We start from the raw sequence: 228441 nt of genomic DNA, 5'->3' as shown, positions 1-228441 counted from the left end.
ACGGCGCGCGCACCCACCGCAGGCTGGCGCTGCGCACGGCCCGCATGAACCAGGTGTTCCTGGCGCCACTGTCCGCGGCGGAGCGGACGCAGTTCCTGGACCTGATCCGGCGGGTCGCCGACGCGACGGAGGGACTCCGCAACCCGGGTGACCCGGGCCACCCGACGGAACCCCTCGTGGCCCAGGCCTGACCCGAGCCTGACTCAGGCCCTGACGAGCACCACCCACACCTGGCCGGCGGCGAAGTTCACCGGCTCGCCGTCCGCCGTGGTGAAGCGGGTGCCGTCGCTCGGCTCCGGGCGCTTCCAGAGCGCGTCGTACGTCCTTCCGCCGCGCAGCACCTGCGCGGTCCCCGAGCCGACGGTCTCGCTGTACGGCGTGTTGCTGCCCCGGGAGTCGAAGTAGCCGGACTGGCGCATCCGCACGTACTGCACGACGACCGTCGCGGCCGCCACCGGCTGCCCTTCGGTCGTCACGGCGGCCGTGCCGTCCATCGCGACCCGGTAGCGCTCCCGGCTCTCGTCCCAGGTGAAGGTGAAACGGGCCGCCGGGTAGCGGACAGTGCGGGTGGTCTCCCTCTCTCCGCCGTCGGGGGCGGCGCCGTAGGTGAAGCCGGTGGTGAGGGCGGCCCGGCCGGGGGCCTTGGGTATCAGGTGGTGTGGGCTCAGGTAGAGGTTGTGCGGGGCGGGCCTGTCGCTGCCTCGGTGGTAGGCGTCGGGCGTGCGGCCCGGCGGCTCGGCGCGCAGCGGGGCCCGGTCGATCAACGGCAGCAGCTTGGTCTGCGCGCCGGAGAAGGCGAAGGTCGGGCGCTCGAACTGGCGCAACAGCTCCAGATCCGTCTCACGGACACTGCGCACGGGCCCGACGGCCTTCGGCAACTCGCTCGCGTACACCGCCAGCAGCCGGCTCAGGCCGCCCTCGACCTGCTCGACGTAGACGACGTCCGCCGCTCCGAGTCCGGTGTGGGGGCGCGCCGTGGGCGCGTTGTCGACCTTCACGGCGAGCACGGACGCCACGCGCTGCGCACTGCGCGTCGGCGGCGACTCGGGCGCCCGTCCGTCGTCGTCCGGCCCGCCCGTGCAGCCCGCCGCCACGACGGCCGACACCACCGCCGCCGCCACGGCGACCCGCCGCATGCGCGTTCTTCGTCCCGTGTCCTCGCCCACCGCCGCCACCCGACCCGTCCTGTGCGATCGATACCGTCCACGGCCCCCACGGTTGGGCCCTACCCCCTCGGGTACCCGGCACCCACCGCAGTACCGGCAGCGTGGTCACGACGGAGGGAGTGCGGGTGATGAGGGCTGTGACGTGGCAGGGGAAGCGGGACGTGCGGGTGGAGAACGTGCCCGATCCGCGGATCGAGGAGCCGACCGACGCCGTCATCCGCATCACCTCGACCGGGCTGTGCGGTTCCGACCTGCATCTGTACGAGGTGCTCACCCCGTTCATGACGCCGGGCGACATCCTCGGTCACGAACCCATGGGCATCGTCGAGGAGGTCGGCCCCGGCGTACCGGACCTGGCGGTGGGCGACCGGGTCGTCGTGCCCTTCCAGATCGCCTGCGGCAACTGCTGGATGTGCCTCAACTCGCTGCCCACCCAGTGCGAGACCACCCAGGTGCACGGCGAGGGCATGGGCGCCGCCCTCTTCGGCTACACCCGCCTGTACGGCGCGGTACCGGGCGCCCAGGCCGAGTACCTGCGCGTCCCGCAGGCCCAGTACGGCCCGATCAAGGTGCCCGAGGGCCCGCCCGACGACCGGTTCCTGTACCTCTCCGACGTGCTGCCCACCGCCTGGCAGGCGGTCGCGTACGCCGACGTCCCCCAGGGCGGCTCCATCGCCGTCCTCGGGCTCGGCCCGATCGGTGACATGGCCTGCCGGGTCGCCCAGGTCCGCGGCGCGGGACGGGTGTTCGGCGTCGACCTGGTCCCCGACCGGCTGCGCCGGGCACAGGAGCGTGGCGTGCAGACGTTCGACCTGCGGGCCTTCGACCACGAGAAGGAGCTCGTCGCCGCGATCCGCGACGAGACCGACGGCCGGGGCCCGGACGCCGTGATCGACGCGGTCGGCACCGAGGCGCACGGCAGCCTCGCCGCCCGCCTCGCCCAGCAGGCCTCCAGCATGCTGCCCCGCAAGATCGGCGGCCCCCTCGCCGAACGTTTCAGCATCGACCGGCTCGCCGCCCTGCACACCGCCATCGAGCTGGTACGCCGCGGCGGCACCCTGTCCCTCGTCGGCGTCTACGGCGGCACCGCCGACCCGCTGCCGATGCTCACCATGTTCGACAAGCAGCTCCAGATCCGCATGGGCCAGGCCAACGTGCGCCGCTGGACCGACGAGATCCTGCCGTACCTCACCGACGAGGACCCGCTCGGCGTCGACGACTTCGCCACCCACCGGCTGCGGCTGGACGAAGCACCCCAGGCGTACGAGATGTTCCAGCACAAGCGGGACGGCGCCGCGAAGATCCTGATGCGGCCCTGAGCCCGAGGCTCACGCCTGGGGTGCGAAGATCTCCGCGAGGTCGTAGCGCACCGGCTCCTCCAACTGCGCGTACGTGCAGCTGTCCGGCGTCCGGTCCGGCCGCCAGCGGCGGAAGCGGGCAGTGTGCCGGAACCGCTGGCCGTTCTCCATGTGGTCGTACGCCACTTCGCACACCCGCTCGGGCCGCAGCGGCACCCACGACAGGTCCTTCTTGCCGGACCAGCGGCTGGGCGCCCCGGGCAGCCGGGCCGTCTCGTGCGCCGCCTCCTCAGCCCACGCCGCCCACGGATGACCCGTCACGTCGTCCATGCGCAGCGGCTCCAGCTCCTCCACCAGTTCGGCGCGCCGCGCCATGGAGAAGGCGGCGGACACCCCGACGTGCTGAAGGGCGCCCTTGTCGTCGTACAGACCGAGCAGCAGCGAGCCGACAACGGGTCCGCTCTTGTGCAGCCGGTAGCCGGCCACGACGACGTCCGCCGTGCGCTCGTGCTTGACCTTGAACATCGCCCGCTCGTCCTGGAGATAGCGCAGCGTGACCGGCTTGGCGACCACACCGTCCAGGCCCGCCCCCTCGTACTGCTCGAACCACTGCCGCGCCACCTCGATGTCGGTCGTCGCCGGCGCCACATGCACCGGGGCCGTCACCCCGGACAACGCCATGACCAGCAGCGCACGGCGGTCGGCGAGCGGCACGTCCACCAGCGACCGGTCGGCCAGCGCCAGCAGGTCGAAGGCGACGAACGAGGACGGTGTCTTCTCGGCCAGCATCCGCACCCGCGAGTCGGCCGGGTGGATCCGCTCGGTGAGCGCGTCGAAGTCCAGCCGCCCCTCCCGCGCGATCACGATCTCCCCGTCCAGCACACAGCGCTCCGGCAACCGCTCCTTCAGCGCCGCCACCAGCTCCGGAAAGTACCTGGTCAGCGGCTTGGTGGTGCGACTGCCGAGCTCCACCTCGTCGCCGTCGCGGAACACGATCGCCCGGAAGCCGTCCCACTTCGCCTCGTAGTGCATGCCCGGCGGGATCTTCGCCACGGACTTGGCGAGCATCGGCTTGACGGGCGGCATCACCGGCAGGTCCATGCTTCGACTGTAGGCGGACTCCGGATGCGGTGCCGGGTCGGCGCGGACAGACTGGTACACGGCCCGGTCCGGTCAGGGGGCGGATGAGGAGGATCCGCGTGGGCTTCGACCAGCGTCCGCCGAGACTGCTCTTCTCCGGCGCCGAGGAAACGCTGTTGTCCGCCCTCACCCACGCGCCCCGCGAAGCGGTGGAACAGGGCCGCGAGTACCGGCTCCTGCGGAAGGTCCTGGACGGCACGCCGGCCGCCGTGGCCATCCTCGACGAACGGCTGCGCTACCGCTACGTCAACGAGGCCATGGCCCGGATGAGCGGCGTGCCCTGCGCGGAGTTCCACGGCCGGACCATGGGCGAGGTGCTGCCCGGCGTGCACCGCTCGGAGGACATCCTGCGCATGGTCCTGAACGACGGTCAGCCCCGGGCGCTGTCCGTCACGGGCACCACGAAGGCCTCCTCGCCGTTCCGCAAACGCCAGTGGAACGCGGTCTACCACCGTCTGGACGACGACGGACAGGTGGTCGGCCTGTGCGGCATCGCCGTGGAGACCAGCGGGCTGCGGCAGTACCTGGACGACCTGGAACGGGCCCACCAGCGCCTGGCCCTGCTGGACACGGCGGCCATGCGGGTCGGCACGACGCTGTCCGTGGAGACGACCTGTGCCGAACTGGCGAAGTTCGTCGTGCCGAGCCTGGCCGACCGGGCGTCGGTGTGGACGCTCGTCACCGGCGAGTCCGACGAAGCGCCCCCACCCGAGCCCGGCGTGCTCCGCCTGCGCGTCACGGCCTCGGCGGGCGGCCCGGACATCGCCGGCCGCGTCGGGCTGGTGGCGGGCGCCGGGTACTACTTCGACGCCGTCCGAGACTCGCCGACCCGCAAGTGCCTGGACACCGGCCGCCCCTGGCTGGGCAACCTGGCCACGGACGACGTGATGCTGAAGATGGTGCGCACCCCCCACAATCTGGCGGTGTTCCGCGAGGCGGGGATCCACTCCATGCTCGTGGTCCCCCTGCCGACCCGGGAGCAGCCCGTCGGAGTGATCTACCTGTGCCGCGCCGGCGACTCCGGCCCCTTCACCGACGAGGACGTCGTCGTGGCCCAGGACCTGGCCACCCGAGCCGCCGTCGCCATCGACAACGCCCGCCAGTACACCCTCGAACACACCATGGCGCTGGAACTGCAACGCGCCCTGATGTCCGAGCCCGGCACTCCGCATCCGGACCTCGACACCGCCTCCCGCTATCTACCCGCCGGGCGCCGCGCGCTGGTCGGCGGGGACTGGTTCGACTCGATGGCGCTGCCCTCCGGCCGCACCCTGCAGGTGATGGGCGACGTGATGGGCCACGGATTCAGCGCGGCCGTCGCCATGAGCCAGTACCGCTCGATGCTGCGCGGCATCGCCGTCTCCGGCTCCCCCGTCGAACGGATCCTTCAGGAAGCCGATCACCGCCTGGCGAGCATCGGCCTCGACCGGGTGGCGACGTGCCAGCTCGCCCTCGTCGACCCCCGCCGGGGCACCTGCACACTCGCCGCCGCGGGTCACCCGCCGCCGGTCCTGCTCCACCCCGACGCGCGCGCCGACCTGCTGCCGGTCCCCAACGGCCCGCCTCTGGGCACCGACATCGGGGGATACGAGGCCCTGACCGTCGACCTGCCGCCCGAGGCCGTACTGCTGATGTACACCGACGGGCTGATCGAGCGGCGCTGGACCGACATCGATGTCTCCCTGCGCCGCCTGACCAACCTGCGCCTGGCCACCGACGGCCCGCTGGACACCCTCCTCGACGCGGTCCTCGCCCGCCTGGTGCACGGTCACGCCGAGGACGACGTCACCCTGCTCGCCACCCGCCTGCGCAGACGCTGAACGTCCGGTGTGCGAGTCGGGTGCGGTGCGCCTACCGTGGCTCGCATGGGTGACGCGGTGGAACTGGAAGCGGGCGGCCGGACCGTACGGCTGTCCAGTCCCGGCAAGGTGTTCTTCCCGGAGCGCGGCTTCACCAAGCTGGACCTCGCCCGGTACTACATCGCCGTCGGCCCCGGCATCCTGCGCGCCCTGCGCGACCGGCCCACCACCCTGGAGCGCTACCCGGACGGCGTCACCGGCGAGTCCTTCTTCCAGAAACGTGCGCCCAAGAACATGCCCGACTGGATCCCCACCGCCCACATCACCTTCCCCAGCGGCCGCAGCGCCGACGAGATGTGCCCGACCGAGGAGGCCGCCGTGCTGTGGGCCGCCCAGTACGGCACGCTCACCTTCCACCCGTGGCCGGTGCGCCGCGACGACGTCGACAGCCCCGACGAACTGCGCATCGACCTCGACCCGCAGCCCGGCACCGACTACGACGACGCCGTCCGCGCCGCCCACGAACTGCGCACCGTCCTCGACGAGTTCGGCGGCCTGCGCGGCTTCCCCAAGACCTCCGGCGGCCGTGGCCTGCACGTGTTCGTGCCCATCGAGCCCCGCTGGACCTTCACCCAGGTCCGCCGCGCCGCCATCGCCGTCGGCCGGGAGATGGAGCGCCGGATGCCGGAGCGCGTCACGATCAAGTGGTGGAAGGAGGAGCGGGGCGAGAAGATCTTCATCGACTACAACCAGACCGCGCGGGACCGCACGATCGCCTCCGCCTACTCCGTACGCCCCCGCCCGCACGCCCCCGTCTCGGCGCCCCTGCGCTGGGAGGAGGTCGGGGTGGCCCACCCTCGGGACTTCGACCTCGCGACCATGCCCGCGCGCTTCGCCGAACTCGGCGACGTGCACGCGGACATGGACGACCGTCGTTACTCACTGGACGCGCTCCTGGAGCTGGCCAACAAGGACGAGCGCGACCACGGGCTCGGCGATCTGCCGTACCCGCCCGAGTACCCCAAGATGCCGGGGGAGCCCAAGCGGGTACAGCCGAGCCGAGCCCGCAAGGAGGGACCTACAACTCCTTGATCCGGATGTCCCGGTACGAGACCACATCCGTCGTGCCGTGCACCTGGAGCCCGATGTAGCCGGAGGCGAACCGCCGCCCGTCCGTGCCCGGGTCGTCCGAGCGGGCCGGGTAGAAGTCCTGGCCGCCGATGTTGTCGAACTCGTTGATCAGCACGCCGTTGCGGTAGACCGAGTAGTGCTGGCCGACCACCCGGATCTCGTAGTCGTTCCACGTGCCCTTCTGGGTCACGCCCGCACCCGCGAGCCCCACCCGGTCGAAGCCGTAGACCGAGCCCGTCTTGTACATGTCGCCGTCCGGCCGGTCGAGCACCTGCACCTCGTGCCCGTACTTGATGGCGACCCACTCCGGCCGCGACTCCTCCGGGTGGTCATGGACGTACGGGAACCGCACGAACACCCCGGAGTTGGCGTTGCCGGTGCCGGGAGCGTCGTCCCGCCACTGGAGCTTCAGCGAGAAGTCGCCGTACTTGCGCTGCGGGAACCACAGCATGCCGAGCCCGGCCTTGGTGGTGCCGCTGGTCATCGTGCCGTCGGCGTTCACCGCGAACGAACCGCCGCCCACGTGCTGCCACTTGGCGAAGGAGTCCGCGCTGCCGTCGAACAGCGAGCGATAGCCCTCGGTCTGACCGGGTTTGCCGATCCCCGACTGACGGCCCGCCTTCGTGATGGCGTTGTACTCACGCTGGTCGATCACGCCCTCGGTACGGAGCCGGTCCAGGACCGTCTTCACGTGCTTGAGGAACAGCGCGTGGGACGTCCACTCCTTCTCGTCCTCGATCAGCTCGTTGATCCGGCACCGGTTGTTGGTCAGCCGGTTCGGCACACCCGAGTCGACCGTGCCGACGATCACCGTCAACCGCTCGTCGTACTCCGGACAGGGCGGCGCGGGCACTCCGCCCGCGACCACCGTGAAGCTCACGGTCCGCGCCGCGGAGGTGTTGCCCGCCTTGTCGGTCGCCCGGTACGCCACGCTGTGCGCGCCCGCCCGGTCGACGATCACGGGACCGGTGTACGCGAGATAGGGCCCGCCGTCGAGCGAGTACTCGACGCTCGCGACCTCACCCTCGTCGGTCGCGCTGACGGTCACCTTGGCGCTCGCCACATACGCCCCGTCGGAGTTCCGCGTCCCTTCGACGGTCACGCCCGTCACCGGCGGGGTGGTGTCCTGCGGCGGCGCGGCGACCACCGTGAACTCGACGCTCTTCTCCGCCGCCACGTTCCCCGCCTTGTCGGCGGCGCGGTAGCGGACGGTGTGCGTACCCACCTGATGCACCATCACCGGCTGGGTGTACGGCTGCCAGGCCCCGGAGGCGCCGATCGCGTACTCGATGGTGTTGACCCCGGACCCGGTGTCGGACGCGGTGACGGTGACCGTCGCCATGTCGACATACGTACCGTCGGGGTTCTTCTCCCCGCTCACCGTCGCCGACGTCTCCGGCGCTGTCGTGTCGTCCGTCGGCGGGGCCACCACCGTGAACTCGGCGCTCCTCTCGGCGGAGACGTTCCCCGCCTTGTCGAACGCCCGGTAGCGGACCTTGTGACTGCCGACCTGGTCGACGACGACCGGGTTGGTGTACGGCTGCCAGGCGCCGGCGTCGCCGATGGCGTACTCGATCCGGTCGACGCCGGAGCCGCCGGTGTTGTCGGTGGCGTGCAGCGCCACGCTGGCTGAGCCGACGTACTGGCCCTGCTGGTTCTGCGTGCCGCTGACGTGCGCCGACGCCTCCGGCGCGGTGGTGTCCTCGCCGCTGCCCTCGGTCACCGTCAGGATGCCCTGCATCTGGCCGTGGCCGGGGATCGTGCAGTGGTAGAAGTACCGGCCCGGGGTGAGGGTGACCTCGGCCGTGTGCTTGCCGCCCTGGTCGTCGTTGGGGTTGGCCAGGATGTTGAGCTGGACGTCGGAGTTGAACTCCGGGTCGCTGGTGACGAACGTCAGCGTGTGCGGCATACCGGTGGTGTTGCCGGTGGCCACGCTGTTCTCGAAGACGATCGTCGCCTGACCGGCCACGGCCGTCTTCGGCGCGGAGAGGTACTTGTCGATGTCGTTGCCGGCGGTCCAGGTGAGGACCTGGGCGGCCTCGGCCCGCTCCGGCTCGCCCACGGCCGTGGTGGCCTGCAGCCCGAGCATCATCAGTACGGCGGCCAGCAGGGCCGTGAGGATTCTTCGTTGGCGTGTCACTGTGCCCCTCTCGCCAGCTGGTCGGCGGCCGGCGTGGGCCCGCCGCCCTGGTACGTCACGCGCCACAGCGCCGACTTGGCGTCCGAGGTGAAGAAGCCGCGCCCGTAGTCGAGGACGTACAGCGCGCCGTCCGGACCGAACTTCCAGTCCATGAGGTTCTTGATGCCGTCGTTGCCGATCGGCACGATCTTCTTCAGCGACTCCGAGTGCACCGGCAGCCCGCCGTCACCCAGCGTCTTCGGATCCATCAGCACGGCGTTGCGCGGCTGGTCGGCGTCGTAGAAGTCGCCGACGAACCACTTGCCGTCCCAGTACGCCGGCCACTTGATGTCGCTGGTGGCCGACACGTCGTCGTACCGGTAGACCGGCCCGTTCATCGCGGCCTGCCCGCCGCCCTTCAGCCACGGCAGCCGGTAGGTGGCCTCCTCCTGCTTGTAGGAGGGGATGCCGTTCGCGTCGCGCGGGAAGTCGGGGGCGCCGCCCTGGGGCGAGTACCAGATGTTGTTGCCCGTGACCGGCGGCAGGTTGACCAGGCCGTCGTTGTTCGGGGACTCGTTCTTCGGGTGATCGCAGTCGTACCAGCCGAGCGGCTTCGACGGATCCGGCAGGTTGCGGTCCCGGTAGGGCTGCTTGTTGCCCATGCAGTACGGCCAGCCCCGGTTGCTCGCCTTGGTGATGGCGGCGAACGTGTCGTACTTGGCCGGGCCCCAGGTGGTGGACGGTTCCCCGGCGTCCGGGCCGACCCAGCCCGCGTACAGGATGTCCGTGTCCTTGTCGACGAAGATGCGGGCCGGGTTCCTGACCCCCATCACATAGATCTCGCCGCGCGTCTTGCCGCCGCCCTCGTCGGTCTCCTTGCCGGTGAACAGGTTGCCGTCCGGCAGGGTGTAGGTCCCGTCGGGCTCCGGGTGGATGCGCAGGATCTTGCCGTTGAGGTTGTTGGTGTTGCCCGCGGTGCGGCGCGCGTCGGCGAAGGAGACGCCCTTGTAGTTCGGCTCCGGGTTGTTGCCCGAGTAACCGTCGCTGAAGCGGCTGGAGTTGTTGTCGCCGGTCGCGATGTACAGGTTGCCCTTGGAGTCCCAGGCCATCCCGCCGCCCGCGTGGCAGCAACTGTGGACCTGCACCGGCCACTTGAGCAGTACCTTCTCACTGCTCAGGTCCAGTTTGTTCGTGGCCGGGTCGAGCGTGAAGCGGGAGACGTACCGCTCGGCCATGCGCGTGTCGCGGTTGAGCCGCGAGTGCGGGGTGTAGTGCAGATACACCCAGCCGTTCTCCTCGAAGCGCGGGTCGAGCTCGATGCCGAGGAGCCCCTCCTCGACCTTGACCAGCTCGTCGCCGCCGCCCTTGTTGCCGAAGACGGTGAGGGCCCCGGCCAGGGTGACCTGCTTGGTCTTCGGGTCGTAGACGTGGATCTCGCCCTTGCCCTTGCCGATGTCCGGGTTGTTCCAGTCGGTGATCACCGGCTGGGAGGAGTCGGCGCCGCCGCGGCCGATGTAGAGGACGCGGCCGTCGGGGGCGGTGACCAGGCCGTGCGGCTCGCCGATCTGGTCGTTCTGTCCCGGCTGGTTGGCCTTGGTCAGCCGCTCGGCCTTGTAGTTGCCGTTGATCGTCGCCTTGCAGTCGGCCTGCACGAGCCGGGTGGTCCACAGCAGGGCGCCGCGCAGATGCGTACGGAAGTCGGTCTCGTCGTACGACGACACCGTGCCGCCCATGCCGGTGTAGAAGGAGCGGCCGCCGTCGTAGTCGCGGCACCAGCTGATCGGGTGGTCCCAGCCGTTGGCGCTCGCGCCGGGCTGGTACGTCGACTCGCGCACCCGGGCCACCGTGTGCACCTCGCCGGACGGGTTCTTCACCCAGTTGGGCCACTGGTCGGGGCGCTTCCACTGGACCGGCAGGTCCTTGGTGGCCGGATGCCGGCGGTCGCCGACCTCGACGGTCGCCCGCTGCACGGCCGTTGGGCTGTTCGACGCCGGGCGGGCGCCGACGAGGCCGGTGAACCAGTCGGAGTACGGCTCAGCGCGGGCCGCGTCATGGATGCCGACGAAACCGCCGCCCGCCTCCATGTAGGCCTCCAGGCCCGCCTCCTGCTCCGGCTCCAGGACGTCGCCGCCGCCGGTGAGGAACACGATCGCGTTGTAACGGCCCAGCCTGGTCTCGTTGGTGAAGACCGAGGCGTCGTTGGTGGCCTCGACCTTGAAGCGCTCCTTCGCGGGGCCGGACAGGCCGATCTGCTCGATCGCCTCGATACCGGCGTTCACCACCGGAGACTCGTCTCCGGCCGCCGCGGTTCCGTAGAAGATCATTACGCGGACGTTGGCGCCGCCGGGCGGCGACTTGACGGACATCGTTGTCAGGGAGGGATCCGGAGCCGGGAGCGCGCCCGCGGCAGGTCCGGAGAGCAGGCCCGCGGTGACTAATCCGGCCGTCAGGACGGCCGTCCAGGCCCGCTTTCCGGCCCTTTTCCGGCTCAACTCCCTTGAGGTCATGGGTCTGTGGTGCGATGTGGACCGCATGTGGTCATCCACCCCTCGTCGGTCACAGCAACAGCGCCTAGAAGCTAGACCTCTTTGCGTCGTTCGCCAATAGGTATGACCGCGATGGAACGAACTTTGTCCTGGGTGTGGATAAACGCCGGGGGTCCCGCTACCGTCTCGAATCCCGTACCGGAGTGGGGAGTTCGGCATGGACAGACGTGGGTTCAACCGGCGGGTCCTCCTGGGCGGCGCCGCCGTCGCGACATCGTTGTCCCTGGCATCCGAGGCGACCGGCGCCGGTGAGGCGGCCCGGACGGCTCCGGCCGGGGGTGCGGTCAGGCGCATCAAGCTCTACGCCGAGAAGCTCGCCGACGGGCAGATGGGCTACGGCTTCGAGAAGGGCAAGGCGTCGATTCCCGGTCCGCTGATCGAGCTCAACGAAGGCGACACCGTGCACATCGAGTTCGAGAACACGATGGATGTGCCGGTCAGCCTGCACGTGCACGGCCTGGACTACGAAATCACCAGCGACGGCACCAAGTTGAACAAGAGCCATGTGGAGCCGGGCGCCACCCGCACCTACACCTGGCGCACCCACGCCCCCGGCCGCCGCAAGGACGGCACCTGGCGGGCGGGCAGCGCCGGCTACTGGCACTACCACGACCACGTGGTGGGCACGGAGCACGGCACCGGCGGACTGAGGAAGGGCCTGTACGGCCCGGTGATCGTCCGCAGGAAGGGCGACATCCTCCCGGACCGCACCCATACGATCGTCTTCAACGACATGCTGATCAACAACAGGCCGCCGCACACCGGCCCCGACTTCGAGGCCACGGTGGGCGACCGGGTCGAGTTCGTCGTGATCACCCACGGCGAGTACTACCACACCTTCCACATGCACGGTCACCGCTGGGCCGACAACCGCACCGGCATGCTGACCGGCCCCGACGACCCCAGCCAGGTCATCGACAACAAGATCACCGGCCCGGCCGACTCCTTCGGTTTCCAGGTGATCGCGGGGGAGGGTGTGGGCGCCGGGGCGTGGATGTACCACTGCCATGTGCAGAGCCACTCGGACATGGGGATGGTGGGGCTGTTCCTGGTGAAGAAGCCGGACGGGACGATTCCGGGTTATGAGCCGCATCATCCGCACGCGCAGCAAGGGTCGCACCAGCACTGAAGTTTCGGTCGACGGAGTGGAGCACGCTCCACTCCGTCGACGTTCGCACGGCTGCCGCTGCCGCTGCCGCTGCCGCTGCCGCTGCCGCTGCCGCTGCCGCTGCCGCTGCCGCTGCCGTCGAGAGCGCTCTCTGCCAGCTCCTGGCGTGCCGTTATCCTGATCGGCAAGCGCCGGTGAGGAGTTCCGAAGTGTCCGAGGCAGTGTCGCGTCCCACGCTGGAGGCCGTGGCCGCCCTGGCCGGGGTGTCGCGGGCCACCGTCTCGCGGGTGGTCAACGGCGGGAACGGGGTGCGTGAGCCGCTGGCCGAGCGGGTGCGGCGGGCCGTCGAGGAACTCGGGTACGTCCCCAACCAGGCTGCCCGCACCCTGGTGACCAAGCGGCACGACGCCGTCGCCGTCGTCATCGCCGAGCCGGAGACCCGCGTCTTCGCCGACCCCTTCTTCGCGCTCCAACTCCGCGGCATCAGCCAGGAGCTGACCGCCCACGACAACCAACTCGTGCTGCTGCTCACGGAAGGCCGCGACGACCACGCCCGCGTCGGCCGCTATCTCGCCGGCGGACATGTCGACGGCGCGCTGGTGTTCTCCCTGCACCTCGACGACGCCCTGCCCGGACTGATCCAGGGCGCAGGCGTCCCGACCGTGTTCGGCGGTCGCCCCGGCTGGAGCGACGGCACCCGCAGCGCGGTGTACGTCGACAGCGACAACCGGGGCGGTGCCCGCGAAGCCGTACGCCATCTCGTCGGCCTGGGCCGCAGACGCGTCGCGCACATCGCCGGGGCCCTCGACCAGACGTCGGCGGTGGACCGGCTCGACGGCTTCCGGGACGTCATGGCCGGCACCGACCCGCGACTGATCGTGGAGGGCGACTTCACCCCGGCCGGGGGTGAGCGGGCAATGCGCGAACTCCTGGACCGCCGCCCCGACCTGGACGCCGTGTTCGCCGCCAACGACCTCATGGCCGCGGGCGCCCTGCGCGTGCTGCGGGAGCACGGGCGGCGCGTCCCCGACGACGTCGCCGTCGTCGGCTTCGACGACATGCTCACCGTCGCCGAGCAGACCGACCCGCCGCTCACCACGATCCGTCAGGACATCGAGGAGATGGGGCGCCTGATGGCCCGCCTCCTGCTCCGCCGCCTCAGCCGGCAACCCGACGCGCCAGGGACAGACGCGGCGACCGGTGTCGTCCTGTCGACGACGCTCGTACGCCGCGCCTCCGCATAACAGGAGGCTATGGCTCAACTCTGCGGCTGCGCGCTCCTGATCACCGCGAAGCGGGCGCCGAACGGGTCGGCCAGCTTGGCGATGCGGCCCACGTCCGGCAGGTCCATGGCCTCCATCCGGACCGTGCCGCCCAGCTGCCGCGCCTTGCTCACCGCGGCGTCCGTGTCGGTGACCTCGAAGTACGGCAGCCAGTAGGCGGTGTCCTCGGAGGGGTCGTCGGGCAGCGGGACCAGGCCGCCGAACATGGCGTCCTCACCTTCCCCGGCCGGGTTCACGCACGTGTACGAGCCGCCCGGGAAGTTCACCGCCGACGTCTCCCAGCCGAGCAGCCTGTTGTAGTAGCCGGCGGCCGCCGCGATGTCCGGTGTGTACAGCTCCAGCCAGCACAGTGTGCCGGGCTCGTTCATCACGTCCACGCCCTTGTTCAGCCCCGGCTGCCAGATGCCGAACGGCACGCCCTGCTGGTCGGCCAGGAGGGCCATGTGGCCCTGGCCCATCACGTCCATGGGCTCCATGAGCACCCGCCCGTGCGCCTGTTCGGCCGTCTTGGCCGAGGCCTGCGCGTCCGGGCTCTGGAAGTACACCGTCCAGGACGGCGGGCCCTGCTCTCCGGTGGTCTGCATCGCGCCGGCGACGGTCCTGTCGTCCAGCTGGAAGAAGCCGTAGCCGCCGGCCTCGGGCCCCGCCGACCGGAACTCCCAGCCGAAGAGACCGCCGTAGAAGTGGATGGCGCCGTCGATGTCGGAGGTGCCGACATCGATCCAGTTCGGAGCGCCGTTGACGAAACGGGTGGTGAGCATCATTGCCTCCGGGAAGGGCCCGTTGCCTGCAGTGCCGAGTCTTGCACCGCCCACTGACAATCGCGTGCCGAACCCCCGCGGCAGGTCACCATCAGTGACAGACAGGACTCTTCCCGTTTTCAACCGCCCCCGCGCGCCGCCGTGCGCCACGTCCCGCCACGCGGGCATCATCAGGGCGGCCGGAGGCCCTCGTCCCCGGCGTTGAGCCCGCGTTGATCGAACGTTTTTCACGCCTCGGCACGCTCTGAGGCATGCACTTCGAAACCATCACCCCCGCGGACACCGCCTGGCAGGGCCAGGCGCTGTGCGCTCAGACCGGGGCGGACTTCTTCTTTCCCGAGCCGGGCAGCTCGGTGCGCGAGGCGAAGCGCATCTGCGGCCTGTGCGAGATGCGCACCGCCTGCCTCGACTACGCCCTGGCCAACGACGAACGCTTCGGCGTCTGGGGCGGCCTGTCCGAGAAGGAACGGCTCCAACTCCGCCGTACGTCCTCCTGACGGACGCGGACGCGGACACCGTCACCCGAGGCGTCAGACCGCCCGGCGTGCCGCCATCCGCGCCTTGCGCGCCGCCAGCTTCTCGTCGAACTTGCGGGCCTCCGTGTCCAGCCCGTTCATGAACAGGCCGAGCTCCTCCTGCGCCTTGACGCCCTCGGGGCCGAGGCCGTCGATCTCCAGGACCTTCAGGAAGCGCAGCACGGGCTGGAGCACGTCGTCGTGGTGGATGCGCAGGTTGTAGACCTCACCGATGGCCATCTGCGCGGCGGCCCGTTCGAAGCCGGGGATGCCGTGGCCGGGCATGCGGAAGTTGACGACGACGTCCCGTACCGCCTGCATGGTCAGGTCGGGCGCGAGCTCGAAGGCCGCCTTGAGCAGGTTCCGGTAGAAGACCATGTGCAGGTTCTCGTCGGTCGCGATCCGCGCCAGCATCCGGTCGCAGACCGGGTCGCCCGACTGGTGGCCGGTGTTGCGGTGCGAGATACGGGTCGCGAGCTCCTGGAAGGCGACGTAGGCGATCGAGTGCAGCATCGAGTGCCGGTTGTCCGACTCGAAGCCCTCGCTCATGTGCGACATCCGGAACTGCTCCAGCTTGTCCGGGTCCACCGCGCGCGAGGTGAGCAGGTAGTCGCGCATCACGATGCCGTGCCGGCCCTCCTCGGCGGTCCAGCGGTGCACCCAGGTGCCCCAGGCGCCTTCGCGGCCGAAGAGCGAGGCGATCTCGTGGTGGTAGCTGGGCAGGTTGTCCTCGGTCAGCAGATTGACCACCAGCGCGATCCGGCCGATCTCGGTGACCTTGGACTGCTCCTTGTCCCAGGCCTCGCCGTCCTCGAAGAGGCCGGGGAAGTTACGGCCGTCGGTCCACGGCACGTACTCGTGCGGCATCCAGTCCTTGGCCACCTTCAGATGGCGGTTGAGTTCCTTCTCGACCACTTCCTCCAGGGCGTACAGCAGCCGGGCGTCGGTCCAGACGGAGGGGCTGCCGAGGTGCGGAGAGGTGATCGTCACGGGTACTCCAGGGGGACGTCGAACAAAGGCAGTCGGGCCGGCGAGCGGCGCCGGAACCTACGGGATCGTAGGCTACGAGACCGTAGGTTACGAAGCCGTAGGTTAAGCGCGCTGTAAAGAGTGCTGTTCAGACCCTCTTCCCAGGGGTCGCACAGGCATCCGGACAGCACCGGGATTCCCAGGTCCCGGGGCCTGTCCGGCGTGGACCTCACCCGGTCAGGCATACAGCTCCCGCAGCCGCACCGAGAGGCATGTCACACACCCTTCGAGCTTCTCGAACTCGCTGATGTCGACCACGACCGGCGTGTAGCCGAGGTCCGAGAACAGCTCGGCGGTCTTCGGGGCGCTGGCCGCCATCAGCAGCTTGTCGCCGCCGAGCAGCACCACGTGCGAGCCGGAGGCCTCCGGCACATGCAGGAAACGCCCGAAGAGGGACGGCGTGTCCATCAGCGGGATGTGCCCGATCACGGTCCCGTCGGGCAGCGCCGTGACCGCGGACTTCAGGTGCAGCACCTTGCTGACGGGCACGGCGACCACGCGCGCCCCCAGCGGCTCGAAGGCGGCCCGCAGCTGCTGGACGCCGGCGGCGTTGGTGCGGCCGCCGCGGCCGACGTAGATCGTGTCGCCGATCTTCAGTACGTCACCCCCGTCCAGCGTGCCGGGCTCCCAGATCCAGTTCACCGAGCAGCCCAGCCGGGCGACGACCTCCTCGACGCCCGCGGCCTCCTCCCGTCGGGACTCGGCGCCGGAGCGCGCGATCAGGGCGACGTTCTTGTACATGACCACGGTGTCCTCGACGAACACCGCGTCCGGGCAGTCGTCGGCCGGATCGACCTCGACGGTCTCCCAGCCGTGCGTGCGCAGCGCCTCCGCGTACGCCTCCCACTGCCGGACCGCGAGCTCGACGTCGGCCTTCTCCCGCTGGATGTGCGTCACCAGGCCTTCGGTGAGGCGCGGGCCGGGGCGACGGATGAGGGCCTTCTTGCTGGGCACGGGCGGTCTCCGTATCGGATGGGGCGGTCTTGCTGGGTCGGTTACCCGGGTGTGGCCGAAACCTGTCGGGGTCGGCCGACATCATGCAGGGACATTGTCGGAGACGACAGCCCCGTGGCCCGCACGGGTCACACCCGGTCGCCGACCGTGAAGAACCCCGGCGCCCGGTCGGCCGTCACCTCCGGGCTAGGCGGGATGTCCGACAGCTTCTGGCGTGGTTTCCTTGAGTGCTCCGTCCAGCAGCAGCCACCGCGTGATTCCGATCGACTCCAGGAACGGCATGTCGTGGCTGGCCACGATCAGCGCCCCTTCGTACGACTCCAGGGCCGTGGTGAGCTGCCGCACGCTCGCCATGTCCAGGTTGTTCGTCGGCTCGTCCAGCATCAGCAGCTGCGGCGCCGGTTCCGCCAGCATCAGCGCGGCCAGCGTCGCCCGGAAGCGTTCACCGCCGGACAGCGTGCCCGCCTGCTGGTCGGCCCGGGCACCCCGGAACAGGAAGCGGGCGAGCCTGGCCCGGATCCGGTTGTTGGTGGCGCCCGGCGCGAACCGGGCCACGTTCTCGGCGACCGTCAGCCCGCCGTCGAGGACGTCGAGGCGCTGCGGCAGAAAGCGGAGCGGCACATGGGCCGTCGCCTCGCCCGCGACCGGCCGCAGCTCCCCGGCGATGGTGCGCAGCAGCGTCGACTTGCCCGCGCCGTTGCGCCCGACCAGCGCGATCCGCTCGGGACCGTGCAGATCGAAGCCGCCCTCGACCCGGGCGCCGTACGCGAGCTCCAGGTCCCGCAGGGTGAGCACGCTCCGGCCCGGCGGCACGGCCGTGTACGGCAGGTCGACGCGGATCTCGTCGTCGTCCCGCACCGCCTCCACCGCCTCGTCGAGGCGCTCCCGTGCCTCGGCGAGCTTCTCCTCGTGCATGATGCGGTGCTTGCCCGCGGAGACCTCCGCCGCGCGCTTGCGCGCCCCCATGACGATCTTCGGCTCGCGCTTCTGCTCGTACATCTTCTGGCCGTACCGCTTGCGGCGGGCCAACTTGGCCTGGGCGTCGGCCAGTTCGCGCTTCTGCTTGCGGAAGTCGGCCTCGGCGACCCGCGCCATCCGCTCGGCGGCGGCCTGCTCGACCTCCAGTGCGTCCTCGTACGCCGAGAAGTTGCCGCCGTACCAGGTGATCTCGCCGGAGCGCAGATCGGCGATCTGGTCGACCAGTTCGAGCAGCTCACGGTCGTGGCTGACCACCACCATGACGCCGGGCCAGGCCGCGACGGCCGTGTACAGCCGCCTGCGCGCGTACAGGTCGAGGTTGTTGGTGGGCTCGTCCAGCAGCAGGACGTCCGGCCGGCGCAGCAGCAGCGCGGCCAGCCGCAGCAGGACGGACTCCCCGCCGGAGACCTCGCCGATGGTGCGGTCGAGGTCGACATGGCCGAGGCCGAGCTCGCCCAGGGTGGCCAGGGCGCGCTCCTCGACGTCCCAGTCGTCGCCGACGGTCTCGAAGTGCTCCTCGGCCACGTCACCGGCCTCGATGGCGTGCAGCGCGGCACGCCGGTCGGCGATGCCGAGGGCCTCGTCGACGCGCAGGGCGGTGTCCAGGGTGACGTTCTGCGGGAGGTAGCCCACCTCGCCCGCGACGCGTACGGCGCCGTCCGCCGGGGTGAGATCGCCGGCGATCAGTTTCAGCAGGGTCGACTTCCCCGATCCGTTGACGCCGACGAGCCCGGTCCGGCCGGGGCCGAAGGAGGCGTCGAGGCCGTCGAAGACGGAGGTGCCGTCGGCCCAGGCGAAGGAGAGGGACGTACAGGTGATCGAAGTATGCATACGGGCCTCGCGGTTGCTTGATGCGGTCAGGGGCAACGCGTGTCGAGACACCGGAAGGCGGCGACCACCGGGCGGGCCGTGGGGCCCGGAGGGGAGAACCCTTGGGTGGGGGAGAACGAGAAAAGCCCTGCTCCGCAAGGACGGCTCGAACGCCGAGGTCGCACGCGGCGTGCACACCGGACGGGTGTGACGCGGTGTCTCAGGACCTCAGACGAGCAACGTCCTTCTCCAATCGGCGGCAACAGAACCGCTGTACACCGTACGAGGGGCGCCGGGGCCTGTCAACGGATTAACGGGCGTCCGCGTCCAGGGCTCACCGGCACATCGGAAGGGGTGGGTCAGCAGGCGTCCCGCATCAGCTCGGCCAGGTCGTGGTCCAGGTCGAGGTAGGCGTGCTCCAGGCCCTCGGGCACCAGCATGCGCGTCGCCTGCAGGAACCGGCGCAGCTCGCCCGAGCGGACGTGCACCACTGCGATGCCCTCGGCGGCGTGGAACTCCAGCACCGTGCGGTCGTAGCCGTACGGCCGCACGCGCACGTCGCCCTGGCCCTCGGGGCCGAGCAGACCGGCCGCCAGCAGTTCACGGGAGAAGGTCCAGCAGACCTCCTCGTCCTCCAGCGTGGCCTGGGCCGGGAACGTCATACGGATCGCGAACGGGTCGGTCAGCGCGTAGCTCAGCGTCGCGGGGATGCTCGGCATCCGCGGCGCGGCGGCGACGAGGCGCGCCTCGACTGTCTGCTCGATGACGGTGGACATCGCCTTGCTCCCTTGTGACGGCCGGACGGACTTCCGGTGATGAGGCCGGGCACTGGGTGAGACGACGGAATCGGCGCATGCGTGCACACGCGCGTGGGGTGACCTCCGTCACCGTAGCCCCCTCTTGCGGCAGGGCGCGTCGCCCGTCTGGAGAGCTGGCCGCGCCCGGAATGCCGTATTCACCCACGATGGGGGTACTCGTTCGCCCAACGTGAGAGGAAGTGAGCGGACATGCCAAGCGGTTCGAGCCCCAAACAGGAACGCCAGTATGAGCACATCAAGAAGAGTGCTCAGGAGCGGGGCGAGAGCACGGGTCGCGCCAAGGAGATCGCGGCGCGCACGGTGAACAAGGAACGCGCCCGGTCCGGCGAGTCCAAGACCGCGAGCCGTACGTCCATCCAGGACATGTCGTCCGGCAAGCGGGGCGGCCAGCGGTCCGGCAAGGGGTCCCAGGGGCCCACCTACGACCAGCTGTACGAGGAGGCCAAGCGGCGCAACATCCACGGCCGTTCGGACATGAACAAGCAGCAGCTGCAGCAGGCCCTCGGTAAGTGAACCGATCCCGGGCGGCCCGGCGTACGGGCCGCCCGGCCCCGTACCCTCGTCACCACCATGACGACGACCGTTCGCATCCCCGAAGGCTGGCCCACCACCGAGGAAGAGGCCCGCGCGGTCCAGGACGAGTTGCGCCGGAGGGTGGTGCTGGACGAGCCCGGGCCGCCGCCCGGCACGGGTCACGTCACCGGCGTCGACGTCGCCTACGACGACGAGCGGGACGTGGTGGCGGCCGCGGCCGTCGTGCTGGACGCGGCCACCCTCGACGTCGTCGCCGAGGCCACCGCCGTCGGACGGATCTCCTTCCCGTACGTGCCCGGCCTGCTCGCCTTCCGCGAGATCCCCACCGTCCTGGCCGCCCTCGACGCCCTGCCCCGCCCGCCGGGCCTGGTGGTCTGCGACGGCTACGGCCTCGCCCACCCGCGCCGCTTCGGGCTCGCCAGCCACCTCGGCGTCCTCACCGGCCTGCCCACGATCGGCGTCGCCAAGAACCCGTTCACCTTCACCTACGCCGACCCGGCACCCGCGCGCGGGTCGTCGTCCCCGCTGCTGGCGGGCGACGAGGTGGTCGGCCGCGCCCTGCGCACCCAGCAGGGCATCAAGCCGGTGTACGTGTCGGTCGGGCACCGCGTCGGCCTGGACACGGCGTGCGCCCATGTCCTGCGGCTCAGCCCGCGCTACCGCCTGCCGGAGTCGACCCGCCACGCCGACGCCCTGTGCCGCCGCGCCCTGCGGGAGGCCACCGTCGGCTGAGCCGACCGCGGCGTCCGTGAGTACGTGCGCGTGCGGGCCGGGGGCCTTCTGAGTACGCGTACGGATGCCGGCGCGGCGTCATGATCGGCAGGGTGGGCCGCATGACGACGCACCGTGCCCCCAAGCCCCTCGCCCACCCCAGCCGCCCCGTCGAACGTGCCGTGACGCTGGCGCTGGTCCTGGCCGTACTGGCCGGTCTCGGCTGGATCGCCGGGATGATCTACACGCTGGCGCAGTGGTCGATGTAACGGGGCTGTGACTACCGGCTCGCGGCCACCCGGAACGTGATCCCCGCCGCGCGCAGCCGTTCCAGCAGGGCGTCGCCCATCGCCACCGCCGTGGTGACCTGCCCGGCGGTCGGCGGGAGGTCGTCGAAGGCCAGCGACAGCGCCCCCTCGGCGAACATCTTCGCCGTCTCGCCGTACCCGGGGTCGCCGCCCGCGACCTCGGTGAACACCTTCCGGCCGCCGCCCTCACCCACGAAGCGCACGGAGAACCAGCTCTTCGCCCGCTTCTCGGCGCTCGGCCCCTCCCCGGGCCTGAGCCGGCCGGACAACCAGCGCCGGGCGGGCGGCAGTTGGGCGGCCGCCACGACCGCGCCCAGCGCCGCGACCCCGCCCACCGCTACCGGCAGCCGCCGTACGGCGGCGTAGTGCCGGTAGCGGAAGTCGGGACCGTACCGATCCAGAGCCTTCGCCGACCGGCGCACGATCTGCGGGTCGATGGTCGGCAGCGGCAACGCCCAGGAGCGCACCTCGGGGACGAACCGCGGCGCCCCGTTCGGCGTCGTCGCCCGCCGCCCCACCAGCCGCGGCTCGTGCCGGTGCCGTTCCCGCGCGGCGGCCGCCATCTGCCGGGCCCGCGCGAACTGGTTCAGCGCGGAGGCGAAGGTCCCGCCCGAGAAGGCCGCGTCGGCGGTCACGAACCCGTCCACCGTCAGCGGCACGCCCTCCGGCAACTGCTGGACGGTGTAGTACACGCCCAGGTCGTGCGGCACCGAGTCGAACCCGCAGGCGTGCACCAGCCGCGCACCGGTCTCCCGCGCGCGTGCGTCATGACGGACGTACACCAGGTCGACGAACTCGGGCTCACCCGACAGGTCGACATAGTCCGTACCCAGGTCCGCGCAGGCGGCCACGAGTTCCTCGCCGTACGTCACATAGGGGCCCACCGTCGTGGCCACCACGCGCGCGTGCCCGGCGAGTCGGCGCAGCGAGGCCGGTTCGCTCACGTCGGCCCGCAGCACTCCGATCTCCGCGCCCTGCGGCGACTGCTCCCGCAGTCGCTCGCGCAGCCGCGCCAGCTGAAGTTCGCTCCGGCCGGCGACGGCCCAGCGCAGGTCCTTCGGGGCGTGCGCGGCGAGGTACTCGGCCGTGAGCGTCCCGACGAACCCCGTGGCTCCGAAGAGCACGATGTCGTACGGACGGTCCGCCTTCGTCGGCTTGCTCATGACACCCCTCGCTTCCGCAGCCCGCGCCGCTGTCGGTGGCTGAGGCTAGCGTGAGGAGTGCGGAGCCCGACGACGAGCCCGGAGGTGGACGGTGACCGTGCCCAGGAACGCCCTGAAGAAGTGGGAGAAAGTACGCGAGTTCGCGCTGACGACACCACCCACGCCCACGCCCTGACCGTCCCGGGCGCCGAGCCGCCGACCGCCTGGCACCCTGGATGTCTAAGCGCTTGCTCGTTCAGGCCTTGTGCCCACTGAAACCCGTTCTTACCATCACCGGTGTTACATCAGTTGTGTCACAGCGACAGGGGGCTGGATGACCACGGCAAAGACGCCGCCACCGCACGGCCCGCTCACCGGCGTCCGCGTGGTCGAGCTGGCCGGGATCGGCCCGGGCCCGTTCGCCGCGATGCTCCTCGCCGACCTCGGCGCCGACGTCGTCCGCGTGGACCGCCCCGGCGGCACCGGCCTCGCGATCGACCCCGACTACGACATCACCAACCGCAACAAGCGCTCGGTGGTCGTCGACCTCAAGTCCCCGGACGGCCCCGCCCGTGTCCTGGACCTCGCGGCCCGCGCCGACATCCTGATCGAGGGCTACCGCCCCGGCGTCGCCGAGCGCCTCGGCGTCGGCCCCGAGGCCTGCCACGCCCGCAACCCCGCCCTCGTCTACGGCCGGATGACCGGCTGGGGCCAGGAGGGCCCCCTCGCCCACCGCGCCGGCCACGACATCGCCTACATCGCGCTGACCGGCACCCTCGGCATGATCGGCCGCCCCGACGAGGCCCCGGCCGTCCCCGCCAACCTGGTCGGCGACTACGCGGGCGGCTCCCTGTACCTGGTCGTCGGCGTCCTCGCCGCCCTGCACCACGCCCGCGCCACCGGCACCGGCCAGGTCGTCGACGCCGCCATCGTCGACGGAGCCACCCACCTCGCCGCGATGATCCACGGCATGCTCGCCGCCGGCGGCTGGCAGGACCGGCGCGGCGCCAACCTTCTCGACGGCGGCTGCCCGTTCTACGGCACCTACGAGACGGCCGACGGCCAGTACATGGCGGTGGGCGCGCTGGAGCAGCAGTTCTACGACGAGTTCGTCACGCTGCTCGGCATCGCCGACCAGGCCCCGGCCCGCAAGGACGTCACCCGCTGGGGCGAACTGCGCGAGGCCGTCGCCGCCCGCTTCAAGACCCGTACGAGGGACGAGTGGACGGCCCTCTTCGAGGGCACCGAGGCCTGCGTGGCGCCCGTACTGTCGCTGCGCGAGGCCCCGCACCACCCGCACCTCGCCGCGCGCGGCACCTTCACCGACCACGGCGGCATCACCCAGCCGGCCCCCGCACCCCGCTTCTCCGCCACCCCGACCGCCGTCCGGACCGGCCCGGCACAGCCCGGTGCCGACACCGCGGAGGTGGCCCGCGACTGGGACGTACCCGGCCTCCTGACACCAGGCGGGTCCCCGACGTCCGAAGCCCTCTCGACAGCCCCTCACCGAAAGGCCCCCCAGTGACCACCGAAGCGTACGTGTACGACGCGATCCGCACCCCGCGCGGACGGGGCAAGGCGAACGGCGCCCTGCACGGCACCAAGCCCATCGACCTGGTCGTCGGACTCATCCACGAACTCCGCGACCGTTTCCCGAGCCTGGACCCCGCCGCCATCGACGACATCGTGCTCGGTGTGGTCGGCCCGGTGGGCGACCAGGGCTCCGACATCGCCCGGATCGCCGCCGTCGCCGCCGGACTGCCGGACACGGTGGCGGGCGTGCAGGAGAACCGCTTCTGTGCGTCCGGCCTGGAGGCCGTCAACATGGCCGCGATGAAGGTCCGTTCGGGCTGGGAGGACCTCGTCCTCGCGGGCGGCGTCGAGTCGATGTCCCGGGTGCCGATGGCCTCGGACGGCGGCGCCTGGTTCAACGACCCGATGACCAACCTCGCGGTGAACTTCGTCCCGCAGGGCATCGGCGCCGACCTGATCGCCACCGTCGAGGGCTTCTCCCGCCGCGACGTCGACGAGTACGCGGCGCTGTCGCAGGAACGGGCGGCGACGGCCTGGAAGGAGGGCCGCTTCGAGCGCTCGGTCGTGCCGGTGAAGGACCGCAGCGGCCTGGTCGTCCTCGACCACGACGAGCACATGCGCCCCGGCACCACCGCCGACTCGCTCGCCAAGCTGAAGCCGTCGTTCGCGGACATCGGCGACCTGGGCGGCTTCGACGCGGTGGCGCTGCAGAAGTACCACTGGGTGGAGCAGATCGACCACGTGCACCACGCGGGCAACTCCTCCGGCATCGTCGACGGCGCCGCCCTCGTCGCGATCGGCTCCAAGGAGGTGGGGGAGCGCCACGGCCTCACCCCGCGCGCGCGGATCGTCTCCGTCGCCGTCTCCGGCTCCGAGCCCACCATCATGCTCACCGGCCCCGCCCCCGCCACCCGCAAGGCGCTCGCCAAGGCCGGGCTCACCATCGACGACATCGACCTCGTCGAGATCAACGAGGCCTTCGCCGCGGTCGTCCTGCGCTTCGTGAAGGACATGGGCCTGTCCCTGGACAAGGTCAACGTCAACGGCGGCGCCATCGCCCTAGGCCACCCGCTCGGCGCCACCGGCGCGATGATCCTCGGCACCCTCGTCGACGAACTGGAGCGCCAGGACAAGCGGTTCGGCCTCGCCACGCTGTGCGTCGGCGGCGGCATGGGCATCGCCACCGTCGTCGAGCGCGTCTGACCGGCCCGTCCCAGATCCCGATACGGAGAAGCAATGACCGAGAGCACCACCATCCGCTGGGAGCAGGACGAGACCGGCGTCGTCACCCTCGTCCTCGACGACCCGGGCCAGTCCGCGAACACCATGAACCAGGCGTTCCGGGACTCCCTTGCCGCGATCACGGACCGGCTGGAGGCCGAGAAGGAAGCGATCCGCGGCATCATCTTCACCTCCGCCAAGAAGACCTTCTTCGCCGGCGGCGACCTGCGCGACCTGATCCGCGTCACCCCCGAGACCGCCCAGGAGCTGTTCGACGGCGGACTGGCGATCAAGCGCGACCTGCGCCGCATCGAGACCCTGGGCAAGCCGGTCGTCGCCGCGATGAACGGCGCGGCCCTGGGCGGCGGTTACGAGATCGCCCTCGCCTGCCACCACCGCGTCGCCCTCGACGCGCCCGGCTCCAAGATCGGCTGCCCCGAGGTCACCCTCGGCCTGCTGCCCGGAGGCGGCGGCGTGGTCCGCACGGTCCGCCTGCTGGGCATCGCCGACGCCCTCCTCAAGGTGCTCCTCCAGGGCACCCAGTACAGCCCTGGGCGCGCGCTGGAGAACGGCCTGATCCACGAGGTGGCGTCGACCCCGGAGGAGATGCTCGCCAAGGCGCGCGCCTTCATCGACGCCAACCCCGAGTCCCAGCAGCCCTGGGACCGGCCGGGCTACAAGATCCCCGGCGGCACGCCCGCCAACCCCAAGTTCGCCGCCAACCTGCCCGCCTTCCCGGCCAATCTGCGCAAGCAGACGAACGGCGCCCCCTACCCGGCGCCGCGCAACATCCTCGCGGCCGCCGTCGAGGGCTCCCAGGTCGACTTCGAGACCGCCCAGGTCATCGAGGCCCGCTACTTCGTGGAACTGGCGGCAGGCCAGACCTCGAAGAACATGATCCAGGCGTTCTTCTTCGACCTCCAGGCCGTCAACTCCGGCGCCAACCGCCCCAAGGGCATCGAGTCCCGCCAGGTCCGCAAGGTCGCCGTCCTCGGCGCCGGGATGATGGGCGCCGGCATCGCCTACTCGTGCGCCCGCGCCGGCATCGAGGTCGTCCTGAAGGACGTCTCCCTGGAGGCCGCCCTCAAGGGCAGGAGCTACTCCGAGAAGCTGTGCGCCAAGGCCGTCGCCAAGGGCCGTACGACGCAGGAGAAGGCCGACGCGCTGCTGGCCCGCATCGCGCCCACCGCCGAGGTCCAGGACCTCGCGGGCTGCGACGCGGTGATCGAGGCCGTCTTCGAGGACACCTCGCTCAAGCACAAGGTCTTCCAGGAGATCGAGCAGGTCGTCGCGCCGGACGCGCTGCTGTGCTCCAACACCTCCACGCTGCCCATCACCGCCCTCGCCGAGGGCGTCGAGCGCCAGGGCGACTTCATCGGGCTGCACTTCTTCTCGCCGGTCGACAAGATGCCGCTGGTCGAGATCATCAAGGGCGAGCGGACCGGCGACGAGGCCCTCGCCCGGGCCTTCGACCTGGTCCGGCAGATCAACAAGACGCCGATCGTCGTCAACGACTCGCGCGGCTTCTTCACCTCCCGGGTGATCGGCCACTTCATCAACGAGGGCGTGGCGATGGTCGGCGAGGGCATCGAGCCCGCGTCCGTCGAACAGGCGGCGGCCCAGGCGGGCTACCCGGCCAAGGTGCTGTCCCTGATGGACGAGCTGACGCTCACGCTCCCGCGCAAGATCCGCAACGAGACGAAGCGGGCCGTGGAGGAGGCGGGCGGCACCTGGACCCCGCACCCGGCGGAGGCCGTCATCGACCGCATGGTCGACGAGTTCGGCCGCACCGGCCGCAGCGGCGGCGCCGGCTTCTACGAGTACGGGGAGGACGGCAAGCGCGCGGGGCTGTGGCCCGGACTGCGGGAGCACTTCACGCGCGCCGGCGCCGAGATCCCCTTCCGGGACATGCAGGAGCGGATGCTCTTCTCCGAGGCGCTCGACACCGTCCGCCTGCTGGAGGAGGGCGTGCTGACGTCGGTCGCCGACGCCAACATCGGTTCCATCTTCGGCATCGGCTTCCCGGGCTGGACCGGCGGCGTCCTGCAGTACATCAACGGCTACGAGGGCGGCCTGCCCGGCTTCGTGGCCCGCGCGCGTGAGCTCGCCGAGCGCTACGGGGACCGCTTCACGCCGCCGGCGCTGCTGGTGGAGAAGGCGGAGAAGGGGGAGCCGTTCAGCGACTCAGCCCGATCCTGACTCCGTGAGCCACTCGCCCAGCTCCTCCTTCAGAGACCGCTGGAAGGTCGTCAGGAGCGCCTGCACCACCAAGGGGTGCATGTGGGCGGACAGGGACTTCACGTCCCGCGTCCCACGCTCCGACACCTCACCGCGGAAGAGCTGGGCGAGCTCGTGAGCCGCGGCGCGCGAGTGTTCGACGAGGACCTTGCGCGCCGCCAGGACCGCCTCCTGCGAGAGCGGCACGTCCAGCAGCCGGACGCCGAGCCGCAGCAGACCGAGGTCGACGTCGTACGCGTCGCCGCTCCCGGTCCGTACGACGTCCATCGCGGCCAGCCGCTCGACCTCACCGTCGGTCAGGGACCGCCCCGCCCGCCGCTCCAGCTCCGCACGCGTCACCGTCTCCACCGTGTCCGGCGCCCAGGAGGCCACCACCGCGCGGTGCAGGGCGAGGTCGTGGGCGGTGAGGTCCGGCGGCAGCTGACGCAGGTACCGCTCGATCGCGGCCAGCGTCATGCCCTGCTGCCGCAGCTCCTCGATCAGCGCCAGCCGGGCCAGATGCTCCCGCCCGTAGTGCCCCACGCGCCGCGGACCGATCACCGGAGGCGGCAGCAGACCCTTGGTGCCGTAGAAGCGGACCGTGCGCACCGTGACACCGGCCCGGGCGGCCAGCTCGTCGATCGTGAGGGGCGGCTCCTCGGTGTCGGTCGTCATGTGCAGCAGTATCGCTGTCTCACCAGTGCTGTGAAACCTCGTACGCACCGTGTGACGCACTCTGTGATGAACCGAAGGTGATCGTGGGATGGCTGTGCGATGACCGTGTGAGAAGCAACGCTCTGTGACGTGGGCCACCGTTGGACGGCCGATTCATGTGGGAAGGTGCTGCCTTGGTCTGTGCCACGTCACGAGCGGGGTGACGGACCGGAGTCACGTACGGACACCCGAGCGCACGACGTTCGGGCGCACCAGAGAGTGGTACCACCCGTGAGCAAGGACGCCGTGGACACGGCCAAGGTCACCGCCGGGAACGGGGCGACCACGACGCCCGCGGACGCGGGCGACGCCGGCTACAGCAAGGACCTCAAGGCCCGCCACGTCAACATGATCGCCATCGGCGGTGCCATCGGCACCGGCCTCTTCCTGGGCGCCGGTGGCCGCCTGCACAACGCCGGCCCGGCGCTCGCGCTGGCCTACCTCGTCTGTGGCGTCTTCGCCTTCTTCGTCGTCCGGGCCCTGGGCGAGCTGGTCCTGTACCGGCCGTCGTCCGGGTCCTTCGTGTCGTACGCGCGCGAGTTCCTCGGTGAGAAGGGCGCGTACGTCGCCGGCTGGATGTACTTCCTGAACTGGTCGACGACCGGCATCGCCGACATCACCGCGATCGCGCTCTACACGCACTACTGGAGCATGTTCACCGACATCCCGCAGTGGGTGCTGGCGCTGATCGCCCTGGCGGTGGTCCTGGCGGTGAACCTGATCTCGGTGAAGATCTTCGGCGAGATGGAGTTCTGGTTCGCGATCATCAAGGTCGCCACGCTGGTCGGCTTCATGTTCGTCGGCATCTTCCTGCTGGCCACCCAGCACGAGGTGGGCGGCCAGACCCCCGGCCTCAGCGTGATCACCGACAACGGCGGCGTCTTCCCGCACGGCCTGATGCCCGTCGTCCTCGTCATGCAGGGCGTGATCTTCGCGTACGCCGCTCTGGAGCTCGTCGGTGTCGCGGCGGGCGAGACCGCCGAGCCGGAGAAGGTCGTCCCGCGCGCGGTGAACTCGATCATGTGGCGCGTCGGCCTGTTCTACGTCGGCTCGGTCGTCCTGCTGGCCCTGCTGCTTCCCGGCTCGGTCTACTCGGCCGACCAGAGCCCCTTCGTCACGGTCCTGTCGAAGATCGGCATCCCCGCGGCCGGCGATGTGATGAACCTGGTCGTGCTGACCGCGGCGATGTCGTCCCTCAACTCCGGTCTGTACTCCACGGGCCGCATCCTGCGCTCCATGGCCATGGCGGGCTCGGCCCCGAAGTTCACCGCCCGCATGAACCGCAGCCAGGTGCCCTACGGCGGCATCCTGCTGACCTGCGCGGTGTGCGTGCTCGGCGTCGGCCTGAACTTCCTGATGCCGGCCCAGGCCTTCGAGATCGTGCTGAACGTCGCCTCGCTCGGCATCATCAGCACCTGGGTGATCATCATGGTCTGCCACCTGATCTTCGTCCGCCGCGCCAAGGCGGGCCTGGTGGAGCGGCCGCACTTCCGCCTTCCCGGCAGCCCGGTCACGGAGATCGCCACGATCGTCTTCCTGCTGGCCTGCCTCGGCATGATGTGGAACGACCCCGAGGTCGGCCGCAAGACCCTGCTGCTCATCCCGCTCATCGCCGTCGCCCTGGTCGCCGGCTGGTTCGGCATCCGCCGCCGGGTCTCCCAGACGGTGGACCAGGAGCTGACGAAGCTCACGAAGTAGCAACTCGCGGCCACTGTCAGTGGCATCGCCTACGGTGGCGTCATGTCGGAGATCAACTATGTCCGGGGTGACGCCACCGTTCCGTCGGTGAAGGGCGTCAAGCTGATCGCCCATGTCTGCAACGACATCGGCGGCTGGGGCAAGGGCTTCGTCCTGGCCCTGTCGCACCGCTGGCCGGAGCCGGAGGCGGCCTACCGCGCCTGGCACCGCGACCGCGCGTCGAACGACTTCGGACTGGGCGCCGTCCAGTTCGTGCAGGTCGAGCCGTACGTCTGGGTGGCCAACATGATCGGCCAACGCGGTATTCGCACGGGCAGCAAGGGCGTTCCCGTGCGCTACGAGGCGATCGACACCGCGCTCGGCGGTCTCGCCGACAAGGCGGCCGAACTGCACGCCTCGGTCCACATGCCCCGGATAGGGTGCGGCCTGGCCGGTGGCAAGTGGTCCCGCGTGGAACCCCTCATCGCCGAGCGGCTGGTGCGGCGGGGCATCGCCGTGACGGTCTACGACCACGGGGACGGCGTCAGTTGAGCACCGACACGGACGTTCTCGTGCTGGGCGGCGCCGGCGTGGACACCATCGTGTACGTGCCAAAGCTGCCGCTTCCGTACGCCGACAGCTACATGATCGAGGACGGCATCCGCACCCGCGCGGGCCAGACCGGGGACTTCGTCGCCCTCGGCCTGAGCGCGCTGGGCCTGCGCACCCACCACCTCGACCTGCTCGGCGACGACCCCGAGGGCGACCTGGTGCGGGCCCTGCACCGCGAGACGGGCATCGCCCTCACCGCGATCCCGCAGCCCGCCGGCACCAAGCGCGCGGTCAACCTCGTCGGCCCCGACGGCAGGCGCCTCTCCCTGTACGACACGAGCCGCTCGCACGCCGACGACCGGCTGCCCGAGGCGACGGTCCGGGCGCTGGCGGCCTCGAGCCGCCACGTCCATGTCTCCATCACCCACCCGTGCGCGCACGCCCTGCCCGTCCTCCACGACACCGGCGTGCCCCTCTCCACCGACCTGCACGACTGGGACGGCGAGAACCCCTACCACGAGCCCTTCGCCCTGGCCGCGGACATCGTCTTCCTCTCCGCCGCCGCCCTCACCGACCCCGAACGCACCATGCGCCGCATCACCGAGCGCGGCCGCGCACAGCTCGTCGTCGCCACGGCCGGCGCCGCAGGCGCGTACCTCCTCGCCGACGGCGAACTGACCCATGTCCCGGCGGCTGCGCCCCCCGCCCCGGTGGTGGACTCCAACGGCGCGGGCGACGCCTTCGCCGCGGCCTTTCTCTTCGGCCACCTGAGCGGCGAACCGCCCCGCCGCTGCGCCCTGTACGGCGCGGTGGCCGGCGCCCATGCGTGCACCGTCCCGTCCACCGAGACGGCCGCGATAGGGCGTGACGCGCTCCTTGAACGCGCCGCCGAGGCGGACGACGGAAAATGCGGGTGAGGACAGCAGCCCGCCTGCGGACGACCGGCCCCTCGGCGCCTGTGGCAGTCAGACGCCCCCGGGCCGTGTCCGTCACGGGCTCGCATCACCGGCGTGCCCGTCGTCCGTTACGCGTTCGCGCTACTCGGCGTGCCCGTGCTCATGGTCGTGCACGCCATTGGTCGCCGCGATCTTCTTCCACGACTTCGGCTGCTCCGGCGCCCCCTTCGCCCCCAGCGCCCGCGCCGAGATGGCGGCCTCCCGCGCCGCCGGCGCCCCCGGCTTCGACGGCTGGAACAGCCAGGTGTCGAACAGCGCGGTCAGCCGCTTCCCGGACACCCGCTCCGCGTACTTGTGGAAGTCGGCGACCGAGGCGTTGCCGTGGGCGTACTGCTGCGGCCAGCCCTTGAGGACGGCGAAGAAGTCCTCGTCGCCGATCGCGTTGCGCAGCGCCTGCAGGGCCAGCGCACCCCGGTCGTACACGGCCAGGTGGAACTGGTTCTCCGGCCCCGGGTCCCCGGGACGGACCGTCCAGAACGGATCGTCCGCCGGACGCGACGCGTACACGTAGTCCGCGATCTCCTGCGCCGTCCCCTCGCCCTCGTGCTCGGACCACAGCCACTGCGCGTACCGGGCGAAGCCCTCGTTGATCCAGATGTCCTTCCAGCGGGACACCGACACCAGGTCGCCGTACCACTGGTGGGCCAGCTCGTGCACGACCACGGACGTGTTCGACCCGTTCGCGAACTGCCGCGGGCTGTAGAAGGGCCGGGTCTGCGTCTCCAGCGCGTACCCGGTGGTGGTGTTCGGCACGTAGCCGCCGAGGGCGTTGTAGGGATACGGCCCGAAGTAGTCGGTCAGCCAGTCGGCGATCTCGGCGGTCCGCTCGATGCTGGCCCGTGCCGCTCCGGCGTTGTCGCCCAGGTCCTTGCTGTAGGCGTTGATGACCGGAATGCCGCTGTCCGTGGTCGCGGTCGTCACGTCGAACCTGCCGACCGCGAGCGTGGCGAGGTAGGTGGCCTGCGGCTTGTTGGAGCGCCAGCTGTAGCGGGTCCAGCCGGCCCGTGAACTCGTCGACTGGAGCGTGCCGTTGGAGATGGCCTGCGTGCCGTCCGGCACCTGCACCGAGATGTCGTACGTGGCCTTGTCCAGCGGGTGATCGTTGCTCGGGAACCACCACCACGCCGACTCGGGCTCCCCGGCCGCGACCCCGCCGTCCGGCGTCCGCAGCCAGCTGGTGAAGCCGTAGGCCTCCTTCGACGACGGCACCCCGCTGTACCGGACCACCACGGTGACGGACGTTCCCTTGGCCAGCGGCTTGCTCGGTGTGACCTCCAGTTCGTGCTCGCCCGAGGTCGCGAACGCCGCCTTCGCGCCGTTGACCCGCACCTCGCTCACCTCCAGCAGGAAGTCCAGGTTGAACCGGGACAGCTCCTGCGTGGTCCGGGCCAGCAGGGTCGCCGTACCCTCCAGCCGGTCGCCCGCCGGCTGGTACTTCAGCCTGAGGTCGTAGTGGGAGACGTCGTATCCGCCGTTGCCGTACGCCGGGTAGTAGGGGTCGCCGATGCCCGGAGCGCCGGGGGAGTGGCTCGCGGCCGATGCCGGGATCGCCAGCAGAAGGGAGGCCGCAGCGAGTGCGCCCGGCGTGGTGAGTCTGCGGTGCACTGAAGCTCCAAGTCGTAGGGGCGGGAGGAAGGTTCGGAGCCTATTCAGGCCCAGGCGCAACTGCCCTGTCCACAACAACCGGTGTCACAAGATCGCCATTCGGCCTTCATCCACCCGGATGCCCCAACGTCCGATTCCGGCCACCCGAGGTCTGCTCTGAGGACACATCAGCTGCCCCCTGTCGCACGCCCGTTGACGGCGGTACCGTCCGGCGCATGCCGAAACGCATGCGTCGCACGATCTTCAGACCGCTCGTCACGGCGGCCACCGCCGCCCTGACGGCCACTCTGCTCACGCCCGTCACGGCGCACACCGCGCCCCGCACGAGCCAACCCGTCTACTCGTACGAGAACGCCGTCCGTGAGGCCGTCTGGGTCGACACCGGCCTCGACGCGGACGGCGACGGAGAGTCCGACCGCGTCGCCGTCGACGTCGTCCGGCCGCGCGAAGCGGCCCAGCAGGGCCGCAAGGTGCCCGTCATCATGGACGCCAGCCCGTACTACTCCTGCTGCGGGCGCGGCAACGAGAGCCAGCGCAAGACCTACGACGCCGCCGGCAACGTGGTCCAGATGCCGCTGTTCTACGACAACTACTTCGTCCCGCGCGGCTACGCCTTCGTCGGCGTCGACCTCGCCGGAACCAACCGCTCCGACGGCTGTGTCGACGTCGGCGGCCGCTCCGACATCCTCTCCGCGAAGGCCGTCGTCGACTGGCTGAACGGCCGCGCCAAGGCCTACACCACCCGCACCGGCACCACCCGCGCCAAGGCGAGCTGGACCAACGGCAGGACCGGGATGATCGGCAAGAGCTACGACGGCACCATCGCCAACGGTGTCGCGGCCACCGGTGTCGAGGGCCTGGAGACGATCGTCCCGATCGGCGCGATCTCCTCCTGGTACGACTACTACTTCGCCAAGGGCGCCCCGCTGTTCGACTCGGGCCCCGACTGGCTGTCCGACTACGTCGAGTCCCCCGACGCCCGGGCGCGCTGTGCCGGCGTTCAGCAGAAGATCGTCGCAGGAGCACCGCGTAGCGGCGACTGGACACGGTGGTGGACCGGGCGCGACTACGTGCCCGACGCCGACCGCGTCCGGGCCAGCGTCTTCGTCGTCCACGGCATGCAGGACCTCAACGTCCGCGCCAAGCACTTCGGCCAGTGGTGGAATGCCCTCGCCGAGAACGGTGTCGAGCGCAAGATCTGGCTCTCCCAGGTCGGCCACGTCGACCCCTTCGATTTCCGCCGCGCCGACTGGGTGGACACCCTGCACCGCTGGTTCGACCACGAGCTGCTCGGCTACGAAAACGGCATCGACCGCGAACCCATGGCCGACATCGAACGCCACCCCGACCAGTGGGTCACCGCGAAGACGTGGCCGCCGCGCGGCACCGACACCGTCGACCTGAAGCCGGGCAAGGGCACCCAGCCGGGCGTCGGCACCCTGGGACTGCGTACCCGCGAGGGCACCGAGACCTTCACCGACGACCCGCAGCACAGCGAGACCGACTGGGCAGCGCACATCGACCGGCCCACCCCCGACAAGGCCGGCTTCACCACGGCACCGCTCACCCGTGACCTGCGCCTGTCCGGCTCCTCCAAGGTCACTGTCACGGCGACGCCCACCACGTCCACGGCCCATCTCAGCGCTGTCCTGGTCGACCTCGGCCCCGCCAGCATCCGCGACTACGCCGACGCCGCCGAGGGCATCACCACCCTCCCCGACCGCACCTGCTGGGGCGCGAGCACGACGGGCGACAGCGCCTGCTTCAAGGAGACCCGGGCCAAGAACGCCGACGTCGACTACACCGTCGTCAGCCGCGGCTGGGCCGACCTCGGCAACCACGCCTCCGATCTCACGGGCCGCCCGCTCACCCCGGGCAAGCGATACACCATCACCCTCGACCTGGCCGCGACCGACCATGTCGTCCCGGCCGGACACCGGCTGGCGCTGATCGTCGCGGGCACCGACAAGGGCCTCATCGAGCCCCCGGCCGGCACCCCGACGCTCACGCTGGACCTGTCCCGCACGTCCGCCCGCGTCCCGCTGGTCGGCGGCGCCTCGGCGTTCGCCAAGGCCACCGCGGGCGCCAAGGCCGCCGAGCCCGCGCCCACACCGCTGGACGGCGTCCGCGGCCCACGCAACACGGCCCGCGTGCCGCACTGAGCAGGCTAGGGCCTGTCTGACAATTCCCGCCTGCCCCGCGACGCCTGGCACGCACGCTCGCCGCGTTCGCACGCACCAGACGCCGCGGGGCCCGCCCTTCGGGCGGACGACGGGAATTGTCAGCCAGGCCTAAAAGGCGGCCGGATCGGCCAACCCGGCCGCCTCCTCCGCGCACCCCCACGCCACGGTCACGCCCGCGCCCCCGTGACCGTAGTTGTGCACCAGTACCCGTCCGTCCGGCAGCAGTTCGCGCTCCAGCCGCACCGCGTCGCGCACCGGCCGCAGCCCCACCCGGTGGTCCAGCACCCGCGCCCCGGCGATCTCCGGCCGAAGGGCCGCGCACCGCCGTACGATCGCCTCGGCCACCGCCGGATCAGGCGCCGTCGACCACACGTCCTCCTCCGAGGTGCCGCCCAGCACCAGCCGCCCAGGATGCGGGAAGACATACGCCATCCCACCCGAGGCGTCCTTGGAGACGATCCAGGTGGGGATCCGGGGGTTCTCCACCACGACCAACTGCCCGCGCACGGGGCGCACGGACGCGTCCGGCACCAGCTCGCGCGCGCCCAGACCCGTGCAGTTCACCACCACCGGCGCGTCCGCCTCCGCGAGCGCCGACACCGTGCGCTCCTCCACCACTGCGCCCGCGGCCGCCAACCGCTCCCGCAGCCACGGCAGATGAGTCGACATGTCGACCAGCGGCAGCCTCGCCCACAGCCCCACCGGCCCGGCGTACTCCTCGGGTGTCGCCACCCGCAGCCCCTTCAGCCGGCCCGCCGCCCAGGAGTCCGTCTCGTCCAGATCCGTCTCGCCCATTACCCCTTCGACCAGGCGTACGCCGGTCACCTCGGGCCGCTCGGCCAGCTCCTCGTAGACGTCCAGCGAGCGCAGCGCCCACCCGCGCGCCGCCTCGGGCGGCTCGATGCGATACGGCCACCACAACGCCCCGGCAACCGCCGAGGTGGTCCGCTCGACGGGGTCCCGCGTCCACACCCGTACCCGCCGCCCGCCCTCGGCCAGCACCACGGCCGTCGTCAGCCCGATGACACCCCCACCTACGACGATCACATCGTCTTTCGTGTCACTGTTCATGTCGGGACGGTAGCGGAATGTGTCATGCCGCGATCAGAGCGCCGTAACTGTGGGGATACTCACCGTATGTCTGCCGCGTACGCGACCTTCGGCCTGGCACCGGCGATGCGTGCCGGTGGAGTTCTCGCTGACGGTGGCTACCAGGTGCACCGGGACTTCGTGGACTTCATCGTCGACGGGCGCCCGCTGCTGTTCCAGCTCTCGGACCTGGACGCCGTCTCCCCGCTCGCCTCCGACGTCCCGCCCGCCATCTTCACCGCCCAGGTGCGCAGCCTGTTGCTGGAGGCCGAGCCGCCGCTGTCCGGCGGGCGGTACGTCATCTACGGCTGCCCCGAGTGCGCGGACCTCGCGTGCGGCGCGGTCACCGCGGTGATCGAGCGAGCCGAGGACGACTACGTGTGGCGGGACTTCGCCTGGCAGACCGACGAACAGGTCGACCTGGAGCTCAACGGCTACCGGGGCTTCGGCCCGTTCCGCTTCCACGGCGACGACTACCGCGCGGCGCTGAACTCCCTGCTGGACGCCGAGGGCTCCGGCAGCCGCCGCCGCGTCCTGCTGATCGGCGCCCGCGTCGCCCTGCTCGCCAGGCTCGCCGCCGCCCTGCGCACCATCGGCATCGGCGCCGACATCACCCGCGACGCCGACGGCGTCCCCGCCGACGAACTGCGCGGCTACGGCGCCGTCGCCTTCGGCCGCGGGGTCGGTGAGGAGGAGCGCGCGGCCGTACGCCGGGCCTTCGAACGCGCCGGGGTCGAAGTGGCGTACGTCGACGGACTCGCCCCGATCGTCCCGCTGCTCGTCGCCCAGATCGAACACGCCCTCGACCGCAGCCCCGTCGAGCGGCGCCGCCTCACCCGCCTGGTCACCGCCGACGGCGAGGCGGGCGTCGAGGTCACCTCGGCCTGCCGGGTCCAGCTCACCGCGTACCGCCTCGACCGCCTCTCCCGCACCCGCGCCCACGAGGTGTTCGACGGGCTCCTGGAGCCGGGCCGCCACCGCATCCCCCTGGACGCCAAGGCCGTGAGGGGCGAGTCCTACCTGGTGGCCAGGACGGCGGGAAGCGTGCTGGTGGAGTCGATGACGCGGTGAGAACCGAGGCGACCCGAGGCCCTAGGATCGACGGTCTGATGACTGCCACCCTCGTCGCCAAGAACCTCGCCGCCGGCCACGGCGACCGCGCGCTCTTCACCGGCCTCGACCTGGTCGTCGCGCCCGGCGACGTGATCGGGCTGGTCGGTGCCAACGGCGCCGGAAAGTCCACGCTGCTGCGGATGCTCGCCGGGCTCGCCGCCCCCGAACAGGGCGAGCTTCTCCTGTCCCCGCCCACCGCCACCGTCGGTCATCTGCCGCAGGAGCCCGAGCGGCGGCCGGGTGAGTCGGTACGGGAGTTCCTGGCCCGCCGCACCGGCGTCGCCGAGGCCCAGCGGGCCATGGACGAGGCCACCCAGGCGCTGGTCGACGGCGCACCCGGCGCCGACGACGCCTACGCCGTCGGCCTGGAGCGCTGGCTCGGCCTCGGCGGCGCCGACCTCGACGAACGCGCCGAGGAGGTCGCCGACTCGCTGGGTCTCGCCGTAGGTCTCGACCAGCCCATGACGTCCCTCTCCGGCGGCCAGGCGGCCCGCGCCGGCCTCGCCTCCCTCCTGCTCTCCCGCTACGACGTCTTCCTGCTCGACGAGCCCACCAACGACCTCGACCTCGACGGCCTGGAGCGCCTCGAACGCTTCGTCGGCGGCCTGCGCGCCGGCACGGTGGTCGTCAGCCACGACCGCGAGTTCCTCACCCGCACGGTCACCAAGGTCCTCGAACTCGACCTCGCCCAGCAGCAGATCAACCTCTACGGCGGCGGCTACGCGGCCTACCTGGAGGAACGCGACGTCGCCCGGCGGCACGCGCGCGAGGAGTACGAGGAGTACGCCGACAAGAAGGCCGCCCTCCAGGACCGGGCGCAGACGCAGCGCGCCTGGATGGACAAGGGCGTGAAGAACGCCCGGCGCAAGGCGGGCAACGACAACGACAAGATCGGCCGCAAGTTCCGCAGCGAGGCCAGCGAGAAGCAGGCCGCGAAGGCCCGGCAGACCCAGCGCATGATCGAACGGCTGGAGGTGGTCGAGGAGCCGCGCAAGGAGTGGGAGCTGCGCATGGAGATCGCCTCGGCCCCCCGCTCGGGCGCGGTCGTGGCCACCCTGCGCGACGCCGAGGTCCGACGCGGCGACTTCGTGCTCGGCCCGGCGTCCCTCCAGATCGACTGGGCCGACCGGGTCGCGGTCACCGGCGCGAACGGCGCGGGCAAGTCGACGCTGCTCGGCGCCCTGCTCGGCCGTGTCCCGCTCGACGCGGGCCACGCCGCCCTCGGCTCCGGCGTACTGGTCGGCGAGGTCGACCAGGCCCGCAAGCTGTTCCACGGCTCGGAGACCCTGCTCGACGCGTTCCGCGCGGCCGTCCCCGACACCGAACCGGTCGAAGTGCGCACACTCCTGGCCAAGTTCGGTCTGAAGTCGGACCATGTGCTGCGCCCGGCGGCCACCCTCTCCCCGGGCGAGCGCACCCGCGCCGCCCTCGCCCTCCTCCAGGGCCGGGGCGTCAACCTGCTGGTCCTCGACGAGCCCACCAACCACCTCGACCTGCCCGCCATCGAGCAGCTGGAGTCGGCCCTCGACGCCTACACCGGCACCCTGCTCCTGGTCACCCACGACCGCCGCATGCTGGACGCGGTCCGCGTCACCCGCCGGCTGGAGGTCGCGGACGGCAAGGTGACGGAGCGCTAACGGGGCGTCAGCCGCGTCGCCAGCTCCGGATAGTCGACGACGAGACCGTCCGCGTCGATGTCCAGCTCGCTGCGGAACTCACCCGACGCGAACCGCACCCGCCCGCCGCGGTCGGTGCGGGCGAGATGCGTGTAGGTCTGGACCGAGGGCCGTACGGTCAGGTCGGGCACCGACACCCAGGCCATGAGGAACTCCCGCTCACCGGCACTCCGGTGCAGACCGTGCCGGAGCACGGGCATGGTGTTGGTCAGCGGACACAGCCCCAGATCGCAGTCGAGCGCCCCGTGCACCTGCGGCACCGGCTGCCCGTCGGCGGTCCATTCGCCCCGCCCGTCGTGCCGCAGATCGAGCGTCCGCGTCACCTCGGCGGTCTCGGCGGTCACCCGGAGCCGACGCGTCACGTAACCGTCGCCGGTTTCGAGTTCGTACGACACCCAGTACGGCTCCGGATCCGTCCCCACCGCCCGCCCTCGCGCCCGCAGGGTCTCCCCGTCGAACGCGGCCCAGGCCGTCTCGTACCCGTGGCTCGCCGTGACGTCCCAGGTCACTGCCCGCGAAGTGGTCATATCGCCACCCTACGGCGGGCAGGAGCGGCGGCCGTCCCGCCACGACACGGGCCACCCGCGGGCCCGCACCTCCGCCTCCGTTGGAAGCCGGAAGCCCGGGCCCGCGCAACGTCAGCCCCGCCCGCCCTTCTTCGGGTCGAGCAGCCCCGCGCGCCGCAGGGCGTCGGCCATCGCGCTGTTCGCCGGAGCCGGTGCCTGGCGGGCACCGCCGCCTCCCTGGCCACCGCGCCCGCCCTGCCGCTGCTGCGGCGGGCGCCCGCCCCGCTGCGGCCGGCGCTCGCCGGAACCCCGCTCCTGGGGCGCGGCCTCGTCGTCCAGCCGCAGTGTGAGGGAGATCCGCTTGCGCGGAATGTCGACGTCGAGGACCTTCACCTTCACGATGTCACCCGGCTTGACGACGTCCCGCGGGTCCTTGACGAACGTCTTCGACATCGCGGACACATGCACCAGACCGTCCTGGTGCACGCCGACGTCGACGAACGCCCCGAACGCGGCCACATTGGTGACCACGCCCTCCAGGACCATCCCCGCCGCCAGGTCCGAGAGCTTCTCGACGCCCTCCTTGAACGTGGCCGTCTTGAACGCCGGACGCGGGTCGCGCCCCGGCTTCTCCAGCTCCCTGAGGATGTCGGTGACCGTCGGCAGACCGAACGTCTCGTCCACGAAGTCCTGCGGCTTCAGCGAGCGCAGCACCCCCGTGTTGCCGATCAGCGCGGCCACCTCCTGGCCGGCGGTCTTCACCATCCGCCGCACGACCGGGTACGCCTCCGGGTGCACGCTGGACGAGTCCAGCGGGTCGTCGCCGCCCCGGATGCGCAGGAAGCCCGCGCACTGCTCGTAGGCCTTCGGGCCCAGCCGCGCCACGTTCTTCAGCTGGGAGCGGGACTTGAACGGGCCGTTGGCGTCCCGGTGGGCCACGATGTTCTCGGCGAGCCCGGAGGAGATGCCCGACACGCGCGCGAGCAGCGGCGCGGAGGCGGTGTTGACGTCGACACCGACGCCGTTCACACAGTCCTCGACCACCGCGTCCAGCGAACGCGACAGCTTCACCTCCGACAGGTCGTGCTGGTACTGGCCGACACCGATCGACTTCGGGTCGATCTTGACCAGCTCGGCGAGCGGGTCCTGGAGCCTGCGCGCGATCGACACCGCGCCGCGCAGCGACACGTCCATGTCGGGCAGCTCTTGCGAGGCGAACGCCGACGCCGAGTACACCGAGGCGCCCGCCTCGGACACCATCACCTTGGTGAGCTTCAACTCCGGGTGCTTGCCGATGAGCTCACCGGCGAGCTTGTCGGTCTCGCGGGACGCCGTGCCGTTGCCGATCGCGACCAGCTCGACCGCGTGCTCCTTGGCGAGCCGGGCCAGCTTGGCGATCGCCTCGTCCCACTTGTTGGCCGGGACGTGCGGGTAGATGACGTCGGTGGCGACGACCTTGCCGGTGGCGTCCACGACGGCCACCTTCACGCCCGTACGGAAACCGGGGTCCAGGCCCAGCGTCGCGCGCGTGCCCGCCGGAGCCGCGAGGAGCAGGTCCCGCAGGTTGGCCGCGAACACGCCGACCGCCTCGTCCTCGGCGGCCGTGCGCAGCCGCAGGCGCAGGTCGATGCCGAGGTGGACCAGGACACGGGTCCGCCAGGCCCAGCGGACGGTGTCCGTCAGCCACTTGTCGGCGGGACGCCCGCGGTCGGCGATCCCGAACCGCCCGGCGATGAGCCCCTCGTACGAGGAGGGCCCCTCCGTCGGCTCCTCCGGCTCCAGAACGAGGTCGAGCACCTCCTCCTTCTCGCCGCGCAGCATCGCCAGGATGCGGTGCGAGGGCAGCTCGGTGAACGGCTCGGCGAAGTCGAAGTAGTCCGCGAACTTGGCGCCCGCCTCCTCCTTGCCCTCCCGCACCTTGGCGGCCAGCCGCCCCCGCACCCACATGCGCTCGCGCAGCTCGCCGATCAGGTCGGCGTCCTCCGAGAACCGCTCGGTGAGGATCGCCCGGGCACCGTCCAGGGCGGCCTGCGCATCGGCCACGCCCTTGTCGGCGTCCACGAACGCGGCGGCGGCCGCGAGGGGCTCGACGGTCGGGTCGCCGAGCAGCCCCTCGGCCAACGGCTCCAGCCCCGCCTCACGGGCGATCTGGGCCTTCGTCCGCCGCTTGGGCTTGTACGGCAGGTAGATGTCCTCCAGGCGCGCCTTGGTCTCCGCGCCCCGGATCTGCGCCTGAAGCTCGTCGGTGAGCTTGCCCTGCTCACGCACCGACTCCAGAATCGCCGTCCGCCGCTCCTCCAGCTCCCGCAGATAGCGCAGCCGCTCCTCGATCGTGCGCAGCTGCGCGTCGTCGAGCATCTCGGTCGCTTCCTTGCGGTAGCGGGCGATGAAGGGCACCGTCGAACCGCCGTCGAGCAGCTCCACGGCAGCCTTGACCTGCCGCTCCCGTACGCCGAGCTCCTCGGCGATCCTGCCTTCGATGGACCCCACTTCGAGGGACCCGGGTGTCGTCACGATGCCGTACCGCCTTCTCCACTTCGGGTTGCGCGGCAATTGTGGCAGGTGGCACCGACAACGGGGGACCAGGGCGGCAACTGGGCGGGGCGCCGGGTGTCAGACCCGGCGCGCACCGCGCCGACCGGTCCCGGAGGCGCCGCCGAGCAGGCGGGCCACGGCCCGGAACGGCAACGTCACGACCGTGGCGACGGCACCACCGATCTGCCGCAGGACATCCGCGATGGCACGGAACACGTGAATCCCCTTTCGTCTCGTTTCGTCTCGCTTCTCGTTTCCCTGTGAACCAGGTGATCGCCGAGTACCGCGTCCGCCACCGGTCATGCCCGTTTGCCCATGCCGGGCCATGGCAGGAAAGGTGGGGAACTCGTCATTGCGGCCACGCGCGGACACGCGAAGAATCGCCCATATGGCGCAGCGAACCGTTCTGGTCGTCCTCTTCGACGACGTCCAGAGCCTCGATGTCTCCGGCCCGGTGGAGGTCTTCGCGGGGGCCGAGCACCTCACGCCCGGGACGTACCGCATCCGTACCGCCTCCCTGGACGGCGGCCCCGTGCGCGCCTCCAGCGGGCTGACACTCGTACCGGACGACGCCCTGGCCGACGCGCCCGACCCGCACACCCTCGTGGTGCCCGGTGGCGAGGGCACCCGCCGGACGGACCCGCGCCTGACGGAGTGGCTGCGTGAGCACGGGCCGCGTGCCCGGCGCCTGGTCTCCGTGTGCACCGGGTCGCTGCTGCTCGCCGAGGCGGGCCTGCTGGACGGCCGCCGGGCGACGACCCACTGGGGGTTCTGCGACAAACTCGCCCGCGACCACCCTGCCGTGCGGGTCGAACCCGACCCCATCTACGTGCGCGACGGACACATCGCCACGTCCGCCGGGGTCACCTCCGGCATCGACCTCGCCCTGGCCCTGGTCGAGGAGGACCTGGGACGGGACGCCGCCCTCGCCATCGCCCGCGCCCTGGTGGTCTTCCTCCGCCGCCCCGGGAACCAGGCCCAGTTCAGCGCGCAGCTCGCCGCCCAGACCGCCTCCCGCGAGCCGCTGCGCGAGGTGCAGCGGTGGATCACCGAGCACCCCGCCGACGACCTGAGTGTCGAGTCGCTCGCCACCCGCGCGCGGCTCTCCCCGCGCCACTTCGCCCGCGCCTTCCGGTCCGAGACCGGCATGACCCCCGGCCGCTATGTCGACCGGGTCCGCCTCGAACACGCCCGCCGTCTCCTGGAGGACACGGGCGACGGAATCGAGGAGATCTCCCGCGCCAGCGGTTACGGCACGCCCGAGGCCATGCGCCGCGCCTTCCTCAAGGCCCTCGGCACCGCGCCCGCCGAGTACCGCCGGCGTTTCCGTCCAGATCCCACCCATTGAAAGGACTCATCGATGCAGATCGCCATCGTCCTCTACGACGGCTTCACCGCCCTGGACGCCGTGGGCCCCTACGAGACCCTCGGCCGTCTCCCGGACGCGGAGACCGTCTTCGTGGCCGAACGCACCGGCCCCGTCCGCGCCGACACCGGCAACCTCGCCCTCACCGCCGACCAGACCCTGGCCGACGTGCCGGCTCCCGACATCGTGGTGGTCCCGGGCGGCCCCGACCAGGCCCCGCAGATGGCGAACGACACCCTGCTGGACTGGCTGCGCACCGCCGACGCCGGCACCACCTGGACGACGTCCGTGTGCACCGGCTCCCTGATCCTGGCCGCCGCCGGACTCCTGCGGGGACGCCGGGCGACCTCCCACTGGCTGACCCTGGAGGAGCTGAAGCCCTTCGGCGTCGAGCCCACGGGCGAGCGCGTCGTCTTCGACGGCAAGTACGTCACCGCCGCCGGTGTCTCCTCCGGCCTCGACATGGGCCTCACGCTGCTCGGCAGGATCGCAGGCGACGAACACGCCCAGGCCGTCCAGTTGATGACCGAGTACGACCCGCAGCCGCCGTACGACGCCGGCTCGCCGCACAAGGCCCCCGCGCACCTCGTCGAGATGTTCCGCGCCGAGGCCGCCTCAGCCTGACGCGGTCCAGGTGAAGCGCGGCTGCCGCCGCTCCAGGAACGCGGCGACGCCCTCCGCGGTGTCGGCGTTGCCGCGCGCCAGCCCGGCCCAGTGGGCGTCCCGGTCGGTGCGCCCGTCGGCGAACTCCTTCGCCGCGGCCTGCGTCAGTTGCGAGCGGGACACCAGGATCCGGGTGAACTCGGCGACCCGCTTGCCGAGTTCGCCCTCGGGCAGCACCTCGTCGACCAGCCCGGTGCGCAACGCCCGGTCGGTGTCGATCAACTCGCCGGAGAACAGCAGGTACTTGGTGGTGGCCGGACCGACCAGCGACACCAACCGCCGGGTCGCGGAGGCGGGATACACGATCCCGAGCTTCGCCGGCGTCACCCCGAACAGCGCGCCCTCCTCCGCGAACCGCAGATCACAGGCCGCCGCCAGCTGCGCTCCGCCGCCCACACAGTGCCCGCGGATCGCCGCCAGCGTCGGCTTCGCGAACGCGGCGAGCGACTCCTCCGCCAGCACGGCCAGTGCCTGCGCCTCGGCGGGCGAGGCCCGCAGCGTGGAGATGTCGGCGCCCGCGCAGAACGTGCCGCCCTCACCCGTCAGCACCAGGGCCCGTACCCCCGGATCGGCCGCCAGGGCGTCCAGCAGCGGGGGCAGCGCCCGCCACATCGCGGCCGTCATGGCGTTCCGCTTGGCGGGGTGGTCGATGACGACGGTGGCCACCGAGTCGGCGACGCGGTGCAGCAGCTGGGGCTCCATGCGCGGGATGCTAGCGGTACCCCCGCTCCGTACCATCGACGAGGGGCCTCGTGAGAGGAGGCGGCCCGATGGCGAAACCCGCGAAACCCGCGAAGGACGAGAAGGCGAAACTGCGGCGGGGCTTCGGCCGACTGGTGGCGCTCGGCGTGCTCCTGGTCGTCGCCGGTCTCGTAGGGCTCGTCTACACCGGCGTGGCCACTTTGACGTCCATGTTCCTGTTCGGCTGGCTGCTGCTGATCGGCGGCGTGGTCGGCCTGCTGCACGCCATCGAGGGACGCGGCAGCAACTTCTTCTGGCTCGCGGTGATCGTCGCCGCCCTGAACATCGCGGCGGGCGTCGTGGTCCTGAAGAGCCCCGACGCGGCCGCCGACGCCCTGGCCATGTTCGCCGCCCTGCTCTTCCTCACCGCCGGGCTCTTCCGGCTGGTCGGCGGCCTGGTGGTGCGGGGTCCGCAGTTCGGCTGGACGCTGCTGCTGGGCGCCTTCGACCTGCTGCTGGGCATCCTGGTGCTGGCCTCCTGGCCGAGCAGCAGCCAGTACGTCATTGGTACGTTCTTCTCGCTGGCGCTGCTCTTCGACGGCCTCGGACTGATCGCCACCGGCTTCGGCGGTCGCCGGATCGTGGGCATGGTCGAGGACGCCACAGGCGCCGATGACGCCCCGAAAGGGGATGGCGCGAAACCCGTACAAGCCGAATAGTTCGCAAAGTCGGCACCGGCGGGACACGATGCAGTCCCACACCTGACCGTGTCATACGCCAACGGTCAGAAGCGCTCGATAACAGCTGACTTGTGTTCAGTTCTCCGGCAGGGACCGGCGTGTTACCAACACTCGACGTGTGGTGACAATCGAGCACAAGGGTGGCGACCGGACGATGGACGACCACGGGCGCGGGCCCGCCCCACGCCCAGAAGGCGGCACAGACGCACCCGTCGAGCCGCGCACGCGCGCTCCACTGCCGTACGAGGGCGTATGGCGGTTCACCGCCCCCGCCGTCGACGCCTCGGTGCCGCAGGCCCGGCACGCCGTACGGGACCTGCTCCTGCGCCAGCGGGTGCCGGTCACGGACGACGTGGTCCAGGCGCTGCTGCTGATCGTCTCCGAGCTGGTCACGAACGCCGTACGGCACGCCGCGGTGCTCTCGCCGATGCTCGCCGTGGAGGTCGCGGTCGGCGCCGAGTGGGTGCGGGTGTCCGTGGAGGACAACCATCCCTACCGCCCGACCGCGCTGGAGACCGACCACGGTCGGACCGGCGGTCGGGGGCTGCTCCTGGTGCGGGAGATCACCCGGGAGGTGGGCGGGGTGTGCGACGTCGAGCACACGGCCAGTGGCGGCAAGGTGATCTGGGCCGCCCTGCCGCTCAACCCCGCCCTGCTGCCCTGAGGCTCACCAGCCCTCGGACGGACCGGTCAGCTCCCTGATCGCCGGGCGGGCCGCGTCCAGCACCGTCATGAACCACGCCGAGAAGGTGTCCCTGGCGTGCCGCTCCGCCAGCTCGTCCGGGGTGACGAACGCCGTGGCGTGCACCTCCTCCGGGTCCGGCCGCAGCGGCGCCTGCACGAGTCCGACGAAGAGGTGGTTGTACTCCTGCTCCACCAGGCCCGAGACCGGGTCCGGGTGGTTGTAGCGCACGGTGCCCGCCTCGGCGAGCAGCGACGGGGAGACGCCGAGTTCCTCGTACGTCCGCCGGGCCGCCGCCGCGAAGGGGGCCTCGCCCGGGTAGGGGTGACCGCAGCACGTGTTGGACCACACACCGGGGGAGTGGTACTTGCCCAGCGCCCGCTGCTGGAGGAGCAGCCGGCCGTAGTCGTCGAACAGGAAGACCGAGAACGCCCGGTGCAGCTGCCCCGGCGGCTGATGGGCGGCGAGCTTCTCCGCGGTACCGATCGTCACGCCGTTCTCGTCGACCAGTTCCAGCAGGATCGCTTCCGCGGTGCCGTTCGACGAGCTGTGCGTCGCGGTGGCAGGTGTGATCGGCATACCCATCCTTCGCCTCGTTCCTCGCGCCCCAGTCTGCCGTACGAATCCGGCACTCCCGGCACTTCCCGGCGCGTCGGCACCGGAATGAGGGGCCCGGTAGGTGATCGTGCCCGGCGCGCGAAGCCAGGAACCGTCCGGTACGGGCTTGTGGGGAACGCCAGGGGCGCGCCGCCCCGTCGCGCGCCGGTCACGCGACGTACGCGCCCTTGCCGCCCGCCGCTCCTCCTACCCCCGCCTACCCTCGCGCGTCGCACTCAGTGGCCGTGCTCGCGGGTCTGTCGGGCGGTGGCCCGCAGGTCAGTGGCAGAGCCCCACCTCGTGCTCCGCATGTCCCCCCGGCTCCAGTTGGAACGTGCAGTGCTCGACGTCGAAGTGGGAGCCCAGGCAGCTCTGGAGCTCGTGGAGCATCTTCTCGTGCCCTATGGCGCTCAGGACGTCGGAGCGGACGACGACGTGCGCGGACAGCACCGGCATGCCCGAGGTGATCGTCCAGGCGTGCAGGTCGTGCACGTCCTCCACCCCGTCGAGCGCCAGCATGTGCGCCCGCACCTCCGCCATGTCGACGCCCTTGGGCGCCGACTCCAGCAGCACGTCGAGCGTCTCGCGCAGCAGCTTCAGCGTGCGCGGCACGATCATCAGGCCGATGACCAGCGAGGCGATCGGGTCGGCGGCCTGCCAGCCGGTGGTGAGGATCACCACCGCCGAGACCAGCACCGCGACCGAGCCCAGCGCGTCGGCGGCCACCTCCAGGAAGGCGCCCCGCACGTTCAGGCTCTCCTTCTGGCCGCGCATCAGCAGCGTGAGCGAGATCATGTTCGCGACCAGACCGATCAGGCCGAACACCGCGGTCAGCCCACCCTCGGTGTCGGCCGGCGTGATGAACCGCTCGATCGCCTCGTACAGCACATAGCCGCCGACCCCGAGCAGCAGCAGACAGTTGGCGAGCGCGGCGAGGATCTCGGCGCGCGCGTACCCGAAGGTGCGGTTCGCGCTGGCCGGAAGGTTGGCGAAGTGGATCGCGAGCAGCGCCATGCCGAGGCCCACCGCGTCGGTCGCCATGTGCGCGGCGTCCGCGATCAGCGCGAGGGAGTCCGCGAGCACGCCACCGACGATCTCGACCACCATGACGGTGAGCGTGATGCCCAGCGCGATCCGCAACCTGCCGCGGTACGCCGCGGCCGCCGTACCGGTGACCGGCGCGCCATGCGCGTGCCCGTGATCGTGCCCAGCCCCCATTGAAAAGCCGCCTCCTGTTGATCGGGTCCGGACCCCAGTGAACTACGGGTGGGGGGTATCGGCAACGCGGCACTGAACACCGTTGTCATGTGCCCTGACCTGCGGAAACGAACACCAGGTCAGAGCGCTGCGATGATCTCCGGGGGCTCACCGGCCGTGATGCAGCAGCCACCCCCGCCACGCCGACTCGACCATCTCGCGCACCCCGCGCCGGGCGGTCCAGCCGAGCTCCTCGGCGGCCCGTGCGGCCGAGGCGACGGCGCGCGGCGCGTCCCCGGGGCGGCGCGCCTCGACGACGGCGGGGCGGCTGTCGCCGGTCACCTCACCGATCAGGCTGACCAGCTCGCGCACCGAGACACCCTCGCCGCGGCCGATGTTCACGGTCAGATCGCCCGACGCGTCCGGTGCCGACAGCTGCCGGGCCGCCGCGAGGTGCGCCTCGGCGAGGTCGGCGACATGGATGTAGTCGCGCACGCACGTGCCGTCCGGCGTCGGGTAGTCGTCGCCGAAGATCCGCGGCGCCTCGTCGCGGGTCAGCCGGTCGAAGACCATGGGGACCACGTTGAACACGCCGGTGTCGGCCAGTTCGGGCGCGGCCGCGCCCGCCACGTTGAAGTAGCGCAGGCACACCGTGGCGATGCCGTGCGCCCGGCCCGCCGCGCGCACCAGCCACTCACCGGCGAGTTTGGTCTCGCCGTACGGGCTCATCGGGGTGCACGGCGTGTCCTCCGTGATGAGTTCCACATCGGGGTTGCCGTAGACGGCGGCGGAGGAGGAGAACAGGAAGCGCCTGATCCCGGCCCCGGCGACCGCGTCCAGCAGCGCCGCGAGACCGCCGACGTTCTCCTCGTAGTACCGGGTCGGCTGCTCGACGGACTCACCGACCTGCTTGCGCGCCGCGAGATGCACCACACCCGTGACCGCGTGCTCGGCGAACACCCGCTTCAGCAACGCGCCGTCCCCGGCCGAGCCCCGCACCAGCGGGACGTCCGCCGGGAGCCGCGCCGGCACCCCGGCGGAGAGGTCGTCCAGCGCGACGACGCGCTCCCCGGCCTCGGCCATGACCCGCGCCACGTGCGCCCCGATGTATCCGGCACCGCCGGTGATCAGCCATGTCATGGTGGCCCACCCTAATCCGGCCGACACCCGGGTCGGCCCGGACCCGGGTCCCGTATGTCGTGATGGCCCGTTTCCGGAGGTGCGATTCTGTACGCCGACCCCGGCATCCCCGATGATGATCGCCGCACAGGCCCCAGCAGGCGGCGTCGTCCGGACCGTAAACGGCCGGTGAACACGAGCTTCCTATTATCCGATAGCCTCTGCCGACATGCCGCCCGCCGGATGCAGCACCGCCTGCCCCATGGGGCGCACCACCATGCACGCGACCGGCGCGGAAACGTCGGCCCCCAGGGAGTGAGTTCGGTTGTCGACCGCCATCCTCACCGGTCAGCCGGTCCCCGGATCGTCGATCGAGGGCGACCTGCGGTCGCTCGGCTTCGAGGTGCGCATCGCCGCCGACCCCGCCGACGCCGAGTCCCTCCTCGCGCAGGTGCCGGGTGACCGGCGCGTCGCCGTCGTCGACGCCCGTTTCGTCGGCCATCCGCACGCCCTGCGCCTCGGCCTCACCGACCCGCGCTTCCCGCTCGCCGCGATCCCCGGCGCGGTGACGGCCCAGCCCGCCGGCCGCCAGGCCCTGACACGCGCGCTGGCCCGCGAGACCTCCACCCAGGGCACGCTGCTGGTGGACAGCCTCGCCGACCGGATCACCGGCGCGCTGGACGTCGACGTGCACCGGCCGGAGCTCGGCAGCCTGGTCGCCGCCGTCCCCGCCGACCCGCAGGCCCGCAACGAGGCACGGCAGGCCGTCGCCGCCGTCGACGACGAGGCCGTACGCCTGAAGTCGGCCGTGAAGTCCCGCGACGGCTTCTTCACCACCTTCTTCATCAGCCCGTACTCCCGCTACATTGCCCGCTGGTGCGCCCGGCGCGGACTGACGCCCAATCAGGTCACCACCGCCTCACTGCTCACCGCCCTGATCGCGGCGGGCTGCGCGGCCACCGGCACGCGCGGCGGGTTCGTCGCGGCCGGCGTACTGCTGATCGCGTCCTTCGTGCTGGACTGCACCGACGGTCAACTGGCCCGCTACTCCCTGCAGTACTCCACGCTCGGCGCCTGGCTGGACGCCACCTTCGACCGGGCCAAGGAGTACGCCTACTACGCCGGTCTCGCCCTCGGCGCGGCCCGGGGTGGCGACGACGTATGGGCGCTCGCCCTGGGCGCGATGGTCCTGCAGACCTGCCGGCACATCGTCGACTTCTCCTTCAACGAGGCGAACCACGACGCCACCGCCAACACCAGCCCTACTGCCGCACTTTCGGACAAACTGGACAGTGTCGGCTGGACAGTGTGGCTGCGCCGGATGATCGTCCTGCCGATCGGTGAACGCTGGGCGCTGATCGCCGTCCTCACCGCCGTCACGACCCCGCGCATCACCTTCTACGTGCTGCTCGTCGGCTGCGCCTTCGCCGCGACCTACACCACGGCCGGCCGTGTGCTGCGTTCGCTGACCCGCAAGGCCGAGCGGACCGACCGCGCGGCGCGGGCGCTGGCCGATCTGGCGGACAGCGGGGCCCTGGTGGAACTTCTCTCACGCAAGGTGCGCGTCCCGGCGGCTCCGCTCAGTGCCGCCGCCGCTGGCCTCCTCGTGGTGACGTCCGCCGCACTCTGGGGCGCGACCTGGCCGACCCTGCTCGCCGCGCTCGTCTACGTCGCGCTGTCCGCGGCCGCCGTCTCACGCCCCCTCAAAGGCGCGCTGGACTGGCTGGTTCCGCCCTTCTTCCGGGCCGCCGAGTACGGGACCGTGCTGATCCTGGCAGCTGAATCGGAGGTGAACGGAGCACTTCCCGCTGCTTTCGGGCTGGTTGCGGCTGTCGCCTACCATCACTACGACACGGTCTACCGCATCCGCGGCAACGCGGGCGCGCCCCCGCACTGGCTGGTGCGGGCGATCGGGGGGCACGAGGGCCGGACGCTGGTGGTCGTGACGCTCGCCGTGGTGCTGACCGCCGCGCAGTTCAAGGTCGCGCTCACGGTCCTCGCCGTGGCCGTCGCCCTGGTGGTGCTCCTGGAGAGCATCCGGTTCTGGGTGTCCGCAGGGGCGCCCGCCGTACACGACGAAGGAGAACCCGCATGATCGGCCTCGTGCTGGCGGCCGGCGCCGGCCGGCGTCTGCGCCCTACACCGACACCCTGCCCAAGGCACTGGTGCCGGTGGGGCCCGCGGGCGACGAGGACGGGACCGACGGGATCACAGTTCTCGACCTGACCCTCGCCAACTTCGCCGAGATCGGCCTGACGGAAGCGGCGATCATCGTCGGCTACCGCAAGGAGGCCGTCTACGCGCGCAAGTCCGAGCTGGAGCAGAAGTACGGCCTGAAGCTCACGCTGATCGACAACGACAAGGCCGAGGAGTGGAACAACGCCTACTCCCTGTGGTGCGGCCGTGACGCGCTCAAGGACGGCGTGATCCTCGCCAACGGCGACACCGTCCACCCGGTCTCCGTGGAGAAGACGCTGCTCGCCGCCCGCGGCGACGGCAAGAAGATCATCCTCGCTCTCGACACCGTGAAGTCGCTGGCCGACGAGGAGATGAAGGTCGTCGTCGATCCCGAGCGGGGCGTGCGGAAGATCACCAAGCTGATGGACCCCGCCGAGGCCACCGGCGAGTACATCGGCGTCACCCTCATCGAGGGCGACGCCGCGCCCGAGCTGGCGGACGCGCTGCGCACCGTCTGGGAGAGCGACCCCCAGCAGTTCTACGAGCACGGCTACCAGGAGCTCGTCAACCGCGGCTTCAAGATCGACGTGGCCCCGATCGGCGACGTGCCGTGGGTCGAGATCGACAACCACGACGATCTGGCCCGGGGACGGGAGATCGCGTGCCAGTACTGACCCGGCTCATCCCGTCGCCGGTCGTCGTGGACATCCGCCCGGGTGCCCTCGACGACCTGGCGGGCGTGCTCGCCGACGAGCGCATATCCCACTCGGGCCGCCTCGCCGTCGCCGTCAGCGGCGGCTCCGGCGCCCGGCTGCGTGAGCGCGTCGCCCCGCAACTGCCCGGCGCCAGCTGGTACGAGGTGGGCGGGGGAACCCTCGACGACGCCGTCCGGCTGGCGAGCGACATCAAGGCAGGCCACTACGACGCGGTCGTGGGCCTCGGTGGCGGGAAGATCATCGACTGTGCCAAGTTCGCCGCGGCGCGGGTCGGCCTGCCACTGGTCGCCGTCGCCACCAACCTGGCGCACGACGGGCTCTGCTCGCCGGTGGCGACCCTCGACAACGACGCGGGCCGCGGCTCGTACGGCGTGCCGAACCCGATCGCGGTCGTCATCGATCTCAACGTGATCCGTGAGGCTCCGGTGCGCTTCGTGCGCTCCGGTATCGGCGACGTCATCTCCAACGTCTCCGCCGTGGCGGACTGGGAGCTCTCCAACCGTGTCAACGGGGAGAAGATCGACGGTCTGGCCGCCGCCATGGCGCGGCAGGCCGGCGAGTCGGTGCTCCGGCACCCGGGCGGCGTCGGCGACGACGGTTTCCTGCAGGTCCTGGCCGAGGCACTGGTCCTCACTGGCATCGCCATGTCGGTGTCGGGCGACTCCCGCCCGTCCTCCGGCGCCTGCCACGAGATCAACCACGCCTTCGACCTGCTGTTCCCCAAGCGCGCGGCCGCCCACGGCGAGCAGTGCGGGCTGGGCGCGGCCTTCGCGATGTATCTGCGCGGCGCGCACGAGGAGTCGGTGTACATGGCCGAGGTGCTGCGTCGGCACGGGCTGCCGGTGCTGCCGGAGGAGATCGGCTTCACCCCGGACGAGTTCGTCCGGGTCGTGGAGTACGCCCCTCAGACCCGGCCCGGCCGCTACACGATCCTCGAACACCTCGACCTGCAAACCCACCAGATCAAGGACACCTACGCCGACTATGTCAAGGCCATCGGTAGCTGAACTCCGCCCCGTCGTCCACCCCGCCGGGGTGAAGGACCGGCGCAGCGGTGAGCACTGGGCGGGACGCCTCTACATGCGAGAGGTGTCGCTGCGGGTCGACCGCTACCTGGTGAACACCAGGGTCACGCCCAACCAGCTCACGTACCTGATGACCCTCTTCGGCGTGCTCGCCGCCCCCGCCCTGCTGGTGCCGGGCATCCCGGGTGCCGTGCTCGGCGTCGTGATGGTCCAGCTGTACCTGCTGCTGGACTGCGTCGACGGCGAGATCGCCCGCTGGAAGCAGCAGTTCTCCCTCGGCGGCGTCTACCTGGACCGGGTCGGCGCCTACCTGACCGACGCCGCCGTCCTCGTCGGCCTGGGCCTGCGCGCCGCCGATCTGTGGGGCTCCGGGCGGATCGACTGGCTGTGGGCTTTCCTGGGCACCCTCGCCGCCCTCGGCGCGATTCTGATCAAGGCGGAGACCGACCTCGTCGGCGTCGCCCGGCACCAGGGCGGGCTGCCGCCGGTCAAGGAGTCCGCGTCCGAGCCCCGCTCCTCCGGCATGGCACTGGCCCGCCGCGCCGCCGCCGCGCTGAAGTTCCACCGGCTGATCCTCGGCATCGAGGCGTCGCTGCTGATCCTGGTCCTCGCGATCCTGGACGCGAGCCGCGGTGACCTGTTCTTCACCCGGCTCGGCGTCGCCGTGCTCGTCGGCATCGCGCTGCTGCAGACGCTGCTGCACCTGGTGTCCATCCTCGTGTCGAGCAGGCTCCGGTGAGCCCGGGGATGCGGGTCGGGGCGGTCATCATCACGATGGGCAACCGCCCCGAGGAGCTCCGCGCGCTGCTGGAGTCGGTCGCCAAGCAGGACGGCGACCCGATAGACGTGGTCGTCGTCGGCAACGGCTCGCCCGTGCCCGAGGTCCCCGCCGGCGTCCGTACCGTCGAGCTGCCCGAGAACCTCGGCATCCCGGGCGGCCGCAACGTCGGCATCGAGGCCTTCGGCCCTAGTGGCCGGGACGTCGACATACTGCTGTTCCTCGACGACGACGGCCTGCTCGCCCGCCCCGACACCGCCCAGCTGTGCCGCCAGGCCTTCGAGGCCGACTCCAGGCTCGGCATCATCAGCTTCCGCATAGCCGACCCGGACACCGGCGCCACCCAGCGCCGCCACGTGCCCCGGCTGCGCGCCTCCGACCCGATGCGCTCCTCGCGCGTGACCACCTTCCTCGGCGGCGCCAACGCGGTCCGCACCCGGGTGTTCGCCGAGGTCGGCGGCCTGCCGGACGCGTTCTTCTACGCGCACGAGGAGACCGACCTGGCCTGGCGGGCCCTCGACGCGGGCTGGCTGATCGACTACCGGTCCGACATGGTGCTGTACCACCCGACGACCGCGCCCTCCCGGCACGCGGTCTACCACCGCATGGTGGCCCGCAACCGCGTCTGGCTCGCCCGCCGCAACCTGCCCGCCGCCCTCGTTCCCCTCTACCTGGGAATCTGGCTCACCCTCACCCTGCTGCGCCGCCCCTCGCGGCCGGCGCTGCGGGCGTGGTTCGGCGGCTTCCGGGAAGGCTGGGCGTCGCCCTGCGGTCCCCGCCGGCCCATGAAGTGGCGTACGGTGTGGCGGCTGACTCGACTCGGCCGACCTCCTGTCATCTGACAAGCTCGTCCCTGAGAGCATTCGGGGCGTAACGCTCGGCTCCCGGCTACCGCCCGGGCCGCGCATCTCGAAGACGAAAGTTTCGACTAGTGAGTGAGACCACACACGACGGCACAGTCGCGGTGACCGCGCCTCCGTCGCCCGACGAGGGACTGTCCGCGGCAGAGCTCGCCGCGAAGTACGGGCTGTCCGTGAGCGGCGCCCGCCCCTCCCTCGTCGAATACGTCCGCCAGCTCTGGGACCGGCGTCACTTCATCATCGCCTTCTCGCGGGCGAAGCTGACCGCCCAGTACAGCCAGGCCAAGCTCGGCCAGCTCTGGCAGGTCGTCACACCGCTGCTGAACGCGGCCGTGTACTTCTTCGTCTTCGGCGTGATCCTGGAGGCCGACCGGGGCATGCCGCGTGAGGTGTACATCCCGTTCCTGGTCACCGGCGTGTTCGTGTTCACCTTCACGCAGAGCTCGGTGATGGCGGGCGTCCGCGCGATCTCCGGCAACCTCGGCCTGGTGCGCGCCCTGCACTTCCCGCGCGCCTCGCTGCCGGTCTCCTTCGCGCTCCAGCAGCTCCAGCAGCTGCTCTTCTCGATGATCGTGCTGTTCGCCGTGACCTGCGCCTTCGGCAGCTACCCGGAGCTGTCCTGGGTACTGATCGTCCCGGCGCTGGCCCTGCAGTTCTGCTTCAACACCGGCCTCGCCCTGATCATGGCCCGGGCCGGCTCCAAGACTCCGGACCTGGCACAGCTGATGCCGTTCGTGATGCGCACGTGGATGTACGCGTCCGGCGTCATGTACTCCATCCCGATCATGCTGGCCGACAAGCCGGCCTGGATCGCCAACGTGCTCCAGTGGAACCCGGCCGCCATCTACATGGACCTGATGCGCTTCGCGCTGATCGACGGCTACGGCTCGGAGAACCTCCCCGACCACGTCTGGGCGATCGCCGGCGGCTGGGCCGCGCTGTTCGCCCTGGGCGGCTTCGTGTACTTCTGGAAGGCGGAGGAGAGGTACGGCCGTGGCTGACCATACGACCGAAGCACACGTCCCCACGGTCATCGCGGACGAGCTGCACATCGTCTACCGCGTCAACGGCGCCAAGACCGGCAAGGGCAGCGCCACCGCCGCCCTCAGCCGCATCCTCAAGCGCGGCGAGCAGCGCGGGGTGCGCAAGGTGCACGCCGTGCGCGGAGTGTCCTTCGTCGCCTACCGGGGCGAGGCCATCGGCCTGATCGGCTCCAACGGCTCCGGCAAGTCGACCCTGCTGCGCGCCATCGCCGGCCTGCTGCCCGCCGAGAGCGGCAAGGTCTACACCGACGGCCAGCCCTCGCTGCTCGGTGTGAACGCGGCCCTGATGAACGACCTGACCGGTGAGCGCAACGTCATATTGGGCGGGCTCGCCATGGGCATGACCCGCGAGCAGATCAAGGAGCGCTACCAGGAGATCGTCGACTTCTCCGGTATCAACGAGAAGGGCGACTTCATCACCCTGCCGATGCGCACCTACTCCTCCGGCATGGCCGCCCGCCTGCGGTTCTCCATCGCCGCCGCCAAGGACCACGACGTCCTGATGATCGACGAGGCGCTGGCCACCGGTGACCGCAAGTTCCAGAAGCGCTCCGAGGAACGCATCCGCGAGCTGCGCAAGCAGGCCGGAACGGTGTTCCTGGTCAGTCACAACAACAAGTCGATCCGCGACACCTGCAACCGCGTGCTGTGGCTGGAGCGCGGCGAGCTGCGCATGGACGGACCGACCGACGAGGTCCTCAAGGAGTACGAGAAGTTCACGGGTAAGTAGCCGGCCGTTCAGGGCCCTGCCGGAACTGCTCCGGTGGGGCCCTGCGTCGTCGGCAAAGGGCACCTGCGCCGCCCGCAAAGGAAGCGTCAACTCTGGTCAGCCGTAGGAATCTTGAAGCCAATCGGTGTGTTCTTGTGATGCGCAGGACACCCCCTCGGTCCGCGCCGCGTTGTACAACGTAAGCTGTACCAGTGCCGAAACACGGCAAGTAGGGCGATAATGCGCGACACCCTCCACCGGGACAGCCGCCGGAACGCCGGGCGGCGTGTCCGAAATAGTGTGTATTGGGTCGGCAGTGTAGAACGGGAGATGTGACGGCAATGGCTACGGAAACTCCCCAGCTCCGCGAGGCATGTGCCGTCCCCGCCCTGGGCAGCAAACGGTGACGGGAACCACCACGACGCGCACGGACGACCCGGAGCGCGCCACGCTCGACAAGGCCACGGCCGAGAACTTCCCCGTGGCCCCGTTCTTCCTGCCCAGAGACTGGCGCGCCGACCTCATGGCCGTCTACGGCTTCGCCCGCCTCGTCGACGACATCGGCGACGGCGACCTCGCGCCCGGCGGCGCCGACGCCCGCCTCCTCGGCGTGTCGCCCGAGCGGGCCGAGGACCGGCTGACCGTGCTGGACGCCTTCGAGGCCGACCTGCGCCGCGTCTTCGACTCGACCCCGCGCCACCCCCTGCTGCGCCGTCTCCAGCCGACCGTCCGCCGCCGCTCGCTGACCCCCGAGCCCTTCCTCGGCCTGATCGCCGCCAACCGCCAGGACCAGCTCGTCAAGCGCTACGAGACCTACGACGACCTGCTCGCCTACTGCGTACTGTCCGCGAACCCCGTGGGCCGGCTCGTCCTCGCCGTCACCGGCACCGCCACCCCCGAGCGGATCCGCCACTCGGACGCGATCTGCACGGCCCTGCAGATCGTCGAGCATCTCCAGGACGTGGCCGAGGATCTCGGCCGCGACCGCGTCTATCTGCCCGCCGAGGACATGAAGCGCTTTCACGTCCAGGAGGCGGATCTCGCCACGGCGACCGCGGGCGCATCGGTGCGCGCACTGGTCGCGTACGAAGCACAACGCGCCCGCGATCTGCTGAATGAAGGCGCCCCCCTCGTGGGTAGCGTGCACGGCAGGTTGAGGCTGTTGCTCGCGGGGTTCGTGGCGGGGGGAAGGGCGGCCGTCCAGGCGATCGCCGCCGCCGAATACGACGTACTTCCCGGCCCGCCCAAATCCGGCAAGCTCCGGTTGCTGCGTGAGGTGGGCGTGACTCTGCGAGGAGAGGGGTGATCCGGACCGTGGACTCCGCGCCACACGTGTCCGCACCGGTACTCGCCGCCTACAGCTACTGCGAGGCCGTCACCGGACAGCAGGCCCGTAACTTCGCCTACGGCATCAGACTGTTGCCGACGCCCAAGCGCCGCGCTATGTCCGCGCTGTACGCGTTCTCCCGGCGGGTCGACGACATCGGCGACGGCGCGCTCACCGACGACGTGAAGTTCGCCCGTCTCCAGGACACCCGGTCGCTGCTCGACCGGATCCGCGAGGACGCGATCGGCGAGGACGACACCGACCCGGTCGGCGTCGCCCTCGCGCACGCGGCCCGGCACTTCCCGATCCCGCTCGACGGCCTGAACGAACTCATCGACGGCGTCCTCATGGACGTCCGCGGCGAGGCCTACGAGACCTGGGACGACCTGAAGGTCTACTGCCGCTGTGTGGCCGGCGCCATCGGCCGGCTCTCGCTCGGAGTGTTCGGAACGGAACCGGGGGCGCGCGGCGCCGAGCGCGCGCCCGAGTACGCCGACACGCTGGGGCTCGCACTCCAGCTCACCAACATCCTGCGCGACATCCGTGAGGACGCCGAGGGCGGGCGCGTCTACCTGCCCGCCGACGACCTGGCCAAGTTCGGCTGCTCGGCCGGGTTCAGCGGGCCGACCCCACCGGAGGGCTCCGACTTCGCGGGCCTCGTGCACTTCGAAGTGCGTCGGGCCCGCGCCCTTTTCGCCGAGGGCTACCAGCTGCTGCCCATGCTCGACCGGCGCAGCGGCGCCTGCGTAGCCGCCATGGCAGGCATCTACCGCCGCCTCCTCGACCGCATCGAACGCGACCCCGAGGCGGTGCTGCGCGGCCGGGTCTCGCTGCCCGGACGCGAGAAGGCCTACGTCGCCGTGCGCGGCCTGTCCGGTCTGGACGCCCGGCACGTGACCCGGCGGACCGTCAGGAGGCGTGCTTGATGCACGACTTGGACCAAGGGAACGCAGACGGCCGTAAGCGGCGGGCAACCCTCCGTGGCCGGGTGGCGTCCCTGACTGCAACGGCCTGCCGGGGCACGTCGACACGGCACGGCGGGTGCGCAGGGGAGGGTGCACGATGACCGACGGCATGCGGTCCGGGCCCGCACGGGACACGGTGGTGGTCGGCGGAGGGCTCGCGGGAATCACCGCCGCGCTCGCGCTCGCCGACGCCGGGGTGCGCGTCACCCTGCTCGAAGGCAGGCCGAGACTGGGCGGCCTGGCCTTCTCCTTCCAGCGCGGCGAGCTCACCGTCGACAACGGCCAGCACGTCTACCTGCGCTGCTGCACCGCCTACCGCTGGTTCCTCGACCGGATCGGCGGCGCGGCGCTGGCTCCGCTGCAGGACCGTCTCGACGTGCCCGTCGTCGACGTCACCAAGCCCGAGGGCCGGCGGCTCGGCAGGCTGCGGCGCGACGCGCTGCCGGTGCCCCTGCATCTGGGGCGCAGCCTCGCGACGTATCCGCACCTCTCACTCGCCGAGCGCGCCAAGGTCGGCCGGGCCGCGCTCGCGCTCAAGGGGCTCGACCTCGCCGATCCGGCCCTGGACGCACAGGACTTCGGCAGCTGGCTGACCGCGCACGGTCAGTCGGCGCGTGCCGTCGAGGCCCTGTGGGACCTGGTCGGGGTCGCCACCCTCAACGCGGTCGCCTCCGACGCCTCCCTGGGGCTCGCCGCGATGGTGTTCAAGACCGGTCTGCTGTCCGACCCGGGCGCGGCCGACATCGGCTGGGCGCGCGTCCCGCTGGGCGAACTGCACGACCGGCTGGCCCGCAGGGCGCTCGACTCCGGGGGCGTCCGAACCAGGATCCGTTCACGCGTCACCTCCATCTTCCAGAACGACAACGGGCGTTGGAGCGTTCAGGTTCCCGGTGAGGTCATCGAGACGGACGCGGTCGTGCTCGCCGTACCCCAGCGCGAGACGTACGACCTGCTGCCCGACGGCGCCCTCGACGACCCGGAGCAACTGCTGCGGATCGGCACCGCGCCCATCCTCAACGTCCATGTCGTCTACGACCGCAAGGTCGTCGACACCCCCTTCCTCACCGCGCTCGGCACGCCCGTGCAGTGGATCTTCGACCGCACCGAGGCCTCGGGGCTGACGTCCGGCCAGTACCTCGCGCTGTCGCAGTCGGCCGCACAGGACGAGATCGACGCGCCCGTCGCCGCCCTGCGCGAGCGGTACCTGACCGAACTTCAGCGCCTGCTGCCGCGGACCCGCGGTGCCGAGGTGAAGGACTTCTTCGTGACCAGGGAGCGCACCGCGACGTTCGCTCCCACCCCCGGCGTCGGACGGCTGCGGCCCGGCGCCCGTACCAAGGCATCCGGCCTGTACCTGGCCGGAGCGTGGACCGCCACCGGGTGGCCCGCGACCATGGAAAGTGCGGTCCGCAGTGGCATCGGCGCGGCGGACGCCGCGTTGCGTGCCCTGGGTCGGCCCCGCCCCCGTCACCTCTTCGACGTCGAGGAGGCTGCCTGATGATCCAGCAGCGCGCGGCAGGCCCCCGCACCTCCGGTACCGCAACAAGAGGAGAGACTGTGCCCACTGTGCCCCCGGCCTCGAAGGCCGCTCGAGAGACCGCGGTGGACGTGACCGCGCTCCTGGAGCGCGGCCGGACCCTGGCCACACCGGTACTGCGGGCGGCCGTCGACCGCCTGGCACCTCCCATGGACACGGTCGCCGCCTACCACTTCGGCTGGATCGACGCCGCCGGCAATCCCGCCGACGGCGACGGCGGCAAGGCCGTGCGCCCCGCCCTCGCCGTGCTGTCCGCCGAGGTCACCTCAGGCGCGCCCGAGGTCGGCATCCCCGGAGCGGTCGCCGTCGAACTGGTCCACAACTTCTCGCTGCTGCACGACGACCTGATGGACGGCGACGAACAGCGCCGGCACCGCGACACCGTCTGGAAGGTGCACGGCCCCGCCCAGGCCATCCTGGTCGGCGACGCCCTGTTCGCGCTGGCCAACGAGATCCTGCTGGAACTCGGCACCGTCGAGGCCGGCCGCGCCACCCGCCGTCTGACCACCGCGACCCGCGCGCTGATCGACGGCCAGGCCCAGGACATCTCCTACGAGCACCGCGACCGCGTCAGCGTCGAGGAGTGCCTGGAGATGGAGGGCAACAAGACCGGCGCCCTGCTGGCCTGCGCCAGCTCCATCGGCGCCGTGCTCGGCGGCGCGGACGACCGCACCGCCGACACCCTGGAGAAGTACGGCTACCACCTGGGCCTCGCCTTCCAGGCCGTCGACGACCTCCTCGGCATCTGGGGCGACCCGGAGGCCACCGGCAAGCAGACCTGGAGCGATCTGCGCCAGCGCAAGAAGTCCCTGCCGGTCGTGGCCGCGCTCGCGGCCGGGGGCAGCGCCTCCGAACGGCTCGGCGAGCTGCTCGCCGCCGACGCCAAGAGCAGCGACTTCGCGAACTTCTCCGAGGAGGAGTTCGCCGCCCGTGCCGCGCTGATCGAGGAGGCCGGCGGCCGCGAGTGGACGGCCGGGGAAGCACGCCGTCAGCACACCATCGCCATCGAAGCCCTCGACGCCGTCGACATGCCCGACCGGGTGCGGGCGCAGTTCACGGCGCTCGCCGACTTCGTCGTCGTACGAAAGAGATGATCACTATCGGTCGAATAGCCCTCGCGTAGTCGCCGGCCGGTGTCGCGATCGGATGCGCACCGGCCGACGGCGGACCCACAGCAGACGCACCACCTGCCGCACTGCACGAAGGGGAAGCCATGACAGCGACGACCGACGGAAGCTCCGGGGCCGTGCCGCCCCGCGCCGCCGCGGCCAGCGATACCGACAGCACCACCCCGGTGGCGGCCGGGGTCCACGAAGCCGCCGTACACGCGGTCCAGCGCGCCACCGACTTCCTGCTGGCCCGACAGGACGCCCAGGGCTGGTGGAAGGGCGACCTGGAGACCAACGTCACCATGGACGCCGAGGACCTGCTGCTCCGTCAGTTCCTCGGCATCCGCGACGAGTCCACGACGCGCGCCGCCGCCCTCTTCATCCGCGGCGAGCAGCGCGAGGACGGCACCTGGGCCACCTTCCACGGCGGACCGGGCGAACTCTCCACCACCATCGAGGCGTACGTCGCCCTGCGCCTGGCCGGGGACGCGCCGGACGCGCCGCACATGGCGAAGGCGGCGGAGTGGATCCGCGCCCAGGGCGGCATCGCCGCGTCCCGGGTCTTCACCCGCATCTGGCTCGCCCTGTTCGGCTGGTGGAAGTGGGACGACCTGCCCGAACTGCCGCCGGAACTCATCTACTTCCCGAAGTGGGTGCCGCTCAACATCTACGACTTCGGCTGCTGGGCCCGGCAGACGGTCGTCCCGTTGACCATCGTCTCCGCGAAGCGCCCCGTGCGGCCGGCGCCCTTCCCGTTGGACGAGCTGCACACCGATCCGAACAACCCCAGTCCGGCGAAGCGCCTGGCGCCCGCGGCCAGTTGGGACGGCGCCTTCCAACGGCTCGACAAGGGCCTGCACGCCCTGCGCAAGGTCGTGCCGAGGAAGCTGCGCAGGGCGGCGATGCGGTCGGCCGCGCGCTGGATCATCGAGCGGCAGGAGAACGACGGCTGCTGGGGCGGTATCCAGCCGCCGGCCGTGTACTCCCTCATCGCCCTCCACCTGCTCGGCTACGACCTCCAACACCCCGTCATGCGCGCCGGGTTGGAGTCCCTCGACCGGTACGCCGTCTGGCGCGAGGACGGCGCCCGGATGATCGAGGCCTGCCAGTCGCCGGTGTGGGACACCTGCCTGGCGACCATCGCGCTCGTCGACGCCGGGCTGCCCGCGGACCATCCGCAGCTGGTGAAGGCGGCGGACTGGATGCTGGGGGAGCAGATCGTGCGCCCCGGCGACTGGTCCGTGCGGCGGCCTCAACTACCGCCCGGCGGATGGGCGTTCGAGTTCCACAACGACAACTACCCCGACATCGACGACACCGCCGAGGTCGTCCTCGCGCTGCGCCGCGTGCGGCATCACGACCCGGAGCGGGTGGAGAAGGCCATCGCGCGCGGGGTGCGCTGGAACCTCGGCATGCAGTCGAAGGACGGCGCCTGGGGCGCCTTCGACGTCGACAACACCAGCCCGTTCCCCAACCGGCTGCCGTTCTGCGACTTCGGCGAGGTCATCGACCCGCCGTCCGCGGACGTCACCGCGCACGTCGTCGAGATGCTCGCGGTGGAGGGCCTCACCCACGACCCGCGCACCCGGCGCGGCATCGAGTGGCTGCTCGGCGAACAGGAGCCGGACGGCTCGTGGTTCGGACGCTGGGGCGTCAACTACGTCTACGGCACCGGGTCCGTGGTGCCCGCGCTGACCGCCGCCGGTCTCCCCGGCTCGCACCCGGCGATCCGGCGGGCGGTGGCCTGGCTGGAGAGCGTCCAGAACGACGACGGCGGCTGGGGCGAGGACCTGCGCTCGTACCAGTACGTCAAGGAGTGGAGCGGCAGGGGCGCCTCCACCGCCTCGCAGACCGCCTGGGCGCTGATGGCGCTGCTGGCGGCCGGCGAGCGGGACTCCAAGGCCGTCGAACGCGGCATCGAGTGGCTGGCCGCGACCCAGCGGGAGGACGGCTCGTGGGACGAGCCGTACTTCACGGGGACGGGCTTCCCGTGGGACTTCTCGATCAACTACCACCTGTACCGGCAGGTGTTTCCGCTCACGGCGCTGGGGCGGTATGTGCACGGCGAGCCCTTCGCGAAAGGCGGCGCCGGCGGGCTCGCCGCGCGGACCGGCGGTCGGCCGCTCGCCGAGGTCGAGGGGACCGGATGAGCCCCTCCTCCGCTCCGCCGCCGCTGCTGATCGCCTGTGCGCTCGGTATCGAGCGGCTGGCGCTGCGGCTGGGGGAGCGTGGTGGTGCGGCTGGGCCGGTGACCGTGCTGCGTACGGGCATGGGTCCCGGGGCGGCCGAGCGGTCCGTCGTGCGGGCGCTGGCCGACCCCGCACTCGCCGGGGCCGCCGTGCTGGCCACCGGCTTCTGCGCGGGGCTGGCACCCGGCATGCACCCCGGTGACCTGGTCGTCGCCGAGGAGACCCGGGACCCGCGTGGCTCCACGCCCTGCGTGGGCACCGACCTGCTCGTCAAGGAACTCGGGCGTACGGTGCCCGGCCGTACCGTCCACACCGGCCCGCTCACCGGATCCGACCACGTCGTACGCGGTCAGGAGCGGTCCGGCCTGCTGGCCACCGGCGCAATCGCGGTCGACATGGAGTCGGCCGCAACGCTTCTCGGCGCCGGGCGTGCGGGAGCACGTCCGGTTGCGGCCGTCCGGGTGGTCGTGGACGCTCCAGAACATGAACTCGTCCGTATCGGCACGGTGCGCGGTGGAATATCGGCTTTCCGCGTCCTTCGTTCCATTCTTCCCGCATTCTTTGAATGGCACCGTAATGTGCTGCTCCCCAGGAGGTGAGCCCGATGGCCATGCCGCTGCGCCAGTCCATCAAGGTCGCTACATATTTGGCTGAACAGAAGCTCCGCAGGCGCGACAAGTTCCCGCTCATCGTCGAGCTGGAGCCCCTGTTCGCCTGCAACCTCAAGTGCGAGGGCTGCGGCAAGATCCAGCACCCCGCCGGGGTGCTGAAGCAGCGCATGCCGGTCGCGCAGGCCGTGGGAGCGGTACTGGAGTCCGGTGCGCCGATGGTGTCGATCGCGGGCGGCGAGCCCCTGATGCACCCTCAGATCGACGAGATCGTGCGGCAGTTGGTGGCCAAACGGAAGTACGTCTTCCTGTGCACCAACGCCATGCTGCTGCGCAAGAAGATGGACAAGTTCAAGCCCTCGCCCTACTTCGCCTTCGCCGTGCACATCGACGGCCTGCGTGAGCGGCACGACGAGTCGGTCGCGAAGGAGGGCGTGTTCGACGAGGCGGTGGAGGCCATCAAGGAGGCCAAGCGCCGCGGCTTCCGGGTCACCACCAACTCCACCTTCTTCAACACCGACACCCCGCAGACCGTCATCGAGGTGCTGAACTACCTCAACGACGACCTCAAGGTCGACGAGATGATGATCTCGCCCGCCTACGCCTACGAGAAGGCGCCCGACCAGGAGCACTTCCTGGGTGTGGAGCAGACCCGCGAACTGTTCAAGAAGGCCTTCGCGGGCGGCAACCGGCGCCGCTGGCGGCTCAACCACTCCCCGCTCTTCCTGGACTTCCTGGAGGGCAAGGTCGACTTCCCGTGCACCGCGTGGGCGATCCCCAACTACTCGCTCTTCGGCTGGCAGCGCCCCTGCTATCTGATGAGCGACGGGTACGTGTCGACGTACCGCGAACTGATCGAGGACACCGACTGGGACAAGTACGGCCGCGGCAAGGACCCGCGCTGCGCCAACTGCATGGCGCACTGCGGCTACGAGCCCACCGCCGTCCTCGCCACCATGGGCTCGCTGAAGGAGTCGCTGCGCGCCATGCGCGAGACGGTCTCCGGAAACCGGGAGTGACGTCATGACCGCCATCCCCCTGGGCGTCCCCGAGGTACCGGCGCGACCGATCGCCGAGCGGCGCCTGTCGCGGCAGATCCAGGTCGGGCCGGTGGCGGTCGGGGGCGGGGCGCCGGTGTCGGTGCAGTCGATGACGACGACCCGAACGTCGGACATCGGCGCCACCCTCCAGCAGATCGCCGAGCTCACGGCCTCCGGCTGCCAGATCGTCCGGGTGGCCTGCCCGACGCAGGACGACGCGGACGCGCTCGCCACCATCGCCCGTAAGTCGCAGATCCCGGTGATCGCGGACATCCACTTCCAGCCGAAGTACGTGTTCGCCGCGATCGAGGCCGGCTGTGCGGCCGTACGGGTGAATCCCGGCAACATCAAGCAGTTCGACGACAAGGTCAAGGAGATCGCCCGGGCGGCCCGGGACCACGGCACGCCGATCCGGATCGGCGTGAACGCCGGCTCCCTGGACCGGCGGCTGCTCCAGAAGTACGGCAAGGCCACGCCCGAGGCGCTCGTGGAGTCGGCGCTGTGGGAGGCCTCGCTCTTCGAGGAGCACGACTTCCGGGACATCAAGATCTCCGTCAAGCACAACGACCCGGTCGTGATGATCGAGGCGTACCGGCAGCTGGCCGCGCAGTGCGACTACCCGCTGCATCTGGGGGTGACCGAGGCCGGTCCCGCCTTCCAGGGCACGATCAAGTCGGCGGTCGCTTTCGGAGCACTGCTCTCGCAGGGGATCGGCGACACCATCAGGGTGTCGTTGAGCGCTCCGCCCGCCGAGGAGGTCAAGGTCGGCATCCAGATCCTGGAGTCGCTGAACCTCAGGCAGCGGCGACTGGAGATCGTGTCGTGCCCGTCCTGCGGGCGCGCCCAGGTGGACGTCTACAAGCTGGCCGACGAGGTCACCGCCGGGCTGGACGGCATGGAGGTGCCGCTGCGTGTCGCCGTCATGGGGTGTGTGGTGAACGGCCCCGGCGAGGCGCGGGAGGCGGACCTGGGGGTCGCCTCCGGCAACGGCAAGGGGCAGATCTTCGTCAAGGGCAGGGTCATCAAGACCGTTCCCGAGTCGAAGATCGTGGAGACGCTGATCGAAGAGGCGATGAAGATCGCCGAGCAGATGGAGCGGGACGGGGCAGCGACGGGCTCCCCCGACGTCACGGGGAAACCGGCAGTGACCGTGAGCTGACGCCAGGCACGAAACCGAGAGGGGGCCCGAGCGTGTCGATTCTGGAGACCATCCGGGGACCGCGCGACCTGAAGGCGCTGACCGAGGCGCAACTTGGCGAACTGTCCGAAGAGATCAGGGAGTTCCTGGTGCAGGCGGTCGCCAGGACCGGCGGCCACCTCGGGCCCAATCTGGGTGTGGTGGAACTGTCCATCGCGCTCCACCGGGTCTTCGAGTCGCCGGTCGACAGCATCCTGTGGGACACCGGCCACCAGAGCTACGTACACAAACTGCTGACAGGGCGTCAGGACTTCTCCAAGCTGCGCGGCAAGGGCGGCCTGTCCGGCTATCCCTCGCGCGAGGAGTCCGAGCACGACGTCATCGAGAACAGCCACGCCTCCACCGCCCTCGGTTGGGCCGACGGACTCGCCAAGGCCCGCCAGGTACAGGGGGAGAAGGGCCATGTCGTCGCGGTGATCGGCGACGGCGCGCTGACCGGCGGCATGGCCTGGGAGGCGCTGAACAACATCGCGGCGGCCAAGAACCGGCCGCTGATCATCGTCGTCAACGACAACGAGCGCTCCTACGCCCCGACCATCGGCGGCCTCGCCAACCATCTCGCGGCGCTGCGCACCACCGACTCCTACGAGAAGGTGCTGGCCTGGGGCAAGGACGTCCTGCTGAGCACGCCGGTCGTCGGGCACACCCTCTACGAGGCTCTGCACGGCGCCAAGAAGGGCTTCAAGGACGCGTTCGCGCCGCAGGGGATGTTCGAGGACCTCGGCCTGAAGTACGTCGGGCCGATCGACGGGCACGACGTCAAGGCCGTCGAGTCGGCGCTGCGGCGCGCGAAACGCTTCCACGGGCCGGTGCTCGTGCACTGCCTCACCGAGAAGGGCCGCGGCTACGAACCCGCCCTCGCGCACGAGGAGGACCACTTCCACACCGTCGGTGTGATGGACCCGCTGACCTGCGAGCCGCTGGCGCCCTCCAACGGTCCGTCCTGGACCTCGGTGTTCGGCGACGAGATCGTCAAGATCGGCGAGGAGCGGGAGGACGTCGTGGCGATCACGGCGGCCATGCTGCACCCGGTCGGGCTCGCCAAGTTCGCCGAGCGGTTCCCGGACCGGGTCTGGGACGTCGGCATCGCCGAGCAGCACGCGGCCGTCTCCGCGGCCGGGCTCGCCACCGGCGGGCTCCACCCGGTCGTCGCCGTCTACGCCACCTTCCTCAACCGCGCCTTCGACCAGCTCCTGATGGACGTGGCGCTGCACCGCAGCGGGGTGACCTTCGTCCTGGACCGGGCCGGCGTGACGGGTGTCGACGGGCCCTCGCACAACGGCATGTGGGACATGTCGATCCTCCAGGTCGTACCGGGGCTGCGGATCGCGGCGCCGCGTGACGCCGACCAGTTGCGGGCGCAGCTGCGCGAGGCGGTCGCCGTCGACGACGCGCCCACGCTGGTGCGGTTCCCGAAGGAGTCGGTGGGGCCGAACGTCCCCGCGATCGACCGGGTGGGCGGCATCGACGTACTGCGACGGGCCGACGCACCGGAGGTGCTGCTCGTCGCGGTCGGGGTCATGGCGCCGGTGTGTCTACAGGCAGCCGAGCTGCTTGAAGCGCGGGGGATCGGGTGCACGGTGGTGGACCCGCGGTGGGTCAAGCCCGTCGATCCCGCGCTTCCCGGCCTCGCCGCCGGGCATCGGCTGGTGGCCGTGGTCGAGGACAACAGCCGGGCGTCGGGGGTCGGCGCGGCTGTGGCGCTGGCGCTCGGTGATGCCGACGTGGATGTGCCGGTACGGCGGTTCGGCATCCCGGAGCAGTTCCTGGCGCATGCCAAGCGGGCCGAGGTACTGGCCGACATCGGTCTCACGCCGGTCGAGATCGCCGGGCGGATCGGCGCGAGTCTGGCGGTGAGGGAGGAGCAGTTCCGGGAGACCGTCGTGCCGGAAAGGCCGTCCAAGGAGACCGTCGTAGCGCAGCGGTCCTTCGAGGAGGCCGTCGTGCCGGAGGGGTCCTTCGAGGAGGCCGTCGTGCCGGAGGGGTCCTTCGAGGAGGCCGTCGTGCCGGAGGGGGCCTTCGAGGAGGCCGTCGTGCCGGAGGGGTCCTTCGAGGAGGCCGTCGTGCCGGAGGGGTCCTTCGAGGAGGCGGTCGTGCCGGAGGGGTCCTTCGAGGAGGCGGTCGTGCCGGAGCGGTCCTTCGAGGAGGCCGTCGTGCCGGAGCGGTCCTCCCAGGAGACCGTCGTACCGGAGCAGTCCTCCAAGGAGACCGTCGCCGAGGAATCGCCGTCCAAGGAGAGCCACCCATGACCACCGCGGAATCCGCCTCCCAACCCGCGGCGCCCGGCGGCGGCTTCGACCTCGGCGCGCTGCTCGCCGAGCGCGGAGCCGAGCGCTACGAGCTGCACGCCCGGTACCTCAACCACCAGCTGCCGCGCATGCTGCACACGATCGGCTTCGACAAGGTCTACGAGCGGGCCGAGGGCGCCTACTTCTGGGACGCGGACGGCAACGACTACCTGGACATGCTCGCCGGCTTCGGGGTGATGGGCCTGGGCCGCCACCACCCCGTCGTCCGCAAGGCGCTGCACGACGTCCTGGACGCGCAGCTCGCAGACCTCACCCGGTTCGACTGCCAGCCGCTGCCCGGGCTGCTGGCCGAGCGGCTGCTCGCGCACAGCCCGCACCTGGACCGGGTGTTCTTCGGCAACAGCGGTACGGAGGCCGTGGAGACCGCCCTGAAGTTCGCCCGGTTCGTCACCGGCAGGCCGAGGGTCCTGTACTGCGCGCACGCCTTCCACGGCCTGACCACCGGCTCGCTGTCCGTGAACGGCGAGTCGGCCTTCCGCGACGGCTTCGCCCCGCTGCTGCCCGACACGGCCGTACCGCTCGGCGATCTCGCCGCGCTCGCCCGGGAGCTGAAGCGGGGCGACGTCGCCGCGCTGATCGTCGAGCCGATCCAGGGCAAGGGCGTGCACGCGGCCCCGCCCGGCTATCTGCGTGCCGCACAGGAGCTGCTGCACCGGCACAAGGCGCTGCTCATCGCGGACGAGGTGCAGACGGGCCTCGGCCGCACCGGCGACTTCTACGCCTACCAGCACGAGGAGGGCGTCGAGCCGGACCTGGTCTGCGTGGCGAAGGCGCTGTCGGGCGGTTATGTGCCGGTGGGGGCCACGCTCGGCAAGGACTGGATCTTCAAGAAGGTCTACTCGTCCATGGACCGGGTGCTGGTCCACTCGGCCAGCTTCGGGTCGAACGCCCAGGCCATGGCGGCAGGCCTGGCGGTGCTGTCCGTCATGGCGGACGAGCGGCTCGTCGCGAACGCCCGCGCCACGGGCGAGCTGCTCAGATCCCGGCTGGCCGCGCTGATCGACAAGTACGAGATGCTCGCGGACGTACGCGGCCGGGGGTTGATGGTCGGCATCGAGTTCGGGCGGCCCCAGTCGCTGAAGCTGCGCAGCCGCTGGGCCATGCTGCAGGCCGCCCGCAAGGGGCTGTTCGCGCAGATGGTCGTCGTACCGCTGCTTCAGCGGCACCGGATCCTCACCCAGGTCTCCGGCGACCACCTGGAGGTGATCAAGCTGATTCCGCCGCTGATCATCGGGGAGCGGGAGGTGGACCGGTTCGTGGACGCCTTCACGGCGGTGATGGACGACGCGCACAGCGGGGGCGGGCTGGTGTGGGACTTCGGGAAGACGCTGGTGAAGCAGGCGGTGGCCAACCGCTGACGCTGACGCTGACCGGATCGGCCGGTGCGGTTTGCCTCTGAGGCAAGAAATTTGCCGCTCAGGCAAAGCTCGGGCTGAATGGAGATATGAACTCCTCCGCCTCCGAGCCCGGGGCCGAGCCGGCCGACGGTCTGCCGGCGGTCGCCCCGCAACTCCGTGACCTGCGCCGCCGGGCCTCCCTCACCCTGGAGGCCGCCGCCCGTGCCGCCGGGCTGTCACCCGCTCACCTCTCCCGGCTGGAGACCGGGCAGCGCCAGCCCTCGCTTCCGATGCTGCTGGCACTCGCCCGCATCTACGGTACGACCGTCTCGGAGCTGCTCGGCGAGACGGTCGCCGACCGGGACGCCGTCGTGCGCGCCGCCGACATGGAGCCGACCGGCGCGGGCGGCTGGACGTACTGGCAGGCCGGCGCGCCCGGGCGGGGCATGCAGGCCCTGCGGGTGCACGTGCCGTACGCCTCCCAGGGCGACATCGTGCGGTTGCACCCCGGTGAGGAGTGGCTGTACGTCCTCAAGGGGCGGCTGCGCCTGCGCCTGGGGGACGCCGAGCACCGGCTCGGCCCCGGCGACAGCGCCCACTTCGACTCGCTGACCCCGCATCGCATCGCCGCCCAGGACCGGGGCGGGGCCGACCTTCTCTTCGTCCACACCCTGCTGCAGAGCCCCACGGCCGCGCTGTGCCTCGGCCCCGTCACGGGAGACACACCATGAGTGACATCGAGCAGAAGCTTCCCCGGGGCATCTGGCTCCGGTTGTTGATCTATGTCGTCGCGGGGCACCTCTTCGCCGCATTCCTCTACCTGCTGTTCGAGGTAGGGGCCAAGTAGGGGTCAGGCGAGCAGGCGGTCGCGCAGCCGCTCCCGGGTCTCGGGGGTGACGGCCAGCCCCTGCTCCAGATAGGTGTCGACACCGCCCCAGGTCTCCTCGATGGTCTCGATCGCCGCCGTCAGATACTCGGCACGCGCGTCGAAGAGCGGGCTGAGCAGCTCCATGACCTCCGGGGAGTAGGCGGAGGCGGAGCTGCTGCTGCGGTGCACCTTGTAGCGGCGGTGCTTGGCGTTGGACTCCAGGTAGTCGGCGAGGATCGCCTCGCGCTCCACGCCCAGCGCGAGCAGGGTGACGGCGATCGACAGCCCGGCGCGGTCCTTGCCCGCCGCGCAGTGCATCAGCGCGGGGACGCTGTCCTCGGCGAGCGCGTGCAGCACCTGGGAGTGCTCGGCGGTGCGCTCCTTGATGATCGCGCGGTACGAGGTGATCATCCGGTTGGCGGCCTTGCCGTCGGCCAGAATCCCGCGCAGCTGCTCCAGATCGCCGTCCCGGACCATCTTCCAGAACTCCGCGCCGTCCGCCGGATCCGTCAGCGGCAGGTTGACGTTGCGCACGCCCGGCAGGTCGACGTCCGGGCCCTCCAGCTTCTGGTCCGCGGCATTGCGGAAGTCGAAGATCGTGTGCAGCCCGAGCGAGGCGAGGAACGCGGCGTCCTCCGCGGTGGCATGCGCGAGGTGGCCGCTGCGGAACAGCACCCCCTGCCGCACCCGGCGCCCGTCCACGGTCGGCAGTCCGCCCACATCACGGAAGTTGCGCACTCCGGCCAGTTCCGGCTCGGTCGACGGCACCTGCTGCGTCACGGGGGCTCCCTCCCCTCGGCCCCGTCGGCGCGGCTCGTCGACGGGCACGTCCCCTGACGATACGACACCGATGCCTGGGCCAATGAGTTGTCCACAGGTGGTGACGCGGAGTTGGAGCACATCTGGGCTTTCTGTCCGAATTGAGCCCTTCGTTCCAACTCGCTCTGGAATAAAGGAACCTGGAGCGGGGTCACGTGAGCAGCGTCATATCCGTGACCGAGCGTCGCCCGTCATGTTCACGTAATTCACATGCTTATCAAGGGCGTTTACGGAGAATGGTGACGCCGTAATGCACGGAGTGTGACCGGAATTCAGGTGAACGGATCACGAAAACGGCGTTCCTGTGGAACCTCTTGCTTGTCCCGTTGCGTCTTGGTCGCTTACGTTCCACACCGATCCGGGCGGACGCCGAATCCTGCCGCCGCCCGGTGCCCGCGCAAACTCACCCGTGTTCGGCAGGAGCGGGGGACCCACAGGTAGAACCGCCTGTTCCGGTCTCCGGAACAGGCTTGGGGTAAAGCCGCGCTTCGGCGCCGGCCGGACATCTCCAGTCCGCACCCGACAGCTCACCTCGCAGGCGCCGGAGAGGAATTCGCCATGCCCGCGAAGGGTAAGCACCGCCGTCCGAAGACCCAGCGCTTCACCCGCTCCATCGCCGTCGCCGGAACCGGTGGCGCCGCACTCGCCCTCCCGCTCATGGGGGCCGCCGGCGCCCACGCCGCCACTCCCCAGTCCGCCCCGGAAAAGGCCGTGCAGTCGGCCCCGACCGAGAAGGCGGCCGTCCAGCAGAAGGCCGCCGAAAAGAAGTCCGCCGCCAAGAAGGCGGGTGTGCGGACGTATTCGGTGAAGGTCGGCGACTACCTCTCGAAGATCGCCGACGAGCAGAACGTCAGCGGCGGCTGGCAGCGGCTCTACGAGGACAACCGTGAGGCGGTCGGCCAGGACCCGTCGCTCATCCACCCCGGTCTGAAGCTCACCATCGGCAAGAAGGCCGCGGCGAGCAGCGACAAGCCGTCGTCCGCTTCCGCCCCCTCCGCGGCCAAGTCGTCGGCGTCGACGCAGACGTCGCAGTCCTCGAACGCCTCCGAGTCCGCCAACGCCTCCGAGCCCGCGGCGCAGTCGTCCGAGGCCTCCACCCAGACCGCCGACGCCGGCACCGCCGGCGGCTTCTCCGCCCCCGTGGACGGCGCCGCCGTCGGCACCGCCTACCGCGTCGCGGGCAGCATGTGGTCCAGCGGCTACCACACCGGCGTCGACTTCGCGGCCCCGAGCGGCACCCCGCTCAAGGCCGTCGGCGCGGGCACGGTCGTCTCCGCGGGCTGGGCCGGCGCGTACGGCAACCAGGTCGTCATCAAGCTCGCCGACGGCTACTACGCGCAGTACGCCCACCTGTCCTCCCTCTCGGTCTCCAGCGGCCAGACCGTGAGCGCGGGCCAGCAGATCGGCCTCTCCGGCTCGACCGGCAACTCCACGGGACCGCACCTGCACTTCGAGATCCGCACCACGCCGGACTACGGCTCGGACATCGACCCGGTCGCCTACCTCCGCTCCAAGGGCGTCTCCGTCGGCTGACGACGCGCCGCCCACGCCACCGAAGGCCGGACCCGATCCCCGGGTCCGGCCTTCGGCGTCCCCGCCCGTTGGCAGGCCTTATTCCGCAGTTGACCAATCCTTTGGCCGTGGCCTTTCTCACCGTCCGTCAACCCCTTCCTACGGTCGCGTAGGTCACATTCGAAGGGGAATGATGTTCCGACGTGGCAGACGATTCGAAGAATGACAGCAGATCAGTGATCGGGTCGTACGTGGCGGTGGGGGACAGCTTCACCGAGGGCGTCGGCGACCCCGGCCCCGACGGGGCGTTCGTCGGCTGGGCCGACCGGTTCGCCGTACTGCTCGCGGACCGCCGACCCGAAGGCGACTTCCAATACACCAACCTCGCCGTGCGCGGCAAGCTGCTCGACCAGATCGTGGCGGACCAGGTTCCGCAGGCCATCGAACTCGCTCCGGACCTGGTCTCGTTCTGCGCCGGCGGCAACGACATCATCCGCCCGGGCACCGACCCGGACGACGTGGCCGACCGCTTCGAGCGGTCGGTCGCCGCGCTGACCGCGGCCGCGGGCACCGTGCTGGTGACGACCGGCTTCGACACCCGGCGCGTCCCCCTGCTGAGGCACCTGCGCGGCAAGATCGCCACCTACAACGGGCATGTGCGGGCCATCGCCGACCGGTACGGCTGCCCGGTCCTCGACCTGTGGTCGCTCAAGTCCGTTCAGGACCGCCGCGCCTGGGACGACGACCGGCTGCACCTCTCACCCGAGGGGCACACGCGCGTGGCCCTGCGCGCAGGTCTGGCCCTCGGCCTCGCCGTGCCCGCCGACCCGGAGCAGCCCTGGCCGCCGTTGCCGCCGCGCGGCACCCTCGAGGTGCGGCGGGACGACGTCCACTGGGCGCGTGAGTACCTGGTGCCGTGGATCGGCCGGCGACTGCGCGGTGAGTCGTCGGGCGACCACGTCACCGCCAAGGGCACCCTGTCGCCGGACGACATCAAGATGCGGATCGCGTCCGTGGCCTGAGGCCGTCCTACGGCGACCCCGTGGCGCCGCGCCTGGAGCGGGCCGTTCCGGATGCTGATGCCGGATCGGCCCGCGACCGGCGCGGACCACGGGACCGTGGACCACCAGAAGCCGTGCCGCACGACGCCGTGCCGCACAACGCCGGCCTCACAACGCGACGAAACGGGCGGCGGCTCACCGCCGTTGAGCCGTCGGCACCTCCGCCAGACCCAGTTCCCGGGCCAGCGCCTCGTCCACCCACTGCTGCGCACGCGCGCGTGACACCGCTCCGGCGTAGGACGTCATCTGCACGGCCAGCCCGTCGAGCAGGGCGGTCAGACGCAGGGCCGCGCCCATGGGGTCGGGGCAGCGGAACTCACCGGCCGCCACCCCTTCGGCGATGACCTCGGCGATGGCCGCCTTCCACCGCTTGTCGAGGTCCCGGGTGACCTCCCGCAGCGCGGGCTCGCGCAGCGCCGCCGCCCAGCCCTCGATCCACAGCCGCCAGCCCTTGGCCTGGCCCGTCGGCGCGTACCAGCGCACCGCCGACCGCAGTCGGCGCAGGGCCGTCGTGCGCCTGCCGAGCAGCCTGGCCAGATGGGCGAGGTCGTCCTCGGCCGCATACGCGAACGCGTCGGCGACCAGCTTCTCCTTCGTGGAGAAGTGGTAGAGCACCAGCGCGTTGCTCACACCGAGCGCGGACGCCACGTCTGCGATCCGCACCGCCGCCACGCCCCGCGCCTCGATCTGCTCCACGGCGGCACGCAACAACTCCTCGCGCCGCTCCGCCACGCTCAACCGCACTCTCGCCACCCCGTCACCCTAACGGGCCACGTCCGGTCGACGGCCGGGCGGTGACGTCCCCGTCAGCGGGGCGTCAGCGGTACGACCCGAAGCGCTCCGCGAGCAGCGGGAGCCGGTCCTCGGCGACGGCGTGCGCGGCCGCACGCGGCGTGCTCCCGTCGGCCTCCGCACGCGCCAGCACCAGGTCGGTCAGGGCGCGCATCGAGTGCCGCGTGTGCGCGAACGCCTCGTCCGCGTCCGCGCCGATGTCACCGAACAGCGTCCACCACCACCAGGCGTTCGTCCCGGAGTTGACCACCACGTCGGGCAGCACCGTGACCCCGCGCGCCGTCAGCAGCGCCTCCGCCTCGGGTACGACGGGCATGTTGGCCGCCTCGACGATCCAGCGGGCGGTGATCCGCTCCTGGATCGCGGTGTCGACGGCGTACGAGACGGCGGCCGGCACCAGCACCTCGGCGTCGGCCGACAGCCAGGCGTCGCCTGGCAGTTCGCGGTCGCCGGACCGCAACGCGGAGCGGTCCACCGTGCCGTACGCGTCCCGAGCGGCGAGCAGCGCGTCGACGTCGAGGCCCGCCGGGTTGGCGATGGTGCCCTTGATGTCGGCGACGGCCACGACCGCGAGACCCGCGCGCGAGAGGAAGCGTGCCGTCGCACCGCCCATGGTGCCCATGCCCTGTACCGCGACCCGCGCGCCCGCGTACGGCACGCCGACCCGGTCCAGGGCCGCGAGCGCCGACTCCGCGACCCCGCAACCGCCCACCAGCTCGCCGAGCCCGATGCCGTCCACCGTCACCGCGAACGCGTCGGCGAGCCGCCGCCGGGCCGCCGCCTCGTCGTCCAGCAGCGGATACACCGCCTGGATCGACGAGACGAGCCCCACCTCGGCGGCGGCCCGGTCCACCAGGTCCTGGGTGAGACCGAGGTCCTCGCCGGTGGTCCAGAAGGTCTCGATGTACGGCCGCATGGCCCGCAGGTAGCGCACCAGGAGCCCGTACGCCGCCGGATCCCGGGGGTCGCAGTCGATGCCGCCCTTGGCGCCGCCGAGCGGGACGTACTGGGCCTCGGGGTCGTAGTGCAGGGCCTCCTTCACGGTCATCCCGCGGGCCAGCCCGGCGACCTCGTCCAAGGTGCAGCCCGGGCGCATGCGCAGCCCGCCGCTGGCGACACCGCGCACCAGCCTGTCGACGACCAGGAAGCCCTGGTGGCCGGTGACGTCGTCGGTCCAGGTGAGCGACAGGACAGGGGCGGTCACGGAGGCTCCTTGCGGCCGAAGGCATGCGCCGAGTACCTGGTCATGACCTGGTACCTGGTCATGACCGGGTACCAGGTCGTGTACGAACGCGCGTACTGAATCTTGAGTCAGTATCGGGCATGTGGGTCGGGGGGTGTCAGTGGGTCGGACCATAATGGAGGCCTCACTGATTTCACCTGGAGGTACCGTGGCCGGTTCCCGTTCCCTGAGCTCCGGGCTCCGTGCGCTGCAGCCCGCGGCCTTCGGCGTGGAGCCGACCGGTGAGCGCATGGCGCGCATCCGCAGATCGCCCCACTTCCGGGACGGTGTCTTCCAGAACCCCGGAGGCCCCTCGCGGATCCGGCCGTCGGGTTCGTCGCTCGACTTCGCGAAGACCTACTTCGACAAGGACGCGCGCAACCGCCGCACCCCGCACGGCGCGGTGCCCCTGCACACCACCACGGCCGCGGACCTCGCCCGGCCGCCCGCCACCGGCCTGCGGCTGACCTGGCTGGGCCACTCCAGCGTGCTCGCGGAGATCGACGGACAGCGGGTGCTCTTCGACCCCGTCTGGGGCGAGCGCTGCTCCCCGTTCGCCTTCGCCGGACCCAAGCGGCTGCACCCGGTGCCGCTGCCCCTGACGGCGCTCGGCCCGGTGGACGTCGTCGTCATCTCGCACGACCACTACGACCACCTGGACATGCCCACGATCAAGGCGCTGGCCGGCACGGACACGCTGTTCGCCGTGCCGCTCGGCGTCGGCGCCCACCTCGAACACTGGGGCGTGTCCGCCGATCGGCTGCGCGAGCTGGACTGGCACGAGTCGGCCAAGGTCGGCGGGCTCACCCTGACCGCCACCCCGGCCCGCCACTTCTGCGGCCGCGGCCTGCGCAACACCCAGCACACGCTCTGGGCGTCCTGGGTCGTCGCGGGTGAGCGGCACCGGATATTCCACAGCGGTGACACCGGGTACTTCGAGGGCTTCCGGGACATCGGCGCCGACCACGGCCCGTTCGACGCCACGATGATCCAGATCGGCGCGTACAGCGAGTTCTGGCCGGACATCCACATGACCCCGGACCAGGGCGTCCGCGCGCATCTGGACCTCCAGTCCGGGGACGCCGCGTCGGGTGCGCTGCTGCCGATCCACTGGGGGACCTTCAACCTGGCGCCGCACGCGTGGGCGGAGCCCGGCGAGTGGACGAAGGACGCGGCCGAGGCGGCCGGAGCAGCCGTGGCGCTGCCGCGGCCGGGCGAGCCCTTCGAGCCGACCGGGAACCTCCCGGTGGACCCCTGGTGGCGCACGGCCTGCGCACCGGTCGCCCGCCACTGGCTCCGTGCCAGGAGCGCCGACGCCGACCCGTCGGCGCAGGAGGACCTCGACCTCGCGGGGGACCGGTAGCGGGAGGTGCACCGCCACTCCTGCCGACGCTCGCCGACACCGCATCCCACGACACAGACCACGTGTGACCGGTTCTGAGCAGGTCGGATCGATCTCTAACGGCATGTGCGTCAGCGTCCCGACGCGGTTATCGGTCTGTCGTACGACGCCTCATACCAGAGCGGGACGCTTGCCGTAGGACTTTGTCAACTGCCCACCGCACATGATGCGTTGCCGACTACTGTGAGTGTCCGCCGGGCGACGGAGGGCCGACTTCTTCGGCCCGCCCCGGCCCCCGACCGATGGACCAGTACGAGGACGCCCGATGTCACACCTCCGCGCACCGGCCGCACGCGCAGACCGCCGCGAGGGCGGGCGGCACGGGCGGCCGGTCGCCCACACCGTTCCCTCGCTGCCCGAGGCCCACATACGGCCCCAGCTGCTGCGTCTCGCCGTACTGCCGCCGGTCGCGGTCGCCCTCAGCGCCTGCGCGGCCGTGCTCTTCACCGTCCGCTCCACCGGCGCCCGCACCAGCCTCACCCTGTGGGCCGTACTCGCCGGCGCGATCGCCGTGACGCTCGTCGGCATCGGGATCGCCGCGATCGCCGCCGGCCGGGCCGCCCGCGGCGTCCACGAACGCGTCGGTGCGCTGCGCCGCAGCAGCGCCCGCCGCGAGGCCGATCTCCGCTCCCTCGTCGAGGCGTTGCGCCGGGGCGAGGTGCCGCCGCCGCGCAAGCCGAGGGGCGGTCCACCCGCGGACGCCGACGACTTCGAACTGCTCGCCGCCGACCTGGCCCGCGCGCACGACAGCGCCGTCACCGCCGTCGTGCAGGCCGCCCAACTCTCCAGCCAGGCCGGCAGCGAACAGAAGCTGGAAGTCTTCGTCAACCTCGCCCGGCGCCTCCAGTCGCTGGTGCACCGCGAGATCGCGATCCTCGACGAGCTGGAGAACGAGATCGAGGACCCCGACCTGCTCAAGGGCCTCTTCCACGTCGACCACCTCGCCACCCGCATCCGCCGCCACGCCGAGAACCTCGCCGTGCTCGGCGGCGCCGTCTCCCGCCGCCAGTGGAGCAACCCGGTCTCCATGACCGAGGTGCTGCGCTCGGCCATCGCCGAGGTCGAGCAGTACTCGCGGGTGCGCCTGGTGCCGCCGATCGACGGCACCCTGCGCGGCCACGCCGTCGCCGACGTGATCCATCTGCTGGCCGAACTCGTCGAGAACGCCACGGTGTTCTCCGCCCCGCAGACCCAGGTGCTGCTGCGCGCCAACCTCGTCACCTCCGGGCTCGCCGTAGAGGTCGAGGACCGCGGCCTCGGTATGCCCGTCGCCGAGCAGCACAAGATGAACGCGCTGCTCACCGACCCCGACCAGGTCAATGTCGCCCGCCTGCTCGCGGACGGCCGCATCGGACTGTTCGTCGTCTCGCAGCTCGCCCGGCGGCACGGCATCACCGTCCGCCTGCAGACCAACATCTACGGCGGTGTCCAGGCCGTCCTCGTCGTGCCGCAGGCGCTGCTCGGCAACCAGCCCGACACCGCCCGCCTCGGCCAGGCCCCACAGCACCACCAGCCCGACGCCGCCCGGCCCGCCCCGCCACCACAGCACCACCAGCCCGCCCCCGACGCCGGCACGGCACCGGCTCCCCCCGGCACCGGGCCCTCGCCCCTGCCGGTCCGCGGCACCCACGAGGAGCGGCCCAACCCCGCCGAGGCCGTACCCGGCATCCGGCCCGAAGACCGGCCGGCCGTCGAGGAACACGCCGCCGCACCGCCCACCCCCCGCACCGGCACCGTCCGCGGCACCATGGGCAAGCCCCAACTGCCGCGGCGCCGCGCCCAGCAGCACATCGCACCCCAACTGCGCGGCGGCCCCGCACCCCGCCAGGAGAGCGAGCACCTCGTCGGCCACGACCCCGGCCTGATGGCGGCGTTCCAGCGCGGTATCGGCCTCGCCGAGGCCCAGCAGCAGGCACAGTCCGCCCAGCAGGCACAGTCCGCCCACTCGGCATCCGCCCACTCGGCACCCGCCCACTCTGCGTCCACCCACCAGGAGCCTCCTCGCATGGAGCGCGCCCACACACCACCGGGCTCCGCTCCAGATGCCCGCCACACGGACGCGCACTCCATGCCGACGCAATTCCCCATGGCGGCACCGCACATGGAGGCCGCCCATATGACCCCGGACCACCCCGCCCGGCACGACGGGAGCGGACCAGCCGGATGACCACCGCAGCTGCCGTCGCCGTCGCCACCCCCACCGCAATGACCGCCGGCGCACCCACGGGCGCGCCCTCGGACCTTCGTATCCCAAGGAGTCGATCCACCATGGCGACCGATGCCCCCACCGGCCATGTATCCGATCTCGACTGGCTGATGAGCGGCCTCGTGCAACGCGTACCGCACACCACCAGTGCGGTGCTCCTCTCCTGCGACGGGCTCGTGAAGTCGGTCCACGGACTCGACCCCGACAGCGCCGACCACATGGCCGCCCTGGCCTCCGGCCTGTACTCCCTCGGCCGCAGCGCCGGGGTCCGGTTCGGCGACGGCGGTGAGGTCCGGCAGGTCGTCGTCGAACTCGACTCCACCCTGCTGTTCGTCACCACCGCCGGCTCCGGCACCTGTCTCGCCGTGCTGGCCGGCCGCGAGGCCGACGCCGCGGTGCTCGGCTACGAGATGGCGATGCTGGTCAAGAGCGTCCGCCCCTACCTGGTGACCGCTCCCCGGCAGCAGTCCGCCGAACCCCCGGCGATGAGGCCTTGAGCGTGACGGCGGCCGGCGACGGGCCCTGGCTCGACGACGCGGCCGGACGGCTGGTGCGCCCGTTCACGGTCAGCAACGGCCGCACCCGCCCCACCGTCGCGCTCGACCTCATCTCGCAGGTGATGGTGACCGGGGCCACCCCCCTCGGTTACCTCGGCCCCGAACACGCCCAGGCACTCGACCTGTGCCGGGCGCCCGTCTCGGTCGCCGAGGTCGCCGCCCACCTCAAGCTGCCGGCCGCGGTCACCAAGGTGCTGCTGTCGGACCTCGTCGACTGCGGGGCGCTCACCACCAAGCCCCCGGAGTTCCACCACAACCCCACGGACCGGGCCCTTCTGGAGGCAGTGCTCGATGGACTACGACGACAGCTCTGACCACGACTACGACTCCGACTACGACGCCGACCCGTTCCCCACCGCACTGAAGATCCTGGTCGCGGGCGGATTCGGGGTCGGCAAGACCACCTTCGTCGGTGCCGTCAGCGAGATCGCGCCGCTCAGCACGGAGGAGCTGCTCACCACGGAAAGCACCGCCACCGACAACCTCGACGGCGTCGAGAACAAGGTCGAGACGACGGTGGCCATGGACTTCGGCCGCATCACCCTCGATCCCGACCACGTCCTGTACCTCTTCGGTACGCCAGGACAGGAACGGTTCTGGTTCATGTGGGACGAACTGTGCGAGGGCGCCCTCGGCGCGGTGATCCTCGCCGACACCCGGCGCCTGGAGGACTGCTTCGCGGCCGTCGACTTCTTCGAGGAGCGTGGCCTCGGATTCATCGTCGCCGTCAACGAGTTCGACGGCGGCCACCGCTACGACCCCGAGGAGGTGCGCGCCGCCATCGACCTCGACCCGGAGATCCCCGTCGTGTGCTGCGACGCCCGGATCTCCGCCTCCGGCGTCCAGACCCTGCTCACCCTCGTACGCCATCTCATCGCCCACGCACCCGTCACCCCCGCGCCGAGCCACGGCGCCCACATGTGACACCCGCACCCACCGCACCGGAGCCGCATATGACGTACGCCCACAGCGACGGGACCCGGCCATGAGGTACGACCCGCCGCGCCCGGCCGGTCGGCTGCTGCTCACCCCCGAGGACAAGGAGGCGCCCGAGAGAACGCGGCGACTGCGCCGGCTGGGCCTGGGGGAGCGTCCGGAGCCCGCTCTCGACGCCTTCGCAAGCCATCTGACGTCGCTGACCGGTGCGCCGTACGCCATGGTCAACTTCCTTCACGAGCACGGCCAGTTCTTCGCCGGCCTGCACGCGCCCGACGTCGGACTCGTCGTCAAGGCGGACGGGACCCGGCCGGTGATGGGCCGCTACATGCCCCGCGACCACGGGTTCTGCCCCCATGTGGTGGTCCGGCACAAGGCACTGGTGCTGGAGGACGTGCGCGACTATCCGCGCTTCGCGGGCAACCCGGTCGTCGACGAGTACGGCATCCACTCCTACCTCGGCGCGCCGCTCATCGACACCACGGGCATGGTGCTCGGCACCGTCTGCGTCGCCGATGTCTCCCCGCGGCCCTGGGGGCGTTCCGGTTTGGAGACCATCAAGGCGGCGGCCGCGGATCTCGCCGTCCGGCTCGAAGGGCCCCAGAGCGGTGGATCTCTGCTCTGACCAGGTGAACGTCGCGCCGGAGGTGTGAAGGAAAGCTGCGGCAGCGGTTAAGAAATCCTCGATGGACCAGGACGGCGGCGTACGGCAGATTGCTGTGCGATTCCACTTCTCTCCCCGTCCGGGGGCTTCTTCGCCATGCCCGCGGCAGGGATCTCACCCTCAGGAGCCGTAGCGGTGAAGGCACTGGTCAAGGACAAGGCGGAACCAGGGCTCCGGCTCATGGACGTCCCGGAGCCCGACGTCGGCCCCGGCGACGTACTGATCAAGGTGCTGCGCACCGGCATCTGCGGCACCGATCTGCACATCCACGCCTGGGACGGCTGGGCGCAGCAGGCGATCCGCACCCCGCTGGTGCTCGGGCACGAGTTCGTCGGCGAGGTCGTCGACACCGGCCGCGACGTCACCGACATCCGGGCCGGCGACCGGGTCAGCGGCGAGGGCCACCTGGTGTGCGGCAAGTGCCGCAACTGCCTTGCCGGGCGACGTCACTTGTGCCGGGCCACGATCGGACTCGGGGTCGGACGGGACGGGGCCTTCGCCGAGTACGTCGTGCTGCCCGCGACCAACGTGTGGGTGCACCGCGTGCCGGTGGACCTCGACGTGGCGGCCATCTTCGACCCGTTCGGCAACGCCGTGCACACCGCGCTGTCGTTCCCGCTGGTCGGCGAGGACGTGCTGATCACCGGGGCGGGCCCGATCGGCCTGATGGCGGCGGCCGTGGCCAGGCACGCGGGCGCCCGCAACGTCGTCATCACGGACGTCAGCGAGGAGCGCCTCGACATCGCCCGCAAGATAGGCGTCAGCCTCGCCCTGAACGTGCGCGACGGGCGGATCGCGGACGGCCAGCAGGCCCTCGGCCTGCGGGAGGGCTTCGACATCGGCCTGGAGATGTCCGGCCGCGCGGAGGCCCTCCAGGACATGATCGCGAACATGACGCACGGCGGGCGGATCGCGATGCTGGGCCTGCCCGCGCAGGAGTTCCCGGTCGACTGGGCCCGGATCGTCACCTCGATGATCACCCTCAAGGGCATCTACGGCCGGGAGATGTTCGAGACCTGGTACGCCATGTCGGTGCTGCTGGAGGGCGGCCTCGACCTCGCGCCCGTGATCACCGGCCGGTACGGCTACCGCGACTTCGAGACGGCGTTCGCCGACGCGGCGAGCGGCCGCGGCGGCAAGGTCATCCTCGACTGGACCGCGTAAGTCCTCTGCATTCATAGGAGCTTCTTCATGTTCGACTCCGTGCGCGACGACCTGCGCGCCACCCTCGACGAGATCCGCGCCGCCGGTCTGCACAAGCCCGAACGCGTCATCGACACCCCGCAGTCCGCGACCGTCAACGTCTCGGCGGGCGGCCGCCCCGGCGAGGTGCTCAACTTCTGCGCCAACAACTACCTCGGCCTCGCCGACCACCCCGAGGTGATCGCCGCCGCCCACGAGGCCCTGGACCGCTGGGGCTACGGCATGGCCTCCGTCCGCTTCATCTGCGGGACGCAGCAGGTACACAAGGAACTGGAGGCGCGGCTGTCCGCGTTCCTCGGGCAGGAGGACACGATCCTGTACTCCTCCTGCTTCGACGCCAACGGCGGGGTGTTCGAGACCCTGCTCGGTGCCGAGGACGCGGTGATCTCGGACGCCCTGAACCACGCCTCGATCATCGACGGCATCCGGCTGTCCAAGGCCCGCCGCTTCCGGTACGCCAACCGCGATCTGGACGACCTCGAGCGGCAGTTGAAGGAGGCGCAGTCGGCCCGGCGACGGCTGATCGTCACCGACGGCGTCTTCTCCATGGACGGTTACGTGGCGCCCCTGCGCGAGATCTGCGACCTCGCCGACCGCTACGACGCCATGGTCATGGTCGACGACTCCCACGCCGTCGGTTTCGTCGGCCCCGGCGGGCGCGGCACCCCCGAGCTGCACGGCGTGATGGACCGGGTCGACATCATCACCGGCACCCTCGGCAAGGCGCTCGGCGGCGCGTCGGGCGGTTACGTCGCCGCCCGCGCCGAGATCGTCGCCCTGCTGCGGCAGCGTTCCCGGCCGTACCTCTTCTCCAACACCCTCGCCCCGGTGATCGCCGCCGCGTCGCTGAAGGTGCTCGACCTGCTGGAGTCGGCGGGCGACCTGCGCGAGCGGCTCGCCGAGAACACCGCGCTGTTCCGCCGCCGGATGGCCGAGGAGGGCTTCGACATCCTGCCCGGCGACCACGCGATCGCGCCGGTGATGATCGGCGACGCGGCACGGGCCGGCCGGATGGCGGAGCTGCTGCTGGAGCGGGGCGTGTACGTGATCGGCTTCTCGTACCCGGTCGTGCCGCAGGGACAGGCACGCATCCGTGTCCAGCTGTCGGCCGCCCACTCGACGGACGACGTCAACCGGGCCGTGGACGCCTTCGTGGCCGCGCGGGCGGAGCTGGACGCCTGACCTGAGACAATCGGTCCGTGATCGAAGCGCGGCGGCTCCACATCCTCCGTGCGGTGGCCGACCACCGCACCGTGACGGCGGCTGCCGCCGCGCTGTATCTGACGCCCTCCGCCGTGTCCCAGCAGCTCACGGCCCTGGAGCAGGAGACGGGGCACCGGCTCGTTGAGCGCGGCGCCAAGGGCGTACGGCTCACCCCGGCCGGCGAGATCCTGCTCAGCCACACCAACGCGGTCCTGGCCCAACTGGAGCGGGCGGAGGCGGAGCTCGCCGCGTACAGCTCGGGCGCCGCGGGCACGGTCACGGTCGCCTCGTTCGCGACCGGCATCGCCCAGGTCGTCGCACCGGCCGTGGCCCGCCTGGCACGGACCGCGCCCGGCATCCGCATCCGCGTCCGGGACGCCGAGGGGGACGCCAGTCTGCCGATGGTCCTGGACCGGCAGGTCGATGTCGCGGTCGCCGTCGAGTACCGCGGGGCTCCGCCCGCCGACGATCCGCGGCTGGCCCATGTCCCGCTGTACGCCGAGCCGTTCGACGCGGTCGTGCCGGTCAGCCACCGGCTGGCGGGGGTGGGCGAGGTGCCGCTGGCGGAGCTGGCCAAGGACCCGTGGATCGGCCCGTATCCCGGCAATCCCTGCCATGACGTGGTGGTGCTGGCCTGCGAGAGCGCCGGGTTCCAGCCCCGGCTGGAGCACTCCTCGGACGACTTCCGCGCGGTCGTGGCGCTGGCCTCGGCGGACGCGGGAGTCGCCCTCGTACCGCGCTCCGCGCTGCGCGGGACGGACCTCACGGGTGTCGTCGTACGGCCCGTGGACGGGGTGGCGCCCACGCGCCGGGTCTTCGCCGCCGTACGCCGGGGCGCGGAGGCGCATCCGCTCATCCGGCCGGTGCTGGAGGCGCTGGCGGAGGCGGCGGAGCAGGCGTGAGCCTTCCGTAACACTGCCGTCTCATATTCGGGATACCGTCCCGAATATGAGACAGGAAGAAGTGGGCACCCCGCACGACGTCGACGCCCGGCTCGGCGCGCGACTCGCCGAACTGCGGGCCGAACGAGGCTGGTCCCTGGGCGAGTTGGCGGAGCGCACCGGGGTGAGCCGGTCGACGCTGTCCCGCGCGGAGCGGGCGGAGATCAGCCCCACGGCCTCGATGCTCAACCGCCTGTGCGCTGTGTTCGGGCGCACGATGTCCCAGCTGCTGAGCGAGGTCGAGGGGGAGCCCGCGCTGCTGGTGCGGGCGTCCGACCAGCCGGTGTGGGAGGACCGGGCCTCCGGTTTCGTACGACGGTCCGTGTCGCCGCCGCACGCCGGGCTGCGTGGCGAACTCGTCGAGGGGCGGCTCGCGGTGGGCGCGGACATCGCGTACGACCGGCCGCCGGTGCCGGGCCTGGAGCAGCACGTCTGGGTGCTGGAAGGAGCCCTCGCGGTGACCGTGCAGGACGCCGAGCACCGTCTCGACGTCGGGGACTGTCTGCGGATGCGGGTGTGGGGGGCGACGCGGTTTCGGTGCGCCGGGGACGAGGATGTGCGCTATGCGCTGGCGGTGGTGCTGCCGTGATCGTGGAACCGCTGAACGAGGCCCAAGTGCTGGGTTGGGCCGGGGAGTTGGCCGATCTGCTGGTCGACACGGTCGACGGCGGCGCGTCGGTGGGCTTCCTCGCTCCGCTCGACCGCGCCGAGGCCCTGGCGTGGTGGCAGGGGCGGGCTGCCGGCGTGGCCGCCGGCGAGCTGGCCGTCTGGGCGGCGTACGAGGGGACGCGGGTGGTGGGCACGGTGAGCCTGGGCTTTCCGGACAAGCCCAACAGCCGGCACCGGGCGGAGCTGGTGAAGCTGATGGTGCACCGGGAGGCGCGCGGGCGGGGCCTGGGGCGGCGGCTCCTGGACACCGCCGAGCGAGCGGCCGTCGCGGCCGGTGTCACGCTCCTGCACCTGGACACCGAGACCGACAGTCCGGCCGAGCACCTCTACCGGACGGCGGGCTGGACCCGGCTCGGCGCGATACCCGACTACGCGGCGAGCCCGGCGGGGGTGCTGCGGCCGACCAGCATCTACTACAAGCAGGTCGCGGCGGCCACGCTCACCGGGTGACTGTCAGTGGGAGGCGCTACCTTGCGTCTCATGCCGGATGCCGAAGACGTACGCAGAATCGCCCTGTCCCTGCCGGACACGACGGAGAAGATCGCCTGGAACATGCCGACGTTCCGGGTGGCGGGGAAGATGTTCGCCACGCTGCCGGAGGACGAGACCTCCATCGCGGTGCGCTGCCCGAAGGAGGAGCGCGACGAACTGGTCCTCGCCGAGCCTGAGAAGTTCTGGGTGGCCGATCACGAGGCGCAGTTCGCGTGGGTGCGGGCCCGGCTGGCCGCGATGGAGGACGAGGACGAGCTGCGGGACATACTCGCCGACTCGTGGCGACAGGCCGCGCCGCCCCGACTGCTGGATGCCCACCCGGAGTTGGGGCTGCCTGCCGGGGGATGAAAGTTCCCTCCGGGGTTGTCAGTGGGGGGTGGCATGATCCGGAGGGGTGGGGCGCCGGCTGCCGACAGGGGGCCGGTGGGCCTTGTGCGGGATCCGTGGGGAGGGGAGCGCGAGGGGATGGGCGGGACGTCGGACAACGTTGCCGAGGCGCGGGAGAGGGGCAAGGAGAGCGGGGGCGGCACAGGGGCCGGGCGGGGAACGCGGGCGGTCTGGTCGCGGGACTTCGGGTTGTTCTTCGTCGGACGGGCGGTCGCCCGGCTCGGCGACACCATGCTCCCGGTGGCCCTCGCCGCCGGCCTGCTCCAGCACGGGTACGGCGCCGGTGCGGTCGGTCTGGCCATGGCGGCGACGGCCGGGGCGTTCGCCGGGCTGGTGGTCTTCGGCGGCGTCATCGCCGATCGGTTCAGCACCCGCAAGCTGATGATCTGGGCCGACGTGGTGCGGCTGGGCACGCAGGCCCTCACCGCCGCGCTGTTCTTCGCGGACCGCGTCGTGCTCTGGGAGATCTGCGCGATCGGTGTCGTGGGCGGCGTCGCGAGCGCCGTCTTCCAGCCGGGCGTCGCCAGCATGGTGCCCCGGCTGGCCTCCGACATCCAGGGCGCCAACGGCGCCATACGCATCGCGGAGTCCGCGGCCCAGCTGGCCGGTCCCGCCGTCGCGGGCGTGCTGGTCGGCCTCGCGTCGGCCGGCGGCGTCTTCGCGGCACACGCCGCCACCTACGCGGTCAGCGCCCTGTGCCTGCTGTTGCTCCGGCTGCCGCCACCGGCGCCGGGCAGCCGTTCCGCCGGGCGTGGGGCGGGTGCCTTCAAGGCCGATCTCGTGGAAGGCTGGCGGGAGTTCAGAGCACGCACCTGGCTGTGGGGTGTCATCGCCGTCTGGTGCCTGTACATGATCGCCGTCTTCGGCCCGACCGTGCCGCTGGTGGCGACGGAGGTGGTCCGCGAGCACGGCCCGCGCGCCTACGGCCTGGTCAACTCCGCCCTCGGCGCCGGCACCGTCGTCGGCGGACTCCTCGCCCTGCGGCTGCGTCCGCGCCGGATGCTGCGGGCCGGGGCGATCGCCCTGTTCGGCTTCGCCGGGTTCCCGGTGACCGTCGGGCTCGGCCTCGACCTACCGGCGATGGCGGCCGGGGCGGCCGTCGCCGGGGCCGGGATGTCCTTCTGGGGCGTCATGTGGGCGACCAGCGTGCAGACCCAGGTCGAGCCCGGCGTCCTCAACCGCATCCACGCCTACGACGTGGCCGGCTCCCTCGCGATGCTGCCCGTCGGCCAGGCCCTCGCGGGCCCCGCCGCCGCGGCCCTCGGCGCCGACCGTGTCCTGCTCGTCTCCGGCGCGATGAGCTTCGTCGTCGTGATCGCCCTGCTCTCCGTGCCCGCGATACGTGGCCTGGTGCGCGTCGACACTCACCTCACGCGCGCGCCGGCGTCCGCGACCCCGTCGTGAACCCCGCGATCCGCTCCCGCAGCGACCGCGCGTCCAGCCCGTGCGCGGCGACGTGCTCCTCGACCGTGCCGTACCGCCGCAGCTCACGGCGCCCCACGCCCAGCCCCAGCACCCGGTGCGGTACGTCGGCGAGGGCGTCGTTCGCGGCGGCCGTCGAGGTGCCCGCCAGGTAGGGCTCGACGAGGACGACGTCCGTCCCGGCCGTCTCCGTGGCCCGACGCAGGGCGGCCGCGTCGAAGGGCCGCACGGTCGTCGCGTACAGCACGGTGACGTCCAGGCCGGCCGTGGCGTCGAGCACCGCGTCGAGGGTGGGCCCGACGGCGACGACCACGCCGGAGCGTCCCTCGCGGACGGTGTGGAAGCGCGCTCCGTCGACGGGGAGGGCCTGTGCGTTCGACTGCACGGACAGCCGGACGTACACCTTGTCGTCGCCGGCGGCCACCGCGTGCCGCAGCAGCGTCTCGGCCTCGTCCGGGTGGCCCGGTACGTGCACGGTCCAGCCGTCGAGGGTGTCGAGCAACGCCACATCGCCGGGAGCCATGTGCGTGTAGCCGCCCGCCGGCCAGTCGAAGGACGCGGCGGCGCTCACCAGCACCGCGCCCGCGCCCTGGTGGCCCAGGTCCAGCTTGACCTGCTCGAAGGGCCGCTCCACCAGGAAACTGGCGAAGGTGTGCACGATGGGCCGCATCCCGGTCAGCGCCAGCCCCGAAGCCGCCCCGATCAGGAGCTGCTCGCGGATGCCGACGTTGATCACCCGGTCGGGATGGCGGCGCCGGGCCTCGTCGAAGCCGGCCGCGCCGATCTCGGCGAGGACGACGGCGACGCGGGGATCCTCGTCGAGCAGGCGCTGGGCGACGGGGGCGAAACGGTCACGCATGGTGTCCATGACTGGGGTTTCCTCCTTCGGTCCGGCGTGTCACTTGGGTTCGACCTGGGCGACGACCGCGTGCGGACGGCCCGGGTGCGGCGCGGTGAAGGCGGCGTACAGCGCCTCGTGATCGCGGCCGTCGACCGTCACGGTGGACCAGCCCGCCGCCTCGAACCGGGCGGCGATGCCGCCGGGCCGGGCATGGCTCGCGGAGGCGTTGTCGACGACGACGGTGTGCAGCCGTTCCAGCGCGGCGGGCCCGGCGAAGGCGATGGCCTCGTGGTTGCTGCCCTCGTCCAGCTCGGCGTCCCCGATCAGGACCCACACCCGCGGCTCGTGCAGACCCTGGGCGCGCAGCCCCAGCGCCGTACCGACACCGATCGGCAGCCCGTGCCCCAGCGAACCGCTGCCGATCTCCACGCCCGGCACCAGCATCCGGTCGGGGTGGTGGCCGAGCGGCGAGTCGTAGGAGCCGAAGCCCGGCAGCCAGTCGACGGGCACGAAGCCCTTGGCCGCCAGGACGGCGTAGTACGCCATCGGGCCGTGCCCCTTGGACAGCAGGAACCGGTCCCGCTCGGGATCCTCCAGCCGCTCCGGGCCGATCCGCAGCACCCGGTCGTGGAGCACCCAGAGCACGTCCAGCGTGGATGTCGCAGCGGGGCCGTGCTTCTCGTCGCCAGTCATGAGCGCCATCAGGCGCGGCAGGTCGGTGTACCCGTACGTCCGCTCGCGTTCCTCGGTGATCGTCATGCGGACGATCGTGCAACCTCAACCAGACTTGAGGTCAAGGGCGGTCGTGCCGGGTGCGGCGGCCGTAAACGGGTGCGCGACCACCGACCCGAGTGCGGTATTGTTTCCATGCGCGTTCGCCCGGGGGAAACCCCAGGTCAGACCGCACCGGGACGTGGCGCAGCTTGGTAGCGCACTTGACTGGGGGTCAAGGGGTCGCAGGTTCAAATCCTGTCGTCCCGACCAGCTTCACCGCAGGTCGGAGGCCGTCTTCTCAGCGATGGGAAGGCGGCCTTTGTTGTGCGCGCGGGGTCGGGCCCGGGAACGACCGAGGCCGTCCGGGCGGCCCCTTTCGGGTGCCTGCCCGGACGGCCTCAGGGCTGACTGAGGTCAGTCTCAGGTCACTCTCAGACCAGGTCGAACCGGTCGAGGTTCATGACCTTGTCCCACGCGGCGACGAAGTCCGTCACGAACTTCTCCTTCGCGTCGTCGCTCGCGTAGACCTCCGCGAGCGCGCGCAGCTCCGAGTTCGAGCCGAAGACGAGGTCGGCGCGGGTGCCGGTCCACTTCACGGCGCCCGAGGCGTCGCGGCCCTCGAAGGTGGTCTGGTCCTGCGAGGTGGACTTCCACGTCGTGCCCAGGTCGAGCAGGTTGACGAAGAAGTCGTTGGTCAGGACGCCCGGGGTCTCGGTGAGCACGCCGTGCGTCGAGCCGCCCTGGTTGGCGCCGAGGACGCGCAGACCGCCGACGAGGACGGTCATCTCGGGGGCGCTCAGGGTGAGCAGGTTGGCGCGGTCGAGCAGCAGGTACTCGGCCGGGAGGCGGTTGCCCTTGCCGAGGTAGTTGCGGAAGCCGTCCGAGGTGGGCTCCAGCGCGGCGAAGGACTCCGCGTCGGTGTGCTCCTCGGTCGCGTCCACACGGCCCGGCGTGAAGGGGACCTCCACCTCGACGCCCGCGTCCTTGGCGGCCTTCTCCACCGCGGCGGCACCGCCGAGGACGATCAGGTCGGCCAGGGAGACCTTCTTGGCGCCAGAGTTGAACTCGGCCTGGACGCCCTCCAGGACGCGCAGGACCTGGGCGAGCTCGTCCGGGTTGTTGACCTCCCAGCCGCGCTGCGGCTCCAGGCGGATCCGGGCGCCGTTGGCGCCGCCGCGCTTGTCGCTGCCGCGGAACGTCGAGGCCGACGCCCACGCGGTGGAGACCAGCTGCGAGACGGTCAGGCCCGAGTCGAGGAGCTTGGCCTTCAGGGCCGCGACGTCGGCGGCGTCGATGGCCTCGCCCTCGGCCTGCGGCAGCGGGTCCTGCCACAGCATCGTCTCCGCCGGGACCTCCGGGCCGAGGTACAGGGACTTCGGGCCCAGGTCACGGTGGGTCAGCTTGTACCAGGCGCGGGCGAAGGCGTCCGCGAACTCGGCCGGGTTCTCGTGGAAGCGCTTCGAGATCGGGCCGTAGATCGGGTCGAAGCGCAGCGAGAGGTCGGTGGTGAGCATCGTGGGCCGACGCTTCTTCGACGGGTCGTGCGCGTCGGGGATGATCTCCTCGGAGTCCTTGGCCACCCACTGCTTGGCGCCCGCCGGGGACTCGGTCAGCTCCCACTCGTAGCCGAAGAGGATGCTGAAGAAGTCGTTGCTCCACTGGGTGGGCTTGGTGGTCCAGGTGACCTCGAGACCGGAGGTGATGGCGTCGCCGCCCTTGCCGGTGCCGTAGGTGGACTTCCAGCCCAGGCCCTGCTCCTCCATGGTGGCGGCCTCGGGGTCGTTGCCCACGTGGTCGGCCGGGCCGGCGCCGTGGGTCTTGCCGAAGGTGTGGCCACCGGCGATGAGGGCGACGGTCTCCTCGTCGTTCATCGCCATCCGGCGGAAGGTCTCACGGATGTCGCGGGCCGCGGCGATCGGGTCCGGGTTGCCGTTCGGCCCCTCCGGGTTGACGTAGATCAGGCCCATCTGGACCGCGCCGAGCGGGTTCTCCAGCTCACGGTCGCCGCTGTAGCGCTGGTCGTCGAGCCAGGTGGTCTCGGGACCCCAGTACACGTCCTCGTCGGCCTCCCAGACGTCGGCGCGGCCGCCGCCGAAGCCGAAGGTCTCGAAGCCCATCTGCTCCAGGGCGACGTTACCGGTGAGGATCATGAGGTCGGCCCAGGAGATCGACTGGCCGTACTTCTTCTTGACCGGCCACAGCAGACGGCGGGCCTTGTCCAGGTTGCCGTTGTCCGGCCAGCTGTTCAGCGGGGCGAAGCGCTGCTGACCGCGCCCGCCACCGCCGCGGCCGTCGCTGATGCGGTAGGTGCCGGCGCTGTGCCAGGCCATACGGATCATCAGCGGGCCGTAGTTGCCGAAGTCGGCGGGCCACCAGTCCTGCGAGGTGGTCAGCACCTCGGCGATGTCCCGTTTCACGGCCGCCAGGTCGAGGGCCTGGAACGCCTCGGCGTAGTCGAACTCCGCACCGAGCGGGTTCGCGACGACAGGGTCCTTGGCGAGGATCTTCAGGTTGAGGCGCTCCGGCCACCACTGGCGGTTGCCGCCGCCCTGCGTGGGGTGCGCGGCGCGGCTGTGCGCGACCGGGCAGCCTCCTGTGCCCTCCATCTTGGGCTCAGTGACGATTGCATCGGGGTTCTCAGCCATGGGAATCCTATCTTCCGGACGTTGCGGATCACGGTGCTCAGGAACTGCGGGTGGAACAGTCGGGGCACAGGCCCCAGTAGATGACCTCGGCCTCGTCGATCGAGAAGCCGTGGTCGTCGGACGCGGTCAGGCAGGGAGCCGCACCGGCCGCGCAGTCGACGTCGGTGACGGTGCCGCAGGAGCGGCACACGAGGTGGTGGTGGTTGTCCCCGACGCGCCCCTCGTAGCGGGCCGGACTGCCGGCCGGTTCGATCCGGCGGACGAGTCCCGCCGCGGTCAGCGCGTGCAGGGCCTCGTACACCGCTTGCAGGGATATGTGGCCCACGCGATCGCGCACGCCGGACGCGATCGCCTCGACGCCCAGATGATCGCCGTCCCGGACGGTTTCGAGCAGTGCGACGCGGGCGGCCGTCACCCGCAGGCCGGCACCGCGCAGCTCGTCGGCGGTGGTCGGGTTCTGGGATGCGGTCATGGGGACGAACGTATCGCGGAAAACACGAACGATTCAAGAAAACGAGGGGTTAAATCATGAGCCGTGTCAGACGACGCCCGGGAACCGGGCGCGGTGGTGGGCGGAGCCGTGGGGGAGAAGCATGGTGACCGACATCGTTCGTCCGAGCCGGGGAGAGGTGACGGCCATGGCAGATCTGCCCGAGGTGGTGTCCCGCGAGGAGTGGCTGGCCGCACGCAAGGAACTGCTGGCCGAGGAGAAGGCGCTCACCCGCGCGCGTGACCGGATCAATGCCCAGCGGCGGCGGCTGCCGATGGTCCGCGTCGACAAGCCGTACACCTTCGAGGGCCCGGACGGGACGGTCGGCCTGCTCGACCTGTTCGAGGGGCGGCCGCAACTGGTTGTGCACCACTTCATGTGGATCTACGACATCGATGCCGACGGCGTCGAGCGCCCCCGCGACCACGGCTGCTCCAGCTGCTCCTCCGCCGCCGACCAGATCCCCGCCCGGCTGCGCCAGCTGCACGTCCGGAACACCTCCCTGGCCGCGGTGTCCAGGGCGCCGTACCCCAAGATCGCCGCGTTCCGCGACCGGATGGGCTGGACGTTCCCCTGGTACTCCGCCGCGGGCAGCGACTTCAACTACGACTTCCACGCCACGATCGACGAGCGGGTCGCCCCCGTGCTGCTCAATTTCCGCACTCAGGCCGAGCTCGCCGAGGCCGGACAGCCGTGGAACGCGAGCAGTCGCGGCGACTGGCCCGGCATCAGCGCCTTCCTCCGGGTCGGTGACGAGGTCTTCCACACCTACTCCGCGTTCGGCCGGGGCCTTGAGGAGTTCCACAACTGCGACAACTACCTCGACCTCACCGCGCTCGGCCGCCAGGAGGCCTGGGAGGAGCCGAAGGGGCGCGCGGAACCGCTCGGCCTGCAGGTCGGCGGCCCCGCGCTGCGGCTCCCGGACGAGTATGACGCCACGGCCGGCGTCACCCCGCCGCGAGGGACACCTCCGTCGCCTTGATCAGGGCGACGACGGGGGCGCCGGGGGCCAGACCGAGATCGTCGACCGCGTCCCTGGTGATCGCGGACGTCAGCTCGCCGCCCTCCACCCCCACCTTGACGGAGGCCATCGCGCCGCCCGTGCCGACCCCGAGCACCGTGCCGCGCAACTTGTTGCGGATGGACAGTCCGTCCACCGAGCCGGTGGCGAGGGCGACCTCCGTGGACTTGACGAGGGCGCGTACGGCGGACCCCTCCGTCAGCCCCAGGTCCCGTACCGCGTCCACGGTGATCGCCGCGGTGATGTCCTGCCCGCCGCCGAGACGGACCGCGACGGTCGCCATGACCTCGCCGGGGGTGATGGCGGTGACGGTGCCGGGCAGCTGGTTGCGGATGCTCAGGGCCATGGTGAAACACCTCAAAGGGGAAGAAATGGTGTTCGCTGCGCGCCCTACCGTAGCCGGGCCGACCCGCAGTGTGATCCGCCCCACACCGGTGACGTGGAACTCCGCCGGAGCCGGACAGGCGCTAACCCCGTCGGCGCACAGGGCGGCCGAAGCGCACCGGCACTCCCGGTGAGTACAGGACGCTCACCGGTTCGCCGACCGGCTCGGGCAGACCCGCCGCGGTGATCAGGTTCTCCTCGCACTTGAGGAGCTCGGCGCGGTGCAGGGGCCAGCGCGGGTGAGTGTTCGGGAGGTGGACGGGGCGGCCGAGGAGGGTGGTGTGCATGCCCCAGCGGGCGGTCAGGAAGTGCTCCAGCTCGGTGGGCTCGGCGATGTGCTCGCCGACCCGCAGGGTGATCCTGCTGTACGCGCCCCGGGGGCCGGGCAGTCGCCGGGTGCTGGTGTAGGTCAGGGCGGTGTCCTCGCGGGACACGGCCATCTTCGACCAGACGTAGGGGAGTCGGAACGCCGAGCGGCCGATCGCCACCGGCAGCAGCCGGGAGGCGTCCAGCGAGCGGAAGACCACGCCCCGGCGGCCGTGGCTGTCGACCGAGTACAGCCGGACGTTGGTCTCCGGAAAGTTCCCCAGATATGGCACACCGGGCAGCCGCAACCAGCCGACCCGATGCATGCGGAACGCCACGAGACCTACGTACGTCACCCCGTCCAACGTGTCCGGCACGCACCCCGACGGCAGCAGCGGCGCCACGTCCTCGGGGTCGGCGGCCCAGTGCAGGAAGGCCAGATCCAGCCACGACTGGGTGAGAAGCGGACGCGGCGTGGAACCGGGCGGATCGGGCGTTATCGCCTCGACGCCGGGGGCAGACGGGGGTTGGGACACGGGTCGAGGATGCCAGAGCGGGAGCAGGCCAGGGAGTAGTGGGCCGTCACCACCACTGGTCGGCCCGAATGCCGTGCTGGTTCCTGCATATGCGTGTGGTCTGTATCACGCGTCTCGGATTGAGTCACCGCCACCACCCTTTTCCGTACCCACCGTTGACGACCGGGCGCCGGATGCGAGGATGAGGGCCGTCATGACTGTTGGGTGGTGTTCTCGCACGGTTCGGGCCGCGGTGTTCGCGGCCGTCTGTGTGCTGCTCGCCGCCCTGGGTCACGTGCTGATGTCCGGCAGCCACGTGCCCTGGTGGGCGTTGGCGGCCGGCGCCGCCGTGACCGGTGCCGCGGGCTGGGGACTGGCCGGCCGGGAACGCGGGTTGCCCCTGATCGTGACCGTCGTCGTCACCGCCCAGACGGCACTGCACTCCGCCTTCTCCGCCGCCCAGTCGGCGGCCACGGCGCAGGACGTGCTCCACCCGCACCCGGGTGCCATGGGCCACGACATGTCGGCGATGCACATGGGCTCTACGCACACCCACTCCATGGACGCCATTGATGTGGGCCACACCGGCGGCTTGAGCTTCGTCATGGACGGCTCGTCCTCGTTCGGCATGCTCGCCGCCCACCTGCTGGCCGCGCTGCTGTGCGGTCTGTGGCTGGCACACGGCGAGCGCGCCGCCTTCCGCATTCTGCGGGCCGTGGCCGGGTGGCTGGCGGCGCCGCTGCGGCTGCCGCTCGCCGTTCCCGCCCCGCCGCACCGCCCGCGCCCCCACCCGCGGCGCCGCGGGTCGGCACGGTCACCGCGACGACTCCTTCTCGTTCACGCGATCACCTCTCGGGGTCCGCCCGTGGGGGCCGCTGTCTGACGACAGCCGGTAACCCGAGGCAGCCCCTGCGCGCCTCGGGCCACGGTCGTACGCCCGCGCGGTCGTTCCGACGCCGCGCAGGACGCCGTACGGCCGACTCCCCACTCACCGGATCCCGGACCGCACGTGCGCCCGCGCGCCTTCGGTCGGGGTACCGGACGACCGCGAAGGACACCAGGTGATCACTCCTGCCCTGCCCGGCCCACGCGAGAGAACCGAGGACCAAGAGAGCGCCGACGACTCGATCACGGCCTGGGCGCTGGCGGCCGGTTCCGGCGACCCGGACGCCGTCGACCACTTCGTCCGCGCCCTGCACCGCGACGTCCTGCGCTACGTCGCCCATCTGTGCGCCGACCCCCAGGCCGTCGACGATCTGGCGCAGGACACGTTCCTGCGGGCGCTCGGCAGCCTGCACCGGTTCGAGGGCCGCTCCTCGGCGCGGGCCTGGCTGCTGTCGATCGCGCGGCGCGCGGTGATCGACAGCTATCGGTACGCCGCCGCCCGGCCGCGCCTGTGCGACGTACCGGACTGGCGGCTGGCCGTGGAACTGGCCCAGCCGCGCGACCTGCCCGGCTTCGACGACGGCATCGCGCTGCTCGACCTGCTGGCCGCGCTGCCCGAGGAGCGCCGGGAGGCCTTCGTCCTCACCCAGTTGCTCGGGCTGCCGTACGCGGAGGTCGCCGTGCTGGTCGGCTGCCCGGTCGGCACGGTCCGCTCCCGCGTGAACCGGGCCCGCGCCACGCTCGTCGACCTGCTCGCGGCGGCGGACGAGCCGGCCGTACTGGTCGCCTGACCCTCGGGAGGGTGCCGGTCCCGACCGGCACCCTCCGTCCGCCGGCCACGAGCAGGCGTGCTGTCACACGCGCGTGCCCACGGCGTCATGCGGACGGCCGGTCAGAACGTCAGCCCCACATGCGCCAGCGCCTGCTTCAGCAGCACCCCGTGCCCGCCCGGCATCTCGCTCTGCAGTGCCGGCGAGGCCGCCTCGTGGGGGTCGAACCACTCCAGGTCCAGCGCGTCCTGCCGGGGCCGGCAGTCGCCGGTCACCGGCACGACGTAGGCGAGGGACACCGCGTGCTGGCGCGGGTCGTGGTACGGCGTGATGCCCTGGGTCGGGAAGTACTCGGCGACCGTGAAGGGCTGGAGGGAGGCCGGGATCCGGGGCAGTGCCACGGGGCCGAGGTCCTTCTCCAGGTGCCGCAGCAGGGCGTCTCGGACCCGCTCGTGGTGCAGGACCCGGCCGGAGACCAGCGTGCGACTGACCGTCCCGTCCGGTCCGATGCGCAGCAGCAGGCCGATGCTGGTGACTTCACCGCTGTCGTCGACGCGCACCGGTACTGCCTCGACGTACAGGATCGGCATGCGGGCGCGCGCCATCTCCAGCTCGTCGGGCGTCAGCCAACCGGGCGTGGTCTCGGTCATGTCAGACATTGCTTGATCATACTTTCAGGTGTCGTCGGAAAACCGGTAGACCCGGCGGGCGTTGTCCCGCCCCGCCCACCCCACGATCCGCAGCGCGTCGGGCAGGCTGAGCTCGTCCGTGTCCACCCGCTCCTGGAGGAGCCCGGCCAGCCCCCGCCGGAAGGCCAGGGCGCCCAGCTGGTGGTACTCGGCCACACCGTAGGCGTCGGAGCTGTACAGCAGTTTGCGGAACGGCGTGATCTCCGTCGCTTCGGCCAGCACCGCCCGGGCCCGGCCCGGACCGACGTGGTGCAGGGTGAGGCCGACGTCGAGGTACACCTGCTCGAACACGGCCGCCAGAAAGGCGGCTTGGCGCTGGTACGGCCAGCAGTGCAGCAGCATGACCGGGACCGTGCCGGACGTCAGGTGCAGCCAGTCGGTCAGGTGAGTGGGGTCCGAGCGGTGCAGCCGGATGTCGTTGTCGCCGAAGCCGGTGTGCAGCTGGAGGGGGAGCCCGAGGCCGACCGCCGTCCACAGCAGGTGCCGTACGAGAACCGGGTCGGCCAGTCGGCCGCCGCCTCGTGCGAGCCAGTGCCGAGCCGCCTCGGTGACCTCGGCCCGCGTTGGGCGGGCCGGGTCCAGGTCGAAACCCGTGCGATAGGCGGCCACCGACTTCACCGCCACCACACCCGGCTGCCGTACCGCCTCCCACGCGGCCGCCTCGAACGCCCGCGCGTAATCGCCTGGTTCGACCCCGGCGGCCGCCACCGCCTCGGCGACATTTTCCAGGCGTACGACCTCATGGGCGACGGCTCCGCCACCGGCGGCCGCGGCCAGCTGCTCCGGGGTGGTGAGGCCGTCCGGGGTGTACCCGGTGTCGACGCAGAACACCTCGGTCCCGGCGGCGGACAGGAACCGCCGGTTCACCTCGTGCGCGCCGAGCTCGGCCCGGCGGGCCACGTACTCCTCGGCCGGGGCGTGGCGGGGCAGGTCCAGCAGGGGCGCGCAGTGGCGGCGGACGGCGATGCCGACGGGGCTGTCGAACGGCGAGATGCCGGGCCACACATCGCCCTCGGTGAGCAGCGACTCGAAGCCGCGCAGGTCGAGGTCGGCGGTGACGACGCCGTGGCAGTGGTGGTCCACCAGGGGCAGTGCGGCGAGCGCCTCCGCGACCGGGCCGGTGGCGGACATGTCAGTACACCCACCGGTACGCCGCCGCCACCCGCGCGTCGTCCAGTCCGGCCACGGCGTCGATCTCCCCGCGCCGGACCGCGAGCACGGCGTCGGCCAGCACCCCTCCCAGCGCGGCCCGCACCTGTTCGTCCCCGCGGAACTCGGCGACGGCCTCCTCCAGCGACCGAGGCAGGCGGCGCACCCCACGGGGCGCCGCCTCCTCGGCGCCCAGCCGCGCCGGATCGCCGGTGGTCTCCTCGGGCAGCGGTGTCGCCGTCGCCAGGCCGTCCAGTCCGGCGGAGATGACACAGCCGAGGGCGAGATATGGGTTGGCGGCCAGGTCGACGGGTTTCACTTCCAGGTTGGCGGACTGGTCGCGCAGACCGGCGGTGCCGGTGATGACCCGTACGGCGGTCTCCCGGGTCTCCAGACCCCACGCCGTGAACACACCGGCCCACTGCGCGGGCTTGAGCCGCAGATAGCTGGCCGGGCTCGGCGCGGTCACCGCCATGAGGCCCGGCAGATGGGTGAGGATCCCGGCCGCGAAGGACTCGGCGTCGGCCGTCATGCCGTGCCTACGGGTGCCGCCGGAGTGCAGGTTGACGCCGTCGCGCCAGGCGGACAGGTGCAGATGGCCGCCGTTGCCGACGCCCTCGGCGGACACGGCCGGGGCGAAGGAGACCTTCAGGCCGTGCCGCCGGGCCACCGCGCGGATGGTCTGCCGCAGCAGCACGCTCCGGTCGGCCGCCGCCACCGGGTCGAGCGCGCCCACCGAGATCTCGAACTGCCCGGGCGCGTATTCCGGATGGACCTGGTCGACGTCCACCCCCTGCGCCGCGCACGCCGCCAGCAGTTCGGCCGTGCAGTCGCTCAGCTCCACCTGCCGGGTGGCGCCGTACGCGGGTCCGGACACCGCGGGTACGAACTCGCCGCCGGGCGCCGAGCCCAGCCCGACCGACCACTCGATCTCGACGGCCGCCCGGAAGGTGACCCGGTGCTGCCGGGCCGCCCGGTCGACGACCCGGCGCAGAAAGGTGCGGGTGCAGGCCGGGTGCGGCTCGCCGTCCTGCGTGATCCGGTCCACCGGCGCCCATGCCCAGCCCGGCTGCGCGCTGAGCACGGTCAGCTGGTCGAGGTCGGGGTAGAGCCGCAGGTCGCCGTCCGGCGAGCCGAGCACGTCGGTGCTGACGATGGCGTCGTTCGCCAGGAACGTGTCGAACACCGGCGACATCCCGACACCCCAGGCCGCGGCCGCCGACAGCCTCGCCGCCGGGATCGTCTTCACCCGGCCGATGCCCGCCGTGTCGACGTACGACAGGACGATCCCGTGCACTCCCCGCGCGGACAGCTCGCCGCTCAGTGCGGAAGCCCGTTCGACCTCACCGGGTCGGCCGCCGGGCACGGGGTCGGCAAGGGTCGTCATACGTCCTCCTCGACGGGCTCGGCGGCCGGGTCTGCGCCGGTGTCAGGGTTTCACGGCCACCGCGCCGTACTGCGGTACCACGACGGGAGCCCGCAGCTCGGCGCGCCAGGCGGAACACGACACCAGGCCCGGTTCGAGCATGTCCAGACCGTCGAGGAATGATGCGATCTCGGCGCCGCTGCGGGCGGTGACCGGCGGGGTGGCGTTCTCGTTCCAGAACTTCATCGCCGGGATCTGGCCCTCGCCGCCCAGCTCGGCGTCGTGCGTGGGGTGCGTCATGACCAGGAAGCTGCCCGAGGGGACGGCGGCCATGACCCGGCGCACGATGTCCCGGGCCTCGTCGGTGTCCAGCACGAAGTTGAGGATGCCGAGCATCATCACCGCGACGGGACGCGTGAAGTCCAGGGTGTCCCGGGCGCGTTCGAGGATGCCGTCCGGGTTGTGCACGTCGGCGTCGACGTAGGCGGTGACGCCCTCGGGGGTGCCGGTCAGCAGGGTCCGGGCGTGGATCAGCACGATCGGGTCGTTGTCGACGTACACGATCCGCGAGTCGGGCGCGACGCGCTGTGCGATCTCGTGGGTGTTGTCCGCCGTGGGCAGCCCGGTGCCGATGTCCAGGAACTGCCGTACCCCACGCTCACCGGCCAGGAACGACACCGCCCGGCCCAGGAACTCGCGGTCCGCCCGGGCGATGTCCCGGATCAGCGGGAACATCGCGGCGACGTGGTCGCCGACCTGGTGGTCGACCTCGTAGTTGTCCTTGCCGCCGATCCAGTAGTTCCAGACCCGTGCGTTGTGCGCCACACCGGTGTTCAGGCGTGCCGTTCCCTCCGCCGGGGTGGGAGCCTCGCTCACGTCTCTTCCTCTCCTCGCCCGTACCGCAGTCGCCGCCATTGTGCCGGGTCCAAGATCAGTGCGTGGCGGGAATCGGGGACCGGGTTCCGGGACCGGGGTGCCACTCGTACGGGGGAGTGTCCCGGGTAGGGTTGACGGCCGCATCCGGAACGACACGCGGCGCGGCCGAGCGCCCCGGGAACGACGACGACCGGGACGGCCGAGCGCCCCAGGAAACAGGACATGCCCTACTCTCACGCGCCCCTGCCCACCACGCACGACTCCCCGGCGCACAGCTCCGCCGACATCCGGCTCGTCGTCACCGACATGGACGGCACGCTGCTGGACGACGACAAGCAGGTCCCTGCCGGGCTGTGGGAGGTGCTGGAGCGGTTGCGGGAGCGCGGGGTGCTGTTCAGCCCGGCGAGCGGCCGCCAGTACGCCACGCTGGCGCGGGAGTTCGCCCGGGCGGCCGAGGGCATGGTGTTCATCGCGGAGAACGGCACGTACGTCGTCCGCGACGGCGTGGAACTGAGCTCCGACCCGTTGGACCCGGCCGTCGTCACGGACGTCGTCGAGGCGGTACGGCGGCTCGCGGCCGGCGGCGTCGACGTGGGCGCCGTCGTCTGCGGCAAGCGGTCCGCGTACGTCGAGCGCACCGACGAGGCCTTCCTGGCCGAGGTGCGCAAGTACTACGTCGAGCACCGCACGGTCGAGGACGTCACCGCGGTCGAGGACGACATCCTCAAGATCGCCCTCTACGACTTCGGCCCGGCGGAACGGACCACCGCCCCCGCCCTCGCCCGCTTCGGCGTCACCCACCAGGTCGTTGTCTCCGGTGAGCACTGGGTCGACATCATGAACCGCACCGCCAACAAGGGCGCCGCCATCCGCCGCCTCCAGCGTGAGCTCGGCATCACGCCCGCGCAGACGATGGTGTTCGGCGACTACCTCAACGACCTGGAGATGCTCGACACGGCGGAGTGGTCCTTCGCGATGGCGAACGCCCACCCGGAGGTCATCCGCCGAGCCCGCCACGTGGCGCCGCCCAACACGGAGGACGGCGTGCTGCGCACGATCAGGAGGGTGCTGGGCCTGTCGGCCGCGGGGCATTGAGGGACGCGACCGGGCCTTGAGCAGGTCTGCGGTGGGAGGGGCTCGTCCGGCCCCTTCTCGCCGCGCCCGCCGCGCGCGGGCCCCGCCCCCGGCCCCGCCCGGCGGTATCGCCGCATTTGTGACCAGCTGTTCCGAATCGCCGCCGGATGATCGTGCTCAGCGCGTCCGCCGTCCTCTCCGGTGTCGTCGACAACATTCCGTACGTCGCCACCATGGCGCCGATCACCGCCGACCTGGTGCAGAACATGGGCGGCGCCAAGGACCACGTCATGTGGTGGTCCCTCGCCCTCGGCGCCGACCTCGGTGGCAACGCCACCGCGATCGGGGCCTCCGCGAACGTGGTCGTACTCGGGATCGCCGAACGCAAGCGCCGGCCCATCTCCTTCTGGGAGTTCACCCGGTACGGCCTGGTCGTCACCGCGGTCACCGCGGTCACCGTGGTCGTGGCCCTCGCCTACGTGTGGCTGCGGTACTTCGGCCTGAGCTGACCCCCGATGCGCCGACGGGGTCCGGACGTCGGCATCAAAAGAGCGTAAAGATTGCCGGAACACGGCAATGAAACCCCGCAACCCCGCATGTGAGGATTCCGTCAACGGGGGAGACCGGCGAGGGGCGAGAGGGGGACGGCACGCATGGCCTGGTTTCTGGGACTCGGCATCACGGGGGTCGTGCTGCTCGCCCTGGCGCTGGTCCTCGACGGGGTGCTGGACGGTGTGCTCGACGGCGTCCTCGACGGGTGGCTGTCGCTGCCGGTCGTCGCCGGGTTCCTGGCGATGACCGGCTTCGGCGGAGCCCTCGCCATGGGCGCGGCCGGGGTCGGCCCGGCGCTCGCCACCGGCTGCGGTGCCGTCTGTGGCGCGGGCACGGCCTGGCTGACGTACCGCCTCAGTCGTGCCCTGATGCGCGATCAGACCGCTGTCACACCGCGTGGTGAGGACCTCGTGGGCACCTCGGGCAGCGTCGTGACCGCCATCCCGGCCGGTGGTTTCGGTGAGGTGCTGCTGCAACTCGCCGGTCAGCCGGTGAAGTTCGCCGCGCGTTGTGCGGTGCCGGTGGCCAGGGGTGCCGAGGTGTGGGTCGAGGCGGCTCCGTCCGCGACCTCCGTCGTGGTGCGCCCGGTGGACTGACCGCTGGTTTTCGTGTGTTTTCTGTGTTTCCCAGCTCTTGGATCGGGGGCATTGTCATGAGTCCTGTCGTCATAGCGGTGGTGGGAGTCGCCGTACTTCTCGTCCTGCTGGCCCTGGTGGTGGTCAGCCGGTACAAAGTGGCTGGTCCGAGTGAGGCGTTCATCGTCACCGGGCGGCGCGGCAAGCAGGCCACCGATCCTGCGACCGGGCGCGTGTTCACCGACAACAGCGGGCAGAAGGTCGTCGTCGGCGGTGGCGTGTTCGTCGTGCCGTTCGTGCAGCAGCGGTTCACGCTCGACCTGTCCTCGCGGCACATCCCGGTGGCGGTGCGCGGCGCGGTCACCCTGCGCGGGGTCAAGGCCCACCTCGAAGGCGTCGCCATCGTGAAGGTGGGCGGCACCGAGGACTCGATCCGGGCGGCGGCGCAGCGGTTCCTGATGCAGCAGGACGGGATCGTCGGCTTCACCCAGGAGGTGCTGTCCGGAGCGCTGCGGGCCATCGTCGGGCGGATGTCGGTGGAGGACATCATCCGCGACCGGGCCGTCTTCGCCGGGCAGGTCGCCGAGGAGGCCGAGGCCAGCCTGTCCGGGCAGGGTCTGGTGCTGGACGCCTTCCAGATCCAGGACATCACCACCGAGGGCTCCTACCTGGAGGACCTCGGTCGCCCGGAGGCGGCCCGCGCCAAGCAGGAGGCGGACATCGCCGAGGCCGAGGCCCGCCGGGCCGCCGAGCAGGCCCGGTTGAAGGCCGAGGAGGAGATCGCCGTCGCCCAGCGGACGTTCGCGCTGCGGCAGGCCGAGATCAAGGCCGAGACCGACGCTGCGGCCGCGCAGGCCAACGCCGCCGGACCGCTCGCGGAGGCGGCCCGCCAGCAGGACATCCTCACCCAGCAGGAGAAGGTCGCCGAGCGGCAGGCCGCGCTGAAGGACCGCCAGCTCGACACCGAGGTGCGCAAGCCCGCCGACGCCCAGCGATACGCCGCCGAGCAGGAGGCCGAAGCCCGGCGGGTGGCGCGGGTCAAGCAGGCCGAGGCCGAGCGGCTGGCCGGCATCGCGGCGGCGCAGGCGGAGGCCGAGCGGTCCCGGCTGACCGGTGAGGGCGAGAAGCAGCGGCGCAGCGCGCTGGCCGAGGCGGAGGCGATCGAGGGCCTGAAGCAGGGTGAGGCCGAGCGGGCCCGGCGGGCGGCGATCGCGGAGGCGGTGCGGCTGGAGGGCGAGGCCGAGGCGGCCGCGATCGGCGCGAAGGGAACGGCCGAGGCACAGGCCATGCGGCAGAAGGCCGACGCCTTCGGGCAGTACGGCGACGCGGCCGTGCTGCAGATGCTGGTCGAGGTGCTGCCGCAGGTCGTCGCCAAGGCGTCCGAACCGCTCGCGGCGGTGGACAAGATGACCGTGATCTCCACCGACGGGGCCGGCCGGATCCCCCGCGCGGTCGCCGACAACGTCACGCAGGGGATCGAACTCCTCGGCTCCACCACGGGGATCGACCTCGCCGAGCTGCTGAAGGGCATCACCCGGCGGGACGCCGCTGCCGAGAAGGTCGAGATCACCGGCTGAGCGCCGGCGCGGGTCGGCCCGTCCGGGAGTCAGAGCTCCTGGGCGGGCCAGTCCAGCAGCCGGGCGCCGATCACGGCCGTCTGCGGGGTGTGGCGGTGCATCGGGTCGGCCGGATTGGCGCCGGTCAGCTCGTGGATGCGCTCCAGGCGGTAGGTGAGGGCCCGCACGCTCAGCGCGAGCCGCCTCGGCCGCGACGCAGCCCGACTCGAAGTACGCCTCCAGCGTCCGCAGCGGCGGCTCCGCGCCACCACGGGCCCGGCGCAGCGGACCCAGGGCGCTCAGCACCAGGTCGGCCATGGCCTGCCGGTCCCGGGTGAGCACCGGATACACCAGCAGCTCGGCGGGGCGCACCACCGGCTCGTCGAGCGCCGGCCGCCGCATGGGCCTGCTTGGCGAAGAACGCGAGCACCTCGTCCTGGTCGCCGGGCGCGATGCAGATCAGCTGTCCGTTCTCGGTGGCGAGCAGGCCGGTCGCCGAAGCGGCTTGGCAGGGCGGTCTCCACGCGGCGGGTCACCGGGTGGGTGTCGGCGTACGCCTCCGGGCCCTCGGCGACCGCGACCGCGTGCGCGCGGGACAGCACCAGCCCGAACCGCTCGGCCCGTTCCGCGAGTCGCCCCAGGTCGCTGCGCCCGTACAGCAGGTCGTCGATGAACTCCCGCCGGGCGGCCTCCTCCTGACGTACCGCCAAGTGCTGGGCCCGCTCACAGCCTTCGGCGATGGCGTCGACGGCCTGGGACACCGCGGCCGGCACACCGTCCGCCGAGCCCGGTACGCCGGGCCGGCAGCGCGGGTGGCGTCGAGGACGCGGCGCTCCTCCAGCTCGTGGCGGGTGGGGCGGCGCCCCGTGGCGGAGACCTCCGTCAGCATGTCGGCGTACCCACGGCTTACGGCATCCGGAGCGTAGTCAACGTTGCCGGAACACGGCAATGCGGACCTCCCCTCGGTCCGGCCATCATGCCGGTGGGGAGCCGCGGGGCTCCGGTGCCGCACACCCGCGACGGGCGGGGGCACCGGGCCCCGCACGCTTTCGCACGGACTCCCGCGGTGTCGAGGCGTGTTCGATTGGGCAGGGTCACAGTGCCCATCGGCCACCGGGGTGGTGGCGCACGTGGATGAGTGGGGGGCGCCATGTCGTCGTCGGTACCGTCTGCCCCTGGCCGGCCGCAGCCGGTGCTGAGCCCGTTGCCGAGTGCGGCGGTCTTCCTGGTGGTCACCGTCGATCCGGGTGGGGAGGACGCGGCCCGGGAGGTGCTGGCGGGACTCGCCGGCCGGGAGCGGGCCCTCGCCTTTCCGTATCCCGACGGCGGTCTGTCCTGCGTGGCCGGGGTAGGGGCCGACGCCTGGGACCGGCTGTTCGGCGCTCCGCGCCCGGCCGCGCTGTACCCGTTCCGCGAGCTGACCGGGCCCCGGCACAAGGCCGTGGCCACGCCGGGTGATCTGCTCTTCCACATCCGGGCGGCCCGCCTCGACCTGTGCATCGCGCTGACCGCGGAGATCATGAAGGGGCTGCGCGACGCGGCCACCGTCCAGGACGAGGTGCACGCCTTCGCCTACTACGACTCGCGCAACCTCCTCGGCTTCGTCGACGGCACCGAGAACCCGGTCGGGTCCGACGCCGCCGACGCGGCACTCGTGGGCGACGAGGACCCCGGCTTCCGCGGTGGCTCCTATGTGGTCGTGCAGAAGTACCTGCACGACATGGACGCCTGGGAGGGGCTGCCGGTCGAGACCCAGGAGAAGATCATCGGCCGTACCAAGGCGACCAACGTCGAACTCGACGCGCCCGGTTCGCACAAGGACGTCAACAGCGTCATGGCTCCGGACGGGACCGAACTGCGCATCCTGCGCGCCGCGATGCCGTTCGGCAGGCCCGGGCACGGCGAGTTCGGGACGTACTTCATCGCATACGCCCGCGATCCCCAGGTGACCGAGACCATGCTGGAGCGGATGTTCCTCGGCACCCCGACCTCGGGGCCGGATCCGCTGCTGGACTACTCGCGGGCCGTCACCGGCACCCGGTTCTTCGTGCCCTCGGCCGACTTCCTGCGGGCCGTCCCGAGGGGCGGGTCTCAGTCGTCCCCGCCGTCACCCTCACCGTCATCGCCTTCGTCGTCCGCCTGACGTCGCCGCTCCCGCTTCTCGTCCTTGGCCTTCTCGCTGGTCTTCGCCGCGACGGGAGTCGGGGACGTCCCGGCGTCCGGTGTGGCGGACGCGCCCGACGGAGACAGCGACGGGGTGGGCGTGGCAGTGGCGCTGGGGGAGTCCTTGGAGCCCTCCGCCGCCGTGTTGTCGGGTGAGAACCACAGCATGCCGATGACCATCGCCGCCAGGAACAGCGCCACCGCGGCCGCGGTCCCCAGCACGCGCGGCCGCATGAGTACCTCGCGCGTCCCCGGCCGACTGCGGCGGCGGGACGCGGTCCTCGGGGAGGACGGCAGCATGTACGTCGTCGCCGGGCCGGTCTCGCCGAGCCGGGGCGACCGCGGCTGCGACCGCGGGGCCACGGGCGTGGGCGCGGCGGGCGTCGGTGCGGTGGCGGGCAGCGGCTCGGGGCGGCCCTGCCAGGCGCCGGCCGCGAACCACTCGGCGACCTGTGCGGCGCCGGGCCGGTGCTCGGGCTGCTTGGCCAGCAGGCCCAGCAGGTAGCTCTCGAAGGCGGGCGGGAGTTCGGCACCGAGCTGCCGGGGCGGTACCGGGGTGGCGTCGAGATGCTGGTGCAGGATGGCGATCGGGGTGTCGGCCTGGAACGGCGGGCGCCCCGTGAGGAGCTGGTACAGCACGCATCCCAGCGAGTAGACGTCACTGGCCGGGCCCGCGGGCCGGCCGAGCGCGCGTTCCGGGGCGAGGTAGAGGCTGGTGCCGACGATCTGGCCGGTGGCGGTGAGCGCGGCGGCCGGGTCGTCGAGGAAGCGGGCGATGCCGAAGTCGCCGATCTTCAGAGTGCCGTCCGCGTCCAGCAACAGGTTGGCCGGCTTGATGTCGCGGTGCACGATGCCCTGCTGGTGGGCGGCGGCCAGCCCGGCGGCAGCCTGCGCGGCGATCCGCGCCACGCGCTCGGCGGGCTGCGGCCCCGCGTCGGCGAGCACCCGGGCGAGGCTGTCGCCGTCGACCAGCTCCATCACCAGGAACAGCCGGTCGTCGTGCGCACCGAAGTCGAGTACGCCCACCACGTACGGGTGATGCAGCCGCCCGGCGGTCTGCGCCTCCAGCCGGAAACGTGAGGTGGCCGTCGGGTCGGAGTCCTGGGGCAGCAGCAGCTTGACGGCGACCGGTCTGCCGAGCGTCTCGTCGTACGCCCGCCAGACCTCTCCCATCGCGCCCCGCCCGATCGGATCCTGCAGCTGGTACCGGCCCGCTATGAGCACCTGTGATTCATCCTCATGGTGTGTGACGTCTAGGCGCCGCAGGCCGTAACTCACCACGGGTGCGGATGAGGTGGGGGGAGTGCCGCAGCTGCCACAGCGTACCGGCCGAGGGGCGGTGCTCATGATCACCCGTACGGATGGCTCTCGAGGACTGACCGGACCGCGTCGGCACGCGGCAGGATGACACCGCAGGCCCCCAACGCCCCCGCACGCGACGCCCGTCGGTGAGCGTGCCTCGTCGGAGGAGAAGGAAGCAGCATGAGCGAACCGGCCGCCGCAGCACGCCTCACCCTCGAACTCACCGCCGGTCTCAAGCCCGACGGCCTGGAGGACCTCTACCGCGATCTGCACCGCCACCCCGAACTCGCCTTCCAGGAGCACCGCACCGCCGACCGGCTGGCCGGCCGGCTGCGCGCGGCGGGATACGAGGTGACGGAAGGGGTCGGCCGTACCGGCGTCGTCGGCGTGCTCGCCAACGGGGACGGGCCGGTCGTCTGGCTGCGCGGCGACATGGACGCGCTGCCCGTCCAGGAGGCGACGGGCCTGCCGTACGCCTCCACCGTCGACGGCGTGATGCACGCCTGCGGACACGATCTGCACGTCACCTGGCTGACCGGCGCCGCCGAGGCGCTCGCGGCGGGCCGGGAGACCTGGTCGGGCACGCTCGTGGTGGTCGGGCAGCCCGCGGAGGAGTCCGGCGGGGGAGCGGCGGCGATGGTCGCGGACGGGGTGCACGAGCGTTTCCCGCGCCCCGACGTGCTGTTCGGCCAGCATGCCGCGCCCGGCCTGGCCGGGTTCTACCCGCACACTCCCGGCCTGATCATGTCGGCCTCCGACGACATCGACGTCGTCGTGCACGGCCTCGGCGGCCACGGCTCACGCCCCGAGTCGACCGTCGACCCGGTGGTGACCGGCGCGTACATCGTCACCCGGCTGCAGTCGGTGGTCTCCCGCGAGGTCGCGGCGGCGCAGTCGGCGGTGCTGACGGTGGGGCAGTTCCACGCCGGTACGCGGGCCAACATCATCCCCGCCGAGGCCCGGCTCGCGCTGAATCTGCGCACCCAGGACCCGGAGGTGCGCGAGCGTGTCCTGGCCGCCGTGCGCCGCGTCGTCACCGGCGAGTGCCAGGCCGCAGGATGCCCGCGGCCCCCCGAGATCACCGTCCACCCCGGCTATCCGAACACCGTCAACGACGCGTCCCTCGACGAGGAGATCGCGTCCGTGCACCGCGAACTGTTCGGCGCCCACTCGGTGTTCGACTTCGGCCCTGCGATGGGCAGCGAGGACTTCTCGCTGCTGGCGCCGGCGGGAGAGCCGTACGACTACTGGTACGTCACGACGACGCCGGCCGACGTGTGGGAGGCGGCGCCGGGCGAGGGCCTGCTGGAGCGGCTGGGGAACGTCCCCAGCAACCACAGCCCGCTCTTCGCGCCGGACCTCTCGGTGCTCGTCCCGGGCGTGCAGACGCTGGTGTCGGCGGCGTTGAGCCGGCTCAGCTAGCCGGCTTCCGGCCGACCCCGCCGTACAGCGAGACCGGCCCCGGGCCGAGGTCCGACTCGCCCTCGCCCAGCTCGGGGCGCCAGTCCGCGACGGACACGATCCCGGGGTCGACCAGCTCCAGCCCCTCGAAGAAGCGGCCCATCTCGGCGTGCGAGCGGGCCACCAGCGTCACCCCGCCCTCGGCGTAGGCGGCGATGCCCCGGCGGACGTTCTCCGGTTCGAAGTCGGCGGTCATCGCGGACAGGACCAGAGCGCTGCCCGGAGCGAGCGCGTCGACGAGGGTGGCCACCAGGTCGTGGGCGCCGTCCTCGTCGGCGATGAAGTGCAGCAGCGCGATGAGCGACAGGGCGACGGGCCGGTCGAAGTCCAGGACCTGGGCCGCCCGTTCGAGGATGGCGTCCGGCTCGCGGGCGTCGGCCTGCACGTAGTCCGTGGCGCCCTTTGGGGTCCCGCGCAGCAGGGCGGCGGCGTGCGCGAGGACGATCGGGTCGTTGTCGACGTAGTCTGGCACGGTCACGCGGCGCGGCGGAGGCTGTCTTCGGCCACCTCCTTGTCCAGCGCGGCCCGCACCAAAGCGGCGGCGAGCACCGCCGGTTCGGCGTCACCGGCGAGCTTCAACAGGCGGTCCGGATCCTTCGGCAGGCCGAGCCGCTCCGCCCCGGACAGCGCCTTGGCGTCCAGGTACGGAGCGGCTTCCGGCCATACGCGCTGGGCCTCGCGCAGGAAGATGTCGGCGCCCGCGGGCCCCATGCCGGGGATCTCCTGCAGCAGCCGGCGCAGCGCGGGGACCTCGCCGTCGGCCTCCTTGCGCAGCCGCCGCAGATCGCCGCCCCACCGCTCGGTCAACAGCTCCGCGCCGTCGCCGAGCTGGGTGGCGGTCCGTTCGTCGTAGCGCCGGTAGCCGCCCCGGCCCAGGGCGTCCACCCGGTCCTGCCAGTCGGACCCGGCCATCCGCTTCGGGTCGCGCAGTCCCGCCTCGTACAGGGCACGCGCGGCGGCGACGACGACCGAGGCCCGGATCCGGGCGCTGAGCAGCAGCGACAGCACCTGGAGCCGGTACAGCGGCTGCGGCGTGTCCCGCAGCCGGATGCCCGCCTCCTCGGCGTACGTCCGCCCGTGCGCCTTCAGCAGTTCGCGTACGACGCGCTGCTCATGGCCGCTCATGGCTTCAGCGGGTCGTGGCCCAGCGTCATCAGCTGGTGCCGGTGGCGGGTCTGTTCGGGCTCGGGCTCGTTCTCCACGTCCGCCTGGGCGCCGACCGTGTCCACCACGTCGTACATCACCTGGATGTCGTCGTCGGTGAGATCGGTGCGCCGCTTCTGCAGGATCGCGAGCACATGCTGCCCGGTGGGTGTGCCGGCCTGCTCCGGCAGCGGCTCCGCGTCCTCGTCGGCGTCGCGGACCCGCAGCCAGGCGGCCAGCTCCTGCGAGGTCATGTTCACCACGCGGTGGAAGTTCTCCCACAGCGCGTCGAGTTCGAGGGCGTCGGTCATGGGGCCCCCTCCCTTCGTGCGAGGGTGCTGCGCGGCGGTCGGCGGGCGGTCAGTCGCGCGGGAAGTTCTCCGCCTCGAACATCCACCGCTGCTTCTCCAGCTCCGCGGTGATGGAGATGAGCAGGTCCTGCGTGACCGGATCCGGCTTCTCGGTCGCCTCGATCCGCGACCGCAGCCCGCCGATCGCCGCCTCGAGCGCCTCCACCATCACCTGGACGACCTCGTTGTCGCGCAGCCAGCCGTCCTTGGGGCTGGGCAGCGAGAAACGGGCGGCGATGGTCTCCGGGCGGCCGTCCGGCGGGGTGCCGAGCGCCGCGGCGCGCTCCGCCACCGTGTCGGCGAAGCCACGGGCGGCCGAGACCACCTCGTCGAGTTGGAGGTGGATCGAGCGGAACCGGGGTCCCACGATGTTCCAGTGCGCCTGCTTGCCGGTGAGTGACAGTCCGAGCAGGTCCACCAGGGTCTCCTGGAGCGCGTCGCAGGCGACCCGTCGGGCGTCGTCGGGCAGAGTGCTCCTCACGACGGTCATGGTGCGTTTCTCCCTCTCATGTCGTGCCTGGTCCGTGACGTACGGAGCAGCGCGGCGCGTTCGTGCTCGCCGGTCCCGCCCCACACGCCCGAGGTCTGCCCGCTGCTCAGCGCGTAGTGCAGACACTGGGTGATCACCGAGCACCGGGCGCAGACGCGCTTGGCGGCCGCGATGTCCCTCAGCGCCGGTCCCGTCGTGCCCACGGGGAAGAACAGTTCGGGGTCCTCACCCACGCAGGCGGCTCGCCGCAACCACTCCATGCGGGCGCGGGTGCCCCGGGCGAACCGGCGCAAACGGCGTGTCTCAGCGTGCGAGCGCCTTGTCCAGGAAGCGGGTCAGGTCGGCGAAGACCTCGGCCCTGTTCGTCTCGTGGAAGACCTCGTGCCGTGCGCCGGGGTAGATCCGTTCGGTCGGGGTGCCCCCGCTCAGCCGCTCCACACCGACCCGGCTCCCGGCCAGCGGCACCAGCCGGTCGTCGTCCCCGTGCAGCCACAGCACCGGCAGCGCGCCCACGTCCCCGCCCCTGGCCACGTCCTCCAGGGTCCGGGCGAACGCCTCCAGCGTCGGTCGCTTCATCGGGCCGTGCCACACCAGCGGGTCGGCGGCGTAGGCGGCGCCGACGGCCGGGTCGCGGGACAGCGCCGCCGGGTTGACCGGGATGTCGGGGATCTCGTCGTGGGCGAGCAGTCGGCCGGGCGTCTCCCAGGTGCCGATCACCGGCCCGGAGAGGACGAGCGCGGCCAGTTCGTCGCCGTGGTGCTGGGCGTGGCGGGCCGTGATCAGGCCGCCCATGGAGTGCCCGACCAGCACGAGCGGGAGGCCCGGGTACGCCGACCTGGCCCGCTCCGCGACCGCGTGCAGGTCGGTGACGACGTCCTCGAAGTCCTCGATCAGCACGCGCTCGCCCGCCGACCTGCCGTGCCCCATGTGGTCCGGGCCGAACACGGCGGCGCCGTGCGCCAGCAGGACCTCCGCCACACCCTCGTACCGGCCGATGTGCTCGCCGTAGCCGTGCGCGACGAGGGCCACGTGGGCCGGATCCGGGTGCGGCCACTCGCGGGCGGTGATCGTGCCCCGGGTTCCGTCGAGGACGTGTTCGCGGGCGTCGGCCATGGTTCCTCCAACTGCGTCGGCGAAGGCCTCCCGGGATCTTCCCAGGGCGGGGTCCGGCGGTCTATAGTCTAAAACTAGCAGTGCTAATTAACCTTCGGAGCCGCTGATCCGGCTCCCGGTCAGGAGTCCTGTCGTGCGTCCCGTCCACTTCGCGGCCGCCCGCCGCACCCCCATCGGCAAGCTGCGCGGAGCCCTGTCCTCCGTACGGCCCGACGACCTCGCCGCGACCGTGATCCGCGGCCTCGTCGCCGACGTGCCCGCGCTCGACCCGGCCCGCGTCGACGACGTCTACTGGGGCGCCGCCAACCAGGCCGGCGAGGACAACCGCAACGTCGCCCGCATGGCCGCCCTGCTCGCCGGCCTCCCCGAGTCCGTCCCCGGCGCCACCGTCAACCGCCTGTGCGCCTCCGGCCTCGAAGCGATCACCCTCGCGGCCCGCACCATCGCCGCGGGCGAGGCCGACATCGTGCTCGCGGGCGGCTCCGAGTCCATGAGCCGCGCCCCCTTCGTGCTGCCCCGCCCCGACGAGGCCCTGCCGCACCGCATGGAGACCGCCGACACCCGCCTCGGCTGGCGCCTGGTCAACCCGGCGATGAAGGACCTGCACGGCCTGCTGTCCATGGGCGAGACCGCGGAGGAGGTCGCCGAGCGGTACGGCGTCCCGCGCGAACGCCAGGACGAGTTCGCGCTGCGCAGTCACCGACTGGCCGCCGACGCCCGCAAGAACGGCCACTTCGACGACGAACTCCTGCCCGTGCGGCGCCTCGACGGTGTGGTGGTCGACAGCGACGAATGCGTCCGTGAGGACACGTCGTACGAGAAGCTGGCGCGGCTGAAGCCGGTCTTCCGCGAGGGCGGCACGGTGACGGCGGGCAACGCCTCCCCGATGAACGACGGGGCGGCAGGGCTCCTCCTGGTCAGTGAGGAGGCGCTGAACGAGCTGGGGCTGGAGTCGCTGGGCCGGTACGTCGCCGGGGCCTCGGCCGGCGTCCACCCGGACGTGATGGGCATCGGCCCCGTCCCCGCCACGCGGAAGGCCCTGGCGCGCGCCCGGTGGAGCGTCGGTGACGTCGAGGAGGCCGAGTTCAACGAGGCGTTCGCCGCCCAGGCCCTGGCCTGCGTGGACCGGCTCGGCATCGACCCCGACCTGGTCAACCCGAGCGGCGGCGCGATCGCCCTCGGTCACCCGCTCGGCTGCTCCGGCGCGCGCATCCTGACCACCCTGCTGCACCGGATGCGCCGCACGCGCGCGACGCGCGGACTGGCGACGATGTGTGTGGGGGTGGGTCAGGGGAGCGCGGTGCTGGTGGAGCGGCACTGAGCGCTCCGCCGTCACGCCGGCCGCCGGGTCCAGGTCGTCCCCCTGAGCGCCGACTTCGACCGGCTCGCGGCGGTCGCCGGGCCGCTGCCGTCGCACGTGACCCGCGAGGCCGACGACCTCCGACGTGGTACGTCGGTTGGCTGTCCCGGATGGGCAGGGGCCACCTGGCGAGACGCTCCTTACGGCGGCCAGATGCATGGGCATAGCATCGGTGTCCGCATGGACACGATAACGCTCTGGCACATCACCGGCTGGGAGTTCGCCGCCCTCGCCCTCGCCGCGCTCCTGGTCGGCTTCTCGAAGACCGCCGTGAGCGGGGCCAACACGGTCAGCCTCGCCATTTTCGCGGCGGTGCTCCCGGCCCGCGCCTCCACCGGCGTGCTGCTGCCGATCCTCATCGCCGGGGACGTGCTCGCGGTCCTCACCTACCGGCGGCATGCCCACTGGCCCACGCTGTGGCGGCTGTTCCCGGCGGTCGCGGCGGGGGTCGCGGTCGGCACGCTGTTCCTGGTGTGGGCCGACGACGAGATCGTACGGACGTCGATCGGGGCGATCCTGCTGCTGATGGCGGGCGTGACGGTGTGGCGCCGGCGTGCCGGGGAGGCGGCGGAGGAGCCGGACTCGGTGACCAGCAGGGCGGGCCGGCTCAAGGCCCGTTCGTACGGCGTCCTCGGCGGCTTCACCACGATGGTCGCCAACGCGGGTGGCCCGGTGATGTCGATGTACCTGCTGTCGGCGGGGTTCCGGAAGCTGGGGTTCCTGGGCACGTCGGCGTTCTTCTTCCTGATCGTCAACGTGTCCAAGGTGCCCTTCAGCGCGGGGCTCGGGTTGATCGACGGGCGGTCGCTCCTGCTTGACGCGGCGCTCGTGGCGTTCGTGGTGCCCGGCGCGTTCATCGGCAAATGGGCTGTGAACCGAATCAACCAGCGGCTGTTCGAGCGGTTGGTCATCGCGGCGACGGTGGTGGGCGGCCTGCAACTGCTGCTGCGCTAGCCGCCTCACGGGCCCCGGTGCAGTCCCAGGAGCGACGGTACGTCGGCGAAGGAGTCGACCACGTGGTCGGGCGTGCCGTCGGCCGACCGGTGCGTCTCCGGCAGATACTTGCCGGTCTTCACCAGCACCCCCGTCACCCCGGCCCGCTGTGCCGCGAGGACGTCGGACTCGATGTCGTCCCCCACCATCACGGCCTCACCCGCGCCCACCCCCAGTCGGCCCAGCGCAGCCTCGAAGAACGCGGCCGACGGCTTGCCGGTCACCTCGGCCTCGGTGCGCGCCGCCCGCTCCAGCCCGGCCAGGAACGCCCCGGTGTCGAGCTGCAAGCCGTCCTTCGTGCGCCAGTACAGGTTGCGGTGCATGGCCACGAGCCGCGCCCCACGTTGGAGGTGCCCGAAGGCCCGGTTGAGTGCCGTGTACGTGAACTCGGGCCCGGCGCCGCCGACGACCACGACATCCACCGACGCGCCGGCACCGCCTGCACCCCCGGCACCCTCCGCGTCCGTGTCGTCCACCAGGGTCACGCCCTCCAGGTCCTCCCGGATGTCCCCGCTGTTCAGCAGCGCGCACCGCGCCCCCGGATAGCGCTCTGCGAGATACGCGGCGGTGACGGCCGGCGCGGTCAGGATGTCCTCCGCCGTCACCGCAAACCCCGCGTCCGCGAGCGTCCCGGCGATGGACGCGCGCGTGCGGGACGTCGTGTTGGTGACCAGGGCGACCGGCAGTCCGGCGTCCCTGATCTCCCGCAACGCCTCGACCGCGCCGGGCAGCGGCTGCCACGAGACGGTGAGAACGCCGTCGATGTCGATGAGGACGGCACGCACTGAGTCCATGTCTGGGACGATAGCCGCCCGTGTGCGGCGCGTCGGGAACGCAGCAGGTCAGACGTACTGCGCGGCGTACTCGGCGGTCGGTTCGACGGGCGTGATGATGTCGATCAGGACGCCGTTGGGGTCGGCCACGATGAAGTGGCGTTGGCCGAAGTCCTCGCTCCTGAGGGCCAGTTCGGGTGTCAGCCCTTCACGCAGGACGAGCCGGTCCCATTCCGCGTCCGCGTCCGCCACCTCGAAGTTGAGCAGGATGCCCTGCGCCGGGACGCGGTGGCCCTCGGGCAGTGTCGGGTGGGTGTGGTCCAGCAGGGCCAGTTCGTAGCCGGGGTCGCCGGGGCGGCGGAGGCTGACATACCAGTCGGCCTCGAAGGTCGTCTCGAAGCCCAGCAGCCGGGTGTAGAAGTCGCGGGACTCCGCCAGCCGCGCGGTGCCGATCACCGGATAGAAGCTGGTCAGTTTCATGGTCATCCCCCAGACCTTTCGCATACCATCGGTATGCGAAAGACCGTAGTTCGCATACCGCTGGTATGTCAATGGAGTGAGGTGCGATGACACAGCAGGGCGTCCGGGCGCGGCAGCGGGAGGAGACCCGGCGCAGGCTCCTGCGGGAGGGGCGGCGGCTCTTCGCCGCCCGGGGTTACGCCGCGGTGGGCCTGTCGGAGATCGTGCGCGCGGCCGAGGTCACCAAGGGCGCCCTCTACCACCACTTCGAGGGCAAGACCGACCTGTTCCGCGCCGTGCTGGAGGAGGTGCAGCAGGAGGTCGGCCGCCGGGTGGCCGCCGCGGCCGACGCGCACGAGGATCCGTGGTCCCAATTCACCGTCGGCTGCCAGGAGTTCCTCACCGCCGGCACCGACCCCGAACTCCAGCGGATCATGCTGGTCGACGGTCCGGCCGTGCTGGGCTGGAGCGAGTGGCGGGCCATGGACGAGGCCGCCTCCGCCCGTCACCTCACCGAGGCACTGACCGGGCTCGTCGAGGCGGGCGTCATCGCCCGGCAGCCGGTGGCGCCGCTGGCCCATCTGCTGTCGGGGGCGATGAACGAGGCCGCCCTGTGGCTCGCGTCCACGGCGGAGCCCGGGGACCTGGCGCCCACCAGGGCGGCACTGGACCGGATTCTTCAGGCACTGCGGCTCGACGTCCGGTGACGGCGCCATGGGCGGGGCCCGCCGCACCTCGTACCCTCGACGCCATGTCCCGTCACGTCCTGATCCTCGGCGGCACCACCGAGGCCCGCGAACTCGCCGCCGAGCTGGCCGCCCGGGCGGAAGTGCGGGTCACGACATCGCTGGCGGGGCGGGTGTCGCGGCCGGGGGCGGTCGACGGAGACCTGCGGATCGGGGGGTTCGGCGGGGCGGAGGGGCTGGCCGAGTGGCTGCGCGTCCATGACGTCTCCGCCGTCGTCGACGCCACGCATCCGTTCGCCGAGGCGATCACCGCGAACGCGGCACACGCCGCCGCCCTGACCGGCGTCCCGGCCGTCGTGCTGCGCCGGCCGGGCTGGCGGCCGGGTCCGGGGGACGACTGGCACCCGGTGCCCTCGCTGGACGCCGCCGCCGAGCTGCTGCCGCGATTCGGCCGCCGCGTGTTCCTCACCACCGGCCGTCTGGGCCTCGCGGCCTTCGCCCACCTGACGGAGCCGCACTTCGTCGTACGGTCCGTGGAACCGCCCGAACCCCCGATGCCACCGGACGTCGAACTCGTCCTCGCCCGCGGCCCGTTCACCGTCGCCGACGAGTCGGCGCTGCTGCGGGAGCACCGGATCGACGTGATCGTCACCAAGGACAGCGGGGGAGAGGCGACCGCCGCCAAGCTCACGGCGGCCCGTGAACTCGGCGTACCCGTCGTCGTCGTACGCCGTCCGCCGCTCCCGTCCCGGGTGACGGCCGTGGCCGACGTGCCTGGTGTCCTGGGGTGGCTCGGGCTCGCCTAGCGAGACCTCACAGCACCTTGCGGTGCACCAGCGCCGACAGCACCAGCGCGCCCGGCAGCAGCGGCAGCCACACCGTGATCACCCGGTACGCGATGACCGTCGCCGTCGCCAGGCCCACCGGCGCGCCGAACGCGGCCATCGTGAACACCAGCGCCGCGTCCACCGGCCCGATTCCGCCCGGCGCGGGCACCGCGCCGACCGCCGTGCTGGCGATGAGCAGCGCGAAGACGACCTGCGCCCAGGACAGCTCCAGCCCGAGCGAGAAACCGACGGTGGCGATCACGCTGCCCTGGAGCAGCGGGGTGGCGGCCGCGCCGCCCCAGAGGGCGAGGACGCGGCTGGGCCGGGTGTGCAGGATGCGGGCGTCGGTCAGCGCGGTGCGCAGGAAGCAGACGGCCGGGCGGCGCAGGGCGGGGACGACGGCCAGCAGGCAGCCGGCCACGACGAAGGCGACGCCCACGCCGCCGGCGACCAGGAGGAGGGTCCGGTCGTCGGGGACGAGTTCGCCGAGATGCAGCATGCCGGGGAAGGCCACCAGGAAGACGATCAGCACAGCCGTCTTCGCCACCGGCTTGACCAGCGAGTACAGGGCGAGCGACGCGGTGCCCCGGGCCAGGGGTATGCCCTGGCTCTGCAGAAAGCGCAGGGTGACCGCGTGGGCGCCGATGCTGGCCGGGAGTACGTGGTTGGCTGCGCCGGCGGCGAACTGCGAGGCGACCAGCAGTCCCGGCGGCAGTCGCTCGGGGATGGCGCCCTGCCGCACCACCGCGGCGGCCGGCCAGCCGAGGCAGGTGAAGAACAGCGCGGCGAGCAGCCAACCGGGGTCGGCGGCGGCCAGCCGGGCGGCGCCGTCGCGCACCGAGGGCCAGTCGACGACCGCCCACCCGCCGATGAGCAGCAGCGGCAGCACGGTGAGACCGTGCCGGGTGAGACGGGAGCGGCGTTCGGCGGAGGGGGAGCGGACAGGGGCGGCGGTCGGGAGCGCGCTGGGGAGAGCGGCGGCGGGCCGAAGCAGGGACACGGCGTACGTCGTCCTTCCGCATCGCGCCCGGAATGAGCGGGGCGGACGGATGCAAGGCGAGACAGGTGGGGACGGGCGAAACGTGCCCGCCCGGTATGACGCCCCGGTGTCCTGCAGCCGACGCGACGCCAGCGCGCAGCACAAGAAAGCGGCCGTGGTGGTGTCCGACCGGCGCATTCACGTCCTGGGGAGCGCCAAAGGAGGGCGTACCGGCACCGTGCGCCCCCTCAGCCCCTCTGGGATGCCGCCGGGCCCTACCGCTCCTTCGGGCTTCGGCGCAGCAGATACGTGTCCATGATCCAGCCCTTGCGCTCCCGCGCCTCGGCCCGCAGCCGCTCGATACGCGGCGCCGCCTCGGAGATCGGGCCCGAGGCGAGGATCTCGTCCGGCGTGCCTATGTAGGCGCCCCAGTAGATGTCGATGTCCTGGTCGGCGTACTGCCGGAAGGTCTGGTGGGCGTCGAGCATCACGACCACGTCGTCCACGCCCTCGGGGAAGCCCTCGGCGAGCCGCCGGCCCGTGGTGATCTGTACCGGTCGGGCGACCCGGTTCAGTCCCGTGCGATGCCGGGCGACCAGGGCGGAGACGCTGCTGATGCCCGGCACGACGTCGTACTCGAAGTCCACCGTGCCGCGCCCGCGGACCTCCTCCAGGATGCCGAGCGTGCTGTCGTACAGCGCGGGGTCGCCCCACACCAGGAACGCGCCGCTCTCGTCCTCGCCCAACTCCTCGGTGACCAGCCGCTCGTAGATGTCGGCACGGGCGCTGCGCCAGTCCCCGACGGCCGGTGAGTACGCCGCGCCGCCCGCGCCGCGGTCCCGCTCCGGGTCGCGCGCCTCGACCAGGCGGTACGTCCCCTCCGGTATGTGCGCGTCGAGCATGTCCTTGCGCAGCCGGGTGAGGTCGGACTTCACCTCGCCCTTGTCGAGCAGGAAGAACACGTCCGTGCTCCGCAGCGCCCGGACCGCCTGGAGGGTCAGCTGCTCGGGGTCGCCCGCGCCAATACCGATGACATGAATCTTTCGCACACCCAGAGTCTGCCGCACCCCACTGACAGCGACCCCACCGCCTCACGCGCGGCGCCCCGGAGCCGAGGCCCGACGGCTCACGCCGCCCGCAGGCCAGGGACTCGTGATCCCGCCGCTCACGCCCGCCGCAGTCGGGTCCCCCGGGTTTCCGTCGTTCGGGCTCGCGCAGTCGGGTCCCCCGGGTTTCCGTCGTTCGGGCTCGCGCAGTCGGGTCCCCCGGGTTTCCGTCGTTCGGGCTCGCGCAGTCGGGTCCCCCGGGTTTCCGTCGTTCGGGCTCGCGCAGTCGGGTCCCCCGGGTTTCCGTCGTTCGGGCTCGCGCAGTCGGGTCCCCCGGGTTTCCGTCGTTCGGGCTCGCGCAGTCGGGTCCCCCGGGTTTCCGTCGTTCGGGCTCGCGCAGTCGGGTCCCCCGGGTTTCCGTCGTTCGGGCTCGCGCAGTCGGGTCCCCCGGGTTTCCGTCGTTCGGGCTCGCGCAGTCGGGTCCCCCGGGTTTCCGTCGTTCGGGCTCGCGCAGTCGGGTCCCCCGGGTTTCCGTCGTTCGGGCTCGCGCAGTCGGGTCCCCCGGGTTTCCGTCGTTCGGGCTCGCGCAGTCGGGTCCCCCGGGTTTCCGTCGTTCGGGCTCGCGCAGTCGGGTCCCCCGGGTTTCCGTCGTTCGGGCTCGCGCAGTCGGGTCCCCCGGGTTTCCGCCGTTCACGCCCCCGCAGCCAGGCCCCGAGTCCCCGCCGCTCCCCCCGGCCGAGCCACCCGGGACCCAGCCGCTCACGCCCCCCGCAGCCAGCCCCCCGGCATCACACCGCTCACGCCCCCCGCAGCCCAGGCGCCCGTGCCCCCGCATCCACGGTCGCCCCGCCCTCCACGTCCCCCGCCAGGCCCCGTGCCCACTCCGCCAGACCCGGCAGATCCAGGTCGTACGGTCGTTTCCGGTCCGTTCGGGTCGCCCACTCCTCGATCGCGCCCGCCCCGCGGCGCAGCAGCCGGGCGCCGCCCGTCGCGTTTCCCCGGGCCGCGTGCGTGAGCCCCACGGCCAGCTGGGCGAGGCCGCGCCACAGGGTGCGTTCGTCGTCGGGGCCCGACTTCCAGGCGTCCTCGAAGACCTCGTGGGCGTGGAACGGTTTGCCCGCGGCGAGGAGGGCCTGCGCCTCGGTGACCGTCTCCTCCGGTGTCCGGACGACCCCCTCCGGCTGCCGGGGCACGCCCTGCGCGTCGTACGGCAGGGGGCGCCCCAGCCCGTCGCGCGGTCGTGCGCTGCGGGCGCGGCCCTCGCTGTCGCGGTCCCGCGCGTCGGCCTGCTGTCCTTCCGATGTGCTGCCCATGCCCCGATTGTCCCGCCCACGGTCCCGCTTCGGCGCGTCCGGGGGTGTGGGGTAAAGTGCTGTCCGCGCGATCACGCGGTTCTCCGCGGTGGGGCGCATCGGGACGTGGCGCAGCTTGGTAGCGCACTTGACTGGGGGTCAAGGGGTCGCAGGTTCAAATCCTGTCGTCCCGACGGTTCGGCGAGGGGCCATCTGTTCGATGGCCCCTTTTCCGTTGGTCCGCGGGGCCGGATGGTACAAGCGGGGCATGACCAACGAGTTCAACCCCGCCGGAACCAACCAGTTCAACCCCGCCGGAATCGACACCCCGGACCGCCGTGGCCGTACCGGGCTCGACCGGGCCGGCCGGGATCTGACCGGCAACCCGCGCGTGAAGGTGCGGGACGTGAAGCTGCTGTCCAGCCACTGGTACGTGGAGCGGACGACCACCTTCGACTTCCAGCACGCGGACGGCACCTGGAGCACCCAGGAGCGCGAGACGCACGACCGGGGCAACGGCGCCACCGTGCTGCTGTACGACATCACACGCGAGACCGTGCTGCTCACCCGCCAGTTCCGCTTCCCGGTGTACGTCAACGGGCACCCCGACGGAATGCTGATCGAGACGCCCGGCGGGCTGCTCGACGACGATGACGAGCACCCGGAGGAGGCCGTACGGCGTGAGGTGATCGAGGAGACCGGGCACACCATCGACGCCGTCCAGCATGTCTTCGACGTCTACATGAGCCCGGGCTCGGTCACCGAACTCATCAGCTTCTACGCCGCCGCCTACGGACCGTCGACCCGCACGCACGAGGGCGGCGGGCTCGGCGAGGAGGGTGAGGACATCGAGATCCTCGAACTGCCCTTCCGCAGGGCCCTGGAGATGATCCGCACCGGCGAGATCGCCGACGCCAAGACCATCATGCTGCTGCAGTGGGCCGCGCTCGAAGGCCCGTTCGCCAAGCGGTAGCGGGTACTGCCTTGACTTGAAGTGCGCTTCAGGCTGAAGACTCCCGTTCGCGCCCGACAACCGGGTGCGAACGGGAGGGACCACCATGAAGTACCGCACCATCGGCACCGATCCGCACAACCGCCGCGAGGTCAGCGCGCTCGCCCTGGGGGCCATGCTCTTCGGCTCGTACACGGACGAGCGGACGTCCTTCGCCGTCCTCGACCGCTATGTCGAGGCAGGCGGCAACTTCATCGACACCTCGGACAACTACGCCTACTGGGTCGACGGCGGCCAGGGCGGCCACAGCGAGGAACTGCTCGGCCGGTGGCGGCGCAGCCGCGGCATCGGCGACGAGGTCGTCATCGCCACCAAGGTCGGCGCCCGCCCCCTCGCCCCCGGCACCGGCTTCATCGACAACCCGGAGGGCCTGTCGGCGAAGGTGATCCGCGAGTCCGCCGAGCGCAGCCGCGAGCGGCTCGGCATGGAGAAGCTGGACCTGCTGTACGCGCACATCGAGGACCCCACCGTCCCCCTCCAGGAAACCGTCGAGGGGTTCGCCGCCCTGATCGCGGAGGGCACGGTCGGACTGCTCGGCGTCAGCAACCACGCGATGTGGCGGGTGGAGCGGGCTCGCGCCCTCGCCGCCGCGGCCGGACTGCCCGGCTACGAGGTGCTCCAGTACCAGCACAGCCATCTGCGCCCCCGGTACGACGTCCCCAGCGACCTCTTCCCCGACGGCAGCCTCGGCCACGCGGGCGCCGAACTCCTCGGCTATCTGCGGGCCGAGCCGGCGCTGACGTTGGTCGCCTACTCACCGCTGCTGGCCGGGGCGTACGTACGCGAGGACAAGCCGCTGCCGTCCGACTACGAGCACCCCGGTACGCCCGCCCGGCTGGCCGTGCTGCGCGAGGTGGCGCGGGAGACCGGGGCCACCGTCAACCAGGTGGTGCTGGCCTGGCAGATGGGTGGACAGCTGCCGGTGATTCCGCTGGCGGGGGCCTCTTCGGTGGCGCAACTGGAGGAGAATCTGGCCGCCGTGGAGCTGGAGTTGACGGCGGATCAGCGGGCCCGGCTGGACGCGGCGCACTGACGTCAGGGACGTACCAGGAGCTGGAAGTCGAAGGCGTACCGGGACGCGCGGTAGATGTGCGTCCCGTACTCGACGGCCCGACCGGTGTCGTCGTAGGCGGTGCGCTGCATGGTGAGGAGTGCGGAGCCCTCCTGCTCGGCCAAGCGGGCGGCCTCCTCGGCGGTGGCGCAGCGGGCGCCGATGGTCTGGCGGGCGCTGTGCAGGGTGATGCCGGCGGAGCGCAGCATGCGGTACAGGCCGGTGACCTGGAGCCGGCCGGTGTCCAGGGGGAGCAGGCCCGCCGGCAGGTAGTTGCACAGGAACGCCACCGGGTGGCCGTGGGTGAAGCGGAGCCGTTCCAGGACGGTGACCTCGCCGCCCTCGGGGACGCCGAGGGCGGCCGCGACGTCCGCGGCCGCGGGGACGGTCTCGTTGCGGAGCACCTGCGTCGTGGGCTGCTGCCCGGCCGCCTCCAGGTCGTCGTAGAGGCTGCTGAGCTCCAGCGGGCGCTTGACCTGGCTGTGCACGACCTGGGTGCCCACGCCCCGGCGGCGGACCAGCAGGCCCTTGTCGACCAGCGACTGGATGGCCTGGCGGACCGTGGGGCGGGACAGGCCGAGGCGGACGGACAGGTCGACCTCGTTGCCCAGTTGGTTGCCCGGCGTGAGGACCCCGCCCTCGATGGCCGCCTCCAACTGCTGGGCAAGCTGGTGGTAGAGCGGTACGGGGCTGGTGCGGTCGAGTGCGAAGCGCACGGCGGCGAGCCCGGAGACAGTACTGGTCATGGCGTCCCTCCCGGCCCACACCGTAGCAGTTTGTTCTTACATTAGGACCTGCTTGTGAAATGATGTCTTAACAAAGTATTGACAGTGGGCGCGACAGGGGATTTGATCCCGTCCCAACGACAGCCTTTCCCCCAGCGCACAGTGAGGTGCAGGAAAGATGTACCGCTCTCGCAGAATCACTACCGCCCTGGCCGTGGCAGCGGCGGCGGCCCTGGTCCTCGCCGGCTGCTCCAGCGGCTCCGGCGGCAAGAAGGCCGAGGAGGGAGCGGACGGTGCCTCGGCGGGCAAGGCCACCACGCCCCGGATGACGGTCGCTCTGGTCACCCACCAGGCGCCGGGTGACACCTTCTGGGACATCGTGCGCAAGGGTGCCGAGGCCGCCGCCGCCAAGGACAACATCAAGCTTGTCTACTCGGCCGACCCCAACGCCGGCAACCAGGCCAACCTGGTGCAGAACGCCATCGACCAGAAGGTCGACGGCATCGCGGTCACGCTCGCCAAGCCGGACGCCCTCAGGGCCGTCCTCGGCAAGGCCGAGCAGGCGGGCATACCCGTCGTCGGCCTGAACTCCGGCGTGAGCGACTGGAAGCAGCTCGGCCTGCTGGAGTTCTTCGGGCAGGACGAGAACGTGGCCGGAGAGGCACTCGGCAAGCGGCTCAACGAGGAGGGCGCGAAGAAGGCCGTCTGCGTGATCCAGGAGCAGGGCAACATCGGCCTCACCCAGCGCTGCGACGGGGTGAAGAAGACGTTCGAGGGCACCACGGAGACCCTGAACGTCAACGGCACCGACATGCCGTCCGTGAAGGCGACGATCACCGCCAAGCTGAAGCAGGACAGCGCCATCGACCACGTCGTCACCCTCGGCGCCCCCTTCGCGCTGACCGCGGTGCAGTCGGTGTCCGAGGCGGGCAGCAAGGCCAAGATCGCCACCTTCGACCTCAACAAGGACCTGACCGGCGCCATCCAGCGCGGCGACATCCAGTTCGCCGTCGACCAGCAGCCCTATCTGCAGGGGTACCTGGCCGTCGACGGGCTGTGGCTCTACGAGAACAACGGCAACTACAGCGGCGGCGGTGAGCAGCCCGTGCTGACCGGTCCGGCGTTCGTCGACCGGTCCAACGTCGAGCGGATCGCCGAGTTCGCCACGAAGGGCACCCGGTGATGAGCATGACCGACCAGGCTGCGCCGGCGGTGACCACACCGCCGGGCCCCGGCGCCAAGCAGACCGACGGACGTACCCGGGAGCGGCCTCTGGCGCTGAGGCTGCTGGCCCGTCCCGAGGTCGGTGTCTTCCTCGGTGCGGTCGCCGTACTCGTCTTCTTCCTGATCGCCGCGCCCTCCCTCCGCCAGGGCGGCTCGATGGCCACGGTCCTCTACCAGGCGTCCACCATCGGGATCATGGCCCTGCCGGTGGCCCTGTTGATGATCGGCGGCGAGTTCGACCTGTCGGCCGGTGTCGCGGTGATCACCTCGGCGCTGACCGCGGCCATGCTCAGCTACCAGCTGACTTTGAACGTCTGGATGGGCGTGATCGTCGCGCTCGTGGTGTCGCTCGGCGTCGGTGCGTTCAACGGCTGGATGCTGGTCAAGACGGGATTGCCCAGCTTCCTGGTCACCCTCGGCACCTTCCTGATCCTCCAGGGCGTCAACCTCGCCGTCACCAAGCTGGTCACCGGCAACGTCGCCACGGACGACATCAGCAACATGGATGGCTTCGACCAGGCCAGGGCGCTGTTCGCCTCGTCCTTCGACGTCGGCGGCGTCCAGGTGAAGATCACCGTGGTGTGGTGGCTGGTCTTCGCGGCCCTGGCCACGTGGGTGCTGCTGCGCACCAAGTACGGCAACTGGATCTTCGCCGTCGGCGGCAACAAGGAGAGCGCCCGCGCGGTCGGTGTCCCGGTGACCTTCACCAAGATCACCCTGTTCATGCTGGTCGGCTTCGGCGCCTGGTTCGTCGGCATGCACCAGCTGTTCTCCTTCAACACCGTGCAGTCCGGCGAGGGTGTCGGCCAGGAGCTGATCTACATCGCCGCGGCGGTGATCGGCGGCTGCCTGCTCACCGGCGGTCACGGCTCCGCCATCGGCCCGGTCTTCGGCGCCTTCATGTTCGGCATGGTGCAGCAGGGCATCGTCTACGCCGGCTGGAACCCCGACTGGTTCAAGGCCTTCCTCGGCGTGATGCTGCTCGGTGCCGTCCTGATCAATCTGTGGGTGCAGCGCACCGCGACCCGGAGGTGAACCCATGACCACCCCCCACGGAGCCGTGCTCCCCGACAGCGCCCCCGGCCCGGACGGGCCCCTCGTCGAACTCCGGGGCGCCGGCAAGTCCTACGGCAACATCCGCGCCCTGCACGGCGTCGACCTGAAGGTCTTCCCCAGCCAGGTCACGTGTGTCCTCGGTGACAACGGCGCGGGCAAGTCCACCCTCATCAAGATCATCTCGGGGCTGCACCAGCACACCGAGGGCGAGTTCCTCGTCGACGGCGCGCCGGTGCGGTTCTCCACCCCGCGCGAGGCGCTCGACAAGGGAATCGCGACGGTCTACCAGGACCTCGCGGTGGTCCCGCTGATGCCGGTGTGGCGGAACTTCTTCCTCGGCTCGGAGATGACCAAGGGCCCCTGGCCCCTGCGCCGTCTCGACATCGAGCGGATGAAGAAGACCGCCGACGAGGAACTGCGCAACATGGGCATCGTCCTCGACGACCTGGAGCAGCCCATCGGCACGCTCTCGGGCGGTCAGCGCCAGTGCGTGGCGATCGCCCGCGCCGTCTACTTCGGCGCCCGCGTGCTGATCCTGGACGAGCCGACCGCCGCCCTCGGCGTCAAGCAGTCCGGTGTCGTGCTGAAGTACATCGCCGCCGCCCGCGACCGTGGCCTCGGCGTCATCTTCATCACGCACAATCCGCACCACGCCTACATGGTCGGCGACCACTTCAGCGTCCTGCGCCTCGGCACCATGGAGCTGAACGCCTCCCGTGACGAGGTCAGCCTCGAAGAGCTCACCAACCACATGGCCGGCGGCGCCGAACTCGCCGCCCTCAAGCACGAGTTGTCGCAAGTCCGCGGAGTCGACGTGGAGGAGCTCCCCGAAGAGGCGGACCTCACCGCACCCGTGGCGCCCTCGGAAGGGAAGTCCTGACATGGCCGACACCCCCGCCCTCGACCGCATCCGCGTCGGCTCGGCCCCGGACTCGTGGGGCGTCTGGTTCCCCGACGACCCCCAGCAGGTCCCCTGGGAACGCTTCCTCGACGAGGTCGCCGACGCCGGCTACTCCTGGATCGAGCTGGGCCCCTACGGCTACCTGCCGACCGACCCCGCCCGGCTCACCGACGAGGTGGACAGGCGCGGCCTGAAGGTGTCCGCCGGTACCGTCTTCACCGGCCTGCACCGCGGCCCGTCCGTGTGGGAGTCCACCTGGGAGCACGTCAGCCAGGTCGCCGCCCTCACCCAGGCCATGGGGGCGAAGCACCTGGTGGTCATCCCGTCGTTCTGGCGCGACGACAAGACCGCCGAGATCCTGGAGCCGCCGGAGCTGACGGCCGGGCAGTGGGCGTACCTGACCAAGGGCATGGAACGCCTCGGGCACGAGGTCAAGGAGACGTACGGCCTCGACATCGTCGTGCATCCGCACGCCGACACCCACATCGACACCGAGGACCACGTCGAGCGTTTCCTCGACTCCACCGACTCCGAGCTGGTCAACCTCTGCCTGGACACCGGGCACTACGCCTACTGCGGCGGCGACAGCGTCAAGCTGATCGAGACGTACGGCGAGCGCATCGGCTATCTGCACCTCAAGCAGGTCGACCCGGAGATCCTCGCGGATGTCGTCGCGAACGAGGTGCCGTTCGGGCCGGCCGTGCAGCGCGGCGTGATGTGCGAACCGCCGTCCGGTGTGCCGGAGTTGGGTCCGGTCCTGACGGCGGCTCAGGGGCTGGGCGTGGAGCTGTTCGCGATCGTCGAGCAGGACATGTACCCCTGTGAGCCGGACAGGCCGCTGCCGATCGCGGTCCGCACCCGCAAGTTCCTGCGGTCCTGCGGAGCCTGACGGGTCGGCCGGTCGAGGGCGGGGGTCACTCCTCGGCCGCGGGCCGCCTCCGCCCTCGTACCACCAGCACCCCGCCCACGACGGCGAGCACGAAGCCCGCGGCGGCCGCGGCGATCGGCACCGTCCGGCCGACCGCGCGCAGCTGTGCGCTGTCCGCCTTCGCCTTGTCGACCGCGAACTTCTGCGTGGCCGGCGTGTGGCTGAGTCTCTTGACGTCCAGGAGCACCACGGCGTCCTTCTCGGCGCCGGGCGCGCGCAGGGTCTGGCGGGGGCCCGTCTGGGCGTACAGGACACGGCCCGTGGCCTGGTCGACGACCAGCTTGATGCCGTGGTTGGAGTACCACTCCTCGGCGAACACCTGGGAGGCCTCGGGCCGTCCGACGAGGGCGCCCGGCACCTGACGGGTGCCGATCTTCGAGGGCGGGACCGTGCCCGTGAAGACGTACCCCTGGTAGCCGCGGATCTTCTCGGTGCCCCGGTAGGCGAGGGTGACCGTCGAGCCGAGTTGGCTGTCCCACCAGCGGTAGGGGCGTTTCTGCACGTCGAACGGGAACTTCAGGTAGGCCTCGCCCTCGTGGTACGGCTGCTCCTGGCAGCAGTGCGCGGGCCGGTTGCTCCTGCGGTCGGTGACCCAGCGGGCGGTCGAGAAGTCCAGCGCGTCGTGCGGGTCGGCGGCGGGCAGCGACTTCTCGGTGTCGACCGTGGTGACCACGTCCCACACCGCCCGGTCGCGGTCGCTGTCGGCGACGTCGCCGCGCACCCGCTGGGTGACGGTGACGGTCCGGTCGTGGACGGTCTCGGTCTCTGCGACGTCGAAATAACTGCCCGTGCCCTTGTAGACGGCGGTCACGTCGATGTCGACCGGGTTCACGGCCGCGCGCGGTTTCACGTACCACGCGAGCATCGGCGCGAGCACGAGCAGGAAGACACCCAGGCCCAGCAGGACCAGGGAGAAGGGTGAGGCGCTACGGCGCATCCGGCACTCCAGGGCTTGGCTGCTCCGGGACGGTAGGCCCTGGCGACACGCCGCGTCTACGCACCTGCGTGACAAACCAGTTGCGGGCACCGCTCATCGGCACACCACAATGGCGCACACCCCGCGCCGACCCCGGAGGTCCCGTGATCTTCCGCCCCCTGTCCGAGCCCGACCTCCCCCGCGTCCTCGCGCTGCTGCCCGCCGGTCAGGTCGGCGTGTGGGCCCCGGCGGACGCCTACCGGGAGGGGCTCGCCAAGCGCGAGTACCGGCCGGAGTGGACGTGGGTCGCGGAGGAGGCCGGTGCGCTGCACGCCGTGGCGCTGTGGTGGGGCAACCCCGGTGACGAGCGGCCCGGAGCGCTCAATTCCCTGAACGCCGTCTCGTCCGGCGCGCGCACGGACCTGGCCGCCGTCTCGTCCGGCGCGCGCACGGACCTGGCCGCCGTCTCGTCCGCCGCGCGCACGGACCTGGCCGCCGGTCTGCTCGCCGCGGCCCACGCCGCCTTCGGGGGACACCTCCGGAGTTCCACATACTGCTGCCCGCCGACTGGCGGGAGCGGCCGGACGCCGTCGCCGACCTCGGCTGGCGGCAGGAGGCGGCCCGGCGTGCCGGGCTCACCGTGGCGGTCGAACGGCTGCGCTACGAGTGGACCCGCGACAGCGGCGTGCCCGCCCCGCCCCGCCGGCTGCGCTTCCGCCCCGAGGCCGACGACGAGGTCTTCGTCGACCTGTTCCGACGTGTCCTCGACGGCACGCTCGACGCCGCGTCCCGCGCGGAGGCCGAGACGATCGGCGCTCAGGCGCAGGCCCGGGCCGACGTCGCGTTCTACCGGGACTCGATGCCCGGCGAGCGCTCCTGGTGGCGGGTGGCCGAGGACGCCGGCGGTCGAACGGTCGGCTTCGCGCTGCCCTCCCGCAACACCGGCTCGCACGTCGTCGGCTACCTCGGTGTCCTGCCCGAGCAGCGGGGCCACGGCTACGTCGACGACCTGCTCGCCGAGATCACCCGCATCCTCGCGCAGGAGGCGGGCGCGGAGGTCGTCCGCGCGGACACCGACCTGACGAACCGGCCGATGGCCGCCGCTTTCGACCGCCTCGGCTATCGGAACTTCGCCCGGCGGTTGGTGCTGTCGGCGCCGTGAGGCGCTGCTCGCGGCCCGGTGCCGTCATCCGGGTGCCGTCATCCGGGTGCCTTCGACGGGCGCCGGAGCGTGCCGTGTGCGAGATTGCCGTCTGAGGAGGCCGGGTGCGAGTCACTGTCCCTCACGTGTGCTGCTCGGGTGCCCGCCCCGGCCTCCCCGCCCTGACGTCCCACGCCCGGGGGGTTCGACCCGATGGCCCTGCACCAGACCAGCCGCCCGGCGCCGGGCCCCGTCGACGACGTCTACGCCCTGCCCATCAGCGGGCGGGCGCTGCCGAAGCACCGGATGCCCGAGGGCGTGTCCGACGCCCGCGCGGTCCGGGCGCTGATCCACGACGAGCTGAGCCTGGACGGCAACGCCTCGCAGAACCTGGCGACCTTCTGCACCACCTGGGCGGAGCCCGAGGTGCACGAGCTGATGGACGAGTGCCTCGGCAAGAACATGGTCGACAAGGACGAGTACCCGCAGACCGCCGCGATCGAGAGCCGCTGCGTCCATATGCTCGCCGACCTGTGGAACTCCCCGGACGGCGCCACCACCCTCGGCTGCTCCACCACCGGCTCCAGCGAGGCCTGCATGCTCGGCGGGCTCGCCCTGAAGTGGCGCTGGCGCGAACGCCGCCGCGCCGAGGGCAGACCCGCCGACCGGCCCAACCTGGTCGTCGGACCGGTCCAGGTGTGCTGGGAGAAGTTCGCCCGCTACTTCGACGTGGAGCTGCGCCAGGTCCCGCTGGAGAAGGACGCGCTGGGACTGCGCCCGCACCAACTGCGCCAGTACGTCGACGAGAACACCATCGGCGTGGTGGCGATCCTCGGCGTCACCTACACCTGCGTCTACGAGCCCGTCGCCGAGATCGCCGCCGAACTCGACCGCGTCCAGGCGGACACCGGCCTCGACATCCCCGTGCACGTCGACGCGGCCAGTGGCGGCTTCGTCGCCCCGTTTCTCCAACCCGACCTGGTGTGGGACTTCCGGCTGCCCCGCGTCGCCTCCATCAACGTCTCGGGCCACAAGTACGGCATGGCCCCACTCGGCGTCGGCTGGGTGGTCTGGCGCTCACCCGACCTGCTCCCCGAGGACCTGGTCTTCCGCGTCTCCTACCTCGGCGGCGACATGGCCACCTTCGCGCTGAACTTCTCCCGCCCCGGCGGCGAGGTCGTCGCCCAGTACTACAACCTCCTGCGCCTCGGCCGCGAGGGCTACGCGAAGGTGCACGGCGCCTGCGCGTCCACCGCCGCGATGCTCGCCGAGCAGGTCGCCGCCATGGGCCCCTTCACCGTCCTCTACGACGGCCAGGACGCCCTGCCGGCCGTGACGTGGACGCTGACCGAGCCCGACACGAGCCCCTTCTCGCTGTACGACGTCACCGACCAGCTGCGCCGGCGCGGCTGGCAGGTCCCGGCGTATCCGCTCGCCCTGGGCCGCGAGGACACCGTCGTGCAGCGCGTCCTGGTCCGGCACGGCACCGCCTACGACAAGATCGCGCTCCTCGCGGGCGACCTGCGCGCCGCCGTCGGCCACCTCACCGAGGCGCCGACGGCGGGCGTGGCGCAGCGGCCGGCGTTCCACCACTGAGTCACACGGCGCGGACCTCGTCGACGCGGACGGGCCGGTGCTCCCGCAGCGACAGCGTGCACGCCTCCGCGATCCAGCCCGCCTCCAGCGCGTCCGCGACCGTGCACGGCGAGGGCCGGCTGCCCGCGACGACCTCGGTGAACGCGGTGAGTTCGGCGCGGTAGGCCGCGGTGAAGCGGTCCATGAAGAAGTCGTGCGGGGTGCCCGCCGGGAAGGTCACGCCGGGCTCCACCGACCGCAGCGGCAGCTTGTCCTCCAGGCCGACGGCGATCGAGTCCGCGAAGCCGTGCAGCTCCATCCGTACGTCGTAACCCCGGCCGTTGTGACGGCTGTTGGAGATCACCGCGATCGTGCCGTCGTCCAGCGTGAGCAGCGCGCCCGTGGTGTCGGCGTCACCGGCCTCCGCGATGTACTGCGCGCCCCGGTTGCCGCCGACGGCGTACACCTCGGTCACCTCGCGTCCCGTCACCCAGCGGATGATGTCGAAGTCGTGCACGGAACAGTCGCGGAAGATGCCGCCGGAGGCGGCGATGTACGCGGCCGGCGGCGGTGCCGGGTCCAGGGTCGTCGACCGTACGGTGTGCAGCGTGCCCAGCTCACCGGCGAGCACCGCCTCCCGCGCGGCGACGAACCCCGCGTCGAAGCGCCGGTTGTAGCCGATCTGCACCGGCACGTCCCGCCCCTCGACGGCCTTCAGCACCGCCACGCCCTCGGCGATGGTGCGGGCGACGGGCTTCTCGCAGAACACGGGCACGCCCGCGTTCACCGAGGCGAGGATGAGGTCGGGGTGGGCGTCGGTCGCGGCGGCGATCACCACGCCGTCGATCCCGGCGGCCAGCACGGCCTCGGGCGAGTCGGCGACCTCGGCCCCGAACCGCTCGGCGGCGGCCTTGGCCGCGTCCGTGAACGGGTCGGCGAGGACGAGCGACTCGACCGCGTCGAGTCCGGAGAGGGTCTCGGCGTGGAAGGCGCCGATGCGGCCGAGGCCGAGGATTCCGATACGCATGAAGGTGTTGCTCCTTGGGGGCTTGTACGAGGGTGGGGCCGGGTCAGTCGAGTCCGCCGAGCACGTTCTGGTCCCAGTCGATCACCGAACCGGTGACCACTCCGGAGCGGTCCGAGAGCAGCAGGACCACGAAGTCGGCGATCTCGTCCGGTTGGCCGAGCCGGCCCATCGGCAGTTTGGCGGCCGCCTGTTCGCGCCAGTCGTCCCCGGCGCCGTGGAAGGCGCGCTGCGTGGTGTCCTCGCCCTCGGTCGCGGTCCAGCCGATGTTGAGGCCGTTGATCCGGATCCGGTCCCAGCGGTGGGCGTGCGCGGCGTTGCGGGTGAGCCCGGCGAGTCCGGCCTTGGCGGCGACGTACGGGGCGAGGAACGGCTGGCCGCCGTGCGCCGAGGACGTGATGATGTTGACGATCGTGCCGGGCGCCTTGCGCGCCAGCATGTCGGCGACGGCGGCCTGCATCGCGAAGAACGGTCCCTTGAGGTTGATCGCGATGTGCTGGTCGAACAGCTCGGGGGTGGTGTCCAGCAGCGTGCCCCGCGAGGTCAGGCCCGCGCTGTTGACCAGGCAGTCGATCCGGCCGTACGCGGCGACGGTCCGCGCCACCGCGTCCTTCGCCTGCCCGGCGTCCGCGAGGTCGGCCCGGAGGAACTCGGCCTTGCCCCCGGCCGAGGTCAGCTCGTCCACCAGCGCCTCACCGGGCTCGGGGCGCCGCCCGGTGACGGCCACGACCGCCCCTTCGCGCACCGCCGCCCGCGCGACGGCCGCGCCGACGCCCTGGCTGCCGCCGTTGACGAGGACGACCTTGTCGTCGAGAAGTCCCATGTCGTGCCGCTCCTTTCAGCTCTCGCGCCGCTCGGCGCCGGCCCGCAGCGCGGCCCGCAGCGCCTCGGGGGTCCAGTCCTCGCGCAGCGCCCGCCGTACGAGATCCGCCTGCGAGGGCGGGGCCAGGCCGTCGACCGGCGGGTCGCTGTCGAGGTTGGTGGGGAAGGCGTAGCCCTCGGCGCTCGCTGCGATCACGTTGTGCAGCCAGTGCTCGTCCGCGCCCTCGGCCCGGCGTTTCAGCAGCACCGGGAAGACGGCGTTCGCGACGGCCTCCCGGTCCACCGTCTCCATCGCGCGCCCGAACGCGGAGGACACCTGGAGCAGGTTCGCCATGCGCCGCACGTCCTGCGAGCGGTTGGTGCCGGCGGCGTGGAACAGCGCCGGGTTGAAGAAGACGGCGTCGCCCTTGGCGAGCGGGAGCTGGACGTGCCGCTCCTCGAAGTAGGCCCGGAAGTCCGGGAGCCGCCAGGCCAGATACCCCGGCTCGTACGTCTGCGAGTACGGCAGGTACATCGTCGGCCCGGACTCCACCGGCATGTCGCAGTGCGCGACGGCGCCCTGGAGGGTGAGCACGGGGGAGAGGCGGTGCACATGCGCCGGGTAGGCCGCCGCGGCCTCGTTCGACAGGAACCCCAGGTGGTAGTCGCGGTGCGCGCTCTGCGCGGCGCCGCCCGGGTTGACCACGTTGACCTGCGAGGTGACCTGGTAGCCGGGGCCGAGCCAGGCCTGGGACACCAGGGCGAGGATGTCGCTCGCGTAGTAGCCGGCGAACGCCTCCGGGTCGTACAGGGCGGCCTTCTCCAGCGCGTTCCACACCCGGTCGTTGGCGCCCGGCTTCGCGAAGTGGTCACCCGCGGCGGCGCCCGAGGCGCGCTGCTCGGCGATCAGGGCCTCGAACACGGCCGTGACGGCGTCGACGACCGCCGGGTCCGGGAAGGCGCCCCTGAACACGACGATTCCGGGGCCGTCCGAGAGGGCGCGGACCAGCTCGGCCTGGACGGCGCGCCGGTCCGGGGCCGTGCGCAGCCGCTCGCTGTCGTAGACGAGGACGTTCCGCTCGACGGAGGCGGCGTACGGGTAGTCGGCGGCGTCGGTGGTCCGCTCGACGTGGGCCCGGAAGGCGTCGAGATCGCAGTCCCGCTCGGACAGCCGGGCACCGCGGTGTACGGGGGTGAAGGACATCGGCGTCCTCTCGGTGACGGGGTGGCGCAGCGCTGTCATTCTTGTCAGTACAAACCCCTCGAACAACCGGCAGCAACCCATCAAAAATCCCTCAAGGAGCCGTCCGTGGGCCACCCCTTCCCGATCCGGGAGATCGCACGTCAGGCCGGTCTGAGCGAGGCCACCGTCGACCGGGTCCTCAACGGGCGGGGCGGCGTGCGCGAGAGCACCGCGCAGGAGGTGCGCCGCGCCATCGCCGACCTGGACCGGCAGCGCACCCAGGTCCGGCTGGTGGGCCGTACCTTCATGATCGACATCGTGATGCAGGCCCCGGAACGGTTCTCCACCGCCGTACGCGCCGCTCTGGAGGCGGAGCTGCCGTCCCTGCACCCGGCCGTCGTGCGCTCGCGGTTCCACTTCCGGGAGACCGGGCCCGCCGAGGAGCAGGTGCGGACCCTGGACCGGATCGCGAGGCGCGGCTCGCAGGGTGTGGTCCTCAAGGCCCCGGACGTCCCTGAGGTCACCGCCGCCGTGGCCCGGCTGGTCGCGGCGGGCATCCCGGTCGTCACCCTCGTGACCGACCTGCCCGCGAGCGCCCGCCTGGGCTACGTCGGCATCGACAACCGGGCGGCGGGCGCGACCGCCGCGTACCTCATGGGCCAGTGGCTCGGCGACCGCCCCGGCAATGTCCTCACCAGCCTCAGCAGCGGCTTCTTCCGCAATGAGGAGGAGCGCGAGATGGGCTTCAGGAGCGTCATGCGCGCCCGGCACCCGGAGCGCACCCTCGTCGAGATCGCCGAGGGACAGGGCCTGGACGCCACCCAGTACGACCTGGTCCGCGCCGCCCTCGAACGCGACCCGGACATCCGCGCGGTCTACTCGATCGGCGGCGGCAACATCGCCACCCTGCGCGCCTTCGAGGACCTCGGCCGCGAGTGCGCGGTGTTCGTCGCGCACGACCTCGACCACGACAACACCCGCCTGCTGCGCGACCACCGCCTGTCCGCCGTGCTCCACCACGACCTGCGCCAGGATCTGCGCGAGGCCTGCCACCTGGTGATGCGCGCGCACGGCGCGCTGCCGCCCGCCGCGCCCACCGTGCCCTCCGCGATCCAGGTGGTGACGCCCTACAACATGCCGTCGCAGGCGGCGGCCGTGTGACATCGGCGCTCTTCGGCGGCATGGCCCGGGCGTGTATCCCCGCGCGCCGGGCCACGCCTCCCTACCGTCCTGCGCATGTGGAAATCGATCCCGGACGGGGGGCCCGAGCGGCTGGTGGCGCTCGCGGACGGCGTCTTCGCCATCGCCATCACCCTGCTCGTCCTGGATCTCTCCGTGCCACGGGACCTGAACTCCGAGCAGTATCACGAGGCGTTGCTGGAGCTGCTCCCGGACCTCGGTGCCTACGCCCTCAGCGTGGCGGTGCTGGGCGGCTTCTGGCGCGACCACCGCAGGATCTTCCGCGCCGTGGGGCAGGTGGACGGCCAGCTCATCGTCGTGTCCTTGCTGGGCCTGGGCGTCGCGGCCCTGCTGCCCTTCCCCACCCGGCTGCTCTCCGACTACGGCTACGAACCCGTCTCACCCGCGATCTACGGGGCGGCGGTCGCCGCGCTCGGCGCCTGCCACCTGGTGCTGGGCGTCCTGCTGGGCAGGCGCCCCTGGCTGCGCGCCCCGGGCGCCCCCGAACTGGGCACCGGACTCCATCTGCTCGACCCCGCCGCGACGGTGGTGGTCTTCCTGCTCACCGTTCCGCTGGCCGCCCTGGTGGGGTCCGCGGCCATGTGGTGGTGGCTGGTGCTGATCCCGGTCAAGGTCTGGATCGGCCGACGGGTCCGCTGACGCGCACGGTCACGGTCGGGCGTCCACGGCGACCCACGCGCCGCTCTCCACGGACCGCGCCATCGCGTCCAGTACGACGGCGCTGTGCACGGCGTCCGCCGGCGTGGCCCCGTGCGGGCTGCCCTCGGCGATGGAGCGCAGGAAGCGGTACGCCTCGACGACCTTCAGGTCGTCGTAGCCCATGGCGTTGGCGGCACCTGGCTGGAAGGCGGCGAACTCGCCGTGGCCCGGGCCCACGTACACGGTGCTCACGGGCTGGTCCTGGTAGGCGGTGCCCCGGCTGATGCCGAGCTCGTTCATGCGCCGGAAGTCCCAGAACACCGCGCCCCTGGTGCCGTGCACCTCGAAGCCGTAGTTGTTCTGCTCGCCGACCGAAACCCGGCAGGCCTCCAGGACACCCCGGGCCCCGGAGGCGAAGCGCAGCAGACAGCTGACGTAGTCCTCGTTCTCGACCGGGCCGAGTTCACCGCCGGTGGCGCGGGAGTGGCCGGCGGTGGCGCCGGTGGGGCGGGCCCGCTCCGGGACGAAGATCGCCGTGTCGGCGGTGAGCGCCGCGATGTCGCCGAGCAGGAAGCGGGCCAGGTCGGCGCCGTGCGAGGCCAGGTCGCCCAGCACTCCGCTGCCGCCACGCTCCCGCTCGTAGCGCCAGGTCAGGGCGCCCTCGGGATGCGCCGCGTAGTCGCTGAACAGCCGGATCCGGGCATGGGTGACCGTGCCGAGCTCACCGGAAACGATCAGCTCGCGGGCGGTCTCCACGGCGGGCGCGTTGCGGTAGTTGAACCCGACCGCGCCCTGCACCCCGGCCTTGGCCACCGCGTCGGCGACCGCGCGGGCGTCCCCGGCCGTGAGGCCGACCGGCTTCTCGATCCAGATGTGCTTGCCGGCCTCGGCCATCGCCACGCCGATCTCGCGATGCAGGAAGTTCGGCGCGGTGATGCTGACCGCGTGCACGCGCGGGTCGGCGGCCACCTCGCGCCAGTCGCGGGTCGCCGAGGCGAACCCGAACTGCTCGGCGGCCTGCTCGGCCCGGCCCGGCACCTCCTCGGCCACGGTCACCAGCTCGGGGCGCAGGGGCAGCTGTGGGTAGTGGTGCGGGAGGCGCGCGTAGGCCTGGGTGTGGACCCGGCCCATCCAGCCGAATCCGACGACGGCGACGCCGAGCGTGTCCACCATGAGAGAGCCCCTCTTTGGACCGTTCCAGAACCTGTCCAGGCCACCCTGAGCGCGGCCACCGCTGAGTGTCAACCCTTTGACAAGCCCAGGCGCCGCATGGAACGGTCCATGCCATGAGACCGCCGACGATCCGTGACGTGGCCGAGCACGCCGGCGTGTCCAAGTCCCTGGTCTCGCTGGTCCTGCGCGGCTCCGAGCAGGTGCGGCCCGAGAAACGGGAGGCCGTGCTGCGGGCCGTGCGCGAACTGGGCTACCGGCCGAACGCCGCCGCCCGCAGCCTCAGCGAACAGCGCACCCGCACGGTCGGCGTCCTGCTGCACGACCTGCGCAATCCCTGGTACGTCGACCTGCTCGACGGGCTGAACTCCCTGCTGCACGCGGGCGGTCTGCACATGCTGCTCGCGGACGCCCGCCTCAACCGCCGTACCGGGCAGGACCCCACCGGCCCCTTCCAGAACCTCGGCGTCGACGGCCTGGTCGTGGTCGGCACACTGCCGGATCCGGCGGCGCTCGGTCCGGTCGCCGAGCGGATACCCGTGGTGCTGGCCGGCGCCCGCGAACCCGTACCGCCCGGGGTGGACGTGGTCGCGGGCGACGACGAGAAGGGCGCGCGGCTCGTCACGGAGCACCTCATCGGCCTCGGACACCGCCGCATCGCGCACATCGCGGGCTACGGCGCCGTCGGCGACCTGCGGCGGCGCGGCTTCGAGGCGACGATGCGCGAGCACGGCCTGGCCGACCTGGCCGTGGTGGAGCCGAGCGACATGACGGAGGAGGGCGGCTACCGCGGCACCGTCCGGCTGCTCAGCCGCCCCGACCGGCCCACCGCCGTCTTCGCGGTCAACGACATCGCCGGCGTCGGCGCGCTGTCGGCGGCCGGGGAGTTGGGACTGCGGGTCCCGCACGAGCTGTCGGTGGCCGGTTACGACAACACCAGCATCTCCCGGCTGCGCCACCTGTGGCTCACCACCGTCGACAACGCGGGCCACGAGGTCGGCCGCCGGGCCGCCCGCTGTCTGCTCGACCGGCTGGAGGCCGCCGGGGGAGAGGGACGGCTCCGACTCGCCGTGCCGACGCTGGAGATCCGCGGCACGACGGCCGCCGTCACTGATTGATCGCGTACGCCTTGCGCAGCGTCTCGTGCACGGTCCACGTCGTGCGGTCGCCCTCGCGCAGTACGGCCATGTCACCGGGCCCGACACGCAACGTCGGCCCGTCCGCCACCTCGATCGTCGCCGACCCGCTGATCACCACGAACAGCTCGTCGGCCTCGGTGTCGGTCACGACACCCGGCGTGATCTGCCAGATGCCCCGGACCTGACGTCCGTCCTCCGACTCCCAGACCACCTTCCCGGTCACCTCGGGCGTACCGGAGACGATCTGTGCCGGGTCGAGCGGCTCCGGTTCGAGCTCGGCGTCGGGGATGTGGAGAGCGAAGCTGTGGTTCATGGGGCGACCCTAACCAGGGCTGACGCCCGCCGGGTGCCGACAAGGTGTGCGGGATCGACACTCCAGGGCGGACACTTCGTCGCGGTGTCGGCGACCAGACTTCGGACGAAATTGTTGACAATCTTGTTTGGCTAGATTTACGTTCGACAGGCACTCACTCAGGGAGGGCAACGATGCCGAAAGAAGCCCGTCCGAGCACCGGAGAGCAGGCCAAACAGCTCGCGCTCACGCAGCTGAGGCAGGCGATCCTGGGCGGCGAGATGGCACCGGCGCAGCGGCTGGTGGAGAACGAACTCGCCGAGCAGTTCGGTGTGACCCGGGCGAGCATCCGGGCGGCGCTGATCGATCTGGAGGCACAGGGCCTGGTCGAGCGGATCCGCAACCGCGGCTCGCGGGTGCGGGTGGTGACCGTGGACGAAGCGGTCGCCATCACCGAGTGCCGCATGGTCCTGGAAGGACTCTGCGCGGCGAAGGCGGCCGTCGCGGCCGGCGACGAGCAGCTGGACGAACTGACCGACCTCGGCACGGCCATGACCAAGGCCGTGGCCGACGGCGAGCCGGTGACCTACTCCGACCTCAACCACGAACTGCACGCCCGGATCCGGGAGTTCTCCGGCCAGCACACGGCCGTGGAGCTGCTGGAGCGACTCAACGCCCAACTGGTACGCCACCGCTTCCAGTTGGCGCTCCGGCCGGGGCGTCCGCAGCAGTCCCTGAACGAGCATCTGGCGATGATCGAGGCGATCAGGGCCAGGGACCCGAAGGCGGCCGAGGAGGCCGTCCGCGCCCACCTCTACAGCGTGATCCAAGCGTTGCGTGACTGACGCGCTGCGCGACTGACGCACGCGGGGCGGGCGCCCACCTGTCCATCAAGGAGACTCTCTGCAATGACGCATGCCAACGCGCCCGCCGCAGCACCACGTTCGACGCTCGTCGTCACCGCGCACGCAGGCGACTTCGTCTGGCGGGCGGGCGGTGCCATCGCCCTGGCCGCCGCCCGCGGCGAGCGGGTCACCATCGCCTGCCTCACCTTCGGCGAGCGCGGCGAGTCCGCCAAGGCGTGGCGCGAGGGCAGGCAGCTGGACGAGATCAAGGCGATCCGCCGGGACGAGGCCGAGCGCGCCGCCGCCACCCTCGGCGCCGAGGTCCGCTTCTTCGACGCCGGCGACTACCCCCTGATCGCCACCCCCGAACTCACCGACCAGCTGGTGGAGGTCTACCGCGAGACCCAGCCGGACGTCGTCCTCACCCACCCCACCGAGGACCCGTACAACGGCGACCACCCGGCCGCCAACCGCATGGCTCTCGAAGCCCGCGTGCTCGCCCAGGCCATCGGCTACCCCGGCAAGGGCGAGATCATCGGCGCCCCGCCGGTCTTCTACTTCGAGCCGCACCAGCCGGAGATGAGCGGCTTCCGGCCCGAGGTGCTCCTCGACATCACCGAGGTGTGGGAGACCAAGCGCAAGGCCATGGAGTGCCTCGCCGCCCAGCAGCACCTGTGGGACTACTACACCGACCTCGCCGTCCGCCGCGGCGTCCAGCTCAAGCGCAACGCGGGCCCCAACCTGGGCCTCGCGCACAAGACCATGGCCGAGGCCTACATGCGCCCCTACCCGCAGATCGCCAAGGAGCTGGCATGAGCGGCGTGGTCGTCACCAACCCGCCGAAGGCGGACGCGAAGGACGTCGAGGCGCTGGCCGGCTACGGCGTGGCCACCGTCAGCGAGGCGATGGGCCGCACCGGACTGCTCGGCACCGAACTGCGCCCGATACAGCAGGGGATCAGGGTCGCCGGCACCGCCGTCACGGTGATCGGCTGGCCCGGCGACAACCTCATGATCCACGCCGCCGTGGAGCAGTGCGGCGACGGCGACATCCTGGTCGTCACCACCACTTCCCCCTCGACTGACGGCATGTTCGGCGAGCTGTTCGCGACCGCGCTGCGGCAGCGGGGCGTGCGGGGGCTGGTCATCAACGCGGGCGTCCGGGACACCCAGGAGCTGCGCGAGATGGGCTTCCCCGCCTGGGCGCGGGCGGTCTCCGCGCAGGGCACAGTGAAGGCCACCGGCGGCTCGGTCAACGTGCCGGTCGCCATCGGCGGCCAGGTCGTGCGCCCGGGTGACGTGATCCTCGCCGACGACGACGGCGTGGTCGTCGTACCGCGCGAACGCGCCCGCGAGACGGTGGCGAAGTCCGAGGCCCGGGAGGCGAAGGAGGCCAGGTCCCGCGCCGCGTTCCTGGACGGCGAACTCGGCCTGGACCGCTACGGGCTGCGGGACACGCTCAAGCGCCTCGGCGTCGAGTACGTCTCCTACGAGGAGTACGCCGGCGAAGGGACGGGCTCGTGACGTTCGAGGCGGTGCCGTGTCTGCTGATGCGGGGCGGCACCTCCAAGGGCGCCTACTTCCTCGCCGACGACCTGCCCGCCGACCCGGCCGCACGCGACGACCTGCTCCTGCGGATCATGGGCAGCCCCGACCCCCGCCAGATCGACGGGCTCGGCGGAGCCCACCCGCTCACCAGCAAGGTGGCGGTCGTGTCGCCCTCACCCGACCCGGACGCCGACGTCGACTACCTGTTCCTGCAAGTCGCCGTCGACAAGCCTGAGGTGACTGACCGTCAGAACTGCGGGAACATCCTCGCCGGGATCGGCCCGTTCGCCGTCGAGCGCGGGCTGGTCCCGGCGGGGGAGGAGCGGACCTCCGTACGGATCCGGATGCTCAACACCGGCGACCACGCCACGGCGACCTTCCCCACGCCGGGCGGCCGCGTCGACTACACCGGCGACGCCGAGATCTCCGGCGTGCCGGGCGGCGCGGCGGCCGTGCTGATCGAGTTCCCGCCCGGCACCGGACCGCTGCTGCCCACCGGCAACGTCCGCGACGAGATCCACGGCGTCCCCGTGACCTGCGTGGACAACGGCATGCCGACCGTGCTGGTCGAGGCCGCCGCGCTGAAGGTCACCGGCCATGAGTCGCCCGCCGAGCTGGAGGCCGACGAGGAGCTGGCCGACCGGCTGCGGGAGGTCCGACTGGCGGCGGGGGAGTTGATGGGTCTGGGTGACGTGTCGGAGACGACCGTGCCCAAGGTGACGCTGCTCGCCGCGCCGCGCGACGGCGGCGCGGTCTGCACCCGCACCTTCATCCCCGTGCGCTGCCACCCGTCGATCGGTGTGCTCGGGGCGGCCAGTGTGGCCGCCGGCCTGCGGATCGAAGGCGGCGTCGGTGCGAACCTCGCGGAGCTGCCCGCCGACAGCGACCGCCTTCGTATCGAACACCCCTCCGGATTCATGGACATCGAGGTCAGCCTCGGCGGCGACACCGGAGGACTTGTCTCCGCCCGTCGCACGGCCGTGGTCCGTACCGCTCGCAAGATCTTCGACGGCACCGTGTTCCCCAGGGCCGCCGCACAACCCCTTGGAGGTCGAGGATGACCCCGCCGCTCGGCGACATCGCCCATGTCGGGCACGCGCAGCTGTTCACGCCGGACCTGGACGCCAGCGTCGCCTTCTTCACCGACTACCTCGGCCTCACGGTCAACGGTCAGCACGGCGACACCGTCCACCTGCGCACCTTCGACGACTACGAGCACCACAGCCTGGTCCTCACCGCCCGCGACCGGCCCGGCCTCGGCCGGCTCGCCCTGCGCACCTCCAGCGAGGAGGCCCTCCAGCGCCGGGTGAAGGCGGCCGAGGAGGCCGGCCGCCCCGGCCACTGGACCGAGGACGAACCCGGCCTCGGCAAGCTGTACGTCACCACCGACCCGGACGGCCACGAGCACGCCCTGTACTGGGAGAGCGAGCACTACCGGGCACCCGACGAGCTGAAACCCGCGCTGAAGAACCAGCCGCAGGCCAAGCCCAACCGGGGCGTCGGCGTACGCCGCCTGGACCACGTCAACTTCCTCGCCGCCGACGTGCTCGCCAACGCCGAGTTCCAGCAACAGGTGCTCGGCGCCCGCCCCACCGAGCAGATCCGGCTCGACTCCGGGCGTATCGCGGCCCGTTGGCTGACCTTCACCAACAAGTCGTACGACGTCGTCTACACCGAGGACTGGACGGGGTCGAACGGCCGGCTGCACCACATCGCCTTCGCCACCGACACCCGCGAGGACATCCTGCGCGCCGCCGATCTCGCCATCGACACCGGCGTGTTCATCGAGACGGGCCCGCACAAACACGCCATCCAGCAGACGTTCTTCCTCTACGTCTACGAGCCGGGCGGCAACCGTATCGAGCTGTGCAACCCGCTCACCCGGCTGGTGCTGGCGCCCGACTGGCCGCTGATCACCTGGACCGAGGCCGAGCGGGCCAAGGGGCAGGCGTGGGGGCTGAGGACCATCGAGTCGTTCCACACGCACGGGACCCCGCCGGTGGGCTGAGAGGCGTGCTGGGAGCCATCCCGGACTGTCGGCGATGGATTGTCGATGAGATTGTTGACAAAAACGTTGACTGTCGCGGGATGGCTCCTTAACGTCTTGCGCACCCCGCACGAGAGGAAAACAAGGATGTCCTCCTCCCCCGCTCTGTCCGCCCGCGGCAGCAGACTGGCCGTTCTGGCCGTCGGTCTGTGCTGGCTGGCCGTCCTCTTCGACGGCCTCGACATGTTCATCTACGGCTCGGTGCTGCCGCACATGCTGGAGCAGCAGGCCCTCGGCATCACCCCGGACCAGGCCGGCGACCTCGGCAGCTACGCCACCTTCGGCATGCTCGTCGGTGCGCTGACCGCGGGGACGGTCGCCGACCGGATCGGCCGCAAGAAGCTGATGGTCGCCTGCGTGACGCTGTTCTCGCTGGCCTCCGGACTGTGCGCGATCGCCGACAGCGTCGCGGTCTTCGGCCTCGGCCGGACCCTCGCCGGTGTCGGCCTCGGCGGTCTGCTGCCGACCGCGATCAGCATGGTCTGCGACTACGCCCCGCGCGGCCGCGGCGCCCTCACCATCGGCATGCTGATGACCGCCCACCACGCGGGCGGCATCCTCTCCGCCTACGTCGCCCTGTGGGTCGTGGAACCGCTCGGCTGGCGCGCCGCCTTCTGGGTCTGTGTCGCCCCGCTGCTGTTCGCGCCGGTGCTGGTGAAGTTCATGCCGGAGTCACTGAGCTTCCTGCTCGCCAAGGGACGGACCGAGGAGGCGGCCGAACTGGCCCGCCGCTACGACGTCGAACTCCCCGCCGCCCCGTCCGGCAGGCAGGGCGCCACCGACCGTTTCCACGCCCTGGCGAACCTGTTCCGCGGCGGCGAGTGGATCCAGACCCTGCTGTACTGGCTGGCCTCCTTCGGCGGACTGCTCCTCGTGTACGGCGTCGCCACCTGGCTGCCCACCCTGATGCGTGGCGAGGGCTACGAGCTGGGTTCCGCGCTGACCTTCGTCGTCCTGTTCAACCTCGGCGGCATCGTGGGCATGCTGATCGCCGGCCGCGCCGCCGACTGCTTCGGCGCCCCGCGCATCTCGGCGATCTGGTTCGCGCTGACCGCCGCCGGTGTCTTCCTGCTCAGCGTCCACATGCCGCCGGCGGTGACCATGACGCTGGTCTTCCTGACCGGCGTGTTCCTCAACAGCGCCCAGACCATGATCTACGCGACGGTGTCGATCCGTTCCGTCCCGGAGAACCGGGCCACGGCGGTCGGCTGGACGTCCGGGATGGGCCGCTTCGGCGCCGTGTTCGGCCCGTGGCTGGGCGGCCAGTTGCTCGCCGCGAACAAGGGCGACTGGGGCTTCACGGCCTTCGCGCTCGCCGGTGTCTCGTCGATGGTCTTCATCGGCGTGGCCGCACTCCGTGGCGGGCGGAAGTCCTCGGGCACCGGCGCTCAGCAGGAGCTGGCCACGGCTCACTGAGGACCCCCGCCGGCCTCTCAGGCGCGCGCCAGCTCCGCCGCCCCGAACGAGACGTCGAACCGGTCGCACCAGATGCTCACGCTGGTGAAATCGGCCGGGTCGACGCTCGCCGGAATCGCGTAGTTCTGGTCGCCCTTGTTGCCCTTGAGGTGACCCAGACTCTCGTACGCCCCGTCGTCGAACACATGCCAGCCCGCCCGGCCCTCCTTCACCGGCGCGTCCGTCAGCCACACCCGCAGGTCCGGGCCGTTGCTGGTGTTCAGGTCCGTCAGTCGCAGCACATGGGAGCCGTCGGCGAGGCGCAGCAGGCTCACCGTGCCGGACGTGGCGTGCTCATGGCTGATCAGCTCCCCTTGGGCGACCGTCACCGGCTCCGTGGGCGTGGGAGTGGGTGACTCGGGCGGGCTGTCAGCGCCCGGCCCGTCAGGAGTGCCGGACGCGACCGGCGGCGCCGCGGGCACCGCCTCCTGCACGGTCTCGTCCACCCACAACTTCCACGGCTGGAACCAGTACAGCCCCACCGCGACGACCACGAGTGCGACGACCGCACTCACCGGCACCCAGAATTTGCGCCCCATCTCCGGCTCCTTCCGTCCTGTTCGAAGCCATTCAAGACGCCCACACCGACGGAACGCGACACTCGGCGGATGACGAAATCCTTACGGCCACCAACACCGGCCAAGCAGCGGCATCATAAATCAGTAGTCGCTTATATAAGTCGAGCATGATACGTTTCCGCCATGCACGCCTTCGATGTGCTCGGCGACCCGGTCCGTCGCCGCATCCTGGAGCTGCTCGCCGACGGTGAGATGACCTCCGGGGCGGTCAGCGATGTCATCCGGGAGGAGTTCGGGATATCCCAGCCCGGCGTCTCGCAGCATCTGAAGGTGCTGCGGGAGAACGGTTTCGCGACGGTACGCCCCGAGGGAACCCGGCGCCTGTACGCGGTGAACTCCGAACCACTGCGGGACATCGACGCCTGGCTCGACCGGTTCCGTCGCTTCTGGACCCCACGCCTGGACGCCCTGGCCACCGAGTTGGCCCGCGGCAAACGCGAGCGCCGGCTGCGCGGCGCAGACGACCCACCGAGGAGCACCACATGATCGACGTCACCCATCAGATCAACTCCGTGAGCCGCCAGGTCGGCAAGCGCGTATTCAAAGCCGGCGAGGCCCGTGTGGTCACCGTGAGCCAGACCTACGACGCCTCGCTCGACGACGTCTGGGACGCCTGCACCAACGCCGAGCGCCTGCCCCGCTGGTTCGCGCCGGTCACCGGCGAACTCCGGCTCGGCGGCCGCTACCAGGTGCAGGGCAACGCCTCCGGCACCGTCGAGCGCTGCGATCCGCCCAAGGGCTTCTTCGCGACCTGGGAGTTCGGCGGCGACGTCAGCTGGATCGAGCTGCGCCTCACGCCCGAGGGCGACGAGCGCACCCGCTTCGAGCTGGAGCACATCGCCCACGTCGACGACGAGCGGTGGGCGCAGTTCGGGCCCGGCGCGGTCGGCGTCGGCTGGGACCTGGCCGTCATGGGCCTCGCCACCCACCTGTCCTCCGGCGCGGCCGTCGACCCCGCCGAGGCCGAGGCCTGGGCGACCTCGGAGGAGGGCATCCGCTTCATCACCCTGTGCAGCGAGGGGTGGTACGCCGCGAGCGTGGCGTCCGGCGAGGACGAGACGGCGGCCCGGGCGGCGGCCGACCGGACCACCGCGTTCTACACGGGCGCGGGCGAGCAGGGCACCGGCGAGTAGCGAGGACCGTATGAGGTAGTGTTTACCTGCGCGTTCACCCGGAACACCGGGCGACGGCGCACCGGGACGTGGCGCAGCTTGGTAGCGCACTTGACTGGGGGTCAAGGGGTCGCAGGTTCAAATCCTGTCGTCCCGACGGTGCGCGGAGGGCCTTCGCCGGTGAGAGCCGGCGAGGGCCCTTCGTGCGTCACCGGGTGCGCCTGCCGCGCAGCAGTCGCCACAGCAGCCAGGCCTGGGCCAGGCCGCCGGCGGTCAGCAGCGCGACGTGTCCCTCCGGTGAGGCGGGGATCGCCAGCAGGGGAACAGATACGGGCAGGGTCAGGGCGATGAGCCAGATCCCGCCCATGCCGGGGTCGCCCACCAGGACCAGCGTGCCCAGCCAGGCGGCGACGCCGACCACGAGCAGGGCGTAGCCACCGGCCACGAGCAGGGCGGTGTCTCCACGGGAGTACAGACCGGCGGTCTGCCGGGGCGAACGCATGGAGGTCTCCTCCGTTCGGGACTGCGTACCTCCAGGAGTACCCCTGCGCGGCGCGCTCATGGCATGGCGTGGTCGGAGCCCGTCACCCTCCCCCGAAGGTGACGGGCCCCGACCGCTCCCCCGGTGCCGGAGTGTGGTCCAGCCGCCCGTGTGGCGCGGGGTCGTGCGGTCACCAGCACATGACCGCTGTCTCGCCCGGACCCCACGAGGAGTACAGGCGCACACGGACGAAGTAACGGCGGCCCTTGACGAGCCGGGCCCGGACAGTGGCGTTGCCGGAGGCGCCTCCGTCGTCCTGTCCGGCCAGGTAGCGGGGTTCGCCGTCCCGCTCCTCGAAGACCACGACGACGGCGTCGCTCTCGCCGAAGGTGCCCACCGTGTACGTGCGGGTCTGAGGCGGCTCGACAGTGAAGTCGGCCTGCTCGCCCGGCCCCAGACGGAGCGGCTCCGAACGGAACGGCACCAGCGCGGGCGGCCGCGCCCCGTCGGCCGACGGGTACCAGCGGAGTACGAACTCCTTGTCCAGGGCGGAGAGCGTGCCGGGCGGGTTCAGTCCCGCGCGGAACTGCTCGGGCTGAAGGATCAGCCCCGACGGGAACGGGTACTCCATGATCGACTGCGGGTCCCAGACAGAGCCGTTGACCTCGTCCGGGTCGAGCTTGCGCAGGACGTTGAAGAAGGTCCGGTCGCGGTTCCAGAAGTTCGGCGGGCCCGCCAACTCGTCGTAGACGGCCTCGTCGTCCCAGTGGATTCCGGCGAACGGGCTCTGGTGCTCGTGCAGCATCCCGAGCGCGTGCCCGATCTCGTGCAGGGCCGTCCCGCGCTCCCCTTGCTCGGTCAAATCCCAGCCGAAATTCATGGTGCGGTCGTTCAGGCCGACCTGGAGCGCGTCCTTGCCCACGGTCGACCACGAACCGTCGCCCAGCTGGAAGCCGATCCGCAGCTCGGCCTCCGTCCGGTCGTCGACCTCGGTGAAGGTGAGGCCGATGCCCAGGCCCTGCCACTCCTCGAAGCACTCGCGGACGACGTCCTGCTGCTCCTTGGCACCACCCCACGACACCCGCCGGGTCTCCGTGGTCCCCGGGACGGGGATGACGGAGCCGTCGGCGTCGCCGTCGAAGAAGTAGTAGTGCAGCACGGTGCCGTTGACCCACATCCGGCGGCCGCCGACGAGCGCACTGAGCCGCTCGGCGGTCAGCCCCGGCGCGAAGACGGGGGCCGACGCCTGCGCGAGGGAGCAGTAGCGTCCGGGCATGCGCACAGACTGCCCGCCCCCGCACCCGGGCCGCCTGAGTCGGGGGCTACTCAAGTCGCCCTGTATCAGGACTGAGTAGTGGCGCTCTGGTTGACGTGATGACTTACGAACAGGACGCGAAGACCCTGGAGCTGCCCTGGCCGTTCACCGGGCGGGAGGACGAACTCGAACTCGTGCGCCGCTCGCTGACCGCCGGCCGGTCCGGCATCGTGGTGACCGGGCCCGCCGGGTACGGCAAGACCCGACTGGTCACCGAGGCCGTCCGCGGCACCGACTGCGCCAGGGCCGCCGGAACACCCGAGACCCGGCAGCTCCCCTTCGCCGCGTTCGCCCACCTGCTGCCCGAGCGGGTCACCCTGCACCGGGCGGTGCAACTGCTGTCCGGCGTACGGCTGTTGCTGGTCGACGACGCGCACCTGCTCGACGACGCCTCCGCCGCCCTGGTCCACCAGCTCGCCGTGCACGGCCGCACCCGCCTGCTCGTCGTCGCCACCGACGGCGCGCCCGTGCCCGGCGCGATCTCCCGACTGTGGACCGGCGAACTGCTGCCCCGGCTCGCCCTGGAACCGCTGCCCGCCGAAGAGACGGCACCGCTGCTCACCGCCGGCGCGGGCGGCCCGCCGGCGCCGCTCACCGCGGGCCGGCTGCTCCGCCTGTGCCAGGGCGATCTGCGGCTGCTGCGCGACCTGCTCGGCGCGGTGCGCGAGCGCGGACTGCTCAGCCGCGTCGAGGGCACGGACGAACGGGCCTGGCGCGGGCCGGTGCCGGTCACCGCCACGGTCCGTGACCGCGTCGCCCCCGCCCTCGACCGCACCGCCCCCGACGAGCGCGAGACCCTCGACCGTCTCGCCTTCGCCGAACCCCTCCCGTTGTCCATGGACGCCCTCGACCTCGGCATCCTCGAACGGCTCGAACACGACGGCCTGATCCACATCGGCGACCACAGCACCGTCCACCTCGCCCACCCCCTCCTCGGGCCCGCCCTGCGAGCCACCGCCGGCAAGCTCCGTGCCCGGCGCCTGGCGGGCACACCGGACCGGTGCGATGCCGCCCTGGCCGCCGAACAGGCGGAGCTGCTGCGGCGCATCGAGCAGGCCGACGTACGCCCCTTGGCCACGCCCGTGGGGGAGTGGCTCGCCGCCGAGGGCGCCTCGGTGCCGGCCGGGTACGCCGCCGTACGGGCGCGGTTCGCGCGGCTGCGCGGAGAGCTGCGGGAGGCCGGGGCGTGGGCCCGGGAGGGGTTGCGCGGCACGGCCGACGACGCGTCCTGCCGTACCGAAGTCGCCCTCGCCGCAGCCCAGTCGGGCGATGTGACCGCCGGTGCGGAGGCCGAGGTGAGCGGTGCCGTGGCCCTGTGGGCGGCGGCCGCGCGCGGCGACCTCGACCGGGCGCTGGCGGCGGTCGAGGCGGACAATGCGTACGACGCCGTACGCCTCGGTGCGCCGGAACACGCCACCGGACGCCTGCGCGGCGTCTTCGCCGAGCACGCCGACGCGCTCGCCCGCGGCGACGGGCCCGGCCTGGACCGGGCGGCCGAACGGCTTCAGGAGCGCGGGTTCATGCTGTTCGCCGCCGAGGCACACGCCCAGGCCGTACGGGCGCACCGCGACCCGCGCGCCGCCCGCACCTCACGCACCCGCGCCGCCGCCCTCGCCCGAAGCTGCCAGGGCGCCCGCACCCCCGCCCTGTCCGGCCTGGCCCTCGGCGAACTCACCGCCCGTCAGCGCCAGATCGTCACCCTCGCCGCGGCCGGCCTCAGCAACCGCCAGATCGCCGAACAGCTCACCCTCTCCGTCCGCACGGTCGGCAACCACCTCTACAGCGCCTACGCCCGCCTCGGCGCCGGCGACCGGGCGGCCCTGCCGTGGCTGGTGGAACTGCCGGACGCGCAGCCCGCGTAACCGCGACGCCGCGTCACGCCGCCCCGAACGCCGTGAACGCCCACCCCGTCGCCTGGTGCACCGCGTCCCCCGGCACGGCCGCACGGGCGTCGCGGAGGGCCTCGGCCAGGGACAGGCCGGTCGCCAGGCCCTTGTGGAGGGCCAGCATCAGCGGGACCACGGCGGCGTCGTTGACGGGCGCGCTGCTCGCGACGACGCCCGCCGTGCCCAGCGGGAGCAACGCGGTGACCAGGCCGAGGAGTTCGTCGGCGCCCACCGAGGCGAGGCGGGCGGTGTCGCAGCTGGAGAGGATGATGCGGTACGGGCTGCGGTCCAGGCGTTCGAAGTCGTGCACGATGAGCGGCCCGTCGGCCATCCGCAGCGCCGAGAACAAGGGGCTGTCCGCACGGAACGTGCCGTGCGCGGCGATATGGGCGAGGGCGGCCCCGTCCAGTTCCTCCAGGACGCGCGGGACGCGGGCCTCGTCGTGCTCCAGGACCGTCGGCCTGCCGTACCGGTCGGCGACCTCGGGCACCTCCGCGCCACCGGTCGCAAGCCCGGGCCCGCGCACCAGCACGTGCCGCCCGCCCGGCGGCGGCTCGGTCTCCCGCGCCCGCAGCCAACTGCTCGCCGACGGCGACACGCTCAGCACCCGCTCCCGCAGCGAGGGCAGCAGCGCCCACGGCACCCGGTGCAGCCGCGCCGGCGGCACCACCACGACCGGACCGGGCCCGAGCTGCGCGGCGGCCGGCCCGAGCAGCAGCTCCTCCAGCCGCCGCCCCGCCGCCTCCACCACCGGCAGCCGCCCCTCCGCGCCCGGGTGCGCGAGCCGCCGCAGCCCCGCCTGTACGTGCTCGGCCTCGGCCTCCGCCTCCGCGAGCCGCCCCGCCGCGAACCGTCGTACCCGCCCCTGACCGCACAGCAGCACATGCACGCGCCCGTCGAGCACGGCGAGTTCGACCAGCCGCGTCTCACCCAGCCGCGCCAGCAGACGGCCCACGTCGAACCGGTCCCCGTCGCCGGGCGAGTCGCCCCGCATGTGCAGGGTCCGCGAGCGGACCTCCCGCTCCAGACGCCGCTGCTCGCGCTCCAGCGCCGGCACCGGGCGGCCCTCCATCCGGGCGGCCTCCGCGCGGGCGGCGATCTCCCGGAACGCGGTCAGGGAGCGCACCAGCGCCGGATCGGCGGGCGGCCGGGTGGGCGGCGCGGACAGTACGGTGGCCCGCCACCGCTCGCTCCACATCAGCAGCCGCCGCGGCCCCCCGCAGGCGAGGCTGACCTGCTGTGCCAGCGCCGCCAGCTCCGCACCCTGCTCGGTGGCGCGGGCCCGCAACTCCGAGGCGCCGAGCGTCATCCGGTGGTCGTCCAGGACGTCGAGCCCGCGCCGGCACGCCTCCAGCACCCCCCGACTCGAACCGGCGGCACGCGCGCGCAGGGCCTGCGCCGCCCAGCCCGTCATCCGCGCGTGCGGTGGCCCCGTGTGCCTGCTGCGGGCGGCGACCGCGAGATGCCGCTCGGCGTCCGTGCGCCAGCCCAGGGCCAGCGCGATCCGGCCCGCGAGCAGCGACGCCTCCGGCGCGGCCGGTGCCCCGAACGCGGCCAGCCGGTCGGCCACCGCGGCGGCGTCCGCGACCAGTCGGCCCGAACGGCGCCCGGCGGCCACCCGGGACTCGATCAGCACCAGCCGGGCGTGCGTCTCCCACCAGGTGCGCCGCTGCGCGGCGAACAGCCGCACCGCCAGCGCCGCCCGGGCGATCGCCGTGTGCGGATCGCCCGCCAGCCGGGCCGCGCGGGCGGCGACGAGCAGCAGCTCCGCCTTGCGGGTCGACTGCCCGCCGATACCGTCCAGTACGCCGGTCGCCGCGTCCGCCTCGGCCAGCGCCTCCGGGGCCAGCCCGGCCGCCATCAGCACCTCGCAGCGCCGGATGTCGAGCATGAAGGAGGGCGTGCCGAGCTTGGCGTACCGCTCCTGCGCCTCGTCCAGCAGCCGCAGCGCCGCCGGGATGTCACCCGACCGGAACGCGGCCAGGCCCCGGCTCTCCACCGCGTCGGCCTTGTCGTGCTCCTGCCCGGTCGTGTCCCACAGTCGCTCGGCCGCCGTGAAGTCGGCATCGGCCCGCTCCACCGCGCCCAGCGCCAGATGCACGGTCGCCCGCAGGGTCAGTGCCCGGGCCGTCCAGATCACGTCGTCCGCCTGCCGCAGCACGGGAATCGCCCGGCGTACGTCCTCCAGCGCCTGACGGTGATGGCCGAGCACCCACCACACGTAGGCCCGGCGGTACAGCACCCGCGCGCGCGTGTGCCCCGTACCGCGCAGCACGCCCCGCTCGAACGCGGCCAGCCCCTGCCGGGTGCGGCCGGCGTGCACCAGCGCCACGCCGAGCGTGCCGAGGACGTCCGCCTCCCGCTCGGCCGACTCCGCGCGCGCCGCCAGATCGCGGGCGCGGCGCAGATGGTCCAGGGCGATCCGCAGATCGCCGAAGTCCCGCTGCCAGATACCGATCACCTGATGGGCGACGGAGGCGTGCAACGGCGGCGGATCGGTGTCGAGAACCCGCTGAGCCCCTGCCAGCGCGTCGTTCGGTGCGGCGAACACCATCGGCAGCAGTTCGAGAACCGAGTCGCTTCCCGCTGTCACCCCTCGGATGGTAGTGGCCCCGGAACCATGCCACACGGGTTTGTCTCTGTATCAATCAGCGGCCCAGCTGCTCTAGTTGTCGACCAATGCTCCAGTGAGGGGACACGCCATGGCACCACAGCGATTCCGCGAGCAGTTCGACCAGATCCAGCGCTCGATGCCCGACGTCCCTCTGGCGATGGGGCCCGACGACTCGGCCGAATTCATGTACGAGAAGGGTGTCGTGCTCGCCCGCGACGGCGAGGAGGCCCGGATCGTCGAGGACACCGTGCGGGCCCACTTCACCGAGACCGCCGGTCTGGTCGGGGAGCGGGTACGCCGGACGAGCCCCGAGACCAACCGCTCCGGAATCACCCGTATCCAGGTCGGCGACCCCGGGCAGGGCGACCGCCGAGGCGACCCGGCGGTGGCGAACGCCCTGCGCGCGCTGCGCACGGCGGAGGGACGCGCGGGACGCAGGCTGGTCAGCCGCAACCACGTCGTGCACATCGCGGTCAACGCCTGCCCCGGTGACGAGCCCGTGCCCGCCCAGCCCACCGAGCAGCCCAACCCCGCGCCCGCCGAGGGCCTCTACGACTCGGACACCGCGGTCGGCGTGCTGGTGATCGACACCGGCCTCATGCGGGACTACCGCTCCTACCCGCTGCTGGCCCGGGCCCAGGGCGACTTCCAGATCAAGGAGTGCGACGACGACGGCATCCTCCAGCAGTACGTCGGGCACGGCACGTTCATCGGCGGACTGGTCGCCGCCGTCGCCCCCAACACCGACCTCACCGTCAGCAACTCGCTGAACGACGCGGGCGCCGTCCTGGAGTCGGAGTTCGGCGACAAGCTCTTCGAGGCCGTCGACACCAGCGGCTGGCCCGACATCCTCAGCCTCTCCGCCGGCACCTCCAACGGCCGCACCGACGGCCTGCTCGGCGTGCAGGCCTTCATGGAGGAACTGCGCACCCGGCACACCCTGCTGGTCGCCGCCGCCGGCAACAACGGCAGCGCCACCCCGTTCTGGCCCGCCGCCTACGCCGACCTGCCGGAGTACGCGAGCAGCGTCCTGTCGGTCGGAGCGCTGCGCAGCGACGGCGAGTTCGGTGCCTGCTTCAGCAACCACGGCGCCTGGGTGAAGGTCTACGCCCCCGGCGAGCGCCTCACCAGCGCCCTCACCGGCTTCGCCGAGCCCGTCCCGTACGTCTACCAGCACTCCACCTACGCGTCCTGCCGCTACGGCTTCGGCTACGCCTGCACCTGCACGTCCCCCCGGCACACGGGCGTGCTCAGCGGCGACCGGGCCGGCCCGGACCAGCCGGACCAGGTGATGTTCGAGGGGCTCGCGAACTGGAGCGGCACCTCCTTCGCCACCCCCGTGGTGGCCGGGATGATCGCCTCGCACATGGTCGCCCACAAGGAGACCGACCCGCGCGCCGCCCGACAGCAACTGCTCGCGGGCAACACCGAGTTCGCGGAGGTACGCGGCGCCATCGTGCCGGCTCTGCGTCCGCCGACCTGGCGCCCGGGGCCGGTCGGCACCGCCGGACCCGCGGCATGACGGTCCTGGCGGTCCCCGCCACGGCGTACGATGACGTGTCGTACACAAGGGGTGGGGCCGTGGACCGTGCAGATGTCGGCGTGCTCGTCCAGTCCGCCGTCGACGGTGACGCGGCGGCCTGGAAAGCGCTGGTGGAAGGGCTCAGCCCGCTGGTGTGGTCGGTCGCGCGCGCCCACCGGCTCTCCGACGCCGACGCGCACGAGGTGTACCAGACCGTCTGGTTCCGCTTCGCCCAGCACCTGGGGCGGATCCGGGAACCGCAGAAGGCCGGGGCCTGGCTGGCGAGCACCGCGCGGCACGAGAGCCTGAAGGTGCTCAAAAGCCTCCGCCGGATGACACCGACCGACGATCCGCAGCTGCTGGACCGGGTCAGCGAGGACCGGACGCCCGAGCAGACGGTGATCGACTCGGAGGAGGCGGCCGCCGAGAGCGAGCGCATCCGGCGGCTGTGGCAGGAGTTCGAGGAACTGGGGGAGCGCTGCAGGCAGTTGCTGCGGGTCCTGATGGCCTCGCCGCCGCCCAGCTACCAGGAGGTGTCCGCCGCCCTGGGTATCGCCGTCGGCAGCATCGGGCCGCTGCGCCAGCGCTGTCTGCGTCGCCTGCGGGCCCGACTCGACGCACGGGGAGCACTGTGAACGCCAACAACGAGGACGGCTTCGACGGCACCGAAGGCGTCCTGGACGACACGGAGTTCGACGGCGGCCTGCTGGAGGAGGAGCTCCGCGGCGCCGCCGCCGTCCTGGACCCGGTGCCGGCCGAGCTGCGCCGCATCGCCGTCGACGCCTACGCGCTGCACGACCTGGACGCCCGGCTCGCCGAGCTGACCTTCGACTCGCTGGTCGACGCGATCCCCGTGCGGGGGGTGACGGACGCGCCGCGGATGCTGACCTTCCGCAGCGGTGACCTGACCGTCGACGTCGAGGTGACCGCCGAGGGCCTGATGGGGCAGGTGCTGCCGCCCCAGCCGGCCCGCATCGAGGTGCTCTGCGGCCCCCAGCCGGCCGCGCCGGACACGCTCACGGCCGACGCCATGGGCCGCTTCGCCGGTGACGTGGCCCCGTCGGGCCCCTTCGCACTGCGGCTGCGGACCGGCGGGGAAGTGGTCGTCACGGAGTGGCTGCGGGCCTGATTCCGCCCGCGGAACGTCACCTGGTGACGTCGTCCACCAGCCGGGCCAGCGCCGCGCCGAGCCGGGACAGCCCCGGTCCGGCCGGCCCGCCCGGCTCGGTCATGTAGGTGTCCCGGCGGATCTCCACCATCAGCGCGGATACCCCAGGCTCGGTCCCGTAGTACTTCAGCGGTACGTACGTCCCCCTGAACGGACTGTCGAGCCCCACGTCCCCGACCACCGCGAACGCCTCACGGGCAGCGGCGAGCAGCGCGGGCGAGGTGTGGAAGGAGTCCGTCCCGAGACAGACGGCGGGCCGGGCCCCGTCCCCGTGCAGCTCGTACGGCAGCCGCGCGGTCGGATAGGAGTGCACGTCGATGATCACGACCCGCCCGAGCGCGGCCAGGCGGGCGGCGACGGCGTCGGTCAGCGCCTCGGCATAGGGCCTGAAATACCGATCGACGAGCGGCTGCGGATCGACGTCGTCGGTCCGCAGCACACCCCGGTGCGTGGTCCTCGTGTAGACGGCGCCCATGCCGACGGCGAGCATCTCCTCCCGCTCGTCCGGGAACCGTTCCGGATCGACGACCAGCCGCGACAGCCGGTTGACGAACCGCCAGGGCGCGACGTCGGCCAGCTCGGCCGCCTCGGCCGCGATCCGCTCGGTGTGCGCGTCGGTGATGTGGTCCAGCTCCCGCCGCAGCTCCTCGTCGCCCAGCGCGATACCGGCCCGCACGTCCTGCGGTATGTCCCGGGCGGAGTGCGGCACATGCAGGATCACGGGCGAGTCGTCGGCGCCGGGCAGCAGCTCGAAGGAGGACGGCGTGGGGCGGGTCATCGGCGGCTCCGGGCGTAGTCAGTGCTGTGTCGGGTGATCAAGCTGCGGATCAGGGTGCCATGCCGCCGGACACGGCTCCGCCCCGGCCGGGCGGTGCACCGGTCGGGGCGGAGACGGAAACGGGCGGCCTTCGGGCCGGGGCGTCAGCTCAGGGACGCGAGGGCCTCGTTCCAGGTGGCCGACGGCCGCATGATCTCGGCGGCCCTGGCCGGGTCGGGCTGGTAGTAGCCGCCGATCTCGGCCGGCTTGCCCTGCACGGCGATCAGCTCGTCCACGATCTTCTGCTCGTTCGCGGTGAGCGTCTCGGCGAGCGGCGCGAAGGCCTTCGCCAGCTCGGCGTCGTCGGTCTGCTTGGCCAGCTCCTGCGCCCAGTACAGGGACAGGTAGAAGTGGCTGCCGCGGTTGTCGATGCCGCCGACGCGACGGGTCGGGGACTTGTCCTCGTTGAGGAAGGTCGCCGTGGCGCGGTCCAGCGTGTCCGCGAGGACCTTCGCGCGGGTGTTGCCGGTGGCGGTCGCGTACTGCTCCAGGGACGGCACCAGGGCGAAGAACTCACCGAGGGAGTCCCAGCGCAGGTAGTTTTCCTTGACCAGCTGCTGGACGTGCTTCGGCGCGGAGCCGCCGGCGCCCGTCTCGAACAGGCCGCCGCCCGCCATCAGCGGGACGACCGACAGCATCTTGGCGCTGGTGCCCAGCTCCAGGATCGGGAACAGGTCGGTCAGGTAGTCACGCAGCACGTTGCCGGTGACGGAGATCGTGTTCTCGCCGCGGCGGATGCGCTCCACCGACAGCTTGGCCGCCTCGACGGGGGCCAGGATGCGGATGTCCAGGCCCTCGGTGTCGTGCTCCGACAGGTAGGCGTTGACCTTCTCGATCAGGTTGGCGTCGTGGGCGCGGGTGGCGTCCAGCCAGAACACCGCCGGGTCGCCGGTGGCGCGGGCGCGGGTGACGGCCAGCTTCACCCAGTCCTTGATCGGCGCGTCCTTGGTCTGGCAGGCGCGGAAGATGTCACCGGCGGACACGGTCTGCTCGATGACGGCGGTGCCGTTCTGGTCGACCAGGCGGACCGTGCCCGTGACCGGGATCTCGAAGGTCTTGTCGTGGCTGCCGTACTCCTCGGCCTTCTGCGCCATGAGGCCGACGTTCGGGACGGAGCCCATGGTCGACGGGTCGTAGGCGCCGTTGGCCCTGCAGTCATCGATCACGGCCTGGTAGACGCCCGCGTAGCTGGAGTCCGGGATGACCGCGATGGTGTCGTGCTCCTGGCCGTCCGGGCCCCACATGTGGCCGGAGGTGCGGATCATGGCCGGCATGGAGGCGTCGACGATCACGTCGGACGGCACGTGCAGGTTGGTGATGCCCTTGTCGGAGTCGACCATCGCCAGCTCCGGGCCCTCGGCGAGCTCGGCGTCGAAGGAGGCCTTGATCTCGGCGCCGTTCGGCAGGGACTCCAGACCCTTGAAGATGCCGCCCAGACCGTCGTTCGGGGTCAGACCGGCCGAGGCGAACGTCTCGCCGTACTTCGCGAAGGTCTTCGGGAAGAAGGCGCGCACCACGTGACCGAAGACGATCGGGTCGGAGACCTTCATCATCGTGGCCTTCAGGTGCACGGAGAACAGGATGCCCTCCTGCTTGGCGCGGGCGACCTGCGCGGTCAGGAACTCGCGCAGCGCGGCGACGCGCATCACGGAGGCGTCGACGACCTCACCGGCCTGCACGGGTACGGACTCGCGCAGGACGGTGGTGGAGCCGTCGTCGCCCTTGAGCTCGATCCGCAGGGAGCCGGCCTCGGAGATCACGACGGACTTCTCGGTGGACCGGAAGTCGTCGACGCCCATGGTCGCCACGTTCGTCTTGGACTCCGGCGTCCAGGCGCCCATGCGGTGCGGGTGGGTCTTGGCGTAGTTCTTGACCGAGGCGGGGGCGCGGCGGTCGGAGTTGCCCTCACGCAGGACCGGGTTCACGGCGGAGCCCTTGACCTTGTCGTAGCGGGCCTTGATCTCCCGCTCCTCGTCGGTCCTGGGGTCGTCCGGGTAGTCCGGCAGCGCGTAGCCCTGGCCCTGCAGCTCGGCGACGGCGGCCTTGAGCTGCGGGATGGACGCCGAGATGTTCGGCAGCTTGATGATGTTGGCCGCGGGCGTCTTGGCCAGCTCGCCCAGCTCGGTCAGCGCGTCCGGGATGCGCTGGTCCTCGGTCAGGTACTCCGGGAACACCGCGATGATGCGGCCGGCCAGCGAGATGTCCCGCGTCTGAACGGCGACGCCCGCCTGCGAGGCGTAGGCCTGGACCACCGGCAGGAAGGAATACGTCGCCAGGGCCGGGGCCTCGTCAGTGTGCGTATAGATGATGGTCGAGTCAGTCACCGGGTGCTCCGCTCCACGTCTGCAACATTGCTCGACATCAAGATATCTCGTGCCGGGGGCTTACTCGACCGGGGTCCGTGTCCATGGAGACCGACGCCACGTCCTCCGTCTCCCCGGCCCCCCGCTGCTGCGGAATGACCACCGCACTCTGCTGCAACGACACCGTCCGCGTCGGCGCCGGGATCCGGATGCCCTCCGCCCGGTACCGCTTGTGCAGGCGCTTGATGAACTCGTGCTTGATCCGGTACTGGTCGCTGAACTCGCCCACACCCAGGATGATCGTGAACCCGATCCGGGAGTCGCCGAAGGTGTGGAAGCGCACCGCCGGCTCGTGCTCCGGGACGGCGCCGTCGATCTCGTTCATCACCTCGGCGATGACCTCCATGGTCACCCGCTCGACGTGCTCCAGGTCGCTGTCGTACGCCACGCCCGCCTGGAGCAGGATCGTCAGCTGCTCCTCGGGCCGGTTGTAGTTGGTCATGTTCGTCCCCGCGAGCTGCCCGTTGGGGATGATGACCAGGTTGTTGGAGAGGTTGCGGATGGTGGTCTGGCGCCAGTTGATGTCGGTGACGTAGCCCTCCTCGCCGCTGCTCAGCCGGATGTAGTCGCCCGGCTGGACGGTTTTGGAGGCGAGGATGTGGATGCCCGCGAAGAGGTTGGCGAGGGTGTCCTGCAGGGCGAGGGCGACCGCCAGACCGCCGACGCCGAGGGCGGTCAGCAGCGGGGCTATGGAGATGCCCAGCGTCTGCAGCACCACCAGGAAGCCGATCGCCAGCACCACGACCCGGGTGATGTTCACGAAGATCGACGCCGAGGCGGCGACTCCGGAGCGGGACTGGGCGACCGTACGCACCAGCGCGGCGACCGCCCGGGCCGCCGACACCGACACGACGAGGATGAACAGCACGGTCAGGGACTGGTTGACGTGGTGCTGGACGGTCCGGGTCAGCGGCAGCACCGCCCCGGCGGCCGCCGCGCCGCCCACGATCGCCCCCCACGGCACCACGGTCCGCAGGGCGTCCACGATGACGTCGTCGCCACCCCAGCGGGTCCGCAGGGCGTGCTTGCCCAGCCAGCGCAGCAGCGTGCGCAGCAGGAACGCCGCGACCAGCCCGGCCGCCAGCGCGATCCCGGCGAGGACGAAGTCGTCCAGGGTCAGCGCGCGGGTCATCGGTCACCTCCGCGGAAGCAGTCCGCGGCGTACCGGATGTGAAGTCGCGTCAAGTTGTCACCTGCTCGAAGACGGGATGTGCGATCGCGCCGGCCACCGTGACGGGTCGACGCGATCGCTCATCCTGCCGTATCCGGCGCGCCAGTTCGTACCTGGCTCGGTGGCCGGATCGCGCAGCTCAGACGATTCCCTCGGCCATTTCCGCCTGTTCCCGGTCCGATCCGTACGCGGCCGTGGTGGGTGTTCCGTACGAACGGCGGGCGACGTACCACCACGCGGTGGCGAGGACGAGTACGACGAGCAGGGCGACGGACGCGTAGTTCATCGTGTCGACCGTCACCGGCGAGGACTGCGGCAGACAGAACAGGACGGTCACGCAGGCCACCCAGCCGACCGCGATCCAGCCGATCGGCCTGCTCCACCGGCCCAGGTGCCACGGCCCCGGCCGGAACCGGTCGCCCGCGCGCAGTCGCAAGTACACGGGGATGACGTAGGCGGGCGTGATCCCGATGACGTTGATGGCGGTGACCGCCCCGTACGCCGTCGCCGAGTACAGGGACGGCAGGGCGAGCACGCAGGCCACGCCCACCGACAGCCAGACGGCGGCCACCGGCGTCTGGGTGCGGCCGCTGACCTTGCGCCACAGCTCCGAGCCGGGCAGGGCCCGGTCCCGGCTGAACGCGAACACCATGCGGCTGGCCGCGGCGACCTCGGCGTTGCCGCAGAACAGCTGGGCGACGATCACGACCAGCAGCAGCGCGCCGGCGGCGTCCGTGCCGAGGCCGTCGAGGAGGATCTGCGCGGGCGGCACCCCGGTCTCGCTGGCCCGCGTGGCGGCGTAGTCCTGGATGGCGAAGGTGAGACCGGCGAGGAGCACGAAACCGGCGATCCACGACACCCAGATGGCCCGCACGATGCCGCGCGCCGCCGACACCGAGGCGTTGGCGGTCTCCTCGGAGAGGTGGGCGGAGGCGTCGTAGCCGGAGAAGGTGTACTGCGCGAGCAGCAGGCCGATCGCGGCGACGTAGACCGGGTTCTCCCAGCCGGTCTCGTTGACGAACTCGGTGAAGACGAAGGACGGCGACTGGTGGTGGTCGGGGACGATCGCCAGCGCGCCGACGATCAGCGCGACACCGGCGAGGTGCCACCACACGCTGATCGAGTTGAGCACGCTCACCAGGCGGACGCCGAACAGGTTCAGCGTGGCGTGCAGCAGCAGGATCACCATGAAGATGAGGAACGTCTTCTCCGGTGTCGGCTCGAAGCCGAACTGGAGGTTCAGGAACGCGCCGGTGAACAGGGCGGCCCCGTAGTCGATGCCGGCGATCGCGCCGAGCAGACCGAGCAGGTTCAGCCAGCCCGTGTACCAGCCCCAGCGGCGCCCGCCGAGCCGGTCGGCCATGTAGTACAGGGCGCCGGACGTGGGATACGCGCTGGTCACCTCCGCCAGCGCGAGCCCCACGCACAGCACGAACAGCCCGACCCCGGCCCAGCCCCACAGCATCACCGCGGGACCGCCCGCGCCCATGCCGAAGCCGTACAGGGTCATGCAGCCGGACAGGATCGAGATCACCGAGAAGCTGATCGCGAAGTTGCCGAAGCCGCCCATACGGCGGGCCAGCACCGGTTTGTAGCCGAGTTCGCGCAGGCGCTGTTCCTCGTCCTGCGGCGGAAGGGCGTTGCTGGACATGCGCATCCTTCGGATAGACGAACGGAGACAATCAGGGGCGGTGGGCCGTCGAGCGGCCGCGGGCCTGGAGGAAGACGTCCACGGCGCCGGCGTGGTCGGACGCATCCGACGTGCGGTGGGCCCAGGGCAGGGGCGCGTAGTACGGGCCGATCGCGTCGAATACCCGGGCCGCCTCCGGGAACTGCAGGGCGCCCCACAGGGCGTGGGCGAGATGGTTGAGGTCGATCGGGGAGCGCTCGGCGGCGGTGGTGAGCTCGAACCAGGAGTGGAACGCCCGGCGTGCCTCCCGGGTCGCGTCCTCCGCGACCCAGTGCAGGTCGAGGGCGGCGTCGTGGCCGCCCGCCCGCCGGTAGCGCTCGACCCGTACGTACAGCGGCAGGACGTGCAGCGCGGAGCCCGGTGGCGCCCCGTCGGCCGCCCACTGCGCGAAGCCGACCGCCTCCGCGAGCCTGCCCGAGGCGGCCCGCCCGAACAGGAACTGGAGCATGCGGTGGTGGGCCTCGCGGTTGTACGGATCGCGCTTGCCGGCCTCGGCGAGGAGGCCCCACGGGCCGGGCGGCAGCATCGGCTCCGGCGCCGGAACCCGGTGCTCGTCCCAGCGCTGCTCCCGGTCCAGCCGGGCCAGCGCCAGCAGACAGACCCACGGCACCGGGTCGTGCGGGGAGGCGCGGGCCGCCGCGTCGGCGGCCAGCCACGCCTCGTGCCACAGCTGCTGCGTACGGCGATGGTCCCCACGGGCGGCGCGCAGCGCGCGTTCCACCGCCACCCGGGCGTGCATCACCACCGCCGGGAGGCTGTCCGGTTCCTCGGCGAGCCAGGCCCGCACCACGTCGGTGCCGGCCGCCGCGGCCGCCAGGACCTGGGTGCGCCGGGTCCACTGCCACCAGGACGAGGTCTCCGCGAGCAGGGTGCGCATCGACATCCAGCGTCCGGCGCGCACCTCCTGAAGGGCCGTGCGCAGCGCGGCGTCGGGTCCTGCCGGGTCGTAAACGGGTCGTGCTCCGTCTCTGGCCATCATCCGCCCGTCCCCTGCGAGGGGTGGACGGGAACGGAAGGCTGGAGTAACAACAGGGCTCCCCCGAGCGGCGGTTGACAAGCTCATGTCCGGTCGGCGGTCACTATAGAGGCGGAGCTTCCGCGTTCTCCTCATGGTTGGCCGATCCATGAGGGCTTCCTCGTGTCACCTGTTCACCATGTGAAACTGACAGACCGTCAGCGGCGCTTGACGCAGGGTGGTGGCCGACGGCAGGCTGTCGCACCGTGATCGCCCAGGAGCCGGAGGGGGCTCGATGACAGGTCCGGTGCTCGCCGTCGACCAGGGCACGTCCGGCACCAAGGCCCTGGTGATCTGCCCCGAACGCGGCGTCCTCGGCAGCGCCTTCGCCGCCGTGCGCCCCCGCCCGCTGCCCGGCGGCCTGGCCGAGGTCGACCCCGCCGAGCTGTACGACTCGGTGGTCGAGGCAGGCCACCGCGCCCTCGCCGAGGCCCGCGAACCCGTGGTCGCGCTGGGCCTGGCCAACCAGGGCGAGACCGTGCTCGCCTGGGACCCCGTGACGGGCCGCCCGCTGACCGACGCGCTCGTCTGGCACGACCGCCGAGCCGAGACCGTGTGCGCCGAACTCGCCCCGTACGACGACGAGTTACGGCACCTGACGGGCCTGCCGGTCGACCCGTACTTCGCCGCGCCCAAGATGGCCTGGATACGGCGGAACCTCACCCGCGAGGGAGTCGTCACCACCAGCGACGCCTGGCTCGTGCACCGGCTCACCGGCGCCTGCGTCACGGACGCCGCCACCGCCGGCCGCACCCAGCTGCTCGACCTCGACCGCACCGCGTGGTCGCCGCGCGCCCTCGACCTCTACGGCCTGTCCGGCGAACGGCTCCCCGAGGTCGTCGACAACGCCGGTCCCGTCGGCACCACCACCGCCTTCGGCCCCGGGATCCCGCTCACCGGTCTGGCCGTCGACCAGCAGGCCGCGCTGCTCGCCCAGCACATCACCCAGCCGGGCGGCGCCAAGTGCACTTACGGCACCGGCGCGTTCCTTCTCGCGCACACCGGCGACACGCCCCGGCGCGGCGACTCCGGCCTGGTCAGCTGCGTCGCCTGGCGGCTCGACGGTCGGGCCGCCTACTGCCTCGACGGGCAGGTCTACACGGCCGCCTCCGCCGTCCGCTGGCTCACCGACCTCGGCGTGATCGAGGGCGCCGCCGACCTCGACGCCGTGGGCGCCTCGGTCCCCGACAGCGGCGGGGTCACCTTCGTGCCCGCCCTCGCCGGGCTCGCCGCCCCCTGGTGGCGCGGCGACGTGCGGGGCTCGCTCACCGGACTCGGCCTCGACACCGCCCCCGGCCATCTGGTCCGTGCCCTGTGCGAGGGCATCGCCGCCCAGGTCGTCGAACTCGCCGACGCGGCCGCGAAGGACCTCGGAGCGCCGCTCGACACCCTGCGCGTCGACGGCGGCCTGACCCGCTCGGCGCTCCTCATGCAGACCCAGGCCGACCTGCTGCAACGCCCGGTCGAGGTGTCCGCGCTGCCCGACGCGACCGCCCTCGGCGCCGGCGCGCTGGCCCGGCTCGGCGCGGAGCCGGAGCTGACCCTGGCGGACGCGCTGCCCGACTGGAAGCCCGCCGCCGTCCACGAACCCCGGATCAGCGCCGACGAGGCCGCCGAACGCCTCGCCGCGTTCCGCCGCGAGGTCGCTGCGCTGCTCGACCGGATCCCGGCATGACGCGACGGGACGTCGATACGACGCGGCTGGAGGCAGGCTTGGCGCGGCGGGACGTGGATACGCCTCCGCCGAACGCCCCTATGACCGGCGTCTACGACGTGGCGGTCGTCGGCGCCGGAGTCGTCGGCAGCGCGATCGCCCGTGAACTCGCCCGGTACCCACGGCTGAGCGTCGCCCTCGTCGAGGCCCAGGACGACGTCGGCCAGGGCACCTCCAAGGCCAACACCGCGATCCTGCACACCGGGTTCGACGCGGTCCCCGGCTCCCTGGAGGCACGGCTGGTGCGCGAGGGGGCGCGCCTGCTCGCCGCGTACGCCGCCGAGTCCGGCATCCCCGTCGAACCCGTCGGCGCCCTGCTCGTGGCCTGGGACGAGGAACAGCTCGCCGCCCTGCCCCGCCTCGCCGAGAAGGCCGAGGCCAACGACCACCACGCCACCCGCCTGCTCGGCCCCGCCGAACTGTACGAGCGCGAAGCCCACCTCGGCCCCGGCGCGCTCGGCGCCCTGCACGTGCCCGGCGAGTCCGTCATCTGCCCCTGGACGACCACCCTGGCGTACGCCACCCAGGCCGTCCGGCACGGAGTCGAGCTGCACCTCGACACCCGGGTGGAGGAGGTCGGTCGGCAGGACGGCGTTCATGTGCTGACGACCGGCGCGGGCACGCTGCGGGCCCGCTGGCTGGTCAACGCGGCCGGACTGCACGCCGACACACTCGACGCCCGCCTCGGACACCGCGACTTCACCGTCACCCCGCGCCGCGGCCAGCTCATCGTGTTCGACACGTTCGCCCGCACGCTGGTCAACCACATCCTGCTGCCCGTCCCCACCGCCCTCGGCAAGGGCGTCCTGGTCGCCCCCACCGTCCACGGCAACGTCCTGCTCGGCCCCACCGCCGAGGACCTGGACGACAAGCGGGCCACCGGCTCCACCGCCGACGGACTGGCGGCCCTGCGTGCCAGGGGCCGCCGCATCCTGCCCGAACTGCTCGACGAGGAGGTCACCGCCGTCTACGCCGGTCTGCGCGCCGCCACCGAGCACGACGACTACCGCATCCGCGCCCACCCCGGCCAGGCGTACGTCACCGTCGGCGGCATCCGCTCCACCGGCCTGACGGCGTCCCTCGCGATCGCGGCCCACGTCACCGGCCTGCTGACCGAGGCGGGCCTCGACCCGGGGCCGGTCCGGGAGCTGGAGCCGGTCCGCATGCCCAACCTGGGCGAGGCCTCCCCGCGCCCCTGCGAGCGCCCCGACCTCATCGCCGCCGACCCGCAGTACGGCACCCTCGTCTGCCACTGCGAGCGCGTCTCCCGCGGCGAGATCCGCGACGCCCTCGCCAGTACGATCCCGCCGCGCACCCTCGACGGACTGCGCCGCCGCACCCGCGCGCGGGCGGGCCGCTGCCAGGGCTTCTACTGCGGGGCCGCGCTACGGCAGCTGCTCGAGGAGGCCCGGCCGTGACGGACGTACGCCAGGTCGACGTGCTCGTCGTCGGCGCGGGCCCCGCCGGACTCGCCACCGCCGCCCGGCTGGCCGGCGCCGGGGCGGGCCGGGTGGAGGTGCTGGAGAGGGAGCAGCGGGCGGGCGGGGTGCCACGGCACTGCGCGCACGGCGGCTTCGGCACCTTGCTGCGCCCGCTGACCGGCCCCCAGTACGCCCGCCTGCTCACCGCCGCGGCCGTACGCGCCGGAGCGGTCGTCCGCACCGGCGTGACCGCCCTGGACTGGGCGGGCCCGCTGACGCTGACGACGGTCGGCCCGCACGGCCTGGAGGCGGTCACCGCGAGGGCGATCGTGCTGGCCACCGGCGCCCGCGAACGCCCCCGCACCGCCCGGCTGGTCCCCGGCACCCGCCCGGCCGGCGTCTACACCACGGGCGAACTGCAGCAGGCGGTGCACCTGTACGGGCAGCCGATCGGGAGCCGGGCCGTGGTGATCGGCGCGGAGGACGTCTCCTACTCGGCCGCCGACACCGTACGGGCGGCCGGCGCCCGGGTCGTCGCCATGGTCAGCGACCTGCCCACCCCGCGTACCGCGCGGGCCTTCGACGCCCGCCTCCGCCGGGGCATCCCGCTCCTCACCCACACCGGCGTCACCGAACTCCTCGGGCACGGCCGCCTGTCCGGCGTCCGGGTGCGCCACCGCGACGGCCGTACGACGGTCCTGCATTGCGACACCGTGGTGTTCACCGGCGACTTCGTGCCCGACAACGAACTGGCCCGGCGCGGCGGCATCGCCCTGGACCCCGCCACCCGGGGCCCCGCCGTCGACACCGCCCTGCACACCTCCCGCCCGGGCGTGTTCGCCGTCGGCAACGCCGTACACGCCGTGGAACGGGCACCGAAGGTGGCCCGCGAGGGCGTGCGCGCGGCCGCCGCGGTCCTGTCGGAGCTCGGACTTACTGGTCCGTGAACGAGCCGTGCGGCCCGGCCCCGGCGGTTGAGGCATTCTGTCGGCGCGCTTGGGCGTGGGGAGTGACGGCGAGTGGCTATGGCGGGTGTCGGCGGCGGCTCACGCGGGCCGTCAGCGGGCCGTGCCGCCCGGTCCTGGCGGCGAGACAGGCGGCGCCCTTGAGGCTGTTGCCGGGCGCGCTCGTGCCTTGGCGGGAGTTGAGCGCGTAGGGCCGCGAAGGGGGCGCCGTCGGTGGCCCGCGAGGGCGTTCGCGCGGCGGCCGCGGTCCTGTCGGAGCTCGGTCTCACTGGTCCGTGAACGAGCCGTGTCGTCCGGCCCCCGCGGTGAAGCGGGCGGCGCCTTCCAGGCTCTGCGCCAGTACGCCCGTGCCGTGCCGGAGTTCGCCGCGCATCGCCGTCTGCTCGTCCAGACCGTCCTGCTCCAGCAGCGAGGCGCGGTCGGTGCGCAGGCAGGCCTGGGGGAAGCGGGCGATGGCGGCGGCGAGTTCCTCGGCCTCGGCGCGGGCGCGGCCGGTGGGGACGAGGCGGTTGGCGAGGCCGATGTCGTAGGCCTCGCGGGCGGGCACCGGACGCCCGGTGAGGATCATGTCCAGGGCCCGGCTCGTGCCGATCAGCCGGGGGAGCCGTACCGTGCCGCCGTCGATCAGCGGGACACCCCAGCGGCGGCAGAACACCCCGAACACGGCGTCCTCCTCGGCGACCCGCAGATCGCACCACAGCGCCAGCTCCAGACCGCCCGCGACGGCGTGCCCCGCCACGGCGGCGATCACCGGCTTGCTCAGCCGCATACGGGTCGGGCCCATCGGCCCGTCACCGTCCTCGGCGACCCGGTTGCCGCGCTCGGTGCCGATCGCCTTGAGGTCCGCCCCCGCGCAGAAGGTGCCGCCCTCACCCCACAGCACCGCGACCCGCGCCTCGTCGTCCGCCTCGAACTCCCGGAAGGCGGCGGCGAGCTCCGCCGCGGTAGGGCCGTCCACCGCGTTACGGGCCTCGGGGCGGGCGAGGACGACCGTGGTGACGTGCTGCTGACGCTCGACGCGGACCGGCATGGTGGAGCCCCCTTCGTTTTCGTCGGGGCAGCACGTTACTGGTCGTTCGGGCCGCAGTGACTGGCTCAGATCACCTTCAGCCGCACCAGCGCGCCCAGCGTCAACGCCCCCGGCAGCAGCGGCAGCCAGACGGTGATGATGCGGTACGCCAGGACCACCGCCGTGGCCACGGCGGCCGGGCTGCCCGCCGCGACCAGCGCCACGATCAGCGCCGCCTCGACCGAGCCGAGCCCACCCGGCGTGGGCACCACGGCGACCGCGACGGTCGCGGCCAGATACGCGACGACCATGTGCCACAGGGGTATCTCCAGCCCCAACGCCAGCCCCACCGCGACCAGCCCGGCCGCCTGCAACGCGGGGAACGCCAGCGAACCGCCCCACAGGGCCAGCGCCCGCGACGGACGGGTGTGCACCGAGCGCGCCTCGCCCAGTGCCGTGCGCACGAAGGAGAAGACGGCCGTGCGCAGCCGTCGTACGAGAAGCAGCACAGCCGCCGCCACCAGCGCGGCCGCGCCCAGTACGAGCAGCAGCGGGCCGGCCACGTCGTCCGGCAGCAGGGTGCCGAGCCGCAGCGCGCCGGGGAAGGCGATCAGCAGCACGGCCAGCATGCCGACCCGGGCGATGCTCTCGGCCAGCAGATAGAGCGCCACGGCGGCCGACGAGCGGGCCAGCGGCAGCCCGCACACCGTCATGAACCGCAGGTTGACCGCGCTGGAGCCCAGCCCGGTCGGCAGCATGTGGTTGGCCGCCATCGCCGCGACCTGCGTGGCGAGCAGCCGGAAACCCGGCAGCCGCTCCACGACCGCGCCCTGCCGGGTCACCGCCATCGCGACCCAGGTCAGGCAGGTGGCGCCGCCCGCCGCCAGCAGCCACGGCCACTTCGCCGTCGCCAGGTGGTGGAAGCCCTCGCCGAGCACGTCGCGGTGCCGCACCGCGAGGTACGCCACGAAGGCGAGCGGGAGCAGGCCCAGGATCAGCCGGAAGGGGATGCGTCTGGGGCGCCGTCCCGCGGGTTGTTGTTCGACCGCTGTCACACTTCGAGAGGTTTTCCGCACCGCCTCAACTGCGGGTTGCGGAAGCGCGGACGGGGGATTACGTACGGGGAGCGAGCCGACAACGATCTCCCCGAGGGCCCGCACAGAACGCTTGACCTCAAGTTTGGTCGAGGTTCTACCGTCGGCTGTATGAGCATGGAGACCACGGCGTGGACGCAGCTGCACAGCGTCATGAACGCCACGCAGGAACGCCGCCCCCTCGCCCGCGCCACGCTGCGCCGCATCGCCGCGTTCGCCCGCCCGCACCGCCCCCGGATCGTGCTGTTCGTACTGCTCGGGGTGGCGACCGCGCTGCTCGCCGTCGCGACCCCCGTGCTCGCCGGACGCGTCGTCGACGCGATCGTGACGAACGGCGACGAGCGGACCGTCGTACGCCTCGCGCTGCTGATCGCGCTCATCGCGCTGGTGGAGGCGGCCCTCGGCATCCTCGGGCGCAGGCTCTCGGCGGCGCTGGGAGAGGGGCTCATACTCGATCTGCGGACGGCCGTGTTCGACCATGTGCAGCGTATGCCGGTCGCGTTCTTCACCCGCACCCGCACGGGAGCGCTCGTCAGCCGGCTCAACAACGACGTGATCGGCGCCCAGCGGGCGTTCAGCAACACCCTGTCCGGCGTGGTCAGCAACCTCGTCACGCTGGTGCTCACCCTCGCCGTCATGCTCACCCTGTCCTGGCAGGTCACCCTGCTCGCGCTGGTGCTGCTGCCGGTGTTCGTGATCCCGGCCCGGCGGATGGGCAGCCGGATGGCCCGGATGCAGCGGGAGGCGGCGACGCTGAACGCGGCCATGGGCACCCGGATGACGGAACGCTTCTCGGCTCCCGGCGCCACGCTGGTCAAGCTGTTCGGCCGCCCGGAGGAGGAGTCCGCCGAGTTCGCCGTCCGGGCCCGCCGGGTCGCGGACATCGGTATCCGTACGGCGACCGCGCAGTCGGCGTTCATCACCGCGCTGACCCTGGTGTCGGCGCTCGCCCTGGCCCTGGTCTACGGCCTCGGCGGCTGGTTCGCCCTGCGCGGCACCCTGGAGCCCGGAGCCGTGGTGTCGCTCGCCCTGCTGCTGACCCGCCTGTACGCGCCGCTCACGGCGCTCGCCGGGGCGCGCGTCGAGGTGATGAGCGCCCTCGTCAGCTTCGAGCGCGTCTTCGAGGTGCTCGACCTCAAGCCGCTCATCGAACAGAAGCCGGACGCCGTCGAGGTGCCCGAAGGGCCGGTGTCGGTGGAGTTCGACGACGTCCGCTTCGGCTACCCCTCCGCCGACAAGGTCTCCCTCGCCTCCCTGGAGGAGGTGGCCGCCCTCGACAGCCGCGGTGGCGCCGAGGTCCTGCGGGGCATCTCCTTCCGCGCCGAACCCGGCCGGACCATCGCCCTCGTCGGCTCCTCCGGCGCGGGCAAGTCGACGATCGCGCAGCTGCTGCCCCGCCTGTACGACGTCGACGGGGGCGCCGTCCGGGTCGGCGGCGTCGACGTCCGCGACCTGAACGCAGGGTCCCTGCGTGCCACCGTCGGCATGGTCACCCAGGACGGCCACCTGTTCCACGACACGGTCCGCGCCAACCTGCTGCTCGCCCGCCCCACCGCGACGGACGACGAACTGTGGGACGCCCTGCGCCGGGCCCGCCTGGACACTCTCGTCCGCTCGCTCCCCGACGGCCTGGACACCGTGGTCGGCGAACGCGGCTATCGCCTCTCCGGCGGCGAACGCCAGCGCATGACCATCGCCCGCCTGCTCCTCGCCCGCCAGCGGGTGGTGATCCTCGACGAGGCCACGGCCCACCTCGACAACACCTCCGAGGCGGCCGTGCAGGAGGCCCTCACCGAGGCACTTCAGGGCCGCACCGCCCTCGTCATCGCCCACCGCCTGTCCACCGTGCGGTCCGCCGACCTGATCCTCGTCCTCGAGGACGGCCGCATCGTCGAACGGGGCACGCACGAGGGGCTGTTGGCGGCGGGGGGACGGTACGCGGAGCTGTATCGGACGCAGTTCGAGGAACGGGCGGGGGAGATGGAGGCGGGGGAGATGGCGGAGGTGGCGGCGGCCTGAGGGGCGGCGCTGTCGTGCTGGAGACCGCCGCGGCGGAGGGGGTGCAGGAGCCGGAGTACGTCCGGGACAGGGTGGTCACTGCGGACCTGGGGAAACGTCGGCCCCGGGTCTCGAAGGCCGACGTCACGCAAGGCCCCGAACAAACCAACAGAATCCCTGCCTGCCGGTCCGGTGCAGTCCCAAGGGTCTGCAGAGATGGGACTCAGGGGTTCCTTGACGGCGGTGGACCGGGGCTGACCAGGGAGGTTCCGGGACCCTGGCTACTTGGTGATCCGGATCTCCACGAGCATGTGGTCGCGGCCCTCGGGGTCCGCGGTCTCGCCCACCGGCGTCCAGGTGTTCTTGGTAATCTCGTAGGACTTCTCCTCGCTGCCGACGGTCATGTTGACCGTGGTGGAGTAGTCATTGCCCTTGAACGAGAAGACGGCGGGGATCTCCAGGGTCAGCCAGCCCTCGTTGCCGACGGTGTTGAAGCAGATCTTGTCGGCCCTGTCGCGGGCCAGGAGCTCCAACTGCCCGGTTCCTGACACGCAGTCGGCGAGCGTGATGTGGCCGTCGCCCCGCTTCAGGACGATGTTCTGCTCCGCCAGGATCTTGTCGGCCTGGGGGTAGTCGAAGTCCTCCACGGCATAGCCGGGGGTGTCCCCCGCGACCAGCGCGGCGGTGTCGCCGGCCTCTGCGGTGCCTGTGCCCCCGTCCTGCGCGCCGCCGACAACCGCGATCCAGGCCAGCGCACCGCCGGCGGCGGCGCCGAGTACCCGTACCGTGAGCCGAATTCTCCGCGGCTTTCCGACGTTGGTGCTGATTTCCTTCATCGCATCCCTAATTTCGTAGCCACTGCCCGGACTTGGACTTGAAAACCACCGGTCGCGAAAAAGGGAAAGCCGCACACGCGGAATGAAAGCCCCCCTTGCGCACCATTGGCGCGCCTCCGCGACGCACTGTTCGAACCCCCGGTGATCGTCATCGGCCCTGGCATCCCAGCACGGCGACGCACCCACGTCCAGCGCCGTGAACTGCTCATACCTGGACATTGGATACAAGTCTTCCGTGACCTGTGTCACGACGGGAGAAGGCTGTATGAGCTGGCGTCAGGATTCCGTAAAAAGATTGTGCCGATCCGTCAAATCACCATGTATCGACGCCTGTTGGAGTCCCGGCAGGTCCAACGTCCCGAGAATTTCTATGACGTTGATACTGTTCGAATTGTGGCGGGGGTCGATCCATGGATCCGCCGTCCGTCACGGCGCGAGATTCGACACGTCAGCGCATTACTCTTAGAAGGGCAAGTCCCGTATGCAGACAGCTTTCTGGAGCAGACGCCGCGTCCTCGGCGCGCTCGCGGCCGCGACCGCTGTCGCCGCCACCCCCTCGGTCCTGCGACCGGCCACCGCCGCGGCCGCCGAGACGGCAGGCGCCGACCCGGTGCCGCTGCCGAACACCGATCGCGCCAAGGTCGTCCGCGCGTGGCTGACTGGCGGCAGGGGCGTCAAGGCCACTGCCACCATGGCCCTCTACGGGACCGACACCGAGATCCAGACCTTCCTCGCCGAGACGCTGCCGCAGCAGACCGTGCAGGACAACCGGGTCGCGATCGTTCGCAGCCTGGACCGCGCGGGCAAGGGCCTGCGCCGCGAGGCCGTCGCCGCCCTGGACAACGGCGACCAAGCGATAGCCGACTTCCTCTCGGCGGGCTTCGCACCCGCTATCCGCGAGGACCTCCAGGTCGCCACCAGCATCGTCTCGTCCACCGGCGGCAGGGGAGTGGTGCGCGAGGCCAACGCCGCGCTCAACGCCGGCACCGAACAGGCCCTCGTCGCCTTCCTCGCCGACAAGCAGTACGACGCGCGGCTGGAGGACACCCGGGTCCAGGTCACCGCCATGCTGATGAACGGCGGCCCGGAGGTGCAGAAGTACGCGGACCGCGCGCTCAGCGGCACCGCCCAGGACGTCGAGTGGTTCATCGAGACCGGCCAGCACATCGCGCGCGCCCGCGACCAGGAGTCGGCGACCATCGAGGAGCTGGTGGCCGTCGTCGAGCGCGAGGGCAAGCGCGCCGAGCGCGAGACGAACCTGGCCGTCGAGGCCGGGGCCCGCGCCGAGACCGCCGCCACCAAGGCCAAGGAGGCCGCCGAGAAGGCCGCCGCCGAGGCCGCCGCCGCCCAGAGCGACGTGCAGAAGTCGGGGGCCGCGGCCCGCAAGGCGGCGAGCGCGGCGAAGGGCGCGGCCGACGCCGCCCGCAACGCCGTCAACGCCTCCAACGCCGCCGTGAATGCCTCCCGCCGCGCCTCCTGGGCCGCCGCAGGCGCCGCCCAGGCCGCCGCGAAGGCCGGCAACGCCGCCGCCCGCGCCTACAACGCCGCGATCGCCGCGTCCAAGGACGCCGGCAAGGCGGAGGCCGCCAAGAACGCCGCGGTCGCCGCCCGCAACGCCGCAGCCAAGGCCCGCAGCGCCGCCGCGGCTGCCGACAAGGCGGCCCTCGCCGGCGACGCGTCCGCCTCCGCCGGGCTGGCCGCCGCCTCCGCCGCCCGCAACTCGGCCGCCGCCGCGACCGCCGCCGCCCAGGCCGCCGTCTCCGCCGGTGCCGCCAAGGCGGAGGCCGACGAGGCCAAGCGCCAGGCCGCCATCGCCACCAGCGCCGCCAACCGCGCCACCAATGCCGCCTCCGCCGCCCAGGCCCTGGCGACCGCCGCCGCCAAGGCGGCCCGCACCGCCCGGGACGCCGCCAACTCCGCCGCTGCCCACGCCGACAAGGCCGCGGCCGCCGCCGAGGAGGCCGTGAAGTACGCGGGTCAGGCCGTCGACTACGCCAACAAGTCGACCGCCCACGCCACGGAGGCCGTGAAGGCCGCCAACGTCGCCACCAAGGCCGTCAGCGACGCCATCGAGGTGGAGAAGAACGCCCGCGCCGCCGAGGCGCAGACCCTGGAGCAGGACAAGCAGCAGGCCATCGAGGAGGCCCAGCAGCTCGCCGCCATCGAGCAGGCCGAGCTCTCCGACGTCCGCGAGAAGCGGCTGATGGAGGAGCGCGACACCCAGGCGACCAAGGACCTCATATCCAGGGCGGAAGAGGCCCTGTACTCCGGCGACATGGCGGTCGCCGCGACCCTGGGCCGACAGGCCGCGGTCGCCCTGATGGAGGCCCGCGGGGCCAACACCCGGCAGGCCGCCCAGCACGCCCTCGCCGGCTCCGACGACGACGTCTACGCCTGGATCGACCTCGACCGAGCCCTCGCCCAGACGCAGGACGACCGCGAAACCACCCTCCACGTGGCGACGATCGGCGGACCGAAGGTCGCCGCGGCCGCCGCGGCCGCGCTGGAGAGCAACGACTCCAAGGCCGTCGGCGACTTCCTCACCGGCGGCATGAAGCGCGCCTCGGACGAGGACCTGCGCGTCGCCATCACCAAGATCCTCGGCGACAACGCGGGCCGGGCCGTCACCGAGGCCGGTAACGACGCGCTCGACAAGAACACGACCGAGTCCCTCAACCACTTCTTCGACCATGCCTACCCCGTGGCCGTCCAGGAGGACGACCGCGTCCGGGCGAGTGAGCTGATCCACACCGGGGGCGCCTTCACCAAGGCCTACGCGGAAGTCGCGCTCGAAGGACCGCAGTGGATGCTGCGGAACTTCATCACCGTGATCCAGTACCGCACGGCCCAGCTCGACTTCGACACCGCCACCCACGTCGCCGCCGTCCGCGGGGCCATCGCCGCCGCCGCGAAGATCGCGGAGAAGGCGCAGCAGGACGCGGCCCTCGCCTCGAAAGCCGCCGCCGACGCCCGCAACGCCGCCGCCGAGGCTCAGCAGTGGGCGCAGAAGGCGCTCGACTCCGCCGCCAAGGCCGATGACTACGCCCAGCAGGCGCGGGACAACGCCGACGCCGCCGACAAGTCGGCCGCCGACGCCCAGGCCTCCGCCGCCACGGCGAAGAACGCCGCCGCCACCGCCCGCGGCGCCGCCCGCTCCGCCAACTACTCGGCCAACAAGGCCGTCGACTCGGCGCGCGCGGCCCTCGCCTCCTCCGCCGCGGCCCAGCGCTCCGCCGCCGCGGCCCGCGCCGCCGAGCTCGCCGCCTCCGCCGACGCGAAGGCCGCCGCCGCCGCGTACGCCCAGGCCAAGCAGATCGCCGCCGACAAGAAGCGGGCCGAGGAGATCGCGAAGGCCAAGGAGGCCGCGCGCAAGGCCCAGGAAGAGCGCGAGGCCAAGCAGGACCCGGCCAACAACGACAAGAACAACCAGGTCAACCCGAACGGCACCGCGGACGGCGACGCCGACGAGTGGTGGAACGACGCCCAGTTCTACGCGGACGCCGCCAACATGGTCAGCATCGGCGCCGGGTTCCTGGCGGCCGGCTGCGCCCTCGCCGCCATCGTCTTCCCGCCGGCCCTCGCCGCGGCCGGCTTCTTCGCCGGCGTCTCCGCGGGCGCGGGCGCCCTCGGCACCCTCTTCACGGGCATCGAGCACGGCTTCACCAGCGGCGCCTTCTGGGAGTCCGCCGTCGGCACCGGCCTGAGCCTGGTCTCCTTCGGCGCCTACAAGTGGCTCGGCGCCGCCGACAAGGCGCTCGGCGGCAGCGTCGTCAAGCCCGTCGTCAGCAAGATCACAGACACCGGCGAGGACCTGGTCTCCGGCATCACGAAGAGCCTCAGCGACATCTGGGGCAAGGCGGCCTGATTTCCCTCCCTTCTCTTTCCTGGGGGTGCCGCAATCAAGCGGCACCCCCACCCCCCGTGCTCTCAATGAAAGGTCCTGCCCCTATGCATGGAATACGTGGCGGGCGCGCGACAAGGAGACGCGCCCGCTCGACGGTCCTGACCGTCCTCACCGCCCTGACCCTCGTCGTCACGACAGCCGCGACGAGCCAGGCGGCCGAGCCGCCCGCGACGGCGAAGACCTCGTCCACCGCCAAGTCCGCAGCGCCCAGTGCGGAGACCACCGGGACCAGCAAGTTCGCGGCCGGCTCCGGTGAGGACTGCACCGCCACCGCGCCGGGCTCCAAGGAGCGCCGCGCGGGCGCCGTCGAGTCCTGTGTGACGGTCACCCCCGCCCCTGCGAAGGCGAAGACCCGCGCAGCCGGCGCCGCTCCTGCTACCACTGCTGCTACCACTGCCGCTGCCGCCGGAAGCTGCGACGTCACCAACCCGGCAACTACAGCTACGAGCGCTTCTCGTACTGCGTGACCGGCATCAACGTCACCTACATCCTCCGCGACAGCAGGGGTCTGGAGATCGGACGCGGCACCCTGGCGGTCTCCACCGGCGCCGACCTCTCCGCGACCGCCACGACCTGGAACGAGCAGGTCAACGTCACCATGACCAGCGCGTCCGGCGATGTCACCTCTCTGAACGCCAAGTTCCGCGCCTCCTGCGACGCCGGCTGCACGGCCACCAAGACCGCCCCCTGGTACGGCGGCGCCATCACCCTCGGCCAGACCCTCACCGGCAACGTCACCTTCTCCTCGGCGCAGACGGCGGGCTCCTCCGCCTCCTTCTACACGTCCTACGCGATGTATGTGACGTCCCCGGGCGCGACGGCGACCGACCCGAACGCGTCGTGGAAGAACGCGCGTCAGATCAGGTGCGACCACGCGGTCGGCGGCACTTCGGTGGCGGGGTGTGCGGTTCCGTCGGTCATGCCGGAGCTGTCGATGAGCACGCAGGGCTCGGATCAGGGCGGCGCGGTGGCGGCGTATCTGTGGGCCCAGAAGAACCTCACCGACCGCTGGGGGCTCAACACCGCACTGACCCGGTCGACGAGCGGCGTGGACGGCCGTACGAGCAGCACCTGTGGAAGCGGGGCGTCGGAGCCGTTCGCGGACGCCAGCGACCTCATACCGACCGACACCTGTGCCCAGTTCCCCTTCGCGGAGACGAAGGAGGGCGGAAGGGACGGTGCTCAGTGCGCCGAGCTCATTCCTTACTACGGCAACGGCGGATGGGTCATCCACGAGCTCAACGGCGGTTCGAGCCTCGACACCTCCCAGCGATGTGTGCGCGCCCATGTCGCCGCCGCTGACAAGCAGTTCGCGGACAGCCAGCTCGCCGACGGCTTCGCGGGCCAGCGGGTCATCGACGCCGACCAGTTCAAGCTGACGTTCACGGCGTCGCTCGACGGCTCGCACGCGGAGTGCCTGGGGATCTCGCCGGGGGGTGCGCGCCCGGCCGGCAACGGCTGGATCCTGAACACCACCGAACCGGTCCCGCACGTCAGGAAGAACGACCAGACGAGCGCGGCCGGCCACCGGGCGACCAAGGCCACCGCCTGCCTGGGCAAACAGCTCGGCCCCGGCAGTGAAGCGGGCGGAGACATCACCGGCTGGCAGGACGCGGCCGACTACGCCTCCGCGCGCAATCTCACCGAACAGCTCGCCCGGTGTCACCTGATCGCCAACATTCTCGGCGGGCGGATCTCGAAGAACCTCGTGCCCTGCTGGCAGGTCGGGATGAACACCGGTGCAGGCAGCATGTGGGAGTACGAGGAGCAGGTCCGGGACGAGGTGCGGCTGGCCTCGTTCAGCGAGGACGACGCGATCCTCTACGAGGTGACTCCCATCTATCTGAGCGCCGACAGCACGATTCCGGTGCGCGTTACGATGAGCGCCAAGATCGAGCGCGAGGACGGTTCGGTCGTACCGATGTTCCAAAACGTCGACATCTACAACACCCAGACCGGCGGAGCACACAACCTCGGCAACTGATCTCTCTACACCTTGTTCGTGCCCTCGGGAGCCAGCATGAGTTTCACCACCCCGCCGCGGCCGCTGGACGTGACCGCGCTCTTCCCTCAACTGGCCCCGCTGGCGCGGACGGCGACCCGGCTGCATCCGCGGCCGGGGTCACCGACGGTGCACGACAGTTCCGTCGGTGGGCCGCTGCTGTGGCCCACCGACGAGCCGTGGCCGCACTGCGAAGGACCGCACGAGAGGGGTGCGACGCGCAGGGTTCTGTCCCCGGACGACATCCGGCGCCTCCGCCATATCCAGGCGGCGATAGAGAGCCGGCGGCACCTCGGCGGCCCGGCCTCCCGGCCCACGCCTGAGGAACTGGCCACCGAGAAGCGGATCCTCCAGGGTCGCCCCTGGCCCGAGGACCCGGTCCCTCTGCTCCCTGTCGCCCAGCTGTACGCCCGTGACGTCCAGCTCCCGTTCAGCCCGCCCGGGGCCGACCTCCTCCAGGTCCTGTGGTGCCCCTTCGACCACCCGGCCCACCCCCGCACCGCGGTCTTCTGGCGCTCCGCCGGCACCGTCACCGACGTCCTCGGCGCGGCGCCCGAGCCGCCCGCGATCAAGTCCCAGGGCTATCTCCCGGAGCCGTCCCTGCTGGCACCGGAGCGGGTCACGGAGTACCCCGCCTTCATGGAGCTGGACAAGGAGCTGCGGCAGGAGCTGGGCGACCCGAGCCGGTGGGACGGCTCCTGCCCCGCCACCCCGCGGGAGTTCTACGAGAACGAGCTGTCCACTTCGCCCGGCTGGAAGACCGGCGGCTGGTCCCGCTGGGGCCTGTCCGACCCCATGCCCCGCCGCTGCCCGGAATGCGGCACCGAGGCGCTCCCGCTCCTCACCGTCGCCACCCTCGAATGGGATGCCGGCAGCGACAGCTGGGCCCCCGAGGAGGAGCGGACGCACCCGACTCCCCTCCTCCGCGGCACCCCGCCCGCAAACTTCACCCTGATCGGGATCGCCGGCGGCCACAGTCTCCAGCTCCACGCCTGCCCGGCCGACCCGTCCCACGCCCATATCGAGCTGGTGCAGTGACCGTCACGCCGGGAGCCGGCATGAGTTCACCACCCCACCGCGGCCGTTCGACGTGACCGCGCTCTTCCCTCAGCTGGCCCCGCTGGCGCGCACGGCGACCCGGCTGCACCCGCGGCCGGGGTCGCCGACGGTGCACGACAGCTCCGTCGGCGGGCCGCTGCTGTGGCCCGCCGACGGAGCTGTGGCCGTACTGCGCCGAGCCGCACGACCGGCACGCGGCGCCGGTGGTCCACTCCCCGGACGACGTCCGGCTCCTCCGCCGCGATCTCGCCGTAGCGGCGGAGCGGCGGCGCCTCGAACCCGAGGCACCCCAGTGGACCCGAGGAACGGGCGACCTGGGAGCGGCTCGCGGACCGCCCGTGGTTCGACGGCCCGATCCCCCTCCTCCCCGTCGCCCAGCTCTACGCTCGCGACGTCCCCTTCCCGCACCCGCCCGACGCGGACCTCCTCCAGGTCCTGTGGTGCCCCTTCGACCACGAGATGGCCCACCCCCGGACCGCCCTCTTCTGGCGCTCCTTTGCCACCGTCACCGATGTCTCACCGCTCCTGGCTCGCGCCTGGTCGCGGAGGCGAGCCGGACCGCCGGCGCGGAGGCCATCTGATCTTGGGTGCCCTCGGGAGGCGACCCTTCCTGTGCCCTTCACGTTCCTGATGTGGCGTCAGGCGCGTGCTCGGTGACGTCACAACAGCCTGGTTCGCACGGGAACGCAGGCAGGAGCCATGTCGTCAGAGTGAAGAACGCCCTTGACCTGCAGAACGCGGGCAGGGAGCCGTCTTTCGGGAGTCCAAAGTGCTGCGCACCATGTTCAAGTCCAAGACCTAACGCTTGGTCATTCCCGAAGCAAAGGCATGTTACCGGGCTGATGTCAGCAAGCAGTCGGCATCAAACGTGGTTGCGTCCTGGTGTTGCCGACCTCGGGCCGGGGAGTCAAGGACGGCTACTGTGCCAAGCCGACCCGTTGCCTGCACCCGTACGCGATTCGGTTCCGGGAACTCGGTAAGCAGCGTGAAGTGGCTGGCCAAAGCGCCCAGGACGACGCGGTCGAGCGTCTCACGCAGATCTACGCGGAGAAGAACACGACGGCATCAGCCATTGCCGAGGCCCGCCGCGAACTCGGTCAGCAGACGGTCGCGGAATGCGCGAAGCAGCGGCGCCCCCGGCAGCGCAGGGTGACGGAGCCTCGAAGGGGAGCAGGCGGTCGCAGGTCGCGGTGATGGCGGAGGGGCGGGCGGAGGTGCGGGGCAGGCGGTGACCGGGTATGTCCAGCTCCGGCTGCAGGGCGGCCATCTCGTCCAGCGGGTCGATCAGGCGGCACGCCGCTCGCCGGAACCTTCCGGCCGGGGTGTCCGTCACGGGCGCCCCCAAGTCCAGCGCGCTGCGCATCATCGCGGCGCTGGAGACCGCCCGCCGCGCAGTCCACGCAACCCACGGAGGAGACGGAAACGACATCCTCCTCCACCCGCTGAGACCGGCGGGACCCGCGCCCGGCGGGGTCGTGGCACCGCCATGTGCGGCGACCCCGCCAGGTTCGTGCTGCCGCACAGGGATCCCGACCAGCTGGGAGAACCCTCGTCGCGCTCCTTGACCCCCGGTCGGCGCTCAACGATGCTGTGTTGCGACACGTGAGATGTGTGCCGCAATGAGCAACATCTGATTCAACTCTCGACCAGTCGAGGAGTGGCCATGACGCACCAGGTCCGTGCTGTCGTCGCGCGGGGCAAGGGCGCCCCCGCCAGCCTGGAAACGATCATCGTGCCCGACCCGGGTCCGGGTGAGGCGCTCGTGAAGATCGAGGCCTGCGGGGTCTGCCACACCGATCTGCACTATCGCGAGGGCGGCATCAACGACGACTTCCCGTTCCTGCTGGGGCATGAGGCCGCGGGGATCGTGGAGTCGGTGGGGGAGGGGGTCACCGATGTCGCGCCCGGCGACTTCGTGATCCTCAACTGGCGTGCGGTGTGCGGCCAGTGCCGTGCCTGTCTGCGCGGAGAGTCGTGGTACTGCTTCAACACGCACAACGCCGAACAGAAGATGACCTTGCTGGACGGCACCGAGCTGTCGCCGGCCCTGGGCATCGGCGCCTTCGCGGAGAAGACGCTGGTCGCGGCCGGGCAGTGCACCAAGGTCGACCCGACCGCTTCGGCGGCCGCCGCCGGTCTGCTGGGGTGCGGCGTGATGGCCGGCATCGGCGCGGCCATCAACACCGGCAACGTCGGCCGAGGTGACTCGGTCGCCGTCATCGGCTGCGGCGGTGTCGGGGCGGCGGCGATCGCCGGGGCGAACCTGGCGGGCGCGGCCAAGGTCATCGCGGTCGACATCGACGACCGCAAGCTGGAGACGGCCGAGAACCTCGGCGCGACCCACACCGTCAACTCCAAGGAAGCCGACGCGGTCGAGGCGATCCGCGAGCTGACCGGCGGCTTCGGCGCCGACGTCGTCATCGAGGCGGTCGGCCGCCCGGAGACGTACAAGCAGGCCTTCTACGCCCGCGACCTCGCCGGTACGGTCGTCCTGGTCGGCGTACCGACCCCGGAGATGAAGCTGGAACTGCCGCTGCTGGACGTCTTCGGCCGTGGCGGGTCCCTGAAGTCCTCCTGGTACGGCGACTGCCTGCCCTCCCGCGACTTCCCGATGCTCATCGACCTCTACCTCCAGGGTCGGCTCGACCTGGACGCCTTCGTCACGGAGACCATCGCGCTGGACGAGGTCGAGAAGGCCTTCGAGCGGATGCACCACGGCGACGTGCTGCGCTCGGTGGTGGTCCTCTGATGGCCGCCCGCATCGAACACCTCGTCACCTCGGGCACGTTCTCGCTGGACGGCGGCACCTGGGACGTCGACAACAACGTGTGGATCGTCGGCGACGACAGCGAGGCGATCGTCATCGACGCCGCGCACGACGCCGAGGCCATCGCCCGGGCCGTCGGCGACCGGCGCCTCGCCGCGATCGTGTGCACGCACGCGCACAACGACCACATCGGCGCCGCGCCCGAACTCGCGGCGCACACGGGCGCCCCGGTCCTCCTCCACCCGGACGACCTGCCGCTGTGGAAGCAGACCCACCCCGACAGGACGCCGGACGCCGAACTGACCGACGGTCAGGGCCTCACGGTGGCCGGCACCGAGCTGACCGTGCTGCACACGCCCGGCCATGCCCCCGGCGCGGTCTGCCTATACGCGCCGGCCCTGTCGGCGCTCTTCAGCGGCGACACGCTCTTCGCGGGCGGGCCGGGGGCGACGGGACGGTCGTACAGCCACTTCCCGACCATCGTCGAGTCGATCCGGGACCGGCTGCTGACGCTGCCCGGAGGCACCGTCGTGCACACCGGACACGGGGAGACGACCACCGTCGCCGCCGAGGCCCCGCACCTCCAGGAGTGGATCGACCGCGGCTTCTGACGCCACCGGCGTTCCTCACGCGCCCGCCCTCGGCTCGCGGTCACCGCGAGTCGATGCGGCGGGCTGTTGTTGTTCTATGTGGATTGAGTTCTGGATAACGCAACGCAGTGCACGGCTCGGAGTGCCCTCTGAATGCCTTGACAAGGGTTCTGGGCGACCTCAGACTGATGTTGCGCTTACCGCAATCCGTTTCGTTATACGCACCGAGGTGTCATGATGATTCCCGCGTGCCGTCTCGAGGATCTCCCCCGAGGCGAGGCCCACCGGCTCGACATCGATCCGCCGGTCTCGGTGTTCCACACCGACGACGGCGAGCTCTTCGCCATCGACGACACCTGCACCCACCAGGATGCGTCGCTCGCCGACGGCTGGCTGGAGGGCTGCGAGGTGGAATGCCCGCTGCATGCTTCGAAGTTCGACCTGAGGACCGGTGCGGTGGACGCCCCGCCGGCCAAGCTTCCGGTCCGGACGCACGAGGTCGTCGTCGAGGACGGCATGATCTACGTCCAGCCGTCCACCGAGGCGCCCAACCTGCCGCCCTGCATCTCGGCGCGGCTCGCCGGGGGTCCCGCGTGAGGACCGTCGCCGTGGTCGGCGCCTCGCTGGCCGGACTGTCGGCGGCGCGCTCACTGCGGAAGCAGGGCTACGACGGCCGGCTGGTCGTCATCGGGGACGAGCTCCACCGCCCGTATGACAGGCCCCCGCTGTCCAAGGAGTTCCTGGCCGGCAGGCTCGGCGAGGCCGAACTCGCCCTGGAGGCCGACGGCGAGGACCTCGGGGCGGAGTGGCTGCTCGGCGTCCGTGCCGCCGGACTCGACCACGCGCGGCGTGCCATCCGGCTCGCCGACGGACGGGAGGTGTCCGCCGACGGAGTCGTCATCGCGACCGGCGCGGCGGCCCGCACCCTCCCCGGCTCCGAGGGACTGGCCGGCGTGCACACCCTGCGCACCCTGGACGACGCCCGCGCCCTACGGGACGAACTGGCCCGCGGCGGACGGCTGGTGGTGATCGGCGGAGGCTTCATCGGAGCCGAGGTCGCCTCCACCGCGTACGCCCTCGGCCTCGACGTCACCGTCGTCGAGGCCGCCCCGACGCCGCTCGCCGGACCGCTCGGCGAGACCATGGGCGCCATCGTCTCCGCCCTCCACGCCGACCACGGCGTACCCCTGGAGTGCGGGGTGGGTGTCAAGGGGCTGAGCGGGGAGACCCGCGTCGACGCCGTCCTGCTGGAGGACGGCCGCAGCATCCCCGCCGACATCGTCGTCGTCGGTGTGGGCGCACGCCCGAACGTCGAGTGGCTGCAAGGTTCCGGCATCGTCCTCGACAACGGCGTCAAGTGCGGCGCGGACGGCCGCACCAGCCTGGCCGGCGTGGTCGCGGTCGGTGACTGCGCCAACTGGTACGACCCGCGCGCGGGTTTCCATCGCCGCGTCGAGCACTGGACCGGCGCCCGGGAACGGCCCGACGCCGCGGTCGCCACGCTGCTGGCGGCCGGTGCGGTGAAACCGGGTGTGCCCCGGCCGCCGTACTTCTGGTCCGACCAGTACGGGGTGAAGATCCAGTTCGCCGGTCACGCGGCCGGCGCGGACAGCGTCACCATCGAGGCCGGCACCGCGGACGACCGCGATGTCCTGGCTGTCTACCGGCGGGCCGGGGACCCGGTCGCCGTGCTCGGGATGAACCAGCCGCGGCTGTTCATGCGTCGGCGCAAGCAACTCGCGGCCACCGCATCCTGACACCGCCCGCATCTTGACACCGCCCCTGCGGCATCTCATGCTTCGGTTGCGCATCGCACGCAGTGTTGCTTCATATACAACGCCGTCCGGAGTCGCTCTTCCCGGCGCGTGAATGACCCCTCCACGACGTTCTCCCGAGGAGTGCACCGTGACCTCGACCAGCCTGCCGGACAGCTTGATCGCCACTCTCCCCGGCTCCTCCTACACGGATCCGGGAATCTTCGCCCAGGAGCAGGAGCGCATGTTCGAGACCATGTGGTTCTGCGTGGCGCGCGCCGCCGAGCTGGCGAAGCCCGGTGCCTTCCGCACCGTCGACGTGGGTCGCGAGAGCATCCTCGTCACCCGGGCGCGGGACAACAGCATCCGTGCGTACTTCAACGTGTGCCGGCACCGGGGCGCGAGGCTGTGCACCGAGGAGACCGGCGAGGTGAAGCGGGCCTTCCAGTGCCCGTACCACGCCTGGACGTACGACCTGAACGGAAAGCTCGTCGCGGCGCCCAACCTCACCAAGATGCCCGACGTGGGCCGTACCGAGTACGGCCTGGTGGGTGTGGCCGTGCGCGAATGGCTCGGCTATGTGTGGGTCTGCCTCGCGGAGAACCCCCCCTCCTTCGAGGAGGACATCATCGGTGAGGTGGTCGCCCGTCTCGGCGACGTCGAGTCGATCGAGCGCTACGGCATCGAGAACCTCTCCGTCGGCAAGCGGATCGTCTACGACGTGAAGTCGAACTGGAAGCTCATCATCGAGAACTTCATGGAGTGCTACCACTGCGCCACGATCCACCCCGAACTCACCGAGGTGCTGCCGGAGTTCGCGGACGGTTACGCCGCCCAGTACTACGTGGGTCACGGCGCGGAGTTCGGCGAGGACGTCCAGGGCTTCACCGTCGACGGCTCCGAGGGCCTGGATCGTATTCCCGGGGTCGCGGACGACCAGGACCGCCGCTACTACGCGATCACCGTCAAGCCCCAGGTGTTCATCAATCTCGTGCCCGACCACGTGATCTTCCACCGGATGTATCCGGTGTCCGTGGACCGCACGATCGTCGAGTGCGACTGGCTGTATCTGCCGCATGTCGTCGAGAGCGGCAAGGATGTGAGCCGGTCCGTGGAACTCTTCCACCGGGTCAACCAGCAGGACTTCGACGCCTGCGAGCGCACGCAGCCCGGAATGAGCTCCCGGATGTACGCCAAGGGTGGCGTGCTGGTGCCCAGTGAGCACCACATCGGCGCGTTCCACGACTGGGTGAACGAGCGCCTGGGGACCCCTCAGGGGTGACTCAGCCCAGGTAGCCCATCCGGTAGCTGATCTCCTCGGCGCCCTTGAGCAGCACCGAAGAGAGCTCGTGGAGGCGCTCCTCGGTGAACCGGTAGGCGGGTCCGGAGGCGCTGAGCGCGGCGATGACCTCGCCCTCCCGGTTACGGACCGGCGCGGCCATCGCGTGCAGACCGACCTCCAGCTCCTCCAGGGTGAAGGCGTAGCCGCGCTCCCGCGCCTCGGCGAGATTCTTCTCGAGCTTCGTCTTCGTGGTGATGGTGCGCGGCGTGACCTTCTTCATACCGGCGGCGGTCAGCAGCGCGGCGCGCTCCTTGGTGGGCATGTACGCCAGCAGGATCTTGCCGCTGGAGGTGGCGTGCAGGGGAGTCAGCTGGCCGACCCAGTTGTGCGCGGTGATGGCTCCGGGGCCGCGCACCTGGTACAGGTTGATCGCGTAGTGCTCCTGCATGACGGCGATGTTGACGGTCTCGCCGATCTCCTCGGCGAGGCGCTCGCAGACCGGACGGCCCTGCTGGGTGATGTCGATACGGCCGGTGACCGCGCCGGCCAGGCGGACGATGCCGAAGCCGAGCCGGTACTTGCCGCGCTCCCCGGCCTGCTCCACCAGGCCGCGCGCCTCCAGGGCTCCGAGCAGCCGGAAGGCGGTGGACTTGTGCACCTCGATCTCGCCCGCCACCTCACTGACGCCCGCCTCGCCGCGCTGGGCGAGGATCTCCAGGACGCTGATGGCTCGGTCTACCGACTGCACGCCGCCGGTTTGCGAGTTTGACGTTTCCGTGTCAGGGCTGTAGTTGCTCACAGTGAAACTATACGCGTAGTAAACAACGTAACGACAAGTAACTGTCGCGTAATGAAGTCGTTGGAAGTTGCGCACTTCGCAACCTGGTGCGTATGGCGATACCGGCGCTAGCATGCCTCGCACATCTACGGCGCGAGCGAGGCGAGGCACCATGGCTCCTGTGCAGTACGACTTCGTCATCGTCGGCGGCGGATCGGCCGGCAGCGCACTGGCGAACAGGCTCTCCGTCGACCCGGCCAACCGGGTCCTGGTCCTGGAGGCGGGCCGCTCGGACTATCCGTGGGACGTCTTCATCCACATGCCCGCGGCGCTGACCTACCCGATCGGCAGCCGGTTCTACGACTGGAAGTACGAGTCCGAGCCCGAGCCCCACATGGGCGGCCGGCGCGTCTACCACGCGCGCGGCAAGGTGCTGGGCGGCTCCAGCAGCATCAACGGCATGATCTTCCAGCGCGGCAACCCCATGGACTACGAACGCTGGGCGGCCGACCCCGGCATGGAGACGTGGGACTACGCACACTGTCTGCCCTACTTCCGGCGCATGGAGAACTGCCTGGCGGCCGATCCGGACGACGAGTTCCGAGGCCACGACGGCCCCCTCGTCCTCGAGCGCGGCCCGGCGACCAACCCCCTCTTCGGCGCCTTCCTCAAAGCCACCCAGGAGGCGGGGTACGCGCCCACTGACGACGTCAACGGCTATCGACAGGAAGGTTTCGCCGAGTTCGACCGAAATGTCCACCGCGGACGTCGGCTCTCGGCCTCCAAGGCCTACCTCAAGCCCGCGACGAAGCGGCCGAACCTCACCGTCAAGACCCGCGCCCTCGTCACGCGCGTCCTCTTCGAGGGCAAGCGCGCCGTCGGCGTCGAGTTCCAGCGCGGCCGGGGCGCACTCCAGCAGGTCCGTGCCAGGGAGGTCATCCTCTGCGGCGGCGCCATCAACTCCCCGCAGCTGCTCCAGCTCTCCGGCGTCGGCAACGCCGAGGAACTGCGCGCCCTCGGCATCGACGTCGTCCACGACCTGCCGGGCGTCGGCGAGAACATGCAGGACCACTTGGAGGTCTACGTCCAGTACGCCTGCAAGCAGCCCGTCTCCATGCAGCCGTACATGGCGAAGTGGCGCGCCCCCTTCATCGGACTGCAGTGGCTCTTCCGCAAGGGTCCGGCCGCCACCAACCACTTCGAGGCCGGCGGCTTCGCCCGCAGCAACGAGGACGTCGACTACCCCAACCTGATGTTCCATTTCCTGCCGGTCGCGGTCCGCTACGACGGCTCCTCGCCCGCCGGTGACCACGGCTACCAGGTGCACGTGGGGCCCATGTACTCGGACGCCGTCGGCTCGGTGAAGATCAAGAGCAAGGACCCGCGCGAACACCCGGCGCTGCGCTTCAACTACCTCTCCACCGAGCAGGACCGCCGTGAGTGGGTCGAGGCGATCCGGGTGGCCCGCAAGCTCCTCAACCAGCCCGCGCTCGCCCCCTACAACGGCGGTGAGGTCTCGCCCGGCCCGAAGGTGGAGACGGACGAGGAGATCCTCGCCTGGGTCGCCAAGGAGGGCGAGACCGCCCTGCACCCGTCCTGCACCTGCAAGATGGGCACCGACGAGATGGCCGTCGTCGACCCCGCCGGCATGCGGGTGCACGGCGTGGAGGGCCTGCGTGTGGTGGACGCGTCGGTGATGCCGTACGTCACCAACGGCAACATCTACGCCCCGGTCATGATGATCGCCGAGAAGGCCGCCGACCTGATCCTCGGCAAGGAGCCGCTCGCGCCGTCGAAGGCCGCGTACTACCGCCACCGTGACGTCCAGAAGCAGGCGGAGTAGGAGTTGGCGGCCACCGGGCTCCGCGCACTGCTGAACAGCGTCCGCTACGAGGTGCTGCCCGCGAAGGCGACCGAGGACAAGGTCCTCGCCCACGTCCCGCGCGACGTCGTCGTCACCGTGACGGCGTCGCCGGTCAAGGGCCTGGAACCGACCCTCGACCTCGCCGGCCGGCTCGCGGCGCACGGCTACCGGGTCGCCCCGCATGTGCCTGCACGGCTGCTGCGGGACGACCTGCACCTCAAAGAGGTCACGGGCCGGCTGTGCGAGGCGGGCGTGGACGACGTCTTCGTCCCGGCCGGCGACGCCGACCCGCCCGCCGGGGTCTACGACGGGGCACTGCCGGTGCTGCGCAGGCTGAGCGAGCTGGGCAGCCCCTTCGCCCGCGTCGGCGTCACCGGCTATCCCGAGAGTCATCCGCTCATCCACGACGACGTCACCATCCAGGCGATGTGGGACAAGCGCGAGCACGCCACGTACATCGTGAGCAACCTGTGCTTCGATCCGAGGGTGCTGCGGGAGTGGATCGTGCGTGTACGGCGCCGGGACGTCACGCTGCCTTTGTACGTGGGTGTCGCCGGGCCCGTACAGCGGGCGAAGCTGCTGGCGATGGCCACGAAGATCGGCGTGGGGGAGTCGACGCGCTTCCTGACGAAGCACGCCTCATGGTTCGCGCGTTTCGCGGCCCCCGGCGGGTATGCCCCCGAGAGGCTGCTGACCCGCACCGAGGAGGCTCTCACCGCACCCTCGGCGGGGGTGGCCGGCCTGCACCTGTTCACGTTCAACCAGATCGCCGAGACGGAGCGGTGGCGCCGCGCGCTGCTGGACCGGGTGGGCGGCTGAACCGGGAGAAGGATGGCAACGGACATCGATTGGAAGCTGACCCGAACCTTCAGCAGTTCATCAGGTGACGTCCGTTGGGACCGGCTGGGACAGCCCGGCCGGCCCCCGGTCGTCCTGCTGCACGGCACCCCCTTCTCGTCGTACGTCTGGCGTGCCGTGGCCCGCTCGCTCACCCGCCACCATCAGGTGTTCGTCTGGGACATGCCCGGCTACGGAGCCTCCGAGAAGGCCGCGGGGCATGATGTGTCGCTGGCGGCCCAGGGCCGCGTCCTCACCGAACTCCTGGGCCACTGGGGCCTTGCGGAACCGCTCATGGTGGCCCACGACTTCGGCGGCGCCGTCGCCCTGAGGGCGCACCTGCTGCACGGTGCCCGTTACCGGGCCCTCGCCGTGGTGGATCCGGTCGCGCTGGCACCGTGGGGTTCGCCGTTCTTCCGGTTGGTCGGCGAGCACGCCGACGTCTTCGAGCAGTTGCCGTCGGCGCTCCACGCCGCCCTGGTGCGTGAGTACGTCACTTCCGCCAGCAGTCCTGGTCTGCACCCCGCGGTCCTCGACCGGCTCGTCGAACCCTGGCTGGACGGGCCGGGCCAGGCGGCCTTCTACCGGCAGATCGCCCAGGCCGACCAGCGCTACACCGATGAGATCCAGGGCCGGTACGGCGAAATCGGCATCCCCGCGCTCGTCTGCTGGGGCGAGGACGACACCTGGATCCCGGTCGCGAAGGGGCGGGAGCTCGCCGCTCTGATTCCCGGCGCGCGGTTCGAACAGATCGCCGGCGCCGGCCACCTCGTCCAGGAGGACGCCCCCGCGGAGCTCACGGCCGCGCTCATCGCCTTCCTCCAGCAGGAGTCGTGACCGGGGGACGGCGCGCCCGGGACCGTATACGACAGGGGCGGGACCGGAATCCGGTCCCGCCCCTGTGCGTACGGCTCAGCGGAAGACCACCGTGCGGTTGCCGTCCACCATGACGCGGCTCTCGCTGTGCCACTTCACCGCGTGCGCGAGCACCTGTGCTTCCACGTCGCGCCCGACCGTGACCAGCTCGCCCGGGTCGAGCGAGTGGTCCACCCGGACCACGTCCTGCTCGATGATCTGGCCCTCGTCCAGGTCCGACGTCACGTAGTGAGCCGTCGCGCCGACGAGCTTCACTCCGCGCTGATAGGCCTGGTCGTAGGGGCGGGCGCCCTTGAAGCTGGGGAGGAAGGAGTGGTGGATGTTGATGGCGCGGCCCTCCAGTTGCTTGCACAGGTCGTCGGAGAGGATCTGCATGTAGCGGGCCAGCACCACCAGGTCGATGTCCAGCTCGCGCACCAGCTCCATCAGCCGTGCCTCAGCCTCGGGCTTGGTGTCCTTGGCCACCGGGATGTGGTGGAAGGGGACGCCGTAGGTTTCCGCGAGCCCCTCGAAGTCCCGGTGGTTGGAGACGATCGCGGGGATCTCGATGTTGAGGGCGCCGGTGCGCCTGCGGAAGAGCAGGTCGTTCAGGCAGTGGCCGAACTTGGACACCATGATCAGCGTCCGGGTCGGCGTGGCCGCTTCACTCAGGGTCCACGAGATGCCGTAGGCCTGGGCCACGGGACCGAACCGGTAACGCAGATTTTCCAGTTCGACGTTCGGATCGGAAACGTCGAAGTGCACCCGCATGAAGAAGCGACCTTGAAGTCGGTCGTCGAACTGCTGGCTTTCCAAAATGTTTCCGGAGTTCCTGACGAGAAAGCCGCTCACAGCGTGAACCAGTCCCGCGCTGTCGGGACAGGAGAGGGTCAGGACGTACTCACGGCCAGGGCGGGGTCGGGGGGACATGGGCGGCCTCCGTCGGTGCGCATTGCACAACATGGTGAGCGATACGCAACATGGTCGGCTCGGTGCCGCTTGCGGTCAAGGGCGGGTGGGTAAAGGCGCGCATGGTGAAATCGTCATCCGCCAACCTCTTGACGACGGACCGTCCATTCGACACTGTGTTCCACCACAAGCAATCGGGTGCACGATGCGCAACGAATTTCCACTGAAAGGTGCTCGTCGCGTGGCAGACCTGTATGTGGATGGCGAATGGCGGGATCCGGTCGCCGGTGGGCACCGGGACATCCGCTGTCCCGCCGACGGCACGCTCGCGGCGACCGTCTCGGAAGGGACGCGTCCGGACGCCGTGGCGGCGATCGCCGCGGCCCGCCGCGCCTTCGACGAGGGGCCCTGGTCGCGCACCCCTGAGCGGGAGCGTGGCGCGCTGCTGCTGCGCACCGCCGACATCCTCGAGCGCGACGCCAGGGACTTCGCCCGAGCCGAGTCGCTGGACACCGGAAAGCGGCTGGTGGAGAGCGAGTACGACATCGCCGATGTCGTTTCCTGTTTCCGTTACTACGGCGGGCTCGCGGGCGCCGACGCCGGCCGCGTGATCGACACCGGCCGCGACGACGCCGTCAGCCGGGTCGGCTACGAGCCGGTCGGTGTGTGCGGGCTCATCACCCCCTGGAACTACCCGCTGCTGCAAGCCAGTTGGAAGGTCGCCCCGGCGCTCCTGGCCGGCAACACCATCGTCCTCAAGCCCAGCGAGCTCACCCCCTCCACCTCCATCCTGCTGATGAAGGCGCTGGAGGAGGCAGGGCTCCCGGCCGGCGTCGCGAACCTCGTTCTGGGCGCCGGGCCCGAGGCGGGCGCACCACTGTCCGAGGACCCGGCCGTGGACATGGTCTCCTTCACCGGAGGCCTGGAGACCGGCAAGCGGATCATGGCCACCGCCGCCGCGACCGTGAAGAAGGTCGCGCTGGAGCTGGGCGGGAAGAACCCCAACGTCGTCTTCGCCGACGCCGACTTCGAGACGGCCGTCGACTTCGCCCTCACGGCCGTCTTCCTGCATTCGGGGCAGGTCTGCTCGGCCGGGGCCCGGCTGATCGTCGAGGACTCCCTGCACGACCGCTTCGTCGATGAGGTCGTCCGCCGCGCCCGGCGGATCCGCCTTGGCGGCCCCTTCGACCCCGAGGCCGAGACCGGGGCGCTGATCTCCGCACAGCACCGGGACAAGGTCGAGGCGTACGTCGCCTCCGGCCTGGCCGAGGGTGCCGTACTGCGCTGCGGCGGTGCCCGGCCCGACGACCCCGCGCTGGCGAACGGCCACTACTACCTGCCCACCGTGCTCGACGAGTGCCGACAGGACATGCGCGTGGTGCACGAGGAGTCCTTCGGGCCCGTGCTCACCGTGGAGCGCTTCACCGACGAGGACGACGCCGTACGCATCGCCAACGACACCGAGTACGGGCTCGCCGGCGCCGTCTGGACGCAGGACTCCGGCACAGCACAGCGGGTCGCCCGGCGGCTGCGTCACGGCACGGTGTGGATCAACGACTACCACCCCTATGTGCCGCAAGCGGAATGGGGTGGCTTCGGGCATTCGGGCGTGGGCCGGGAACTGGGACCGACCGGCCTGAACGAGTACCGAGAGCCCAAGCACATCTGGCAGAACATCCAACCCCGGCCGCAGTACTGGTTCCGCGGCTGAACGCCGAAAGAAGGTCGAACGTGACCACACAGACCGAGGTGCCGCAGCGGCGCGGCACGCCCCAGGACTCGGGCTCCACACCGGTCATCTCCGTGCGCAGGCTGTGGAAGGTGTTCGGACCGAAAGCCGAACTGGTGCCGGACTCCGAGGAACTGCGCGGGCTCACTCGCCGTGAGCTCATGGACCGCACCGGATGCACCGCCGCCGTACGCGACGTCCACTTCGACGTCTCGCCCGGCGAGGTCTTCGTCGTCATGGGCCTGTCCGGTTCGGGCAAGTCGACGCTGGTGCGATGTCTGACCCGGCTGATCGAACCCACCGCTGGTGAGGTCGTCTTCGAGGGCGAGGACATCCGCCAGGCCGACGACAGGCGACTGCGCGAGCTGCGCCGCCGCAAGTTCTCCATGGTCTTCCAGCACTTCGGTCTGCTGCCACACCGCCGCGTCGTCGACAACGTTGCGTTCGGGCTGGAGATCCGGGGCATGGGCAGGGCCGAGCGCGTCAGGCGGGCTCAGGAGGTTGTCGAGCTGGTCGGCCTCGAGGGGTACGAGAACTCCTACCCCGACCAGTTGTCCGGCGGTATGCAGCAGCGTGTGGGCCTCGCCCGGGCGCTGGCCGGCGATCCGGACGTGCTCTTCTTCGACGAGCCGTTCTCGGCGCTCGACCCGCTGATCCGCCGCGACATGCAGAACGAGGTCATCCGGCTGCACCACGAGGTCGGCAAGACGATGGTGTTCATCACCCACGACCTCTCCGAGGCACTCAAGCTGGGCGACCGCATCCTGATCATGCGCGACGGCAAGATGGTCCAGTGCGGCACCGGCGACGAACTCGTAGGAGCCCCGGCGGACGACTACGTCCGCGAGTTCGTGAAGGACGTACCGCGCGGCGATGTGCTCACCCTGCGCTGGATCATGCGCCCGGTGGAGGACGGCGACGCCCTGGACGGACCCGAGCTGGGCCCGGACGTCGTGGTGAAGGAGGCCACCCGGGCGGTGCTCGCGGCCGACAAGCCGGTCAAGGTCGTCGAGGACGGCAAGCTGCTCGGCATCGTCGGCGACGAGGAGATCCTCGCGGTGGTAGCCGGGCAGGAAGGCGGCGCGTGATGACCGTCGCCGTGGAGAAACCCGAGAAGACGCGGGAAGCCGGACCGGCGGCGCCCGTCAAAGAGGAACGCAAGGTCAGCCGGTCCATGGTGGTCGGCGCCGTCCTGGTCGTCTGGCTGGTGCTGTTCCTGGTCCTGCGTGGCAAGCAGACCCTCGCCCTGGCGGCGGCCGATCTCACCGATCTGCACCGATGGTTCAACGACGTCAACGACTCGATCGGCGCGAACCGCAACTCCAACCCGCTCTTCCTCTACTTCTTCAACGAGATCCGCCTGGTCATCGACACCCTGGTGACCTTCGTGCAGGAGCTGATCTCACAGCCGTCCGCCGACCGGCCCGTCCCGCAGATCGGCTGGCTCGGTGTCGTCGGCGTCGCGGGCTTCGTCTCCTGGGCGGTGGGCAACTGGCGGGTAGCGCTGCTGGCGGTGGCCGGCTTCATCTTCCTGGGCCTGCAGGGACTGTGGCAGGAGAGCATGGACACCCTGGCGCTCACCGTCTCGGCAGTCTTCGTGGCGCTGCTGTTCGCGATCCCGCTGGGCGTGTGGGCAGGGCTGTCCGACCGGTTCAACCGGATCATCACGCCCTTCCTGGACTTCATGCAGACGATGCCGACCTTCGTCTATCTGGCCCCGCTGACGCTTTTCTTCCTCATCGGCCCGGCCTCGGCCACCATCGCCACCGTGATCTACGCGGCACCGCCCGCGATACGCATCACCGCGCACGCGATCCGTTCCGTGCCGGCGACCACGGTGGAGGCTGCCGACTCGCTGGGTGCGACGCGAAGGCAGGCCCTGCTGAAGGTCCTTCTGCCGATGTCCAAGCGGACCGTGGTGATGGGCGTCAACCAGACCATCATGGCCGCCCTGGCCATGGTGACCATCGCCGCCCTGATCGACGCGCCCGGCCTCGGCAAGACCGTCATGCAGGCACTCGAGTCGCTCGATGTCGGCACGGCCTTCAACGCGGGTCTTGCCATCGTCGTCCTGGCCATCGTGCTGGACCGGGTCACCACCGCGGCGAGCGCACGCGAGGAGGCCGCCCGGCGTTCGAAGAACCGCTTCCTGACCTGGCGGCGCCCGCTGCTGGGCGCGGGTGCGGCGGTCACCGCCGTCCTGATCTACCTTTCGCACACCTACATATGGGCGGCGGAGTTCCCCGGCGAGGGAGGCACAGGCAGTGCCATCTCCAGCGGGGCGGACACCGTGACCACCTGGGCGCAGGACAACCTGTCGGGCATCACCAATGCCTTCCGCGACGCCATCACCAACGGCCTGCTCAACCCGTTCCAGACACTGCTCACCGACTCCCCTTGGTGGCTCGTCGGCGCGGCTCTGATCGCGCTCGGCATCGTCTTCGGCGGCTGGCGCGCCGGCATCACCACGGCCGTGTGCGTGGGCCTGCTGGTCGCCACCGGGGTGTGGTCGGACAGCATGACGACGCTGGCGTCGACCGTCGTCGCCACGGTGCTCGTGATGCTGCTCGGCGTCGTCTTCGGCGTATGGATGGGGCGCAGCGCGCTGGTGGACCGGATGCTGCGACCCACCCTGGACGCGGCACAGGTCATGCCGCCGTTCGTCTATCTCGTGCCGTTCCTCGCGCTGTTCGGCGCGACGCGCTTCACGGCGATCGTCGCCGCCGTCGTCTACGCGGCTCCCGTCGCCATGAAGATCATCGCGGACGGGGTGCGGAACGTGCCCGCGACCACCGTGGAGGCGGCCACCTCCGCCGGGTGCAACACCTGGCAGATCATCACCAAGGTCCAACTGCCGATGGCACGCGGCGCCCTGACCCTCGCGACCAACCAGGGCCTGATCTATGTGCTGTCGATGGTTGTGGTGGGCGGCCTGGTGGGAGCGGGCGCCCTCGGCTACGACGTCGTGGCCGGCTTCTCGCAGGGGCAGTTGTTCGGGAAGGGGCTCGCCGCAGGGCTCGCCATCGTCCTTCTCGGAGTCATGTTCGACCGGATCACTCAGGCAGCGGCGCGGCGTACCAGCGCGTAAGGAGCAACTGACCATGGCAAGGCAAGCAAGACAATGGAGAGTCGGCGCGGCCGGCATAGCGGTCCTCGGTCTCACCCTCACCGCCTGCGGCGGTGCGAAGGTCGGTGACAGCTCCTCGGAGGCCGGCGGCTCGGGCAGCTCCGGCACGTGCGGTAGCTTCAACCTCGCGGTCAACCCGTGGGTGGGCTACGAGGCCAACGCGGCCGTCATCGCGTACGTCGCGGAGCAGGATCTGGGCTGCAAGGTCACCAAGAAGGACCTGAAGGAAGAGATCGCCTGGCAGGGCTTCGGGACGGGCGAGGTCGACGCCGTCGTCGAGAACTGGGGTCACGACGACCTGAAGAAGAAGTACATCTCCGACCAGAAGACCGCCGTCGACGCCGGCCCGACCGGCAACGAGGGCCTCATCGGCTGGTACGTGCCGCCGTGGCTGGCCAAGGAGCACCCGGACATCCTCGACTGGAACAACCTCAACAAGTACGCGGCCGAGTTCAAGACATCCGAGTCCGGCGGCAAGGGCCAGCTCCTCGACGGCGACCCGTCGTTCGTCACCAACGACGAGGCGCTGGTGAAGAACCTGAAGCTGGATTACAAGGTCGTGTACGCGGGCAGTGAGACCGCCCTCATCCAGGCCTTCCGCAAGGCGGAGAAGGACAAGGAATGGGTGATCGGCTACTTCTACGAGCCGCAGTGGTTCATGTCCGAGGTGCCGCTGAAGAAGGTCAAGCTGCCCGAGTACGAGACGGGCTGCGACGCCGACGCCGAGAAGGTCGACTGCGACTACCCCGTGTACAAGCTCGACAAGATCGTCAGCAAGAAGTTCGCCGAGTCGGGCAGCCCGGCCTATGACCTGGTGAAGAACTTCACCTGGACCAACGACGACCAGAACGTCGTGGCCAAGTACATCGCGGTGGACAAGATGACCCCCGAGGCGGCGGCGAAGAAGTGGGTCGAGGCCAACCGCGACAAGGTGGACGCCTGGATCAAGTAAGCCGTTCACGGAATGCCCGGTGGGCGGTGCGCGCCAGTGCGCACCGCCCACCGGGCATCTCTGTTTTCCAGGCCGTTTTCCGACGTCACCGGACCTCTTGACACCCACCTGCACGGCAGGCACATTGAGTTGCGCAACCTGAATCACGTTGCGCAGAAAGCAACTCAACCGGAGGTGCGGCGATGGCGGGACCCCGAGTGGTCATCATCGGAGCGGGAGTCGTGGGAGCGGCTCTCGCGGACGAGGTCTCCGCGCGAGGCTGGACCGAGGTGACCGTGGTCGACCAGGGGCCGCTCCCGGCCACCGGGGGTTCGACCTCGCACGCCCCCGGCCTGGTCTTCCAGACCAACTCCTCGAAGACCATGACCGAGCTGGCCCGCTACACCGTCGAGAAGTTCTGCTCCCTCGACGTCGACGGCAAGCCCTGCTTCCTCCAGGTCGGCGGGCTGGAAGTGGCGACCACGCCGGAGCGCCTCGCGGAACTGCACCGCCGCCACGGCTGGATCACCGCTTGGGGCATCGAGGCCCGTTTCCTGACTCCCGACGAGTGCGTCGCGCAGCACCCGCTGGTCAACCGCGACAGGGTTCTCGGCGGCCTTCTCGTCCCGACGGACGGCCTCGCCAAGGCGGTCCTCGCCGTCGAGGCACAGATCCGCAGGGCGACGGAACGCGGCGTGGCCTTCCTCGCCCGCCACGAGGTCCTGGACATCCTCCAGGCCGACGGCGAGGTCACCGGCGTCCGCACCGACCAGGGCGATCTGGAAGCCGACATCGTCGTGTGCTGCGCCGGCATCTGGGGCCCGAAGATCGCCCGCATGGCCGGCATGAACCTGCCGCTGACCCCGCTCGCCCACCAGCTCGCCTGGACCGGCCCCGTTCCGGCCCTCGCCGGCCAGACCGAGGAGGCGGTCCGCCCGATCCTGCGCCATCAGGACGCCGACCTCTACTACCGCGACCGCTTCGACGGCATCGGCATCGGCTACTACGGCCACCGCCCGATGCCGATCTCCGCCGACGACATCCTCTCCGTGGACGAGGCCGACGAGATGCCGTCGGTTCTGAAGTTCACCGAGGAGGACTTCGAGGACGCCTGGACGGAGACCCAGTCCCTCCTCCCCGCCACCAGGGAGGCGAAGGTCGAGGAGGGCATCAACGGCCTGTTCTCCTTCACCACCGACAACTTCCCCCTCCTCGGCGAGTCCCCGGACGTCAAGGGCTTCTGGGTCGCCGAGGCCGTCTGGGTCACCCACTCCGCGGGCGTCGGCCGGGCCATGGCCGAGTGGCTGGTCGACGGCCACTGCTCGTCCTTCGACCTGCACGAGTGCGACGTCAACCGCTTCGAGCCGCACCAGCTGTCCCCGGAGTACGTCCTGGCCCGCGACTGCCAGAACTTCGTCGAGGTCTACGACATCCTCCACCCCCTCCAGCCGTCCGGCGACCCGCGCCCGATCCGCACCAGCCCCTTCCACACCCGCCAGCAGGAGCACGGCGCCTTTTTCCTGGAGGCGAACGGCTGGGAGCGCCCGCAGTGGTACGAGGCCAACGCGAAGCTGGTCGAGGGCCGTTCCATCCCCACCCCCAACGACTGGGCCGCGCAGTTCTGGTCGCCCATCGTGGGCGCCGAGGCACAGGCCACCCGCGAGACCGTCGCGATGTACGACATGACGGCCCTCAAGCGCCTGGAGGTGAGCGGCCCCGGCTCCGCCGAGTTCCTGGAGCGCCTGTGCACCGGCAAGGTCGCCAAGTCCGTCGGCTCGGTCACGTACACCCTGCTCCTCGACCACGACGGCGGCATCCGCAGCGACATCACCGTCGCACGCCTGGCCCGCGACCTTTTCCAGGTCGGCGCCAACGGCAACCTCGACCTCGACTGGTTCAGCCGCCACCTCCCCGCCGACGGCACGGTCCAGGTCCGCGACATCACCCCAGGCACCTGCTGCGTCGGCCTGTGGGGCCCGCTGGCCCGCAAGGTCCTCCAGCCCCTGACGGACGAGGACTTCTCCAACGAGGGCCTCAAGTACTTCCGTGCCAAGCGCGCCTACATCGGCAGCGTCCCGGTGACGGCGATGCGGCTGTCCTACGTCGGCGAACTCGGCTGGGAGCTGTACACCACCGCCGACCAGGGCCGCAAGCTGTGGGACACCCTGTGGCAGGCGGCCAAGCCCCTCGGTGGCGTCATCGCCGGCCGCGGTGCCTTCAACAGCCTCCGCCTGGAGAAGGGTTACCGCTCCTTCGGCACCGACATGACCTACGAGCACGACCCCTATGAGGCCGGCGTCGGCTTCGCCGTCAAACTCGACAAGGGCGACTTCGTCGGTAAGGCGGCGCTGGAGCGCCGTAAGTCCGATGTCCGGCGGAAGCTGACCTGCCTCACCATCGACGACCCGCACTCGGTCGTCCTCGGCAAGGAGCCGGTGTACGACGGCGACCGGGCGGTCGGCTACGTCACCAGCGCCGCCTACGGCTACACCATCGGCAAGGGCATCGCCTACGCCTGGCTCCCGGCCGAACTGGCCACCCCCGGCACACCCGTACAGATCGGCTACTTCGACCAGCGCGTCGAGGCGGTCGTCGCCGAGGAGCCCCTGTTCGACCCCACCATGTCCCGCCTCCGTGGCTGACACCCTGCGTCGACCCCGATGGAAGGAAACACCGCCGGTGAACGCACAGCTGCTCGACGGCAAGGCCACCGCCGCCGACATCCGCCGCGAACTCGCCGAGCGCGTGGCCAAGTTGACGGCCACGGACGGCCGCCCGCCGGGCCTGGGCACGGTCCTGGTCGGCGACGACCCGGGCAGCCATGCCTACGTCGCCGGCAAGCACCGCGACTGCGCCCAGGTCGGCATCGCCTCCATCCGCCGGGACCTGCCCGCCGACGCCTCCCAGCAGCAGGTCGAGGAGACGATCGACGAGCTCAACGCCGACCCGGCCTGCACCGGCTACATCGTCCAGCTCCCGCTCCCGCGCCACCTGGACGCGGGCGCCGTACTGGAACGCATGGACCCGGCCAAGGACGCCGACGGCCTGCACCCCGTCAACCTCGGCCGGCTCACCCTGGGCGTCGAAGCCCCGCTGCCGTGCACCCCGCGCGGCATCGTCGAGCTGCTCCGCCGCCACGAGGTACCGCTCGCCGGAGCGCGCGTCTGCGTGATCGGCCGGGGCATCACGGTGGGGCGCCCGATCGGCCTCCTCCTCACCCGCCGCTCCGAGAACGCCACGGTCACCCTGTGCCACACCGGTACCAAGGGCCTGGCCTGGCACGTCCGCGAGGCGGACATCGTCATCGCCGCCGCCGGCTCGCCCGCGCTGGTCACCAAGGACATGCTGCGTCCCGGCGCCGCGGTCCTGGACGTCGGCATCACCCGCACCGACCAGGGCCTGGTCGGCGACATCCACCCGGACGCCGCCCAGACGGCCGGCTGGATCGCGCCCATGCCCGGCGGTGTGGGCCCCATGACCCGCGCGATGTTGCTGGCCAACGTCGTCGAGGCCGCCGAGAGGAACGCGAACACCGTATGAACGTGCTGAAGGGAGAACTCCGATGAGCCCCCGCCCCCCGGCGCCGAACTCCCCGACCACCCCGACTTCCTGTGGCGCAATCCCGAGCCCAAGCGGTCGTACGACGTAGTGATCGTCGGAGGCGGCGGACACGGCCTGGCCACCGCCCACTACCTGGCCAGGAACCACGGCATCACCAATGTCGCGGTGCTGGAGAAGGGCTGGCTCGCAGGCGGCAACATGGCCCGCAACACCACGATCATCCGCTCCAACTACCTGTGGGACGAGAGCGCCGGCATCTACGAGCACGCGCTCAAGCTCTGGGAGGGACTGGCGGAGGAGCTCGACTACCCGATCCTCTTCTCCCAGCGCGGTGTGCTGAACCTGGCCCACAGCCTCCAGGACGTCCGCGACAGTGTGCGCCGCGTCGAGGCCAACCGCCTCAACGGCGTGGACGCGGAGTGGCTCGACGCGGACGGCGTCATGGAAGTCTGCCCGATCGTCAACATCTCGCAGGACGTGCGCTACCCCGTCCTGGGCGCCACGTACCAGCCGCGCGCGGGCATCGCCAAGCACGACTACGTCGCCTGGGGCCTGGCCCGTTCGGCGGACGCCGCGGGCATCGACATCATCCAGAACTGCGAGGTCACCGGCCTGGACGTGGTCGGCAACCGCGTCGTCGGCGTCCAGACCGACCTCGGCCCCATCGCGGCCGGCAAGGTGGCACTCTGCTCGGCGGGCCACACGTCTGTCCTGGCCGCCATGGCCGGCATCGAACTCCCCGTCCAGAGCCACCCGTTGCAGGCTCTGGTCTCGGAGCTGCTGGAGCCCGTGCACCCGACCGTCGTCATGTCCAACGCCGTCCACGTGTACGTCAGCCAGGCCCACAAGGGCGAGCTGGTGATGGGCGCGGGCATCGACGCGTACAACTCGTACACCCAGCGAGGGGCCTTCCACATCATCGAAGAGCAGATGTCGGCGGCCCTGGAGCTCTTCCCGGTCTTCGCCCGCGCCCACGTCCTGCGCACCTGGGGCGGCATCGTCGACGTCAGCCCCGACGCCTCACCGATCATCGGGCTCAGCCCCGTCGACAACCTCTACCTCAACTGCGGCTGGGGAACCGGCGGTTTCAAGGCCACCCCGGGCGTCGGCTGGGTCTACGCCCACACCATCGCCAACGACACCCCGCACGCCCTCAACGCCCCCTTCTCGCTCGACCGTTTCACCACCGGCGCGCTCGTCGACGAGCACGGCGCGGCCGCGGTGGCCCACTAGGGATCCTCAAGGGAGCCGAACGACATGCTGCTCATCCCCTGCCCATGGTGCGGGCCCCGCGACGAGGCCGAGTTCCACTACGGCGGCCAGGCCCATGTGCCGTACCCGGAGAACCCGGCGTCCCTCTCCGACGAGGAGTGGGCCCGCTACCTGTTCTTCCGCGACAACCCGAAGGGCCCCTTCGCCGAGCGCTGGAGCCACGCGGCGGGCTGCCGCCGCTGGTTCAACGCGGTACGGGACACATCGACGAACGAGGTTCTGGCGGTGTACAGGACGGGCGAGGAACGCCCGGAGGCGTTGGTGCCGCGCCCGGTCACCTCTCAGCCCAGTTCAGCACCACCAGCCCGTCCGGCGTTCGAGGGCGAGGCCCTTTCGGGGCCGACGGGGGTCCAGGCGGCGGAGCCCCCCGGCGGGGTGGAAGGGGCGCAGCCCCTCCAGGATGGGACGGGTAGGGACGGCGGGGGCGGGACTCAGCCCTTCCGCCATGGAACCCGCGGCCGAGTCGACCGCGACACCCCCCTCACCTTCACCTTCGACGGCACCGAATACCAAGGCTTCCGAGGCGACACCCTCGCCTCCGCCCTCCTCGCCAACGGCGTCGTCCAGGCCGGCACCAGCATCAAGCTCGGCCGCCCGCGCGGCATCTTCTCGGCCGGCGTCGAAGAGCCCAACGCGGTCGTCCAGATCGAGGAACCCTTCCCCGAGCCCATGCTGCCCGCCACGACCGTCGAGCTCTACGACGGCCTGGTCGCAAGCAGTCTCCCCGGCCAGGGCCGCCTCGCCACCGACCCCGACCCCGCCCGCTACGACGCCGTACACGCCCACTGCGACCTGCTGATCGTCGGCGCGGGCCCGGCCGGCCTCGCGGCAGCGGCGGCGGCAGCGAGGAGCGGCGCCCGCGTCATCCTCGCCGACGACCAGCCGGAACCCGGCGGGAGCCTCCTCGGCACGGGCGAACACCTCGACTGGGTGCGGGAGGTGACCGAGCAGTTCGACGCCGCCCCCGAGGTCCGCGTCCTGCCCCGTACCACCGTCTTCGGCTACTACGACGACAATCACCTCCTCGCCGTCGAACGCCGCACCAACCACCTCGGCGCCGACGCCCCCGACAACGTCTCCCGCGAACGCGTCTGGCGCATCCGCGCCCGCCGGGTCGTCCTCGCCACCGGCGCCCACGAGCGCTCGCTGGCGTTCGCGGACAACGACCGCCCCGGAGTGATGCTGGCCTCCTCGGCCCGCGCGCACGTCAACCGTCACGGCGTCCTGCCCGGCCGCCACGCGGTCGTCTTCACCACCAACGACAGCGCGTACGCGGCGGCGTTGGACCTGGCCCCGGCAGGCCTGGCGATCTCGGCGATCGTCGACACCCGCCCCGAGCCGGGGGAGTGGGCCGAGCGCGCGAGGGCGGCCGGCATCGACGTGCTGGCCGGGCACGCCGTCACCGGCACGGACGGCGAGGCACGCCTCACCGCCGTGACCGTCGCGCCGTACGGAGAGTCCGCGGGACAGCGGCAGTTCGCCGCCGACCTGCTGCTGGTCTCCGGCGGCTGGAACCCGGTGGCGCACCTGTTCAGCCAGTCCGGCGGCAAGCTCCGCTACGACGAGACGCTGGGCTCCTTCGTTCCCGACAGCTGCCGCCAGGCGGTCGAGGTCGTGGGCAGCGCGAGCGGCGTCCTCGACCCGGCCACGGTCCTGGCACAGGGCGCGGCAGCCGGTGCCCGCGCAGTCGAGGCCGAGGGGTACACGTCCGAGACGCCCCGCCTCCCGGACGTGCCCGCACAGCCACGGCAGACGGCGCCGATGCACGTGTACGTCGTGCCGGGCGGCAACGACGCCCCCCGTTTCGTCGACCTCCAACGCGACGTGACCGTCGACGACCTGGCCCGCGCGACCGGCGCCGGTCTGCGCTCGGTCGAGCACACCAAGCGCTACACCACCGCCGGCACCGCCAACGACCAGGGCAAGACCTCCGGCGTCCTGGCCGGCGGCGTCGTGGCCGAGCTGCTCGGCGTGGACATCTCGGCGCTCGGCACGACCACGTTCCGCCCGCCCTACACCCCGGTGTCCTTCGCCGCCCTCGCGGGCCGCGACCGGGGTACGCTGAGCGACCCGGTCCGCACGACCGCCATCCACGAGTGGCATGTCGCGCACGGCGCCCTGTTCGAGAACGTCGGCCAGTGGAAGCGCCCCTGGTACTACCCGCAGGACGGCGAGGACATGGAAGCCGCCGTACTGCGCGAATGCCGGGCGACCCGCGAGAGCGTCGGCTTCATGGACGCCTCCACCCTCGGCAAGATCGACGTCCAGGGCCCGGACGCCGGTGTCTTCCTCGACCGGCTCTACACCAACATGATGAGCACCCTGAAGGTCGGCATGATCCGCTACGGCGTCATGTGCCGCCCGGACGGCATGGTCTTCGACGACGGCACGGTCATCCGCGTCGCCCAGGACCGCTTCCTGGTCACCACGACGACGGGCAACGCGGCCGTCGTCCTGGACTGGATGGAGGAGTGGCTCCAGACCGAGTGGCCCGAGCTGAAGGTCCACTGCACGTCCGTGACCGAGCAGTGGGCCACGGTCGCCCTGGTCGGCCCGAAGTCCCGCGAGGTACTCGGCTCGCTGGCACCCCAACTCGCCGTGGCCAACGACGACTTCCCGTTCATGGCCTGGCGCGGGACGACCGTCGCCGGCATCGCGGCCCGAGTCTGCCGGATCAGCTTCTCCGGCGAACTCGCCTACGAGATCAACGTGTCACCGTGGCAGGCCCTCGCCCTGTGGGAGGCCGTGTACGAGGCCGGCGCCCCGTACGGCATCACCCCGTACGGCACGGAGACCATGCACGTCCTGCGGGCCGAGAAGGGCTACCCGATCATCGGCCAGGACACCGACGGCACCGTCACTCCCCAGGACCTCGGCATGAGCTGGGTGGTGTCCAAGAAGAAGCCGGACTTCATCGGCAAGCGGTCCTACGCCCGCGCGGACACGTCCCGCCCCGACCGCAAGCACCTGGTGGGCCTGCTCCCCGAGGACCCGGGCACCCTCCTCCCGGAGGGCACCCACCTCGTCGCCGACGGTGTGCTGCCGACGCCGCCCGTCCCGATGCTCGGCCATGTCACCTCCAGCTATCGCAGTGCCGCCCTCGGACGGACGTTCGCGCTCGCCCTGATCAAGGGCGGCCGGGACCGCATCGGCGAGCGGCTGTACGCCCCCGTCGGCGACCAACTGGTGCCGGTGACCGTCGCCGGCCCTGTCCTCTACGACCCCGAGGGAGCCCGCCGCGATGGCTGAGACCGTCCTTACCGCCCCGCTCCGCAGCCCGCTGTCGCAGGTCGCGGAGCGACTGGCCGCCGCGACACGCACGTCCGGGGGTGCGATCAGGCTGGCCGAACTCCCCTTCCTGGCCCAGCTCAACGTGCGCCTCGACGCCAAGGGAGCCGCGGCGGAAGCCGTCGGGCTCGCACTGGACCTGCAACTGCCCCTCCAGCCGAACACGGTCGTCCGCGCGGGGGAGTTGACCGCGCTGTGGCTCGGCCCGGACGAGTGGCTGCTGGTGGCACCGCCGGGAAGTGAGCGCGACCTGGAGAGCCGGATCAGAGAAGCCGCGGGAGACGAGCCGGTCTCCGTCACCGACGTCTCCGCGCAGCGCACCACGCTCCTCGTCACGGGCCCGCGCGCCCATGACCTGCTGGCCCACGGCTGCCCGCTGGACCTGCATCCACGGGCCTTCGGCTCCGGACGCTGCGCCCAGACGACACTGGGCCGCACGCAGGTAGTCCTGGTCGCCCGGAACGAACCCAGGGCCGGATTCTGGGTTCTGGTCCGCTCGTCGTTCGCCGGCTATCTGGCGGACTGGTTGCTCGACGCGGCGACGGAATACGTCTGAGCGACACGGACGGGATCGCCCCGCCACCCCTGTGGGAGCTCCGTCGAGGGGCTCCCACAGGGCTTTGTGCACCGAGTTTCGCCATACCCATCGAAGCCTGTGCCCTGTGATCGTCACGGCTGACGCCACCACCCCTCCGCACCCGGGACGTCCGAACTCCGCCCGCACGGGCTCCCGCGGCCCGGCCGGACGCTGGTCATGGGCGTCGTGAACGTCACCCCGGACTCGTTCTCCGACGGCGGGCTGTCGTTCGCCGCGGACGCGGCCGTCGCGCACGGGCTCGCGCTGCTGGAGCAGGGAGCGGACATCGTGGACGTGGGCGGTGAGCCGACCCTCCCCCAGACTCCGTCCGGAGGGACCCCTGTCTCGCTTCGTTCGGCGCGACACGCCCGCCGGTCGAGTAGGAGCTGCGCCGCGTCCTGCCCGTCGTCCGGGAACTTGCCGCCACGGGGGCGATCGTGAGTGTCGACACCATGCGGGCCGAGGTCGCCGCCCGCGCGCGCCGGACGCGGTGCCCGGCTGGTCAAGACGTCTCAGGGGGTTTCGCCGACCCCGCCATGCTGCCACTGATGGCGCGCGGGGGGACGCCGTACGTGCTGACGCACTGGCGTGGGCACTCCGCCGGGATGCGGCGAACGCCGTCTACGACGACGTCGTCACCGATGTGCTCGACGAGCTGCGGCTGAGGATCGAGGTCGCGCTGGAGGCAGGGATGCCGCCCGGCTGCCTGGTCGTGGACCCCGGGCTGGGCTTCGCCGGGACGCCTGACCACAACTGGGAGTTGCTGGGCCGCCTCGGGGACGTCGTGGCCCTGGGCCATCCCGTCCTCGTGGGCGCGTCCCGCAAGTCGTTCCTGGGCCGTCTGCCGGCGGACCGGACGACGGGACAACCGTGCCCAGCACGGCTGCGGGATGCGGCGACGACTGCGGTGTCCGTGCTCGCCGCCGCACAGGGCGTCTGGTGCCTGCGCGTGCACGATGTCGCTTCGACGGCCGGCGCGGTACGGGTGACGGCCCGCTGGGCGTCGGGGCGGGAGCGTCGGAGCGGTCGCTGCTGGGCTGAGCGCCCCTGCGGAGCCTCAGCCCAGACAGCCCATCCGGCGGCTGATCTCCTCCGCGCCCCTGATCAGCACGGGTGCGAGCTCGTGCATGCGTTCCTCGGTGAAGCGGTACGTGGGGCCGGAGGCGCTAAGGGCGGCGATCACCTCGCCGTCGCGGGAGCGGATCGGGGCGGCCACGGCGTGCAGCCCGACCTCGAGTTCCTCCAGCGCCACCACGTACCCGCGCTCGCGCGCCTCGGCGAGATTCTTCTCCAGCTCGGTCCTGGAGGTCAGGGTGTGTGGCGTCAGCTTCTGCGTCCCCGACTCCGCGAGCACGGCGGCCCGCTCCTTCTCCGGCAGATGGGCCAGTAGGATCTTGCCGCTCGACGTGGCGTACACCGGGGTGAGCTGTCCGACCCAGTTGTGCGTGCCGACCGCGCCCGGGCCGCGTACCTGGTACAGGTTGACCGCGTGGTGCTCCTGCAGGACCGCGATGTTGACGGTCTCGCCGATTTCCCCGCTGAGGCGCTCGCACACCGGCCGGCCCTGCTGGGTGATGTCGAGGCGGCCCGTGACCGCGCCGGCGAGGCGTACGATCCCGAAACCCAGCCGGTACTTTCCCCGCTCGGCCGTCTGCTCGACCAGGCCGCGCGCCTCCAGCGCCCCGAGCAGCCGGAACGCGGTCGATTTGTGGACGTCCATCTCGGCGGCCACCTCGCTGACGCCCGCCTCGCCACGTTGGGCGAGGATCTCCAAAACGCTGACGGCGCGGTCGACGGACTGCACCCCGTTCACCGCGGGAGCCGCTGTTTCGCTATCTGCGGGATAGTTGCCCATTGCGCAACTATACGCATGGGTCTCCGTGGGGCTCCATGAGGTCCCGCAGGGGCCGTGGAAGACGGTGGGAACGACCGGATCCGGCCGTCCGCATGGTCGCACGGCCCGCCCCGTCAGCGGAAGACCACTGTGCAGTTCCCGTTCACCAGCACCCGGCTCTCACTGTGCCACTCGACGGCGCGGGCGAGTCCCTGTGCCTCGACGTCACGGCCGATAATGACCGGCTCGTCGGCGGCCCTGCACGAGCGTGGGCTTCACTGAATCTCGTGACCCTCCTGGCGGCGGTCCCATCCGGGCCTGGAGCTGCGGCACTTGGTCCACGAGGACCTGCTGACCAGGGCCGGGCACGACGGTCCCGAGTCGGTCGCGGACGACGTACGAGCCGTACTCGATCAGGCCGTGGCCCACGGCGCCCAAGCCGTGCTGTGCACCTGTTCGAGCATCGGCGGCGTCGCGGAGGCGGCCGCCGCCGGAGCCAGGGTGCCGGTGCTGCGTGTCGACCGCCCGATGGCGGCCGCCGCCGTGGCGGCCGGACCGCGGATCGTCGTCCTTGCCACGGTGGCGAGCACCTTCGCACCCACGGTGTCGCTCGTCGAGGAGGAGGCCCGACGGGCCGGCCGCCCCGTCTCGGTGCGCACCCTGCTCGTCGAGAACGCCTGGATCCACCGCACGGCGGGCGACACACGCGAGTACGACCGCCGGATCGCCACCCTGGGCGAGGACGATCACCGACGCCGACGCGATCGTCCTCGCCCAGGCCTCCATGACACCGGCCCAGCGGCTGACCACGACCACCGTTCCGGTCCTGTCCAGCCCCCGGCCGGGCTTGGCGGCGGCCGCCGGCACGGCCATCGATCCGGCCGAGCGACAGCCCACCTGGGCCACGGAGTGACTCCGGCGGGTGACTGACGGCGCAGGGCGCCGGGTACGCGGGGAGTAGTCCAGAGCCGACGTTCACCGACTGGCCGGAGGACACCATGACCGAGCCGCACCCCGAACCGGTTCCACCTCCCCCGGGTCCGCAGCCCCACCCCGTGCCGCCCCCGAACCACCCCCGGCACCCACGCCTCCCCCGTCCCCGATCCCGGAACCGCCACCGGGCCCCCGCCCGGTCCCGGAACCGAACCCGTCCCCGATCCCCCCGGGCCCGGAGCCGGTCCCAAACCCGGAACCCGGACCACCACTGACCTGAGGGCGTGGCGGTGGGCGTCTGCGAACGCCGCCCACCGCCACGCCCTCAGGGGTGCGGGGAACTGCGCGACCAGCCCTCACCTACCCGCACCCGCAGTACGACCGAACCCGCCACGGTCCTAGGCGGACACCTCCGACCGATCCCCACCCCACAGGGTGTGGAACGCCCCATCCCGATCCACCCGCCGATACGTGTGCGCCCCGAAGAAGTCCCGCTGCCCCTGCGTAAGCGCCGCAGGCAACCGCTCCGCCCGCAACCCGTCGTAGTACGCCAGCGCCGCCGCGAACCCCGGCGTCGGCACCCCCTCCCGCGTCGCCGCGATCAGCACCTCACGCCAGTCGTCCTGGGCGTCGGCGATCTCCCGCGCGAACGTCTCGTCGGACAGCAGGCTCGGCAGGTCCGACCGGGCGTCGTACGCGGCACGGATCCGGTCCAGGAACGCCGCGCGAATGATGCAGCCACCGCGCCAGATCGAGGCGACCTGCCCCGGGTCGATCCCCCAGTCGTACTCCTCGCTCCCCGCGGCGATCTCGTGGAAGCCCTGCGTGTACGACACGATCTTCGACGCGTACAGCGCCTGCTCGACGCGGTCGGCGAAGGCCCCCGCCTCGGACGAGCTCAGCGGCGACGCCTTCGGCCCCGCCAGCCCCCGCGAGGCGTCCCGCAGCGCCGCATGACCGGACAGTGAGCGCGCGAAGACCGCCTCCGCGATCCCGGAGACCGGAACCCCCAGGTCCAGCGCGATCTGGACCGTCCAGCGACCGGTGCCCTTCTGCTCCGCCTGGTCCACCACCACGTCCACGAACGGCTTGCCGGTCGCCGCGTCCACGTGGGACAGCACCTCGGCCGTGATCTCGATCAGGTAGGAGTCCAGACGGCCGGTGTTCCACGTCCGGAAGATCTCCGCGATCTGCGCCGGCTCGTACCCTGCGACATCGCGCAGCAGCTGGTACGCCTCGCCGATCAGCTGCATGTCGGCGTACTCGATGCCGTTGTGCACCATCTTCACGAAGTGCCCGGCGCCGTCCGGACCCACATGCGTCACACAGGGCGCCCCGTCGGACGCCTTCGCGGAGATCTTCTCCAGCATCGGGCCCAGCGACTGGTACGACTCCTTCGAGCCGCCCGGCATGATGCTCGGCCCGTGCAGTGCGCCCTCCTCGCCGCCGGAGATGCCGGTGCCGACGAAGTGGATGCCCTGCTCACGCAGCTCGCGCTCGCGGCGCCGGGTGTCCGCGAAGTGCGCGTTGCCACCGTCGATGATCATGTCGCCGGGCTCCAGGAGCGGGGCGAACTCCTGGATCACCGCGTCGGTCGGCTCACCCGCCTTGACCATGATCACCAGGCGGCGGGGCCGTTCCAGGGCCGCGACGAAGTCCTTGGCGGTCTCGGCCGCGACGAAGTCGCCCTCGCTCCCGAACTCCTCCACCAGCGCATGCGTCCGTGACACCGTCCGGTTGTGCACCGCGACCGTGTAGCCGTTGCGCGCGAAATTGCGGGCGAGGTTGCGGCCCATGACCGCGAGACCCGTGACGCCGATCTGGGCTGAAGTGCTCATCGGTGACTCCTAGTGACCTGGTTATCGGTGCTGCCGGTCGTGCCCGCCAGTATGGCCACCACCATCCTGACGTGCCGGTCCGCCGTCCGCACGGGCGGGTCGGGCGACGCCGCGCAGGCACATACGCACGAAGGCCCCCACCACACTCAGCCGACGCACACCCGCATGCGCCGCACACGCGGCCGCGCGTGGTGCGCGTGCGCCGCACGGGTCGCACAACAACGGTTCGATCCCGGCCACTTGGACCGCCCAGGCGGCCGATTGCCTTCTTGTCATGGCCTGTTCGCGGCGCATACTTTTGGCCTCCTGACGCTTGTCGAGGGGGCTCTTCCATGGCCGTACGCGGCCGGCACCGCCGGTATCAGCCGAACAGGATCAACCGCGCCTCACTCACCGTCACGGCGGGCGGCGCCGGCATGGCCCTCCCGTTCGTCGGCACCGGTGCCGCGCACGCGGCCGACGAGGCCACCTGGGACAAGGTCGCCGCCTGCGAGTCGACCAACGACTGGAACATCAACACCGGCAACGGGTACTACGGCGGACTGCAGTTCAGCCAGTCCACCTGGGAGGCCTACGGCGGCACCGCGTACGCGGCCCGCGCGGATCTGGCCACCAAGGACCAGCAGATCGCCGTCGCGGAGAAGGTGCTCGACGGACAGGGGCCCGGCGCCTGGCCGGTGTGCTCGCAGCGCGCCGGGCTGACCCGGGGCGGTGAGAGCCCGGACATCAGACCGGCCGGCACCTCGACGCGGACCGCGAAGTCCACGGTGGCGAACGTGCAGCCGCAGACCACACCCCAGTCGCGCGCCGGAACCGCCGAGATGTACACCGTCGTCCGCGGCGACACACTCTCCACCATCGCCGACGAGCGTGACGTCCAGGGCGGCTGGCAGCGCCTGTACGCCGCCAACCGCACGACGATCGGGGCGGACCCCGACCTGATCCTGCCGGGCCAGCGGCTGAATCTGCGCGCCAAGGCCCCGGCCACCAGGACCGCCCCGGCCAAGCCGAGCAGGTCGAGCAGGACCCAGCAGGCTCCCAAGGCGCCGCCGAAGACGTCCCCTTCGGACAACGACAACAGCAGTGACCAGCGCGGGGGCTCCCTCGTCGCCCCGGTCAGCAGCCCCATGGGCACCGCCTACCGAGCCACCGGCTCCAACTGGTCCCAGGGCTACCACACCGGCGTCGACTTCCCCGCGGCCACCGGCACCTCCGTGAAGGCGGTCGGGCCGGGCCGGGTCGTCGACGCCGGGTGGGGCGGCTCCTTCGGCTACCAGGTCGTCATCCGGCACACCGACGGCCGCTACACCCAGTACGCGCATCTGTCGGCGATCTCGGTGAAGGCCGGGCAGTCGGTGGGCGCCGGGCAGCGCATCGGACGGGTCGGCTCCACCGGCAACAGCACGGGCCCGCATCTGCACTTCGAGGTGCGGACCGGGCCCGGTTTCGGCACGGACGTCGACCCGCTCGCGTATCTGCGGGCCGGCGGGGTCAGGATCTGACCCGGACGCGGCTGCTGTTCAGGGGCGGGAAGGGGATGTACGGCGTGCCGGGCAGGGCGCGGTACGGCGGTATGGCCTCCGCAGGAGCGGCGGGCACGGCGTTGTCGTACACCCCGTCGTCATACACGCCCTTCGTGAGCGGGCTCGGCAGGAAGACGCCGTCCCGCAGCGGCACGTCCGTCGGCCCGTCGGCGGGGGCGAGGTCGGGTGCGGGCAGCGCAGTGTCGTCGTGGGTGCGCTCGACGCGGTCCGCCGTCAGCAGGATCAGCCCGCCCGCCGCCACCACGGCGCAGCTCAGGGCGAGCACCGTGCCCGTGGTGCCGTAACGGAAGGTCTCGCCGAACATCGTGATGCCCACCGCGGCGGCCACGACCGGGTTCACGACCGTCAGCGTGGCCAGCGGGGCCGCGAGTCCGGCGCCCCGGTAGGCGGCCTGGGACAGCAGCAGACCGGCGACGGCGAACACACCTATCGCTGCCAGGGACGCCGCCACCGCCGACGTCAGCCCGCCGGTCCAGTCGACCGCGACGGTCTTCGTGAAGACGGAGGACATGCCGAACGCTATGCCGGACGCGGTGGCCAGCACCATCGCGCGCACCGTCGGACGGCGGCGCGCCGCACGGCCCGCCAGCATCAGCGTGACGACCACGCCGGCCGTCACCAGGAACACGCCCACCTGCTGAGCCCCGTCCAGCGACCGCGAGTCGGAGGTGCCGACCAGGGACAGCAGACCGGCGAGGCCGACGGTCGCCATGACGGCGCCCCGCCAGGCCGTCGACCCGGCCCGGCGGCCCACGAACAGCGCGGCCATGGGCAGCGCGAACACTATGGTCAGTGCCCCCAGCGGCTGCACCACGCTCAGCGGGCCGTAGGCCAGGGCCGCCACGTGCAGCAGGCCGCCGAGACCGTTCAACGCCACCGCGGCCCACCAGCTCGGCCGGCGCAGGGGTGCGTACTGCCCGTCCGACTCCGCCACGCGCTCCTGCACGATCGCCCCGCCGGCGTAGGCCACGGCGGAGACGAGCGACAGCAGCACGGACAGCGCGAGGGCGCTCATGGCCTGCTCCTCTGCGGGTGGCGGGGGCCGTGGGCCCGGCGCGGCGAACGGTCGGCTTTCATGACCAACACGATGCCTTGTCGCGCTGTTCCCGTCGTCGTACCTGAGCACGCAATAGGCCCTACTGCCGATGGAGTACGTCCGTACCCCTGTCATCCCCAAGGTGGGCTACCAGGGAGTGACACCCGCAGGCCCACGCTCCGGGGGAACTTGGTACTACTGCTCCTCGTGGACCTCGACCCCGACCTCACCGCCCTACGGTCGCTCGGCGGCTTCTTCGTCCTGCGCACGGTCGCAGGCACGGCACACGCCCCGGCGGAGTCGCTGCCGACCCTCGCACAGACATACGCGGGCGCGGCATCGGATGTTCACGGAGATCCCATAACTTTCCGTGTCCGGAAGGTGGCGACGGCCTTGCGGGCCCCGGAAGTCCGGATCGCCGCATCGGTGGCCCACCTGGGCCTCACGGCCCGGCTCTGGTCGGCGGCACTCGGCTGCGCCGCCCTGTACGGCCGGACCCCCGACCTCGACCCACGCCTGCTGCGGTGGGACGCCGACGCCGCCGCCCCCGACGACCTGTGGCTCACCGAAGTGCGCCCGCTGCCGGGCGACGCCACCACCCTCGCCGACATCGTGCTGCACGGTCACCTCGAACCCCTGGCGGCCACCCTGCGCGACCGCTACCGGCTCGCGCAGGGCCTGCTGTGGGGCAACGCCGGTTCCGCGCTGGCGGGTGCCGCCCGTGAACTGGACCGCTGGGCGCGGGCCAACGACCGTACGGACACCGCCGCCCGGGCCCGCACACTGACCGCCGAGCTCTTCACACACCCGCTCCTGCGCGAAACCGGCACGCTCACCGGCACCGCGTTCCGGCGCCGCAGCTGCTGTCTGTACTACCGCGTGCCCGGCGGAGGCGTCTGCGGCGACTGCTGTTTCCCCCGGCCGCCCGCGGCTTAACTCGGCGGCCATCCGGTGGTCTTCCGCCCGCGCCGTATCTGGGTGACCATGAAGGGACCAGCCGCTGAGACAGGGGGTTCCGGGTGCGAGTGGGACTGCTGACCCGGGAGTACCCGCCGGACGTGTACGGCGGCGCGGGCGTCCATGTCGAGTTCCTCGCACGGGAGTTGCGCTCCCTGGTCGATCTCGAGGTGCACTGCTGGGGCGAGGGCCGCAGCGAGGGCGTGGTCCGCCACCGGCCCTGGCCCACTCTCGACGGCGCCAACGACGCCCTGCGCACCTTCTCCGTGGACCTCTCCGTCGCCGCCGCGCTGCAGGGCCGCGAACTCGTCCACTCCCACACCTGGTACGCCAACCTCGCCGGCCACCTCGCCAAACTCCTGTACGGCATCCCGCATGTGATGACCGCCCACTCCCTGGAGCCGCTGCGCCCCTGGAAGGCCGAGCAACTCGGCGGCGGATACGCCCTGTCGAGCTGGGCCGAGCGCACCGCGATCGAGGCCGCCGACGCGGTGATCGCCGTATCGGGCGCGATGCGCGAGGACATCCTCACCTGCTATCCGGCGCTGGACCCCGCCCGCGTGCACGTCGTGCACAACGGCATCGACACCGAGCTCTACCGGCCCGACCCGGGCACCGACGTCCTGCACCGCCTCGGCGTCGACCCGGCCCGCCCGTACGTGCTGTTCGTCGGCCGCATCACCCGGCAGAAGGGCGTCCCCCAACTGCTGCGCGCGGTGCGCCACATCGACCCGTCGGCGCAGGTCGTGCTGTGTGCGGGCGCGCCCGACACGCCCGAGATCGACCGCGAGTTCCGTGATCTGTACGAGGAGCTGAGCGGGGTCCGCGACGGCGTGCACTGGATCCGCCGGATGCTGCCCCGCCCGGAGGTGATCCAACTCCTCACGCACGCGGCGGTGTTCGTCTGCCCTTCGGTGTACGAGCCCCTCGGCATCGTCAACCTGGAGGCCATGGCCTGCGGCACCGCCGTCGTGGCCTCCCAGGTCGGCGGCATCCCCGAGGTCGTCGCCGACGGCAAGACCGGCCTGCTGGTGCCCGTGGACGACGACTTCGAGACCGGCCTCGCCCGCGCCCTGGACGCGTTGCTCGCCGACGCGGAGGGTGCCCGGCGGATGGGTGAGGCGGGGCGGGAGCGGGCGGTGGGGGAGTTCGGCTGGGACACGGTCGCCCGGCGCACGGCCCGCCTGTACGCGGACGTCCTCAATCCGGGGTAGCGGGGTAGTGACAGAGCAGAGCACGGCGGCACAACGGGCGTAGAGGGGCGGCGGGATGCGGCGCGGTGGACCTTCGGTGCTGGGAATCGTTTTGGCGGGCGGAGAAGGCAAACGCCTGATGCCCCTGACCGCGGACCGGGCGAAACCCGCGGTGACCTTCGGCGGCACGTACCGCCTCGTCGACTTCGTCCTGTCCAACCTCGTCAACGGCGACATCCTGCGGATCTGCGTCCTCACGCAGTACAAGTCGCACTCGCTGGACCGGCACATCACCACCACCTGGCGGATGTCCAGCCTGCTCGGCAACTACGTCACCCCGGTCCCGGCCCAGCAGCGGCTCGGCCCGCGCTGGTACCTGGGCAGCGCGGACGCGATCCTGCAGTCCCTGAACCTGATCTACGACGAACGGCCCGAGTACGTCGCGGTGTTCGGCGCCGACCACGTCTACCGCATGGACCCGCGCCAGATGCTCGCCCAGCACATCGAGTCCGGCGCGGGCGTGACCGTGGCCGGCATCCGGGTGCCGCGCTCCGAGTCGTCCTCCTTCGGGGTGATCACTCCGGGCTCGGACGGCAGCACCGTCGAGCGGTTCCTGGAGAAGCCCGCGGACCCGCCGGGCCTGCCGGACGACCCCGACTGCGTCCTCGCCTCGATGGGCAACTACATCTTCACCACCAAGGCCCTCATCGAGGCCCTCCAGCGGGACGCCGAGGACGTGAACTCGGTCCACGACATGGGCGGTTCGATCCTGCCCCAGCTCACCGGCCGCGGGGAGGCCCACCTGTACGACTTCAGCGACAACCACGTGCCCGGCGAGACCAGTCGCGATCAGGGCTACTGGCGGGACGTCGGGACGCTCGACGCGTACTACGACGCCCACATGGACCTCATCGCCGAGCGCCCCGCGTTCAACCTGTACAACCGCAGCTGGCCCATCTACACCCACTCCAACCAGCTTTCCCCGGCACGCTTCAACGCGGGCGGCATCGCGGGGGAGTCGATCATCAGCGCCGGCTGTCTGATCCGGGGGCAGGTCACCCGGTCCGTGCTGTCGCCGGGTGTGGTGGTCGACCCGGGAGCGGTCGTCCAGGGCTCGGTGCTGCACGACAACGTGCACATAGGGCGGGGTGCGGTGGTGCGGGGCGCCGTCCTGGACAAGAACGTCGAGGTGCCCCCGGGCGCGACGATCGGCGTCAACCCGGAGCGGGACGCGGAGCTGTACACGGTGTCCAAGGGCGGGGTGATCGCACTGGGGAAGGGGCAGCGGGTGCCGTGAGGGGGGAGGGTCGACTACTCGTTCGACCCAATCTCGTGCGCCGTACGGGAGGGCCTCCGAGCGGCCCCCCGCCCTTTCGGCGCGCGCCCGGAGGCTGGGTGAGGTCCACCGACCCGGTAGCGCAGCGCCGGCCACTGCGTGTGGCGTCTTGCGGCCTCCGTGACGCATGTGGAGCGTCTTGTGTAGCGCCCAGAGGCGCGAGTGCGGCGCCGGAGGTTCGCCCTGTGGCGGCGGGACGCTGAGCGGCGGGCGTTTCCGTGTGCCGCCCGGAGACGTCGGGTGGCGGCGGCGGAGGTTCGCCGGTGTCGGCGGGACGGTGCGCGTCGCGCGTTTCCCTGTGCTGCCCAGAGACGTCGGGTGCGGCGTCCGGCGGTTCCCGTGTCGCGTCCGGACTCCGCGCGTGTCGCGCGGCGGGCGTTCTGTGTGCTGCCCTCGCGAGACGCCTGGGGCGACGCCGGGCGGTTCGCCGTTTCGCGCCGGACGCCGGGCGTGGCGCCCGGAAGGTCCCCCACTGTCGCGCTGGCACAGCGCGCGCGGTTTCCGGAGGTCGCCGCGTCGTGGTCGGGGTGACGTGTGTGGTGTGGGGGGGGTCTCCGCGTCGTGGTCGGGACGCCGCGTGTGGTGTGGGGAGGTCTCCGCGTCGTGGTCGGGACGCCGCGTGTGGTGTGGGGAGGTCTCCGCGTCGTGGTCGGGACGCCGCGTGTGGTGTGGGGAGGTCTCCGCGTCGTGGTCGGGACGCCGCGTGTGGTGTGGGGAGGTCTCCGCGTCGTGGTCGGGACGCCGCGTGTGGTGTGGGGAGGTCTCCGCGTCGTGGTCGGGACGCCGCGTGTGGTGTGGGGAGGTCTCCGCGTCGAGGCCGGGACGCCGCGCGTGGTGTGGGGAGGTCTCCGCGTCGTGGTCAGGGGTGACGCGTGTGGTTGTCGGGAGGTCTCCGCGTCGAGGCCGGGAACCGCGCGCGGGGCCCGGGAGTCTCCGTGGCAGGTCCGGACGTCCCGTGTGGCGCTCGGCGCGTGCTCGTGTGACGCTCCTTACGTCTCCGTGCCGTCCCTGCCCCTGGTTCGCGACCACTTATGTCACATGAGTCCCCGTGAGTCCCACCGCTTTCCGACGCGTCGGGACTTAATCTGCTGTTAACTGTGCGTAGCCTGATCGTACTTGACCGTAATCGCGCGTGGGCGATTGACTGCTGGCCCACCCGTCGTCGACGCGAGGCAAGCCATTGACTTCTGACGACCTGCTCGCTCCCCTCGACCTGGCGTTCTGGAACATCGAGTCCGACCGGCACCCCATGCACCTGGGGGCGCTCGGCGTGTTCACGTCCCACTCGCCCGCCGCGGGCGCCCACGCCGCCGACCTGCTCGCCGCGCGTGCCGCCGCCGTGCCCGGGCTCCGGATGCGGATCCGGAACGTATGGCGGCCCCGGGACCTGCGGCAGCCCCTGGCCTTCGGCGGCGCGGCCCGCGAGCCGGCCCCGGACTTCGACCCGCTCGACCACGTCCGGCTGCACGCCCCGACGGCCGATTTCCAGGCGGCGGCGGGCCGGCTGATGGAGCGTCCGCTGGAGCGCGACCGGCCGCCGTGGGAAGCGCATGTGCTGCCCGGGGAGGACGGCGTGTCGTTCGCCGTGCTCTTCAAGTTCCACCACGCCCTCGCCGACGGCCTGCGCGCCCTGACCCTGGCGGCGGCGGTCCTGGACCCCACGGACCTGCCCCCGTCCCGCCCCCGCCCGACGGAGCCGCCCCGCCGCCCGCTGCCCGACGTGCGCAAACTGCCCGGCCTGGTGCGCGGCGCCCTGTCCGACGTGGGCCGCGCCCTCGACATCGGCGCATCGGTCGCCCTGTCCACTCTGGGAGTGCGCTCCTCGCCGGCGCTGACCTCCGAACCCTCCGGAACCCGCCGTACCGCCGGAGTGGTCCTTGACCTCGACGACGTCCACCGCATCCGCAAGGCCGTCGGCGGCACCGTCAACGACGTCCTGATCGCCGTCGTCGCCGGCGCCCTGCGCGTCTGGCTCGACGAACGCGGCGACGGCAGCGACGGCGTCGCCCCCCGCGCCCTGATCCCGGTCTCCAAGCGCCGCCCGCGCACCGCGCACCCACAGGGCAACCGGCTGTCGGGCTACTTGATACGGCTTCCGGTCGACGACCCCGACCCGCTCGCCCGCCTCGACGCGGTCCGCACGGCCATGGACCGCAACAAGGACGCCGGGCCCAACCGGGGCGCGGGTGCCGTCGCGCTGCTCGCCGATCACGTCCCGGCGCTCGGTCACCGGCTCGGCGGGCCGCTGGTCAGCCAGGCCGCGCGGCTGTGGTTCGACATCCTGGTCACCAGCGTGCCGCTGCCCGGCCTCGGCCTGAAGCTGGGCGGCAACCCGCTCACGGAGGTGTTCCCCTTCGCGCCGCTGGCCGCCGGCCAGTCCCTCGCCGTCGCCGTCTCGACGTACCGGGGGCAGGTCCACTACGGGCTCGTCGCCGACGCGGCGGCCGTACCGGACCTGGACCGGTTCGCCCAGGCGGTGGCGGACGAGCTGGAGACGCTGATCAAGGCCTGTGCGCCCTGATCATGACGGGTTTGGCGGTGTGGCCCGGCGCTCCGTAAAATCTGCCGTTCGAATGCGGGCGCGACCGGAGCGCCGCGACGGCAGATCCAGGGAACGGCAGCGGCGATGACGGTGACAGAGGACGGCTCGGCGATCACGGACGAGGTCGTGTACGGGCCCGGCATCGACCCGGAGCGGCTCGCCGTCTGCCTGAGCGTGCTGGAGGAGCTCGACAAGCTGGAGGTCGACCACCCCGACGCGATCGCCGTGCGCCGGGCCACCGCCGGCATCTACCGCACCGTGAAGCAGCGCCGCCGCCAGGAGCGCCGGGCCGCCAAGACCGCCCACGACAAGGCGGTCACGGAGGCCACGGCGACCGGCTCCGCGCAGCGCATCGACGACGAGACCGAGGGCCTGCTGCCGTCGTCGCGCACGGAGGAGGGCACGATCGCGGGAATACTCCAGCGCCCGCGCTCCTGCTACACCTGCAAGACCCGGTACGTCGAGGTCGACTACTTCTACCACCAGCTCTGTCCCGACTGCGCCGCCCTGAACCGCGCCAAGCGGGACGCCCGCGCCGATCTCACCGGCAAGCGCGCCCTGCTCACCGGCGGTCGCGCCAAGATCGGCATGTACATCGCGCTGCGGCTGCTGCGCGACGGCGCGCACACGACGATCACCACGCGCTTCCCGAAGGACGCCATCCGCCGCTTCAAGGCCATGGACGACTCGGCGGACTGGATGCACCGCCTGGAGGTCGTCGGCATCGACCTGCGCGACCCGGCCCAGGCCGTGGCCCTCGCCGACCAGGTCGCCGAGGCGGGCCCCCTCGACATCCTCGTCAACAACGCGACGCAGACCGTGCGCCGCCTGCCCTCCGCCTACGCCGCCCTGGTCGACGGCGAGAGCGCCCCGCTGCCCGCCGGTGAGCTCCCCGCCCACCACGTCATCGGCGCCTTCAACTCCGGCGCGGTCGACGGCCTCGCCGCGCTGCCCCTCGGCACCAGCGACCTCGACGCCCAGAAGGTCGCCGACCTCGCGCTGGTCGCGGGCAACGCCAGCGTCGCCCGGCACCTCGACGGCACCGCGATCGACGCGGGCGGCCTGGTCCCGGACGTCGTCGAGACCAACACCTGGGTGCAGACCATCGACCAGATCTCCCCGGTGGAACTGCTGGAGACCCAGCTCTGCAACTACACGTCGCCGTTCATCCTGATCAGCAAGCTCCGGCCGGCCATGGCCGACGCCGCTCGGAAGGCGGAGAGCGGACGCGCCTACGTCGTCAACGTCTCGGCGATGGAGGGGGTCTTCGGCCGCGGCTACAAGGGCGCGGGACACCCGAACACCAACGCCGCCAAGGCCGCGATGAACATGGTCACGCGCACCAGCGCCCAGGAGATGTTCCAGACCGACGGCATCCTGATGACCTCCGTCGACACCGGCTGGATCACCGACGAACGCCCTCACTACGACAAGCTGCGCCTCGCCGAGGAGGGCTTCCACGCCCCGCTCGACCTGGTCGACGGCGCGGCCCGCGTCTACGACCCGGTCGTGCGCGGCGAGGCGGGCGAGGATCTTTATGGCGTCTTCCTGAAGGACTACGCGCCCGGCAAGTGGTGAGCCGCGCTCACCAGCTCTGGCGGGCGTTGTCGACGAGGTCCATCCAGGAGATGCCGATCAGCAGCGCGGCCACGCCGACCAGCAGGGCGCTCACGGCCAGCGCGAAGAACAGGACGGTGCGGGACAGGCCTCCGACATCGAGGGTGCGCCGGGGGCGCGCGGGCGGCGTGGTGTCGCTCATGTGTGCCACCTTCTTCACGGCGGCCTGCCGGAGCGTCCCGACCCGGCTGCCGAGGCGTGCGGGCCGACAGGCGCGCCAGCTCCATGATCCCACCGGCCCACCGCCCGCGCCTGTCCACCACCGCCGCCGCCGACGGCGCTGATCCTGGCGCGGACGGTCCGACCAGCCGAAGCCACGGAGCCGACCGCCACCGGCCGCGGTCAGCCCGAGCCGCCCGGTCATCCGCCGGTGGCTACGGTCATTCGAAGCCGCCGAGTCGGCCCCCGGCGTTTTCGACCGTCAACGGTCTGAGCCTGATGCCTGTGGTCGCGGTCGGCCGCCGGTGGCTACGGTCGCTCGAAGGCGTCGAGCCAGCCGTCGGCGGTCGCGGACAGCCGAATGGGCCGAGCCCGATCTGCGGTCGCGGTCGGCCCGAGTCGCCCAGTCCAGCCTCCGGTCGCCAGGTCATTCCACGGTGCCGAGCCCGCGCTGCGCCTGAGCCCGGTGGTGTCCGTCCGTGGGGATCAGTCGACGGCTCCGAGCCGGGAGTTCCGCGCCGCGACCAGTTCCAGGACCGTGCGCCAGTCCTCCAGCACCCCGGCGTCGAGTCCGACGACCTTGCCCGCGTCGTCGGCCTGCCGCAGGGTCACGGCGTCCTCGGCCAGTGGGTCCCGGGCGAACGCGGCCGCCTCGGCCGGGCTCATCGCCCCGCCCTGCCGGGTCAGGGTCAGGGCGCTCTGCGGGGACAGGCCGCGTTCCGGAGAGACGGCGGCCAGATAGCGCTTGGCCGGCACATGCAGTCGTACGAGACGGGCGACCCGTTCGCCCAGCAGGGACCGTACCGCGTCCGCGGCGTGGTCCGCGTGCCCCGCGTCGTCGCCGGGCCGCAGCAGATGTCCGATGTCATGCACCAGGCCCGCGACCTGGAGTTCCTTGTCGGCGGGGCGACTTCGGCGCAGCAGTGCGGCCGTCTGCAGCGCGTGGTCGTGCAGGTCGACCGGGTCGCCGCTGCGGTCCGGGGTGTCCCAGGCGCCACGGCAGGCGTACAGCAGATCCATCAGCTCTTCGACACTGCGCAGCTCCATGCGTCAGTCCTCCCGCCGGACAAGCCGTTGCCGAACGTCAGCAGATCATGGCCGCCTTGCGAATCGGCCAACGGGACTTGAACTGCGCGACGCCACGACGACCGTCGGTCGCCGTCCTGTTCGCCCGGGTAGGCCGGTCGGGTGAGTCACTATGGGTCCATTTCGTTACAAATAGCCGCAAAATTAGCCCAGTCGTACACGCGATGACTCGTGATCGTTACCCGCAGTTTTCAGCCCTATCGAGCGGACCCCCGCTCATTTGGTTAATCTGGTCCCGACGGACAGCAGCAACGGGTCCCTACCCACACCCATCGTCCGTCCCGGGACAAGCCGGTGCACAACGGCCTGCTCTCACGCGAGTTACCGACGCCACCGCGTCCAACAGCACATGGCAGACCCGAACGGGCGTCGGCGAGCGGACCGCAGGCCGCCGGCGCGCCCCGAGGGTGACCCGACACATAAGGAGTGCGCGGTGACACCGGAGAAGACGAATCGCGAACAGCGCCCCAAGGAACGCACGGAGCGCGCGGGCCGCCGGCCCGGCGAGATCGGCAGCCTCGACGTGTGGGCCCGATCCGCCCCGATCCGCCTGGCGGGCTACGAGGACGACCTTGCCGAGCCGCACATCCTGCCCAGCGTGGACTGACCGGCAGGAGCCCTTCGCGATCGCCGACAGCATGGGCGTGCGAGACTCACGCCCATGCTGATCAGGGAAGCGACGGCCGACGACTGGCCGCACATCTGGCCGTTCTGGCACCGCATCGTCGCCGCCGCCGAGACGTACACCTGGGACCCGGACACCACCGAGGAAGCGGCCCGCGCCCTGTGGATGAGCCCGGCCAAGCGCGTGTACGTCGCCCAGGACGACGACGGAGCCGTCATCGGCTCCGCCTACCTCACCCCCAACTACGGCGGCCCCGCCGCCCGGATCGCCAACGCCGGCTTCATGGTCGATCCCGACCAGGCCGGCCGCGGCATCGGACGCGCCCTCGCCGAGCACATCCTGACCGAGGCCAAGGCCCACGGCTACCGGGCCATGGTGTTCAACGCGGTCGTCGAGACCAACCCGGCCGTCCAGCTGTGGACGTCCCTCGGCTTCACGATCCTGGGCACGGTGCCGGACGCGTACGACCACCCAAAGCACGGCAGGGTGAGCCTGCGCATCATGCACAAGACCCTCTAGTCGAGCGGCGCCGTCCGCTGCCACGGGCGAGCGGCCTCCAACTGTCCCGCCACCTCCAGCAGTTCCGCCTCCGACCCGGGCCGCCCCACGAGCTGTACGGCGCAGGGTGCGCCCGACGGCAGACTGCCGAACGGCACGGCCATCGCGGGCCAGCCGGTCAGGTTCCACGGGGGAGTCATCGGCGAGTAGTTGGTGTTGGCGGCCACGTTGCGCAGCCAGCCCCGCTCGTGCCAGGGCCCGGCCTTGGGTGAGCGGCGCGCCAGCGCGGGCGTGAGCAGCACGTCGTACTCGCTGAAGAACGGCTCCAGGCGCCGGCGCAGTTCCTCCCGGCCGGTGCCGACGCGCACGGTTCGGACGAACCGTCGCCCGACGGCCGCGTGGACGCGCGTGCGCCGGGCCAGCAGCCGCACGTCCAGCCCCTGGGAGTCGACGCAGGTGCCCGCCGTCCAGTGGGCGAACGACGTGAAGCTCAGCGTCGCCGGATACCGCGGGTCGGCACGCCGCACCTGGTGACCGGCCTTGACGAGCACCCCGCCGGCCTCCCGGGCGGCGTCCGTGTACGGCTTGCCCATGGTGACGCCGGCGAGGGGGCTGCGCAGGGAGACGGCGACTCTTCGGGTGGCGCCCGCGTCCTGCCGTACGACGTCGGTACCGGCCAGGACGGACAGCATCAGCCGGGCGTCCTCGACGGTCGTGGCCAGCGGACCGTTCTCCGACATGCCGAACCAGTCGCCGTCGCTGATGCCGGCCGGGACCACCCCGCGCCCCGGCTTGATGGTGACGACACCGCAGTTGGCCGCCGGTATGCGCAGCGAGCCCATCCCGTCGTTGCCGAGGGCGATCGGCACCATGCCCGCCGCGACCGCCGCCGCGCTGCCGCCGGACGAACCGCCCGCCGTACGCGTCGTGTCCCACGGGTTCCGGGCGATCCCGTGCACCCCCTCGGTCGTACCGAACACACACAACTCCGGCACATTGGTCAGCCCCACCACGACCGCACCGGCGGCGCGCAGCCGGGCGACGGTGACATGGTCCTGCTCGGCGGGCACGTCCGGCGTCGCGGCCGAGCCGATCCGCGTGCTCTCGCCCCGGACGGCCAGATTGTCCTTGACGGCCACGGGCACGCCCGCGAGCGGCAGTTCGGCCAAGTCGGCCCGCGCGCCCACCTCGTCCGCCTCGGCGAGCGCCCGCTCGGCCCGGACGGCACGGAACGCCCCGATCCGTCCGTCCAGGCGCTCGATCCGCGCCAGATGCCCGGCCACCACCTCCCGCGGCGTGACCCGCTTCTCCTGCACGGCGGCGGCGATCTCGACGGCGGTCCGTCCGACCCAATTGGTCACGGGCGCTCCTCGGTATGGGGGCTACTGGCGAGTACGTGGGGAGAACTCTGCCCGGACATCAGCTGTCACGTCGAGAGGTCGGCGCGGGGACGGTTCGAACCGCGTGCCGCAGGAAAGCTGTACCTCTCGTCGGATCCCGACGACCCACGGAGCGCCCCGCATGCATGACGACCGCAGCCTCGTCGAGGCCCGCCTCAGGCGAGTCCTCGAAGAACGCGTCCGCCCCGCCGTGTACCCCGAGTCCGTACCGCTGGACGTGGCGGTGTGGCACGCCCCCGACGAGCCGGTGCCGGTCGCCGAGGGCCTTGCGGCCGAGCCGCGGCCCGTCGAGGTGGGCGCCCGGTGGGGTGCCCCCTGGGGTACCAGCTGGTTCCGCGTCACCGGCACCGTCCCCGAGGCGTGGGCCGGAAAGACCGTCGAGGCGCTGCTCGACCTGGGGTTCGACGAGAACATGCCCGGCTTCCAGTGCGAGGGCCTGGTCTACCGGCCCGACGGCACGCCGGTGAAGGGCCTGAACCCACGCAACCAGTGGGTGCGCATCGGCGCGCCCGTCGAGGGCGGTGAGGAGGTGCGGCTGCACATCGAGGCCGCCTCCAACCCGGTCATCCTCGGCCACCACCCCTTCCGGCCGACCGAACTGGGCGACAAGGAGACCGCGGGCAGCGCCCCGCAGTACACCCTCACCCGCATGGACCTGGCCGTCTTCGACGAGACGGTGTGGCAGCTGGTGACCGACCTGGAGGTGCTCGGCGAGCTGATGGCCGAGCTGCCCGCCGACTCGGCCCGCCGCTGGGAGATCCTGCGGGCGGTGGAGGGGGCGCTGGACGCGATCGACCTCCAGGACGTCAACGGGACGGCGGCGCGGGCCCGTTCCCGCCTCACCGACGTCCTGTCCAGCCCCGCCTCACCCTCCGCGCACCGGATCAGCGCCGTCGGCCACGCCCATATCGACTCGGCGTGGCTGTGGCCGCTGCGCGAGACCGTCCGCAAGGTGGCCCGTACCACCGCCAACATGACCGCACTGCTGGACGACGAGCCGGACTTCGTGTTCGCCATGTCCCAGGCACAGCAGTGGGCGTGGGTGAAGGAGCACCGGCCCGAGGTGTGGGCGCGGGTGAAGAAGGCGGTGGCGGACGGACGGTTCGTACCCGCCGGTGGGATGTGGGTGGAGTCGGACACCAACCTGCCCGGCTCGGAGGCGATGGCCCGGCAGTTCGTGCACGGCAAGCGGTTCTTCCTCGACGAGTTCGGCATCGACAACGAGGAGGCCTGGCTGCCCGACACCTTCGGCTTCGCCGCCGGGCTGCCGCAGATCATCAAGGCGGCGGGCTCCAAGTACCTGCTGACGCAGAAGATCTCCTGGTCCCGCACCAACAAGTTCCCGCACCACACCTTCGCCTGGGAAGGCATCGACGGCACCCGGATCTTCACCCACTTCCCGCCCGTCGACACCTACAACTGCTCCATGAAGGGCAGCGAACTCGCCCACGCCGCCCGCAACTTCAGGGACAAGGGCAACGCCCGCCACTCCCTCGCCCCCTCAGGCTGGGGCGACGGAGGTGGTGGCACCACCCGCGAGATGGTCGCCCGGGCGGCCCGGCTGCGCGACCTCGAAGGCTCCCCGACCGTCACCTGGGAGACCCCGGCGGCCTTCTTCGCCAAGGCCGAGGCCGAGTACCCCCATCCGCCCGTCTGGGTCGGCGAGCTCTACCTCGAACTCCACCGCGCCACCCTCACCAGCCAGGCCAAGACCAAGCAGGGCAACCGGCGCAGCGAACACCTGCTGCGGGAGGCCGAACTGTGGGCCGCGACCGCCGCCGTCCGCACGGGATTCCCCTATCCGTACGACGAGCTGGACCGCGTCTGGAAGACGGTGCTGCTGCACCAGTTCCACGACATCCTGCCCGGCTCGTCCATCGCCTGGGTGCACCGCGAGGCGCGCGCGACCTATGAGCGGATCGCCGGCGAGCTGAACGCGATCATCGACGCGGCCCAGCGGGCGCTGGCGGGGGAGGGGCAGCGAGAGCTGGTCTTCAACGCCGCGCCGCACAGCAGGCGGGGCATCCCCGCGGGCGGTGCCGGTGTTCGGGTCGCGGAAGGGGCGACGTCGGTGAGCCCTCGCGAGGAGGGCGGGTACGTCCTGGACAACGGCCTGCTGCGGATCGGGATCGACGACCGGGGCCTTGTCGTCTCCGTGTACGACATCGAGGCCGACCGCGAGACCGTCGCCCCGGGCCGGGTCGCGGGCCTTCTCCAGCTCCACCCCGACTTCCCGAACATGTGGGACGCCTGGGACGTCGACGAGTTCTACCGCAACACCGTCACCGACCTGACCGGTCTCGACGAGATCACCCCGGGTGAGGACGGCGCGTCGGTGCGGATCGTACGGTCCTTCGGCGCGTCGCGTGTCACGCAGGTGCTGTCGCTGCCGCCGGGGGAGCGGCGGCTGGTGCTGGACACGGAGGTCGACTGGCACGAGACGGAGAAGTTCCTCAAGCTCGCCTTCCCGCTCGACGTGCACGCCGAACGGTACGCCTCCGAGACGCAGTTCGGGCACTTCCACCGGCCCACGCACACCAACACCTCATGGGAGGCCGCCAAGTTCGAGGCCTGCAACCACCGCTTCGTCCACCTGGAGGAACCCGGCTGGGGCGTCGCCGTCGTCAACGACTCCACGTACGGGCACGACGTGACCCGCGCCGTCCGCACCGACGGCGACGGCGGTACGACCACCACGGTCCGGGTCTCCCTGCTGCGCGCCCCGCGCTTCCCGGACCCCGAGACGGACCAGGGCGTGCACCGTTTCCGGCACGCCCTCGTGCCCGGCGCGGGCATCGGCGACGCGGTGCGGGAGGGGTGGCGGATCAACCTGCCCGAGCGCGTGACGACCGGCGCTCAGGACGTCGCGCCGCTCGTCACGGTCGACCAGGACGCCGTTGTGATCACGGCCGTCAAGCTGGCCGACGACGGCAGCGGTGACGTGGTGGTCCGCTTCCACGAGGCTCACGGCGGCCGGGCCCGGGCCACGCTCACCGCCGGCTTCGAGGTCACCGGCGTCACGGTCACCGACCTGCTGGAACGCCCGCTGCCGGAGGCCGCCGCGCCCGTGGTCGACGGCGAGCGGATGACCGTACGCCTGCGTCCCTTCGAGCTGGTCACCCTCCGGCTGCGGCGAGGTCAGGCGTAGAACGGCCCCGGCGTGCTCCAGGTCGTGTGGCCGAAGACGTTGTCGTCGGCGATGGTGACCTGGACGTTGGTGACCTTCAGTCCGTACTGCGTCGGGGTCGTGCCCTCGGGGCAGCTCACCTCGACGGCCGGGAAGTTCATGTAGAAGTGCGGGCCGAAGTCCTGGTCGGGGTACTCGCGGTGCTGGTGGATGATCCAGTTCGCGTCCGTGTAGTAGTACGTCGGCAGCAGGGCCTGCCGCTCGGTGCGGACCACGAAGCCCGTGGCGTGGTCGAACGTGCCGTCGGGGCGCAGACAGCCGAAGGTGCGCGCGGTGTCGGCGTAGGCCTGGAAACCGTAGACGGAGCTGCGCAGCCCGGCGAGGTATCCGGGCTGGTTGCGGACGTTGTGCAGCCGGACGTCCAGTTTGAAGCCGCCGCAGCCGGGGGTCGGGTTGTAGTCGTGGTAGGTGTTCAGGCACTTGCGGTCCCCGAAGGGTGCCGTGGGGTCCGGGTTGTAGTGGCGTGGGACGACCGCGCCGTAGAACTTCACGGTCGCCGAGATGCCGTCGGCGGTGGCCGCCGGGATCTCGACCGTGGTCGTGGCCCGGGCGGCGCCCGGGCCGGCGAGGACGAGACCGGCCCCGGCGAGTAACGCGATCGTCAGTCGCGCCAGTGCTCTGCGCATGCTCCGCATGTGATGACAACCCCCCTTGTGCACTGGGTGCACTCTCACACAAACAGTGGCATGCGCACGCTAGCCCGGCACCGGTCCCTGGTCCGGTGAACAGGTCAACCCTCACAAACGGAGGGCACGTACTAGTCGCCGACCTGCGCGCGCAGCCACTCCTCCACCTCGCCCACGTGCGTGGCCGCCGCCGCCCGCGCCGCCTCCGGGTCGCGGGCGGCGAGGGCGCGGTGGATCGCGGTGTGTTCGCGGCGGGTGCGGGCGATGGCGGCCTCCTCCTGGTAGCCGCGCCGGACGCGGGCCCGGAAGGTGCGCGAGGACAGGCCCTCCAGGATGGCCGCCATGGTCTCGTTGCCGGCGGCGGCCGCGATCGCGCGGTGGAAGGCGAGGTCGTGGGCGAGGACCTCCTCCGGGTCGTCGGTGGCGTCCATCGCCACCAGATGCCTTTCGACCTCGGCGAGCTGTTCGGGCGTGATGCGGGCGGCGGCCAGCGCGGTCGCCGTCGACTCCAGGATGCGGCGGACCTCCAGCAGTTCGACCAGACGCGGGCCCCGCGACAGGTCGGCCACCACACCGAAGGTCTCCAGCAGGTCGCCGGCCTGGAGCTGGGTGACGTAGATGCCGGAGCCGTGCCGGGCCTCCAGGACGCCCATCACCGTGAGCGCGCGGATCGCCTCCCGCATCGAGCTGCGGGAGATGCCCAGTTGGGCCGCCAGTTCGCGCTCGGTGGGCAGCCGCGCGCCGGGTTCGAGGACCCCCTCGCCGATCAGCGTCTTGATCCGCTCGATGGCGCGCTGGGGCACCGTGCCCTTCTGCGGGGCCGGCACTGTCTCCGTCTCGTTCACGCCTTCTCCTGTCGCCGGTCCGCCGCAGTCTAACCAGCGAGGTGGTCCGACCACTATCGCGTGAGAGGCGAAGAAAGATCGTCAGGAGGGTATCGGAGGGTCCAAGTGGTCTGATAAATAAGCGGGACGTCGATGCCTCGGACCGAAAGGCGTTCTGTGCCCTCCACCCCCGCCCGCATCACCGCCGTCGACACCCACGACATCCGCTTCCCCACTTCCCGCGAACTCGACGGCTCCGACGCGATGAACCCGGACCCCGACTACTCGGCGGCCTACGTCGTCCTGCGCACCGACGCGGCCGACGGCCACGAGGGGCACGGCTTCACCTTCACCATCGGGCGCGGCAACGAGGTCCAGGTCGCCGCGATCGAGGCGCTGCGCGGGCATGTGATCGGGCGCTCGGTCGACGAGCTGTGCGCGGACCCCGGCAGCCTCAACCGCGCCCTGATCGGCGACAGCCAACTGCGCTGGCTCGGGCCCGAGAAGGGCGTGCTGCACATGGCGATCGGCGCGGTCGTCAACGCCGTCTGGGACCTGGCCGCCAAGCGGGCCGGCCGA

Annotated in this window: 198 protein-coding genes, 3 tRNA genes, 10 pseudogenes and 1 riboswitch (2 of these 212 cut by a window edge); of the genes and pseudogenes, 135 read left to right on the top strand and 76 right to left on the bottom strand. The window is 71.6% G+C overall.

Features of this window, described 5'->3' with window-relative positions; all coding sequences use genetic code 11:
• Positions 1–191: the end of a MarR family winged helix-turn-helix transcriptional regulator gene (locus I2W78_RS03950; RefSeq protein WP_196456983.1), read on the top strand. 292 nt of this gene lie to the left of the window's left edge; the window shows 191 of its 483 coding nt (coding positions 293–483); the start codon falls outside the window, past its left edge; the stop codon is at positions 189–191.
• 12 nt (positions 192–203) lie between these two features.
• Here the strand turns inward: I2W78_RS03950 and I2W78_RS03945 are convergent, their stop codons facing one another.
• On the bottom strand, positions 204–1136 hold the full coding sequence (locus I2W78_RS03945; protein ID WP_196456981.1) for a DUF3048 domain-containing protein: 933 nt from the start codon (positions 1134–1136) through the stop codon (positions 204–206).
• A gap of 158 nt (positions 1137–1294) precedes the next feature.
• On the opposite strand from I2W78_RS03945, the gene I2W78_RS03940 reads away from it, so the two are divergent.
• Complete coding sequence (locus I2W78_RS03940) at positions 1295–2485, top strand: zinc-dependent alcohol dehydrogenase (protein ID WP_196456979.1); 1191 nt, start codon at positions 1295–1297, stop codon at positions 2483–2485.
• Positions 2486–2494: 9 nt separating this feature from the next.
• Here the strand turns inward: I2W78_RS03940 and I2W78_RS03935 are convergent, their stop codons facing one another.
• Positions 2495–3565: an ATP-dependent DNA ligase gene (locus I2W78_RS03935; protein WP_196456977.1), complete on the bottom strand. Its 1071-nt coding sequence runs from the start codon at positions 3563–3565 to the stop codon at positions 2495–2497.
• 98 nt (positions 3566–3663) lie between these two features.
• Between I2W78_RS03935 and I2W78_RS03930 the strand changes: the two genes are divergently transcribed.
• Together I2W78_RS03930 and ligD are read left to right on the top strand one after the other, a co-directional pair.
• Positions 3664–5424: a SpoIIE family protein phosphatase gene (locus tag I2W78_RS03930; RefSeq protein WP_196456975.1), complete on the top strand. Its 1761-nt coding sequence runs from the start codon at positions 3664–3666 to the stop codon at positions 5422–5424.
• 45 nt (positions 5425–5469) lie between these two features.
• Complete coding sequence (ligD, locus tag I2W78_RS03925) at positions 5470–6495, top strand: non-homologous end-joining DNA ligase (RefSeq protein WP_196456973.1); 1026 nt, start codon at positions 5470–5472, stop codon at positions 6493–6495.
• Here ligD and I2W78_RS03920 read toward each other — a convergent pair.
• Both I2W78_RS03920 and I2W78_RS03915 read right to left on the bottom strand, forming a co-directional pair.
• Positions 6482–8626, bottom strand: a complete 2145-nt coding sequence (locus I2W78_RS03920; protein ID WP_196464396.1) for an OmpL47-type beta-barrel domain-containing protein — start codon at positions 8624–8626, stop codon at positions 6482–6484. The two genes, ligD and I2W78_RS03920, sit on opposite strands and share 14 nt — an antisense overlap.
• A gap of 44 nt (positions 8627–8670) precedes the next feature.
• Entirely contained in the window at positions 8671–11160 is a 2490-nt protein-coding gene (locus I2W78_RS03915; protein ID WP_196456971.1) for a ThuA domain-containing protein, read from the bottom strand.
• A gap of 196 nt (positions 11161–11356) precedes the next feature.
• On the opposite strand from I2W78_RS03915, the gene I2W78_RS03910 reads away from it, so the two are divergent.
• A complete protein-coding gene (locus I2W78_RS03910; protein ID WP_196456969.1) occupies positions 11357–12328 on the top strand; it encodes a multicopper oxidase domain-containing protein in 972 nt (323 codons plus the stop codon).
• Between the two features lie 188 nt (positions 12329–12516).
• The gene (locus I2W78_RS03905; protein ID WP_196456967.1) at positions 12517–13551 is read left to right on the top strand and encodes a LacI family DNA-binding transcriptional regulator; all 1035 of its coding nucleotides are present in this window, start codon (positions 12517–12519) and stop codon (positions 13549–13551) included.
• Between the two features lie 14 nt (positions 13552–13565).
• On the opposite strand, the gene I2W78_RS03900 is transcribed toward I2W78_RS03905, so the two are convergent.
• Positions 13566–14351 carry a VOC family protein gene (locus tag I2W78_RS03900; protein ID WP_196464395.1) on the bottom strand — a complete coding sequence of 262 codons (786 nt, stop codon included), beginning with the start codon at positions 14349–14351 and terminating at the stop codon, positions 13566–13568.
• A gap of 251 nt (positions 14352–14602) precedes the next feature.
• Here I2W78_RS03900 and I2W78_RS03895 point away from each other — a divergent pair, with 251 nt between their 5' ends.
• Positions 14603–14848, top strand: coding sequence for a WhiB family transcriptional regulator (locus tag I2W78_RS03895; RefSeq protein WP_196456965.1), 246 nt, complete (start codon positions 14603–14605; stop codon positions 14846–14848).
• Positions 14849–14881: 33 nt separating this feature from the next.
• Here the strand turns inward: I2W78_RS03895 and I2W78_RS03890 are convergent, their stop codons facing one another.
• The 4 genes from I2W78_RS03890 to I2W78_RS03875 form a co-directional block, all read right to left on the bottom strand.
• A complete protein-coding gene (locus I2W78_RS03890) occupies positions 14882–15856 on the bottom strand; it encodes an acyl-ACP desaturase (RefSeq protein ID WP_196456963.1) in 975 nt (324 codons plus the stop codon).
• Between the two features lie 216 nt (positions 15857–16072).
• The gene (gene ddaH, locus I2W78_RS03885) at positions 16073–16849 is read right to left on the bottom strand and encodes a dimethylargininase (protein WP_196456961.1); all 777 of its coding nucleotides are present in this window, start codon (positions 16847–16849) and stop codon (positions 16073–16075) included.
• A 186-nt stretch (positions 16850–17035) separates the two neighbouring features.
• The gene (locus tag I2W78_RS03880) at positions 17036–18658 is read right to left on the bottom strand and encodes an ABC-F family ATP-binding cassette domain-containing protein (RefSeq protein WP_196456959.1); all 1623 of its coding nucleotides are present in this window, start codon (positions 18656–18658) and stop codon (positions 17036–17038) included.
• Positions 18659–18996: 338 nt separating this feature from the next.
• A complete protein-coding gene (locus I2W78_RS03875; RefSeq protein ID WP_196456957.1) occupies positions 18997–19413 on the bottom strand; it encodes an SsgA family sporulation/cell division regulator in 417 nt (138 codons plus the stop codon).
• A gap of 231 nt (positions 19414–19644) precedes the next feature.
• Here I2W78_RS03875 and I2W78_RS03870 point away from each other — a divergent pair, with 231 nt between their 5' ends.
• The 3 genes from I2W78_RS03870 (at position 19645) to mmpA (ending at position 20969) form a co-directional block, all read left to right on the top strand.
• A complete protein-coding gene (locus I2W78_RS03870) occupies positions 19645–19968 on the top strand; it encodes a plasmid stabilization protein (RefSeq protein ID WP_196456956.1) in 324 nt (107 codons plus the stop codon).
• 57 nt (positions 19969–20025) lie between these two features.
• A complete protein-coding gene (locus I2W78_RS03865) occupies positions 20026–20721 on the top strand; it encodes an endonuclease V (RefSeq protein ID WP_196456955.1) in 696 nt (231 codons plus the stop codon).
• A gap of 101 nt (positions 20722–20822) precedes the next feature.
• On the top strand, positions 20823–20969 hold the full coding sequence (gene mmpA, locus I2W78_RS03860) for a morphogenic membrane protein MmpA (RefSeq protein ID WP_196464836.1): 147 nt from the start codon (positions 20823–20825) through the stop codon (positions 20967–20969).
• 11 nt (positions 20970–20980) lie between these two features.
• Here mmpA and I2W78_RS03855 read toward each other — a convergent pair whose 3' ends face one another.
• Positions 20981–22171 (bottom strand): saccharopine dehydrogenase family protein, encoded by a 1191-nt coding sequence (locus tag I2W78_RS03855; RefSeq protein ID WP_196456954.1) that lies wholly within the window; start codon positions 22169–22171, stop codon positions 20981–20983.
• Positions 22172–22484: 313 nt separating this feature from the next.
• Here I2W78_RS03855 and I2W78_RS03850 point away from each other — a divergent pair, with 313 nt between their 5' ends.
• Genes I2W78_RS03850 through I2W78_RS03840 form a run of 3 tightly spaced genes read left to right on the top strand, consistent with a single transcriptional unit; the run spans position 22485 to position 27103 of the window.
• On the top strand, positions 22485–23675 hold the full coding sequence (locus I2W78_RS03850) for a CaiB/BaiF CoA transferase family protein (RefSeq protein WP_196456953.1): 1191 nt from the start codon (positions 22485–22487) through the stop codon (positions 23673–23675).
• On the top strand, positions 23672–24886 hold the full coding sequence (locus I2W78_RS03845; protein ID WP_196456952.1) for an acetyl-CoA C-acetyltransferase: 1215 nt from the start codon (positions 23672–23674) through the stop codon (positions 24884–24886). Before I2W78_RS03850 ends, I2W78_RS03845 begins: the two co-directional genes overlap by 4 nt.
• 33 nt (positions 24887–24919) lie before the next feature.
• On the top strand, positions 24920–27103 hold the full coding sequence (locus I2W78_RS03840; RefSeq protein ID WP_196456950.1) for a 3-hydroxyacyl-CoA dehydrogenase NAD-binding domain-containing protein: 2184 nt from the start codon (positions 24920–24922) through the stop codon (positions 27101–27103).
• Here the strand turns inward: I2W78_RS03840 and I2W78_RS03835 are convergent.
• Entirely contained in the window at positions 27089–27796 is a 708-nt protein-coding gene (locus I2W78_RS03835; protein WP_196456948.1) for a MerR family transcriptional regulator, read from the bottom strand. The genes I2W78_RS03840 and I2W78_RS03835 overlap by 15 nt on opposite strands.
• 270 nt (positions 27797–28066) lie before the next feature.
• Between I2W78_RS03835 and I2W78_RS03830 the strand changes: the two genes are divergently transcribed.
• The 3 genes from I2W78_RS03830 to I2W78_RS03820 are packed head-to-tail and all read left to right on the top strand — an operon-like array spanning position 28067 to position 30981.
• On the top strand, positions 28067–29533 hold the full coding sequence (locus I2W78_RS03830; protein ID WP_196456946.1) for an amino acid permease: 1467 nt from the start codon (positions 28067–28069) through the stop codon (positions 29531–29533).
• A gap of 42 nt (positions 29534–29575) precedes the next feature.
• Entirely contained in the window at positions 29576–30064 is a 489-nt protein-coding gene (locus I2W78_RS03825) for a macro domain-containing protein (protein WP_196456944.1), read from the top strand.
• The gene (locus I2W78_RS03820; protein WP_196456942.1) at positions 30061–30981 is read left to right on the top strand and encodes a PfkB family carbohydrate kinase; all 921 of its coding nucleotides are present in this window, start codon (positions 30061–30063) and stop codon (positions 30979–30981) included. The genes I2W78_RS03825 and I2W78_RS03820 overlap by 4 nt, the downstream gene beginning before the upstream one ends.
• A 120-nt stretch (positions 30982–31101) precedes the next feature.
• Here the strand turns inward: I2W78_RS03820 and I2W78_RS03815 are convergent, their stop codons facing one another.
• Positions 31102–32625: a M1 family metallopeptidase gene (locus I2W78_RS03815; protein ID WP_196456940.1), complete on the bottom strand. Its 1524-nt coding sequence runs from the start codon at positions 32623–32625 to the stop codon at positions 31102–31104.
• Between the two features lie 215 nt (positions 32626–32840).
• Between I2W78_RS03815 and I2W78_RS03810 the strand changes: the two genes are divergently transcribed.
• The gene (locus I2W78_RS03810) at positions 32841–34787 is read left to right on the top strand and encodes a Xaa-Pro dipeptidyl-peptidase (protein WP_196456938.1); all 1947 of its coding nucleotides are present in this window, start codon (positions 32841–32843) and stop codon (positions 34785–34787) included.
• A 129-nt stretch (positions 34788–34916) separates the two neighbouring features.
• Here I2W78_RS03810 and I2W78_RS03805 read toward each other — a convergent pair whose 3' ends face one another.
• The gene (locus I2W78_RS03805) at positions 34917–35879 is read right to left on the bottom strand and encodes an FAD-dependent oxidoreductase (RefSeq protein ID WP_196456936.1); all 963 of its coding nucleotides are present in this window, start codon (positions 35877–35879) and stop codon (positions 34917–34919) included.
• 66 nt (positions 35880–35945) lie between these two features.
• On the opposite strand from I2W78_RS03805, the gene I2W78_RS03800 reads away from it, so the two are divergent.
• The gene (locus I2W78_RS03800; protein ID WP_196456934.1) at positions 35946–36968 is read left to right on the top strand and encodes an oxidoreductase; all 1023 of its coding nucleotides are present in this window, start codon (positions 35946–35948) and stop codon (positions 36966–36968) included.
• A gap of 38 nt (positions 36969–37006) precedes the next feature.
• Positions 37007–38647 carry an ABC-F family ATP-binding cassette domain-containing protein gene (locus I2W78_RS03795; RefSeq protein ID WP_196456932.1) on the top strand — a complete coding sequence of 547 codons (1641 nt, stop codon included), beginning with the start codon at positions 37007–37009 and terminating at the stop codon, positions 38645–38647.
• On the opposite strand, the gene I2W78_RS03790 is transcribed toward I2W78_RS03795, so the two are convergent.
• From I2W78_RS03790 to I2W78_RS03780, 3 genes are all read right to left on the bottom strand, one after another.
• Entirely contained in the window at positions 38644–39213 is a 570-nt protein-coding gene (locus I2W78_RS03790; protein ID WP_196456930.1) for a putative glycolipid-binding domain-containing protein, read from the bottom strand. The genes I2W78_RS03795 and I2W78_RS03790 overlap by 4 nt on opposite strands.
• Positions 39214–39324: 111 nt before the next feature.
• Positions 39325–41706, bottom strand: coding sequence for a Tex family protein (locus I2W78_RS03785; RefSeq protein WP_196456928.1), 2382 nt, complete (start codon positions 41704–41706; stop codon positions 39325–39327).
• Positions 41707–41805: 99 nt separating this feature from the next.
• Positions 41806–41943: an LPFR motif small protein gene (locus I2W78_RS03780; RefSeq protein ID WP_196456926.1), complete on the bottom strand. Its 138-nt coding sequence runs from the start codon at positions 41941–41943 to the stop codon at positions 41806–41808.
• Positions 41944–42115: 172 nt separating this feature from the next.
• On the opposite strand from I2W78_RS03780, the gene I2W78_RS03775 reads away from it, so the two are divergent.
• Together I2W78_RS03775 and I2W78_RS03770 are read left to right on the top strand one after the other, a co-directional pair.
• Complete coding sequence (locus tag I2W78_RS03775; protein ID WP_196456924.1) at positions 42116–43075, top strand: GlxA family transcriptional regulator; 960 nt, start codon at positions 42116–42118, stop codon at positions 43073–43075.
• Positions 43076–43087: 12 nt separating this feature from the next.
• A complete protein-coding gene (locus tag I2W78_RS03770) occupies positions 43088–43717 on the top strand; it encodes a DJ-1/PfpI family protein (protein ID WP_196456922.1) in 630 nt (209 codons plus the stop codon).
• Here the strand turns inward: I2W78_RS03770 and I2W78_RS03765 are convergent.
• Positions 43709–44458, bottom strand: a complete 750-nt coding sequence (locus tag I2W78_RS03765; protein ID WP_196456920.1) for an enoyl-CoA hydratase/isomerase family protein — start codon at positions 44456–44458, stop codon at positions 43709–43711. The two genes, I2W78_RS03770 and I2W78_RS03765, sit on opposite strands and share 9 nt — an antisense overlap.
• 68 nt (positions 44459–44526) lie before the next feature.
• On the opposite strand from I2W78_RS03765, the gene I2W78_RS03760 reads away from it, so the two are divergent.
• Both I2W78_RS03760 and I2W78_RS03755 read left to right on the top strand, forming a co-directional pair.
• The gene (locus I2W78_RS03760; protein WP_196456918.1) at positions 44527–45156 is read left to right on the top strand and encodes an HdeD family acid-resistance protein; all 630 of its coding nucleotides are present in this window, start codon (positions 44527–44529) and stop codon (positions 45154–45156) included.
• Positions 45157–45331: 175 nt separating this feature from the next.
• Positions 45332–45841 carry an ATP-binding protein gene (locus tag I2W78_RS03755; RefSeq protein ID WP_196464394.1) on the top strand — a complete coding sequence of 170 codons (510 nt, stop codon included), beginning with the start codon at positions 45332–45334 and terminating at the stop codon, positions 45839–45841.
• A gap of 3 nt (positions 45842–45844) precedes the next feature.
• On the opposite strand, the gene idi is transcribed toward I2W78_RS03755, so the two are convergent.
• From idi to galE, 3 genes are all read right to left on the bottom strand, one after another.
• A complete protein-coding gene (gene idi / locus I2W78_RS03750; RefSeq protein WP_196456916.1) occupies positions 45845–46438 on the bottom strand; it encodes an isopentenyl-diphosphate Delta-isomerase in 594 nt (197 codons plus the stop codon).
• A gap of 297 nt (positions 46439–46735) precedes the next feature.
• Positions 46736–47674: a cation diffusion facilitator family transporter gene (locus I2W78_RS03745; protein ID WP_196456914.1), complete on the bottom strand. Its 939-nt coding sequence runs from the start codon at positions 47672–47674 to the stop codon at positions 46736–46738.
• A 147-nt stretch (positions 47675–47821) separates the two neighbouring features.
• Positions 47822–48793: a UDP-glucose 4-epimerase GalE gene (galE, locus tag I2W78_RS03740; RefSeq protein WP_196456912.1), complete on the bottom strand. Its 972-nt coding sequence runs from the start codon at positions 48791–48793 to the stop codon at positions 47822–47824.
• A gap of 304 nt (positions 48794–49097) precedes the next feature.
• On the opposite strand from galE, the gene I2W78_RS03735 reads away from it, so the two are divergent.
• The 20 genes and pseudogenes from I2W78_RS03735 (at position 49098) to I2W78_RS03645 (ending at position 70547) form a co-directional block, all read left to right on the top strand.
• Positions 49098–50867, top strand: a complete 1770-nt coding sequence (locus tag I2W78_RS03735; protein ID WP_196456910.1) for a DUF5941 domain-containing protein — start codon at positions 49098–49100, stop codon at positions 50865–50867.
• A pseudogene (locus tag I2W78_RS03730) lies at positions 50864–51624 on the top strand (phosphocholine cytidylyltransferase family protein). Before I2W78_RS03735 ends, I2W78_RS03730 begins: the two are co-directional and overlap by 4 nt.
• Positions 51612–52673, top strand: coding sequence for an iron-containing alcohol dehydrogenase family protein (locus I2W78_RS03725; RefSeq protein WP_196456906.1), 1062 nt, complete (start codon positions 51612–51614; stop codon positions 52671–52673). The pseudogene I2W78_RS03730 and the gene I2W78_RS03725 overlap by 13 nt, the downstream one beginning before the upstream one ends.
• The gene (locus tag I2W78_RS03720; RefSeq protein WP_196456905.1) at positions 52651–53430 is read left to right on the top strand and encodes a CDP-alcohol phosphatidyltransferase family protein; all 780 of its coding nucleotides are present in this window, start codon (positions 52651–52653) and stop codon (positions 53428–53430) included. Before I2W78_RS03725 ends, I2W78_RS03720 begins: the two co-directional genes overlap by 23 nt.
• Before the next feature lie 8 nt (positions 53431–53438).
• Positions 53439–54311 (top strand): glycosyltransferase family 2 protein, encoded by an 873-nt coding sequence (locus I2W78_RS03715; protein ID WP_196464393.1) that lies wholly within the window; start codon positions 53439–53441, stop codon positions 54309–54311.
• A gap of 89 nt (positions 54312–54400) precedes the next feature.
• On the top strand, positions 54401–55330 hold the full coding sequence (locus I2W78_RS03710) for an ABC transporter permease (RefSeq protein ID WP_196456903.1): 930 nt from the start codon (positions 54401–54403) through the stop codon (positions 55328–55330).
• On the top strand, positions 55323–56102 hold the full coding sequence (locus I2W78_RS03705; protein WP_196456901.1) for an ABC transporter ATP-binding protein: 780 nt from the start codon (positions 55323–55325) through the stop codon (positions 56100–56102). Before I2W78_RS03710 ends, I2W78_RS03705 begins: the two co-directional genes overlap by 8 nt.
• 382 nt (positions 56103–56484) lie before the next feature.
• On the top strand, positions 56485–57387 hold the full coding sequence (gene hpnC / locus I2W78_RS03700) for a squalene synthase HpnC (protein WP_196456899.1): 903 nt from the start codon (positions 56485–56487) through the stop codon (positions 57385–57387).
• Complete coding sequence (gene hpnD, locus I2W78_RS03695) at positions 57384–58334, top strand: presqualene diphosphate synthase HpnD (protein ID WP_196456897.1); 951 nt, start codon at positions 57384–57386, stop codon at positions 58332–58334. The genes hpnC and hpnD overlap by 4 nt, the downstream gene beginning before the upstream one ends.
• On the top strand, positions 58334–58474 hold the full coding sequence (locus tag I2W78_RS41575) for a DUF6380 family protein (RefSeq protein ID WP_374222631.1): 141 nt from the start codon (positions 58334–58336) through the stop codon (positions 58472–58474). Before hpnD ends, I2W78_RS41575 begins: the two co-directional genes overlap by 1 nt.
• Positions 58471–59871 carry a hydroxysqualene dehydroxylase HpnE gene (gene hpnE / locus I2W78_RS03690; protein WP_196456895.1) on the top strand — a complete coding sequence of 467 codons (1401 nt, stop codon included), beginning with the start codon at positions 58471–58473 and terminating at the stop codon, positions 59869–59871. Before I2W78_RS41575 ends, hpnE begins: the two co-directional genes overlap by 4 nt.
• 68 nt (positions 59872–59939) lie before the next feature.
• Positions 59940–61004: a polyprenyl synthetase family protein gene (locus tag I2W78_RS03685; RefSeq protein ID WP_196464392.1), complete on the top strand. Its 1065-nt coding sequence runs from the start codon at positions 59940–59942 to the stop codon at positions 61002–61004.
• 119 nt (positions 61005–61123) lie between these two features.
• Positions 61124–63169, top strand: coding sequence for a squalene--hopene cyclase (gene shc / locus I2W78_RS03680; protein ID WP_196456893.1), 2046 nt, complete (start codon positions 61124–61126; stop codon positions 63167–63169).
• A complete protein-coding gene (locus I2W78_RS03675) occupies positions 63166–63807 on the top strand; it encodes a phosphorylase family protein (protein WP_196456891.1) in 642 nt (213 codons plus the stop codon). The genes shc and I2W78_RS03675 overlap by 4 nt, the downstream gene beginning before the upstream one ends.
• Before the next feature lie 5 nt (positions 63808–63812).
• On the top strand, positions 63813–64835 hold the full coding sequence (gene hpnH, locus I2W78_RS03670; RefSeq protein WP_141307246.1) for an adenosyl-hopene transferase HpnH: 1023 nt from the start codon (positions 63813–63815) through the stop codon (positions 64833–64835).
• Between the two features lie 4 nt (positions 64836–64839).
• Positions 64840–66015, top strand: coding sequence for a flavodoxin-dependent (E)-4-hydroxy-3-methylbut-2-enyl-diphosphate synthase (gene ispG / locus I2W78_RS03665; RefSeq protein ID WP_196456889.1), 1176 nt, complete (start codon positions 64840–64842; stop codon positions 66013–66015).
• A gap of 32 nt (positions 66016–66047) precedes the next feature.
• Positions 66048–67919: pseudogene (gene dxs, locus I2W78_RS03660) on the top strand (1-deoxy-D-xylulose-5-phosphate synthase); the annotation flags it as partial.
• Between the two features lie 380 nt (positions 67920–68299).
• Positions 68300–69721, top strand: a complete 1422-nt coding sequence (locus tag I2W78_RS03655) for an aspartate aminotransferase family protein (protein WP_196456887.1) — start codon at positions 68300–68302, stop codon at positions 69719–69721.
• Between the two features lie 86 nt (positions 69722–69807).
• Positions 69808–70431, top strand: coding sequence for a helix-turn-helix domain-containing protein (locus I2W78_RS03650; RefSeq protein ID WP_196456885.1), 624 nt, complete (start codon positions 69808–69810; stop codon positions 70429–70431).
• On the top strand, positions 70428–70547 hold the full coding sequence (locus I2W78_RS03645; protein WP_196456882.1) for a DUF6126 family protein: 120 nt from the start codon (positions 70428–70430) through the stop codon (positions 70545–70547). The genes I2W78_RS03650 and I2W78_RS03645 overlap by 4 nt, the downstream gene beginning before the upstream one ends.
• Positions 70548–70550: 3 nt before the next feature.
• Here the strand turns inward: I2W78_RS03645 and I2W78_RS03640 are convergent, their stop codons facing one another.
• Positions 70551–71348 carry a tyrosine-protein phosphatase gene (locus I2W78_RS03640; RefSeq protein ID WP_196456880.1) on the bottom strand — a complete coding sequence of 266 codons (798 nt, stop codon included), beginning with the start codon at positions 71346–71348 and terminating at the stop codon, positions 70551–70553.
• A 433-nt stretch (positions 71349–71781) separates the two neighbouring features.
• Positions 71782–71943, top strand: a riboswitch (cyclic di-AMP (ydaO/yuaA leader).
• 2 nt (positions 71944–71945) lie between these two features.
• Between I2W78_RS03640 and I2W78_RS03635 the strand changes: the two genes are divergently transcribed.
• Together I2W78_RS03635 and I2W78_RS03630 are read left to right on the top strand one after the other, a co-directional pair.
• The gene (locus I2W78_RS03635; protein ID WP_196456878.1) at positions 71946–72920 is read left to right on the top strand and encodes a LysM peptidoglycan-binding domain-containing M23 family metallopeptidase; all 975 of its coding nucleotides are present in this window, start codon (positions 71946–71948) and stop codon (positions 72918–72920) included.
• 215 nt (positions 72921–73135) lie between these two features.
• Positions 73136–73921, top strand: coding sequence for an SGNH/GDSL hydrolase family protein (locus I2W78_RS03630; RefSeq protein WP_196464391.1), 786 nt, complete (start codon positions 73136–73138; stop codon positions 73919–73921).
• Between the two features lie 174 nt (positions 73922–74095).
• Here I2W78_RS03630 and I2W78_RS03625 read toward each other — a convergent pair whose 3' ends face one another.
• Positions 74096–74713: a TetR/AcrR family transcriptional regulator gene (locus I2W78_RS03625; RefSeq protein WP_196456876.1), complete on the bottom strand. Its 618-nt coding sequence runs from the start codon at positions 74711–74713 to the stop codon at positions 74096–74098.
• Positions 74714–74777: 64 nt separating this feature from the next.
• Positions 74778–75956 carry a glutamate dehydrogenase gene (locus I2W78_RS03620; protein WP_196456874.1) on the bottom strand — a complete coding sequence of 393 codons (1179 nt, stop codon included), beginning with the start codon at positions 75954–75956 and terminating at the stop codon, positions 74778–74780.
• Positions 75957–76143: 187 nt separating this feature from the next.
• Between I2W78_RS03620 and I2W78_RS03615 the strand changes: the two genes are divergently transcribed.
• The 13 genes from I2W78_RS03615 (at position 76144) to I2W78_RS03555 (ending at position 88038) form a co-directional block, all read left to right on the top strand.
• Positions 76144–77337 carry an MBL fold metallo-hydrolase gene (locus tag I2W78_RS03615; RefSeq protein WP_196456872.1) on the top strand — a complete coding sequence of 398 codons (1194 nt, stop codon included), beginning with the start codon at positions 76144–76146 and terminating at the stop codon, positions 77335–77337.
• A gap of 304 nt (positions 77338–77641) precedes the next feature.
• Positions 77642–79543 carry a sensor histidine kinase gene (locus I2W78_RS03610; RefSeq protein WP_196456870.1) on the top strand — a complete coding sequence of 634 codons (1902 nt, stop codon included), beginning with the start codon at positions 77642–77644 and terminating at the stop codon, positions 79541–79543.
• Positions 79544–79644: 101 nt separating this feature from the next.
• Positions 79645–80079 carry a roadblock/LC7 domain-containing protein gene (locus I2W78_RS03605; protein ID WP_196456868.1) on the top strand — a complete coding sequence of 145 codons (435 nt, stop codon included), beginning with the start codon at positions 79645–79647 and terminating at the stop codon, positions 80077–80079.
• 2 nt (positions 80080–80081) lie between these two features.
• Positions 80082–80453, top strand: a complete 372-nt coding sequence (locus tag I2W78_RS03600) for a DUF742 domain-containing protein (RefSeq protein WP_196464390.1) — start codon at positions 80082–80084, stop codon at positions 80451–80453.
• Positions 80431–81063, top strand: coding sequence for a GTP-binding protein (locus tag I2W78_RS03595; RefSeq protein WP_196456866.1), 633 nt, complete (start codon positions 80431–80433; stop codon positions 81061–81063). Before I2W78_RS03600 ends, I2W78_RS03595 begins: the two co-directional genes overlap by 23 nt.
• 61 nt (positions 81064–81124) lie before the next feature.
• A complete protein-coding gene (locus I2W78_RS03590) occupies positions 81125–81700 on the top strand; it encodes a GAF domain-containing protein (RefSeq protein ID WP_196456863.1) in 576 nt (191 codons plus the stop codon).
• A 174-nt stretch (positions 81701–81874) separates the two neighbouring features.
• Positions 81875–82903 carry an L-threonine 3-dehydrogenase gene (gene tdh, locus I2W78_RS03585; RefSeq protein ID WP_196456861.1) on the top strand — a complete coding sequence of 343 codons (1029 nt, stop codon included), beginning with the start codon at positions 81875–81877 and terminating at the stop codon, positions 82901–82903.
• 27 nt (positions 82904–82930) lie between these two features.
• Positions 82931–84124 (top strand): glycine C-acetyltransferase, encoded by a 1194-nt coding sequence (locus I2W78_RS03580; protein ID WP_196456859.1) that lies wholly within the window; start codon positions 82931–82933, stop codon positions 84122–84124.
• Positions 84125–84141: 17 nt separating this feature from the next.
• A complete protein-coding gene (locus I2W78_RS03575) occupies positions 84142–85047 on the top strand; it encodes a LysR family transcriptional regulator (RefSeq protein WP_196456857.1) in 906 nt (301 codons plus the stop codon).
• A 46-nt stretch (positions 85048–85093) separates the two neighbouring features.
• On the top strand, positions 85094–85675 hold the full coding sequence (locus tag I2W78_RS03570; protein ID WP_196456855.1) for a helix-turn-helix domain-containing protein: 582 nt from the start codon (positions 85094–85096) through the stop codon (positions 85673–85675).
• A complete protein-coding gene (locus tag I2W78_RS03565) occupies positions 85672–86205 on the top strand; it encodes a GNAT family N-acetyltransferase (protein ID WP_196456853.1) in 534 nt (177 codons plus the stop codon). The genes I2W78_RS03570 and I2W78_RS03565 overlap by 4 nt, the downstream gene beginning before the upstream one ends.
• Positions 86206–86235: 30 nt before the next feature.
• Positions 86236–86595 carry an MmcQ/YjbR family DNA-binding protein gene (locus I2W78_RS03560; protein ID WP_196456851.1) on the top strand — a complete coding sequence of 120 codons (360 nt, stop codon included), beginning with the start codon at positions 86236–86238 and terminating at the stop codon, positions 86593–86595.
• A gap of 117 nt (positions 86596–86712) precedes the next feature.
• Positions 86713–88038 (top strand): MFS transporter, encoded by a 1326-nt coding sequence (locus tag I2W78_RS03555; RefSeq protein ID WP_196456849.1) that lies wholly within the window; start codon positions 86713–86715, stop codon positions 88036–88038.
• On the opposite strand, the gene I2W78_RS03550 is transcribed toward I2W78_RS03555, so the two are convergent.
• Together I2W78_RS03550 and I2W78_RS03545 are read right to left on the bottom strand one after the other, a co-directional pair.
• Entirely contained in the window at positions 88004–88924 is a 921-nt protein-coding gene (locus I2W78_RS03550; protein ID WP_196456847.1) for a transketolase family protein, read from the bottom strand. The genes I2W78_RS03555 and I2W78_RS03550 overlap by 35 nt on opposite strands.
• Positions 88925–88954: 30 nt before the next feature.
• On the bottom strand, positions 88955–89656 hold the full coding sequence (locus tag I2W78_RS03545; protein ID WP_196456845.1) for a transketolase: 702 nt from the start codon (positions 89654–89656) through the stop codon (positions 88955–88957).
• Positions 89657–89804: 148 nt separating this feature from the next.
• On the opposite strand from I2W78_RS03545, the gene I2W78_RS03540 reads away from it, so the two are divergent.
• Positions 89805–89881: transfer RNA gene (locus tag I2W78_RS03540), tRNA-Pro, on the top strand.
• Between the two features lie 161 nt (positions 89882–90042).
• On the opposite strand, the gene katG is transcribed toward I2W78_RS03540, so the two are convergent.
• Together katG and I2W78_RS03530 are read right to left on the bottom strand one after the other, a co-directional pair.
• Entirely contained in the window at positions 90043–92256 is a 2214-nt protein-coding gene (katG, locus tag I2W78_RS03535) for a catalase/peroxidase HPI (RefSeq protein WP_196456843.1), read from the bottom strand.
• A 37-nt stretch (positions 92257–92293) separates the two neighbouring features.
• Positions 92294–92728, bottom strand: coding sequence for a Fur family transcriptional regulator (locus tag I2W78_RS03530; RefSeq protein ID WP_196456841.1), 435 nt, complete (start codon positions 92726–92728; stop codon positions 92294–92296).
• Between the two features lie 166 nt (positions 92729–92894).
• On the opposite strand from I2W78_RS03530, the gene I2W78_RS03525 reads away from it, so the two are divergent.
• A complete protein-coding gene (locus I2W78_RS03525) occupies positions 92895–93728 on the top strand; it encodes a DUF899 domain-containing protein (RefSeq protein ID WP_196456839.1) in 834 nt (277 codons plus the stop codon).
• Here I2W78_RS03525 and I2W78_RS03520 read toward each other — a convergent pair.
• Together I2W78_RS03520 and I2W78_RS03515 are read right to left on the bottom strand one after the other, a co-directional pair.
• Complete coding sequence (locus I2W78_RS03520; RefSeq protein WP_196456837.1) at positions 93694–94113, bottom strand: TOBE domain-containing protein; 420 nt, start codon at positions 94111–94113, stop codon at positions 93694–93696. The two genes, I2W78_RS03525 and I2W78_RS03520, sit on opposite strands and share 35 nt — an antisense overlap.
• 121 nt (positions 94114–94234) lie before the next feature.
• Positions 94235–94993, bottom strand: a complete 759-nt coding sequence (locus I2W78_RS03515; RefSeq protein WP_196456835.1) for a YqjF family protein — start codon at positions 94991–94993, stop codon at positions 94235–94237.
• Between the two features lie 193 nt (positions 94994–95186).
• Here I2W78_RS03515 and I2W78_RS03510 point away from each other — a divergent pair, with 193 nt between their 5' ends.
• Positions 95187–95855: a hypothetical protein gene (locus I2W78_RS03510; RefSeq protein WP_196456833.1), complete on the top strand. Its 669-nt coding sequence runs from the start codon at positions 95187–95189 to the stop codon at positions 95853–95855.
• A 178-nt stretch (positions 95856–96033) separates the two neighbouring features.
• The gene (locus tag I2W78_RS03505; protein WP_196456831.1) at positions 96034–96648 is read left to right on the top strand and encodes a sigma-70 family RNA polymerase sigma factor; all 615 of its coding nucleotides are present in this window, start codon (positions 96034–96036) and stop codon (positions 96646–96648) included.
• Between the two features lie 101 nt (positions 96649–96749).
• Here the strand turns inward: I2W78_RS03505 and I2W78_RS03500 are convergent, their stop codons facing one another.
• From I2W78_RS03500 to I2W78_RS03485, 4 genes are read right to left on the bottom strand one after another with little or no spacing between them, the layout of a single operon-like run.
• A complete protein-coding gene (locus I2W78_RS03500) occupies positions 96750–97277 on the bottom strand; it encodes an NUDIX hydrolase family protein (protein WP_196464389.1) in 528 nt (175 codons plus the stop codon).
• A gap of 24 nt (positions 97278–97301) precedes the next feature.
• Entirely contained in the window at positions 97302–98447 is a 1146-nt protein-coding gene (locus tag I2W78_RS03495) for an amidohydrolase family protein (RefSeq protein WP_196456829.1), read from the bottom strand.
• Between the two features lies 1 nt (position 98448).
• Positions 98449–99852, bottom strand: coding sequence for a glutamine synthetase family protein (locus tag I2W78_RS03490; RefSeq protein ID WP_196456827.1), 1404 nt, complete (start codon positions 99850–99852; stop codon positions 98449–98451).
• Between the two features lie 42 nt (positions 99853–99894).
• A complete protein-coding gene (locus tag I2W78_RS03485) occupies positions 99895–100707 on the bottom strand; it encodes an SAM-dependent methyltransferase (RefSeq protein WP_196456825.1) in 813 nt (270 codons plus the stop codon).
• Between the two features lie 222 nt (positions 100708–100929).
• On the opposite strand from I2W78_RS03485, the gene I2W78_RS03480 reads away from it, so the two are divergent.
• The 4 genes and pseudogenes from I2W78_RS03480 to I2W78_RS03465 all read left to right on the top strand — a co-directional run bounded on the left by I2W78_RS03480 (position 100930) and on the right by I2W78_RS03465 (position 104485).
• A complete protein-coding gene (locus I2W78_RS03480; RefSeq protein WP_196456823.1) occupies positions 100930–101802 on the top strand; it encodes a Cof-type HAD-IIB family hydrolase in 873 nt (290 codons plus the stop codon).
• Positions 101803–101948: 146 nt separating this feature from the next.
• Positions 101949–102290: pseudogene (locus tag I2W78_RS03475) on the top strand (SLC13 family permease); the annotation flags it as partial.
• Between the two features lie 144 nt (positions 102291–102434).
• Positions 102435–102929 (top strand): hypothetical protein, encoded by a 495-nt coding sequence (locus I2W78_RS03470; protein ID WP_196456821.1) that lies wholly within the window; start codon positions 102435–102437, stop codon positions 102927–102929.
• A gap of 56 nt (positions 102930–102985) precedes the next feature.
• Entirely contained in the window at positions 102986–104485 is a 1500-nt protein-coding gene (locus I2W78_RS03465; protein WP_196456819.1) for a flotillin family protein, read from the top strand.
• 29 nt (positions 104486–104514) lie between these two features.
• Here I2W78_RS03465 and I2W78_RS03460 read toward each other — a convergent pair.
• Positions 104515–105353: pseudogene (locus I2W78_RS03460) on the bottom strand (PucR family transcriptional regulator).
• A gap of 261 nt (positions 105354–105614) precedes the next feature.
• Here I2W78_RS03460 and I2W78_RS03455 point away from each other — a divergent pair.
• A complete protein-coding gene (locus I2W78_RS03455) occupies positions 105615–106607 on the top strand; it encodes a Dyp-type peroxidase (RefSeq protein WP_196456817.1) in 993 nt (330 codons plus the stop codon).
• On the opposite strand, the gene I2W78_RS03450 is transcribed toward I2W78_RS03455, so the two are convergent.
• The gene (locus I2W78_RS03450; RefSeq protein WP_196456815.1) at positions 106556–107851 is read right to left on the bottom strand and encodes a serine/threonine-protein kinase; all 1296 of its coding nucleotides are present in this window, start codon (positions 107849–107851) and stop codon (positions 106556–106558) included. The genes I2W78_RS03455 and I2W78_RS03450 overlap by 52 nt on opposite strands.
• Before the next feature lie 258 nt (positions 107852–108109).
• Here I2W78_RS03450 and I2W78_RS03445 point away from each other — a divergent pair, with 258 nt between their 5' ends.
• Positions 108110–109351 (top strand): amidohydrolase, encoded by a 1242-nt coding sequence (locus I2W78_RS03445; RefSeq protein ID WP_196456812.1) that lies wholly within the window; start codon positions 108110–108112, stop codon positions 109349–109351.
• Here I2W78_RS03445 and I2W78_RS03440 read toward each other — a convergent pair.
• From I2W78_RS03440 to I2W78_RS03415, 6 genes and pseudogenes are all read right to left on the bottom strand, one after another.
• Positions 109344–109853 (bottom strand): annotated as a pseudogene (locus I2W78_RS03440) (SAM-dependent methyltransferase); the annotation flags it as partial. The gene I2W78_RS03445 and the pseudogene I2W78_RS03440 sit on opposite strands and share 8 nt — an antisense overlap.
• Before the next feature lie 11 nt (positions 109854–109864).
• Positions 109865–110515, bottom strand: coding sequence for an endonuclease (locus I2W78_RS03435; protein ID WP_196456810.1), 651 nt, complete (start codon positions 110513–110515; stop codon positions 109865–109867).
• Entirely contained in the window at positions 110512–110844 is a 333-nt protein-coding gene (locus tag I2W78_RS03430; RefSeq protein ID WP_196456808.1) for a DUF3140 domain-containing protein, read from the bottom strand. The genes I2W78_RS03435 and I2W78_RS03430 overlap by 4 nt, the downstream gene beginning before the upstream one ends.
• 49 nt (positions 110845–110893) lie before the next feature.
• Complete coding sequence (locus I2W78_RS03425) at positions 110894–111373, bottom strand: Dps family protein (protein WP_196456806.1); 480 nt, start codon at positions 111371–111373, stop codon at positions 110894–110896.
• Positions 111370–111633 (bottom strand): WhiB family transcriptional regulator, encoded by a 264-nt coding sequence (locus I2W78_RS03420; protein WP_196464388.1) that lies wholly within the window; start codon positions 111631–111633, stop codon positions 111370–111372. Before I2W78_RS03420 ends, I2W78_RS03425 begins: the two co-directional genes overlap by 4 nt.
• A gap of 43 nt (positions 111634–111676) precedes the next feature.
• Positions 111677–112486: an alpha/beta hydrolase gene (locus tag I2W78_RS03415; RefSeq protein ID WP_196456804.1), complete on the bottom strand. Its 810-nt coding sequence runs from the start codon at positions 112484–112486 to the stop codon at positions 111677–111679.
• A 133-nt stretch (positions 112487–112619) separates the two neighbouring features.
• On the opposite strand from I2W78_RS03415, the gene I2W78_RS03410 reads away from it, so the two are divergent.
• A complete protein-coding gene (locus I2W78_RS03410) occupies positions 112620–113807 on the top strand; it encodes a thiolase family protein (RefSeq protein ID WP_196456802.1) in 1188 nt (395 codons plus the stop codon).
• A 219-nt stretch (positions 113808–114026) separates the two neighbouring features.
• Complete coding sequence (locus I2W78_RS03405; protein WP_196456800.1) at positions 114027–114800, top strand: sulfite exporter TauE/SafE family protein; 774 nt, start codon at positions 114027–114029, stop codon at positions 114798–114800.
• 5 nt (positions 114801–114805) lie between these two features.
• Here the strand turns inward: I2W78_RS03405 and I2W78_RS03400 are convergent, their stop codons facing one another.
• Entirely contained in the window at positions 114806–115633 is an 828-nt protein-coding gene (locus I2W78_RS03400; RefSeq protein WP_196456798.1) for an HAD-IIA family hydrolase, read from the bottom strand.
• Positions 115634–115681: 48 nt separating this feature from the next.
• Positions 115682–116092, bottom strand: a complete 411-nt coding sequence (locus I2W78_RS03395; RefSeq protein WP_196464387.1) for a VOC family protein — start codon at positions 116090–116092, stop codon at positions 115682–115684.
• A gap of 86 nt (positions 116093–116178) precedes the next feature.
• Here I2W78_RS03395 and I2W78_RS03390 point away from each other — a divergent pair, with 86 nt between their 5' ends.
• Together I2W78_RS03390 and I2W78_RS03385 are read left to right on the top strand one after the other, a co-directional pair.
• Complete coding sequence (locus I2W78_RS03390; protein ID WP_196456796.1) at positions 116179–116778, top strand: TetR/AcrR family transcriptional regulator; 600 nt, start codon at positions 116179–116181, stop codon at positions 116776–116778.
• A gap of 44 nt (positions 116779–116822) precedes the next feature.
• The gene (locus tag I2W78_RS03385; protein WP_196456794.1) at positions 116823–117563 is read left to right on the top strand and encodes a cobalt-precorrin-6A reductase; all 741 of its coding nucleotides are present in this window, start codon (positions 116823–116825) and stop codon (positions 117561–117563) included.
• A 7-nt stretch (positions 117564–117570) separates the two neighbouring features.
• Here I2W78_RS03385 and I2W78_RS03380 read toward each other — a convergent pair whose 3' ends face one another.
• The 3 genes from I2W78_RS03380 to I2W78_RS03370 all read right to left on the bottom strand — a co-directional run bounded on the left by I2W78_RS03380 (position 117571) and on the right by I2W78_RS03370 (position 120922).
• Positions 117571–118584, bottom strand: coding sequence for a lysylphosphatidylglycerol synthase transmembrane domain-containing protein (locus I2W78_RS03380; RefSeq protein WP_307783585.1), 1014 nt, complete (start codon positions 118582–118584; stop codon positions 117571–117573).
• Positions 118585–118838: 254 nt separating this feature from the next.
• Entirely contained in the window at positions 118839–119612 is a 774-nt protein-coding gene (cobF, locus tag I2W78_RS03375; RefSeq protein ID WP_196456790.1) for a precorrin-6A synthase (deacetylating), read from the bottom strand.
• Between the two features lie 794 nt (positions 119613–120406).
• The gene (locus I2W78_RS03370; protein WP_196456788.1) at positions 120407–120922 is read right to left on the bottom strand and encodes a DUF309 domain-containing protein; all 516 of its coding nucleotides are present in this window, start codon (positions 120920–120922) and stop codon (positions 120407–120409) included.
• A 99-nt stretch (positions 120923–121021) separates the two neighbouring features.
• On the opposite strand from I2W78_RS03370, the gene I2W78_RS03365 reads away from it, so the two are divergent.
• The 3 genes from I2W78_RS03365 (at position 121022) to I2W78_RS03355 (ending at position 122946) form a co-directional block, all read left to right on the top strand.
• A tRNA-Pro gene (locus I2W78_RS03365) sits at positions 121022–121095 on the top strand.
• A gap of 74 nt (positions 121096–121169) precedes the next feature.
• On the top strand, positions 121170–121874 hold the full coding sequence (locus I2W78_RS03360) for an NUDIX domain-containing protein (RefSeq protein WP_196456786.1): 705 nt from the start codon (positions 121170–121172) through the stop codon (positions 121872–121874).
• Positions 121875–121959: 85 nt separating this feature from the next.
• A complete protein-coding gene (locus I2W78_RS03355; protein WP_196456784.1) occupies positions 121960–122946 on the top strand; it encodes an aldo/keto reductase in 987 nt (328 codons plus the stop codon).
• 2 nt (positions 122947–122948) lie between these two features.
• Here the strand turns inward: I2W78_RS03355 and I2W78_RS03350 are convergent, their stop codons facing one another.
• Positions 122949–123710, bottom strand: a complete 762-nt coding sequence (locus I2W78_RS03350; RefSeq protein WP_196456782.1) for a GntR family transcriptional regulator — start codon at positions 123708–123710, stop codon at positions 122949–122951.
• Between the two features lie 157 nt (positions 123711–123867).
• On the opposite strand from I2W78_RS03350, the gene I2W78_RS03345 reads away from it, so the two are divergent.
• Genes I2W78_RS03345 through I2W78_RS03330 form a run of 4 tightly spaced genes read left to right on the top strand, consistent with a single transcriptional unit; the run spans position 123868 to position 127759 of the window.
• Positions 123868–124872 (top strand): sugar ABC transporter substrate-binding protein, encoded by a 1005-nt coding sequence (locus I2W78_RS03345; RefSeq protein ID WP_196456780.1) that lies wholly within the window; start codon positions 123868–123870, stop codon positions 124870–124872.
• Positions 124872–125948 (top strand): ABC transporter permease, encoded by a 1077-nt coding sequence (locus tag I2W78_RS03340; protein WP_196456779.1) that lies wholly within the window; start codon positions 124872–124874, stop codon positions 125946–125948. Before I2W78_RS03345 ends, I2W78_RS03340 begins: the two co-directional genes overlap by 1 nt.
• 4 nt (positions 125949–125952) lie before the next feature.
• Positions 125953–126849, top strand: a complete 897-nt coding sequence (locus I2W78_RS03335; RefSeq protein WP_196456778.1) for an ATP-binding cassette domain-containing protein — start codon at positions 125953–125955, stop codon at positions 126847–126849.
• Between the two features lies 1 nt (position 126850).
• Positions 126851–127759 carry a sugar phosphate isomerase/epimerase family protein gene (locus I2W78_RS03330; RefSeq protein ID WP_196456777.1) on the top strand — a complete coding sequence of 303 codons (909 nt, stop codon included), beginning with the start codon at positions 126851–126853 and terminating at the stop codon, positions 127757–127759.
• A 25-nt stretch (positions 127760–127784) separates the two neighbouring features.
• Here I2W78_RS03330 and I2W78_RS03325 read toward each other — a convergent pair whose 3' ends face one another.
• On the bottom strand, positions 127785–128735 hold the full coding sequence (locus I2W78_RS03325) for a DUF3068 domain-containing protein (protein WP_196456776.1): 951 nt from the start codon (positions 128733–128735) through the stop codon (positions 127785–127787).
• 619 nt (positions 128736–129354) lie between these two features.
• Between I2W78_RS03325 and I2W78_RS41330 the strand changes: the two genes are divergently transcribed.
• Positions 129355–129876: a GNAT family N-acetyltransferase gene (locus I2W78_RS41330; RefSeq protein WP_196456775.1), complete on the top strand. Its 522-nt coding sequence runs from the start codon at positions 129355–129357 to the stop codon at positions 129874–129876.
• A gap of 192 nt (positions 129877–130068) precedes the next feature.
• Positions 130069–131451, top strand: coding sequence for a glutamate decarboxylase (locus I2W78_RS03315; RefSeq protein ID WP_196456773.1), 1383 nt, complete (start codon positions 130069–130071; stop codon positions 131449–131451).
• A gap of 1 nt (position 131452) precedes the next feature.
• Here the strand turns inward: I2W78_RS03315 and I2W78_RS03310 are convergent, their stop codons facing one another.
• The 3 genes from I2W78_RS03310 to I2W78_RS03300 are packed head-to-tail and all read right to left on the bottom strand — an operon-like array spanning position 131453 to position 134459.
• Positions 131453–132457, bottom strand: a complete 1005-nt coding sequence (locus I2W78_RS03310) for a Gfo/Idh/MocA family protein (RefSeq protein ID WP_196456771.1) — start codon at positions 132455–132457, stop codon at positions 131453–131455.
• Positions 132458–132500: 43 nt separating this feature from the next.
• Complete coding sequence (locus I2W78_RS03305; protein WP_196456769.1) at positions 132501–133277, bottom strand: SDR family oxidoreductase; 777 nt, start codon at positions 133275–133277, stop codon at positions 132501–132503.
• Positions 133278–133292: 15 nt separating this feature from the next.
• Positions 133293–134459 carry a phytanoyl-CoA dioxygenase family protein gene (locus I2W78_RS03300; protein ID WP_196464386.1) on the bottom strand — a complete coding sequence of 389 codons (1167 nt, stop codon included), beginning with the start codon at positions 134457–134459 and terminating at the stop codon, positions 133293–133295.
• Between the two features lie 105 nt (positions 134460–134564).
• Between I2W78_RS03300 and I2W78_RS03295 the strand changes: the two genes are divergently transcribed.
• The gene (locus I2W78_RS03295; protein WP_196456766.1) at positions 134565–135599 is read left to right on the top strand and encodes a LacI family DNA-binding transcriptional regulator; all 1035 of its coding nucleotides are present in this window, start codon (positions 134565–134567) and stop codon (positions 135597–135599) included.
• A gap of 75 nt (positions 135600–135674) precedes the next feature.
• Complete coding sequence (locus I2W78_RS03290; RefSeq protein ID WP_196456764.1) at positions 135675–136277, top strand: TMEM175 family protein; 603 nt, start codon at positions 135675–135677, stop codon at positions 136275–136277.
• Between the two features lie 9 nt (positions 136278–136286).
• Here the strand turns inward: I2W78_RS03290 and I2W78_RS03285 are convergent, their stop codons facing one another.
• The gene (locus tag I2W78_RS03285; protein WP_196456762.1) at positions 136287–137450 is read right to left on the bottom strand and encodes a Gfo/Idh/MocA family protein; all 1164 of its coding nucleotides are present in this window, start codon (positions 137448–137450) and stop codon (positions 136287–136289) included.
• 113 nt (positions 137451–137563) lie between these two features.
• Here I2W78_RS03285 and I2W78_RS03280 point away from each other — a divergent pair, with 113 nt between their 5' ends.
• On the top strand, positions 137564–138565 hold the full coding sequence (locus I2W78_RS03280) for a LacI family DNA-binding transcriptional regulator (protein ID WP_196456760.1): 1002 nt from the start codon (positions 137564–137566) through the stop codon (positions 138563–138565).
• Here I2W78_RS03280 and I2W78_RS03275 read toward each other — a convergent pair.
• Positions 138555–138899: a cupin domain-containing protein gene (locus I2W78_RS03275; protein ID WP_196456758.1), complete on the bottom strand. Its 345-nt coding sequence runs from the start codon at positions 138897–138899 to the stop codon at positions 138555–138557. The genes I2W78_RS03280 and I2W78_RS03275 overlap by 11 nt on opposite strands.
• A gap of 173 nt (positions 138900–139072) precedes the next feature.
• On the opposite strand from I2W78_RS03275, the gene I2W78_RS03270 reads away from it, so the two are divergent.
• The 6 genes from I2W78_RS03270 (at position 139073) to I2W78_RS03245 (ending at position 144733) form a co-directional block, all read left to right on the top strand.
• Entirely contained in the window at positions 139073–139723 is a 651-nt protein-coding gene (locus I2W78_RS03270; protein WP_196456756.1) for a GntR family transcriptional regulator, read from the top strand.
• Positions 139724–139786: 63 nt separating this feature from the next.
• On the top strand, positions 139787–140539 hold the full coding sequence (locus I2W78_RS03265) for a PIG-L deacetylase family protein (RefSeq protein ID WP_196456754.1): 753 nt from the start codon (positions 139787–139789) through the stop codon (positions 140537–140539).
• On the top strand, positions 140536–141246 hold the full coding sequence (locus I2W78_RS03260; RefSeq protein WP_196456752.1) for a 4-carboxy-4-hydroxy-2-oxoadipate aldolase/oxaloacetate decarboxylase: 711 nt from the start codon (positions 140536–140538) through the stop codon (positions 141244–141246). Before I2W78_RS03265 ends, I2W78_RS03260 begins: the two co-directional genes overlap by 4 nt.
• Positions 141243–142331, top strand: a complete 1089-nt coding sequence (locus I2W78_RS03255) for a 4-oxalomesaconate tautomerase (protein WP_196456750.1) — start codon at positions 141243–141245, stop codon at positions 142329–142331. The genes I2W78_RS03260 and I2W78_RS03255 overlap by 4 nt, the downstream gene beginning before the upstream one ends.
• Positions 142328–143278 (top strand): VOC family protein, encoded by a 951-nt coding sequence (locus I2W78_RS03250; RefSeq protein ID WP_196456748.1) that lies wholly within the window; start codon positions 142328–142330, stop codon positions 143276–143278. The genes I2W78_RS03255 and I2W78_RS03250 overlap by 4 nt, the downstream gene beginning before the upstream one ends.
• Positions 143279–143404: 126 nt before the next feature.
• Entirely contained in the window at positions 143405–144733 is a 1329-nt protein-coding gene (locus I2W78_RS03245; RefSeq protein ID WP_196456746.1) for an MFS transporter, read from the top strand.
• 17 nt (positions 144734–144750) lie between these two features.
• Here the strand turns inward: I2W78_RS03245 and I2W78_RS03240 are convergent, their stop codons facing one another.
• Positions 144751–145311: a DM13 domain-containing protein gene (locus tag I2W78_RS03240; RefSeq protein ID WP_196456744.1), complete on the bottom strand. Its 561-nt coding sequence runs from the start codon at positions 145309–145311 to the stop codon at positions 144751–144753.
• Positions 145312–145473: 162 nt separating this feature from the next.
• On the opposite strand from I2W78_RS03240, the gene I2W78_RS03235 reads away from it, so the two are divergent.
• The 3 genes from I2W78_RS03235 to I2W78_RS03225 all read left to right on the top strand — a co-directional run bounded on the left by I2W78_RS03235 (position 145474) and on the right by I2W78_RS03225 (position 146619).
• A complete protein-coding gene (locus I2W78_RS03235; protein WP_141307072.1) occupies positions 145474–145836 on the top strand; it encodes an ArsR/SmtB family transcription factor in 363 nt (120 codons plus the stop codon).
• On the top strand, positions 145833–146483 hold the full coding sequence (locus I2W78_RS03230) for an SRPBCC family protein (protein ID WP_196456742.1): 651 nt from the start codon (positions 145833–145835) through the stop codon (positions 146481–146483). The genes I2W78_RS03235 and I2W78_RS03230 overlap by 4 nt, the downstream gene beginning before the upstream one ends.
• Positions 146484–146545: 62 nt before the next feature.
• A tRNA-Pro gene (locus I2W78_RS03225) sits at positions 146546–146619 on the top strand.
• 51 nt (positions 146620–146670) lie between these two features.
• Here I2W78_RS03225 and I2W78_RS03220 read toward each other — a convergent pair.
• Together I2W78_RS03220 and absR1 are read right to left on the bottom strand one after the other, a co-directional pair.
• Positions 146671–146964 (bottom strand): SCO4225 family membrane protein, encoded by a 294-nt coding sequence (locus tag I2W78_RS03220; protein WP_196456740.1) that lies wholly within the window; start codon positions 146962–146964, stop codon positions 146671–146673.
• Positions 146965–147133: 169 nt separating this feature from the next.
• Positions 147134–148219 carry a beta-glucuronidase AbsR1 gene (gene absR1 / locus I2W78_RS03215; RefSeq protein ID WP_196456738.1) on the bottom strand — a complete coding sequence of 362 codons (1086 nt, stop codon included), beginning with the start codon at positions 148217–148219 and terminating at the stop codon, positions 147134–147136.
• A 98-nt stretch (positions 148220–148317) separates the two neighbouring features.
• Between absR1 and I2W78_RS03210 the strand changes: the two genes are divergently transcribed.
• Positions 148318–150120 (top strand): LuxR family transcriptional regulator AbsR2, encoded by a 1803-nt coding sequence (locus I2W78_RS03210; protein WP_196456736.1) that lies wholly within the window; start codon positions 148318–148320, stop codon positions 150118–150120.
• Positions 150121–150133: 13 nt separating this feature from the next.
• On the opposite strand, the gene I2W78_RS03205 is transcribed toward I2W78_RS03210, so the two are convergent.
• On the bottom strand, positions 150134–152737 hold the full coding sequence (locus I2W78_RS03205; RefSeq protein ID WP_196456734.1) for a CHAT domain-containing protein: 2604 nt from the start codon (positions 152735–152737) through the stop codon (positions 150134–150136).
• Between the two features lie 109 nt (positions 152738–152846).
• Between I2W78_RS03205 and I2W78_RS03200 the strand changes: the two genes are divergently transcribed.
• Genes I2W78_RS03200 through I2W78_RS03190 form a run of 3 tightly spaced genes read left to right on the top strand, consistent with a single transcriptional unit; the run spans position 152847 to position 155409 of the window.
• Complete coding sequence (locus I2W78_RS03200) at positions 152847–154280, top strand: S8/S53 family peptidase (RefSeq protein WP_196456732.1); 1434 nt, start codon at positions 152847–152849, stop codon at positions 154278–154280.
• 59 nt (positions 154281–154339) lie between these two features.
• Entirely contained in the window at positions 154340–154915 is a 576-nt protein-coding gene (locus I2W78_RS03195; RefSeq protein ID WP_196456730.1) for an RNA polymerase sigma factor, read from the top strand.
• Entirely contained in the window at positions 154912–155409 is a 498-nt protein-coding gene (locus I2W78_RS03190; RefSeq protein WP_196456728.1) for a hypothetical protein, read from the top strand. Before I2W78_RS03195 ends, I2W78_RS03190 begins: the two co-directional genes overlap by 4 nt.
• 16 nt (positions 155410–155425) lie before the next feature.
• Here the strand turns inward: I2W78_RS03190 and I2W78_RS03185 are convergent, their stop codons facing one another.
• The 5 genes from I2W78_RS03185 to I2W78_RS03165 form a co-directional block, all read right to left on the bottom strand.
• On the bottom strand, positions 155426–156226 hold the full coding sequence (locus I2W78_RS03185) for an N-formylglutamate amidohydrolase (RefSeq protein ID WP_196456726.1): 801 nt from the start codon (positions 156224–156226) through the stop codon (positions 155426–155428).
• 143 nt (positions 156227–156369) lie between these two features.
• Positions 156370–158589: an NADP-dependent isocitrate dehydrogenase gene (locus tag I2W78_RS03180; protein ID WP_196456724.1), complete on the bottom strand. Its 2220-nt coding sequence runs from the start codon at positions 158587–158589 to the stop codon at positions 156370–156372.
• Positions 158590–158626: 37 nt separating this feature from the next.
• Positions 158627–159760, bottom strand: a complete 1134-nt coding sequence (locus tag I2W78_RS03175; RefSeq protein ID WP_196456722.1) for a mechanosensitive ion channel family protein — start codon at positions 159758–159760, stop codon at positions 158627–158629.
• Positions 159761–159938: 178 nt separating this feature from the next.
• On the bottom strand, positions 159939–161450 hold the full coding sequence (locus tag I2W78_RS03170) for an amino acid permease (protein ID WP_196456720.1): 1512 nt from the start codon (positions 161448–161450) through the stop codon (positions 159939–159941).
• Positions 161451–161481: 31 nt separating this feature from the next.
• On the bottom strand, positions 161482–162465 hold the full coding sequence (locus I2W78_RS03165; RefSeq protein WP_196464385.1) for a hypothetical protein: 984 nt from the start codon (positions 162463–162465) through the stop codon (positions 161482–161484).
• Positions 162466–162739: 274 nt separating this feature from the next.
• On the opposite strand from I2W78_RS03165, the gene I2W78_RS03160 reads away from it, so the two are divergent.
• From I2W78_RS03160 to I2W78_RS03150, 3 genes and pseudogenes are all read left to right on the top strand, one after another.
• Positions 162740–164179, top strand: a complete 1440-nt coding sequence (locus I2W78_RS03160) for an FGGY family carbohydrate kinase (protein WP_196456718.1) — start codon at positions 162740–162742, stop codon at positions 164177–164179.
• A gap of 80 nt (positions 164180–164259) precedes the next feature.
• Entirely contained in the window at positions 164260–165636 is a 1377-nt protein-coding gene (locus I2W78_RS03155) for an FAD-dependent oxidoreductase (protein WP_196464384.1), read from the top strand.
• Positions 165633–166568: pseudogene (locus I2W78_RS03150) on the top strand (NAD(P)/FAD-dependent oxidoreductase); the annotation flags it as partial. The gene I2W78_RS03155 and the pseudogene I2W78_RS03150, both read left to right, overlap by 4 nt.
• Before the next feature lie 301 nt (positions 166569–166869).
• Here the strand turns inward: I2W78_RS03150 and I2W78_RS03145 are convergent.
• Positions 166870–167634: a crotonase/enoyl-CoA hydratase family protein gene (locus tag I2W78_RS03145; protein WP_196456714.1), complete on the bottom strand. Its 765-nt coding sequence runs from the start codon at positions 167632–167634 to the stop codon at positions 166870–166872.
• 65 nt (positions 167635–167699) lie between these two features.
• Positions 167700–168668, bottom strand: coding sequence for a lysylphosphatidylglycerol synthase transmembrane domain-containing protein (locus tag I2W78_RS03140; RefSeq protein WP_196456712.1), 969 nt, complete (start codon positions 168666–168668; stop codon positions 167700–167702).
• A 156-nt stretch (positions 168669–168824) separates the two neighbouring features.
• Between I2W78_RS03140 and I2W78_RS03135 the strand changes: the two genes are divergently transcribed.
• Positions 168825–170726: an ABC transporter ATP-binding protein gene (locus tag I2W78_RS03135; RefSeq protein WP_196464383.1), complete on the top strand. Its 1902-nt coding sequence runs from the start codon at positions 168825–168827 to the stop codon at positions 170724–170726.
• 260 nt (positions 170727–170986) lie between these two features.
• On the opposite strand, the gene I2W78_RS03130 is transcribed toward I2W78_RS03135, so the two are convergent.
• Positions 170987–171541: a hypothetical protein gene (locus I2W78_RS03130; protein ID WP_230885303.1), complete on the bottom strand. Its 555-nt coding sequence runs from the start codon at positions 171539–171541 to the stop codon at positions 170987–170989.
• Positions 171542–172022: 481 nt separating this feature from the next.
• Here I2W78_RS03130 and I2W78_RS41035 point away from each other — a divergent pair, with 481 nt between their 5' ends.
• The 10 genes and pseudogenes from I2W78_RS41035 (at position 172023) to I2W78_RS03085 (ending at position 184899) form a co-directional block, all read left to right on the top strand.
• A complete protein-coding gene (locus tag I2W78_RS41035) occupies positions 172023–175406 on the top strand; it encodes an ALF repeat-containing protein (protein ID WP_196456710.1) in 3384 nt (1127 codons plus the stop codon).
• Between the two features lie 83 nt (positions 175407–175489).
• A complete protein-coding gene (locus I2W78_RS40090) occupies positions 175490–175912 on the top strand; it encodes a hypothetical protein (RefSeq protein ID WP_230885302.1) in 423 nt (140 codons plus the stop codon).
• Entirely contained in the window at positions 175909–177429 is a 1521-nt protein-coding gene (locus tag I2W78_RS40085) for a DNA/RNA non-specific endonuclease (RefSeq protein WP_307783584.1), read from the top strand. Before I2W78_RS40090 ends, I2W78_RS40085 begins: the two co-directional genes overlap by 4 nt.
• Before the next feature lie 36 nt (positions 177430–177465).
• Positions 177466–178485: a hypothetical protein gene (locus I2W78_RS03115; RefSeq protein WP_196456709.1), complete on the top strand. Its 1020-nt coding sequence runs from the start codon at positions 177466–177468 to the stop codon at positions 178483–178485.
• Positions 178466–179022 (top strand): annotated as a pseudogene (locus I2W78_RS40080) (hypothetical protein); the annotation flags it as partial. The gene I2W78_RS03115 and the pseudogene I2W78_RS40080, both read left to right, overlap by 20 nt.
• A gap of 1147 nt (positions 179023–180169) precedes the next feature.
• Positions 180170–181255: an S-(hydroxymethyl)mycothiol dehydrogenase gene (locus tag I2W78_RS03105; protein ID WP_196456708.1), complete on the top strand. Its 1086-nt coding sequence runs from the start codon at positions 180170–180172 to the stop codon at positions 181253–181255.
• Entirely contained in the window at positions 181255–181884 is a 630-nt protein-coding gene (locus tag I2W78_RS03100) for an MBL fold metallo-hydrolase (protein WP_196456707.1), read from the top strand. The genes I2W78_RS03105 and I2W78_RS03100 overlap by 1 nt, the downstream gene beginning before the upstream one ends.
• A gap of 213 nt (positions 181885–182097) precedes the next feature.
• The gene (locus I2W78_RS03095) at positions 182098–182460 is read left to right on the top strand and encodes a bifunctional 3-phenylpropionate/cinnamic acid dioxygenase ferredoxin subunit (protein ID WP_196456706.1); all 363 of its coding nucleotides are present in this window, start codon (positions 182098–182100) and stop codon (positions 182458–182460) included.
• On the top strand, positions 182457–183620 hold the full coding sequence (locus I2W78_RS03090) for an NAD(P)/FAD-dependent oxidoreductase (RefSeq protein WP_196456705.1): 1164 nt from the start codon (positions 182457–182459) through the stop codon (positions 183618–183620). The genes I2W78_RS03095 and I2W78_RS03090 overlap by 4 nt, the downstream gene beginning before the upstream one ends.
• 148 nt (positions 183621–183768) lie before the next feature.
• A complete protein-coding gene (locus I2W78_RS03085; protein ID WP_196456704.1) occupies positions 183769–184899 on the top strand; it encodes an aromatic ring-hydroxylating oxygenase subunit alpha in 1131 nt (376 codons plus the stop codon).
• A gap of 1 nt (position 184900) precedes the next feature.
• On the opposite strand, the gene I2W78_RS03080 is transcribed toward I2W78_RS03085, so the two are convergent.
• A complete protein-coding gene (locus tag I2W78_RS03080; protein ID WP_196456702.1) occupies positions 184901–185647 on the bottom strand; it encodes an IclR family transcriptional regulator in 747 nt (248 codons plus the stop codon).
• Positions 185648–185849: 202 nt separating this feature from the next.
• On the opposite strand from I2W78_RS03080, the gene betA reads away from it, so the two are divergent.
• The 3 genes from betA to I2W78_RS03065 are packed head-to-tail and all read left to right on the top strand — an operon-like array spanning position 185850 to position 189215.
• Positions 185850–187520, top strand: a complete 1671-nt coding sequence (gene betA, locus I2W78_RS03075) for a choline dehydrogenase (RefSeq protein ID WP_196456700.1) — start codon at positions 185850–185852, stop codon at positions 187518–187520.
• A gap of 3 nt (positions 187521–187523) precedes the next feature.
• Complete coding sequence (locus tag I2W78_RS03070; protein ID WP_196456698.1) at positions 187524–188360, top strand: 5,10-methylenetetrahydrofolate reductase; 837 nt, start codon at positions 187524–187526, stop codon at positions 188358–188360.
• 12 nt (positions 188361–188372) lie between these two features.
• Positions 188373–189215 (top strand): alpha/beta fold hydrolase, encoded by an 843-nt coding sequence (locus tag I2W78_RS03065; RefSeq protein WP_196456696.1) that lies wholly within the window; start codon positions 188373–188375, stop codon positions 189213–189215.
• A gap of 75 nt (positions 189216–189290) precedes the next feature.
• Here the strand turns inward: I2W78_RS03065 and purU (I2W78_RS03060) are convergent, their stop codons facing one another.
• Entirely contained in the window at positions 189291–190163 is an 873-nt protein-coding gene (gene purU / locus I2W78_RS03060; RefSeq protein ID WP_196456694.1) for a formyltetrahydrofolate deformylase, read from the bottom strand.
• Positions 190164–190383: 220 nt separating this feature from the next.
• On the opposite strand from purU (I2W78_RS03060), the gene I2W78_RS03055 reads away from it, so the two are divergent.
• The 10 genes and pseudogenes from I2W78_RS03055 to folP form a co-directional block, all read left to right on the top strand.
• Entirely contained in the window at positions 190384–191853 is a 1470-nt protein-coding gene (locus I2W78_RS03055; RefSeq protein WP_196456692.1) for an aldehyde dehydrogenase family protein, read from the top strand.
• 20 nt (positions 191854–191873) lie between these two features.
• Positions 191874–192959, top strand: coding sequence for a quaternary amine ABC transporter ATP-binding protein (locus tag I2W78_RS03050; RefSeq protein WP_196456690.1), 1086 nt, complete (start codon positions 191874–191876; stop codon positions 192957–192959).
• Positions 192959–194959 (top strand): ABC transporter permease, encoded by a 2001-nt coding sequence (locus I2W78_RS03045; RefSeq protein ID WP_196456688.1) that lies wholly within the window; start codon positions 192959–192961, stop codon positions 194957–194959. Before I2W78_RS03050 ends, I2W78_RS03045 begins: the two co-directional genes overlap by 1 nt.
• Positions 194960–194972: 13 nt before the next feature.
• Positions 194973–195950 carry an ABC transporter substrate-binding protein gene (locus I2W78_RS03040; protein WP_196456686.1) on the top strand — a complete coding sequence of 326 codons (978 nt, stop codon included), beginning with the start codon at positions 194973–194975 and terminating at the stop codon, positions 195948–195950.
• Between the two features lie 182 nt (positions 195951–196132).
• Positions 196133–198571, top strand: coding sequence for a GcvT family protein (locus I2W78_RS03035; RefSeq protein WP_196456684.1), 2439 nt, complete (start codon positions 196133–196135; stop codon positions 198569–198571).
• Positions 198572–198608: 37 nt separating this feature from the next.
• Positions 198609–199469: a bifunctional methylenetetrahydrofolate dehydrogenase/methenyltetrahydrofolate cyclohydrolase gene (locus tag I2W78_RS03030; protein WP_196456682.1), complete on the top strand. Its 861-nt coding sequence runs from the start codon at positions 198609–198611 to the stop codon at positions 199467–199469.
• A gap of 69 nt (positions 199470–199538) precedes the next feature.
• Positions 199539–200723, top strand: a complete 1185-nt coding sequence (locus tag I2W78_RS03025) for a sarcosine oxidase subunit beta family protein (protein ID WP_196464381.1) — start codon at positions 199539–199541, stop codon at positions 200721–200723.
• 24 nt (positions 200724–200747) lie between these two features.
• A complete protein-coding gene (locus tag I2W78_RS03020; protein WP_196456680.1) occupies positions 200748–204011 on the top strand; it encodes a sarcosine oxidase subunit alpha family protein in 3264 nt (1087 codons plus the stop codon).
• Positions 204004–204606: a sarcosine oxidase subunit gamma gene (locus tag I2W78_RS03015; RefSeq protein WP_196456678.1), complete on the top strand. Its 603-nt coding sequence runs from the start codon at positions 204004–204006 to the stop codon at positions 204604–204606. Before I2W78_RS03020 ends, I2W78_RS03015 begins: the two co-directional genes overlap by 8 nt.
• A gap of 198 nt (positions 204607–204804) precedes the next feature.
• Positions 204805–205645 (top strand): annotated as a pseudogene (folP, locus tag I2W78_RS03010) (dihydropteroate synthase); the annotation flags it as partial.
• Between the two features lie 39 nt (positions 205646–205684).
• Here the strand turns inward: folP and I2W78_RS03005 are convergent.
• On the bottom strand, positions 205685–206482 hold the full coding sequence (locus I2W78_RS03005) for an IclR family transcriptional regulator (RefSeq protein WP_196456676.1): 798 nt from the start codon (positions 206480–206482) through the stop codon (positions 205685–205687).
• A 113-nt stretch (positions 206483–206595) separates the two neighbouring features.
• Positions 206596–206709 (bottom strand): annotated as a pseudogene (purU, locus tag I2W78_RS40075) (formyltetrahydrofolate deformylase); the annotation flags it as partial.
• 61 nt (positions 206710–206770) lie between these two features.
• On the opposite strand from purU (I2W78_RS40075), the pseudogene I2W78_RS03000 reads away from it, so the two are divergent.
• A pseudogene (locus I2W78_RS03000) lies at positions 206771–207374 on the top strand (aspartate/glutamate racemase family protein); the annotation flags it as partial.
• 418 nt (positions 207375–207792) lie between these two features.
• Here I2W78_RS03000 and gndA read toward each other — a convergent pair.
• Complete coding sequence (gndA, locus tag I2W78_RS02995) at positions 207793–209232, bottom strand: NADP-dependent phosphogluconate dehydrogenase (RefSeq protein WP_196456674.1); 1440 nt, start codon at positions 209230–209232, stop codon at positions 207793–207795.
• Positions 209233–209564: 332 nt separating this feature from the next.
• Here gndA and I2W78_RS02990 point away from each other — a divergent pair, with 332 nt between their 5' ends.
• Positions 209565–210734, top strand: a complete 1170-nt coding sequence (locus I2W78_RS02990) for a transglycosylase family protein (protein ID WP_196456672.1) — start codon at positions 209565–209567, stop codon at positions 210732–210734.
• Here I2W78_RS02990 and I2W78_RS02985 read toward each other — a convergent pair.
• The gene (locus I2W78_RS02985; RefSeq protein WP_196456670.1) at positions 210724–211791 is read right to left on the bottom strand and encodes a DMT family transporter; all 1068 of its coding nucleotides are present in this window, start codon (positions 211789–211791) and stop codon (positions 210724–210726) included. The two genes, I2W78_RS02990 and I2W78_RS02985, sit on opposite strands and share 11 nt — an antisense overlap.
• Before the next feature lie 210 nt (positions 211792–212001).
• Here I2W78_RS02985 and I2W78_RS02980 point away from each other — a divergent pair, with 210 nt between their 5' ends.
• The 5 genes from I2W78_RS02980 to I2W78_RS02960 all read left to right on the top strand — a co-directional run bounded on the left by I2W78_RS02980 (position 212002) and on the right by I2W78_RS02960 (position 219418).
• Complete coding sequence (locus I2W78_RS02980) at positions 212002–212748, top strand: (2Fe-2S)-binding protein (protein WP_230885301.1); 747 nt, start codon at positions 212002–212004, stop codon at positions 212746–212748.
• 83 nt (positions 212749–212831) lie between these two features.
• A complete protein-coding gene (gene glgA / locus I2W78_RS02975; RefSeq protein WP_196456668.1) occupies positions 212832–213983 on the top strand; it encodes a glycogen synthase in 1152 nt (383 codons plus the stop codon).
• A gap of 55 nt (positions 213984–214038) precedes the next feature.
• Entirely contained in the window at positions 214039–215259 is a 1221-nt protein-coding gene (gene glgC, locus I2W78_RS02970) for a glucose-1-phosphate adenylyltransferase (protein WP_196456666.1), read from the top strand.
• 1219 nt (positions 215260–216478) lie between these two features.
• Positions 216479–217819: a wax ester/triacylglycerol synthase family O-acyltransferase gene (locus I2W78_RS02965; protein ID WP_196456664.1), complete on the top strand. Its 1341-nt coding sequence runs from the start codon at positions 216479–216481 to the stop codon at positions 217817–217819.
• A gap of 105 nt (positions 217820–217924) precedes the next feature.
• Positions 217925–219418 (top strand): SDR family NAD(P)-dependent oxidoreductase, encoded by a 1494-nt coding sequence (locus tag I2W78_RS02960; RefSeq protein WP_196456662.1) that lies wholly within the window; start codon positions 217925–217927, stop codon positions 219416–219418.
• A 7-nt stretch (positions 219419–219425) separates the two neighbouring features.
• Here the strand turns inward: I2W78_RS02960 and I2W78_RS02955 are convergent, their stop codons facing one another.
• Both I2W78_RS02955 and I2W78_RS02950 read right to left on the bottom strand, forming a co-directional pair.
• Entirely contained in the window at positions 219426–219599 is a 174-nt protein-coding gene (locus I2W78_RS02955; protein WP_196456661.1) for a hypothetical protein, read from the bottom strand.
• Positions 219600–220102: 503 nt separating this feature from the next.
• Entirely contained in the window at positions 220103–220663 is a 561-nt protein-coding gene (locus tag I2W78_RS02950; protein ID WP_196456660.1) for an HD domain-containing protein, read from the bottom strand.
• 472 nt (positions 220664–221135) lie between these two features.
• Here I2W78_RS02950 and I2W78_RS02945 point away from each other — a divergent pair, with 472 nt between their 5' ends.
• Together I2W78_RS02945 and I2W78_RS02940 are read left to right on the top strand one after the other, a co-directional pair.
• Entirely contained in the window at positions 221136–221309 is a 174-nt protein-coding gene (locus tag I2W78_RS02945) for a hypothetical protein (RefSeq protein ID WP_107082809.1), read from the top strand.
• Positions 221310–221363: 54 nt separating this feature from the next.
• Positions 221364–221846: a GNAT family N-acetyltransferase gene (locus I2W78_RS02940; RefSeq protein ID WP_196456659.1), complete on the top strand. Its 483-nt coding sequence runs from the start codon at positions 221364–221366 to the stop codon at positions 221844–221846.
• Here the strand turns inward: I2W78_RS02940 and I2W78_RS02935 are convergent.
• Positions 221843–223186: an amidase gene (locus I2W78_RS02935; protein ID WP_196456658.1), complete on the bottom strand. Its 1344-nt coding sequence runs from the start codon at positions 223184–223186 to the stop codon at positions 221843–221845. The two genes, I2W78_RS02940 and I2W78_RS02935, sit on opposite strands and share 4 nt — an antisense overlap.
• 160 nt (positions 223187–223346) lie before the next feature.
• Here I2W78_RS02935 and I2W78_RS02930 point away from each other — a divergent pair, with 160 nt between their 5' ends.
• Positions 223347–226373: an alpha-mannosidase gene (locus I2W78_RS02930; protein WP_196456657.1), complete on the top strand. Its 3027-nt coding sequence runs from the start codon at positions 223347–223349 to the stop codon at positions 226371–226373.
• On the opposite strand, the gene I2W78_RS02925 is transcribed toward I2W78_RS02930, so the two are convergent.
• Positions 226364–227038, bottom strand: a complete 675-nt coding sequence (locus tag I2W78_RS02925; protein ID WP_196456656.1) for a hypothetical protein — start codon at positions 227036–227038, stop codon at positions 226364–226366. The genes I2W78_RS02930 and I2W78_RS02925 overlap by 10 nt on opposite strands.
• Before the next feature lie 131 nt (positions 227039–227169).
• A complete protein-coding gene (locus I2W78_RS02920) occupies positions 227170–227883 on the bottom strand; it encodes a FadR/GntR family transcriptional regulator (protein WP_196456655.1) in 714 nt (237 codons plus the stop codon).
• 156 nt (positions 227884–228039) lie between these two features.
• Between I2W78_RS02920 and I2W78_RS02915 the strand changes: the two genes are divergently transcribed.
• A protein-coding gene (locus I2W78_RS02915) for an L-fuconate dehydratase (RefSeq protein WP_307783583.1) crosses the window boundary here: on the top strand, positions 228040–228441 show its start. The gene runs 945 nt beyond the window's last position; the window shows 402 of its 1347 coding nt (coding positions 1–402); it begins with the start codon at positions 228040–228042; the stop codon falls past the right edge of the window.

It is taken from the genome of Streptomyces spinoverrucosus, assembly GCF_015712165.1.
GTDB lineage: Bacteria > Actinomycetota > Actinomycetes > Streptomycetales > Streptomycetaceae > Streptomyces > Streptomyces spinoverrucosus_A.
The sequence above is the reverse complement of the archived record's forward strand: the minus strand, read 5'-3'. Positions and strand labels throughout refer to the sequence as shown.

Excerpts from the sequence above, each read along its gene's own strand:
- I2W78_RS03945 (WP_196456981.1), bottom strand. The coding sequence starts at position 1,136 with ATGCGGCGGGTCGCCGTGGCGGCGGCGGTGGTGTCGGCCGTCGTGGCG.
- I2W78_RS03940 (WP_196456979.1), top strand. The coding sequence starts at position 1,295 with ATGAGGGCTGTGACGTGGCAGGGGAAGCGGGACGTGCGGGTGGAGAAC.
- I2W78_RS03935 (WP_196456977.1), bottom strand. The coding sequence starts at position 3,565 with ATGGACCTGCCGGTGATGCCGCCCGTCAAGCCGATGCTCGCCAAGTCC.
- ligD (WP_196456973.1), top strand. The coding sequence starts at position 5,470 with ATGGGTGACGCGGTGGAACTGGAAGCGGGCGGCCGGACCGTACGGCTG.
- I2W78_RS03920 (WP_196464396.1), bottom strand. The coding sequence starts at position 8,626 with ATGATGCTCGGGCTGCAGGCCACCACGGCCGTGGGCGAGCCGGAGCGG.
- I2W78_RS03915 (WP_196456971.1), bottom strand. The coding sequence starts at position 11,160 with ATGACCTCAAGGGAGTTGAGCCGGAAAAGGGCCGGAAAGCGGGCCTGG.
- I2W78_RS03910 (WP_196456969.1), top strand. The coding sequence starts at position 11,357 with ATGGACAGACGTGGGTTCAACCGGCGGGTCCTCCTGGGCGGCGCCGCC.
- I2W78_RS03900 (WP_196464395.1), bottom strand. The coding sequence starts at position 14,351 with ATGCTCACCACCCGTTTCGTCAACGGCGCTCCGAACTGGATCGATGTC.
- I2W78_RS03895 (WP_196456965.1), top strand. The coding sequence starts at position 14,603 with ATGCACTTCGAAACCATCACCCCCGCGGACACCGCCTGGCAGGGCCAG.
- I2W78_RS03880 (WP_196456959.1), bottom strand. The coding sequence starts at position 18,658 with ATGCATACTTCGATCACCTGTACGTCCCTCTCCTTCGCCTGGGCCGAC.
- I2W78_RS03875 (WP_196456957.1), bottom strand. The coding sequence starts at position 19,413 with ATGTCCACCGTCATCGAGCAGACAGTCGAGGCGCGCCTCGTCGCCGCC.
- I2W78_RS03870 (WP_196456956.1), top strand. The coding sequence starts at position 19,645 with ATGCCAAGCGGTTCGAGCCCCAAACAGGAACGCCAGTATGAGCACATC.
- I2W78_RS03865 (WP_196456955.1), top strand. The coding sequence starts at position 20,026 with ATGACGACGACCGTTCGCATCCCCGAAGGCTGGCCCACCACCGAGGAA.
- mmpA (WP_196464836.1), top strand. The coding sequence starts at position 20,823 with ATGACGACGCACCGTGCCCCCAAGCCCCTCGCCCACCCCAGCCGCCCC.
- I2W78_RS03855 (WP_196456954.1), bottom strand. The coding sequence starts at position 22,171 with ATGAGCAAGCCGACGAAGGCGGACCGTCCGTACGACATCGTGCTCTTC.
- I2W78_RS03850 (WP_196456953.1), top strand. The coding sequence starts at position 22,485 with ATGACCACGGCAAAGACGCCGCCACCGCACGGCCCGCTCACCGGCGTC.
- I2W78_RS03840 (WP_196456950.1), top strand. The coding sequence starts at position 24,920 with ATGACCGAGAGCACCACCATCCGCTGGGAGCAGGACGAGACCGGCGTC.
- I2W78_RS03835 (WP_196456948.1), bottom strand. The coding sequence starts at position 27,796 with ATGACGACCGACACCGAGGAGCCGCCCCTCACGATCGACGAGCTGGCC.
- I2W78_RS03825 (WP_196456944.1), top strand. The coding sequence starts at position 29,576 with ATGTCGGAGATCAACTATGTCCGGGGTGACGCCACCGTTCCGTCGGTG.
- I2W78_RS03810 (WP_196456938.1), top strand. The coding sequence starts at position 32,841 with ATGCCGAAACGCATGCGTCGCACGATCTTCAGACCGCTCGTCACGGCG.
- I2W78_RS03805 (WP_196456936.1), bottom strand. The coding sequence starts at position 35,879 with ATGAACAGTGACACGAAAGACGATGTGATCGTCGTAGGTGGGGGTGTC.
- I2W78_RS03800 (WP_196456934.1), top strand. The coding sequence starts at position 35,946 with ATGTCTGCCGCGTACGCGACCTTCGGCCTGGCACCGGCGATGCGTGCC.
- I2W78_RS03795 (WP_196456932.1), top strand. The coding sequence starts at position 37,007 with ATGACTGCCACCCTCGTCGCCAAGAACCTCGCCGCCGGCCACGGCGAC.
- I2W78_RS03790 (WP_196456930.1), bottom strand. The coding sequence starts at position 39,213 with ATGACCACTTCGCGGGCAGTGACCTGGGACGTCACGGCGAGCCACGGG.
- I2W78_RS03775 (WP_196456924.1), top strand. The coding sequence starts at position 42,116 with ATGGCGCAGCGAACCGTTCTGGTCGTCCTCTTCGACGACGTCCAGAGC.
- I2W78_RS03770 (WP_196456922.1), top strand. The coding sequence starts at position 43,088 with ATGCAGATCGCCATCGTCCTCTACGACGGCTTCACCGCCCTGGACGCC.
- I2W78_RS03765 (WP_196456920.1), bottom strand. The coding sequence starts at position 44,458 with ATGGAGCCCCAGCTGCTGCACCGCGTCGCCGACTCGGTGGCCACCGTC.
- I2W78_RS03760 (WP_196456918.1), top strand. The coding sequence starts at position 44,527 with ATGGCGAAACCCGCGAAACCCGCGAAGGACGAGAAGGCGAAACTGCGG.
- I2W78_RS03755 (WP_196464394.1), top strand. The coding sequence starts at position 45,332 with ATGGACGACCACGGGCGCGGGCCCGCCCCACGCCCAGAAGGCGGCACA.
- idi (WP_196456916.1), bottom strand. The coding sequence starts at position 46,438 with ATGCCGATCACACCTGCCACCGCGACGCACAGCTCGTCGAACGGCACC.
- I2W78_RS03745 (WP_196456914.1), bottom strand. The coding sequence starts at position 47,674 with ATGGGGGCTGGGCACGATCACGGGCACGCGCATGGCGCGCCGGTCACC.
- galE (WP_196456912.1), bottom strand. The coding sequence starts at position 48,793 with ATGACATGGCTGATCACCGGCGGTGCCGGATACATCGGGGCGCACGTG.
- I2W78_RS03720 (WP_196456905.1), top strand. The coding sequence starts at position 52,651 with ATGTCAAGGCCATCGGTAGCTGAACTCCGCCCCGTCGTCCACCCCGCC.
- I2W78_RS03715 (WP_196464393.1), top strand. The coding sequence starts at position 53,439 with ATGCGGGTCGGGGCGGTCATCATCACGATGGGCAACCGCCCCGAGGAG.
- I2W78_RS41575 (WP_374222631.1), top strand. The coding sequence starts at position 58,334 with ATGCACGACTTGGACCAAGGGAACGCAGACGGCCGTAAGCGGCGGGCA.
- hpnE (WP_196456895.1), top strand. The coding sequence starts at position 58,471 with ATGACCGACGGCATGCGGTCCGGGCCCGCACGGGACACGGTGGTGGTC.
- shc (WP_196456893.1), top strand. The coding sequence starts at position 61,124 with ATGACAGCGACGACCGACGGAAGCTCCGGGGCCGTGCCGCCCCGCGCC.
- I2W78_RS03675 (WP_196456891.1), top strand. The coding sequence starts at position 63,166 with ATGAGCCCCTCCTCCGCTCCGCCGCCGCTGCTGATCGCCTGTGCGCTC.
- hpnH (WP_141307246.1), top strand. The coding sequence starts at position 63,813 with ATGGCCATGCCGCTGCGCCAGTCCATCAAGGTCGCTACATATTTGGCT.
- ispG (WP_196456889.1), top strand. The coding sequence starts at position 64,840 with ATGACCGCCATCCCCCTGGGCGTCCCCGAGGTACCGGCGCGACCGATC.
- I2W78_RS03655 (WP_196456887.1), top strand. The coding sequence starts at position 68,300 with ATGACCACCGCGGAATCCGCCTCCCAACCCGCGGCGCCCGGCGGCGGC.
- I2W78_RS03650 (WP_196456885.1), top strand. The coding sequence starts at position 69,808 with ATGAACTCCTCCGCCTCCGAGCCCGGGGCCGAGCCGGCCGACGGTCTG.
- I2W78_RS03645 (WP_196456882.1), top strand. The coding sequence starts at position 70,428 with ATGAGTGACATCGAGCAGAAGCTTCCCCGGGGCATCTGGCTCCGGTTG.
- I2W78_RS03635 (WP_196456878.1), top strand. The coding sequence starts at position 71,946 with ATGCCCGCGAAGGGTAAGCACCGCCGTCCGAAGACCCAGCGCTTCACC.
- I2W78_RS03610 (WP_196456870.1), top strand. The coding sequence starts at position 77,642 with ATGTCACACCTCCGCGCACCGGCCGCACGCGCAGACCGCCGCGAGGGC.
- I2W78_RS03605 (WP_196456868.1), top strand. The coding sequence starts at position 79,645 with ATGGCGACCGATGCCCCCACCGGCCATGTATCCGATCTCGACTGGCTG.
- I2W78_RS03595 (WP_196456866.1), top strand. The coding sequence starts at position 80,431 with ATGGACTACGACGACAGCTCTGACCACGACTACGACTCCGACTACGAC.
- I2W78_RS03590 (WP_196456863.1), top strand. The coding sequence starts at position 81,125 with ATGAGGTACGACCCGCCGCGCCCGGCCGGTCGGCTGCTGCTCACCCCC.
- I2W78_RS03580 (WP_196456859.1), top strand. The coding sequence starts at position 82,931 with ATGTTCGACTCCGTGCGCGACGACCTGCGCGCCACCCTCGACGAGATC.
- I2W78_RS03570 (WP_196456855.1), top strand. The coding sequence starts at position 85,094 with ATGAGACAGGAAGAAGTGGGCACCCCGCACGACGTCGACGCCCGGCTC.
- I2W78_RS03560 (WP_196456851.1), top strand. The coding sequence starts at position 86,236 with ATGCCGGATGCCGAAGACGTACGCAGAATCGCCCTGTCCCTGCCGGAC.
- I2W78_RS03555 (WP_196456849.1), top strand. The coding sequence starts at position 86,713 with ATGGGCGGGACGTCGGACAACGTTGCCGAGGCGCGGGAGAGGGGCAAG.
- I2W78_RS03550 (WP_196456847.1), bottom strand. The coding sequence starts at position 88,924 with ATGGACACCATGCGTGACCGTTTCGCCCCCGTCGCCCAGCGCCTGCTC.
- I2W78_RS03545 (WP_196456845.1), bottom strand. The coding sequence starts at position 89,656 with ATGACGATCACCGAGGAACGCGAGCGGACGTACGGGTACACCGACCTG.
- katG (WP_196456843.1), bottom strand. The coding sequence starts at position 92,256 with ATGGCTGAGAACCCCGATGCAATCGTCACTGAGCCCAAGATGGAGGGC.
- I2W78_RS03530 (WP_196456841.1), bottom strand. The coding sequence starts at position 92,728 with ATGACCGCATCCCAGAACCCGACCACCGCCGACGAGCTGCGCGGTGCC.
- I2W78_RS03525 (WP_196456839.1), top strand. The coding sequence starts at position 92,895 with ATGGCAGATCTGCCCGAGGTGGTGTCCCGCGAGGAGTGGCTGGCCGCA.
- I2W78_RS03520 (WP_196456837.1), bottom strand. The coding sequence starts at position 94,113 with ATGGCCCTGAGCATCCGCAACCAGCTGCCCGGCACCGTCACCGCCATC.
- I2W78_RS03510 (WP_196456833.1), top strand. The coding sequence starts at position 95,187 with ATGACTGTTGGGTGGTGTTCTCGCACGGTTCGGGCCGCGGTGTTCGCG.
- I2W78_RS03500 (WP_196464389.1), bottom strand. The coding sequence starts at position 97,277 with ATGACCGAGACCACGCCCGGTTGGCTGACGCCCGACGAGCTGGAGATG.
- I2W78_RS03495 (WP_196456829.1), bottom strand. The coding sequence starts at position 98,447 with ATGTCCGCCACCGGCCCGGTCGCGGAGGCGCTCGCCGCACTGCCCCTG.
- I2W78_RS03490 (WP_196456827.1), bottom strand. The coding sequence starts at position 99,852 with ATGACGACCCTTGCCGACCCCGTGCCCGGCGGCCGACCCGGTGAGGTC.
- I2W78_RS03480 (WP_196456823.1), top strand. The coding sequence starts at position 100,930 with ATGCCCTACTCTCACGCGCCCCTGCCCACCACGCACGACTCCCCGGCG.
- I2W78_RS03470 (WP_196456821.1), top strand. The coding sequence starts at position 102,435 with ATGGCCTGGTTTCTGGGACTCGGCATCACGGGGGTCGTGCTGCTCGCC.
- I2W78_RS03465 (WP_196456819.1), top strand. The coding sequence starts at position 102,986 with ATGAGTCCTGTCGTCATAGCGGTGGTGGGAGTCGCCGTACTTCTCGTC.
- I2W78_RS03455 (WP_196456817.1), top strand. The coding sequence starts at position 105,615 with ATGTCGTCGTCGGTACCGTCTGCCCCTGGCCGGCCGCAGCCGGTGCTG.
- I2W78_RS03445 (WP_196456812.1), top strand. The coding sequence starts at position 108,110 with ATGAGCGAACCGGCCGCCGCAGCACGCCTCACCCTCGAACTCACCGCC.
- I2W78_RS03435 (WP_196456810.1), bottom strand. The coding sequence starts at position 110,515 with ATGAGCGGCCATGAGCAGCGCGTCGTACGCGAACTGCTGAAGGCGCAC.
- I2W78_RS03430 (WP_196456808.1), bottom strand. The coding sequence starts at position 110,844 with ATGACCGACGCCCTCGAACTCGACGCGCTGTGGGAGAACTTCCACCGC.
- I2W78_RS03425 (WP_196456806.1), bottom strand. The coding sequence starts at position 111,373 with ATGACCGTCGTGAGGAGCACTCTGCCCGACGACGCCCGACGGGTCGCC.
- I2W78_RS03420 (WP_196464388.1), bottom strand. The coding sequence starts at position 111,633 with ATGGAGTGGTTGCGGCGAGCCGCCTGCGTGGGTGAGGACCCCGAACTG.
- I2W78_RS03415 (WP_196456804.1), bottom strand. The coding sequence starts at position 112,486 with ATGGCCGACGCCCGCGAACACGTCCTCGACGGAACCCGGGGCACGATC.
- I2W78_RS03405 (WP_196456800.1), top strand. The coding sequence starts at position 114,027 with ATGGACACGATAACGCTCTGGCACATCACCGGCTGGGAGTTCGCCGCC.
- I2W78_RS03400 (WP_196456798.1), bottom strand. The coding sequence starts at position 115,633 with ATGGACTCAGTGCGTGCCGTCCTCATCGACATCGACGGCGTTCTCACC.
- I2W78_RS03395 (WP_196464387.1), bottom strand. The coding sequence starts at position 116,092 with ATGAAACTGACCAGCTTCTATCCGGTGATCGGCACCGCGCGGCTGGCG.
- I2W78_RS03390 (WP_196456796.1), top strand. The coding sequence starts at position 116,179 with ATGACACAGCAGGGCGTCCGGGCGCGGCAGCGGGAGGAGACCCGGCGC.
- I2W78_RS03385 (WP_196456794.1), top strand. The coding sequence starts at position 116,823 with ATGTCCCGTCACGTCCTGATCCTCGGCGGCACCACCGAGGCCCGCGAA.
- I2W78_RS03370 (WP_196456788.1), bottom strand. The coding sequence starts at position 120,922 with ATGGGCAGCACATCGGAAGGACAGCAGGCCGACGCGCGGGACCGCGAC.
- I2W78_RS03360 (WP_196456786.1), top strand. The coding sequence starts at position 121,170 with ATGACCAACGAGTTCAACCCCGCCGGAACCAACCAGTTCAACCCCGCC.
- I2W78_RS03355 (WP_196456784.1), top strand. The coding sequence starts at position 121,960 with ATGAAGTACCGCACCATCGGCACCGATCCGCACAACCGCCGCGAGGTC.
- I2W78_RS03350 (WP_196456782.1), bottom strand. The coding sequence starts at position 123,710 with ATGACCAGTACTGTCTCCGGGCTCGCCGCCGTGCGCTTCGCACTCGAC.
- I2W78_RS03345 (WP_196456780.1), top strand. The coding sequence starts at position 123,868 with ATGTACCGCTCTCGCAGAATCACTACCGCCCTGGCCGTGGCAGCGGCG.
- I2W78_RS03340 (WP_196456779.1), top strand. The coding sequence starts at position 124,872 with ATGAGCATGACCGACCAGGCTGCGCCGGCGGTGACCACACCGCCGGGC.
- I2W78_RS03335 (WP_196456778.1), top strand. The coding sequence starts at position 125,953 with ATGACCACCCCCCACGGAGCCGTGCTCCCCGACAGCGCCCCCGGCCCG.
- I2W78_RS03330 (WP_196456777.1), top strand. The coding sequence starts at position 126,851 with ATGGCCGACACCCCCGCCCTCGACCGCATCCGCGTCGGCTCGGCCCCG.
- I2W78_RS03325 (WP_196456776.1), bottom strand. The coding sequence starts at position 128,735 with ATGCGCCGTAGCGCCTCACCCTTCTCCCTGGTCCTGCTGGGCCTGGGT.
- I2W78_RS03315 (WP_196456773.1), top strand. The coding sequence starts at position 130,069 with ATGGCCCTGCACCAGACCAGCCGCCCGGCGCCGGGCCCCGTCGACGAC.
- I2W78_RS03310 (WP_196456771.1), bottom strand. The coding sequence starts at position 132,457 with ATGCGTATCGGAATCCTCGGCCTCGGCCGCATCGGCGCCTTCCACGCC.
- I2W78_RS03305 (WP_196456769.1), bottom strand. The coding sequence starts at position 133,277 with ATGGGACTTCTCGACGACAAGGTCGTCCTCGTCAACGGCGGCAGCCAG.
- I2W78_RS03300 (WP_196464386.1), bottom strand. The coding sequence starts at position 134,459 with ATGTCCTTCACCCCCGTACACCGCGGTGCCCGGCTGTCCGAGCGGGAC.
- I2W78_RS03290 (WP_196456764.1), top strand. The coding sequence starts at position 135,675 with ATGTGGAAATCGATCCCGGACGGGGGGCCCGAGCGGCTGGTGGCGCTC.
- I2W78_RS03285 (WP_196456762.1), bottom strand. The coding sequence starts at position 137,450 with ATGGTGGACACGCTCGGCGTCGCCGTCGTCGGATTCGGCTGGATGGGC.
- I2W78_RS03280 (WP_196456760.1), top strand. The coding sequence starts at position 137,564 with ATGAGACCGCCGACGATCCGTGACGTGGCCGAGCACGCCGGCGTGTCC.
- I2W78_RS03275 (WP_196456758.1), bottom strand. The coding sequence starts at position 138,899 with ATGAACCACAGCTTCGCTCTCCACATCCCCGACGCCGAGCTCGAACCG.
- I2W78_RS03270 (WP_196456756.1), top strand. The coding sequence starts at position 139,073 with ATGCCGAAAGAAGCCCGTCCGAGCACCGGAGAGCAGGCCAAACAGCTC.
- I2W78_RS03265 (WP_196456754.1), top strand. The coding sequence starts at position 139,787 with ATGACGCATGCCAACGCGCCCGCCGCAGCACCACGTTCGACGCTCGTC.
- I2W78_RS03260 (WP_196456752.1), top strand. The coding sequence starts at position 140,536 with ATGAGCGGCGTGGTCGTCACCAACCCGCCGAAGGCGGACGCGAAGGAC.
- I2W78_RS03250 (WP_196456748.1), top strand. The coding sequence starts at position 142,328 with ATGACCCCGCCGCTCGGCGACATCGCCCATGTCGGGCACGCGCAGCTG.
- I2W78_RS03245 (WP_196456746.1), top strand. The coding sequence starts at position 143,405 with ATGTCCTCCTCCCCCGCTCTGTCCGCCCGCGGCAGCAGACTGGCCGTT.
- I2W78_RS03240 (WP_196456744.1), bottom strand. The coding sequence starts at position 145,311 with ATGGGGCGCAAATTCTGGGTGCCGGTGAGTGCGGTCGTCGCACTCGTG.
- I2W78_RS03235 (WP_141307072.1), top strand. The coding sequence starts at position 145,474 with ATGCACGCCTTCGATGTGCTCGGCGACCCGGTCCGTCGCCGCATCCTG.
- I2W78_RS03230 (WP_196456742.1), top strand. The coding sequence starts at position 145,833 with ATGATCGACGTCACCCATCAGATCAACTCCGTGAGCCGCCAGGTCGGC.
- I2W78_RS03220 (WP_196456740.1), bottom strand. The coding sequence starts at position 146,964 with ATGCGTTCGCCCCGGCAGACCGCCGGTCTGTACTCCCGTGGAGACACC.
- absR1 (WP_196456738.1), bottom strand. The coding sequence starts at position 148,219 with ATGCCCGGACGCTACTGCTCCCTCGCGCAGGCGTCGGCCCCCGTCTTC.
- I2W78_RS03210 (WP_196456736.1), top strand. The coding sequence starts at position 148,318 with ATGACTTACGAACAGGACGCGAAGACCCTGGAGCTGCCCTGGCCGTTC.
- I2W78_RS03200 (WP_196456732.1), top strand. The coding sequence starts at position 152,847 with ATGGCACCACAGCGATTCCGCGAGCAGTTCGACCAGATCCAGCGCTCG.
- I2W78_RS03185 (WP_196456726.1), bottom strand. The coding sequence starts at position 156,226 with ATGACCCGCCCCACGCCGTCCTCCTTCGAGCTGCTGCCCGGCGCCGAC.
- I2W78_RS03175 (WP_196456722.1), bottom strand. The coding sequence starts at position 159,760 with ATGACCCGCGCGCTGACCCTGGACGACTTCGTCCTCGCCGGGATCGCG.
- I2W78_RS03170 (WP_196456720.1), bottom strand. The coding sequence starts at position 161,450 with ATGTCCAGCAACGCCCTTCCGCCGCAGGACGAGGAACAGCGCCTGCGC.
- I2W78_RS03165 (WP_196464385.1), bottom strand. The coding sequence starts at position 162,465 with ATGGCCAGAGACGGAGCACGACCCGTTTACGACCCGGCAGGACCCGAC.
- I2W78_RS03160 (WP_196456718.1), top strand. The coding sequence starts at position 162,740 with ATGACAGGTCCGGTGCTCGCCGTCGACCAGGGCACGTCCGGCACCAAG.
- I2W78_RS03155 (WP_196464384.1), top strand. The coding sequence starts at position 164,260 with ATGACCGGCGTCTACGACGTGGCGGTCGTCGGCGCCGGAGTCGTCGGC.
- I2W78_RS03145 (WP_196456714.1), bottom strand. The coding sequence starts at position 167,634 with ATGCCGGTCCGCGTCGAGCGTCAGCAGCACGTCACCACGGTCGTCCTC.
- I2W78_RS03135 (WP_196464383.1), top strand. The coding sequence starts at position 168,825 with ATGGAGACCACGGCGTGGACGCAGCTGCACAGCGTCATGAACGCCACG.
- I2W78_RS03130 (WP_230885303.1), bottom strand. The coding sequence starts at position 171,541 with ATGAAGGAAATCAGCACCAACGTCGGAAAGCCGCGGAGAATTCGGCTC.
- I2W78_RS41035 (WP_196456710.1), top strand. The coding sequence starts at position 172,023 with ATGCAGACAGCTTTCTGGAGCAGACGCCGCGTCCTCGGCGCGCTCGCG.
- I2W78_RS40090 (WP_230885302.1), top strand. The coding sequence starts at position 175,490 with ATGCATGGAATACGTGGCGGGCGCGCGACAAGGAGACGCGCCCGCTCG.
- I2W78_RS03115 (WP_196456709.1), top strand. The coding sequence starts at position 177,466 with ATGAGTTTCACCACCCCGCCGCGGCCGCTGGACGTGACCGCGCTCTTC.
- I2W78_RS03105 (WP_196456708.1), top strand. The coding sequence starts at position 180,170 with ATGACGCACCAGGTCCGTGCTGTCGTCGCGCGGGGCAAGGGCGCCCCC.
- I2W78_RS03100 (WP_196456707.1), top strand. The coding sequence starts at position 181,255 with ATGGCCGCCCGCATCGAACACCTCGTCACCTCGGGCACGTTCTCGCTG.
- I2W78_RS03095 (WP_196456706.1), top strand. The coding sequence starts at position 182,098 with ATGATGATTCCCGCGTGCCGTCTCGAGGATCTCCCCCGAGGCGAGGCC.
- betA (WP_196456700.1), top strand. The coding sequence starts at position 185,850 with ATGGCTCCTGTGCAGTACGACTTCGTCATCGTCGGCGGCGGATCGGCC.
- I2W78_RS03065 (WP_196456696.1), top strand. The coding sequence starts at position 188,373 with ATGGCAACGGACATCGATTGGAAGCTGACCCGAACCTTCAGCAGTTCA.
- purU (WP_196456694.1), bottom strand. The coding sequence starts at position 190,163 with ATGTCCCCCCGACCCCGCCCTGGCCGTGAGTACGTCCTGACCCTCTCC.
- I2W78_RS03045 (WP_196456688.1), top strand. The coding sequence starts at position 192,959 with ATGACCGTCGCCGTGGAGAAACCCGAGAAGACGCGGGAAGCCGGACCG.
- I2W78_RS03040 (WP_196456686.1), top strand. The coding sequence starts at position 194,973 with ATGGCAAGGCAAGCAAGACAATGGAGAGTCGGCGCGGCCGGCATAGCG.
- I2W78_RS03035 (WP_196456684.1), top strand. The coding sequence starts at position 196,133 with ATGGCGGGACCCCGAGTGGTCATCATCGGAGCGGGAGTCGTGGGAGCG.
- I2W78_RS03020 (WP_196456680.1), top strand. The coding sequence starts at position 200,748 with ATGCTGCTCATCCCCTGCCCATGGTGCGGGCCCCGCGACGAGGCCGAG.
- I2W78_RS03015 (WP_196456678.1), top strand. The coding sequence starts at position 204,004 with ATGGCTGAGACCGTCCTTACCGCCCCGCTCCGCAGCCCGCTGTCGCAG.
- I2W78_RS03005 (WP_196456676.1), bottom strand. The coding sequence starts at position 206,482 with ATGGGCAACTATCCCGCAGATAGCGAAACAGCGGCTCCCGCGGTGAAC.
- gndA (WP_196456674.1), bottom strand. The coding sequence starts at position 209,232 with ATGAGCACTTCAGCCCAGATCGGCGTCACGGGTCTCGCGGTCATGGGC.
- I2W78_RS02990 (WP_196456672.1), top strand. The coding sequence starts at position 209,565 with ATGGCCGTACGCGGCCGGCACCGCCGGTATCAGCCGAACAGGATCAAC.
- I2W78_RS02985 (WP_196456670.1), bottom strand. The coding sequence starts at position 211,791 with ATGAGCGCCCTCGCGCTGTCCGTGCTGCTGTCGCTCGTCTCCGCCGTG.
- glgC (WP_196456666.1), top strand. The coding sequence starts at position 214,039 with ATGCGGCGCGGTGGACCTTCGGTGCTGGGAATCGTTTTGGCGGGCGGA.
- I2W78_RS02960 (WP_196456662.1), top strand. The coding sequence starts at position 217,925 with ATGACGGTGACAGAGGACGGCTCGGCGATCACGGACGAGGTCGTGTAC.
- I2W78_RS02955 (WP_196456661.1), bottom strand. The coding sequence starts at position 219,599 with ATGAGCGACACCACGCCGCCCGCGCGCCCCCGGCGCACCCTCGATGTC.
- I2W78_RS02950 (WP_196456660.1), bottom strand. The coding sequence starts at position 220,663 with ATGGAGCTGCGCAGTGTCGAAGAGCTGATGGATCTGCTGTACGCCTGC.
- I2W78_RS02940 (WP_196456659.1), top strand. The coding sequence starts at position 221,364 with ATGCTGATCAGGGAAGCGACGGCCGACGACTGGCCGCACATCTGGCCG.
- I2W78_RS02930 (WP_196456657.1), top strand. The coding sequence starts at position 223,347 with ATGCATGACGACCGCAGCCTCGTCGAGGCCCGCCTCAGGCGAGTCCTC.
- I2W78_RS02925 (WP_196456656.1), bottom strand. The coding sequence starts at position 227,038 with ATGCGCAGAGCACTGGCGCGACTGACGATCGCGTTACTCGCCGGGGCC.